The organism is Mesorhizobium sp. BAC0120 (assembly GCF_033542235.1).
Lineage (GTDB): Bacteria > Pseudomonadota > Alphaproteobacteria > Rhizobiales > Rhizobiaceae > JAWRCU01.
The window spans coordinates 225,568-452,804 of record NZ_JAWRCU010000002.1 but is presented as its reverse complement, the minus strand read 5'-3'; the positions used below and the strand labels follow the sequence as shown (position 1 = coordinate 452,804).

Here is a 227,237-nt window from a genome sequence, read left to right as displayed (position 1 = left end):
CGTTCAAGCACGAACCAAAACACGAGCCCTATTGCGACTGCGTAGATGACGACGAAGGGGACCCCCATGATGGTACCCTGCCCCAGGCGTTGGAAATCCTTGGGAAGGGGCACAATGTCCTGGCCGCCGGTAATTTGAATACAGAGGCCAGTAAACACGAAATAGGTTCCGAGCGTCGCGATGATTGGCGGAACGTGCAGGCGCGCGATGACCTGGCTGTTTGCATAGCCGGCGAGCGCTCCCGCGGCCAAGCCGCCCATAATCGCAATCGGCCATGGAATCCCTGCGATACCCATGAGCCACGCCGCGGTGATGCCACCCAATGTGAAAACTGCGCCGACAGAAAAGTCGAGACCGCCGCCGATCATCAGAAGGGACGCGCCGCACGCCATCACGAAGTAGATCACTGCTGCGCGCGCGATATCCGTCAGGTTGCCGACATTCAGGAAATTCGGGTTCTTTATCGCCGTCACAATGCCGATCACGATGATGACCAGGATCAGCGTCGTCTCCGGCCTGAGCAGGATTTCGACGAGCCACGGAGATCCCTCCCCCTTTTGCTCGCCGGTACGTGTCGTGGCGGTCATTTCTACTCCTGCGCGCTTTCGGCTGCGGCGCCGATTGTGCCGGTTATCATCCCGACCACCGCGTCGCGGTTCGTGCTGCCGCGCATCAGCGTCGCTACCGAATTGCCAAGGCGCATGACCGTAATTCGGTCGGCATGCCTGAACACAAACTCCAGGTCATGGCTGATGCAGATGATCGTCTTGCCCTGCGCCCGCAGCTCGTCGAGGATTTCCCCGACATGTGCCGTTTCACGGACGCCAAGCGCTGCGGTGGGCTCATCGAGCAGGATGATCGGAAGATTCGTCCGAACGGCTCGTGCAATGGCAACGATCTGCCGCTCGCCTCCCGACAACAGTCCGATCTGCGTACGAACGGAACCGACGCGGATCTTGAGGCCGGACAGGACCTTTGCCGCGTCCCTCTCCATTCGCGCTCGATCGAGCATTATGCGACCGCGCCGCGGAATATCGCCAAGCGCCATGTTGGTCGCGATGTCGAGACACTCGACCAGAGCCAAATCCTGATGGACGACGGCGATCCCGAACTGACGGGCTTCTGCGGCATCGCGCATGTGAACTTCGATGCCGCCGATCCTGACGCTCCCAACATCAGGCCTGAACATGCCGGACAGGATCTTGAGCGTGGTCGATTTTCCCGCTCCGTTGTCGCCGACCACAAAATGGATTTCTCCGGGGTAGGCTGTGAGATCAACCCTGGTCAGCGCCTTCACCTGTCCAAAAGCCTTGCCGATCCCCTCTAGGGCAAGACTGGGCTCCCCGGCTGAAGCCGGAGAGCCCGTGCGCGAATGCGCGAGGGTGCTCATTGCCAGCCTTTGTCGATGAAGGCCTGAACGTCTTCCTTGCCGAACATCTGCACGCCGACGTCGAGCTGCTCAGGCACCGATTCACCATCGTTGATCTTGACCAGGGCATCGACAATCTGCGTTCCGGCGCCGCAAAGGTTCTGCATCATGAGCTGGTAGACGGTACCTTCCTGAAGGCCCTCGGTGCCGCCGCCGGCAGCGCCGTTGGCGACCATGACCACTTTGCCCTGAAGATCCTTCGCCTTGATCGCGGCGACGGCGCCTTGCGTGGCGGTGCCCATGTGAGAGGCGATCACGTTGATTTCCGGATGAGCGATCAACAGCGCGTTCGCCTGATCGAGAGATTTGTTGGCGTCATCGCCGGTACTCACTGTGGCGATCACCTTGACATTCGGCGTTTCTGCGGCCGCCTTTTCGAACGCTTCCGAGAAGGCTTTTCCCGCGCCTGTCGGCCCCTGGATCATCAGCCCGACATTTTGCTGGCCTTCGCGTGCGGCGATCGCCTTGACCATGATTTCCCCGACAGTGGCGAAATTGGCTCCGACATTGACCTGCGAGCCCGACCCGGTGCCACTCGCGCCATACAGCGTGCCGACCATGATGCCGGCATCTCGCGCCTGCTGCAGCAATGGAACAAACCCATCGGTTGCCGGAAAGGTGATGATCGCGCCTGCGCTGTTTGCGATGCCCTGCTGCACCTGTTGCATCATTGCAGTGGTGTTCAGCGTGCCGTCGGTCGGACCGGACTCGGTCTCCGTGATGTTCTTGGCCTTGGCTTCCTTCGCAATACAATCCCCGATAAGGCGCCACGCCGGAAACTGAGGCAACGGGTTCACGAACAGGATGGACTTGATCGGCTCAGCCTGCGCCGAGGCGAACATAGTGCTCGCGATGGCGAGAGCGGCGGCCGTCCGTAGTGTCGTGCGCACCAGCATGCGGCGGTCGTGTAACATCTGCATTTTCATTCTCCTCCTGGCCTCCCCGGTGTCGGTCGCAGGGCGCCCCGAGCGAAGCTGCAGTGTCAGGTTGGCGCCCAGCGGAATCTTACGTCGCCGTCGAACTCCCCGAATTGGGCCGGCGCCTTGGACCGCCGATGAAACCCCCTGGGTCTTTCTGCGACGCGTTCCGCCCGTTCAGCCGTCTCCTGCAATCTCATCCTTATCGACAGCTGTCAATAACTAATTCATTCTGAGTTAGTTATCCAGCAAGGACAGATCTATGGATTCCGCCATTGCGCGGTAGCCGGCATCGTTGGGGTGGATATGATCGCCGCTGTCGAAAGCCGGCAGCAGTCGCGAAGGACGCACGGGATCGCGCATCACGGCATCGAAGTCGGTTATGGCATCGGCGCCGCTCTGGTCGCGGATGAAACGGTTGACGGCCTGACGAGCACGTTCCTTTTCCGGAGTGTAATAGCCTCCGCGAGGAAACTCCGGCAGCGTGCCTTCGAACGGCATAATAGTCCCCAGCATCACCTTGAGGCCGGCCAACCGTGCACGCGCGAGCAGTTGCCGCAGCGCTCCGATGATGTCATCGGCGCTGACAAATTCTTCGGGGCCGGCCAGGACCGTATTTGGCCAGACGATGTCGTTAATCCCCTCAAGCACAATCAAATGTGTAGCGGCGGGAAGTGCGAGGACATCACGGTCGAACCTCCTGAGGGCGAGATCCCCGCGCCGGCTGTGCAGGAGCCGATTGCCGCCAATACCCTGGTTCAAGACTGCGACCTGCCGTTTTGCGCCGATGAGCCGCTCTGCAAGCACATCGGGCCACCGTCGATCCGCATCGATCGACGAACCGTAGCCGTCCGTTATGGAGTCCCCAAAGCACACGAGCGCATGTCCCTTCGATGGAGCACGAACGTAGATCGAAGAAAGAAGATAATGGCTGGTCGTGGTCTGCTGGGCGATCATCTCGGTGGCGGCGGCGAAGTTGCCGGGCGCCGAAATATATGCGGTCTGCTGAGCCTCGAAGTGATGTGTTTCGACCGGGATGAAACCGGCGCTGAAATAGCTGATCGCAAGCCGCGACAGAGGGCCAATTTCCATCTCCACCGGATCGCTGATCAGGGGTGCGCCGGGATAGATTACCGCCGAACGGCTGCCCGCAAATGTCACCGGGCGAGTCGTCAATGGTTCAAGCCGGCCCCCTTCACCCGCCCTTGCAATTTCCACCGCATCGAGATGAATGGGCTGCCGTCCGTATTCATTTGTCAGCCTGATCGCGACGGCGCTGCCGCCCACGCTGGCTCGTGCGACTTCCCGCACCGTCTGGCCATAGAATCCTGAAAGCGGCGCATCCGGACCCCAAACATTCATGGGAGCAGCGGTCCAGGAAGGAAGCCAATATGTGTCCACTTGCGATACCCTCGAAAACGTTGTGTGTTCACTACGCTTGACCGTGAACAACAGGTCAATAGATAAGTCAGAGTGACTTACTAAAGCGAGTCGGTTCAAAGGTGGTAGGGCATATTCCAGGAACAACGGTCCTCCGGACGTCACCGCAGGACAGGGCTTCATCGGGGCCAGGCTCGAACCAGGTTGTCCTGCGGGCGGCCAATGAGCGGCTCGTGCTTTCGCTCATCCGCTCGCATGGCCAGCTCTCGAAGGCCCAGATCGCCGAGATCACGGGCCTTGCGGCACAGACGGCGTCCGTCATCTCCCGCAGCCTCGTTGAAGCCGGTTTGCTCGTCGAGGGCGCACCGGTGCGTGGAAAGATCGGGCAGCCTTACGTCCCGCTCAGCCTCAACCCTGACGGAGCACTGTTCCTTGGTGTGCATCTGGACCGTCATGAAGCGAAGGCGGCGCTGGTCAATTTCACCGGACGAATCGTCGCCGAGAAGGCGATCGAGCTTGCTGGACTGGATCTCAAGCGCGTTGCGAGATTTGTTCGCGATACGACGAACCGCTTCCGCTCCACCTACCCGATCGATGATCGTTCGCGTTTCCAGGGGATCGGAATTTCCATCGCCAGCGGCAGCCTTGGCAGCGACAGAACCGCTCTGCCCTGGAAGGAAATCGAAAGCACGTTTGACGAGCTAGGCCAAACGCTTGATCTTTCAGTCTTTGTGTCGAGTGACGCCGTAGCGGCCTGCAGCGCAGAACTCATCTATGGCCTCGGCAGCGGTATAGAGGACTTCCTCTACCTCTTCATAGACCAGTCGATCAGCGGCGGAATTGTCCAGCAGGGCCGCATAAGCTTTTCGCGGGACGACCAGGGCGCCAATTTGGGCAAGATCTTTGTCCCCGGAGCTGACGGCCGACCGGTACCACTCCGCGCGCTTGCACTTGGAACAGAGCAAGGGGCGGCGGGCACCAAGACGGTCGAATTGCTCGCGCGCGGTATCGCGTATGCCGTGACCGCAGCGGCCGCCGTGGTGCCGTGCCGCACGGTGATTATCGACGGATCCATTCCCGCCGAGAGGCTGCAGCAGGTCACCGTGAAGCTGCGCACCGCGCTCGCTCAACTGGACGTGCCCGAAGCTGCCGAAATGTCCGTCAGAGAAGGTTCCCGCGACCGCAAATCGGTCGCTTTGGGGGCCGCATGCCTGCCGCTGGCCGATCGCTTCTATCCGTCTGAGACTGATTTCACGCGTTCCTGATCGCGACCTCGGCAAAGAGCCTCTTTGCGCCAGAGAAGTTCAACTGGCTGGTCGTAAAAGTTCGCCTCGCTATGCGACCAATGGTGCGAGGCCGTCCGGATGGGCGATACCGCTCGCGGTCCACTTTGTGTAAGCTGCCACGGGCTTTGGGCGACCGGGATCACAGCGCGGAAATTGCGCACGAACCTCGGGCGGGACCGTTGATCTGATCCGCGAAGGACGGTCGCGATAACTCGGGAGCCTGCCATGAAAGGTGCCCTTCTCCTTTTGGTGATGTGTGCGTCGCTGGCCTGTGGTCAACCGGGGCTCGCTCAGCCCGCCGGAAACCTAGCGGACTCAAAGGGTGCAGCCGCGCCTCCGGCCGAAGACGTCCGCCTCCTCCTTGACCTCCTGGGGCGACCGGACGTTCAGGCATGGCTGAAAGCCCGGGCGGGACGCGCACCTGCGTCGGCACGGGATACGGCAGCATCCAATGGCGCCCCCAATATTCAGGAGTTGGTTGCCTCAATGCTGAACACGACGCGCTTCTCTTTGCGCAGGCTGGTTGGAGCCGCTCCCACACTGACGACCGAGTTGAACAAGGCGCGGATGGCCCTAATGAATGAAACCAGAGAGCGGGGCGCGAGTGCTGTTCTCCTGCCGCTTTTCTTCTTTGCCGGACTGGGCTTTGGACTCGAATGGTTATTCTGGCGGGTCACGCCCGGCTTCCGTCAGAAAACGATCGCAACGAGCTTGGACACCGTCGAGGAAAGGCTGCGTGCTGCCGGACGACGTGTTCTGTTCGGGCTTGGCGTTCTCTTGTCCTTTGCGGCCGGAAGCATAGGCGCCTTCCTTCTTCTTGATTGGCCACCGCTGCTCCAGCAGACCGTGCTGTCCTATCTGCTCGTGTTCCTCGCCGTGCGCCTGACTCTTGTTGCCGGGCGCTTCTTGCTTGCACCGGGGGCAGAACGGTTCCGGCTGATGCCGATGGCAACCATCAGCGCTCGTTTCTGGTTCGTCTGGTCGGCCGTGCTGGTCGGCTGGTTTTCCTTTGGACATTTCACATACCAGTTGCTGCCGAGCCTTGGTGTAGGTCGTGAGGCTGTTAACCTCATCGCCATAGGCTTCGGCCTGATCCTGCTTTGCTTGGCTCTCTTTGCTCTCTGGCGTTGCCCGACATTCGACGGCGCCGAACGGGTAAGCCATCGGCACCCCGTTGGTACCGTGCTGGTCTCGCTCTACCTCCTCGCCAATTGGCTGGTCGCATTTTCCGAGGTGGCGGCGGCCTTCTACATCGGCATCGTGCTTCTGATCCTGCCGATTGCGATCATCTGCGTTCGGCTCTCGGTCGATCATATCCTGCGACCGGCAGGGGCGGAGCTTGCTCAGGCGTCTGCCCCCTCGCTTGCTGGCGCAGCTCTCGAGCGCGGGCTACGCGCGCTGTTGCTGATCGGAGGCGCCTATCTGGTCGCATCGCTGCTTGGGGTCGACCTGGCCATGCTGACGACCGGCGACACAATGGTGACACGCCTGCTGCGAGGTATCCTCAACGCGTTCATCATCTTATTGTTGGCCGATTTTGCCTGGCGCGTAGCAAGCGCATGGATTGATCGCAAGCTCATCGAAACGACGAATGAGGGTCCCTCGCAGGGCGAGGAAGCAAAGCGGCGCGCGCGACTGAGAACTTTGCTGCCGATCCTGCGCAATGTCGTGTTCGTCGTGCTCTTCGTGATGGGCGGGCTAATGGCCCTATCGGGATTGGGCGTGGAGATTGGGCCTTTGATCGCCGGCGCGGGCATCGTCGGGCTTGCGGTCGGCTTCGGTGCACAAACCCTGGTCAAGGACGTTATCTCGGGCATGTTCTTCCTCGTCGATGACGCGTTCCGCGTGGGCGAGTACATCGAGAGCGGCAGCATCAAGGGCACCGTCGAGTCATTCTCCCTGCGCTCGATGAAAATCAGGCATCATCGCGGCGCGCTTCACACGATTCATTTCGGATCACTCGACAAGATCACCAACTACTCACGCGACTGGGCGATCGACAAGATCACGGTTAGCGTCACCTACGACACCGACCTCGACGCGGTGAAGAAGATTGTCAGGGAGATCGGCAAGCAGCTTGAAGCTGACGAAGAACTCGCGTCGAGCATCATGGAAACGCTGAAGATGCAGGGTGTCGAGCAGTTCGGCGATTTCGCTATCCAGATTCGCATGAAGATCATGACACAGCCCGGGGAGCAGGCGGTGATCCGCCGCAGGGCCTACGCCCTGATCAAGAAGGCCTTCGACGCCAATGGCATCAAGTTCGCCTTTCCCACTGTCACGGTTGCAGGCGGCGGTGATATGGGCGCCGCGGTCGCGCAGAAGGGCCTGGAATTGGTCAAGCCGCCTGTGCCACCTGCTCAGGCCGAGCCCGCGGCCTGATACCTCGGCTTCCGGACGTTCCTCGCTGTTGACCGGAACGTCGCCCTTCGGTCAGTTCGCGCCCCACTTACTCGAACCCCAGTGACCGAACATTCGCGAGCTGAATTCGACGGGCCTTGCCTGGAACCCGTTTCGGCTACAACTCCGGTACCCGCTTGGCGACCACGCCAAGATCGCTTTCCTCGCGCGCGATCCTCAGACGTTCCTCGGCCTCTGTGGCCTCGCGCTGGCGGTTCCACATCGCCGCATAAAGCCCGCCTTCCCTGAGAAGGACCTGATGCGTGCCGCGCTCGACGACCTCGCCGTCCTTGAGCACGATGATTTCGTCAGCAGAGATCACGGTCGAAAGCCGGTGCGCGATCACAAGCGTCGTGCGTCCGCGGCTCACGGTATCGAGTGCCGCCTGGATATCGCGTTCGGTATGCGTGTCCAGCGCCGACGTCGCTTCATCGAGCATCAGGATCGGGGGCGCCTTCAGGATCGTGCGGGCAATCGCCACGCGCTGCTTTTCGCCGCCGGAGAGCTTCAGCCCACGTTCGCCCACCATCGTACGGTAACCGTCCGGCAGCCTTGCGATGAAGGGGCCGATCTGCGCGAGGTCGGCCGCGCGGGTGACCTCCTCAGGGTCGGCGTCGGGGCGTCCGTAGCGGATATTATAGGCGATCGTGTCGTTGAAGAGCACCGTATCCTGCGGAACCATGCCGATCTCGGCACGCAGGCTCTCCTGCGTCACGTCGCGAATGTCCTGGCCGTCAATCAGGATCCCACCGCGCTGGATGTCATAGAAGCGGAAAAGCAGGCGCGAGATCGTCGACTTGCCGGCGCCGGACGGGCCGACGATCGCGACAGTCTTGCCGGGTGGAACCTCGAAGCTGACGCCCTTGAGGATCGGCCGCGAGGGGTCGTAGGCGAAGTGGACGTCACGGAACTCCACCCTGCCCTCATGCACGGCAAGCGGCTTGGCATCCGGCTTGTCGGTGACCTCCTGCTTCACGTCGAGCAGGTCGAACATCTGCTCAATGTCTGTGAGGCCCTGCCTGATCTCTCGGTAGATGAAGCCGATGAAGTTGAGGGGCACGGAGAGCTGCATCAGGAGCGCATTGACGAAGACGAAGTCGCCGATGGTTTGCGTGCCGGCCATGACCTCGCGCGCCGAGAGCACCATGACGGCCGTCATGCCGAGACCGAAGATCACACCCTGCCCGAAGTTCAACCAACCGAGCGACGTCCAGGTCTTGGTCGCGGCGACTTCGTATCGCCGCATCGAGCGGTCGAAGCGCTCGGCCTCCATCTGCTCGTTGTTGAAGTATTTTACCGTCTCGTAGTTCAGCAGCGAATCGATCGCCTTCGTGTTGGCGTCGGTGTCGGAATCGTTCATCTCGCGGCGGATGCCGATACGCCAGTCGCTCGCCCGCACCGTGAACCAGGTATAGAGCCAGACCGTGACCGCAACGACGACCACATAGATCCAGCCATAGCCGAAGGCGAAGATGCCAGCCGTCAGCGCGAATTCAAGAATGGTCGGCGCAGTGTTGAGGATCGTGAAGCGGACTATCGTCTCTATGCCCTTGACCCCACGCTCGATGATGCGTGAGAGCCCGCCGGTGCGGCGATCGAGGTGAAAGCGCAGCGACAGATCGTGCAGGTGAACGAAGGTCCGATAGGCGAGGATGCGCACCGCATATTGCCCGACACTCGCAAACAGCGCGTCGCGCACCTGGTTGAAGCCGAGCTGGACGATCCTGACCACATTATAGGCGATGACCAGCATCACCGGCGCAAGCAGGAATTCGGGGAGGGCCGGCAGCGTGGCACTTTTGCCGGAGAGCGCGTTCGTCGCCCATTTGAAGAAATAGGGAACGACGATCAGCACGAGCTTGGCGACGACCAGAAGTACCGTCGCCCACACCACGCGGGTCCTGAGATCGGGCCGCTCCGCCGGCCACATATAGGGCCACAGATTGCGCAGCGTCTTTAGCGTCGAGCCGGACTCGGCCGATACAGTCTTGTCAGCCACCTTGGTTCCTCTGTTTTCTTATGGTGCGGAGATCCAGGCGCCCCCGGCCCGACCTGCAACTCACGCGCTCTATCTTGGCTGCGCCGCCTCACCCGGCGCACAGCAGGATTGAAGCAAACCGGAAACCGCGCTCGACAGTTCCGCGACCGCAACCGGATCGATCTCGTAGCGCGAACGCTGGCGATCGGCCCGGTAGCGCACCAGACCAGCCTCGACGAGGATCTTCAGATGCTGCGAGACGGTCGACTGGGCGAGATCGATCGACTGGACGACATCCTTGCAGCAGCAACAGCCGCTGGTCGACAGGTGCTTCAGGATGGCGATGCGCGCCGGATGGGAGAGCGCCGAAAGCCGCGCGGCTATCGACTCTTCTGGAAGAGACAATCCTCTTGTTTGCACGTTGCACTGCATCGTCCATCGTCGATAGACGATGAATGCCGCAAGCGCAACGACGAACTGCGGGACTACTCGGGGGGTAGGCTGTTGACCAACTGGTTAACGAGGCCCGACATGTCGGCCGGCTCGCCCTCCCGGCTCTTGTCGGGCACGGCAAATATCTGACCCGGCCAGATGCGGTCCGGGTCTCTGATCTGGGTCTGATTGGCGAGATAGATGCTCGAGTAGCGCGTGCCGTGGCCGTAGACGCGCCGGGATATGCGCCAGAGTGTGTCGCCCTGGCGAATGATGACGGCGCCCTGCACCTTCTGCAGCTTGGGCGAAACGGTTTCAGAAGCAACTGCCATTTCAGTGCCCTTGGCGCCCTCCGCGGGCTTGGCTGCGGCGGCAGGCGGCGTCTCATTCGCCGCCATGGCCGGCTGGCTAGAACCCGCTTTGTTGGCCGGAGGGGACTTGTCCTGCGCGGCAGTCGGCTGGCTGCCTTCATTCGAGGGCCCTGAGGAAGCGGCCGCCGGCGCGGACGCTTGCCCGGATTTGCCGTTGGGCACGACCGCCGCCATCGCTTCGCCCGGCTCGCGCTCGAATGGCACCGCGGCACGCGCGATCACCGTTGCACCGTCCAGCATGTCGGCACGAATGGTGTACTGGCCGACCGGAAGGTCACGCTGGGCCTCCACAAGGAACCTGCCGCCCTCGCCGACCTTTGCTTCGCCGAGCAGCATCTCATTCGCGTAGACGCGCACGTAGCGGCCAGCCTGACCGACACCGGCGACGAAGATCTTTCTACCTTCTATCTCGACCGCCTGGACGGCGACCTTCGCCTCGGCCGGGTTGGCCTCACCAGATGGGGCGGTCTGAGCGGGCGCCGCTGCCTCGTTCGTCTTGGCTGCCTGAGCCGGCGATGGCGTCCCGGCAGGAGCCGATCCCGTGTCGCCCTGTTTTTCGGCGCCAGCGGAGGGCTGTGTCGAGGCTTGGTCGCTCTTCGGCTGAGCAGAAGCGTCGGGCTGCGGCACGCTCAGGAGCTCACTTGCCTTACCGGGCTGCTCCACCATGGCCAGCACCTGTCCGTCCGGCTTGTCGGGGATGGCCAGAACGGCCGTTTGCAGCGACGCGACCGCCGTGCCGCCTTCAGGCGTGGAGCGCAGGGTAATCTGGTAGGCGCCCGGCTTCAGCGGCTCGTCGAGCACGATCACGAAATCACCTTCGGACGTAGCCTTGGCGCTGCCGAGGACCGTCTCGCCGTTGAGGAGCTCGACCAGAGAGTTGGGCAATGCCTTGCCGGCAATCACAGCGGAGCCGTCCGCTTCAACCCGGACCACGTCGAAGGTCGGCGGTTGCGGGCCGGCCGAAGGAGTGGCTTCGGCCTCAGGCGGCTTAGCCGCCATAGTGCCGGGCGAGTTGGCTGTATCGCCGGGCGGGAGTGCGGCCATCGTGTTGGCCCGAGGCGTTGAGCCGGCAGCATCTGGCGAAGCTGAAGAGCCCAAAAGCCGCTTGTCCTTTGGCGCGGCAGGGTCGGTCTGCCTAGCCTGCTGCGAGGAACCGACCATCGATGCATCCGATGCATTCTGGTAAAGGTAAGGGTCGAGGGCTCCAGAAACGAACGCCGTTGCTCCCGCAGCCACGCAGCCACCCGCGAGGAACAGAAAAACCTTAAGGGGATTCACCGCCATAGTCGCCCAATCTCCAGCCCCGCTTCAGGTCTAACGCGTTTTTTAGCCAGCGACAACAAATAGCCCTGGCTGCACTTGACCCTCCACAGCCGACTGATCTTCAATGCTCCGCAGCCAATCACGCTTTTCTTCAAAGAACGGGTGCATGAACACGATACGGTCCATCTGCGTCTACTGCGGTTCCTCGCCCGGCCGGGACGACGTCTATCTGAAGGCGGGGCATACCCTTGGGCATTCGATCGCCGAGTCGGGCCTGCATCTCATCTATGGCGGTGGCACGAAAGGCATCATGGGCGCGGTGTCGGACGGGGCGCTCCGGGCCGGAGGCAAGGTCACCGGCATCATCCCGAGATTCCTCCTCAACAAGGAGGCAACCGAAGCCGCGCTCGGCCGGCTCGATGAACTCATCGTCACGGACAACATGCACGAGCGCAAACATATCATGTTCGAGAAATCCGACGCCTTTGTGGCGCTTCCCGGAGGTATTGGAACAGTAGAAGAGATCGTTGAAATCATGACATGGGCTCAGCTCGGCCGTCACCGCAAGCCGATGGTCTTTGCCAATGTCAGGGACTTCTGGAAGCCCATGCTAACGCTGATCGAACACATGCGCGCCGAGGGCTTCGTGCACTCCGGCCATCTGGTGAATCCGCTCGTGGTCGACAAGGTGGACGCGATCGTGCCTGCCATCATGACCGCGGCCGCCAACGTCGATTCACCTCAGGGAGTGAGCTCGGTGATCGAGCGCCTCTGATCGCCGGGCTACGCGACGGGCGATCAGGCGGATGCATGTTTATCGCTGGAGCTGGCTGATTGGGTCTTTCATCCAGCTCTAGCTGTTTGTTTCTGCAGTTGATCTTACCGAAAAACCTGCAGCTTTTGCTGAGCTTACCTTCGGTTCAGGATCATCATGCCGAGCGCCTGCCAGTTGCGAGCATCGACCACGAATATACGGCCAGCGCCGCCCAGATTAACGCGAAGGCCGTCGCCTTCACGGCACTCAACGGCTCGTGGAAAACCAAGATCGCGAGCAGGAAGACTATGGTTGGCGCGATGTACTGCATGATGCCGATGGTCGAAATACGCAGCAGCTTGGCGCCGAACGCGAAGAGCACGAGCGGAACGGTGGTGACCACACCTGTGAACATCAGCCAGCCCATGTCGGCAGGCTGTGACAAGAGGAAATGGCCCTCGCCTCTCGCTTGTAGCCAGATAATGTAGAGCAGGCACGGGCCGGAGAGGATCAGCACCTCGAGGAAGAACCCCTGGCTCGGACCGATCGGCAGCGTCTTCTTGAAATAGCCGTAGAACGCGAAGGAAAACGCCAAGGTCAGCGAGATCCAGGGCAGCCCTCCGGCATCCACCGTCAGGATCAGGACGGCGACTGCCGCAAGTGCAACCGAGGCAATCTGGGGCCGCGACAGGCGCTCCTTGAGCAAGAGCGCACCCATCAGAATACTGACCAGTGGGTTGATATAGTAGCCGAGCGCTGCGTCGACCGCCCGGTCGTTGGCGATCGCCCAGACATATGTGCCCCAATTGAGCGTGATCAGCAAAGCAGTCCCTGCCGCCATCACCAGCGTCCGCGGCGAATGGAACGCAGCCTTCAGGTCTGACGTGCGGCCGAGCGCGAGCAGAATCAGGCCGGCAACAGGCACGGACCAGACGATCCGGTGGGCAAGCACCTCGACTGCCGGAATATGCGCCAGCGGCTTCAGGAATATCGGCAGGATGCCCCAAAGCAGATAGGCGGACAGGGCAAAGGCAAAGCCGCGTGCTGCAGTGGAATCGGCGGGAGATTTTTCGGTCAGGGTTGCCATGGGAGTCGTCCTGCGCGCGAATGAGGCGTCAGGCCAGCCAATTCTTGTGATCCAGCGATCAGTTCCCGTAAACGAAGCTATTCCGCAGCGACGAGGCCAGCGAGTTCACGGTTCTTCATCAGCTTGTAGACGATCGAATCCATCAGCGCCTGGAAGGACGCGTCGATGATGTTTTCCGAGACGCCGACGGTCCACCAGCGCGCGCCACTGGAATCGTGCGATTCGATCAGCACCCGGGTGATCGCCTCGGTGCCGCCGTTCAGGATCCGCACCTTGAAATCGACCAGCTCCAGATCGGCGATCTCGTGCTGGTATTTCCCGAGATCCTTGCGCAGCGCGAGGTCGAGCGCATTCACGGGTCCATGGCCTTCTGCGACCGACATGCGTTCCTCGCCGTCGATGACGAGCTTCACGATGGCTTCCGAGACAGTTTTCAAATTGCCATTGGCGTCATAGCGGCGTTCGACCATGCATCGGAAGCTCGGCACGTGGAAGAACTCCGGCACAGTACCCAGCATGCTGCGCGCCAGGAGCTCGAAGCTCGCATCGGCACCCTCATAGGCATAGCCTTGCGCCTCGCGCTCCTTCACGACTGAAATCAGGGCGTCGAGCCGGTGGTCGGCTTTGGGCACGTCGATGCCGCGGCGCTTCAATTCCGCGATGAAGTTTGCCTTGCCGCCCTGGTCCGACACCATCACCTTGCGGCGGTTGCCGACCGTCTCGGGCGGCACGTGCTCATAGGTCGCCGGCTCCTTGAGAAGCGCAGAGGCATGGATGCCGGCCTTGGTTGCGAAAGCCGAGACGCCGACATAGGGCGATTGCGCATCGGGCGCGCGGTTGAGCAATTCGTCGAAATTGCGGGCGAGCCGCGTGATCCCGCCAAGCGCCTCACTCGAAATGCCGGTCTCGAAGCGCCCGGCATAGGAAGACTTCAGCATCAGCGTCGGGATGATGGTGATCAGGTTGGCGTTGCCGCAGCGCTCGCCGATGCCGTTCAGCGTGCCCTGGACCTGGCGCACGCCTGCCTCGACCGCCGCCAGCGAATTCGCGACCGCCTGGCCGGTATCGTCATGAGCATGGATGCCGAGTTGGTCGCCCGGAATGCCCGATGCAATCACCTTCTCCACGATCGCGCGCACTTCCGAGGGCTGCGTGCCGCCATTGGTATCGCACAGCACCACCCAGCGCGCGCCGGCTTCGTGGGCTGCGCGGGCGCAGGCAAGAGCGTAATCCGGGTTAGCCTTGAAGCCGTCGAAGAAGTGCTCGCAATCGACCATCGCCTCCTTGCCGGCCTGCACCGCGGCTTCCACCGAGGCACGGATCGAATCGAGGTTCTCCTCGTTGGTGCAGCCGAGCGCGACCCGTACATGATAGTCCCAGCTCTTCGCCACGAAGCAGATCGCGTCCGACTTCGCCTGCAGGAGCGCGGCGACGCCCGGATCGTTGGAGGTGGATACGCCGACGCGCTTGGTCATGCCGAACGCGACGAATTTCGAGCGCTCGGTGCGTTTCTCGGAGAAGAACGCGGTGTCCGTCGGATTGGCGCCGGGATATCCGCCTTCGACATAGTCGATGCCGAACTCGTCGAGCAGCCTTGCGATCGCGATCTTGTCCTCGACGGAAAAGTCGATGCCCGGCGTCTGCTGGCCGTCGCGCAGCGTCGTATCGAAGAGGTAGAGACGTTGTTTTTTCATGCGAGCACCGTCAGGGTGGGCACTCTACGTCGCCCCCCTCTGTCCTGCCGGACATCTCCCCCACAAGGGGGGAGATTGGCTGTCATTGATGATTTCGCCAATCTACAGCGTTGGCGATTAGCGAAACCAAATCGGCCGTCCAATCTCCCCCCTTGCGGGGGAGATGTCCGGCAGGACAGAGGGGGGCGACGTAGGGCGCCAATACTCATGATGACTTTCCCGCGAACCGATCCGTAGCCTTGATCAGCTGATCCAATATGCCCGGCTCCGAGAAGGCATGGCCCGCTCCCTCGACCAGATGGAAGTCGGCGTCCGGCCAGGCCTTGTGAAGCTCCCAGGCGTAGCGCAGCGGACAGGGCATGTCGTAGCGACCGTGCACGATGACACCGGGGATGCCCTTCAGCTTCCAGGCGTCGCGGATGAGCTGCCCTTCCTCCAGCCAGCCGGCATGGACGAAGTAATGATTTTCGATCCGGGCAAAGGCGACGGCATAATCCTCCTCTCCGAACGCATCGCTGGTCTCGGGTTCGGGCAAGAGGGTGATCGTCTCACCCTCCCACAGGGCCCAGGCCCGCGCCGCTTCGAGCTGCACCTTGCGGTCGCCGCTGGTCAGCCGCTTGCGATAGGCAGCCATCAGGTCGCCGCGCTCGGTCTCGGGAATGGGCGCCAGGAAGCGCTCCCACTTGTCCGGGAACATCTCGGACACGCCGAACTGATAGTACCAGGCGAGTTCGGCCTTGGTCAGTGTGTAGATGCCGCGCACCACGAGTTCGCTCACGCGGTCGGGATGTGTCTCGGCATAGGCGAGCGCGAGCGTCGAGCCCCACGAACCGCCGAACACCAGCCATTTGTCGAACCCGCACATCTTACGCAGCCGTTCGATGTCGGCGACAAGATGCCAGGTGGTGTTGGCTTCGAGGCTGGCGTTCGGCAGGGATTTGCCGCAGCCGCGCTGGTCGAAGAGGATCACGTCATAAAGCGCCGGATCGAACAGCCTCCGATGCTTCGGTGAAAACGCGCCGCCCGGCCCGCCATGCAGGAAGACGGCTGGCTTGGCTCCTTTGGTGCCGACGCGCTCCCAATAGATCGTATGGCCGTCTCCGACTTCGAGCATCCCGCTGTCGAACGGCTCGATCTCGGGATAAAGGCCGCGAAGTTCGCTTATTCTCGACTCGGCGTTCATAGCTTCAAACCCTTTGCAGGCCAGGCGGATGTTTCGTGATCGGGGTGCTGGAAGGAGATGATCTGCTCCTGCCTTGCATAATAGTCGGGGTCGTCAAGGACCGGCTGCTCGAAGATCGTCTCCACCCACGGCAGCCGCGCGGCATGATTGACCTGGATCTTGGGCGCGAGGTCCGATCGGTCGTCGAAGGCGCCGATCGCGATATCCAGCCCGCCGGGATAACGGTAGGTCAGCGGCGTGCCGCATCTTTTGCAGAAGCCGCGCGCGATGTTGATCGAGGACTGGAAATAGCTCGGCTCCTCGCGCGTCCATTCGACGCCGTCCTCGGGTACGGTCACCAAGGGGCCGAAGAAGCCGCCGAATGCCTTCTGGCACATGCGGCAGTGGCAGATGGAGGCGCGCCCGAGCGCGCCGTGAATGCGGAACCGCACGGCGCCGCACTGGCAGCCGCCGGTTCTAACGGTCTCAGTCATGGTCTTTCCTCCGGTGGCCAGGTTTCCGTGTCGTAGTCGGGATGCTGGTAAGAGACGAGATCGCGCAGGAAGCTGGCCGCTTCGTGATCATCGAGCGTCGCCTTGGCGGGCAACGCCGGTATCTCGTCGACATAGGGCAACTTCGCCTCGGCGCCCCATTGGATCGTCGGCGGTATCTCCTCCGGGTGGTCGAAGGTGGCGATCGCGAGCGCGATGCCGTCCGGCGCCTCGTAGGTCAAAGGCGTGCCGCATGCCCCACAAAAGCCGCGCATGACATGGTTCGACGACTGGAATTTCTTCGGCGCGCCGCGTGTCCATGCGAGCTTCGCGCCGCGTATTGACACCAGCGGCAGGTAGAAATTGCCGCTCGCCTTCTGGCACATGCGGCAGTGGCAGACGGAGGCGTCGCCGAGCGCGCCCTCGACTCTGAAGCGCACCGCGCCGCACTGGCACCCGCCGGAATAGACCGGCTTGTTGTCGAGGCTCATCGCGCACCTATTCCGGGCTGTGGCAAACGGCTTCGATGTTGTTGCCGTCGGGATCGAAGACGAAGGCGCCGTAATAGTCGGGGTGGTAGTGAGGCCTGAGCCCCGGCGCGCCATTGTCCTTGCCGCCGGCAGCCATCGCAGCCGCGTAGAAGGCATCGACCTCGGCCCTGTTGCGGGCCGTGAAAGCAATATGCTGCCGGTCCTGCGGCTTCCTGTGATCGCTCACCCAGAACACGGGCCGTTCGCGGCCATAGCCGCCGACATTGGCGCCGCCCGTATATTCTTTCGGCACTGTCATCAGAAGCGACGCGCCAAGCGGCGCCATGGCTTTGTCGTAGAAGGCTTTCGAGACTTCGAAATCGGAGACGGATATGCCGGTATGATCGATCATGGATGTGCCTCCTGTTGCTCGAGTTGCGATGCTTGGTCAGCGGCATCCTTGGCCGTCAGACCGGCGACGGTCACGATATGATCACAGACGCCTTCGATGTCGCGCAGGATATCGTCGTTCCAGAAACGGAGGATGGTCCAGCCGTCCCGTTTAAGGCGATCGGTTCTCGCTTCGTCGTATTCGGCCGAGGCAGCATCACCATGCTGTGAGCCATCGACTTCGACGACTATTCTTTTGTCGGGGCAAGCGAAATCGACGATGTAGCCGGCTATGGGAACCTGCCTGCGGAAGCCAAGCCCCATTAAACGATGTGCGCGAAGTTCGTTCCAAAGCTTCAGCTCCGCGTCGGTCATGAGACGGCGCATGGATTTGGCGTTCCTGCGATTTTTTTCAGGAACCGGAGTGTGCGGCATCAGGCGCCCTCCCCTTGTCCAGATCGCGAAAAGGTTAGCGCCCTACGTTGCCCCCCTCTGTCCTGCCGGACATCTCCCCCACAAGGGGGGAGATTGGCTGTCATCGATGGTTTCGCCAATCTCCAACGCTGACGGTTAGCGAAACCAAAACGGCCGTCCGATCTCCCCCCTTGTGGGGGAGATGTCCGGCAGGACAGAGGGGGGCGCTGTCCCGCCAGCCCTGCCGCAAAGAGCGTCAAGCAACCACCCCTCACCGCCTCACCTCCCAAGTTGTGATGCGCTCGCCGGTCGCCGGGTCCTTCCCGTCCTTCAGCTGGACGCCCTCAGCCAGCAGTTCCTCTCGGATGCGGTCGGCCTCGGCCCAGTTCTTCTCGCGAATGAAGGCGAGCCGTGCCTCGATGCGCGGCTGGATGGCTGCGCTGTCGATTGCCGCGGTGGCAGCTTTGGCGGCGAACCACTCCGTCTCGGTCATGGGCAGAAGGCCGAGCAGCGCAGCGCTTGCCTTCAGGCCGGCCTTGGCGCCGGCGCTGCCCTTGGCCGCCTCGGCACGCAGCTCATGCATCGCTGTAACGGCTGCCGGCGTGCCGAGATCATCGAGGGCGCCGTCGAGCACGTCGGCACAGGAGATATCGGTGAGCGGAACCTCGCCTATGGCTCGATACCAGCCGTCCAGAACCGCTTCGGCATCCTCCAGCTTGCGTACGCTGAAGTCGATCGGCTCGCGGTAGTGCGTCATCAGCATGGCGAGCCTCAGCACCTCGCCCGGCCATTTCCGTCCGCCGAACTTCTCGGTGTTCAAGAGTTCGTTGATGGTGACGAAATTGCCTTCGCTTTTCGCCATCTTCTTGCCCTCGACCTGCAGGAAGCCGTTGTGCATCCAGTAATTGGCCATGCGCTCGGTGCCAAACGCGCAGCAGGACTGCGCGATCTCGTTCTCATGATGGGGGAAGACGAGGTCGATGCCGCCGGCATGGATGTCGAAGATATTCTTGTGAGGGTCGTCGCAATTCAGCCCGCCGCCGAAAGGCTCCAGCAGCTTCGCCATGGACATGGCCGAGCACTCGATGTGCCAGCCCGGCCGGCCGAGCACGGCAATGCCTGCCGGCGATGGCCAACCCGGCTCGCCCGGCTTGGACGGCTTCCACAGCACGAAGTCCATCTCGTCGCGCTTGTAGGATGCGACGTCGACGCGGGCCCCCGCCAGCATCTCGTCGAGGGAACGGCGGGCAAGCGCGCCATAGCGCGGGCCCTTGCGCTTGTTCATCTCCGAGGGCGAGAACAGCACATGGCCGTCAGCGACATAGGCGACGCCGCTCATCACCAGCCGCTCGATCATGGCCCGCATCTCGTCGATATATTCGGTGGCCCGCGGCTGTGAGGTCGGCTCGAGGCAGCCGAGCGCCTTCACGTCCTTTTGGAATTGCGCGTTGGTCTCCTCGGTGACCTTGCGGATCGCCTCGTTGAGCGGCTGGCCCGGATAGTCGCGCGATGCCCGCGCGTTGATCTTGTCGTCCACGTCGGTGATGTTCCGGACATAGGCGACGTGCTCTGCCCCATAGAGATGGCGCAGCAGCCGGAACAGCACGTCGAAGACGATGACGGGCCGCGCATTGCCGATATGGGCGAAGTCGTAGACGGTCGGCCCGCAGACATACATGCGCACATTGTTCGGGTCGATCGGCACGAAGTCTTCCTTCGTCCGCGTCAGCGTGTTGTAGAGCCTCAGCCCCTTGAAACTTTCCGGCATGAACTCCCGTTTCTCCCGCATGCGCCAAAGCCAGCCTGCTGGCCGGGGCGTTTCTTCTGACTTGGAGAAAGGGCGAGAACGTCCGGACCAGCGCGTGCGCTAGCCAATAATGCAAATGCCGGTAATGGCGAAGGACGTTTTCATCGGCTGCCGTTATCGCGCTTCGGGCCCATCGGCGTCAAGCCAATGATTTTCACCCCCATATTTCAAGAATATCGACACGCCCGTCGGCCTGACGCAAGCGTAACAATTTATTAAACATGTCTTTAATGTTTGACGCGGCAAGACAGGATATATTCGGTCGCGGGCCACGATTTCGTCCGAATCGACCAGCATCTGCCGATGATCGGGATAACAGAACTTGTCGGGGAATAAAGATGCAGAAGATTAAGAAGCCGGTCGAGCGAGACCGAGCGCAACATGCCGAACTCCATGGTCAATTCCGCTCGATCGGGCCCGCGGTGCTTCGCGCGGCGCTGCTGCACACCAACAAGAAGCGCAAGACTCCTGCTGCCAGCAACGCAGCCTGACAGGCTAACCGCCGTCGCCGGCACGCCTCTCTTGCGGCAAGCGCGAGGTGCCGGCGCAATCCGCCTCCGCATCAAAACAGCGACAGCTGCGTACTGTCCTTGACCTCAGGCTTCGACCGGACATCGGCGGCCGCCACAGCATGCTGAAGATCAGGTCCCGTATTCGTTACCCTGTTGACCTTGTCGGAAATCGGGATCGCCTCGAAGAATTCGGGATCCGGTGGCTTCAGCAGATCGGCAACGTCGCGTGGCTCGCTGTTGAGGCAATCGAGCCAGCGGTCGAAATGGCTCGGCTCGATCACCACCGGCATGCGGTCGTGAATACCGGAGATCACCCCGTTCGCCGCGGTCGTCAGAATCGCGGCGGTGTCGATCTCGGAACCGCCTGGCTCGAGCCAGGTCTCCATCAGCCCGGCAAAGGCGATGATCCCGCCATGGCGCGGCCGCACCCAATAGGGCTGGCCCTTGCTCGCGCCGTCACGCTGCCATTCGTAGAAGCCGGAAGCCGGGATCAGCGAGCGGCGATGGCGCATAGCCGCCCTGAAGGCAGCATTTTCGTTCGCCGATTCGGCCCGCGCATTGATGAGCAGAGACATTTCCTTCGGGTTCTTCGCCCAGCCGGGAATCAGACCCCAGCGCACAAGCAGCGAACGGCGGTTGGCGAGATTCGAGCCGGGCTCACGCGCCAATCCGGCAGTCACCAGCAGAATCGGCTGGGTCGGCGCGATGTTGTAGCGCGCTGGAAAATCCTCGAAATCCGCCGTGGCGAAGTATTCCTCGACAACATTTCGCTTATGGATGAGCGCAAACCGGCGGCACATGACGGGAGTTCTCTCCATCCGGGGCCAGGACTGTCGCAACTTCCCGGAACCGTGCTGTAAGTTGGCGATCCAACAGCAGCACGTCAAACCCCTTGTGCCGCGCTCATCGATCTTCCAGACATCTGTGCTTACCCAGAAAAGACCATGGCCATACGCTCACCCAGTCCGACTGCTTATCTCCCCGGCGTCTCTGTCGCCATCCTGCATGAGGGCCGCTTTCTGCTGATCCAGCGGGGGCACGAACCCTCGATGGGCCTCTATGCCTTTCCCGGCGGACGCGTGCAGGACGGCGAGAGCGATGAGGAGGCCGTGCGTCGTGAACTTGCGGAGGAGACAGGCCTTGCGGTCGAGCGCCTGGCGCCGTTCAGGCAATATCTGCTGCCCGGCTCACCATCCGCAGACTTTCCGGCGTTTCGGCTGCTCGTCTTCCGCGGCTGGGGCCCGAGCGGCATCTTGCAGGCCGGCGATGATGCGGCGGCGGCAGGTTGGTTCCGTCTCCATGAAATGGAGGCGCTGCCGATCATTCCTTCGGTGCTCGACACCGCACGCGCGATCAGCGCGGAAGCTGGTTAGGACATGATCTCGAACCGGAGGACAGCGCAGCAAAAAGTTGCAGACTTTTCGGACAAGATCATGCCTGCAAAGACAAAGAACTGGAGCAGGATGAATGACTCCAGTTCATCCTGCTCCAGCATCCTGCCTTGCCGCCGACAAAATCATGCGCCACAAGGACTTATGGCGAGAGCTTGGGCATATCCGGCAGTTTTCATTGCGGTCCTTTCGCTAGCAGGCGGACCGGCAGGGGCGGCAAGCGCGGAAGCGCCCTTCGAGCAGCCGCTGCTCAGGCTAGCCGAGGTGCTCGGCTCGCTCCACTACTTGCGTAATCTCTGCGGCGAAGAGGGCGACCAGTGGCGCAACGAGATGGAGCAACTGCTGGCTACGGAAAACCCAAATCAGGAGCGGCGCGCCCGCTTTGTCGCCAGCTTCAATCGCGGCTACCGGTCCTTCGACGGGGTTTATGTCGCCTGCACCGCATCGGCGACCGAGGCGATTTCCCGCTACATGAAAGAGGGCGAGGCGCTGTCGCGTGACATCGCGGCGCGCTACGGCAATTAAATTGATGTTAACTTTTTCGCCACGCGCCCCATACAGGACAGATTCGCTGTGCTAGAACGCTTAACGGGACGTAAAAGGGACTGGTCAAGTTGATTCGAAACGAGTTCGGATCGCAACTTGAAGAGGGTGGTATCGGCCATGGAACACGGCCTCAGCGACATCGACGCGCTGGTTCGCGAAGAAAAGCGGCTGACAGCGACGGAAAGCCATAACGAAGCCTGGGCGGAGGGACTCTCGGCCGGCATCGAGCCTGAAATCATCGCCGAAGCGGCACTTGCGACAGCTTTTGCCGAGCTTGTCCGCTGCTCCGGCGAGAAGGCGGCGCTCGCCCTTCTCGATCGCATGCGCGAAAAGGTGGTGGCCGGCGAATTCGAGCGCTCGCTGTTGCGCCATTGACGCATATCGCAGGCGAGTAATCGACTATAGTGCCGCACGCGGCCACGAATTCCAGCCGCGGCCGGAGATTTCGCCCAATGCCTCGAGCCATTTCAATTGAATCGGCTGTATTGCCTGCGCTTTCGAGATCGGCGCTCGCAGCTGCCTTGGCCGCACTGCTGGCCGTCGGGGTGGTGCATATTTCGGTGCAGCCGGCATCGGCGTTGAGCGAAATCAAACGCGAGGAGATACCGCAGCCTTCCGATACGCCGGCCCAGCCCTCCGACGATCAGTCCATCGAGAAGAAATCGCTGCCTCCCCTCAATCAGGTGCCCTCTCCGGACTCGACGACCACCGCGCCGGGCTTGGGCGAGCCTGACAAGGCCGGGCCTGGCAAGTCTGAGCCTGACCAGTCTCAGCCGGATGAAGCGGATCCCGGCGGTGAAGGCCCCCCGGACAGCGCGCGTCTGGCGATCGATCCCAACGCACCGATCCCGGAAATCGTCTATGATCTTGGCAAGCTGCCGGAACCCGTCAGGCGGTTGCACGACCGCATCATGGAGGCTACCAAGAGCGGCGATATCGAGAAGCTCAGACCGCTGCTCGAACCAGGCGAGAGCGGTACCCAGCTCTCCTTCGGCGCGATCGAGGGCGACCCGATCGACTATCTGAAGGAGCTATCCGGCGACAAGGAAGGCGCCGAGATCCTTGCCATTCTCGAAGACGTGCTCAGCGCCGGCTTTGTCCACATGGATGCCGGCACGCCGAACGACATGTATGTATGGCCCTATTTCTTTGCCGTTCCGCTCGAGAAGCTGACGCCCGCCCAGAAGGTGGAGCTATTCAGGATCGTGACGTCGGGCGACTATGACGAGATGAAGACCTACGGCACCTACATTTTTTACCGGGTCGGCATTACGCCCGAGGGGCGGTGGTCGTTCTTTGTCGCTGGTGATTGAGGCAGAGGGGAATAGGGCAGTAAGGCAATAGGGCAATATGTAAGCATATCGAGCGGACCTGCCGCCACTCGGCGCCGAAGTTCCGCTATTGCCTTATTGTATTGCCTTATTGCCCTACTGCCTCATACCGGCAGCGCCTCGGCAAACATCACCGGCTCGCCCTGCCCCGTCTCCACGAGCTCGCCTTCCCACATGACGCGCCTGCCGCGCACGATGGTGCCGATCGGCCAGCCGGTCACCTCCATTCCGTCATAAGGCGTCCAGCCTGCCCGCGAGCCGGCCTGGGCGTTGCGGATCGTCTCGCGGCGCTTCAGGTCGACAACAGTGAAATCGGCATCGTAGCCGGCGGCGATACGGCCCTTGCAGGCAATCCCGAAAAGGCGCTGGGGCCCATGGCTGGCGAGATCGACGAAGCGTTCGATCGTGAGACGCCCGGCATTCACATGGTCGAGCATCACAGGCACCAGTGTCTGCACGCCCGGCATGCCTGATGGCGAGGCGGGATAAGGCTTGGCCTTCTCGGCCAGCGTATGCGGGGCATGGTCCGAGCCGAGCACGTCGACTATGCCTCGGGCGACGCCGCGCCAGACACCATCGCGATGGCGGGCGCTGCGGACCGGCGGGTTCATCTGCAGCAAGGTGCCCAACCTGGCATAGTCGTCGGCCGACAGGGTCAAGTGATGAGGGGTCGCCTCGCAGCTTGCGACGTCCTTGTGATTGCGCAGGAACTCGATTTCTTCGGCAGTCGAAATATGCAGCACATGGATGCGCGCGCGCGCCTTGCGGGCGATCGCGACCAGCCGCTCCGTGCAGCGCAGGGCCGCCAGCTCGTCGCGCCAGACAGGATGCGAGGACGCATCGCCCTCAACGCGCAGGTCGAGGCGCTCGCGCAGCCGGTACTCGTCCTCGGAATGGAAGGCGGCGCGCCGGCGCGTGTTCCTCAGGATCGCCGCTACGCCTTCGTCATCCTCGACCAGCAGGTCGCCCGTAGAGGACCCCATGAACACCTTGATGCCGGCTGCCCCGGGCAGGCGCTCCAGCTCGTTCACATCTCCGGCATTGTCGCGCGTGCCGCCAACCCAGAACGCGAAGTCGCAATGCATGCGGTGCGTGCCGCGCCTGACCTTGTCGGCAAGCGCCGCCTCGCTCGTCGTCAGCGGATTGGTATTCGGCATCTCGAAAACGGCGGTGACGCCGCCCAGAACGGCAGCGCGCGAGCCGCTTTCCAGGTCTTCCTTGTGCTCGGCTCCGGGCTCGCGGAAATGCACCTGGCTGTCGATGACGCCGGGCAGCACATGCAACCCGCGGCAGTCGATCGATGTTCCCGCGCGCGCTTTTCCGAGATCGCCGATCGCGACGATGCGGCCGCCAGTCACGCCGATGTCGCGGACACCGACGCCGTCCTGATTGACCACCGTCCCGCCTTTGAGGATCAGGTCGTAGGTCGTCGCCATCGCTCACAGCCCTTGCCGGTAAGATGCGGGCGGCTTACGTAATGGCCTCCCGAATTGCAAGGTCAGGATCCCATGCCGACCGTCCATCTCGACGACCGCGCGCTGATTGCCGTCGAAGGCGACGACGCCGAGACGTTGCTCCAGAACATCGTCACGGCGGATCTGTCTTCGCTCGGCAAAGGCGAAGCGAAACCCAGCGCCCTGCTCTCGCCGCAGGGCAAGATCCTGTTCGATTTCCTGATTTCCCGCGCAGGCGACAAGCGCTTCCTGCTTGATTGCCGCACCGCACTCGCGGACGACTTCGTGCGCCGGCTCACCCTCTACAAGCTGCGGGCCAAGGCGACGATTGCCAAGCAGGATCAGGCACTTGTCGCCGTTTCGTGGAGAGGTGATTCAAGCGCACCGCAGGCCGATTCAGCCGGTTCAGATTCGGCGGCGCTACGCGACACGCGATTCCCCGTCGACGCGAAGGTGTTGCGCCAATATGCGCCCCCGCTTCCGACCGAAACTGCCAATGAGGGCGATTGGCACGCGCTGCGGATCGAATATGGCGTTGCCGAAAGCGGTGCAGACTATGCTGCTGGTGATGCCTTCCCGCACGACGTCCTTCTCGACGAGAATGGTGGTGTCGGCTTTCAGAAGGGCTGCTATGTCGGCCAGGAGGTGGTCTCGCGCATGCAGCATCGCGGCACGGCACGCCGCCGCGTGATGGTCGCATCAGGCCCCCTGCCCAGTTCTGGCACGGAAATTCTCGCGGACGGCCGCTCGATCGGTGCGCTCGGCACCGTGGTCGGCGAGACGGGACTCGCCATCGTCCGTATCGACCGGGTCAAGGATGCAATCGATACCGGATGGCCGATCACGGCCGGGGGTATGCCGATCACGCTCAGCATCCCGTCCTCCGCCAAGTTCCGGTTCCCGGAGGCGGTCGCCCCGGAACAGGCCTGATGCCGGACCGCATCGGTGCTCCGCCGCGCGCCTGGCAGCGCATGCTGTCCGGCCGCAGGCTCGACCTCCTGGATCCTTCGCCGCTCGACATCGAGATCGGCGACATTGCGCACGGGCTCGCCCGCGTCGCACGCTGGAACGGCCAAACGAGCGGCGACCACGCTTTCTCGGTCGCGCAGCACTGCCTTCTGGTCGAGGAGATATTCTGCGCGATCACGCCCGATCCAACGCCGACAGAACGGCTGACCGCACTGCTGCATGATGCGGCCGAATATGTGATCGGTGACATGATCTCGCCGTTCAAGGCGGTGGTCGGCGGCGATTACAAGGAAGTCGAGAACCGGCTGAAGCGGGCCATTCATCTGCGTTTCGCACTTCCGGCAGAACCGACCTCGGCGCTCAACGATTCGATCAAGCGCGCAGATCACGTCGCCGCCTATTTCGAGGCGACGGAGCTTGCCGGATTCACGATTGCCGAGGCGACGCGCTTCTTCGGCCGGCCACGCGGCTTCGAGGTATCGCGCTTCGACCTCATTCCCCGTGCGCCGAACAAGGTGCAGAGGGAATTCTTGGCGCGCTTTGCGGCGATCGAAAAGCCGCGCCAGGCAAGTTCCCGCAGGACCGGTTGAGCCTTCAGGGGAACTCGCGAAGCGATTTATACGACCGCTGCCGGAGCGATCGCAGCTTCCTCCTTGTACCTGGCCTTGCGTGCCTCCTCGAGCGCCTCGGCCAGCGTCCGTCTGAAGCGGACGCGCGGCGGCCGCATGCCATGCGTCAAGAGAACGCGCCGAACTGACCGCGACGCGCCGCTGATGTGAATGGTTGCCCCTCGGCGGGTTGCCTTGCGTACGAAGCCTTCAAGTGTGGCGGCACCGCTGGAATCGAGAAACGGCACTGTCGTGAAGTCGATGATATAGGCACTTGGATGTTCGCCGATGCGGTCCAACGCTGCCCCAACGCTTGCAGCCGCCCCAAAGAAGAACGCTCCCGATATCCTGCAGACCACGATGTCAGGATCGGTAGCCAACCCTGAATCGTAAGGCTTGCGACCGTTGGCCGTATCCGGTTTGTCCAACTCCACGACCGGCCCGTGCTCGACAGCGACCGCGCTCGCCATTCGATGCAGGAAGAGCAGTGCGGCGATCGCAAAGCCAACGAGAATACCTTCGGTGAGGTCGCGAAACACGACGAGCACGAAGGTCGTCAGCAGCACCGCCGCGTCGCCGGCTGAGGCGCGGATGAGGGATGCGAATTCGTGCTTCTCGGCCATGTTCCAGGAGACGACGGCGAGCACACCGGCGAGGGCGGCGAGCGGGATGTAAGAAGCAAGCGGCGCGGCAACGAGCATGAAGATGAGCAGGAAGACCGAATGCAACATGCCCGACACTGGCCCGCGGGCGCCGGAACGCACGTTGGTCGCCGTCCGCGCGATATTACCGGTGACGCAGAAGCCACCGAAGAGCGGCGAAGCGACATTGGCTAGGCCCTGCGCGACCAGCTCGCAGTTGGAGCGGTGACGTCGGCCGCTCATGGAATCAGCCACCACTGCCGAAAGGAGGCTCTCGATGCAGCCCAGCAGCGCGAAGGAAAGCGCCGATGGGAGCACTTCGACTATCTTTTCAGGGGAGAGCGACGGCAGCTGCGGTGCCGGCAGCGAATGAGGAATGCCGCCGAAGCGTGTTCCGATGGTCTGCACTGGCAAACCGAAGAGTGCTGCGGCGACCGCTACGACGGCCGCCGCGATAATGTAGGCTGGCCAATGCGGGCGATAGCGGCGAACGAGGACGATGATCCCGATCGTCAATACCGCAACAAGAGCGGCGTAGACGTTCATCGTGGGCAGCGCATCGACGATCGCCCGCAGCTTCGGCAGGAAAGGTCCCGGTTCGTTTTCCAGGTCGAGGCCGAGGAGTTCCTTGATCTGGCTTGCAAAGATGATGACGGCGATGCCTGACGTGAAGCCGACCGTCACCGGGTATGGGATGTATTTGATGAAAGTCCCGAGCCGCAACAGGCCGATGGCGAGCAGGATCAGCCCGGATATCATGGTTGCAAGAAGGAGTCCGTCAAGCCCATGTGCTGTCACGGTCGACGAAACGAGCACGATGAATGCGCCGGCCGGGCCGGCGATTTGAAAGCGGCTGCCGCCGAGCGCCGAGACCACGAAGCCTCCGATGATCGAAGTGAAAAGACCGCGATCGGGAGTGACGCCCGATCCGATCGCAATGGCCATCGAGAGCGGCAGCGCGACGATTGCGACGGTCAGGCCGGAAATGGCGTCGGCCCGAAGGTCAGCCGGCCCGTAGCGTTCCCTGAGAACGGTGACCAGCTTGGGCGTGAACAGCTCGAGGAATCGGGGTTCAACGGATCGGGCAGCCATGGCAATCCTTTCGCTTGCCGCAATAGAGCTGGCATGGTCGACCGAACCCGGGCGGCCAGGCGCATATGCGCTGGATGTCAGGAGGTGCTCGTCGCTTATGGCTGCTTCAGGCGAACGCCGCGTCCGCCGCCATCGCTCACCGCGTTGTCGCCGATCAGCTGAACGCCTGCACGATCGAGCGCCTCGACGACTTTCGTCAGCGTCTCGATCACGCCGCGCACGGTGCCTTCACTTGCCTCCATCCGCTGGATGGTCGGCACCGAAACGCCGGCCAGATCGGCAAGCTGACGCTGGTCGATGCCAAGCAGCGCCCGGGCGGCACGCATCTGTGCAGATGTTATCAATCAACGATCCCGCCTGAAATCCTACTATTCAGATATCAGCTATCGACAATGACGTCTAGCACATCAGTTCAGATATCTGGCAGTACACAGGCGATCCTTCGTAGCTTACCGCCCCTGCCGCTCAAGCCTGTCCAAAAACCACTGGGTCAGCTTCACCCACACCTCGTCCTTTTCGCCGGAATCTTCGCAGCCATGGTCGAGGTTCGGATTGTCGTTGATCTCTATGAGGAAGACGCCGTCCTTGGTCTCCTTGAGATCGACTCCGTAGAGCCCGTCGCCGATACATCTCGCGGCACGCACGGCGGTCTCCACCACATGAGACGGCGCCTCCTTGAGGGTGAAGGTCTTGATGCCGCCTTGGTCGGGCTTGCCGTTGGCCTTGTGGTTGACGATCTGCCAGTGCTTCTTGGCCATCAGGTAGTGCACGGCAAAGAGCGGTTGGCCGCCGAGCACCCCCACACGCCAGTCATATTCGGTCGGGATGAATTTCTGGGCGATCAGCAGGTCGGAATCTTCCAGCCATCCCTCTGCGAGGGACTTCAGTTCCTCAGGACTGTTGGCCTTCTTGACGCCGCGCGAGAACGCACTGTCCGGGATTTTGAGCACTAGCGGAAAACCCAGCACCTGTGCGGCGACCTCCAGATCGGCAGCGCTGGCGATCATCACCGTCGGTGGCATAGGCACCTTGTTGAAGCTCATCAACTCGGTCAGATAGACCTTGTTGGTGCAGCGGATCATCGACAGCGGGTCGTCGATCACCGGCATGCCCTCCTGCTGGGCGCGGCGGGCGAAGCGATAGGTGTGATTGGAAATCGACGTCGTCTCGCGGATGAAAAGCGCATCGTAGTTGGCGAGCTTCGCCAGATCCTTCCTGGTGATCGGCTCGACCTCGACGCCCATTTTTTCGGCGATCTTGGCCCAGTAGCGCAGCGACTGGATGTCAGAGGGGGGCAGCTGCTCGTGCGGATCAACCAGCGTCGCAAAGCTGTAGCGGGCTGGCGTCCTGGTCTTGGAATCGCGCCATTCGCGGCCGGTATATGTTTCCATGCAAGCGAGGAAGCGCGTCTTCTCATCGGCCGTCATGCGCGCGAGCGGCAGGAAGCCGATCTTGCGGATCGACGCCCATTGCGCGCTGTCGCGGATCGTCACCTCAAGTGCCGGCGCCCGAAACCAGTCGAACAGAAGCTTGGCAAATCGGTCCCATGCCTTGGACGGGCCGATGCCGAAATAGATCGCGACGCGATGTGGGAAGGCGCCGCCCAGATCCTTGCGGCATTTGTTGAGCGCGACCTCCAGCTCGGGCAGTGCGTTCTCGTAGAGCTTCGGTTCCGAGAGGTCGATCATCGTCTCGACCGTCGGGATCACGCGATGGCCGCGCGAGGAGGCGAGCAGCGACGCGTAGTAGCCGCGGCTCTGGTACCCATAATTATTCGACAGGTTGATGACCTTCGGCCGCTGCCCGCGAAACAATGCCGGGTGCGCCAAATAATCGCGATTGGTGATGATCTTGTGCGGTGTCGCCACCTGGTCGAGATCGCTCTGCCGTCCCGTCAGTATGACCCAGGTCATGTCGTCAATTCTCGTTCAGGCAGAGTGGTGCCGGTTAGAGGGGACACGGGCGAACAAATGAACAGGGCAACGATGGTCATGCGACGGCGGTTCCGGCACGCCCGGCGATTTCGGCGTCCAGCTTGAGCGATTTCTCGAAGCGCAGCGCCGTAGCGCCGTCGGCATAATAATGCGGCTTCTGGCCGAATCGCCTGTAGGACGCGCGCTCATAGAGGCCGATGGCACGGGCGTTGTCCTGGCGCACTTCGAGCCGCAGCACGGAGCAGTCCCGCGATGCGGCTTCCCTCTCGGCCGCGCCGAGCAACTCGCGGCCAAGACCGCGCCGATCGGGCTCGACTGCAAGCGAGTAGAGCCTCGCGATGCGGCTGCCGGATCTGAACAGCACCACCGCATAGCCGGCCAGCGCCCGATCGGTGGTTGCAGCGATCACGGCGGCAGACGGTGACGAAACAAGACGGCGCAATGATTCGGGGGAAAGCCGGTCGGACGAGAACGACCGGTTCTCGAGGTCGATAAGCGCACCGAGGTCGGCCACAGAGGCCGCGCGGAATTTGGCTTGCATGAGGACCGGAGAAACCTCGTTTGCGCCCTTGCGGAGAATTCCAGTTCAGGTCTCTGCTTCCGCCACCCCAGCGCAAACATCAATGGCGCTTTCGCTCCTCGATTGGGGCCGAATTGTGACAGAATGGAACTAACCCACTGCACCCGCCTCGACCATCTGGCGCCACGCATTCCGGGCGACCTCGGCGAGTTGCCCCCGCGGGAGCGAACCGACGATAGCGCAGCCAAAGCCCTTATTCATCCAGTAGATGGCAGTCGGGCCGCCCTCCTCGGGCGTGTAGGTGCCCTTCGCCTTCTCCCCGCCTTCGCCTACCATGTAGATGGACAGCTGGTTGCCCGACTTGTCCTTGTAGACGAGCAGAGCGGCGATGTTCTCGCCGGAGGGAAGAATCCTCCCGCCAAGAAGTTCGAACCCAGAAGCCGCGAGATCGGGCGCGATTATCTTGAGGCCGGTCCGCTTCGACAGCCAGCCCTCGAGGTAAGCCCGGTCGTCCGCCCCGACATCGACCGCATGCGGCAGGCTGGCAGTAAAGGTCACGTAAGCGCCGATCGCATTCTCCGCGAGCCGGTCTGCGAGATCTTCTTCGTTGAACGATCCGCTGCTCGCGATGAAATAGCCGGCGATGCCGCCGGCGACGAAGACGACTGCAGCGGCGGCCGCATTGCGCAGCGAGATCGTCCAAGAGCGCCGTGGCTTGACTTCGCCTGAGGCCAGCTTCGTGAGGCGCGAGGGCACCGGCTCGTCGAGGATCGGGGCAAGCGCAGCCGCAAGTATCGCACCATCGCGCTCGAAGCGGGCACTCTGCGCCTTCATATCAGGATGCGATTCGAGCCAACGCTCGAACTCGGCACGATCGTCATCGGGGAGCTCACCGTCGAGCGCAAGATGGATGTCGGACATGCTAAACTCGCGTCTGGTCATTTTTCGACCACCTTGATCATCTTGCGCCGCGAGACATCGTCTAAGATCGATCGCAACTCCTCTCTCCCTCTGGCGATCCTGGACATCAGTGTGCCGGCCGGAATGCCGAGCACGTTTGCCGCGTCGGCGTATGAGAAGCCCTCGACGGCGACGAGCACGAGCGCCGCCCGCCTTTCGGGGGCAATTTGCTCCAGTGCGGACAGAACCTCGGCCGAAGCCAGCTTGTCCGGCTGAGGCGGCGGCGAACTGGCCGCATCGATCGTCTCGGGCATGAGCGCAACGGCCTGCACGTGACGCCGGGAACGCCGGAGCTGATCGACGAACAGATGGTGCATGATGGTGAACAACCAGCGCCGCGGTGAATCTCCGGTCGTCCAGCTCTCGATGCGTGACAGTGCCCGCTCAAGGCTGTCCTGCACGAGATCATCGGCAGCGTCGCGATCGCGAACGAGCGCGCGCGCATAGCGCCGCAGCCGCGGAATCTCCTCGATGATCGCCTGCCTGCGGTGGTCGTCCATGCCCTCGGCCGCCAATGAGCCTCTCTGCCATCAACGCTCGACGGCCAAGAATAATCCCAAAGCCGCCATCGAGAAATGGCCAGGCCCGATCAGGAGGCGGTGGGCGGAGCGGGCGTTGCGGCTTGCTCCCTCGAAGCAGCCCCAACGCCCAGCCGCAGCATGCGCTGATAGAACAGGCCGATCCCGATCAGCACCACGCCGAGCCCGATGAAGGATAGCGCACGCAGCACGCCTTCGAGCTCGGACATGTCGAACAGGAAGACCTTGGCGACGGCGATGACGATCAGTGCGCCCGACGCTAGCCGCAGCACCTGCGATCTCAACGCAAGTCCGCCGACCAGCAGCGCGACCCCGAGGGCCAGCCACAGCGCCGAGTAGGCGTATGTCTCGAGCTGGCCAAACTCGCGCCACGCGCCGATGAACTCGCCCTGGAACAAACGGCGCAGCGACAGCGTCGCATAGGCGAAGGCAAGCATGGCCGCGATCAGCCCAAGCGTCGCCACATACCAGCGCGGCCGCCTGCCGCGTGCGAAGAGCGCCAGCCCGCCCGCAGCGGCGGCCGGCATCAGATAAGCCAGCAACAGCAGGTTGAGCACAGGGATTTTCCCCGTGGATTCGTCGGTGAAGAGCGGGTCGAGCAGGAGCAAATGCTGGAGGACGATCATTGCCGCCGAGAGAATTCCCACGGCGATCGAACCAAAGCGCAATACGGGGCTCGGCGCCCGGCGGTCCAGTGCGATCAACATCGCGCTGCCGGCAAGCGCAATCAGCGTGTATACCGCCTGCTCGGCCAGCGTGATGGCGCTGTCGTCGATGACGCCGCCATGCATCGCATGCCGGACGAGCATTGCTGCTCCGATCAACGTGAAGAAGCTCGCGGCAGCCTCCATGACAAGCCGAGCTCGGCCGTTCGTCGTGCGGGCAAGCTGCCAGCCGGCAAAGCCGGCTCCGATGGCCGGCACGCCGTACCCGATAAGCAGCCAATTGAGGAAAGGCGTGGTCGACAGGTTCGCGGCACCAACGATGGTCGGGTCGAGAGCAAAGCGGAGAAGCAGGAAGGCGACCGCTCCTGCGCTCAGCCAGCCAAGCACGGGCCAGTTTCGATAGCGCGTCGCGAAGGCCGGAAGCGCCGTCGCGGCGCCGAGTAGCACCGTCGTCCAGCCGGATGAAAAGCCCATATGGAGCGCGAGCAGGACGGCGATCCCCGCGCCGATCAGCGCGACGGAGACGGCGGGGCCGCCCGTCTGCCACGGCAACTCGGCTCGTGAGATCACCTCACCGGCAAGGGCGAAGGCGACCGCCAGCGCAAACGCGATCAGGGCTCGCGCCACGTCACGATCGAGATTGCCAAACGCGATCCAGGTCGCGAACAGGACGACGAGTGGCACCGCAACGCCCCACGCCGACCATGCCGCAGCGCGCCTTGCTGCCGACGGCGCCAGGCTCCAGGCGCTCCACAGGCCGGCGACGAGAAAGGCCGCGCTCAGCGCCACGCCCGACCAGACGATTTCGGACTGGCCGACGCCGACGAGCGGAAAGCCTTCCAGCCTCACCTCCTCGCCGAGGAAATTGACGTTGAAACTTCCCGAGAACGCGCTCCGCAGGTAGACGACTGTCGTCGCCGTACCGGCAGCATGAAGCAATGCAATCGCTGGGGCCCGATAGACTGCGACAGCCACCATCGCGACCAGGAAAATCGCGCCATAGGTCACGCCGCCGGCAGCCGCGATATCGGGATCGAGGAAAAGGGCGGCAGAAGTCACTGCAACAAAGAAGGCCGGCACGATCGAGGGAATATCGAATCCCTCGCTCCCCTGACGCCTCCCCAGCCAGACGAACTCGAGGACGACGAGCGTCACCGCAGTGATGAACGAGAGGATCGCGAAATCGAGGGGCCATGCGCTGATGAGGTAGACTAGCGTCCAAAGACCCGCTCCGGCAAAGGCTGCAGCCATCAATAGCAGCCAGTCGCGCAGGCGGGCGATGAAGGCGGCGGCGGCAAGTACGATCGCCACGAAGCCAAACAGCGCCCAGTGGTTGGGGGCCTGCGTGGAGACCAGCACCGGCGTAAGGTAGGAGCCGACCACGCCGACGCCGGCCAGTGCCTGACCATGGATCAGCGACGCCACGATGGTCGCGATGCCGATCATTCCGAGCAGGAGGAAGGCGGCCGTCGGCCCGATGAAGCCATAGATGCCGTGCGCGGCATAGACGGCGCCGAACAAGGTGAATGCGCCGGCCGCCGTCAATATGCCAGGGACGTGAGCGTTGGCGACGCCCTCGACCGGCACACGGAAGCCGGTGCGGCGCACGATTTCGCCGGCTGCGACAAGCGCGATACCGAGGATGGAGGCCAGGATCAGCCGCACCTCTGGCCCGAAAATGCCGGCCTCGATTGTGTAGCGCACGAGAAAGATGCCGCCGAGCGCCAGCGCGAGCCCACCGACCCATACGGCCCAGCGCGTGCCGAGCGCGGTCTCGACCGTTGGACCTGCAGGACGTTGCGCATCGACTTCCGCAACAGGCCGATCGGCTGGCCGCTCAGGTGCAGCGGCAGCAATAGCAGGTTCGGCTGGCTTCTTAGCCTCGGGCGGCGACGCGTCGACCGCATCGCCCAGAGCCGCGCCGGAGTGTTCAGGTCTGGCCGGTTGTTCGCTGACCGCCTGTTGAGCAGCAGTCGACTCAGGTGTGGCGGATACTTCGACAGCCGCCTTCGAGGTCACCGCTTCACGATAGGCGAGGAAATCCGTCCTCAGCCCTTTGAGGTCGGTTTCCAGAACCCGCAGGCGCCGCTGCTGCCGCCGAACGCCCGCAATCAGCGCAACGATGGCAACCAGGCCAACGAGCTCCCCAAATTCCCCAAACATGGCCTTCCCCTGCTTATGCGACGGTTGTGCCTGTTCACGGGGCAGGATTCAAGGCGGTCGGGTTCTCGCTGAATGCCTTGCGTACCGAGGTCAGGAAGCTCGCGCGCGCCTCGGGCTCCGGAAGGGCGCGCGGCTCATAGACATGGCGCGTGAGGAAGAAGCCGGTGAGGCGGAACGCCGCCTCGATCGCAGCGAGGTCGGCGGCCTCGCTCTCGCCGCGCCTGAGGAAGGCCGGCAGCGGCAGCATCTTGTCGCGCCATGGCTGGCCGGCTTCGCGTGAGACCGCACGGCCGGTTTTCGGCGAGACATAGGCGAGGTCGTCGGTTTGCCCGGTCGCCGCGCAGCGCGCCAGATCGAGGCCGAAGCCAAGCTCGTCAAGCACGAGCAACTCGAAGCGGACGACAAGCTCGGCGGCCGAATGCGGGTCGCCGAGATTGTCGATGACGATGCCGAGTGTCTCATAGAGTGCCGCATGCGGGTCCCGCTCAGGGAGCAGGCGCAGATGTGCCGCGAGCGTCAGCAGGCCATAGAGGGCGGTTGCGCTCTCAAGCAGCCGCGCCGCGTTGAACGACACGGGCTCCGCCTGAAACACACCGAGATGCTCGTCGAGCCGGGCCCGCCAGATCAGCGACACGCGGTTGCCCGCCTGCAAAACAGCGTGCTGCTTGCGGGAGCGGCCGCCGCGCACAAGGCCAAGATGCCGGCCATGCTCGCGTGTCATCACCTCGAGAATGGCGCTGGTTTCGCCATGCTTGCGGGCACCGAGGATGATGCCTTCGTCCTGCCACTCCATGCCCGCATTTGCGCCAGCGAACCCCGCCCGGTCAAGCTGCCGGCAGGACCGGGATTCAGGCTGCTGTCACAAGGCGCATTTGCTACCTCAATGAGGAAACTCCAGCCCCATTTCGCGATAGCGCTCAGGGTCGCTGCCCCACTCCCGCACCTTGACGAACAGGAAGAGGTGCACCTTCTGCTCGAGGATATCGACGAGCTCCTTGCGCGCTGCCTCGCCGATGGCACGGATCGTCTCGCCCTTGTGGCCGAGCACGATCTTCTTCTGGCTGTCGCGCTCGACATAGATCACCTGCTCGATCCTCACAGAGCCGTCCCTGCGTTCCTCCCATTTCTCGGTCTCGACATGCGAGGAATAGGGAAGCTCCTGATGCAGCCTCAGATAGAGCTTTTCGCGGGTGATCTCGGCAGCGAGCTGGCGCATCGGCAGGTCCGAAACCTGATCGTCGGGGTAATACCAGGGGCCTTCCGGCAAAGCTTCCGCGAGATGGTCGAGGAGGTCGGGACAGCCGGAGCCCGTCAGTGCAGAGATCATGAATGTGCGCGTGAAATCGGCCTTGGCGTTTGCTTCGGCAGTCAGCTTCAGCAGAATGTCCGGTTTCACGCGATCGATCTTGTTCAGGACGAGGATCTTCGGCTGGCGAACGTCCTTGAGGTTGTCGAGGATCGCCTCGGCGTCCTCGCGAATGCCGCGCTCGGCATCTATCAGCACAAGCACCATGTCGGCGTCCTTGGCGCCGCCCCATGCTGTCGTCACCATCGCCCGGTCGAGCGCGCGGCGCGGCTTGAAGATGCCCGGTGTGTCGAGAAAGACGATTTGCGCGTTGTGGTGCGTAGCAATGCCACGGATGATCGAGCGCGTCGTCTGCACCTTGTGGGTGACGATCGAGACCTTGGTGCCGACGAGTTGGTTGACCAGCGTCGACTTGCCGGAATTCGGTGCGCCGAGCAGGGCCACGAAGCCCGAATGCGTCTTCGGAGCTTGCGCCTCGCCGCTCATATGCTGTCCTCTTCCTTCCACACGCCTTCGCGCATCAGGACCGCAGCAGCGGCGGCCTGCTCGGCCTGCCGCTTGGTCCGGCCAACGCCGGTCCCGGGCTGGAATCCGTTGACGCGTACGTTCACGGTGAAGACCGGGTCATGGTCCGGTCCCTCGCGACCTTCGACCGAATAGACAGGTACGCCGCCTCCGGCGACATGCGACCACTCCTGCAGCTCGGTCTTGGGATCGCGGCGGGCGACACCGGAAGCGATGGGCCGGGCGAACCAGTGTCGGGCGATAAAACTGCGCGCGGCCTCGATGCCGCCTTCGAGGTAAATGGCGGCAATCAGCGATTCCAGCGCGTCGGCGCGCAAATTGACGCGCTTGCGGCTGTCGAGCGTCTGCATCTCGCTGCCTGCCGTGATCAGGTCGGGCAGCCCGATTTCCTCCGAGATCGCGGCGAGCGTCTCCGCGTTCACCATGCCGTTCAGCCGCAGCGACAGCTCGCCTTCGCTCGCCTCTGGGAAGGTCTGGTAGAGGAATTCGGCGACCACCAGACCGAGCACGCGGTCGCCCAGAAATTCCATTCGCTCGTAGTCGGATCCCGCGTCTTTGCCGCGGGCACTGGCATGTGTCAGCGCCCGGCGCAGCCGTTCAGGGTCGCGAAAAGTCAGGCCGGCCGTCGTCTCGAGTGCCGCTGCGAGCGCTTTGGCGTTCAGACGTCTCGTTGGCATCGCGCCGGCGAACTCTCCTAGCGGACGAATTTGAAGAGCCTCGAAGCACGCATCTCGCTCGGCCATTTCCAAATCTCGAGCGGGCTCGCGCCGTCGGCGATCGAGAAGAAGATGATGTTGGCGCGCCCGACGAGGTTCTCCGCAGGAACGAAGCCCACCGAGAAGCGGCTGTCGGTCGAATTGTCGCGGTTGTCGCCCATCATGAAAAAGTGGCCGGGAGGCACGACGAATTCGCGCGTATTGTCACCGATGGAGTTCGGCGTGAGGTCGAGCGTGTCGTAGGAGACGCCATTGGGCAGCGTTTCGCGATAGACATCGACCGGACGGTCGACCTCGGTGATATCGGGATTGTTGATCTGGCCGACCTTCTCGCGCGGTACGCCTTGCCCGTTGATGAAGAGTTGGCCGTCTTTCATCTGGATGCGGTCGCCCGGAAGACCGACCACGCGCTTGATGTAGTCGAGCGAAGGGTTGGGCGGGAACTTGAAGACGACCACATCGCCGCGCTGAGGGTCGCTCCCCCAGATGCGGCCGGAAAAAAGCGGCGGCGAGAACGGCAGCGAGTGACGCGAGTAGCCATAGGCCCATTTGGTGACGAACAGATAGTCGCCTTCGAGCAAGGTCGGCCGCATCGAACCCGAAGGAATCGAGAAGGGCTGGAACAGGAGGGTGCGGATCACGAGCGCCAGCAGAAGCGCCTGCACGATCACACTTATGGTTTCGCCTAAACCGCTCGACTTCTTTTGGGTTTTGTCGGCCACGCTCATGTCGTCCTCGTTGGTTCGGCCTCGTCTTAGCGGCTCATATGGGTTGCGGCAACGCAATTGGCCGGCTTCAATCGGATGAAGATGGCCATTGTTCGGCCGGCAAGGCCTCAATTACCACAAACGCTTGCGCCAGCGGAAAGTCATCAGTGATCGTCAGGTGGATCGCAGCATTGTGACCGGCGGGGAGCATCGATTGAAGCCGGAGCGCCGCACCGTTGGTCAAATTCATGGTGGGCTTGCCGCCCGGCAGGTTGACAACGCCCATGTCCTTCCAGAACACGCCGCGCGACATGCCGGTGCCGAGCGCCTTGGCACAGGCCTCCTTTGCCGCAAAGCGCTTCGCGTAGGAGGCCGCGCGCGCCGCCCGCCGTTCCGACTTCGCCCGCTCGACATCGGTGAACAGCCTCGCAATGAAGCGCTCGCCGTAGCGCTCCAGCGAACGCTCGATGCGGCGTATGTCGATGAGATCGCTACCGATACCGATGATCATGACTGGAGGACGGTAGTGTCGCGCCTTTGGTCGGCCTTTGCCCCGTGTCGCGCCTTCTCGGCAAGCCGCGCTCGCCGGCGCGTCTGGAACGCCGATACCGCCCACCGCGTGACGCCATAGGATACCGCGGCGAAGAGCAACCCAAGCGGCAGGGCGCCAATCGTCATCGGCTCCAGCAACGGCTGCCAAAGCTGCGACAGGCTCAGGTGGTGAAGCAGGTGGCTGATGTGGGGCGGCTGGTACGCGCCGGGTTCGCGGCCGTGCAGGATGAGCTGCCCGATCGCGTAGGTCACCCCCCAGATCACGGGAAACGTCAGCGGATTGCCGATCGCAGCGGTACCGAGCGCCGAAGCGACGATGTTTCCCGCGATCAGCCATGCTGCCACCGCCGCTACGACGATGTGCAGGCCCGGGATAGGCAGAAAGGCTACAAAAACCCCGGCAGCGACACCCGCGGCGATCGAATGCGGTGTGGCGCGCAATCTCAGTATGCGTTTGGAGAAGTATTTCGCGGAACGCGCAAATGAGCGGCGCGGCCAGATGATGGTCCTTACTCGCTCACCGAAATCTGCAGGGGTCCTGCGTCGAAACAACATCGCTGTTCTTTATCGGGTCTCGGTATATGCCTGCAAGTGCGCGCCAGTACCGGCGGTTCACGATCACACGAGCGGATGCCGAACTGGAGCTTGCCTGTCCCGCACAATAACGACACCGGGGCGCCGTTGCGCAGTCATTCATGAGACAGCGCACGAATGCCTCCTCGGGTTCCGTAATCTTTGCACTTTCTCACTCAGCGAACTCTTCCGAGAACGCCGCGCGATTGTTCGTTGATGCAGTCCTGCGGTTCGGTCCGATGCGTTAGATATTGCGACTGCCGGGCTTCACGGGCGGAATCTTCGCCAGCTCGGGCGGCAGGCGGTCGGCCGGATATGCCGGCACCTCATATTCGGCGAGAGCGATCAGCGGCACGCCGACATCGGCTTTGCCGGCTGACCGGTCGATGATGCAGCCCGCCGCAAGAACCTCTGCGCCGAGCGCACGCATGCAGTCGACCGTCTCGCGGATCGATAGGCCGGTCGTCACGATGTCCTCGATCACGACCACCCGCGCGCCTTGCGGTATCTCGAAGCGGCGCAGCCGGAACTGGCCTCCTTCCCGCTCGACCCAGATCGCCGGCACGGCCAAGTGGCGTGAAGTCTCATAGGCCGGGATAAGTCCCCCCACAGCCGGACCGACCAGATAGTCGACCTGCCCCCGCACTTGCGCGCGTATCTTCTCGGCCAGCGCGCGGCAGAGCTTCTCCGTCTTGTCGGCATACATGAAGACGCGGGCCTTTTGGAGAAAGATCGGGCTCCTGAGCCCCGACGTCAGGATGAAGTGCCCTTCGAGCACCGCGCCTGCCTCACGGAAAATGCCGATCACTTCGTCTACGTTCATCTATCCTCGCCTAACTCAGCCATTCACCCTGCGCACGTCACTCACCGCCGTGCTCGCCTTCAACTGCGAAATCAGGCGGTTCAAGTGCTTCAGGTCCCATACTTCGAGATCAATCAGCATTTCGGTAAAATCCGGCGCAGTGCGGACCATCGACAACGTATGAATATTGGCGTCGTTCGACGCGACGATCTGGGCGATTTCGGCCAGCGAACCGGGTGCATTGATGGCGGTGACGGAAATACGGGCGGGGAAGCGCTCCTTGGTGTCCTCGTCGATGTCCCAGCGCACGTCGATCCAGCGCTCCGGCTGGTCGTCGAAGGCGGTCAGCGACGGCGACTGGATCGGGTAGACGGTGATTCCGGAACCCGGTTGCAGAATGCCTACGATACGGTCGCCCGGCACCGCGCCCTCAGGCGCGAAGCGGACCGGCAAGTCGCCGGTGATGCCGCGGATCGGCAGGGCATCGCTCCTGTCCTCCGCCCTTTCCTTGCGCGACCCGCGCCCCGGGAGCTGGAATAGCATGCCGGCTGCGTTGCGGATCTTGAGCCAGCCTTCCTCGCGCGTCTTCGGAGCCTGGGTGATACGCTCGTCCTTGTAGTCGGGGAACACTGCCTTCACAACATCGCTTGAAGACAGCTCGCCGCGGCCGACCGCCGCGAGCGCGTCGTCGACATCCTTGTGGGCGAGCCGCGGCAGCACCGACTTCAGGCTGTCCTTCGAAAACGGCTTGCCGGCGCGCTCGAAGGCGCGCTCCAGGATGCGCGTGCCAAGCCCCGAATATTGTTTGCGGATCGCATTCTTCGTCGCCCGCCTGATTGCCGAGCGCGCCTTTCCGGTCACCACGATCGATTCCCAGGCAGCCGGCGGCACCTGCGCCTTCGAGCGGATGATCTCCACCTCGTCGCCGTTCTTCAACTCGGTCATCAGCGGCATGATACGGCCGTTGATCTTGGCGCCGACGCAGGAATCTCCGACTTCCGTATGCACCGCATAGGCAAAGTCGATCGGCGTTGCGCCGCGCGGCAGCGCGATCAGCCGGCCTTTCGGCGTGAAGCAGAACACCTGGTCCTGGAAAAGCTCGAGCTTCGTGTTTTCCAGGAAGTCCTCGGGGTTGTCACCTTCGGCGAGCTGCTCGATGGTGCGGCGCAGCCAGGCATAGGCGTTGGTGTCCCTCGATATCTGATGGCCCGCGCCGTTCGGCTTGCCGACACTGTCCTTGTAGATCGAATGCGCGGCCACGCCATATTCGGCGACGTGATTCATCGCCTTGGTGCGGATCTGAAGCTCGACACGCTGGTTCGACGGACCAACAATGGTCGTGTGGATCGAGCGATAGTCGTTCTGCTTCGGGGTCGAGATGTAATCCTTGAAACGGCCCGGCACCATCGACCACGTCGTGTGGATCGCGCCGAGCGCGCGATAGCAGTCCTCCACCGTGTCCACGATCACGCGAAAACCGAAGATGTCCGAGAGCTGTTCGAAGGACAGCGCCTTGGTCTCCATCTTGCGGAACACCGACCACGGCTTCTTCTGGCGGCTTTTGACGGTCGCCTTTATTCCCTGCTTCTCGAAGAGCCCGGAGATCGCCTTCTCGATCTCGGCAATCAGCCCGCGCGAGCGCTCGAATACGTCGGCCAGCCGTTGGGTGACGGTGCGGTGTGCATCGGGGTTGATATAGCGGAACGCGAGCTCCTCCAGCTCCTCGCGCATGTCCTGCATGCCCATGCGGCCGGCGAGCGGCGCATAGATCTCCATCGTCTCCTCGGCGATCCTCAGCCGCTTGTCGGCGGGCACGTGGTCGAGCGTGCGCATGTTGTGGAGGCGATCGGCGAGCTTGACGAGCAGCACGCGCACGTCCTCGGAGATCGCGAGCAGAAGCTTGCGCAGGTTCTCCGCCTGTTCGGCCTTCTTGGAGACGAGGTCCAGCTTCTTGAGCTTGGTCAGCCCCTCGACCAGCTTGCCCATTTCAGGGCCGAACAGCTCGTCGATCTCGGCCCGGGTCGCGGTCGTGTCCTCGATCGTGTCATGCAGCAGCGCGACAGCTATGGTCGCCTCGTCGAGATGCATGTCCGTGAGAATTGCGGCCACTTCCAGCGGATGCGAGAAGTAGGGGTCGCCCGACGCGCGGCGCTGATGGCCATGCTTCTGCATGGCGTAGACATAGGCCTTATTGAGCAGCGCCTCGTTGACGTCAGGCTTGTAGCGCTGCACGCGCTCGACAAGCTCGTATTGACGCATCATGGGCCGACGACCTGAGGGCTAGAATCAATCATGCGCCGCCCAAAAGGGTCGGCGCATGAAATAGATAACCATGAAACTGCCATCGCGGAAGGGCGATGGCCAAGGCAATCAGTAGTCGTCGCTCTTTTCCGGCGGAACCAGCCCCTCGATGCCGGCAAGCAGTTCTTCCTCGCTCATGCGATCGAATGCGACATTGTCGTCTTCGCGGTCGACCTCGGCGGCCACCGCGGTGTCTGCCTGATCGATCAGTTCCTGGCCATCCGCCTCCGGCTCGTCCACTTCGACATGCTTCTGGAGCGAGTGGATGAGATCTTCCTTGAGGTCTTCCGGCGCGAGCGTGGAGTCGGCGATCTCGCGCAACGCCACGACGGGATTCTTGTCATTGTCGCGATCGACAGTGATCTGCGCGCCTTGCGAGATCTGCCGGGCACGGTGGCTGGCGAGCAGCACGAGCTCGAAACGGTTATCGACCTTGTCGATGCAGTCTTCAACTGTAACGCGGGCCATCAAGCGCCCCTTTCATTCCTGGATTTCTGGAGAGTTGTCGCGCTCATACTCCGAACGCCCTGGAAAGACAAGCTTTTCGGCATGCCTTGCCGGGCGACGAGCGTGCGGAAATGGCCTCTTGTGACCACATGTCAAGCCTCCATCAAATTTTTTTGTATTTTGGCCGGCCCGGCTTGGAACGATATTCGCGTGACGTTAGTTGAACGGCCGACGTATTGCTGTTGCCTCGCCAGGGGTTTCCGCCCGTTTTCGGGCTTGCGCAAGATTTGATTAGTGAAAACGTCTATTAGGATAATGCAAATGTTTGACCCTCGCGAAAAAATCGCTCTTTTCATAGACGGCGCCAATCTGTACGCCACCTCCCGGGCGCTGGGCTTCGACATCGACTACAGAAAGCTTCTCGCAAGCTTCCAGAAGCGCGGCTACCTTCTCAGGGCCTACTACTATACGGCGCTGGTGGAGGATCAGGAATATTCTTCGATCCGGCCGCTGATCGATTGGCTCGACTATAACGGCTACAAGGTGGTAACCAAGCCTGCGAAGGAGTTCACCGATTCCGCCGGACGCCGCAAGATCAAGGGCAACATGGATATCGAGCTGACGATCGACGCCCTGGAACTCACCGATGTCGTCGACCACTACGTCATCTTCTCGGGGGACGGAGATTTCCGCACCCTCGTCGAGGCTTTGCAACGCAAGGGCCGAAAGGTGAGCGTCGTGTCCACGATGTCCTCGCAGCCGCCGATGATCTCCGACGACCTTCGCCGAACAGCCGACCATTTCATCGATCTTGCCACTTTGCGTGCCGAGGTTGGTCGTGACCCGTCCGAGCGACCGGTGCGCCGGCCGGAGCCCGCCGAACATGACGACGATTACTGATGGGCGCCGCAACCGCGGCTGCCGATCCGCCGCATGACTGTCCGCTCTGTCCAAGGCTGTGTGAATTCAGGGATGCCTGGCGTGCAAAGGAACCGGACTGGTTCAACGGGCCGGTGCCGACCTTTCTTCCGCCCGAAGGCCCTGAGAGCGTTCGCCTCCTGATCGTGGGCCTGGCGCCAGGGCTGCGGGGCGCGAACCGCACGGGTCGACCTTTCACCGGCGACTATGCTGGCGACCTGCTCTACCGCACCCTCGTCGCGCATGGCTTTGCCAAAGGCCGTTACGAAGCACGGCCGGACGACGGACTGACCCTGTTCGAGACGGCGATCACCAACGCCGTTCGGTGCGTGCCGCCGCAGAACAAGCCGCTTCCAGGAGAGATCGCGACCTGCCGCCGCTTCCTTACCGCGGTGCTTGCCGGCATGCCGAAGCTCGAAGCCATCCTGTCGCTCGGCGCGATCGGGCATCAGTCGGTCGTGCGCGCGTTCGAAGGCCGAATAGCCGCATACCCGTTCAAGCACGGCGCGAAAACCGGGATCGGCCATGTCACGCTTTTCTCAAGCTACCATTGCTCACGCTACAACACCAATACCGGTGTCTTGACGGAGGAAATGTTCCTTCGCGTTTTCGGAGACATAGCGAGCCTTCTGGATCGTCAGCATCCGGTGGCTTCCGTTCAGCCTGACGCCTGGATTTTTGATTGACGGGCAGCAATCCCGGAATAGCTGTTGGTGGAAGCCACTCCGAGAGAAAGAATCTGGGAATGACCTGGACGATCGCCGGCCCCGCAGTCATTTCGGCATTTCTTGCCTCCTCCGTCGAAGTGGTGGAAGCCTTCACCATCATTCTGGCCGTGGCCACCATCCGCGGCTGGCGACCCGCCGTAGCCGGCACCGTTGCCGCCCTGGCGCTGCTCGCCTTGCTGGTGGTATCGCTGGGACCATTGCTCGGGCAGATACCGCTCAGCGTCCTGCAGCTTGTCATCGGTGTCCTGTTGCTGCTGTTCGGACTGCGCTGGCTACGCAAGGCCATCCTGCGGGCTGCCGGCCACATCGCGCTTCATGACGAGACCGAGGCATTCGCCAAGGAAGAAGCGGAGCTGAGGGAGGCCGAGCGGCAAAAGATCTCCCATCTCGATTGGATGGCCGGAATCACCGCCTTCAAGGCCGTGCTGCTGGAGGGGCTCGAGGTTGTGTTCATCGTGATCGCGGTCGGCGCCGGCAGAGGGCTGATCGTGCCAGCTGCTGTGGGTGCGCTCGCCGCTGTCGTGCTCGTGCTCGTTGCCGGCATTGCCATTCGTCGACCGCTGGCGCGCGTGCCGGAGAACACGCTGAAATTCGGTGTCGGCGTGATGCTGTCCGCCTTCGGCGTCTTCTGGACCGGAGAAGGTCTCGGCGTGGAATGGCCGGGCGCCGATCTCGACATTCTCGCCTTCGGCGCCATCTTTCTCGTGACTGGACTCGGCGCGGCGATGCATCTTCGCCGCGCCGATCTCAAGGCAGCATCATGAAAACGCTATCCCTGCTGTGGACCGAATTGATCGGCCTTTTTGTCGATGATGAGTTCCTTGCATTGGCGATCCTGGGCGTGGTCGCAGTCGCCTCGGTTGCTGCAACTTGGTTCCATGCTGCCGCTGTTGCCGGCGGCATCCTGCTTGCGGGCTGCGTCGTCGTGCTTCTGGCGAGCGCCTACCGCGGAGCCAGGAAGTCCTGACGTCAAGGCGTCACGACAGGCGGCTCTACTCACTACCCGCCATTTCCCCTCGCGCCGATACGACCGCATGCGCGACAGCAGCATGAACGGCGTTCTGGCCGGTGGCGTCGAGCGGGCATCCGGTCAGATAGGAGGTCAGCAGGATTGGCGCTCCGTTCGGCGGCCAAGCCACAGCGATGTCATTGGCCGTGCCCCGTTCACCGGTGCCGGTCTTGTCGCCAGCGCGCCAGCCCTTCGGCAGGCCAGCCCGGATTCGCTTATCACCCGTGCGACAGGCGATCAGCCAGCCGGTCAGGCGGTCGCGGGAGCCTGCCGTCAGCGACGAACCGAGCACCAGCCGGTCGAGATCGGCGAGCATGGCGTTCGGGCTGGTCGTATCGCGCTCATCGCCAGGCCTGACTTCATTGAGCTCCGGCTCGAAGCGATCGAGCCTGGTGACCTCGTCGCCGATCCCGCGGACGAATCGGGTCAGCCCCTGCGCTCCACCGATGGTCGCAAGCAGAAGGTTGGCCGCTCCGTTGTCGCTCTCCGTCACAATCGCCTCGCAGAGTTCAGCGACGCTGGCCTCACGGCCAACGAAGCGCTTGGAGACCGGCGAGTGGGATATGATGTCGTTGGCCACCACCGGTATGCCGCGTTCGAGATGTTCCCGTCCCTCATCCACCTTCGCAAGAATCGCAGCCGCCAATAGAAATTTAAAGGTGCTGCACATCGGGAAACGTTCGTCACCGCGATGGGCGAAACGCCCGCCGGATCCGGTGTCGAGCACGGCGACGCCGAGGCGGCCGCCGCTCTTCGCTTCGATTTCAGCAATCGCCTTCTCAAGCGCCTTGCTTTCTAATCCATCTGTTTCTGCTGCATAAATTCTACCGGTTGCGAACAAGGCACTGCTAGCGGCCGCAATCACAAGCTGTCGTCTCGAAATCATGTCTGCCTCCTTTGGCAGAGTGACGATGCGGGACTGGTGGTCGGCGGGCAAACGATGATATCTCGGAAGGGGTATGAGAAAATTTATTGCATCGCGATGGACCGACCGCAGCTTCCCCTGAACGCCTTGCGCGCCTTCGAGGCCGCCGCCCGCCATTTGAGCTTCACGCGTGCGGCCATCGAGCTCTGCGTCAGCCAGGCCGCGGTCAGTCATCAGGTGAGCGGGCTCGAGGAGCGGCTCGGCATCGTCCTGTTTCGCCGCCTGCCTCGGGGCCTCGCGCTAACCGATGAAGGTGCTGCGCTCGTGCCCGTGCTGAGCGAGGCCTTCGACCGCATCGGAGCGATGCTCGATCGCTTCGTGGACGGCCGCTACCATGAGGTGCTCACGGTCGGGGTCGTCGGCACCTTCGCGACCGGCTGGCTGCTCCCGCGAATCGCCGAATTCACCGCCGCCAATCCGACGGTCGACTTAAGAATTCTCACGAACAACAATCGCGTCGATCTGGCGGGCGAAGGTCTCGACCTCGCAATACGCTTCGGCGACGGTGCCTGGCATGGCGTCGAGGCGATACCGCTGATCGATGTACCTATGACGCCGCTTTGCGCCCCTGCGCTGGCGAGGCGCCTCGCGCGCCCCGGCGACCTCGCCGGCGAGACGCTGTTGCGGTCATACCGCCAGGACGAGTGGCCGCGCTGGTTCGAGGCGGCCGGCGCCGATTGCCCGAAGATCCGCGGGCCGGTCTTCGATTCCTCTGCGGTCATGGCGAGCGCTGCCGCCGCCGGAGCCGGTGTCGCGCTGCTGCCGGCGATGATGTTCGAGAACGAGCTTGCTGCGGAACGACTCATGCGCCCGTTCGCCGCCGAAATCGATGCGGGACGTTATTGGCTGGTCCGACTGCGCTCGCGCGCCGAAAGCCCCGCCATGCGGGGGTTCAGGCTTTGGCTCACGGCTGCAGTGGGGCCAGCGAAAGCAGCCAATTCCCCTTGAAGGACATTGAGATCGACGGGGCCTTCAATTCCGTCCACCCTGCCCTTGTTGTGATACTGCCAATAGATCCAGTCATCATGACCTGGATGCATCGCCAATGAACGGACCCAACGCTGGCGGCCGGCGACGGCAGTGCCATACGTCTCCAACGCGTCACCGATGATGTAGACAATTGCCCTCTTCCCGAACGCCGCTTCGACAGGATCGAGGAAAGCCTTCAGCTCCGCCTCGAACTTCTCGATCGAGGGCCGATCCGTGCAATTGCCCCCGAATTCGATGTCGACCACCGGCGGCAGAAGCGGACCGTCGCGCGGCACCGTTGCGATGAAGTTCTGTGCCTGATCGGCTCCGGGCCGACAGAAGGTGAAAAAGTGATAGGCGCCCACCGCTATTCCGGCAGAACGCGCGCCAGCCAGATTCCTGGCAAAGGATCTGTCGACGAAATCGCCGCCCTCCGTCGCCTTGATGACTGCGAAGGCAACGTCATCGGCGGCGACACGCGGCCAGTCGATCGCGCCCTGATGATTGGAGACGTCGATGCCGCGCACCGGATATTTGTCTCGATCCGGCGAGAAGCCCATGAAATAGAAGTAGCCGGCGACCGAAACGGCGCAAGCGGCCAGCACAAATCCGGCAGTGAGACGAAAGAGGCGATTCACCGCACCTGTGTCGGTGAACATCGTGACGAGATTTCGGCGAGTAGCGAGTAGCGAGTAGCGAGTAGCGAGTAGCGAGTAGCGAGTAGCGAGTAGCGAGTAGCGAGTAGCGAGTAGCGAGTAGCGAGTAGCGAGTAGCGAGTAGCGAAGAATCGTTTGACCGCCAATAGTCAAGTCATTCCCTATTCGCTATCTCCCTATTCGCTATTCGCTACTTCCCTATTCGCTACTTTATCCCCGCTCTTTGAGGAGCCGCGACTTCTCCCTTGCCCAGTCGCGCTTCTTCTCGGTCTCACGCTTGTCGTGCAGCTTCTTGCCTCGCGCGATAGCGAGCAGGAGCTTGGCGCGGCCACGCTCGTTGAAGTAGATCTTGAGGGGCACCATCGTCATCCCCTCCTTCTCGACGCCGTCAGCGAGCCGCGCCATCTCGCGCTTGTTGAGAAGCAGCTTCCTGCGCCGCCGCGGCTCGTGGTTGAAGCGATTGCCCTGCGTGTATTCCGGCAGGTAGGAATTGATCAGCCAGATCTCGCCTCCCTCGACGGCGGCATAGCTCTCCTGGATGTTGGCGTGGCCCTCGCGCAGCGATTTCACCTCGGTGCCGGTCAGTGCCAGCCCCGCCTCATAGGTATCCATCACCTCGTAGGAGAAGCGCGCCTTGCGATTCTCGGCGACGGTCTTGCCGTTCGAGTTCTTGTCCTTGCTCATATCAAATATTTAGGCGACCAAGCCTCAGTTCAGAAGCCCGGCGTGCTTCAGCGCCTCGTCGATCTTCTCGGCAGTGGCTTCCTCGACCGTCGTCAGCGGCAAGCGCACGACATTCTCGACCTTGCCGAGCCGCGAGAGCGCATATTTCGCACCCGCAACACCCGGCTCGATGAAAATCGCCTTGTGCAGCGGCATCAGCCGATCCTGCAGCTCGAGAGCACGTTGGTGATCGCCGGCAAGGCTTGCTTTCTGGAACTCCGCGCAGAGGCGCGGCGCGACATTGGCCGTGACAGAGATACAGCCCGAGCCGCCATGAGCGTTGAAGCCGAGGGCCGAAGCATCCTCGCCGGAGAGCTGGATGAAATCCTTGCCGCAGGTAATGCGCTGCTCGGACACGCGTTCGATCTTGCCGGTGGCATCCTTCACGCCGGCGATGTTCTTGAAATCATGAGCCAGCCTGCCCATCGTCTCCGGTGACATGTCGACCACCGAACGCGGGGGGATGTTGTAGATGATGATCGGCAGCTTCGTTGCCTTGGCCACCGCCGCGAAGTGGGCATAGAGCCCGCGCTGCGTGGGCTTGTTGTAATAGGGGGTCACCACCAGCACGGCGTTTGCGCCGACCTTCTCGGCAAACTGAACGAGCCCGACCGCCTCTTCCGTGTTGTTAGAGCCCGCGCCGGCAATGACGGGGACCCTGCCCTTCGCCACCTCCACGCAGGTCCTCACCACCTCGCGGTGCTCCTCGTGCGAAAGAGTCGGCGACTCGCCAGTGGTGCCGACTGGCACCAGCCCGCTCGAACCTTCGGAGATTTGCCATTCGACCAGGGCACGGAACGCTTTGTCGTCGAACCTACCAGCCTTGGTGAACGGCGTCACAAGTGCGGGCATCGACCCTCTGAGCATTTCCGGAACTCCTCGACCAACATGGCTCCTGCCTTATGGCAGCGCGGCTTTCTAACGGAAACGGCCGGCCCGCACCATAGTCTTGTCAATTAGTTGCTGCATAGGTCGAATTTGCTGGGTCCGTCTCGGCCAGCAGCGTGTTGCTTAACGGCCCATTCACCATGCTGCCATAGGCTCCGATTGGTCCCCGCTTTTATTTGTTCTGGCCTGGAGAGGGGCAGCCCGTTCATGCCGAAAGGCACGCTAGCCAGCGTTGTTGTCGCCGGCGCCATCCTGGCGCTCGATGTCGTGGCCACGTTCATTCCGGCCGCTATCGACAATTTCGCGCATGTGCCCGCTCCCGCCTTTAGATCAGAGGCTCAGGATGGCTATGTCGGCACGCCCACGACCAATCCGGTCGCAATTGCGCCGGCCACAGCAGGCCGGACTGCGGGCAAGCCCACGGTCGACCATCAGACGTTCACCGCAGCCATCCCGCAGTTGGAGATTCCCCAGCCCGAAATCGCGCCGACCGACGACCCGGACATCGGTATGCTGAAGACCGGGCTCGATGCGCTGGCCGCCGGCGACGTAGCCAGCGCGCGCGGCGCGCGCGACCAGCTCCCGACGGATGGGCTCGACCGGCATATCCTCACCTGGGCAATCGCCATGAGCAGCGAAGCCAGCAGCGCCGAGATCGCGTCGGCCGCACGCACGCTTTCGCAATGGCCGGGCGCCGACGTGCTGAAGAGGAATGCCGAGCGAGCGCTCTACCGCGAGAAACCGGATCCACAGACCGTTCTCAAGGCCTTCGCAACCAGTACTCCGCTCACCGTCCAAGGCGTGACGTTGCTTGCCCGCGCCTATATCGCGACAGGCCAGCTGGACTCGGCGCGGGCGGTGCTCGCGCCATTCTGGCGCATGGAGAAGCTGGAAGCGTCCGACGAGGTCGCAATCATCAAGGAATTCGGCGCGGTCATCCCGACTGCCGATCACCGCTTCCGTATGGAGAGGATGCTTTATGCGGAGCGGCCTGCATCTGCGCAGCGCGTCGCAAGCCTCGCCGGAGCCAAGGAGCTCGCCGACGCCTGGGCTGCGGTCCTGCGCAACGACAAAGAGGCGAAGAAGCTGCTCGACGCGGTGCCTGATGCGCAACGTTCGGCCGGCTACCTTTTCGCGAAGGCCAAGTATCTGCGCCGCAAGAAGAGCTTTACGCAGGCTGCGGCCGTGATGGTAAAGGCGCCGCGCGACCGGGCCTCGCTCGTCGACCCAGACGAATGGTGGGTCGAGCGGCGCGTCCTGTCGCGCGAGCTGGTCGATCAAGGCGACATCAAGACGGCCTATAAGCTGGTGGCCGCGCATTCGGCCGAGAAAACGGCGAACATCGTCGAAGCCGAGTTCCATGCCGGCTGGTATGCGCTGCGCGGGTTGAACGATCCCGAGATTGCGGCGAAGCACTTTCAGCGGATCGCCGAGGTTGCGGAAGGGCCGATGGGCCTGTCCCGTGCCTATTATTGGCTCGGCCGCACGGCGGAGGCCGGCGGGCCGGGCGATGCTGCCGCCTATTACAAGAAGGCTGCCGGTTACGGCACTGCATTCTATGGGCAGCTCGCCGCTACCCGTCTTGGCGCCGTGACGATCTCCATCGACGATCCTGCGGCGACAGACGCCGATCGCCGGACCTTCGCCGGGCGCGAGGCAGTACGCGCGATCCGCCGCCTGGAAGATGCCGGTTATCCGGCACGGGCCGAGATCCTGTACCGCGATCTTGCCCAGCAGCTCGACAGCCCGGGCGAACTGGCGCTGCTCGCGGCCATGGCCGAGAAGCGCGGCGATCATTTCCTGGCATTGCGTCTCGCCAAGATCGCCGGCGGGCGCGGCGTGAACATCGGCGCCCTCTCCCATCCGGTCGGCGTGATCCCGTCTTCGGCGGATATCTCCGGCGCCGGCATGGCGCTCGCCTATGCGATCGCAAGGCAGGAAAGCGAATTCAATATCGGCGCTGTCTCGGGGGCAGGCGCGCGCGGACTGCTGCAGCTTTTGCCGGGGACGGCCAAGGAAATGGCCAAGAGGAACGGGCTGCCCTTTTCGCAGGACCGGCTCACGACCGATGCGGGCTATAATGCGACATTGGGTGCTGCCTTCCTGCAGGACCAGCTTGGCAGATTCGACGGATCGTATGTGCTGACCTTCGTGGGCTACAACGCCGGCCCGCGTCGCGCCCAAGAATGGATCCTCAAATATGGCGACCCGCGGGGGAAGGATCTCAACGCCGTGGTCGACTGGATCGAGCGGATTCCCTTCACCGAAACCAGGAATTACGTCCAGCGCGTGATGGAAAATTACGAGGTCTACAAAATGCGCCTCTCCGGGCATTTCGACATCGCCGACGACCTCGTCAACGGGCGCTGAAGACCGCTCCATTGCCGCGTCATGATTTGCGTGGGTGTAGCGGCGCTCACTTCTTGCAGGCCGGTTATGAACAGGATGGGCGGTGAATAGCGGGGAAAGTGCGGACAGCTCGACGAAGCGGCTGTTCGCACGCTGACGTTAGGTTACATTGGGTCATCTCAAGCCCCGACGAACCGGCCGCGACAGCCGGGAAAGGCGGGAAGCCTGAGGCCCGCGCCGGAGACAAGCCAGTCGGGTGCCCATGCATCAGGCAGGACGGGCTCCCTGGGGTCGAGCGGGCGCTACTCGAAGCGGTTCGAAACGTGAACGGTAGTCCGATGCTGCCATGAAGGCCGGACAAAGTCCTTCGATGGTGCGCTTCCTGCAACCCTCAGAGGATGCGGCGGCGTGGTCCAGAAAGGGCGTGCTCCGGTCAGGATACGTACCTCTGTGACCGTCAGCATCAGGGCCGACATGGCTGTCTGCCTTCGGGCGTGCGCCATCGTGGATGGTCTTGATCTGGACAGAAAGCGCTGGGAGCAATCTCAGCGCTTTTCTGTTTTCATGGCGGTTCGCCTCATTCGGACCGGCTGAGCGCCCTCGGTTGCTCCCCTGCCCTGTTTCATGGCAGTCACCTTGCGCAAGCATGGAGTTGGTCGGAACGTGGCAACCGGCGGCACGACGTACATAGATGCCTTCTACCCGGCACCGGATGGCCTGAAGCTCCACGCGCGCATCTATGGCACGCCGCGTGAGGGTACGCTCCCCGTGGTCTGCCTGCCAGGGCTAACCCGCAATGCGCGCGATTTCCATGAGCTTGCACTGATTTTGTCCGCCGGCCGCCAGGTGATCGCCTTCGACTATCGCGGCCGCGGCCAGTCAGATTATGATCCCGACTGGCGGAACTATCAGGTCGGGATCGAAGCGGCCGATATTGTCGCCGGGCTTGCTTCGCTTGGCCTCGATCGTGCCGCCTTCATCGGCACGTCGCGCGGCGGGCTGATTATGCACGTGCTTGCCGTCATCAAACCTGCGCTGCTCGCGGCGGCCGTGCTGAATGACGTCGGACCCGTGCTCGAGATGGAAGGGCTCATCCACATCCGCGCCTATCTCGAGCAGGCGGCACAGCCGAGAGACTATGCGGAGGCTGTCGCGGTTCAGCGCAGCATCCACGGCGCGGCCTTCACGGCGTTGCGGGATGCCGATTGGGAGCACATGGTCGACAGCATCTATCGCCGGATGAATGGCGAGTTCGTGCCCGACTTCGACCCCAAACTCGTCAACGTTCTCGGGAATTTCGATCCGAGGAAGCCGCTGCCGGAGCTGTGGCCGCAGTTCGAGAAACTCGCGGGCGTGCCGCTTCTTGCGATTCGGGGGTCGAACTCGAAGCTTCTCTCGTCCGAAACGCTTGCAGCGATGGCACGCCGCCACCCGGATTGCCGGACGGTCACGGTCGAAGGGCAAGGTCATGCGCCGTTCCTGGAAACCGGCGATGTTCCGAGCGTGATCCAGGAATTCATCGCGGCAGCGGAGCAATAGGCTCCGAGGGGCCTAAAGGCGAACTTTTCCCTGCCCTGCTCCCGAAAAAGAAGAACCCGGCGGTTGCCCGCCGGGTCCTTTGGCCCGTCCCACTGATCAGGTGATCAGAACGTGAACTGGGTGCGGAGATAGCCGCCCCACTGGTCGTCGTTCGGGAACTGGCTGAGCGGATCGCCATCGCCATGCCGGAAGCCGACGCCCGGTGTCACGACGAAGCCCGGCACCAGGGTGTAGTTCAGGTCGACGTCGATCGAGTAGTCGCTGAGCTGGTTGTAGCCAAACTCGGCGTTGAGGGTCGCGCGGTCGTTGATGTGCAAAGCACCGCCGGCCCAAATCGCCCAGTCGCCGCCCCAGGTGGCGTAGAAGTTGCCACCGTTGCCGTCATAGGGAGCGCCGCTCGGGAAGTTTCCGCTGCCGCTATCATCCGTCCAGGCGCCCATGACGAACACCGAGAACAGGTCGCTCGGCGTGATATCCAAGCGGCCCTTGATGGCGACCTCTTCCTGCACCGAGTCGTAGGCCGCAACAGCCGAAAGCCCCCACAGGCCAGTCTTGTAAGCAGCGCTGACGAGGACGTGCGGCGTGTAGTCGAGGATCGCGCCCTGGCCGAAGGGCGAGCCTGCGAAGAACGTACCTGTAGCAGTATCGAAGAAGCCGGGATCCTTGGAATAGAAGGAGTCGCCGTTGTTGCCTTCTTCAACCGCGGCGCCCAGCGAGAAGCCGTTGCCGAAGTCGTAGGTGTACTGGATCGTGTGCGTGGTGAACGGACCGTAGGGGATCAGGCCGTCATTGACGACGCCCGAGGCGTAGCCCGTCGAGGTGTCGAAGTAGGAGTCCTCGACGCCGATCAGGAACCCGCCGAGCTTCACCCAGGCACGCTCGATGCTTTCTGCGTTACCGACGGGATGGGTCTCGTTGAAGTTGCCGCTCTGGTTAAAGCTGTTGGGCGCGTTGGCCGTCTGCCAGTCGAAGTTGACCTGCACCTTGCCCTGCAACGTGCCGAGCTCGGTCTCGGTGCGGGCTTCCATGCGCAGCGCGAAGCGGCCACGCTTGTGGTAGGTGTCGCCTCCGACGTCGCCATCGACGTCATCGCCGAACAGGTCACCGATGCCGATGTCGTAACGGAGATAGCCGCCGACCTTCAGGCAGACCTCGGTGCCAGGGACGTAATAGAAGCCGGTGCCGTAGGTGTCGCAGACGCGGACATATTCGACGGGCTCCGGCTCCGGAGCGACGACCACGTCAGCGGCGCGCGCACCAGAAACCGCGACCAGCGCCGCAGCCGAGCCGAGAAGAAGGCTCTTGATGTTCATTTTCTGACCTCCAGTCAGAATCAGACGTCTGGAGGCGGACAGAAGACGTCGCGCAGCCTTAAGTCTTTGAAATAATGTACATTTTTTTGACTTTATCGCCCGGCGCCCCAAAATGCCGACGTGTTTTATATGGATTTTCGATCGCCAGACTGCCTGCCATCGAAGGCGTGACCGGAACTAGACTTGAAATAGCGTTCAAACGACTCGGCCTTGGCCCGATCTGAAACGGCAACATCGGTTATGGGCCCAAGTCAGGTATTTTGAGGTATGGCGAAACAATCCAGAACCAGCTCTTGGAAGCGCTGCTTTAGATTCGCAGTAGTTCCCGCATTGCGTCGGCCGCTATCGGATAGGTCTTCTATCTACTGGACATAAAACAGCACGGTCCTCCTTCGCTAAGCTTCGGAAGGCACCTTGCTTTGACTGGAATGCAGGTGGTGGTCCTGCGCAGCTCGAAGAGCGAAGCAGGATGGCGGAGAGGATGGGATTCGAACCCACGAGGCCCTTTTGAGGCCTACTCCCTTAGCAGGGGAGCGCCTTCGACCACTCGGCCACCTCTCCGGCGCGCCCCGCTGGATAAAGAAAACGTCCGGCACAATCAACAAGAATGGAGGGCGAATCGCGCTCGCAGCGTTAGCCAAAGAGGAAAAGCTGGACCGCGCCGCCCGCGATTGGGGCGGCCTCATGCAAGACATTCCCAGCCTAGACGCCCTACAGACAGCGAATCGAGGCACTTCCTTGCCTCGCTGGCCCATGGTTTCCGGGCTCCGGCGCCCGGGCTGGTAAACAATCTCTTTCCAGGGGTAAGCAAATCGTGGCTTTTCTGCAACAACGGTTGGGGATCGCGTTCGGAAGCCTGCCCGCCGCACACCTTATCAGTTGAACGGGGCAGGCCCATGAGTAATGGTCGAATTCGAAAGAGGGGCGGCCAACCGCATCTTTTTCATCAAAGGGGATGGGGCAGGGAACGCTGTCCTTCAGCAAAAATACCCAGACCCGTATTTAAACTTTTGACTGGAGGTCAGAAAATGAACATCAAGAGCCTTCTTCTCGGCTCGGCTGCGGCGCTGGTCGCGGTTTCCGGTGCGCGCGCCGCTGACGCGGTCGTCGCTCCGGAGCCGGAGCCGGTCGAATATGTCCGCGTCTGCGACACCTACGGCACCGGCTTCTACTACGTCCCCGGCACCGAGGTCTGTCTGAAGGTCGGCGGCTATGTCCGTTACGACATCGGCGTGGGTGACCTGTTCGGCGACAACGTCGACGCCGACGACGACGCCGACACCTACCACAAGCGCGGCCGCTTCGCGCTCCGTATGGAAGCCCGCACCGAGACCGAGCTCGGCACGTTGCAGGGCAAGGTGCAGGTCAACTTTGACTGGTCGACCGCCAACGGCGCGGCCGACATCCATCCCGTCGGCAACTCGGAAAGCATCGAGCGTGCATGGGTGAAGCTCGGCGGCTTCCTGATCGGCGTCGAGGATTCCTTCTTCGACACGTTCACGGGCTATGCCTCGGGTGTCGTCAACGACGGCCTGATCCCCTACGGTCCGTTCACGACGCACACGATCCAGTACACCTATGACTTCGGCAACGGCTTCTCGCTCGGCGCCGCTGTTGAAGAAGGCAACAACGGTGATTCGGAGTTTTCCAAGTTCACCGTCGGCGGTGAAACAATCGGTCAGGGCGCCATCAACGACTACACGCCGCATATCCTCGTCGGCGCTGCCTACAAGGGCGGCCTCTTCGGCGTGTCGGCTGTCGGCGCTTACGATTCCGTGCAGGAAGAGTTCGCCATCAAGGGCCGCGTGGACATCACCCCGAACGACATGTTCTCGTTCTTCGTGATGGGCGCCTGGACGGATGACGACGGTGACGGCAACTTCCCGAACGGCGCTCCGTACAAGGACAATGGCGGCAACTTCTACGCCACCTGGGGCGGCGACTGGGCGATCTGGGCCGGCGGTGCGATCCACTTCAACGACCGCGCCACCCTCAACGCCGAGTTCGGTTACAACGAGTTCAGCGACTACTCGATCGACGTCGACCTGAACTACACGGTTGTTCCGGGCTTCGTCGTGACGCCGGGCGTCGGCTTCAAGCACATCGACGACGACCATATCGGTGTCGCCGAGAGCGAAGACAACTGGGGTGCTTACCTCCGCACCCAGTTCACCTTCTGATCGAAGGCGTGAGCTGATCTAGAAATGACTGGCCCGGGGCTCATCGAGCTCTGGGCCGGTTCCATTAAATAACTCGATGGTGCCGCAGAGCACTCGTTTTGGGGTTGAATAGGGCAGAGGTAGGAAGTCGGCTAACGAACCAAAGAAGAAATCCCTTGTTCAAGAACCGTTGTACTAGACCGATCTCACGCTGGGGAAGCATTTCCCGGCCGAGGTTTTTCTTGCAATTCGGAAAACTATCGGCAGATATGCCGCCCTTTAGTGGTCGGGGGCTGCCACAATGAGGGGCGTACAAGAAATCAGCGGCTATGCCGCCGAGGCGGTCGGTCGCCCGGATCAAGGCTATAAGGTCAGCTACGACCTGAAATTCATCCGGGCAGTCACAGAACATTCTGTCCGGGAGCTTTTTACGAAGTACAGCGATCTTCTCTGGGAACCCGGCCGGCATAAATATAATGTGACCTCATTCGTCGGCGAGATCGACGAAATATTGCTCGGTAGAAAATTCAGCGTCTTTTCGCAGGAGACGTTGGACTTCGTCCTCGGAACGTTGCGCGAACGCGGTAACAGCAACGCCACCATGAATCGCAAGATGGCGGCGCTCAGCAAGTTACTACGAAAAGCGCATAAGATGGGCGATATCCACAGCCTCCCAGAGTTCCGCAGGCAGAAGGAGCGTGCCGGACGCATCAGATTCCTCGAGCCATACGAGGAGCAGGTTCTGTTCGCCGCTCTCGAAAAGCGTTCGCCTGATTGCAAAAGGCTGGCCGTCTTTCTCGTCGATACGGGATGCCGGCTTGGCGAGGCGCTCGGCCTGATCTGGAACGACGTCTCCGCCGATCGGGTGAGTTTCTGGCTCACCAAATCCGGCAGAAGCCGCACGATACCGTTGACGAAGCGAGCCAAGGAAACCGTCTGCCGTTCCGTGGGCGGCAAGGGTCCGTTCAAGATGCTTTCCCAGGTGGAGTTCCGCGCCGTCTGGAATGAGGCCAAGGCCGAGGTTGGCCTGGGCAAGGACGACCAGGTGGTTCCGCACATACTGAGGCACACCTGCGCATCGCGTCTCGTCCAGGGCGGCGTCGACATCCGCCGCGTGCAGATGTGGCTCGGTCATCAGACGCTGCAGATGACGATGCGCTATGCGCATCTTGCGACCAACGATCTCGATCCTTGCGTGGGAGTTCTCGAGCGCACTGGCACTTAGCAGTCACTGAGGCTGCAGCAACGAGACTGGCTCCCCTCTGCTCTTGCTGGATCGGCCATCGCTGGCGAATCATAGCGGCTACTGCGATGATTGCCGGAACTTCACATCCGGGAGCGTCTCATGGCAGCTGCAGAAGGGTTTTCGCGTGGCGAGATCACGCTCGCAAATTGGCGACAGCATCCGTTCAGCCAATGGGCGTTCGAGAATGTGCCCGAACTCGTGCCTGTCGCCGAGATAACGGCTCCCATTGAAATCGAAGGGCCGGTCGCGGAGGCGGGATTGATCGCCAGCCTGACGGTCCACCAGGCGGACGGAACAGAGATGACGGCACTGGAGCATCTCAAGATCTCCCATGCCGACCGCTTCGTCATGATGCGTGACGGAGTGGTCCTCGACGAGTGGCTCGCTCCGCATGCAGCCGCGGAGCGGCCGCACCTGATCTTTTCCGTGTCAAAGTCGATCACCGGCATGCTCGCCGGCATCGCCGTCGGCGACGGCGCGCTCGACTCCGACGGCAAGGTCTCGGACTATGTCCCCTCGAAGCGCGGCAGCGCCTATCATGACGCAAAGGTCCGCGACCTGCTGGACATGACGGTCAGCCTCGATTTCGTGGAGAACTATCTCGACACCGAAGGCGACTTCGATCGTTACCGGCGGGCGATGCTATGGAACCCCGAGCGCGAAGGGACGCGGCCGGAAACGCTGCCGGAGGTACTGGCCTCGCTGAAGCCGCAGGCCCACCCTCATGGCGCCATTTACTACTACGCCTCGCCGGTCACGGACATGCTCGGACTGGTCATCGAGGCAGCGGTCGGCCAAAGGTATCATTCCTATCTCGCCGACAGGCTGTGGGCACCGATGGGCGCCAAGGGCCAGGCGCATGTCACGGTTGACCGCATCGGCACGGCCCGCGCAGCAGGGGGCATCTGCGTCACCGCGCGCGACCTCGCTCGATTCGGCCAGCTTGTGCTCGATGGCGGCCGGACTGCGGACGGCCGCCAGCTCATTCCCGACTCCTGGGTCGCGGATATGCGCAACAATGGCGACCGCGAAGCCTGGAGGAAGGGCAACGACGCTCACATGTTTCCAAATGGTCGCTATCGCTCATGCTGGTACAATGCCGGCGACGAACGAGGTTCCTTTTGCGCGATCGGCCTCCACGGCCAATGGATCTGGATCGACCCGGTGAGCCGCGTCGTGCTCGTCAAGATGTCGTCGCGCCCTGCCCCGAGCGACGACGCCATGACGGCCGCGGAAATCGAATTCCTCGGTCAGGTAGCGCGTGGGCTTTAGCAGGCTTTCTCCCGCTCGATTGGGGCGCGGATGCCCGCTCCACGGCCTTGGGCGGTCCCCCTCCAGAGGCAACCGCATATGGCACAGCAGACCCCGCTCCGCTCGGCACCTCTCCCCCTCAGAAGACAGGCAAATTGCATAGGGCGCGGCACCAGTGCCCCCTCCCCCTTGTGGGCCCTGTTTGTGGGGAGGGATTCAGGGTGGGGGTGCCTCGCGATTGCCTTGCAAGGTTAGCTGAAGCAGACGGCACCTTCGGCTTGGTTTGGAGCGCGTCGCACCCCCACCCTGAATCCCTCCCCACAAAGGGGAGGGGGCATCAGCGCCGTGCCTTCCATATGCGGTCCCCTTCCCCGTAAACGGTGAGGATCTACGGCACGGCCAGCCGCGACTCAGGGCCCTCCCCTGCGACGCTGAGGATAAGCCGATCGCAGTCCACTCTCGACTCGCTCTGGAATTGGAATCGCATTCGTTGCACCGTTGACCAAACGCCGCTATCGCAATTGGCGCTAAAGAAACGGAGCCATCCGCATGTCGCCGCATCCGCTCACAACGCGTCTTGTCCAATCGCTGCCGGCGACAGTGCCTTTCGTCGGACCGGAGGCTCAGGAGCGCACGCGAGGACGGGTTTTCCGTGCTCGCATCGGCGCCAACGAAAGCTCGTTCGGTCCCTCACCGCGCGTCATCGCAGCTATGAATGCGGCTGCTCCGGAACAATGGAAATATTGCGATCCGGACAATCACGACCTCAAGGCTGCGGTCGCCGAGCATCATCGCGTTCCCTTCGAGAATGTCATCGTCGGCGAAGGGATCGATGGCCTGCTCAATTTGGCGGTCAGGATGTATGTCGAGCCGGGTGATGCCGTCGTGACCTCGCTCGGCGCCTACCCGACCTTCAATTTCCATGTGGTCGGCTTCGGCGGAAGGCTGGTCACAGTGCCTTACGAAAACGATCGTGAGAGCCTGGACGGGCTGCTCGCTGCAGTCAGGCGCGAGAATGCGAAGCTGGTCTATCTCTCCAATCCCGACAACCCTATGGGCACATGGTGGGAGTCGGACGAAGTCGTCCGTTTTGCCGCGGCGCTGCCTGAAACGACCATGCTCATCCTCGACGAGGCCTATGGCGAGACAGGCCCTGCTTCCGCGCTGCCGCCCCTCGATCCGGAGCGTCCGAACATCTTGAGAATGCGAACATTCTCGAAGGCATATGGACTGGCCGGGATACGCTGCGGCTACGCAGTCGGCGAGCGGCAGGTGATCAGCGACTTCGAGAAGATCCGCAATCACTACGGCACGAGCCGGATGGCGCAGATCGCGGGCGTCGCCGCGCTCGCCGACCAGGCCTATCTCGGCGAGGTGCAGAAGAAAGTCGCGGCGGGCCGCGACAAGATCTCTGCGACCGCCCGCGCCAACGGGCTCGTGCCGATACCCTCCGCCACCAATTTCGTGACCATCGACTGCCGCGCCGACGGCGCCTTCGCGCTCAAGGTACTGCAGGCGCTGATTGCCCGCGATGTCTTCATCCGCAAACCGATGGCGCCCGTGCTCGACCGCTGCATCCGAGTGAGCGTCGGGCTCGATCACGAGCTCGATATTTTCGCGGAAGAGCTGCCGGGAGCACTTGCCGTCGCACGCGGCAACTGAACAGGAAAATCCCGGAAGACGGAACCTGCCAGGACGCTCGATCCTTTACTCAGGCGATGACAGACGATCTTTATGCGCTGAAGGTGACGATCACCGGCCGAGTGCAGGGCGTGAACTTCCGCGCCTGGACTCTGGCCGAGGCCGAAAAGCTTGGCCTCGACGGCTGGGTGCGCAACGAAGACGACGGCTCGGTTGCGGCGCTGATCGGCGGATCGAGAGGCAAGGTCGCGGCAATGATCGGCCTTCTCAACCGCGGTCCCCGGACCGCATTCGTCGCGGATGTGACCACGGTCGAGGCCGACCCGGGGGACCTGCCGCGAGGATTCAGCATTAGGCGCTGACCCCGTCCTACAGCGCCAGCTCCCAGAACTGCCCGTTCAGATCCTTGCCGAAACTGTGGTGCCGCTCTTCGCTGACGAGCTTGAAACCGGCGCGCTCATAAATTCGCCGCGCGTCGGCAAGCACGTCATTGGTCCACAGCACCATCTTGCGGTAGCCGACCCGGCGCGCCGTCTCCATACATTGTGCGACGAGCTTGGAGCCGATACCGAGGCCACGGGCTTCCCGCTCGACATGCAGCAGGCGAAGCTGCGCCTCCTCCTCGCTCTTGCGCACCAGGAAGACTGCGCCGGCCCGGACGCCGTCCAATTCCGCAATCCAGCAGAATTCCTTGCCGGGCACGAAATTGCGAATGAAGCTGGCGCCGATCTCGGCAACCAGCGCCTCGTAGGTGAGGTCCCAGCCATACTCCTCCGCATAAAGAACGGCCTGGCGATATACCACCCAGCCTACGTCACCGGCTCGATGCGGCCGCAGTATAAGCTGGGGCTTTTCCCTGGCCGGACCGCCCAGCAGCTCCGCCGTCTTCTGCAATGCATGGCTGAGCTCATGGAGCTTTTCGTCGGGAAGGCTTTGGATAAGCCGCGCAACGTCCTTGTTGGCCGCAGCCTGGAGCTCGCCGAGCTCCGCCTCGCCTGATGCGGTCAGAGCAATTATCCGACGCCGCCCATCTGCTGGATCGGCGCGAACGTCGATCAGGCCGGCCGCTTCGAATTTCCTCAGGATGCGCGTGAGATAGGCCGGATCGAGCCGCAACTCCTCCGCAATCTCCGAAGCCGCCGGGCCTGCGCTGAGGACAGTGGCGGAGGCCGCGAACTCCTGTTCGCCGGCAAATTGCGGGGCAGCCCTGCTCGTTCGGTGCCCAAGTTCGAAAAGCACGCGTGCCTCGGTCAGCGTGTAGGGGCTGGCCGTCAGCGTCTCTTCGAGAAGGCCGGTCGTGCGGGTGTAAAAGCGGTTGAAGCGGCGGATTTCGCCAATCAGTTCAGTTCGATCACTCATTGCGGATACCTCGGGTGAGGTCCGGCAATTTCCGAAATTTAGTGGACTGAGTCAACTATCCTTGCAAAACATCTCGCAGCACGATCGCATTGTTGTGGTCGGTATCCTTGGCGGCATAGAGCAACGTTACCTTGTCCTCGGCATTGACGCGCTGCCGCAAAGCGGTGACTGCCGGCTCGTTCCGCTGGAGCTCCTCGCTGTAGCGGCGCTGGAACTCGGACCATTTGTTCGGATCGTGGCCGAACCAGCGGCGCAGCTCGGCGCTCGGAGCCACGTCCTTGAGCCAGAGGTCAACGCCGGCCTCCTGCTTGTCGAGGCCGCGTGGCCAAAGCCTGTCGACCAGGATGCGGAAACCGTCGTCATCCTGCTTCGGCTCGTAAATGCGCTTCAAACGGATCCGCACGGGCGCCTCTCCTTAAAGTCGAAATCATCCCGGACTTGCGCCGGCGCGCGACTCGGCAAGAAGCCCTATGACATCCTCGTCCGATGTCTGGCTGAAGTCCACATAGTGGACGCCGACCGCATAAAAGGGATCGGGCGAGTGGAGACACACGATCTCGTTGCAGTAACCCGCAAGCTCACCGAGTGTCTCCCGAGGCGCCACCGGCACGGCCAGCACGAGATATTGCGGCTTGCTTCGCGCAATTCCGCTCAGTGCCGCCTTGACGGTAGCCCCCGTCGCGATGCCATCGTCGATGACGATGGCCGTATGCCCTTTCAGGTCGGGTGGAGGCTCATTGCCACGATAGAGCTGTCGCCGACGCTCGATCTCATCGAGCTGACGCTTGGTTTCCGCCTCGATGTAGCCGGGCGGAGGAACTGCGAGGCGGACGACCTCGTCATTGATCACGGTTTCCGGGTTGGCGCCGTCCACAACCGCGCCGAGCGCGAGCTCTTCATGGCCTGGCGCGCCTATCTTCCGCACCAGCACAACATCGAGCGGCGCGGCGAGCATCTTTGCCACCTCGAAGGCCACCGGCACGCCGCCGCGTGGCAGGGCAAGCACCACCGGCTCGGTTCCGGCAAAGCGTCGCAATGCCTCCGCCAATTGGCGACCGGCATCGCTGCGATCCTTAAAGAATATCCTCATGGAGCAGCCCCCTGACGCGTCGCAAAATGATCGAGGAACCAGCGGCTGGCATGGTCCACGACCTCATCCAGCGTGCCGGACTCCTCGAAGAGGTGGCTAGCACTTTCAATGATGACGAGTTCGCAAGTCCCGCTGATGCGCCTCTGCGCGGTGCGGTTGAGGTCGATAACGGCCCCGTCCAGGCCGCCGACAAGAAGCAGGGTCGGCGCGTGGACACGCTGCAGGGCCTCGCCGGCAAGGTCGGGCCGTCCGCCGCGAGAGACGATTGCTGAAATCCGGTCATCGCCAGCGGATGCGACCAGCGCCGCACCAGCGCCGGTACTGGCGCCGAAATAGCCGACCGGCAGCCGCGATAGATTTGGGTCTTGCGCGGTCCAATCCCTGGCCATGCGCAGCCGCGAGGCGAGCAAGGGGATGTCGAAGACATTTGCCCGGTCCAGTTCTTCAGCCGGCGTAAGCAGATCGAGCAGCAGTGTCGCAAGCCCGCAATTGCGCAGAGCGAGGGCAACGTAGCTATTGCGCGGGCTCAGGCGGCCACTACCGCTCCCATGAGCGAAAATGACCATGCCGCGCGCATGATCCGGTAAATCGAGAAAGGCCGGCAGTTGTAGCGGACCGATCGTAACGGGCCGATGCTCATGCTCGGCCACAATTCTCCCGTTTCGGGCAGATCGCGCCATCTTAACGCTCCCGGATCGGATACATCATTCGAATGCTCCGGGTTCGGCCCTTATGTTTTACACCAAGGACCGCGCCTGCGTAACGCTTCACCTCAGGCAAATTGCATCACCAGGGCGAGAACGACCAGCCCAACCAATCCGGCGACGAAGATGATCCGCCGCGTCCGCGTCCGCAGGATGATCTCGCCCTGGCGTACGTCCTCAGCCGAATAGACCGGCCGTTCGGATTTGTTCGTGGCCATAGCTGCCTCCCCATCTCGGTAGCAAAACCACAGCTCCTTTCAGAGGTTCCGGAACAGTTACGTGCCTGTCTGGTTTTTCGATCAGCAGATCAAGGAGACCGTCATGGCATTCACTCTCGAGAGCCCTGCGTTCCGCGATGGCGAAGAGATCCCGCGCAAGTTCTCTCGCAAAGGCGAAAATGTTTCCCCACCGCTCAGCTGGAAAGATGCTCCGGCGGAGACCAAAAGCTTCGCGCTCGTCGTCGAAGATCCCGACGCTCCGTCCGGCACCTTTCGCCATTGGAGCGTATACGACATCGCTCGGGAACGCTCAGACTTGCCGGAGGGAACGACCCCCGGCGCCAAGACCGAAACGCTTGGCCACGGCGTCAATGATTTCGGCAACGCGCATTACGACGGACCGCAACCTCCGAGAGGGCATGGCGTCCATCATTATCATTTCCGGCTTGCCGCGCTCGACACCGAGACCCTGCATCTTGGCCCGAAGGCAAGCATCGACGATATCTGGACGAAGGCGCGGCCGCACATCCTCGCCGAGACGGAGCTGGTGGGCACGTTCGAGAACCGTTAAAGCGGTGCCCGATCAAATTGGATGCTCACGCGGAACTCACCAGCGTCGTTTCCGCGGAACCCATTTTTCGGCCAAGTATCGCGGGCCTTCTCACCAGCGGATGACGAGCACCCGTTCACTGCCGTCGTTCAGGTCGATTGCCTCGGTGCCGTCGGCCTTGCTCCCGCCCACCTTCGCCTTGTCCACATACTCGATGCTGTCGATATTGACGCCGAAGGCCTCGTCGACCTCAGCGGCGCAAACAACGGTCTCGGGCGGGAGATCCTTCACCTGCTCCAGCAACTCGCGCAGCGTCATAAGGCATCTCCTTCTGTCATCATCGCCGTGGCGACGGGATGCCGAACTGAGCGCCCGAAAAAATGTTCCGACGAGGCCGGCTCGGCAGCCCCCCGCAAGTCAAGGCATATCGCGGATCACCGTCTCGGGCGCGACCACCTTATCGACCACCTTCTGGCGGTGGAAGATGAACAGGCCGGCGAGCACGATTACCGCCGAGCCGAGCAGGATCTGGCGGTCAGGCAGGTCTGCGAAAAAGATATAGCCGAAGATGACGGCCCACAGCAGCAGGCTATAGTGCAGCGGCGCAAGCGCCGAAGCCGGAGCGAGCTTCAGCGCTCGCGTGATCATGAGATGCGCGCAGCAAGACACCACGCCGAGCAAGAGCATCGCGAACCAGTCGAGCGGCGCTGGCGAGTGCCAGCTCGACAGGCTGAGGACGGCTCCCCCGAGCAGTGCGCCAATCGTCTGCCAGGTGACCAGAGTTCCGTCGCTGGTTGCACGCAGCCTGCGGTTGAGAATGATCCCAAGCGCGAAGCTCAGGCTGCCCACCAGCGCGAAGAGCGAGGCAAGCGACAGCGAAGCCGATGACGGACGTAGTGCGATGACGACGCCGACGAAGCCGACAAGGATGGCCACCCAGCGGCGCCAGCCGACCTTCTCGCCAAGCAGGAGATGCGAGAGCGCGGCCACGTAGATCGGGCCGGCCATGTAGAACGTCATCACATCGGCGAGCGGCAGATAGACCACGGCCGCATAGAACATCATCGTGTCAGCCGTAACGAACACGACCCTGAGCAGCTGCAGGAGAGGCCGTTCCGGTCTCAGCAGCTCGCGCAGGCTCTGGCGCGCGATCATTGGCCCGAGCACGATGAATGCGCCCAGGGAGCGCACCAGCACCACCTGCCCTACCGAGAAGCTCGCCACCAGCCATTTCCCCATCGCGTCGTTGAGCGCAAACAGGAAATCGCCGCCCAGCATCAACAGCGCGGCGGCAAGAAGCAGGTTCCTGCCACCAAAGAACCGGAACGGGGAGGAGGTCATGTATTTCTCGAATCTTTCGGGCCGGGCCGGCAGCGATCTACCTGAAACGCGGCTGGTCCGGAAGAATCCACGAGAGGGCGGTTGGCGGCCCAGGGAAGTGCCGGGGACCGTTTACTTTCCGCAGAGAGGCCGTGGCGCTTGAAAGCTAGGCAAGCGGAAAAGTAAACTGTCCCCTGCGCAACGCCTATCACCTTAGCGCCACATCCCTCGCATGCGGCTCTTGAGATCGATCCGGATATCCGGTTGCGGGCTCCGGCCCGCTGCGCCGGCGGTGGCAGGCCATACGGAGCGCTCGAAATAATCCAGTGTGCGGTCGGGGATAAAGCGGGTCCGCGACGCATAGACATGACGGTCGCCGCGCCCCGGCTGGTTGTGCACGTAGAAACGCTGGGGCGCCATCAGGTGAAGCGAATCCTTCGCCCGCGTCATTGCCACATAGAGGAGCCGCCGCTCTTCCTCGAGGTCTTCCTTCTCACCGGCGCCAAGGCAGGCCGGGATGCAGCCGTCGACCACATTGAGCACGAACACATTCTTCCATTCCTGCCCTTTGGCAGAATGGATGGTCGAGAGGATTAGGTAGTCCTCGTCGCGATGCGGCGGACCGGCACGGTCGCTGCTCGCCGCAGGCGGATCGAGGGTGAGCTCGGTAAGGAAGCGTTCGCGGGATGGGTAGCTCGCGGCGATCTGCTCGAGCTGCATGAGGTCGGCGCGGCGCGCCTCGGCATCCTCATGGATGCGCTCCAGATGCGGCTCGTACCAGAGCCTCACCTGTTCGAGATCCGCCGGCCATGCGGCCGATCTCTCCCTCACGTCCTTGAAGAGGGCCACGAAGCGAGGCCAATCGGCTTCGGCCCGCTGCGGCACGCGCACGGCAGCCAGACCCATCGTCGGGTCGAGCGAAGTCTCCATCGCGTCGATCACTTGTCCGGCCGTCGACGGGCCGACGCCCGGCATGAGCTGCAGGACTCGAAAACCCGAGACGCGGTCGCGCGGGTTTTCGGCAAAGCGGAGCATGGCCAGCATGTCTTTCACATGCGCAGAATCGAGGAATTTCAGCCCACCGAACTTCACGAAGGGAATGTTGCGACGCGTCAGTTCGACTTCGAGCGGACCGCTGTGGTGCGACGTACGGAACAGCACCGCCTGCTCCTTGAGCCGCGTACCGGCCTCGCGTTCGGCAAGCACCGCCTCGCAGACATAGTTCGCCTGACCTGCATCGTCGCGTACGGTGACGAGGCGCGGCTTCTCCGAAGATTTCCGTTCGGTCCAGAGGTCCTTGGTGAAGCGCTCTTCGGCTTCCGCGATGACGGCATTGGCCGCAGCCAGGATCGTGTCGGTCGAGCGATAGTTGCGGTCGAGTGTGACGATATCCGCTGCAACGGGGAACAGCTTCGGGAAATCGAGGATGTTGCGCACCTCGGCGGACCGGAACGAATAGATCGACTGCGCATCGTCACCGACGACCGTGATACCCGCGCCGTCCGGCTTGAGTGCCATCAGAATCGAGGCCTGCAGGCGATTGGTATCCTGGTATTCGTCGACCAGGATGTGATCGAACCGCGCGCCGAGATGTTCGACGAGCGCCGGCTCCGCGGCCATCTGCGCCCAATAGAGCAAGAGGTCGTCGTAATCGAGGACGTTCTGCGCCTGCTTAGCTTCAACGTAGGCTGCGAACAATCCCTTCAATTCCGCCGCCCATTCGAAGCACCACGGAAAAGCCTTACGCAGCACATCCTCGATCGGCATTTCGGCATTCACCACGCGCGAATAGATGGCGAGGCAAGTGTTCTTGGCCGGGAACCGGCTTTCGGTCTTCGACAGGCCGAGCTCATGCCGGCAAAGGTTCATCAGGTCGGCCGAGTCCTCACGGTCGTGGATGGTGAAGGCCGGGTCCAGCCCGATCTCCAGCGCATAATCGCGCAGGAGCCGCGCGCCGACGGAGTGGAACGTGCCGGCCCATGTGAGGCCTTCCGTCAATGCCGTCGCCTTGTCGCCAAGGACGTCGGCGGCGATACGCCCGACGCGCCGCGTCATTTCCGCGGCGGCACGGCGCGTGAAGGTCATCAGCAGGATGCGGCGCGGGTCGGCGCCGTTCACGATGAGATGCGCGACGCGGTGCGCCAGCGTATTGGTCTTACCGGACCCGGCGCCGGCGATGATGAGCAGCGGGCCGGCAACCCGCCCTCCCCCATGCTCAACCGCCATGCGCTGGCCGGCATTGAGCCGGTCGAGATAGGTGGCTTGAGTTCCCGAATCACGAAACGCAACGTTCATGTCGGCATGAAGCCTTGTTTCCTTTTCGTTCGCAAGCAAAGGGTCCCACGACGAGTGACCTGTTACCGACGGCCCGGAAAGGTGCGTTGAATTAATTGAACGTTTGTTTTATTACTGTTCGAGGGAGGCAGGCGTGGCAAGAACGACAGGCTCCGACGGCGAGAAGACCCAAGCTGCGATACGCTCGGCGGCGCTCGTTCTGATGGCGCGGCACGGCTATGAGGCTGTGTCGATGCGCGCGTTGGCCAATGAGGTTGGGGTCCAGGCCGCCGCGCTTTACCGCTACTTCCCGACCAAGGAGGACCTCCTCTTCGCGCTGATGCGCGAACACATGGAGGGGCTGATCTCGGCCTGGGAGGCTGCACGCCCGGTCTCGACCGATCCCGTAGCGCGGCTCGCCGCCTATGTCGCCAACCACATCCGCTTCCATATCGATCGCCGTCACTCGACGCATGTCTCCAACATGGAGCTGCGCAGCCTTTCTCGCGACCGGCTGTCGGCGATCCTGAAGCTCAGAACGGCCTATGAGAAGGCTTTGCGGACGATCTTGCGCGACGGTACCGAACAAGGTGTCCTCGCGGTGGATGACATTGGCCTGACCGCCATGGCGATCATTCAGATGATCACCGGCGTCATCGTCTGGTTCCGCCCCGACGAAAGGCTCTCTGTCGAGCAGGTGACCGAGACCTATCTCACCATGACGATGCGGCTGGTGGGTGCAGGCCATGACGGCAACAGGGCCGAGGACGACAAAAGGCAAGGCAATGTACACGAACACGCTGAACTTCGCGCTCGGTGAGGATATCGACGCGCTGCGCGACATGGTGCGCCGCTTCGCGAGCGAGAGGATCGCTCCGCTCGCCGGCGAAATCGACCGTTCGAACGACTTCCCGATGCCGCTCTGGCAAGAGCTCGGCAGCCTCGGCCTGCTTGGCATCACCGCCAATCCCGACTTTGGCGGTTCGGGCATGGGGTATCTCGCCCATGTGATCGCGATGGAGGAGATCAGCCGAGCCTCGGCAGCCGTCGGCCTCTCCTATGGCGCGCACTCGAATTTGTGCATCAACCAGATCAATCGCTGGGGCACGCCCGAGCAGAAGGCCAAATATCTGCCGGACCTCTGCTCCGGGGCGAAGATTGGCGCGCTCGCAATGTCCGAAACAGGCGCCGGCTCCGACGTCGTGTCGATGAAACTGCGCGCCGAAATGCGCAACGACCGCTATGTCCTGAACGGCTCCAAGATGTGGATCACCAACGGTCCGGACGCCGGCACGCTGCTGGTCTACGCCAAGACCGAGCCGACCATGGGCTCGCGCGGCATCACCGCCTTCATCATCGAGCGCGGCATGAAGGGGTTTTCGGTCGCGCAGAAGCTCGACAAGCTCGGCATGCGCGGCTCCAACACAGGCGAGCTGGTGTTCGAGGACGTCGACGTGCCGTTCGAAAACGTCGTGCACCAGCACGGCCGCGGCGTCGAGGTGCTGATGTCGGGCCTCGACTATGAGCGCGTGGTGCTGGCCGGCGGGCCGCTCGGCATCATGGCTGCCTGCCTCGACGTGGTCGCGCCCTATGTGCGCGACAGACGCCAGTTCGGCCAGGCGATCGGCGATTTCCAGCTCGTGCAGGGCAAGCTCGCGGACATGTACACCACGTTCAGTGCCTGCCGCGCCTATGTCTATGCGGTGGCGGCCGCTTGCGACCGTAGGGAGACGACCCGCAAGGACGCCGCCGGCTGCATCCTCTACGCCTCGGAACGCGCCACGCAGATGACGCTCGATGCGATCCAGCTGCTCGGCGGCAACGGCTACATCAACGGTTACCCCGCCGGCCGACTGCTGCGCGACGCCAAGCTCTACGAGATCGGCGCGGGAACGAGCGAGATCCGGCGCTGGCTGATCGGACGCGAGATCATGGCGGAAAGTTGAGGGCTTTCCGCTCGCAGTAGGGCTCGGGACCGAACAATGTTACCGCCGACGAACGTCTGGTGATTACTTCGTGAAAACCGTAACAACTTGCACGAACGATGATAGACTTTGACCGTTGGCGCTGCCCCTCACCCTTACCCTCTCCCCGTGAAGGACGGGGAGAGGGGGGCATCAGCGTCGCCGTCAATCGTCTCCCGAGGAGGCGAGGCGCCGACGTCGGCGCCCCCCTCTCCCCGCGTGCGGGGAGAGGGTAAGGGTGAGGGGCAGCGCTAACGGTGAAAGTTTGAAGCCGCTGGCATTAATTTAGCCCCTTTAGATGTGAAGCAATGCCACCCATCCACTCTCAAATCTCCCCCTCCTCCGAGACCTTCAGCGCCAACACCGAAAAGATGCGCGCGCTGGTCGCCGACATCCGCGACAAGGCCGTCCAGGTCGAGCGCGGCGGCTCCGAGGAGGCGCGGCAGCGCCATGTCTCGCGCGGCAAGCTGCTCCCTCGGGAGCGGCTGGCGCAGCTTCTCGACTTCGGCTCGCCCTTCCTCGAGATCGGCCAGTTCGCAGCCTGGGATATGTATGGCGGCGACATCGCGTCGGCCGGCATGATCGCCGGCATCGGCCGCGTCGAGGGCCGCGAGGTGATGGTCGTCGTCAATGACGCCACCGTGAAGGGCGGTACCTACTATCCGCTCACCGTGAAGAAGCACCTGCGAGCGCAGGAGATCGCGCTCGAGAACAATTTGCCCTGCATCTATCTGGTCGATTCAGGCGGCGCGAACCTCCCCAACCAGGACGAGGTGTTCCCCGACCGCGAGCATTTTGGCCGCATCTTCTACAACCAGGCCAACATGTCCGCCGCCGGCATCCCGCAGATCGCCTGCGTGATGGGCTCGTGCACCGCGGGCGGCGCCTATGTGCCGGCAATGTCCGACGAGACGATCATGGTGAAGAACCAGGCAACCATCTTCCTCGGCGGCCCTCCGCTGGTGAAGGCCGCAACCGGTGAGGAGGTGAGCGCCGAGGAGCTTGGCGGCGCGGAGGTACATACGCGTGAATCCGGCGTGGCCGACCACTATGCCGAGAACGACGAGCATGCGCTCGCCATCGTGCGCCGCATCGTGAAGAACCTGAACCGGGTGAAATCCGTAAGCGTCGCCTTACAGAAGCCGCGCGAGCCGCTCCATCCGGCGGACGAGCTCTATGGCATAATCCCGACGGATCTGCGTCAGCCCTATGACGTGCGCGAGGTGATCGCACGCATCGTAGACGGCTCCGAGCTCGACGAGTTCAAGGCCAATTACGGTGTCACGCTCGTCACCGGCTTCGCCCATATCCACGGGATCCCAGTCGGCATACTCGCCAACAATGGGGTGCTCTTCTCGCAGAGCGCGCTCAAGGGGGCGCATTTCATCGAGCTCTGCTGCCAGCGCAAGATCCCGCTCGTCTTCCTGCAGAACATCACCGGCTTCATGGTCGGCCGCAAATATGAGGCTGGCGGCATCGCCAAGGACGGCGCCAAGCTGGTGACCGCGGTCGCTACCGCGCGTGTTCCGAAGGTGACGATGATCATCGGCGGCTCGTTCGGCGCCGGCAATTACGGCATGTGCGGGCGCGCCTATTCGCCCCGGTTCCTCTGGATGTGGCCGAACGCCCGCATCTCGGTGATGGGCGGCGAGCAAGCCGCCACCGTGCTCGCCATGGTGAAGCGCGAAGGGATCGAGCGCAAGGGCGGCACATGGTCGGCGGCAGAGGAGGCAGAGTTCCGCGCGCCGATTCTCGAAAAATACGAACGCGAGGGTCACCCTCTCTATTCCTCCGCCCGCCTCTGGGACGACGGCATCATCGACCCGGCAAAAAGCCGTGAGGTGCTGGCGCTGTCGCTCTCCGCCGCGCTCAATGCGCCCGTCCCTGAAACAAAGTTCGGCATTTTCAGGATGTGAGCAGCATAGTCCGGAAACACAGCCTCGATAGTTCCTCCTCCGGCGACGTCGAGCATCCAACCCATTGTTCGAACGCCTATGGACGCGGCAGTCGCCGCGCTTACACGCGGCTTGCGATACGGCTGGCGCCTTGACGGTCAGCACGGCTGGTGGTGCGCCAGCCGAAGCTTCCGATGCCACAGCCCGGAGTATCCCTTGGAGACCGTCACACTTCTTCTCACCCGCTGGCCGAAGGACGAGTTCATCTACGAACGGGGCGTCGGCCCCGATGGTTACAACAACGACGAAGTCGACGGTCTCACTGACGCGGAGCGCGGCGCGCTCTACCGCTCCGCCGGCCGTCCCCTCACGATGCCAGCGAACCGAGTGCGCTTTAGCGGCCTGTGGGGCACGATGTTGATGCTCATCGGCGGGCCGATCCGCATCGCGCATTTCGATCGGCAGATTGGCGACGAGCTCCGTGACGACGAGGAGGAGATAGAACTCACCATAAACCACCGGACGATCTATGTGGCGGTGAAGGGAACCATTGCAGAGACGCGGCGATACACCACCATTGAACGCTACCGCACCGACGATGGGCGGGTAAACAAGTGGGACTTCGGCTATGTGCGGATGGTCAGTCGTGAGCAACCGTATGGTTTACACCCCGAGCGCAACAGCGTGGTGAAAACGCTCCGCCCGGGACATGACGGTCTCTGCCTTCGCGTGATAGGCGGAGCCTCCGCGCAGCAGCAGGCTATCCTGATTCACGAGGCGCCGAACATTACCTGGGTCACGGGCTGCATCGGGCCACGGCCACACGGTGACCGCCGACCCTTCCCGAACACTCCAGGCAATCCGGCGGACCGGACAGTGCGGGAAATTGTCGGCGAGGTGACGCGGCGCGGCGGCAAAGGCAGCTTGTTCGTGTTGAAATCGTAGGGATAGCAAACCGAAGCCAACGTCACAGCCGATTCCGCGAGAACGGATTCCACCTCACCGTGCCGAGCCTGATCCGTTCGCGCACCAGCGTGAGCATGCCCGCGCCGCCGATGACCGCGAGACCGACCAGGCTGATCCAGTCCGGATATTCGGCGAAGAACACGGCTCCGATCACCACCGCCCAGGCCATCTGCGAATAGTGCGTCGGCGCAATCTGGTTGGCGGGGGTGATCCGGGTCGCAAGCAGTTGCAGCCGGTGGCCGGCGGCCGTGCACGCGCCGGTGAGCACCAGTAATGCGAGGAGCTTCGGGCTGGGCATCGTGAAGGAAGAGGTCGCGGCCGCGGCAACGCCGTTGAAGACCAGGCTGTATCCAACCAATGTGGCGAGCATGGATGTCTGCCTCTCGCCGGCGAGCGAACGCATCAGGATGATCGTCGTCGCGCCGAGGAAGGCGACGACGATAGCCGCGAAATGGCCCGGCTCCAGCGCGCGGAAGCCCGGCCGGACCACGAGCAGCACGCCGGCGAAGCCCATCGCAACCGCCAGCCAGCGCCAGGGCCCGACCTTCTCCTTCAAGACGATGATCGAGAGCAGCGTGACGAACAGTGGTGCGAGGAACATCAGCGCATAGGTTTCCGCCAGCGGGATCGTGGTGAAGGCGAAGACGCCGAGCACGCCGGCGGCGAGCCCGGAAGCCGCGCGCGCTTGCACGGCCCAAGGCCGCTGCATGACCCAGAAATGCCGCCATTTCTCCCCATCCGGCTTCAGGAAAAAGAGGAAAACGGAGGCGAACAGCGTGTTGAAGAAGCCGATCTCGAAGACCGAGAGATGGCCGCCGAGCGCTTTGATAATGCCGTCACCCCACGCATAGATCGCGTAGGCAGCAAGGGCCAGGAAAATACCGCTGTGCAAGCTCGGGAGGCTTTCTCAGGCTGGGAATAGAGCGCTTGAGGCGCGGCCGGCAGGCGCCGACTCGGGCCGATGGCAACTCCAGCATGAGAAATTGCCGATTAGCAAGCCTGCCGGTGCTGGAAACAGGCCAGCGCTCTTCTCGCGTGCCGCACGACCTACCCTCAATCCTCCGGCAGCGTGAACACGGCACAGGGCTCGGCGATGCCGCGCAGCATATGCTCACCCAGCGGAACCAGAGGCGCCTTCGTTTCGGACGCCACCGCACCCGAGATCAACACGCTGCGGTCGAGCGGCTTGCAGAGGCCTTCGAGCCGGCTGACCAGGTTCACGGCAGGGCCGATCGCGGTGAAGTCCAGCCGGTCGGCGGTGCCGATATTGCCCCAGAACACATCGCCGAGATGGAGCGCGAGCCCGAAGGGGAGCGGCGGCGAACCTTCCCGGCTGCGCGCCTCGTCGAGGTGGTCCATGCCGGCCCTGGCGGCGGCGACGGCACTGAGCGCGGCCTCGCAGGCGACAGAGGGTGGCTGGTCCGTGATCGGAAAGATCGCGAGCACGCCGTCGCCGATGAATTTCAGCACCTCGCCGCCGAAGGCGTGAACGGCGCCGGCGACGCGATCGAACCAGCCATCGAGCGCGGCGATCACCGCTTCCGGAGCCAGGCTTTCGGAGAGAGCGGTGAAACCTCGCAGATCGCCGTAGACTAGCACCGCGCGGATCGTCTCGCCGGCCCCGCGACGCGACCTCCCGGCCAGAACCTGGGATGCGCTGCGCTGGCCGAGATAGGATTGAAGCAGGTCCGTGAGCGTCAGTCGCGTACCCAAGGCGGCGAGCGGGGCCACGGCGAAACGCGCTGTCTCACTGAGGAGCTCGGCTTCGGCGGCGGTAAGGGAGCGCGAAAGCCCCCACGACAGGAGGGGGGTCTCCGATAGCCGGCCGCTTTCCGCCGTACCGGCGACATGTTCATTGACTGCCTCCGCGCCAATCCCTCTCAGCCAGTCACTGCCTGGCTTGCCCGCATCGGCGGCCCCGGGGAGACCCACCCCAAAGCCAAGCGACTCGATCACCTGTCCGTTCTGGGCCCGCCACAGCCAGGTGCGGCGGGCGATGATCGGATGCGGGGGTGCCAGCGTCAGCGAGCCGCCGACGAGCGGCATTCCGTCGGCAATCAGACGGGCGCCGAGCATCGCCAGGAAGTCGTCGGGCGGGGCGATGGCACCGGCGGTGTCGACCAGCCAGGCAAGCGTTGAAGGTAGTCGCATATAGCCAATGATGCAGCAACGGACAGCGCTTTGTCATGTATGTGCCGCAGTCACGGAGGATTTTCTTGCATGAGGATACGATTTCGCTTGCAATGAAGCATGGCGGTTAAACGCCCGAGCCGGGTCAAACTGCACAGCCTTTGCCGAAGGAGCTTCCCATGGCCGAACCTCTGGTGGTCCGACGCGAGGTCCAGATCGCGGCGCCGCCCGCGACCGTGTTCGCTTTTCTCACAGACCCTGAGAAGATCCTGCGCTGGATGGGCACCGAGGCGGATGTGGAACCACATGCCGGCGGCCTCTACCTCGTCAACGTCAGCGGCAAGGACATCGCCCGAGGGCGATTCATCGAGGTCATTCCCGTCCACCGCCTCGCCTATACTTTCGGCTGGGATCAAATGGATGGCAAGGACGGGCGCAAAGAGATGCCGCCGGGATCGAGCCTGATCGAGATCGACCTGATCGAGGAGGCAGGCGGGACGCTGCTGCGCCTCACCCATAGCGGCCTGCCCGACGCCGAGACCTGCGCCAGCCATGAGGAAGGCTGGATCCATTACATGGGAAGGCTGGCCGTCGCCGCCGCTGGAGGCGATCCCGGGCCAGACAGGCATCGGACGACGTGACGGAGACGCCATGACTCCAGAGGCATACCGCATGAGCGTCATCGTCGCCGACATCACGACGCTCGACGTCGATGCCATCGTCAATGCCGCCAACGCCACGCTGCTCGGCGGCGGCGGGGTAGATGGCGCGATCCACCGCGCCGCCGGCCCGGAACTCGTCGAGGAATGCCGCATGCTCGGCGGCTGCGACACGGGTGATGCCAAGATCACCAAGGCCTATCGCCTGCCCACTCGCCATGTGATCCATACGGTCGGGCCGGTCTGGCGCGGCGGCAACCGCGACGAGGCGGAGCGGCTCGCGTCCTGCTACCGCCGCTCGCTGGAGCTCGCCGCCGAGCATGACTGCCGGACGATCGCCTTCCCGGCGATCTCGACTGGCGTCTACGGCTATCCGAAGGGCGAGGCGGCAGAAGTCGCCGTCCGCTCCGTCTTCGGCTTCCTGGCAGCCAGCGATCTCCCCCAGAGCGTGATCTTCTGCGCGTTCGACGAAATGTCAGCAGAGTTGCATCGACGTGCGCTGGAGAGCTTTGCGCCACCGTCCGGCGAAGCCTAGGATGCACGCGGGCGAGGGAGCTGACGTCAACCCGGGAGGCACGACATGGCTTCGAACTTCGTCTGGTACGAGCTGATGACAAGCGATGTGAAGGCCGCGGAGGCCTTCTACAAGGATGCAGTGGGCTGGACGCCGGAAACGTGGCCCGGCGCCGCCATGCCATATGTGATCATGAAAGTCGGCGACCGGGGCGTTGCCGGGCTGATGACGATCCCCGAGGAGGCGCGCGCCATGGGCCAACCGCCCGCCTGGCTCGGCTATATCTACGCCAGGGACGCCGACGCCACGACGGAGGCAATTCGCAAGGCCGGCGGCACGGTCCATCGCGAGCCGGCCGACATACCAGAAGTCGGCCGCTTTGCCGTTGTTGCCGATCCGCAGGGCGCCATATTCATGCTGCTGTCGCCGAAAGGACCGGACCAGGCTTCTCTGCCCGCCCGGACGCCCGGCACCATTGGGTGGCACGAGCTCTACACGACCGACTGGCAGGCGGCGATCGACTTCTACTCCGGCCAGTTCGGATGGACCAAGGATGAAGGCCACGACATGGGAGACATGGGGATCTACCAACTGTTCTCGGTCGACGGCCAGCAGATCGGCGGCATGATGAACAAGCCGCCGCAGGTGCCGGTGCCGGCCTGGCTCTACTACTTCACCGTACCCGACATCGACGCGGCCGCAGAGCGCGTCAAGAAGGGCGGCGGCAATGTGCTCATGGGCCCAATGGAGGTGCCCGGCGGGAGCCGGGTCATCCAGGCCCAGGATCCGCAGGGCGCAATATTCGCGTTGATGCAGCCGGCCGGCTGATCGGCTTGCCGCTCGGGTTTCCGCCGGGGCAGTTTACTTTCTTTCCGCAGAAAGGCAGGGATGTTTCCAGGTCTGGATGGGCGGAATAAAGTAAACCGCGCCCTGCTGCTGGAGGCTCGATGTTCCGCAAGATCCTCATCGCCAATCGCGGCGAGATCGCAGCCCGAGTCATTCGTACGACTCGGCGGCTCGGCATCGCCACAGTCGCCGTCTACTCGGAGGCAGATGCCAAGGCGCTGCATGTGACGCAAGCCGACGAAGCGGTGCATATCGGCCCGGCCCCGGCCGCCGAGAGCTATCTCAGCGGCGACAAAATCATCGAGGCGGCGAAAGCGACCGGCGCCGAGGCAATCCATCCCGGCTACGGCTTCCTCTCGGAAAATCCCGACTTCGTCGACGAAGTGACTGCGGCAGGTCTCGTCTTCATCGGTCCCTCGGCTGCCTCTATCCGCGCCATGGGGCTGAAGGACGCCGCCAAGCGGCTGATGGAGAAGGCGGGCGTGCCGGTCGTGCCCGGATATCACGGCGAAGACCAGGGGCTGGTGCTGCTCGCCACCAAGGCGCGCGAGATCGGCTATCCCGTGCTGATCAAAGCGCGCGCCGGCGGGGGTGGTAAGGGAATGCGCCGCGTGGACGATCCCGACGATTTCGCGGAGGCGCTGTCCGCGGCTCGGCGCGAGGCGAAAGCAGCCTTCGGCGACGACCGCGTGCTCGTCGAGAAATATGTCGAGAAGCCGCGCCACATCGAGGTGCAGGTCTTCGGCGACAATTTCGGCAACGTCGTCCATCTTTTCGAGCGCGACTGCTCGGCGCAGCGGCGCCATCAGAAGGTGATCGAGGAGGCCCCTGCCCCAGGCATGACGGACGCGATGCGCGCTGCAATGACGGGCGCCGCGGTGAAAGCCGCGCAGGCGATCAAGTATTCGGGGGCCGGCACGGTGGAGTTCATCGTCGACGGTTCGCAAGGACTTTCGCCCGACGGCTTCTGGTTCATGGAAATGAACACGCGCCTCCAGGTCGAGCATCCGGTAACGGAGATGGTGACCGGCATCGACCTCGTCGAATGGCAGCTGCGTGTCGCAGCCGGCGAGAAGCTGCCGAGAGCGCAGGAGGAGATCCGGTTCGACGGCCACGCTTTCGAGGCGCGCATCTATGCCGAGGACCCGGCGAAGGGCTTCCTGCCGGCGACCGGGACGCTGCATCACCTGCGCTTCCCGGCGGAAGGCAAAGCGCCGAGGGTCGAGACCGGCGTGCGCGCCGGCAATTCGATTTCGCCCTTCTACGACCCGCTGATCGCAAAGCTGGTGGTGCACGGGCCGGATCGCCCGGCCGCGCTGGCCGCGCTCGGCCAAGCGCTGATCGAAACCGAAATTGCCGGCTCGACGACCAATCTCGCCTTCCTGTCGGCGCTCGCGGCGGATCCCGACTTTGCCGCAGGCGATGTCGATACCGGCCTCATTGCTCGCAAGCAGAACGAACTCACCAGGACGCCCGCGCCGGACGAACAAACGATCGCGCTCGCCGCTCTTGCCGCCGCGGACAACCGTAGCGAAGCACCCATTTCGGACGATCCGTGGTCGGGATTCGCAGCCTATTCTCATTTCAATCCGGTGGCGCGGAAGGTGGAACTGAGCTATGGCGAGATGGAATTCGCGGCCTCTGCTATGCTCCTGCCCGGCGGCCGGGCTGAAATCAGGCTGGATGGCCATGACAGGGCATTCTCTTTCGATCTCGACCAGGCTCTGCGTGCGGCGCACTGGCCCGGGCACATCACGCTCTTCAGTCCCGCCGGCAGCTGCACTTTCGTCGTGCCGAACCCGTTCGAACGCGTCGCCGAGGCAGTCGCCGGTCATGAGGCGATCCGGGCGCCTATGCCGGGCCTGGTCAAGTTGGTGCGCGTCGGCAAGGGAGAGAGCGTTGCGAAGGGGCAGCCGCTGCTGGTGCTCGAAGCCATGAAGATGGAACACGCGATCGCCGCACCGCATGACGCGGTCGTTGCCGAGATCGTTATCGAGGGCGCGCAGGTGACGGACGGCACGGTGCTGGTTCGATTCGAGGCTGCGGCTGGAAAGGGCCCGACGTGAGCCAAGACGGGGCGCCTGAAAAGAAACCACCTTCCGCACCGGGCCTCCCGGTCGGTTACAGGCAAGGCGTCATCACCGCGATCACGGTTATGCTTGCCTTTTCGCTCTATTTCCTGCGCTTCTGGAATTTCGAAGCGCCCGGCGCATGGAATTCACTGTCGGTGGTCGCCGCCGGCCTGATCGTTATCGCGATCCTTATCCAGCTCGTTGCGCTCTGGCGCTCGCTGCAGATCGCCGACGAACGCGAGCCGGTCTACCGGCGCACCCTCCAATGGTTCCTCGCGGGGATAGTGGCGGTGCTCCTCGGCGTTATGGTCGCAAGCCTGGCTTACGCTTGAGGCCTGCATCTAAAAAAAATGGCCGGGACAATGCCCGGCCATTTCTTGATACGGACGAAGCAACTATTCCTGCAGCTTCGAATATTTGCCGTCGTGCCAGACATTGATGTCATAGGCGGCGTTCTTGATGTCGCCCTTTTCGTCGAAGGTGATCGGCCCGATGACGGTGTTGATCGGCTCGCCGTTCTTCAAGGCCGCAGCAACGGCCGCCGGGTCGTCCGAGCCGGCCCGCTCGATGCCCTGGGCAAAAGCCTGGATCACGGCATAGGTGAAGAGCGTGAAGCCTTCCGGCACGAAGCCGCCCTTCTTGATCGCCTCGACCGCCTCCTTGGCTTCCGGCTTCGACTGCGGGTCGGCCGGGAAGACGAACAGCGTGCCCTCGCCTGCGGGACCGGCAATCTGCCAGAATTCAGGCGTGGCGATGGAATCGGGCATGATCAGCTGGAACTTGAAGCCGGCCTCGGCCGCCTGGCGCAGGATCAGGCCGGCCTCGTTGTGATAGCCGCCAAAGTAAACGACGTCCGCCTTCAGATCCTTCAGCTTGGTCACGAGCGCGGAATAATCCTTCTCGCCCGCATTGATGCCTTCGTAGAGGATCTCTTTCAGGCCGTCCTTGTTCATCGTCGCCTTGACGGCGTCCGCCACGCCCTGTCCGTAAGCGCTCTTGTCGTGCAGGATGACGACGTTCTTGCCAGCATATTTCTTGGCGATCCACGGGCCGATGAAGGCGCCCTGCGCATCATCGCGCGTGTAAAGGCGCATGATCGTCGTCCAGCCGTTCTTGGCCGCATCGTCGGTGAGCAACGGGTTCGACGAGGCCGGGCTCATCATCAGAAAGTTGCTCTCGGCATAGACGGCGGAAGCCGGAATGCTCGAGCCCGAGCAGGCATGGCCGTCAATGAACTTGATGCCATTGGCGACGATGCGGTTCGCCACCGACACTGCCTGCTTGGGATCGCACTGATCGTCCTCGATCGCAAGCTTGATCTGGCGGCCCATGACGCCGCCTTTGGCATTGATCGCGGCGGCCGCGGCTTCGGCCCCGTGCTTGAACTGATCGCCGATTGTGGCGAGCTGTCCCGTCATCGGGCCCACGACCGCAAAAGTGATGTCGTCGGCAAGGGCCGCCGTCGCGCCGAGCGCCCAGCTCAGCAGCGCCGCGCCCAAAACTGTTTTCATTCTCATTGTAGTTTCCTCCATGGTCAGCACGTCATCCGATTCCATAATCGACGTGCTTCGGCAATGCCATCTCCGCGTAGCAGTCCGGCAGTGCCAGTCACTCTGGCGCAGATAGGCCATGAGATGAATGAGCAAATAGAAAGCCGCGCCGGCTTTGTTCCTGCCGGTCGCGGCTTTTTTGTCGGCACCGTCCCCCAGGCATCCCATGCCCGATCCGTGCCATGCCCTTGCGCCAGCGTGTTGGAGCACGTCCGGCGGAAGGAACTCACTTCTCAGTGCATCGTCATCCATTCGCGCGCTTCGCGGAGCGCCCGGGCGATCTCCGCCTTGGTCATCGACGCCGAAAGCTCCGCGCGCAGTTCGGCGGCGCGGGCCGAGCCCTTGATAGCCGCGATGTTGAACCATTTGTGCGCGGCGACAATGTCGGTCTCGCAGTCGCGACCCGTCGCATACATCATGCCGAGCTCCAAAAGGATGTCGGCCTGAGCATTCGAACCGATCGAGCCGATGCCTGCTTCAAGAATTTCAAAACGTGCCATTTTTCGTCCCCTGTCACTCTCCTGAGAGGCGTTTCTTTGTCCCCGAAACGCTCCCGTCCGATGGTTCAGGAGGATGAGGCGGAGCCTTGAATCCGCCGTTAAATGGCTTGCTTAATTTGCCGAAAACAAAGCTAAAACAATGGGTAAACGCGAGAAACCATTAACGATACGGATGCCGGATTTACCGACACTTCGCCGAAAATGATCGGAAAATTCTGGCCCCTGATATCAACTCCTTGCTTACCAAGAATCGCGTGAGGTTCGAGGAAACGGGCGTTCAGGGCGACGTCAGATAGTACAGCGCCGCCGAGGAGGCCGCGCCTCCAATCACGCAGGGCAGGCCCAGAGCGGCCTGGCCGGTCGCGGCCGCGGCGACGCATCCCAAAGAGATCACGCCCTGACCGATCTTGCCCCACAAAGCCATATCACGTTTGTTGCCTGGGCCCAGGCGCTTGAGGTCCTCCATCCGGGCGAGCGCGGTCCTGCGCAGCTCCGAGGTCTCTGCCGTCTCGGCGGCTTCGATCGTCTCGGACAGCTGCTTCAGGGTCTTCTCATCCGTCTGCTGCACCCGCAGCCCCTTGAGAAATCCGAGCACCCTGGTGTCACGCGACGCGTTCATCGCGAGCGTGTACTTGGCCATGCTGCCAATTGTCAGCTTCTCGACATTGTCGCGCTCGTCCGCCCAGGGCAGCATCCTGATCATGCGTTCGAGGGGCCAGGAACCTCGGGTGGCGAAATAATAGCCCCAGTAGACGTCGAGCATCTCCGGACGCTCGTCGAGAGCAACCTGCTTCTCCTTGTCCTTCCCGGAGAACCAGTTGGCGGGATTGAAGCGGTCGCTCCACGATGTCTTCTCTTCGGTGACGCGAGTGGCCGGCGTCGGCAGCTTGCCATCGAGATAACGCTGCGCCATCAGTTCGCGGGTCGGCATCTTCGGCGCGAACCGGGTCATGAGCCCCGGCCAGTCGGGATGGCCGGAATAGGCGATGGCGCGGACAATTGCCCAGTAATCGGCCGGGCGAATGACGAGCAGTTTTTGGACCGTGGCGTCGGCCTTCTCAGGTCTGGAGGCGATCATCCCAGCCATGAAGCCTACATACATACCCGCTGCCTCCGGATCGCTCAGCACGCCGATGTTACTCGCCTTCTTCATGACCGATGGTGCACGGGCAAAATCGCGCTTCGGATCGTATGCGTTCATCCAGGCGAGCACGTCCTGCTTGGTTTGGATCGGCTGTGCCGCGCGCGCCATGCCCGCGGCCATCAGCACCGCCATGAGTGCAACGCAAAAACTACGCATATTCCACTTCGCGCACTCAGCGCGCCCCTCACATCCTGATCGTCGAGAGCTCAGGACGACTAGGGATCAGGGGCATGGGACAATTTCGAGACGGGCCAGCGGCCTTTTTGGGGCTCAAAAACTCGGGGAACAGTGGGCCTGACTTCGCGTTCCCCCTCAAAAGGGCAAGTCATGGCAAGAGCAATAATTCTCGGAGTCCTGGTCGCGGCGTCAACCTTGGGTTCGGCCTTCTCTGCCGACATGGTCGTGGGACGTTGGAGGACGAAGCCTGGCGACACGGCTGCCATATCCAATTGCGGCAGGGCCCTCTGCATCAGTCTGAAGGACGGCCGCTATGCCGGGCAGCAGATCGGCAGGATGACGCCCAGAGGCGACGGCACATACGTCGGCTCGATCACCAACCCTGCCGACGGCAAGACCTATTCAGGCAAGGGAAGGCTCGAAGGAGACTCCTTCACGATGAGCGGCTGCCTCCTGGGCGGCCTGATTTGCAGGAGCCAGACGTGGGTGAGGTTGTAGGGCAATAAGGCAGTAGGGGAATAGGGGAGTAAGGGAGTGGACCAATCCTTGATCTCCGCCAGCGGAGGCCAAAGGGTGGTGCCCCCTATTCCCCTTACTGCCCTATTCCCCCTACTCTACTCCCTTACTATCAGGCTCTCGCCCTCTGCCCGAACAATACCTTCTGCGCATCCTTGTCAGTCGCGAGATCGGCGGCTCTTTCGGGCTCCGCCTGGCCGACCAGCAGGGCGCGCTCGACGGCGGGCCGTTTGGAGATGGTGTCGAACCAGCGCTTCAGATTGGGGAATTCGTCAAGATCCTGCCCCTGGTTCTTGTAAGGTCGAACCCATGGGAAGGAGGCCATGTCGGCAATGGAATAGTCGCCGGCAAGGAATTCGCGATCGCCAAGCCGTTTGTTCATCACGCCGTAGAGCCGATTGCACTCATTCGTATATCGGTCGATGGCGTACTGAAGCTTTTCGGGCGAATATTGCCGGAAATGATGGGCTTGGCCGGCCATTGGACCAAGTCCGCCCACCTGCCAGAACAGCCACTGCTCGACTTCGACGCGGGTACGTTCGTCGGTCGGGTAGAACTTGCCGTACTTGCGGCCAAGATATTGCAGGATGGCCCCCGACTCGAAGATCGAGATCGGCTCGCCGCCCGGTCCGTCCGGATCGACAATTGCAGGCATTCGGTTGTTCGGCGCGATCTTGAGGAAGGACGGCTCGAACTGATCTCCCTTACCTATGTTCACATATTCCACGCGGTAGGGAACACCGAGTTCCTCCAGCATAATGGTGATCTTGTAGCCGTTCGGGGTCGGCCAGTAGTGCAGTTCGATCGGCTCCGTGGCCATAGGCTGTTCCTCTTGGTTCGGATTGCTCCAACCAGATAGGCATGGGTGCCCAGAACGCAAGGCGAGCCCTGATCCCTAAAATCTTAATGTTCTTGAACGCGGCATGAACAAGCCCATCAGGACGGGTTCAGCGCGGCACACGTATCCTCCCAGCCGAAATCGAGGGGAACGCCATGCTTGTCCGCCGCTTCACGATCGTCTGCCTGCTCATCACAGTTTTCGGGATGGCGTTCGCATCGCTTGTCGCTGAAGCGAGCCGCCCGGCGCGTTCGTGGAACATTGGCGTCGTCGTGCCCTGCGTTTTCGACCACGGCCTGGTCTGCGCCGTTCCAGCCAGATGATAGCCAAACCTCGACTTGTTGAAACGAGACCGAAAATGATCCGCTCGATCGCAACACTCCGCTCGCTTGTCCCTGCCGGTGTCTTGTTTGCGTTATTGGTTGCACCGATCGCCTTGGTGACCCATGTCAATGCCGGTAACCGGGTCGTGATCGAAGCGCCGGCCCCGGCCAAAAACGGCATGGGACTTGTGCTGCTCGTCAGCCTGCAGCGCGTTTAGTGGGCGAAAGAAGGGGCTGGATCGCTTTGTAAAGCCGGTCTGCCTCTCCCAACTGCCGGATACCTTCACTATAATAGGTCATGGAACATCGAATCTTTCCCACACCCATTGCACGGGTCGTCAGCCCGGATCCCTACCCGCGCCGGCATTTCACCGATCCGGTCGAGGCGGTCGGGGCCCTCAAGGAACTCTACGGCCGCAATACAAATTTCCTGCGGCAGTCCTTCCTCGAACTGGCCGAAGGCAAGCAGGGAAACGTGCGCTACCGGGCCTTTTACCCCGAGGTTGGCATCACCACGACGACTTACGCCCAGATCGACACACGCGTCTCCTATGGTCATGTGCCCGCGCCTGGCCAATACACGACGACCGTCACCCGGCCGGACCTCTTCGAGAGCTATCTCATCGACCAGCTGGGGCTCCTGATCCGCAATCACGGCGTGCCCGTCACCGTTTCGGAGTCGTCGACACCGATCCCTCTGCACTTCGCTTTCGGCGAAGACGTCTATGTCGAAGGATCCATTGCCGATCGGATCAAGCGGCCGCTGCGCGACGTGTTCGACGTGCCGGACCTCAACAGCACGGACGACCATATCGCCAACGGCACCTTCGAGCCTGTGCCGGGCGATCCGCTGCCGCTTGCGCCCTTCACGGCGCAGCGTATCGACTATTCGCTGCACCGTCTTTCCCACTACACGGCGACGAGGCCGAAGCATTTCCAGAATTTCGTGCTCTTCACCAACTACCAGTTCTACATCGACGAGTTCTGCGTCTATGCGCGTGAGCTGATGGCGCAAGGCGGTCGCGGCTACTCCGCTTTCATAGAACCAGGAAATGTCGTCACTCCGGCCGGCGAGGTCGCTCCGCAGGAAGGCTCCACGCCTTCGCGAATGCCGCAGATGCCGGCCTATCATCTGGTGAAGCCCGGCCACGGCGGCATCACCATGGTCAATATCGGCGTCGGGCCGTCCAACGCCAAGACGATCACCGACCACATCGCTGTGCTGCGCCCGCATGCCTGGCTCATGCTCGGCCACTGCGCTGGCCTGCGCAACACCCAGGCGCTCGGTGACTATGTGCTGGCGCATGCCTATGTTCGCGAGGACCATGTGCTGGACGACGACCTGCCGGTATGGGTGCCGATCCCGGCTCTGGCCGAGGTACAGGTCGCGCTTGAAGGCGCAGTGGCGGAGGTGACCGGGCTCGCCGGCTATGACCTCAAGCGCGTCATGCGGACTGGGACGGTGGCGACCATCGACAACCGCAACTGGGAGCTGCGCGACCAGCGCGGCCCGGTTCAGCGCCTGTCGCAGTCACGCGCGATCGCGCTCGACATGGAGTCGGCGACGATCGCCGCCAACGGCTTCCGCTTCCGCGTGCCCTACGGAACGCTGCTTTGCGTGTCCGACAAGCCTCTGCATGGCGAACTGAAGCTGCCCGGCATGGCGACCGAATTCTATAAACGCCAGGTTGCCCAGCATCTGACGATCGGCATCCGTGCGGTCGAGAAGCTGGCCGAAATGCCGCTGGAACGATTGCATTCGCGCAAGCTCAGAAGCTTTTCGGAAACAGCCTTTCAGTGAGGACCCTGGGGCAGTCTGCCGGCTCCGGCGATGCAACTTAAGCCAAGGCTGCGAGTCGAAATAGGTAGGCTGTGCCCCAAAGTTCCCCCGCGCGCTACCTTGAATGGGCCGCAATTTGCCGCGTAATGACGCGCTATGGAACGAAGCGGCATAGTGCATACTGCGGCGACCCTGGTGTTTGCAGGCGCGACGGTGCTTTCCATCCCGCTCGTGCTTGGGCTGCTGGCCAATTTGCATCCGGCATTCGACTCATTTGCTCATTTCCGCGCTCATCTGGCAGCGCTGCTCGGAATTTGCGGGCTCATCCTGCTGGCGTCGATCTACTGGAAGCAGGGGCTGCTCGCAGTCGCACTTGGGGTGCTGGCGTTGTGGACCACAATGCCGGCCTTTCCACTCTTCGGCGCTACGAGCGCGGCAGCCGGCGACGCAGCGAACGGGCGCGCGGTGTACCGGCTCTTGCAGCTCAACCTGCGCTTCGACAACAAGGCGTCGGAGAAGGTGCTGTCGCTGATCGGCAGGACCAAACCGGACGTCATCACGCTCGAGGAAGTCTCGGTCGATTGGATGCCGCGAATTGCTGCGATCGCGGCGATGTATCCCTATTCGATCGTCTGCGATGCGCCGAACCGTATCGGTGGCAACGCCGTGCTGTCCAGGCGGCCATTCCTCGATGGTGCACCTGGCCGCTGCCTCAACGAGGGCGCGCTGGCCCTCGCTGACATCGATTTCGGCGGCCGCTCCTTGCAGGTGGCGGCGCTGCATCTCGCCTGGCCCTGGCCATCCCATCAGTCGGAGCAGCTCCAAGAACTCCGGCCCGATCTTGCCGCGCTCGGCAATACTGCGCTGCTTGCCGGTGACCTCAACGCAGCGACCTGGAGCGCCACTGTGCGGCGGGTCGAGGCCGATGCAGGGCTCAGCCATGTCGCCGGCATCGGGCCGACCTGGCTCGACCGCCGCCTGCCCGACGTGTTGCGGCCCTATATCGGGCTGCCGATCGACCAGGTCTTCTCCAAGGGAGACATCTCGATCCTGTCTGCTCGAGCACTGGATGCGGTCGGGTCGGACCATTTGCCCGTGCTTGTCGAATTCGCGTTCAGCGGCGGGAAGCTGCCCCAGGACAATGAGGAGAGCGCGACAGCCTCTGCCGAAACGCGCAAGTCGGTGTTCTGAAACTGGCCGTGCGCTAGTGCTTCTGCAACTCCCGGCGCCGACCCTCACCCTTACCCTCTCCCCGTAAGGACGGGAAGAGGGGGCGGCAACGTCTCGAACCCCCTCTCCCCGTTTTTCACGGGGAGAGGGTAAGGGTGAGGGGCAGCGCCAACCTAGGTCAGAAGGCCCTAGCCCTGGCTGAGCATCATAACCAGCCTTTCGACGTTGCCGCCCGGGGCGTGCTCGACCTGGTCGAATGCCAGCTGCCGCGCCTCGTATTTGGCGTAAACGGTGGCGATCACCTGCTTCACCTCGGCTTGTGTCCTTCGGCATCCCGGGTCGTTAGCGTCGAAAAGCCCGGACAGCGACCGCTGAGCCTCGTTCACCATCTGGCGAGCGATGCGGCCATGTGTCTGTTCGTGCTTTCGCACGCCCGCCATGAAGCGTGCCCAGTGCCTTTCCAGGTTGGGCGACATTTGCCCCGAAACCTGAGGAAAGGTGTAGGTGATCGAGAGCAAGGCGGCAGCATCCGCGATGCGGCAGCTGTCGCCCCTTTCCCGCCAGTCGATAGTCCAGGACACGGTATAGGCGGTCTGGGCAATGGCGTGCGTGAGGAAGCCGTGCTTGGGCCCGCGCCGATCCATTACTTCGAGAAGTGCCGCGCCGTTCTTGCCGCTGATACTGTAGGTGACCGTCCTGGCCTTCACCGATACGGCTGCAGATGCAACATTCGGCGGAATGAGCAGGGCCACCGTTGCCATGGAGGCTGCGAAGAAGATGGGGGGTCGCATGGGTTTTGTCCTCCTTCCCGGAGGACATCATAAGCCCGGCCGCGATTCAAGTTTTTCGCACTTTGGGAGTAGTGATGCGGCCCTTGCTAATCCGCGGCCCCCCACAGTTCACATGTTCATATAGACCGGTCCCTCACCCCCCTGTGGCGGCACCCAATTGATGTTCTGGTCGGGGTCCTTGATATCGCAGGTCTTGCAGTGGACGCAGTTCTGCGCGTTGATCACGAACTTCGGCTCTCCACCTTCCTCGACCCACTCGTAAACCCCGGCCGGGCAGTAGCGGCTCGATGGGCCGGCGAAGACATCGTGCTCGGAGCGCTTCTCCAGGTCCATATCCTTGACCTGCAGGTGGACCGGCTGGTTCTCTTCATGGTTGGTGTTCGAAAGGAACACCGAGGAGAGCCGGTCGAAAGTCAGCACCCCATCGGCCTTGGGATAGGCGATAGGCCGATGCTTCTCAGCCGGGTCGAGCGATGCGTAGTCAGGCTTGCCATGTTTCATGGTGCCGAACGGCGAAGCGCCGAACAGCGTGTTCATCCACATGTCGAAACCGCCGAGCACGACGCCCACGACGGTGCCGAAGCGCGACCATAGCGGCTTGACGTTTCTGACCTTCTTCAGGTCCTTGCCGATGTCGGAACTCCGCCACTCGTCCTCGTAGCCATTGAGCTCGTCATGGGCGCGGCCCGCCGAAATCGCCACGGCAACGTGCTCGGCTGCGAGCATCCCGGAGAGCACGGCATTGTGGGAGCCCTTGATGCGCGGCACATTGACGAAGCCCGCGGAGCAGCCGATCAGCGCGCCGCCGGGGAACGTAAGCTTCGGCACCGATTGCCAGCCGCCTTCGGTGATGGCGCGCGCGCCATATCCGATGCGTTTTGCCCCCTCGAAGGTGCCGCGGATGGCAGGATGCGTCTTGAAGCGCTGAAACTCCTCGAAAGGTGAGAGATAGGGATTCTTGTAGTTGAGGTGGACTACGAAGCCGACGGCCACCAGATTGTCCTCGAGATGATAGAGGAACGAGCCGCCCCCGGTTGACCCGTCGAGCGGCCAGCCGAAGGAATGCTGGACAAGGCCGGGCTTGTGCTTGTCCGGCGCCACTTGCCAGAGCTCCTTGAGCCCGATGCCGAATTTGGGGGGATCGCAGCCTTCGTCGAGCCTGAACCTGGCGATCAGCTTCTTGGCGAGCGAGCCCCGCGCGCCCTCCCCGATCAGCACATACTTGCCCATCAGCGCCATGCCCGGCGTGTAGCCCGGGCCGTGCGTCCCGTCGCGCTCCACCCCCATGTCGCCCGTGATCACGCCGGTGACCCTTCCCTCGGCATCAAAGACCAGGTCCGCGGCGGCAAAGCCGGGATAGATCTCGACACCGAGCGCCTCCGCCTGGCTGCCAAGCCAGCGGCAGACATTGCCGAGCGAGACAATATAGTTGCCGTGATTGTTCATCAGCGGCGGCATCATGAAGTTCGGCAGGCGCAACGAGCCGGCCTCGGTGAGCAGCAGGAAGCGGTCGTCGGTGACGGTCGTCTTGAAGGGGTGGTCAGCCGTATCTCGCCAGCCGGGCAGCAGGCGGTCGATGCCGATCGGGTCGACGACGGCGCCCGAGAGGATGTGCGCGCCGACCTCTGACCCCTTCTCCAGCACCACGACGGAGAGGTCGGGATTGAGCTGCTTCAGCCGGATCGCCGCGGCGAGCCCAGCCGGCCCTGCGCCGACGATCACCACGTCGAATTCCATGCTTTCGCGTTCAGTCTCGCTCATCCGATCTCTCCCACTGCCTGCCGGTCGAATTGGCGCGTATCCGGGTTGCCTGCAATAGCCTATCTGGTCAAGGCGTCAAAATTCCCCAGCAGATGCGACACAAAGTCGATGCCAACGGGCAAGTTCACCTTCGCCGGCTTCATTCTTCGCCCTGCCATCTTTTTCATGTTGCGCCGGCTTGAATCTCGCTCATACTCCGCTGATGCGATGCCTTGCACTCCGGCATGCTCTATCGGCGCTTCTGATTGCAGTCGCCGCCGGCATGACCGGAATTGTCCCTGAAAGGGCTCGTGCCGAAGACGGCAGGAAGTGGGTTGCCGGCAATTATTCCTTCTCGGACGAACTCGGCGGCTTCATGATCACCGGCATCAGCGGCAAGGGTACTCGCGACGATCCTGTCGTGATCCAGGAAGAGCTCCAATCGGCGAGCCCGGTCACACTGGTCATCCGCGCCCAAGGCATCGTTCCGTCATACGCTTTCGGCGACGATTCCGGCTTCGGCTTCACCTACTTCCGTATCGTCACGCTCAACAATAGCGGACTCGCATGGGTGGAGTTCGAGTTCGAGCTGCAGGAGATCAAGGGCCAGCCGAGCCTGTTCGGCGATGGGCTTTCCTTCGATCAGCGGCGAATGGATGCAGAAAGCATCCATTCGGATGCCTTCCAGCAGTACAGCCGCGATTTCGAGCCCTATGACCGACTGCGGTTCCTGGAAGGCAAGGTCGACCCGCTTAAGAGCGCCGCCTTCAGCTTCCTGGTAACGGACTTCACCCCGCGCGCCCAGTTCTATATCGTCCAGGATCCGCACATCCCCTCTTCCTGAGAATTGCGCCAGTTTCTTGAACGATGAGAATCGGTTGACCGTAGAACTTCGCGAACTGCTCAAATTCTATGCCGAGGCTGGCGTCGATGAGGCGATCGAGGAAGTCGCCATCGACCGCTTTGCCGAATTCGCAACCCAGGCAGCCAAGACCGGCGTTGCCGGCCCGCAGGCGAGTCAGGCCCCTGCGGCGGGAGATGTCGTCACCCAGGCTGTCCGCGCCGACGGCCCTGCTCGAGTTCCGCAGGCACAAGAACCTCGGCCCGCTCAACCGGCACGGCCTCAGCAACCGACAGCCGCGGTGCCGGACGAAGGCCAAGTGCTGCTCGCCCGCGAGCTTGCCGCGCGCGCAAGGACCCTGGACGAGCTCCGCGATGCGATGGGCGCGTTCGAAGGCTGCAACCTCCGATACACTGCGAAATCGCTCGTTTTTTCCGACGGCAACCCCGAAGGCCCGCTGATGCTTGTCGGCGAGGCGCCGGGACGGGACGAAGACATCGAAGGCAAGCCTTTCGTCGGTCGTTCCGGACAGCTGCTCGACCGCATGCTCGCCGCCATCGGCATGGATCGCACGTCCGCCTACATCGCCAATGTCATCCCCTGGCGGCCGCCCGGCAACCGCACGCCCACGCCGCAGGAAACGGAGATCTGCCGGGCATTCATCGAACGACAGATCGAGCTTGCGGACCCGAAGGTTCTCGTTTCGCTCGGCGGGCCCTCGGCCAAGGTGGTCATCGGCACGCCCGAAGGTATCATGAAGCTGCGCGGCAACTGGCGCGTTCACCGCACTGCTTCCGGCAAGGAGATCCCGGTCATGCCGACCCTGCATCCCGCCTATCTCCTGCGCAATCCGGCGCACAAACGGCTCGCCTGGCGCGATTTCCTGGAGGTGAAAGCGAAGCTCAGGGCGCTTGGCTGACGGGTTCGTGCCGGGGACAGTTTACTTTTTTCCGTAGACACGCTGTGCCGCTTCAAGGCTAGTGCGAGCGGAAAAAAGTAAACTGTCCCCTGCTCCCACGACATGAAAAGCCATTACCTCGCAGGTAATGGATAGGCAGCAGGCGCGGCTATATCGTTCCCTTCATGAACCAATCCCGATCCGAAATCGGCGTGCTGATCCGTGAATGGCGGACGCGCCGGCGCATGAGCCAGCTCGACCTCGCGAGCGAGGCGGAAGTCTCGCAGCGGCACCTCTCCTTCATCGAGAGCGGACGGGCGCAGCCTTCGCGCGACATGGTTCTAAAATTGTCCGAGCGGCTGGACATTCCGCTTCGACAACGCAACCGGCTGCTCGTCGCGGCCGGCTTTGCGCCCAACTTCGGCGAACGGCCCCTCGACCATCCGTCGCTGGCGCCCGCGCTGGCAGCCGTCGAAAGCGTGCTCAGGGGACATGAGCCAAACCCGGCGCTGGCGGTCGACCGGCACTGGAACATGGTCGCCGGTAACGGCATGGTGGCTCCCCTCCTCGAAGGAATTGCCGAGGCGTCGCTGCTCGCCCCGCCTGTCAACGTGATGCGGCTCAGCTTGCATCCCAAGGGCCTTGCGCCGCGCATCGTCAACCTCCCCGAATGGCGCGCCCATCTCCTGGCGCGGCTGCGCCGCCTCATCGAGACGACCGGCGATCCCGCGTTGGAGGAACTCGAGGCCGAGATGCTCACATATCCATCGGGAGTGACACGGTTACGGACCATCCACGATGAAGGAACGGCGATCGTGCACCCGCTACGCATCAAGGCGAAAGATCTGGTGCTGTCATTCATCAGCACGATCAGCGTGTTCGGCACGCCGCTCGACGTGACGCTGTCGGAACTCGCAATCGAATCCTTCTTCCCCGCCGACGAACAGACACGATTCGCGCTTCAAAAGATGGCGGCAGGACAGGCGTAGTCTTGAAATCGGTACCGGAAGACGGGCTAAGCCCCTCCTCGCGCTAGCCTTTGTTTCGACGCATGCCCTTGTCCCGAAACCCCGCTTTCAGGAGACATGCTGCAACGAGCGCCCGGCCGAGAACAAAATGCTCCAAAGCCATTGCCTTCGAAATTTCATTCCTTAAATCGCCCGTGAGGTTCTGCCAAATCTTTGGGCACCTCAACAGGTTCCGGCGCCTTGCCGGCCACATCACAGGGGCTGCAAAAATGAAATGGCTCAAGTCACTCGTCGTCGCCGGCGCCGTTCAGGTTCTGGCGCTCGCTGGCGCGCATGCCGGCGCAAATCTTGACAAGATCAAGCAGACCGGCGTCTTCCGAATCGGCACGGAAGGCACCTATGCGCCTTTCACCTATCACGATGCGTCAGGGGCGCTGACCGGCTTCGACGTCGAAATAGGCCGCGAGATCGCCAAGCGCCTCGGCGTCAAGGCCGAGTTCCTGGAAGGGCGCTGGGACGGGTTGATCGCGGGCCTCGACGCCGATCGCTACGATGCGGTCATCAACCAGGTCGGCATTACCGAAGCGCGCAAGGCCAAATATGATTTCTCCAATCCCTATATCGCCTCCAAGGCAGTGCTGATCGTGCGTGGCGACAATGACGAGATCAAGAGCTTCGCGGATCTGAAGGGCAAGAAGTCGGCGCAGACGCTGACGTCGAATTTTGGCAAGCTGGCGGAAAGCTCGGGCGCCGAGCTGGTCGGCACCGACGGCTTCGACCAGTCGATTCAGCTGGTGCTCAACGGCCGCGCCGACGCCACGATCAACGACAGCCTGTCCTTCTATGATTTCAAGAAGCACAAGCCCGACGCCAATGTGAAGATTGCGGCCCAGCAGGAGAACGCCGACTATTCCGGCGTCATCGTCAAGAAGGGCGATCCGGAGTTGGTGGCCGCCATCAACAAGGCGCTTGACGAGATCAAGGCGGACGGCGCCTATCAGAAGATCGCCGACATCTATTTCGGCCAGGACGTGTCGCAGTAACAGTCCTGCAAGGTGAGCCGGCCCCCAGGCTCGCCGACCAGAAGCATCAAGCGGCGTCCGGTTGCCCGGCACGCCGCTTTCGTTTGTTATGGCGGCAGTCCGGAATTCCGGCCTTCTGGCCGCTTATTTCTTTTTTTACGCATCGGATTTGTCCGAAAACCGCTACGTGCACTTTTCGGTCCGATGCTTTAGAAAGGTCCGCTCGTGCCGCATTGGCTGCAACTCATGCTGGAATCGCTTGGGCCCCTGCTCTGGGCAGCGATCGCGTTCACAGCACCGCTCACCGTGCTCTCCTTCGCCTTCGGCCTGCTGGTTGGCCTCGGCGTTGCGCTTCTCAGGCTTTTCGGGCCGGCGCCGCTCGCGGCCATCGTGCGTTTCTATGTCTGGATCATCCGGGGCACGCCGCTTCTGGTGCAGCTCTTCCTGATCTTCTATGGTTTGCCTTCGGTCGGCATCGTGCTCGATGCATTTCCCGCCGCGCTGATCGGCTTCACCCTCAACATCGGCGCCTACACGTCCGAAATCATCCGCGCCGTCATCGGCTCGGTGCCCAGGGGCCAGTGGGAAGCCGCCTATTCGATCGGCATGACATGGTCGCAGGCGATGCGCCGCACCATCCTGCCGCAAGCCGGGCGGGTAGCAGTGCCGCCCCTGTCCAACACCTTCATCTCGCTGGTGAAGGATACTTCGCTTGCTGCCGCCATTACCGTGCCGGAGCTGTTCCAGGCTGCCCAGCGCGTTGTCGCCGTCACTTACGAGCCGCTGATCCTCTATATCGAGGCGGCGCTCATCTATCTCGCGCTGAGTTCGGTCCTGTCGGCGCTCCAGGTGCGGCTGGAGAAGCGGCTCGGGCGCTATGGCGGCTTCCTGGAGGCGCGGTCGTGATCGAGCTCAAGAATATCGAGAAGCGTTTCGGCGACCATCTGGTACTGAAGGATGTGAGCGTCACCATTGCCGAGGGTACCGTGACGGCCCTGATCGGACCTTCGGGCGGCGGCAAGAGCACCCTGCTGCGCTGCATAAACCTGCTCGAGATCCCGACCTCGGGTACGGTACGCATCGGCGACGACGTCCTGCAGTTCCATCCCGGCGGCAAGGTGGCGACAAGCGACATCCAGCGCTTGCGGCGGCAGACGGGCATGGTGTTCCAGAATTTCCAGCTTTTCCCGCATCGCACCGCCATCGAGAACATCATGGAGGGGCTGATCACGGTGCAGAAATGGCCTGTCCCGAAGGCGCGCGAGCGGGCATTGGCGCTGCTCGAGAAGGTCGGGCTGGCGGCCAAGGCCGATGCCTGGCCCTCGACATTGTCGGGCGGACAGCAGCAGCGGGTCGCGATCGCGCGGGCGCTGGCGCCGTCGCCGAAAGTGCTGCTTTGCGACGAGCCGACTTCGGCGCTCGATCCGGAACTTGCTGAAGAGGTGGTCGAAGTGCTGGCTCAGCTCGCCAAGGAGGGCACGACCATGGTGATGGCCACGCACGATCTGCGGCTGGCTTCGAACATCGCCAACGAGGTCATGTTCCTGGAGGCCGGCGTCGTCGTGGAGGCCGGACCGGCGAGCGCGATCTTCGGCAATCCCCGGCGCGAGCGGACAAAACGCTTCATCGCAACGCTTCGGCAGGAGCAGGCCGCGACGAGCGCTGGTTAAATTCAGACCGGCGGCGTCAGCTTGCGCGCGGCTCCCCGCTTGATGCCGAGCTGGCGCTCCCGCCAGACGATGAAGAGGCCAGCGCCAACCACGATCGTCCCGCCGATCAGCGTATGGATGGTCGGGAGGTCGGCAAAGAGGAGGTAGCCCGAGATGATGCTGAGGATCATCGAGGTGTATTCGAACGGCGCGACAGTCGAAGCCTCCGCGTGGCGGTAAGCCTCCGTCATCAGGATCTGCGCGATGCCTCCGCAGAAACCTGCCGCGATCAGCAGCGTAGCCTGCTCGATCGTCGGCTGCTTCCAGCCGAACGGTATGGTCAGAAGCGCGATCGCGCTCGCAGTCAGTGAAAACCAGAGTACGATCGTCGTCGACTTTTCGGTACGCACCAGCCGGCGCACCAAAATCATGGCAACCGCAGAAACAGCGGCGGAGACGAGCGCGGCGACAACGCCCACCGCCTCCTGATCGGAGAAGCCGGCGCCAGTGGAAAACAGCGTGAGCTTCGGCCAGGAGATGATCAAGACGCCGATCAGGCCCACGATCACTGCGCTCCATCGGTAGATGTGGATCGTCTCGCCGAGGCAGATCACGCTGAAGACGACGACCAGCAAGGGCTGAGCGTAATTGAGCGTGATCGCTTCCGGGAGTGGCAGCCGGGTGAGCGCAAAGAAACTGAGCCCCATCGCAGCGACACCTACCATACCGCGGGCGATGTGGGAGAGCGGATGACTGGTTGCGAGGGCGCTCCGAAGTTGTCCGCGCCACGCAAAGACGGCGAGGACGGGAATGACGGCGAAGAAGGAGCGGAAGAAGACGATCTCGCCCGCCGGCAGGTCTCCGGCCAGCTTGATGCAGGACGACATACCCACAAAGATCGCCACCGAGGCGACCTTCAGCAGGATGCCGGTCAGCGTGTTGGCGAGTTGCTCCTTCTGGAGCCCTGCACCGGAAGCCGCTGTCATGCTCTGCAAGTCGCGCGCATCAATTTCCTCTCACGCGCGATCCGCACGCATCGGTTCCAATGTCTTCGTCAGGTCCCTGATTTTGCCTGCTGAATGGCACTCCAGATGCGCAGCGGCGTCGCCGGCATATCGATATGTCGGATACCATAGGCTCGGTAGAGCGCGTCCGTGACTGCATTGACGACGGCGGGCGCCGCGCCGATCGTTCCCGCCTCGCCCGCGCCTTTGATGCCGAGCGCATTCGTCGTCGAAGGCACGTTACGCGTCTCGAAATGGAAGAACGGCACGGCGTCGGCGCGAGGCATCGAATAGTCCATGAAGCTTGCAGTCAGCAGCTGGCCGTCCTCGCCGTAGACGGTGTTCTCGGTCAATGCCTGACCGATACCCTGCACCACGCCGCCATGGATCTGGCCGGCGAGCAGGATCGGGTTCACGGTCACCCCGAAATCGTCCACGACCGTGTAGCCGACGATCTCGGCAACGCCGGTCTCCGGGTCGATCTCGACCTCCGAGACATGCGTGCCGTTCGGATAGGTGCACTCGTCCTGCTCGAATTCGCCGAAACCCTGGAGATCGCGTGGCTGCTTGGCTGCCTTGGCGACGTCGGCGAAGGTGATGGATCGGTCGGTGCCGACAATGCGCGCCGTGCCATCGACGAGCTCGATGTCGCCGGCCGACGCTTCGAGCTCGTCGGCGGCGATCCGCTTGATCTTCTCGGCGAGGTCCTCACCTGCGCGGGCTGCGGAGACGCCGCCGAGCGGTATGGAGCGCGAACCGCCCGTGCCGCCGCCCGCCTTCAGCCGGTCGGTGTCGCCCTGATGGACGGTGATCTTCGAGATGTCGATATTGAGCTTCTCGGCGATGAACTGCGCATAGGCGGTCGCATGTCCCTGCCCATTGGTCTGTGTGCCGATCGAGAGCGTCACCGTGCCGTCGCCGTTGAGCTGGAGATAGGCCGGCTCCGAGCCCGGAAAGGCGCAGGCCTCGATGTAGGTCGCCATGCCGATGCCCCGGATCTTACCTCTCGCCTGCGAGTCTCTCAGCCGCTGGTCGAAATCGGCCCATCCGGCGCGCTCCAGCGCCAGCGTCATGTGGCCATCGAACTCGCCGACGTCATAGAGCCGGTCGGTCGCAGTCCGGTAAGGGAACTGCTCTGGGCGAATGAAGTTGCGGCGGCGGATTTCTTCGCGACCCAGCCCTAGCTCCCTGGCGCACTCGTCGACGAGTTTTTCGATCAGGAAAGCCGCTTCCGGGCGTCCGGCCCCGCGATAAGCGTCCACCGGAACGGTGTTGGTATAGACGCCATCGACCGCCACGAAGAGCGTCTGAATGTCGTAGACACCCGTCGACATGCTGACCCCGATGGTCGGGACAGCCGGGCCATACTGATGGACGTAGGCGCCGAGATTGGCCAGGACGTGGATGCGCAAAGCGAGAAAGCGGCCGTCTTCGTCGAGTGCCATCTCGGCCTCGGCGAAATTGTCCCGACCTTGTGCGTCGGAGAGAAAATGCTCGTTGCGATCGCTGGTCCATTTCACCGGCCGCCCGAGGCGTTTTGCAGCCTCCAGCACCAGCGGATACTCACGATACACCATGCTCTTCGGACCGAAGCCGCCGCCGACATCAGGCGTGATCACGCGCACCTTCTTCGGCGCGACTTTGAATACCTTCTTGGCAATGATATCGCGCAGGCCGTGCACGCCCTGCGAACCGCTGGTCAGGACGTAGCGGTCCTCGTCCTCGTTCCACTCGCCAATCGCCGAACGCGGCTCCATATAGTTGCATACGAGCCGGTTGTTGACGAATTTGATGCCGACCACTTTCGCGGCTTGCGCGAATGCGGCGTCGGTCTTTTTCCTGTCGCCGATCTCGTAGGCGAAGGCGCGGTTGGAGCCGAGCTCCGGCCAGACCAGCGGCGTATCCTCGCCAAGCGCGGTCACGGTGTCGACCGCAGCCGGCTCGCTCTCGTATTCGACCTCGATCAGCTCGGCCGCGTCCTGCGCAAGCGCGCGGGTATCGGCAACGATGAAGGCTACGGCGTCGCCGACATGGTGGACGCGATCGCGGCACAGGATCGGGATGTCGCGCGTCGGCGCCTTGCTGCCGTCCGGCTGCTCTTGCATGACACCGGAGCGGAGCGCACCGAGATGGGCGAGGTCGGCGCCGGTCAGTACCAGGCGGACGCCCGGCGCATTCCTGGCAGCCTCGGTCGAGACGATCTTGAAGCTCCCCTTGGCGATCGGCGAACGCAAAACGTAGCCATGCAGCACATCGGCAGGCGCGATGTCGTCCGTGTAACGGCCGTTCCCCGTTATGAAGGACTTGTCCTCCACGCGCAAAACGGATGCCCCCATCCCGAACTTCGGTGTGGCGATAGTCATGGCAGCCTCGTGATGATGAATTAACTGTGAGCGGGAGGTGCGCTTGAAATAAGCCTTAGGGCAGTTTTGTCGAGAGGTGGTTTCGTGTAAAGGGCACCGACCTCAAATTATTGGGCCAATCCGCCCCTCGGCGTGCCGCAGGAATCAGGACAAGCACGGAATGCGAACCGACACCGGCCAGGTCTTTCGCCTGGAAGACTATCGTCCGAGCTCTTTTCTCATTCCCGAGACCGACCTCACATTTCGGCTTTCACCCGACTCGACCGTAGTCATCGCAAAGCTCACGGTCGAAAGGCGCGAGGACGCGCCGCTCGATGCACCGCTGGTGCTCGACGGCGACGGGCTGGCGTTGAAAGGGCTGGCGATCGACGGGATGCCTGCAAGCGCTTCCGCTTTCGTCGCGACGCCAGACAGCCTGTCAATCCCCAAGCCGCCTCACGCCCGCCGTTTCCTGCTGACGATCGAGACCGAGCTCGCGCCCGCCAAGAACGAGGCGCTGATGGGACTTTACCGCTCCAACGGCAACTACTGCACGCAATGCGAGGCGGAGGGCTTCCGCCGCATCACCTATTTCCTCGACCGGCCTGATGTCCTTTCTGTCTATACCGTGCGCATCGAAGCCGACCGCAAGGAAGCGCCACTGCTGCTCTCGAACGGCAACCCGGCCGAGGCCGGCGATCTCGCCGACGGCCGCCACTATGCGGTCTGGCGCGACCCCTTCCCCAAGCCCAGCTATCTTTTTGCGCTCGTGGCGGGCGACCTCGGCGTGGTCGAGGATGAGTTTGTCACCGCCTCCGGGAGGACGGTCAAGCTCGGCATCTATGTCGAGCATGGCAAGGAGTCACGCGCAGCTTACGCGATGGACGCCCTCAAGCGCTCGATGCGCTGGGACGAGGAGACATACGGCCGTGAATACGACCTCGACGTGTTCAATGTCGTAGCAGTCTCCGACTTCAACATGGGGGCCATGGAAAACAAGGGCCTCAACATCTTCAATGACAAATACGTGCTGGCCGACGTCGACACGGCGACCGACACTGACTTCGCCGGCATCGAGGCGGTGATCGCGCACGAATACTTCCATAATTGGACAGGCAACAGAATCACTTGCCGCGATTGGTTCCAGCTCTGCCTCAAGGAAGGGCTGACCGTTTTTCGCGACCACGAGTTCTCAGCCGACCAGCGCTCGCGCGCGGTGAAGCGCATTGCCGAGGTGCGCACGCTGCGCGCCCACCAGTTCCCGGAGGACCAGGGGCCGCTCGCCCATCCCGTACGGCCGCGGCGCTATCGCGAGATCAACAACTTCTACACCTCGACCGTCTACGAGAAGGGCTCGGAAGTGGTGCGTATGATCCGCACTATTTTAGGCGCCGAGCTCTTCCGCAAGGGGATGGACCTCTATTTCGAGCGGCATGACGGCGACGCGGCCACCGTCGAAGATTTCCTGAAAGTGTTCGAGGACGTTACTGGGCGCGACCTCTCGCAATTCGCCCTCTGGTACCATCAGGCCGGAACACCCAACCTCACCGTCACCGCGTCCTACAACAAGGAGGCGTCCGAGCTTTTCCTCGAGATCGAGCAGTCCGTGCCGCCGACTCCGTCGGAAAGTCGCAAGCGGCTGATGCATATCCCGCTCGCCTTCGGTCTTGTCGGCAAGGACGGCCAGGATATCGATCATGGCCATGTCGACGGCGCGGCTGTCGAGAACGGCATCATACACGTGCGCAAACGCCGCCACACGGTCCGCTTCAGCGATATCAAAGAGCGGCCGGCGCTTTCGCTCAACCGGGGCTTTTCGGCGCCGATAACGCTCTCGATCGAGCAGACGCAGGACGAGCGCGCCTTCCTGGCCCGCCATGACAGCGACCCCTTCTCGCGCTGGCAGGCGTTCAACTCGCTGCTTGCCGACGCGCTGATGGTGGGCTCGCGGCAGATCCGTGGCGGCAAGGAGCCGGAATTCTCCAGCGACCTGACCGGCCTGGCCGGCGCCATTGCAGCGAACGAGGCGCTGGAGCCTGCCTTCCGCGCTCTGGCGCTCGCGCTGCCCGGCGAAGCCGATATCGCCCGCGAGCTCGGCAACAACATCGACCCGGACGCCATCTTTGCGGCGCGCGAGGCGCTCTCCAGAGCGATAGCGAAGGCCAATGCCAGCCTGTTCGAACGGCTGTTTGCCGAGTTCAGCGGCGGCAACACCTTCAGTCCGGACGCGGCGAGCGCCGGGCGACGAGCGCTGCGCAACGCGCTGCTCGATTTTCTCAGCACCAGTGACCCGACCCGGGCGGCCAAGCAGTTCGCGGCCGCGAACAACATGACCGACCGTGCAGCCGCTCTTACGATCCTTGCGCACCGGCATGCCGCCAAGGGGCAAGCCGAGGAAGCGCTCGCCTGCTTCGAGGCGCGCTACCGGTCCGATCCGCTGGTGCTCGACAAATGGTTCCAGATCCAGGCGGCCATTCCCGGCCCACAATCCGTGGAACGCGTTCGCGCGCTCATGCGCCATCCGGCCTTCTCGATCTCGAATCCGAACCGCGTGCGCTCGGTGATCGGTACCTTCTCGACGGCCAATCAGACCGGCTTTCACCGGCCTGACGGCGGGGGCTACATGCTCTTTGCGGACACCGTGCTGGAGATCGAAAAACGGAACCCGCAGGTCTCGGCGCGGCTTGCGACTGGGCTGCGCTCCTGGCGCTCGCTTGAACCGGTGCGGCAGAAGAAGGCGCGCGAGGCGTTGCTCAGGCTCGCTGCCGAGCCGAACCTCTCGGCGGACCTGCGCGACATCGTCGAGCGCACGCTGGCGTAAGAGCTTGATCCCGAACCGAAGGTCAGCGCGGCAAAAGTTGCAGACTTTTCGGACAGGATCATGCGGCAAAAGCAAAGCGCACGGCCCCTGCAGGGCACATTCTTCAAATTTTAACCATCGCCCCCTGGACAAGGCGAATCGCGAGTGATTCTTTACTAGCGATTCGGCTGTGCGGCGTTGCCGGATCGCCAAGGGGACATGAAGCTCAGGAGAGCCATAGGCATGGCGAATGCGGACGCGTGGAGCGCGCCCGGTGGGTCGATTTTTGCGCGCAGGCGGCAGAGGCAAGAGGCCGGCCCGCGCGGCAATGCGCGCATCGTCGCAGAGCCGGCCTATCGCCGGATGCTGGCTGCAGAGCCATGGTTACGACGCTCGATTCCAACCCTCATCGTCCTCTTCCTTGTCGTCGTTGCGGCGGTTCGTTTCCTCTCGCTGATCAACTGGCGCGACGACATCGAGCGCAACGCCAAGGCGATGTTGGCGCTGTCGGCTGGCGAGCTCATCAACGCCGTCATGCTCACCCCTACGGGAACGGTCACCGACGAGGCGACCGGGCGGCACATCCTCGATCGCACGGCCGAGGACGGCGCCTTCGGCAACGGCTTCGTGCTGGCAATTACCGACGGGGACTTCAAAGTCGTCGCCGTCTCGCAGGCTGGCGCGGCCTGGCAAGGCAAGCATCTCGATGAGCTGTTCACCTCTGGCCAGCCCCTATTCATGTTCGGCGAGCGGGCCGGCGTCATGCAGGTCACGCTCGATGGCCAGGACTGGTACGCAGCCATCGACCTCAGCGGCAAGCGCAATGCAGCCGCTGCCGCGCTGATCCCGCAAGCGGACGTGTTCTTCGACTGGCGGCGCGCGATGTCGCTCAATGTCACGTTGTTCGTGCTGACGGCCTCCATCCTGCTCGTCGTCCTCTACGCCTATTTCGCACAAGCCGCTCGGGCCCAGGCCGCCGACCGCATCTATCTCGACGCGCACCAGCGGATCGACCTGGCCCTTGCGCGCGGCCGCTGCGGCCTCTGGGACTGGGACATGGTGCGTGGCAAGATGTACTGGTCCCGCTCCATGTACGACATGCTCGGCTACGAGCCGGCCGACCGCATGCTGTCATTCGGCGAGGTCGCCGACATCATTCACGATCAAGACGGCGACCTGTTCGACCTCGCGAACAAGATCGTCTCGCGCGAGATCGACCTCATCGATCAGGTGTTCAGAATGCGTCACGCTTCGGGCCAATGGGTCTGGATGCGGGTTCGCGCCCATGTGATCGATCCCGAGGCGGCGGAAATCCAGCTGATCGGCATTGCCGTCGACGTCACCGAGCAACGGCATCTGGCGTTGCGCTCGGAAGCCGCCGACATGCGGCTCAGGACCGCGATCGAGAACACCTCGGAGTCCTTCGTGCTCTGGGATGCGGCCAACCGGCTCGTCATGTGCAACACCAAGTTCCAGCAGGACCACGGGCTTTCCGAACGCGACGTGGCGCCCGGAGCAGAGCGCGAGGTAATCGAGGCGCGCATGAAGCCGTTGATTTCGGAGCGCCGGCTCGCCAGCGCCAACGGCCCGCGGGGCGCCGCCACCTACGAGCGTCAGCTTGCCGATGGCCGCTGGCTGCAGGTCACCGAGCTCAAGATGCGCGATAGCGGCACGGTCTCGATCGGCACCGATATCACGCAGCTCAAGCTCAACCAGGAGAAGCTCGTCGAGAGCGAGCGGCGGTTGATGGCGACGATCCACGACCTCAGCGTGGCCCGCAAGGCCGAAGCCGAGAAGACGCGCGAACTTGTCGACCTCAACAAGAAATACATGCGTGAGACCGAGCGCGCGGAGGCGGCGAGCCGCGCCAAATCCGAGTTCCTCGCCAATATGTCGCACGAGCTCAGGACCCCCCTCAACGCCATCATCGGCTTCTCCGAGGTCATGGAATCCGGACTATTCGGGCCGCTCGGCTCGGAGCGCTATCTCGAATATGCGCGCGACATCCATTCGAGCGGCAGTTACCTGCTCGGCGTCATCAACGACATACTCGACATGTCGAAGATCGAGGCCGGCCAGTTCAGCATGGAGCGCGAGGAGATCAGCCTCGGCCGGCTGATCACCGAGACGGTGCGCGTCGTCTCGCTTCAGGCTGCGAAGAAATCGATCACGGTCGAGACCGACATTGCCGAGAACATGTCGCTGTTCGCAGACAAGCGCGCGATCAAGCAGATCGTCATCAACCTGCTCTCGAATGCGGTGAAGTTCACCGGCGAAGGCGGGCACATCTCGGTGAGAGCGCGTCATGTCGCAAACGCCATGACCATCAGCATCGAGGACAATGGCTGCGGGATTCCGAAGGACAAGATCGCCAAGCTCGGCCGGCCTTTCGAGCAGGTCCAGAACCAGTTCACCAAGAGCCACGCCGGTTCCGGCCTTGGGCTTGCCATCTCGCGCTCGCTGGCCGAGCTGCATGGCGGAGCGCTGAAGATCAAATCGACCGAAGGGGCCGGCACCATCGTTTCGGTGCGCATCCCGGTGCGCCGGAAGATGGCCAAGGCGGCCTAGTTGGCCGTGACCGGACTGCCAAGCCCGTTCCCAGCTAGGCTGTACCTGCCGGTCAAGACGGCTTCTGTGTCTCCTGGCTGGTGCTGATTATCTCTGCCTCGTTTCAGGCCCATCCTGCTCGATGGCATAGCGGCAAGCTTTGCGATAGGCTTCCACGGGGTACGCGGTGCGGCTGCTATCTAACGCATAGAGGTCGCGATGATCAGTTCCATTCTTCACCCCAATGACCTGACTGTGGGCAGCGAAGCCGCGTTTTTGCACGGCTTGCGACTTGCCGTGGGGGCCAAATCCGAGTTCTCTATCCTTCACTCCGACGCTTTGCCGGAGAATGAGGATGCCAGCTGGCACTCGTTCCCCGGCGTGCGCAGCGCCCTCATTCGCTGGGGTCTTATCGGTTCCGATGCTCCGCAGAGCGCAGTCGACAGCGAGCTTGGTGTGCGCATCAAGAAGGTTGAGATTCAGGATAGCACCCCGATCAACGGCGTGATGCGCTGGCTTCAGAACCACTCCTGCGATCTGATCGTGATGGGGACCCACGCTCGCGAAGGCGCCGCCCGCCTGCTGAAGGGTTCCATCGCGGCCGATCTGGCCAACCACGCCCGCTTGCCGACCTTGTTTCTGCCCATATCGTCATCGGGGTTCGTCGATCCGGCCACAGGGACAGCCCTGATCCGGAATATACTGATTCCGGTGGACAGAGTGCCTCGTCCAGCCGCCGCAATTTCCATGGCGTTTGAGGTCGCAGATTCTTACGGTTGTCCGGATGCAACCATTCACTTGTTGCATGTCGGAACATCCGATAGCGCGCCTACGATCTCCGTAGATGCCGCATCTGATCGGCGGGTGCGACGCCACACTCGTGAAGGCAGTGTCACTGAGGCGATCGTTGCTTTCGCACGCGAACTCGATCCCGAGCTGATTGTGATGCCGACGCTTGGCCGCCAAGGATTCCTCGACGCGTTGCGAGGCAGCACCACCGAACGAGTTTTGCGGCACGCGCAACGTCCGCTACTGGCGGTGCCGGAAGGCTAGGTATTTCGTCCTGGCTGGTCCCGTCGGCAGCTAGCGGCCCGCCGACGTACAAATTTACCGCGCGAAGCGGCGAGTTCTTTCGGTTGGTGGGAGCCCTGTCCTCGACGGCAACAGAACACCAAGAAGGGAGATCACGCATGGACCTGCAACTCAAAGGAAAAACCGTGCTCGTCACGGGCTCAACAGCGGGTATCGGCCTTGCGATCGCCGAGCGGCTTGCAAGCGAAGGCGCCTCGGTCGTGATTTGCGGGCGGAACCAGGCAAAGCTCGATGCGGCAGCGGCGAAGAGCGGCGCACGCGGAGTGCTGGCCGACCCAGCCACGGCCGAAGGCGCCTCGGCATTGATCGCCGCGGTTCCGGCAGTCGATGTCCTCGTGAACAATCTCGGCATCTACGAGTCCAAGCCGTTTGTCGAAATCACCGACGAGGACTGGCGCCGATTCTACGAGGTGAACGTGCTTTCCGGGGCCAGGCTCGCGCGCGCCTATTTTCCTGGCATGATCGCGCGCAACTGGGGCCGGATCATTTTCATCGCCAGTGACTCTGCGCTCATCGTACCACCAGACATGATCCACTACGGTATGACCAAGACGGCGCAACTCGCCATTTCGCGCGGCCTTGCCGCGGCGACCAAAGGGACGCGTGTGACGGTGAATTCGGTGCTGCCAGGGACCACGCGGTCGGAAGGCATCCTCGATTTTCTCAAGAGTGTGTCGGACGATCCGAACGCGCCAGCGGCCGACATCGAACGCGCTTTCTTTTCGAAGGAGAGACCGACCTCGCTGATCCAGCGCATGATCGAGCCAGAGGAGATCGCGGCGCTTGTCGCCTATGTCGCGAGCCCGCTCTCGGCCGCCACCAACGGCGCCGCACTGCGCGTCGACGGCGGCATCACGCCGACGATCGTGTGATGGGATGGCGCGATGCCTGAACATCGGAGATGGCTGCGTGGTCATCCCGCAGGCCATTGAAAATCAGGTGCTCACGGCAGCCTACGACAAGCTCAAAGGCGAGAACCACAACAAGGAGGCACTGATGGCGGGGCGCAAGCTGTCCGAGGTTTTCACCGAATTTGGCGTGCTCTGAGGAAGACAAGATGATCGTCGATTGCCACGTCAATCTCTGAAGGCCCGTGTTCTCCAGGCCGATACCGGCACGGACCTCGATTCCTCGACGGCTCAAGCGGCGATTACGTCCCCAGAGCCAGCCACTAACTAGGAGGCGCGGCGCCGCGGGTTATAGAAGTGGCACCAACCGTTCGGGCTTATCTCGCCAGCCACGATTTCGCAGGCGTTGGGCCGCAGGAAATGGACGCATCCGGCGCAGCGTTGGCCCTGACGGGGCGACGTCTGATATCCCGCCAGCAATTTTGGCGTTAGGCCGCCGCGCGCTCCAGACTGGGTTGTCATGCAGGAGGAAGCAAGGCCACCTGCAGCGGCGATCGCAGCGCCGGTCATAGATAGCCTTAGAAATGCTCGCCGGGACAGCGTTCCGTTGGGGGCGTGTTCTCTCGACGCACGTTCCAAGTCGTCGCATTCCTGGTTGGGCATGGCACATCCTCCCGGAGATGATTGCCATTGCCGGACAAAGATCCGCCTGGCTGTTCCCGTTGGCAGCTGGAATCCGGCTGAGCGGACAAACGCTCCAAATTTGCCGAAGTTCCGGCCTTGTATTTCGCCGCTAGCTGTTGGCCACACGCCCCATCGGCACGTGTTGTGCTTCGGCTGGTCTTTTCTGCGGTCCGCATGAGCTCAAGTATACCGCGCGAAGCGGCGAGTTCTTCTGGGCATCTGCCGGGATTGATGCCGCGGGCTCTCAACGCGTTCCAATGCGCATGCCAAGGACGCGAGGCAAGCTGGCGGTCACTCGTGCAATCGTCGAAGGGCTTTGCTCTCGTTCCTCGGCTTCCTCGCAAGCGATGATAGCGCGGCGAATCGCGCTGCCGCCAATGAAGCGGAACGGCTCCGGTGGAAGAGTCGGCACGTCGCGGGTACAGAGCGGCAGTGTCCCCCAGAAATCCCGCTCGCCGAGGACGAGCGATGCCAGGCACTGCCCGCCCATGTAGGTCGGGTTCACGCCATGGCCGGAATAGCCGCAGCCAAAGTGAATGCGCGTTCCCGGGATTGTGCGGAAGAAAGGCAGCCGGTCGGCGGACACGTCGATCGCGCCGCCCCAGCTCTTCGCAACTTTGACCGATGCAAGTCCGGGCAGAAGCCGCCGCAGCCCTCGTTCGGCGCGGCCGGCGCTGGCTAAATCCTCGCGCAAGCGCCGCGAGGACGTGTCGCCGCCATAGCTGATCGGGCCGGAGCCGCTGCCCATAAGGACGCGACCGTCGGGCGTCTTGCGGAAGTAGTGGACGAACATTCTAAGATCGGCGATCCCCTCGTCGCCCGTCCAGCTCATAGCGGCGACTTGTTCCGGCGCCGGCTCGGTCATCAAGGCGTAGCTCGAGAACACACTGACATGCGGACGAACCTCTGGTGTCGCTGCCAGATCCACATTGGTGGCAAGCACTACCTCGCGTGCGATGACCTCGCCGGCCGGCACGCGGATGCGGTTCGGGCTTCCTTTGTCGAGCGCCACCATCGGCGTATGCTCGAACACCTGCACGCCGGTATCGATCGCGGCGCGGCGTAGCGCGCGCGCCATGCGGGCCGGATGCAGATTGGCGCCTTCCGGAAGGAAGACGCCCGCCCGGAACACAGGAGACCTGCAGCGCGCCGCAACTTCGGCAGGGTTCAGCGGCTGTGCCGAGTCGGGCTCGTCGAGGCGGCGTGCCTCATTAACCATCAGGCTGACTTTGGGGTCCTGCGCGGGTGAGGCGGAAATCCGCAGATTGCCGCTGTCGCGCCACCAGACGTCGCGGCCTGGTGCCGTCGCAAAGGCGCGGATGGCGTCCTGCGCCCGCGTGCCGGCGCGCGCGACAGCAACAGCTGCGTCGTCCCCGATGGCCTTCGCCATGCCAGCCAGTCCAGCCCAGTAGCCATGGACCTTACCCCCGTTCTTGCCGCTGGCACCCGAGCCGCATAGCGATGCTTCGATGAGGGCAATGGAAAGCGAGGGGCGGCGCTCCTTTAGGGCAAGCGCCGTCCAGAGGCCGGTATAGCCACCGCCAACGATGGCGACATCGACTGCGAGCGTGCCATTCAACGCCGCCGCCGGCTCAGCCCCTTTCTCGGCAGCGATGGCTTCGGCGAACCACCAGGACGGATCGGCAGGGGCGACAGTCGGTCGATCGGACAAGGTGACATCTCGAGCCATGATGCATCTCGTGAGACTGCGCGCTCAGATGCCCGCGGAATAGCCGGGCCGACTTCCGGCCTCGGACGCGTTGAAACGTCGGATGGAGAAAGCATCGATCGGCAGTTCGGTCGTTCCGTCGATGATCAAGTCGGCGACGATAGATCCGACAATGGGGCCGAGCTGGAAACCATGCGCGGAGAACCCGAAGGCGTGAAACAGGCCGGTTTCAGCCTGACTCGGGCCGATCACCGGAATGCCGTCGCTCATGCGCCCTTCTATTCCGGCCCAAGCGCGTATGATGCGGGCACCGCGCATCACCGGGAATAGGTCGTAGACGGTCTTGGCGTTGCGTGAAAGCTTCCGGAAGTCGAGATCCGTGCGATTGACGTCCGGATGAGCACGCCCCTCGTAGCCGCCCCCAATGAGCACGGTGCCGTTGGCGAACTGCTTGAACGACAGCGGCGCGACGGCCGCACTGATCACCTGAGACAGGAACGGCGCCACGCGCTCGCTGATCATCAGCATGGGGGCGACGGCCTGCATCTCCACGCGCTCACCGACCTGGGCGGCGACCGCCGCCCCCCAGGCGCCTGCCGTATTGACCACCACAGGCGCTTCGAACCGGTCGCCTTGGGCAGTTTCCACAGCCCAAACAGAACTTGTGCGGCGAAGTGCGGTCACGCGAGTTTCCTCGGCAACGCCGACGCCAAGTCGTCTCATCTGCCGGCGGAAGGCTTGGACCGTGTGGAAGGGCAGCGCCGCCCCGTCGCGACGCGAGATCAGGGCGCCGACACAGTGGCCGGCAAGGGCCGGGACGAGCCCGCGCAATTCGCTCGCGCCGATCAGCTCCTCATGGTCGAAGCCAGCGGCGACGATCGTGTCACGGCGGGCCTTGAGCTGTTCCAATTCCGCGTCGTTTTCTGCAACGAACAGATGGCCCTGCGCAACAAAGCCGCAATCGTCGTCAAGCAGGTCCTCGATGCGCTCCCACAGGCGCATGGCCGCGATGCTGAGCGGGATCTCGGGAAGTGCCCGAAATATCTGACGCACGCCGCCGGCATTCACGCCAGACGCATGGCGACCGATCGTATCCTTCTCGATGAGCTGGACCGAGACGCCACGCCGCGCAAGATGGAAGGCGGCGGAACAGCCGTGAATGCCACCGCCAATGACGATGACGTCAGCCACATGTCACCCGCGCACGACGGCACGCACGTCGTCGTCGTCGTGCGGGAGCGTGGCAATTTCTGCCAGGGTAACCGGCTTTATGGGGAAGCGCAGGCGATAGTAGCCCACCTCTGATGGGGAGACGTTGCGCTCGGCAGCAATCATCTCCGTGACAGTCAGGCCGCAGAGCCGGCCCTGGCATGGTCCCATGCCACAACGGAGATAGGATTTGAGCTGGTTCGGCCCGACCTCGCCGAAGTCGGCGACGATTTCGGTGACCTGCCGGCCGGTTATCTCCTCGCAGCGGCACACTATTGCGTCGGGCGACGCGCGGCGGAAGGTGTCGGGCGGCTGGAACATCAAATCGAGGAGGCGGCGGCCGCGGGCGTAGCGAGACAGTTCGCGACGTGCGGGCAATGCCCTCTCGTCGCGCTCGGCTTCGCTGATCCGGCCGAGCCTCGCGGCAGCATCCAGGCCGCAAAGCCGTCCGAAGCCGGCGGCAGCTTCCGCTCCGCTGATGCCGGCGCCGTCGCCGGCGATGGAGATACCGGGCACGCTACTGCGCCCCCAGCTATCTGTAACAGGTTTCCAGCACAGCTGGACACGGTCCCAGGCCAGGTCGCACCCTGCCGCGCTCGCCATGTTGACGTTGGGCGCAATACCCTGATGCAAGAACAGACCTTCGACGTTGATCGTCTCGGTTTTGCCCCTTCCTACGCGATAGGCAACGCTGCGCAGATGGCCCTCGCCGAGCGCCCGCAACTCGGTGACGCCGCCAATGACGCGCACTTTCCTGCGAACAGACCGCATGAGACGCAGGCCCTTCAGCAGGTAAGGCGAGGCCAGGAATGCGGGCAGCGCGCCGACGACGCTGGAGCGCGTTGCCAGCAATGTCGTGTCCAGGATGGCGAGCGGCGGCGCCTCGGCCGCGATCAATTGAGAGGCGAGCAGCCACAGCAGCGGCCCAGTGCCGGCCAGCACGAAAGGCCCCTGCGGTACCATCCCCGAACTCTTCAGAAGCCCCTGCGCCGCGCCGGCGGTCAGGACGCCAGGCAGAGTCCAGCCGAGGATGGGAAACGGGCGCTCGAGCGCACCGGTGGCAAGCAGGATCCGTCGCGCGCCGATGATGCGGCTCATGCCATCTTTCGATACGCCGATCTCGAGGTCGCGGGACGCCATCCAGACCGTCGCGCCGGAAAGATAGGAAGCCGTGCTGCCCAGCATTCCCGACAGCAGCGAGTCGCCGCGTTCGTAATCTCTGCCCAGTATCTGCCGCCGAGAAGCCGGCGCCGCGCCCAGCCCGCGATATATCTGCCCCCCGGGCTCCGGGTTCTCGTCCAGAACCAGAACGTGCAGCCCGCATTCAGCGGCAGCCGCGGCTGCGGCAAGACCAGCAGGACCCGCGCCGATGATGGCGAGATCGCAGCTTGCCGGCAGGTCGTCCACGCTCGCCAGCCGCTTCACGGGGTCACCTTCCGGCGTCCCGCGCCCGTCTCAACCTTCATGCCTTCGGCGATCGGGACGAGGCAGGCCTGGCGATTGGCAATGCCGTCGATTTCGACCAGGCATTCGAAGCAGACGCCCATCATGCAATAGGGGCCGCGGGGCTCGCCCGAGACAGCACTGTTGCGGCATGCTGCATAACCGGCTTCGAGCAGGAGCGCCGCTACGCTGTCCCCCTCGCGGCCCACACACACGCCGCCGTCGATCGTCAGAGACACCCACCCTTGGTAGGTCTCAGGCAGCCTTCGGAACATGCAGTCTCCCTGCGTGAAATGCTTGAGCTTCCTCTGGCAGCGTGCCGCGCGCGATATGCGGAGCCAGCACCGCCGCATGGACGGCAGCCAGCGTCACGCCGCTATGGCATGTGGCGAGAAAGGCTCCCGGATGTGTCTTTGACTGGTCGTAGATTGGAAAGCCATCCGGGCTGAGCACCCTCAGGCATGCCCACATGCGCACGATGTTGAGATCCGCGATGGCCGGAAACATGCGGATGGCACGATCCGCCATGACGCCCATGATGCCGCTGTTGATGTCTTCGGACAAACCGGCCTCCTCTTGGGAGTCACCTATCATCACGCTGCCTTCGTCGGTCTGGCGGACGGTCTGGACGGGCATTTTCAGGAAAGGCGCCGCCTTTTCAGTGACGATGATGTTGCCGCGCTGCGGGCGGACCGGGGCCGAGAGACCCACCATCGGCGCCAGCCGCGCGTTGTCGAGCCCGGCGGTGAGGACAATGCGCTTCGCTCTGACTTCGCCGCCTCCATCGATCGACAGCGAGAAGCCGCCAGCATGGCTGATGCGTGCCACTCTGCTGCCGGGCCGATAATCTACTCCTGCGGCAATCAACGCTTTGTGCATTGCCCTGTAGAGGCGCAGCGCGTTCACGTGGCCATCAAGCGGTGAATAAGTGCCCCCGACGATAGCAGGGCCCGCACCTGGCAGTCGTCTGCGGACCTCATCTCCATCGAGAACAGAATAGGGATAGGGTTTGACCCCAGGCTGGCCATTAACGCCCTCAGCGACGGCAATGAGGCGCTCCATCTCGATATCCGAGAGTGCGAGGTGGAACCCGCCATCCTGCTGAAGCGAGACATCTATTCCAGTTTCGTTTAGCAGCCCCGCCGCATATGCCGGCCAAAGCTCGACCGATCGGCGCGTCCAGTTGGCATAGGCGGGCATATTGATGCCCTTGCTCTGCAGCCACACCAGCGCGAAGTTGCCGCGCGAGGCGCGATAAGCGACATCGCCTTCATCGAGCACGCAAACGCTTAGACCCTCGCGTGCCATTCCGCGGGCGAGAGCGGCGCCGACAAGCCCGCCGCCGATGACTGCAAAGTCGAAGAAGGCGCTCACGAGCCGCTCCGCTTCATAATCTGGTCGATCTTGACCGTTCGCACGAGGAGCAGCAGCACGATCAGCGTAACGATGACCAGGCCAGACGAGATGGCGGTCAACATCGGATCAAGAGGCGACCATTCGAGCGCTGTGTAGATCGCGACCGGCAGCGTTACCGCCTTCGGCGTGTTGAGGAACAGCGAGATTTCAAGACTGCCGAACGACATCATGAAGGAGAAACCCCAGCCGGCCGCCATGCTCCAGGCTATCAACGGTAGCGTGATCAGCCTGCGCGCTCGCCATGGGGAGGCCCCGAGGCTGCGGGCCGCCATCTCCAGCACCGGGTTGACGCCAGCGACGCCAACCAGCAGTAGCGATACGGCAAAGGGCGTCGCCACAACCACATGCGCGGCGAACAGACCGAAGGCCGTGCCGCCGAAGCCCATCCGCGTATAGGCGATGAGAAAAGCCAGCCCGACAAAGATCGAAGGAAGCATGACCGGAGTCAGCACGAATGCCTGCAGCAGGATATTGAGGCGTGTCGGAAAGCGGTGCAGAGCAAGCGCCACCAAAACGCCAAGCATGATCGCCACGGTCGCCGAAATACAGGCTATGACCAGGCTGAGCAGCAGCGCCTGAAGGTAGGCCGGCTGCGAGAAAATCGCAGCATACCATTTCAGGCTCAACCCCTGTGGCGGGAACGATACGTAATTGCCGGCCGTCAGCGAGCCCAGCGTGATTGCAACGATTGGCGCAACCAGAAAGCCCGAGAGCAGCAGGACGTAAGCGCCGAGCGCGCTTCGCTTGAGCCTCTCAATCGCGCGGTTGGCGCTGTTCGCACGCTCACTCATCAGGCTGCCCCCGCACGACGGAGCGTCGCGCTCCTGCGCGTATGTGTGTAGAGCCGCACGGCTGCCACTATCCCGAGCGTGCTGGCGAGCAGGATGACCGCCATGGCTGCGGCAAACGGCCAATTCAGCAATCCGGAGCTCTGCTGATAGATGAGGTAGGATAGCACCTTGCGACGCGGCCCGCCGATCAGCACCGGCGTAGCATAGGCACTCATGCTCAATGAGAATACAAGCAGACACCCTGTGCGCAGGCCGGGCAAGGTGAGCGGAAACGTTACTTTTCGAAATGTCGTCCAGGATGTGGCGCCAAGACTGCGCGCCGCCTTCCACAGATTGGCGTCGATGGCCTGCATGGAGGCCGCAATTGAAAGCGCCATGAACACCAGCAGGACATGCGTCAAGCCGATGACGATGCCTGTATCAGTGTACATCAGCTGCAGTGGCGTGGACGTCAGTCCGAGATTCATGGCGACGTCGTTCACCAATCCTCTTGGTCCGAGCAGGATCAGCCAGCCATAGGAAACCACGATGCTGCTGGTAACCAGCGGAAGCACCAGGACGATCAGCAGCCCGGTCTGCCGCCAACCCTTGCTGATCAAAAGATATATCGCGAGAGGATAGGCGAGAATGGCGGTGGCGATGGTCGTCGCGACGCTGATCGCAACGGTGCGGCCGAGAATGCCGAGATAATAACTATCGGTCAGGAAAGTGAAAAAATATCCAGGGTCGACCGCCGGAATAATGCCGACGGCCGGATCGAAGCGGCTAAGGCTCAACCAGAAAAGCTGGACAACAGGCACGACATAGAAAATCGCGAACAAGACCAACGGGACCAGCGCCAGCGCCAGCCAACTCCTCAGCAATGTCGCGTCGGCCCGCATAGCCTAGTTCTCGGTCGGGAAAGCGAAGGCGTCAGACACGCTCCACACGAGCTTTATCGCCGCGCCAGCTTGAATATCGGGAAGGCTGCTGTCCTGCGTCCAGACAATAAACATCGCGCCGTTGGAGAGCCGCACATGAAACTCGGTGCGGTGGCCCAAGAACAGCACGCGCTCCATGATCGCGGCCACGACATTCTGGCAGGGTTGCAGGGAATCGTCCTGGGCCAGGCGGACGCGCTGCGGTCGAACTAGAACTTCGGCCGTTGCGCCAATGCCTAGCCCATGGTTCTTGGCGCGAATGCGGCCCACCCCGGCTATGTCGATCTCGGCGGTGCCTCCGTCGATCGACATCACTTTCCCTGAAAACGTGTTGCTGTCGCCTATGAAACGCGCCGCAAACAGGCTCGCCGGCGTGTCATAGATCTCGCTCGGCGTGCCGATCTGCTGGATTTGCCCGGATCGCATCACGACGATGCGATCGGCTATTGCCATGGCCTCTTCCTGGTCATGGGTGACCATGACCGTGGCGATCGGCAGGTTCGCCAGCAATTCAAGGAGCTCGGCGCGCATCTCTTGACGCAGCCTCGCATCGAGATTGCTGAACGGTTCGTCAAGCAGCAGCAAATTGGGCTTGATCACCACGGCGCGCGCAAATGCGATGCGCTGCTGTTCGCCGCCAGACAGCATGGCCGGCAGCTTCTGCGCTGCATGGGCAAGCTGCACGCGCTCCAGCGCGGCCGTCACCTGCTGCTTGATTTCTGTGGCAGCAACGTTGCGCATTCTCAGCCCGAACGCCACGTTCTCGAAAACAGTCATATGCGGGAAGAGCGCATAGTTCTGGAACATGATCCCGATGTTGCGCTTCTCGGGGGCAAAGCCCAACAGGCTGCGCCCGGCGAGCCCCACTTCGCCGCTCTCCGGCGTGACGAAACCCGCTACGACCTGCAAGGTGGTGGTTTTCCCGCAGCCCGACGGGCCGAGCAAGCAGATGCGCTCGCGCTCCGCTACGCTGAAGGACACGCCCTTTAGCGCGTGGAAATCGCCATAGCGGACTTTTAGATCATGGATGTTGAGATAGCTCATCGTCACAATTTCGATGCGGCGGCTCCGTCGGCCGCTTATTGCGACCGACGGATAAGCTTAGAGCAATGCCTGCAGGGGGCCGCGCGACAAGCAGCCTAGCAGCTCAGCGCTCGATCTCGCGATTCCAGCGATCCGTCCATTCGGCGCGCTTTTCATTGATGATCGCCCAATCGAGTTGCACCAGGCTCTTCGCCGCATCTGCGCCATATGTGACATTGGCGGCCTTTTCCGGCGGCAGGACAACTTCGCTGTTCACCGGGCCGAAGCCGATCTTTTCGCCGACAACCTGTTGCGCCTCCTTGCCCACCAGATAGTTTAGGAAAGCATCGGCGAGATCGGCATTGGGTGCGTTCTTGACGACGTTGGCGGTGGCGAAAAGCGCAGGTGCGCCCTCGGCCGGATAGACGAATTCCATCGGGAAGCCGGTCTTGGTCCGATAGCCGTTGGCCTCGCCATTCGTCCAGACTCCAGCCCAGGCATCGGCCTGCTGGAAAAATGGGCTGAGGTCAGCCGTGGTATCGAAAGTCGGAACGTTTTCGGCGACTTCCTTCATCTTGGCAAAGCCCGGATCCATGTTGTCGAGATCCCCGCCATTGGCCTTGGCCAGCATGATCAGCAGGTCGAGGCCGTAGGTCGACGTAACCGTGTCAGCGATGACATGGCCTTTGAGCTCCGGCCGCGCCAGATCGTTCCAGGACTTCGGCGGCTCCAGGTTCGCCTTCTTGTAAGCCTCCGGATTATATACGATCCCGACGCCGAACATGGCCCAGCCAATGCCGATGTTGTCGGGCATTTTGGCAACGTCATAAACCTTGGCGAGATTCGGCATCTTCGACGGATCGGTTGCCTGCAGCAGCCCCATTGCCTTGGCTTGCTCACGCGGGCCATCGTCAAGACATGCGACGTCGATCTGCGGATTGTCCTTTTGCGCCTGGAGTTTGGATATGGTCGCCAGCGACACTCCAGGCAGGTAGGAGACCTTGACGTTGAATTCCTTCTCGAACGCCGGGAGGATATCGCCCTCGACATATTCCTGGATGCCGGCGGCATAGCACGCGATCGTCATCTGCCGGGGTTCCTGCGTAAATGCAGTCGCTGCTGTAAAGCCCAGGCCACAAAGGGCGATGGCTGTAGTAGTTGCCAGGTGGATGCGGATGCTCATGGTTGTTGACCCCTCTTTTCTTTCTAATCGATGCTAGGCAGGTACTTCTTGTCTATGGCCATTCGCACCGTCATCAATGGATCGACTACCTGGCTGATGCGCAGGTCGCCGACCAGACTGCTGAGCATGTAGGCCTCCTCCCAGCAGCTGCCCCGGACGCGGGAAATGGCTGCGATCATGTCTTCGTTGGCGAGGCCGCAGGCTTGTTCGACGGTCTCGGCGCTGGCCACGAACTGCCATTCGGTAGCCGTCTCGATCACGGGGCGCGGCAGGCGCTTACCTTTGATGATCTCGAATCGGGCGAAGACATTGATCGGCACACCGACCCCTGTTCCGCAGACCTCGCCGTCGCCCATAACGGCCTTGGCGTCGCCCATGGCGATCAGTCCGCCGGCCCTGTTGACCGGAAAATGGACGCGCGCACCGGCCCGGATCGCTGTCGTGTCCATGTTGCCGCCATGGTCGAAAGGGATCACGGTGTTGTACCGGCCCTCGGCGGGCGCCACGCCGATCGTGCCGATGCAGGGATCAAGCGGGATCCGGAGTTCGTCAAAATGGACGTGACCATCACGTATGGCGACGATCTTGGTCTTGGCTTCCTTGATCTTCTTCTGCAGCAGGCCGAAATTCGGAATCAGCAGCACGTATCCCCAGTCCTGCGGGATTTGGATGTCCTTGATGTCGATGACCAGCCGGTCTCCAGGTTCGGCACCCTCGACATGGATCGGACCGACCGCATCATTCACGTGGTCGTAGTCGACCGCCTGGTAGCGATCCGTTTCCGTCCTGATCTGTCCGTGCACGCCGTCAGGGCAGCGGATTTCGACCAGTTCGCCCGGCTTTACCCGCCATTTGCCCTGCATAGAGGCGTCGAAATGATAGATGACGTGCTCAGAGGTGATGATGGTGTCCGGGTGATGCATGATTATTTGCGCTGGCAGCAGGCGGGCTGATTTCGGACCAAATCAGATACTGCTGGCTCATTACCGTCAAATTCATTATGCGAGCGAGTTCATAACCAGACCTTATGTGAGCCGGCCATGAAACCGCGACAGATCGAGGCGTTCCGGGCGGTAATCGAAGCCGGCAGCGTCACGGCGGCCGCCGAACGGTTGCGCATTTCGCAACCCGCGGTCAGCAAGCTGATCATGGAGCTGGAGCACTCCACGAAGCTGACTTTGTTCGCGCGCGACAAGCGGCGTGTCATACCCACACCGGAGGCGCGATTGCTGTTCGAGGAGATCGATCGCGTGTTCCACAGCATGGACCGCATCGAGCGCTTCGCTGACGATCTGCGCGAGAAGCGGGCGGGGCATGTGCGGCTCGGCTGCCTCCCCAGCCTTGGACTGCGCGTGGTCCCGGACCTCGTGGCACGCCTCTCGCTGGAACGCCCAGACGTTCATCTGACCGTGCATGTACGCACTTCCGCAAAGATCGCCGATTGGGTGCTCAGCCAGCAGATCGACCTCGGTATTTCGCTGCTGCGGATGGATCACCCGTCGGTCAAGGTCGAGCCGCTGACGCGTGCCAACGCGGTCTGCATCCTGCCGCCGGGACATCCAGTGGCCGCCAAGTCCACCATCACGCCCGAGGATCTGACTGACGTGCCATTCATTGGGCTTGGCCGCGAAGATCGCGCCGAACAGATGGTCAGCCGCGTCTTCGACCATCGCGGCGTGCCGCGCCGTGTGCAACTGGAGACCAATCTGTCGGCCGTCGCGTGCCGTCTTGTGTCATCTGGCGCCGGCGTTTCGATCGTCGACCCTTTCACCGCGGCCGAATTCCCGTCATCTGATATCGTGATCCGTCCGTTCCGCCCAGCAATCGGCTTCGAAATGTGGCTCCTATATCCGTCGCACCGCCCTCGCTCGCGACTGATTGAAGAGTTTGTGGGAGAACTGCGCGAGACGATTGCCGAGAAGAGTTCGCGCTTCGTTTAGCAAGATCGCGGTTGGCGGTTCTCCGCTCCGATTCGTCCGATCGCGGCGACCACTTCCCTCACCCTCGCTCCGCACGAAAGAGAAGGTCGAAGTTCTTCCGCACCTTTTTCTCCGTCTCCTTGAGATGCGCCTCCAGGACGGAGAATTCCGGCAGGTCGGCCGCCCTGATGAGCAGGTCCGAGAGCCCCGGCGGTACACTCTCGCGTTCAAACGGCCCGGTCAGGCAGAGCCGTATCATCTGCGTCAAAGACGAATAGAGCGCGTAGCCTTCGCAAAGCTCCTGCCGCGCCTGCGGGGAAGCAAGGTCAGGCGACAGATGCGCAAGAACATCGGCGGTCGAGGTCGACCGCGACCCGAGCATGACACCGCCTGTCAGCATCGCCACCTGGGCGATGAATTCGAGGTCGATCAGGCCGCCGGGCGTGAGCTTCAGGTCCCAGAAGTCACGCGGCGGCTTCTCCTCCTCCAGCACCACGCGCATTTCCACCGCATCGGCAATGACCTTCGATCTTTCGTGCGGCAGAGCCAGTATGTCATCGATCTCGGCGGCGATGGTCTTCGCGAACCCTGCATCACCGGCGACCACGCGGGCACGCGTCAGCGCCATATGCTCCCATGTCCAGGCGTCACTGCGCTGGTATTTGCTGAAGGCCCCGAAATGCGTAGCGACCGGGCCCTTGTTGCCAGAGGGCCGCAGCCTGAGATCGAGCTCGTAGAGGACGCCTTCGGCGGTCGGCGCCGAGACGGCCGCGATCAGCCGCTGGGTCAGCCGCGCGAAATAATGCGAGGGCGCAAGCCGCTTCGCTCCATCGGACTCATCGACCGTCTCGTCATGATCGTAGAGAAGGATCAGGTCGACGTCGGAGCCGGCGGTCAGCTCGCGGCTGCCGAGCTTGCCCATGCCAAGGATCGCCACCTTCGCGCCTGGCACCCGACCATGCCGCAGCGCGAACTCGTCCGTCACGGTATCGAGCGCGGCGCCGATCGTGATATCGGCGAGGTCCGAAAATGCCCTCCCCGCCCGAGTGGCGTCGATGCCACCGGTGAGCAGGCGCACGCCGATCAGGAATTTGTGCTCTGCATTGAAGATGCGCAGCTGGTCGAGCGTTTCCTCATAGTTCCCCGCTGAGGCGAGGAAGGTCTCCAGCCGGGCGGACAGATAGGCCTTGTCCGGAAGCTCCGACAACAAGGCCGGATCGAGCAGGCCGTCGAAGACATGCGGGCGACGCGTGATAATGTCGGCGAGTCGCGGCGCCGCGCCCATGATGGTCGCGAGCAGTTTCAGCAGTCCAGGGTTGGACTGTAGCAACGAGAACAGCTGCACGCCGGCCGGCAGGCCTTGCAGAAAGGCATCGAAGCGGATCAGCGCCTTATCGGCCCGGCGCGTCTCGCCGAAGGCCCTGAGCAGCGCCGGGGTTAGCTCCGTCAGGCGCTCCCGCGCCTCGGCCGAGCGCGTCGCGCGATAGCGGCCGAAATGCCAGCCGCGGATAACGCGACAGATATCGCTCGGCCGCTTGAAGCCGAGCGTCCTCAGCGTCTCCAGTGTGTCCGGATCGTCGACATCGCCGGTGAAAACAAGATTACCGACCCCGGCGGAGAGCTGCGGCGCCGTCTCGAACAGCGCTGCGTAATGCTTCTCGACCGTGTTGAGCGACTTGCGGAAAGCCGTGGCGAACTCCTCCGCATCGGCAAAGCCCAGCATATGCGCAATCCGGGCGAGGCCCTCGTCGTCCTCGGGCAGCAGATGGGTCTGCTCGTCGGCGACCATCTGCACGGCATGCTCGACCCGACGCAGAAACCAGTATTGCTCGATCAGCGCATCGCAGACCTCGGTGGTGATCCACTGATGGGCGGCGAGAGCCCTCAGCATCGCCACCGTCTCGCGGCCACGCAGATCCGGGAAGCGGCCGCCGGCAATGAGTTGCTGGGTCTGGACGAAGAATTCGATCTCGCGGATGCCGCCGCGACCGAGCTTGACGTTGTGGCCCCTGACCGCGATCTCACCATGCCCCTTATGCGCATGGATCTGCCGCTTGATCGAATGCACGTCGGCGATTGCCGCGTAGTCCATGTATTTGCGCCAGACATAGGGCCTGAGCTCGGCAAGGAAGACTTCGCCTGCTTCAGTGTCGCCAGCGACAGGTCGCGCCTTGATCATGGCGGCACGCTCCCAGTTCTGGCCCCTCCCCTCATAGTAGAGGAGAGCGGCGCCGACCGGGATTGCCAGAGGCGTAGAGCCGGGATCGGGCCTCAGCCTGAGGTCTGTCCGAAAAACATAGCCGTCGCCGGTACGGTCCTGGAGAATGCGTACCAGCCGACGCGCCAGGCGAGAGAACAACTCCGTGCCGTCCTGCGGATCCAGGATCGCCGGTGCTTCGGGATCGTAGAACAGGATCAGGTCGATATCCGAGGAGAAGTTCAGCTCATGGGCGCCGAGCTTGCCCATGCCGAGCACGATCCAGCCGGAGCCATTCGAGGGATTCGTCGGGTCGGCAAGCTCGAGCTTGCCTTGCGCATGGGAGTCCCTGAGCAGAAAGTTCACCGCGGCGCCGACGCAAGCGTCAGCCAGCGCGGAGAGCCGGCGTACCGTCGCCTCGGTATCGGATTCGCCCCCAAGCTCTCCGAGGGCGATCAGGAAATGGGCTTCCGACTTCAGCGCGCGCAATTCTGCCATCAACGCTGTCTCGCCAACACCTTCCCTGAATGCCGCAGCGGCGATTGCCTCGTTGATCTGAGAAAGCCGCTCGGGGATGGTGCTGTCCAGAAGCCGCTCGAGCACTTCAGGGCGACGCCGTGCGTAGTCGCGCATAAAATCGGACAGGTCGAAAACGGCTCCCAGGAAGTCGCGCACCGGCCCAGCTTCCGAGAGCAAGGCGGCTAGCCGCGGCAAGCCACTTTCGCCAGCAATGCCGACGATCTCGGCGACCTCGGCCTCAGCTTGCCCGCTGTCGAGCGCAACGAGCCGACGCGGCGTCCATGACCAGCCAGGTTTCCCTCCGGTCCGTGCCGCGCTCGCCGGCTTCATGATTCACCCCTTGCCTCGTGGAACACCATGGAGACAGTAAGGCCCGGATCGCCGGAGACAAGGTCCAGCCGCCCGCCATGGAATTTCATGACGGCCTTGGCGAGGCTCAAGCCCAGGCCCGAACCCGGCTGCGAACGGCTTTTCTCCAACCGAACGAAACGCTCGGTTGCGCGCTCGCGGTCCTGTGGATCGGGGATGCCAGGGCCATTGTCGCTGACGGACAGCACGGCATCGTTGCCCCTTCTCGCCAGCGCGACCTTGACCAACGGGTTTTCGCTGGCCCCCGCCGAATATTTGATGGCGTTGTCGACAATATTGGAGAGTGCCTGGCCAATCAGCTCGCGGTTTCCTGTCACGATATGCGCAGCATCGATAGTCGTTTCCAGCGTGACACCCACCTCGTCGGCCGCCGGCTCGTAAAGCTCCGCCACGTCCCGGACGGCTTCTGCCAGATCGACTTTGACGACCTGTTCGGCCGAATAGCCTGCTTCGAGGCGCGAGATCATCAGAATCGCGTTGAAGGTGCGGATCAGCTGATCGGATTCGGCGATCATGCTCTCGAGCGCCGCGCGATATTCGGTGGGGCTCGGTGCGGAATTCAGAGTTGCTTCGGCGCGGTTTCGCAACCTGGTCAATGGCGTCTTCAGGTCGTGTGCGATGTTGTCGGAGACCTGCTTCAGCCCCTCGTTGAGGTCCCCTATCCTTGCCAGCATGACGTTGAGGTTCTCCGACAGCCGGTCGAACTCGTCGCCTGCACCGCTAACCGGCAGTCGGCCCGAAAGGTCGCCGCCCATGATTCTCAAGCTCGCAGCCGAAACGTCGTCGATGCGCTTCAGCGCACGCCGCCCCACGAAGAACCAGATGGCCAGCGCGCCAAGTCCCATCATGCCGAAGGCCGCCATCAGCGCATTACGCACGACGACACGAAAGCGCTCCGGTTCGCCGAGGTCACGACCGACCAGCACTATCATCTGGTTGGGCAGCCGGAACACCAAGGCAATGGCCGCATGCGATTGCAAGGGCGCAACCTGCGTTCGCTGCAGCAGCCCACCGCGCCCAGCGGTCTCGCCATAGCGGGTATAGGTGAAGGGTCGGGTCGTCCAACCATCGGTCGCCAGCACGCCGGGCTCGAGGCTCTGGACGTTGCCGGCCAGGATACGGCCGTCGGAATCGGCGATCAAATAGAGGTTTGCGCCGGGTTGACGTGAACGCAGCTCGATGTAGCGGGCAAGCAGGGGCAGGCCGCCCCGCTCATATGCGCGGGCAAGGTCCTGCACCTCCTCGTTGATGGTATCCATCGTCTGCGCGGTCAGCATGCGCACGGACAAGGACGTCATGTAGATGACGAGCACCACGGCGCAGACCGCAAAGAGAAGGAGGTAGAGCGCGGAGAGCCGCGCGGCCGTCGTCTTCAGGATGGCCGAAAGCCTACGCTGCAAGTCTCACCCGGCCTTGAGCATGTAGCCCGCACCGCGCACCGTATGCAGGACCGGGCCGTCGAAACCCTTCTCGATCTTGGCGCGCAGGCGCGAGACATGCACGTCGATGACATTGGTCTGCGGATCGAAGTGATAGTCCCACACATTTTCGAGGAGCATCGTGCGCGTGACCACCTGCCCGGCGTGGCGCATCAGATATTCCAGCAGGCGGAACTCGCGCGGCTGCAGCACGATTTCTCGGCCTCCACGCCTTACCACATGCGACAGGCGGTCGAGTTCGAGATCGCCGACACGGTAGACGGTCTCGACCTCCTTGGCGCTGGCCCGGCGGTTGAGCACCTCGACGCGAGCAAGCAGCTCGGAGAAAGCATAAGGCTTGGTAAGATAGTCATCGCCGCCCGCCCTCAAACCGGTCACGCGGTCGTCTACCGCACCGAGGGCCGAGAGGATCAGTGCAGGCGTAGTGTTGCCGCGTGAGCGCAAGCCGGCAATCAGCGAGAGGCCGTCGCGCCTCGGCAGCATGCGGTCGACCACGAGCACATCATAGTCGCCGCTGTCGGCGAGCAGGAACCCGCTTTCGCCATCGGCAGCGACATGGGCAGTATGGCCTGCCTCGGCGAATGCCTTCTGGAGATACTCCGCGGCCTCCCGATCATCTTCTACGAGAAGAATCTTCATAGGAGCCTTATACGCGGAATCGGCTGTCTGTGCTGGCTCTGTTAGCATGGATTCCCGCCGTCTGCCGAAGACAGTGCGGCAGCAGGACATAGAACCTGCTGCCGCGGGAGCCGGGCACGGGTACCGACAACGTGTCCGGTTCCATCACGACCCGTGCTTCCAGCCTTGAGAGCGGTCGGCCGGAAGCCGGGAATAGGACCTTTTCAGCCTTTCGCGACCGGCAGCGCGACAAAGCGATTGCTATTGTCGCGCGTAATCTGGACGAGTACGGCCTTCTTGCCGGCCTTAGCCGCTTCGGAGACCGCCTTGTTGAAGTCGCTGGCGCCGGTGACCTCAGTCGAGTTCACCGCCGTGATCACGTCGCCGGCCTGGATGCCGCGGTCGTCGGCCGAGCTGCCGGGGTCGACATCTGTTACGACAATACCCTTGCCGTCCTCGGACTGGGTAACGGTCAAGCCGAAGTCGTTGAGCGTATCGCTTTCATGCTGATTCTTAGGCTGCTCAACCGAAGCCTGCTTCTGGTCGGGCTTCAGCTCGCCGAGCGTCAGCTTAACGTCCTGGGACTTGCCGTCACGCCAGAGCGTGATGTTGACCTCCTTGCCCGGAGCTGTTTCGCCGATGATGCGAGCAAGCTCGCGCGGGCCGTCGACTTTCTTGCCGTCGACCCTGGTGATCACGTCACCCGCCTTGATGCCGGCCTTCTTGCCCGGGCTGTCGTCCTGGGCGTTGGCGACCAGCGCGCCCTTGCTGCCGGCGGCAAGGCCGAGCGAATCGGCGATCTCGTCGTTGACGGGCTGGATCTCGACGCCGAGCCAGCCGCGGTTGACCGTGCCGCTCGTCATCAGATCGTGCACGACTTCCTTGGCCGTCGAGGCGGGAATCGCGAAGGCGATGCCGACGCTGCCGCCCGAGGGCGAGAAGATCGCGGTGTTGATGCCGACGACCTCGCCGCTCAGGTTGAAGTCCGGACCACCGGAGTTGCCGTGGTTCACGGCCGCATCGATCTGAAGGAAGTCGTCATACGGACCTGCGCCGATGTCGCGGCCGCGAGCCGAAACGATGCCTGCCGTCACGGTGCCGCCGAGGCCGAAGGGGTTGCCGACCGCGACCACCCAGTCGCCGACGCGCACCTTCGAATCATCGGCGAAGTTCACATAGGTGAACTTCTGGCCCTTGCCGTCGACCTTCAACACAGCGACGTCGGTCTTCGGATCGGTTCCGACCAGCTTGGCATCGAGCTCCTTGCCGTCATCGGTCACAACGGTGAAATCCGTGCCGCCGTCGACGACGTGATTGTTGGTGACGAGATAGCCGTCCTCTGAGATGAAGAAGCCCGAACCCTGGGCAACCGGCCGCGGCTTGGCATCGCGCTGACCACGACGCTGCGGGCCGTTCTCATTGCGGAACTCGCGGAAAAAGCGCTTCAGCGGATGATCATCCGGAAGCTGGTCGAATCCTTGCGGGCCCTGGAAGTCGAAGAACTGGCCGTTATCGGAAGCCGGCTCGGCCTTGGATTTCACGCGCACGCTGACGACTGCAGGGGAGACCTTCTCGACGACATCGGCGAAGCCGGGGACCTGCTGCCCCTCTACCTTGACCGCATCGGCAAGCACTGGGGCCGTACCAGACGCAACCGCGCCAAAGCCGATCGCGCCCGCAATCGCGATCGAAGCCGCAGCCGCTAAAAGGCGGGTCCGCGTCTTCGAACCGGAGTTTGCTGGAACATTCATGTGTCAAATCCTCTTCTGAAGGGATGCCTCAGGAGCCTGCATCCTCGAAAGGAGAGATAGTTCTCACCACATTACGCAGCCATTTCCACCGGATGAAACTTTCGTAATGTTTTCAGCCTGAAGCCGCACCATCGGCCGACTTTCGCAGGGTAATCTCGACGACGGAACTTTTTCTTCCATCGCATGCTGCCTACATTGCGGATGGAGCGCAACGTGACCAATCTCGTGGAAACAAAACCTCTGATGGATATAGGAGGTCCCTCAGCCGTTCAGGCCGGGATCACTGGTTGGCTGATCGGACCAGCTCGGCGGAACCTTCCGCCCGAGGAGATCGTCAAGGGGCTGATCGACCGCCTCGTCGAGGCAGGGATTCCACTGTTGCGAGTGCGGATCGGCCAACGGGTTTCCAACCCCATGATCGGTGCCTGGGGGGTGGTCTGGACCCGCGGCGGGGGAGCTGAGCTTTACACGGTGCCACGCGGCGTGCTGGCGACAGACTCCTTTCGCGGCAGCCCGTTCGAGCATGTCATCAATACGAGGAGCACCTTTCATCACTCGCTGAAGCACCTGGTTCCCGGTCGCGATCACAGCGTTCTTTTCGAGCAGGCCGAAGCCGGCGGCACGGATTATCTCGCACTCCCTATCGAATACGGCGATGCATCGGTGCAAAGCGCCGCCTTCACTACCGATCGCCCCGGCGGCTTCACCGACGAAGAGATCGTCCTCATCGAAGCGATCGCGCCTGCGATTGCCGCCGCATTGGAACCGGCTGCGATGCGCCATTCCATGGAAAGCCTGCTGGAAGTCTATCTCGGCAGCGGCCCCGCCAGCCGTGTCGTCAACGGAGCCTTCCAGCGCGGACAGACCACGGAGACCGAGGCGGCCGTCCTCGTCACCGACCTGCGTGATTTCACCGGCCTCTCGGAACGACTGGCACCCGATGTGCTTCTTGACAGGCTTGGCAGCTATTTCGAGACCGTGGTCGACGCCGTGCGCGCGGAAGGCGGCGACGTGCTGAAATTCATCGGCGACGGCGTGCTTGCGGCATTCCCTGCCGAAGCGGTCGGCAGGCGGGAGGCATGCCTGCGGGCTGTGCGCAGTATTGCCCGCGCTTTCGAGCGGCCCACAGTGGCTGGAACCCCTTTCGTGGCCGCGCTGCATGTCGGCCCCGTGGTCTATGGGAACATCGGAAGCCTTGACCGGCTGGACTTCACCGTGGTCGGGCCGACGGTCAACTATGTCAGCCGCCTCGAAATCATCGCCAAGCAGCTCGACAGATCCGCCGTCTGCTCGCAAGACGTCGCCTTGGTTCTGCCGAAGGGTATGATCCACGACCTCGGCATGCACGCGCTCAAGGGAATTGCCGAGCCGCAGCGTGTTTTCGAGCTCGCGACTGGCGAAGTCGGCCCGCAAGCAGGCAATCGTTAGACGCCGCCGCCCAGCTCCTCTTCTGTCCCTGCGAGAATGCGATCGAGTGCCGCCTGCTCGTCGGCCGATAGTCTCGGCTCGCTGCGCCGCCTGGATCGCGCCGTGAACACCACGAAGATCGCACCCGCGGCAAGCAGGATCCCAGGCGTGCCCCAGAGCAGCGCGTTCTTGAGGCTGAAGGTCGGCTTCAAGAGCACGAACTCGCCGTAGCGCGCGACGATATAGTCGATCACCTGGCTGTCGCTGTCTCCGGCCTTGATGCGCTCGCGCACGAGGACGCGCAGGTCGTGCGCGAGATCGGCATCGGAATCATCGATCGACTGATTCTGGCAGACCATGCAGCGCAGCTCTTCCGAGATCGTCCGCGCCCGCGCCTCCTGCGCGGGATCAGGAAGCATCTCGCTCGGCAGCACGGCAAAGGCGGGCCGCGCAAACATCAAGCTGCCGAGCAGCGCCAGGAGGGCCGCGATGCGCCAACCCGTCATTCTGCGGGGACCCTGGCCCTTGCGGCAATCGCTCGCCGGCGTGCCGGCGCGCCGACCCGCAGCCTGCGATCCATCAGCGAGACCGCCGCGCCTGCCATCATCACGAGCCCGCCGAGCCAGATCAGCGTCACCAGCGGTTTCCACCAGACGCGTACGACAAGGGAGCCGTCAGCCCCTTTGTCGCCGAGCGAAACATAGAGCTGGCTGAACCCGAAGGTCCGGATGCCGGACTCGGTCGTGGGCATCTGCCTGACCGGATAGAAGCGCTTGGATGACATCACCTCTCCCAATGGATGCCCACTGCGAGACACGGCGAAATGGGCCTGATCCTCGTCGTAGTTCGGACCGTCGAACCTGGTGATGCCGCTGAAATGAAGCGTGTAGCCGGAAAGTTCAATCGTATCGCCGGGCTTAACCGATGTAATCCGTTCGGTCTGCAGCGACAGCGTCGAAGCGATGCCAAGCAGCGTCAAGCCCAGGCCAAGATGCGCAAGCGCTGTACCGAAGACCGAACGCGGCAGGCCGGCAAAACGCCTGAGCGAGACAGAGAAGGGCACGCTACCCAACGCCGACCTGATCGCCAGGTCGGTCAGCGCGCCGAGCACAAGCCAGGCAGCCAGCCCAGCACCGAGGGCCGCGAGCACGGAGGCGCCGTCGACCAGGAGGAGCATTGCCAGCACGGCAAGGATTGCACCACCGAAGGCGAAAAACAGACGCTGAGCCGCTCCATAAAGATCGCCTCGCTTCCAGGCGAGCAGCGGTCCGAATGGCACGACCGCAAGCAGCGGCACCATCAACGGAGCGAATGTCATATTGAAGAAAGGCGCGCCGACCGAGATCTTGTCGCGGGAGACTGCTTCAAGAATGAGCGGGTAAAGTGTTCCGATCAGCACCGTGGCGGCGGCCGTCGTCAGGAACAGATTGTTCAACACCAGCGCGCCCTCGCGGGAGATCGGATGGAACAGGCCGCCGGCCGAAAGCGACGTCGCGCGCAACGCGAAGAGCGCCAGCGATCCACCGATAAAGACAGCGAGGATGACCAGGATGAAGACGCCGCGCGTCGGGTCCGAGGCGAAGGCATGCACTGAGGTCAGCACGCCCGAGCGAACGAGGAAGGTGCCTAGCAATGAGAAGGAGAAGGTCAGGATTGCCAGCAGGATCGTCCAGATCTTCAGCGCCGACCGTTTTTCCATGACGATCGCCGAGTGGAGCAGCGCGGTGCCGGCGAGCCAGGGCATGAATGACGCGTTCTCCACCGGGTCCCAAAACCAGAACCCACCCCAGCCGAGCTCGTAATAGGCCCAATAAGAGCCCATCGCGATGCCGCCGGTGAGAAACATCCAGGCAGCCAGGGTCCACGGCCGGACCCAGCGGGCCCAGGCGGCGTCGATGCGACCCTCGATAAGGGCCGCTACCGCGAAGGAGAAGGAGATCGAAAACCCGACATAGCCAAGATAAAGCATCGGCGGATGCACCGCGAGGCCGATGTCCTGCAGGATCGGGTTGAGGTCACGGCCCTCGAACGGCGCCGGATCGAGTCGCGCAAACGGGTTCGACGTCGTCAGGATGAAGAGCAGGAACGCCGCACCGATCCAGCCTTGCACGGCAAGCACATTGGCGCGCAGCGACTGCGGCAGGTTGCGGCTGAAAACAGCGACGAGCGCCCCGAAAAAGGTGAGAATCAGCACCCACAGAAGCATCGAGCCCTCGTGGTTGCCCCAGGTACCGGTCACCTTGAACAGCATCGGCTTCAGCGAATGCGAATTCTCCCAGACCGTAGTGACGGAGAAGTCCGACCGGACATGGGCTGAGACCAGCACCGCGAAGGCTATCGCGGTCAGCGCAAAGCCGGTAACCGCCACTGGCCCGCCGACCGCCATCATGCGCTCGTCGCCGCGCCGGGTCCCCATCATAGGTACCGTCGACTGAACGAGCGACAGCGCAAATGCCAGAACGAGGGCGAAATGGCCGATTTCAACCATGTGGGCTGTCTCGTCTAGTCATTGGGGCTGCCATACGCCCTTCTCCTTGAGGCTCTCTGCAACCTCCTTGGGCATATAGGTCTCGTCATGCTTGGCAAGAACACTGTCGGCGACGAACACGCCGTCCGGCCCGAACGTGCCCTCGGTGATGACGCCCTGCCCCTCACGGAAGAGATCTGGCAGCAGCCCGGCGAAAACGACCTTCACCGACTTCTGCTTGTCCGTAACGGCGAAGGCGACCTTGGCGCCCTCGCCGCGCACGATCGAGTGCTGCTCGACCAGCCCGCCGAGGCGGATGCGTTGTCCAGGCGCGACGGTCGCCGTTTCCAGGTCGGCCGGCATGTAGAAATAGGACGTCTTCTGACCGAGCGCGGCAAAGGTGAGTGCCGCTGCGAGCGCAAGGAAGCCCATTGCGCCACCGATTACCGCGAGCCTCTTCTGTTTACGGGTCATCGAGACACCATCACTCCGCCTTCGCCAGCCCCAGCGACGAAGCAAACTCCTGCAGCGTCCCCGCCTCCGGCGAAGTCACACCGAGCGCAGCAATGCCGCGAGACAGAGCATCGCGTGCCTCGTCGGATTTGCCCAGCACGACATAAGAACGAATGAGCCGCTGCCAGCCTTCCACGTCGTGCGGGTTCTGTTTCAGCCGCTCGTCGAGCCGGGCGACCATGTTCGCGATCATCGCATTGCGGTCCTCGGCCGACATTTGCGACGCCGCATCGACATCGGCCTGGCCTGGTCCGCTCTGCTGAGGGGCGGCATCGGCGGCAGCGGGCTGCTGCCGATCGGCCTCGGCCAGCGCCCGGTCGACGGCACCGAGCCAGGGCGAATCCGGGGGGAGACCCTGGCGCATGGCCGCCCACGCGCTCTTTGCTTCCTCGATGCGCCCCTGCTGTGCCAGCGCGCTCGCCAGGAAGAATGCGGCTTTCGGATGTTTCGGCTCCAGCTTGAGCGCGCGCTCGAAGGCGGCACTCGCCTCGCGCGTGATCATGCCGCCGCCATCGCCGGTGATCGCCTCGCCAAGGCCTGCCTCACGGTCGGCCGTCGCACCGACAAGCATGATCGCCCGGCGATAGGCGTTAGCCGCATCGGCATATCGTCCCATGCGGAAATAGACAGGCGCCAGCACGTCCCAGCCGCGCCCATCCTCCGGAGAGGCGGCAAGATGCGCTTCCGCCCGCGCCACGAGTTCCTCCAGCGGCGCCTTCGCGGGGTCATTCGACAGACGTGCCGCGAGCGGCTGTGAAGGAAGATCCGGCGAGCCGATGAGGCTGTACATGCCCCAGCTCACCAGCGGCACCGAAAGAATGGCAGCAAAGGCGACCACCTTCGATGCGCGCCAGCCGGACTTGTCCCGCCCCCGCCACGCCCCGTCTTCGGCGGCCTTCAGGATGCGCCGGCCGATCTCGGCCCGCGCCTCCTCGCTCTCGGCCGTCCCGATCAGACCACGCCGCACGTCACGATCGAGTTCGGCCAGCTGATCGCGATAGACTTCGAGGTCGTTCGCAGTCGGGCTCGCCGGCGCCCGACCCTTGCGCAGGAACGGCACCAGCACCGAAAGCACCGCGACGGCGGTGAGCAATATGGCGGTCAGCCAGAACGACATGGCGACCTCAATAGCCCTGCCCTGCCCTCCTGCCAACCGCACCGGGATGCGGCCAATTGCCGGCCCGATTGGTGGGCCGCCGTCAGGTCAGCGGCGTCCAACTCCCGTCGGGGTTGCGGCAAGCCGTGCCCCTCGCGACCTTCGACTGGCCGTTTCGGAAGACAGTCTGCGTGTACTGCCGGCAATCCTGCGAGCCGACACGATACGGCTGCGCCGCAGTCGCCTCGCCGTAAGTTGCCGCGTTGTTGCCTTTCCAGGTGACTGGTTGCCCGGCCTGCGAATATTCCAGCGCCCGGTACTCGGCTTCGAGCCCGCGGGATTTTTCGTCTGCGTCGAGGCCTGCCCCGACCGAGCCGCCGATCAGCCCGCCATGCATCGATTTAATAATTGCTGCCTGGCTACCGCCGGTCCCCAGCGTCTTGCTCAACAGGCCACCCGACTTGGCAGTACCTTGCGCCTCGGTTGCATTCTTTGTCGTACCGCACGCTGTGAGCGTAGCGAGCACCGCGATCAGCGCCGACCTCATCGCAATTCTGATCACCGGATTTCTCTCTGAAGCCAAGGGGTTGAGCTGCGGTTAGGGAGCCATATCTGGCTGAATTTCGACTTAACGCACAGACATGTAATTTAGATGCTTGGCAAGAGCATTGGTTGATCTAGGCCGTGGCGAACAGGGCAATAGGTCCGCAGGGTTGCAAGAGGCACACACTTGCAGCTTGGTGAAATCGCCGGCCTCAACCCGGAGCTGGTCTAGCCGGCAAGCGGAGGTGCAAGATCGGCAGGCAGGATGCGCACGACGGGATCGCGCGCCGGAATGCGCGGCCATGGGCCTTCGTCGAACGCCTTGCGCGCGACGCCCACGGCAAGGTCTATGTCGGCGTTGACGGCCAGCTGGGCGGTGCCGACAAGGCTCCCGTCACACGGCGAGCGAACCTCGATCAACTCCGCGCCGAGCGGATCGACGCGCCGGCCCCCGACGAAGTTCTGCGTGAAGGTCCTCGTGATTGTATTGGTTCCTTTTCCGCTTGCCTTGCATCAGGGATGGATGAGGTCGGCAGCGCGTTCGCCGATCATGATCGCGGTCGCATTGGTATTCCCCGCGATGTGACGCGGAAAAATCGAGGCGTCGGCAACCCACAGCCCTTCCACGCCGCGCACCCGCAGGTCCGGCGCAACCACGGCGCGATCGTCGACACCCATACGGCAGGTGCCGACCGGATGCAGGAACGGAACCGTCGCCTTGCGGACATATTCCTCGTCTGCCGAGCGGCCGGCCGCCTGCGGCGGAACGTCGAGGAGCTCCCGCACATGGCTGCCGAACGGTGGCGTCGAGGCGAGGCGGCGTATCCAATCCAGTCCGCGCAGCACGCATTCGAGATCATCGGCGTGATCGAGAAGGCGCGGATAGATTGCGACCGGCGTGCGCGGATCACTGGAGCGAAGCTCGAGATGGCCGGTGCTCTTGGGATAGTTCACATTCGCGAGGATCGTTACCAAGTTGCGGGTCGGCACCTGCAAGCGGCCGTCGTTGCTGAAGTAGCCGAATGGGAAGAGATGGAACTGAAGGTCCGGCACCTCCTGATCCTGCGTCGACCTTAGAAACGCGAGAACCTGCGCAGTCGGCACGCTCAGCACGCCTTTTCGCGATAGCGCCCATTCGGCGAATGCGCGAACCCTGCCCAGAGGCGACGCATAGGCATTGCCAGTCTTTATGTCCATTTCCGCGCGGACATACAGGCCCGGGTGCTCCATCAGGTTGCGGCCGACATCGGGGCTGGCCACACGCACCTCTATGCCGTGTCGCTTCAGTTCGGCGGGATCGCCGATGCCCGAAATCATGAGGATCTGGGGCGAATTGATGGAGCCGGCGGACAGCACCACGCCTCGGCGTGCCGTTGCGCGGATCCGCTGGCCGCCGCGAACGACGTCCACGCCTCTCGCACGTTTGCCATCCAGGACAATGCGCTCGACCAGCGCATCGTCCATGAAGGTCAGCTTGCTGTCCTTGAGGCGCGGCAACACAAAGGCGTCGAACGCCGAATGGCGTACGCCACCGCGCGTCGAACCCTGGTTCCAGGCGACGCCCTCGTGTGAACGTCCGTTGAGGTCGGGGTTGAGGGGCACCCCGGCGTTGACGAAGCTGTCGATGAACTTCGCGGATATCGGGTGCTTCCAGCGCAGCGCCGAGACGCGCAGCGGTCCCATGCCGCCGCGAAAGGCATTGTCCTTGTCTTCGTCTGCCGTTTCCATCTTGCGGAAATAGGGAAGCACGGAGTTCCAACCCCAGCCCTTGTTGCCCATCGCCTCCCAGGCGTCGTAGTCGGCTGCGGCGCCGCGGATGAAGATCATTCCGTTGATGGCCGACGAGCCACCCGGGACGCGCCCACGCGGCCATGACTCCTGCAGGCCGTTGCGGGTGGGGTCCGGTTCAGTGACGTAGTTCCAGTCGTACCGCTTGTTGCCGATGGTGTGCATGAGCGCGGCGGGCACGCGCGTGAGATGAAGCTTCTCCCTCTTGCCCGCTTCGAGAAGGAGCACGCTCGCGCCCCTCTCAACCAGCCGTGCCGCGAGCGGTGAACCAGCACTGCCCGAACCTACGACAATATAGTCGAACTCCATCGTCTCGCCTCTTCGGAAAAATCGCCTATGCGTTCACAGCTCGGGGCACGGCGCCCCGAACGCTCAGGATCGCGGACCGATTAGGGTTCCTTTACGCTGACCGGGGGCATAGCCCTGGCGCCGTGCTGCCCCGCAGCGACCAGGTGACACGCCGCAAAATCCTCGTCGCTTCGCTTCATCAGAGCCGGATCGTCCGTAACGCAGCGTTCGAAGGCGAAGGGGCAGCGAGTCCGGAAGCTGCATCCCGGCGGAATGTCGATCGGGTCCGGTGGCTCGCCCTCCAGAAGATACGTCGCGGTGTCGTACGGCTTGTGCTCGATTGCCGGAACGGCGCTGAGCAGCGCGCGGGTGTAGGGGTGGGCGGGGTCGAAGAATGTGGTTTCGTTACCGGCCAGCTCCGCCACACGTCCCAGGTACATGACAGCCACGCGGTTGCACACGCGCCGCACCATGCTGAGGTCATGCGAGATGTAGACATAGGTCATGCCATGACGCGCCTGCAGCCGGTCGAAGAGTTCGAGAAGCTTGCCCTGCTCGACCTGATCCAAAGCAGACAGCGTCTCGTCGAGGATGAGCAGTTCGGGATCCAGTACCATCGCGCGAGCGATGTTGACGCGTTGGCGTTGGCCGGCGCTGAGACCGACCGGCAACTTGTCCACCAGCTCCGCACGCAGGCCCACCTCATTCATCGTGGCATCGACCTTTTCGCTGATCTCCTTGGAGCTCAGGCCACCATGGATGCGAAGCGGCTCCGCAATGGTCCGCCCGATGGTTAGATGCGGGGGAATGGCGTTGTAGGGGTCCTGCAACAACAGCTGGAACCGGCGGCGCAGATCGAGCAGCTTCTTGCGTCCTAGATGCGCGATGTCTTGGCCCTTGAAGAGGATCTGGCCGCGGTCGGGCGCCTCGAGACGGGAAAGGAGACGCGACAGCGTCGATTTCCCGCAGCCGGACTCGCCGACTATTCCGAGGTTGTCACCCTTATAGACATCGAAGGATACGCCCCTGACGGCCTGCACCAGCCGGTGCGCGAACAGCCGTTCGCGGTCCTTGGTTTCATAGGACCGGTAAACGTCCCGAACCGAGAGGATCACCTCGCGAGTGTCGTCCACTGCCTCCGCGGGCGCGGCAGAGGTGGGCTCGGCGTCCCAGATGCGCGGAAGGCTCGCAATGAGATTTCGCGTGTAATTGTGTTCGGGGCGGTCGATCAGAGCGCGCGTCTGCTGACGCTCGACGACGCGGCCATCGGCCAACACGAGTATGTTGTCCGCGATGTCGTTCACCACGCCGAGCGCCGACGAAACGAAGATGATCGCCGTGCTGAAGTCGCGTTGCAGATCGCGAAGCAGACGCAAGATCTGAGCCGCTACCGTGACATCGAGCGGCTGGGTTATGTTATCGGCGACCAGTAGGTCGGGATTGGTCACCAGCGCATCGACGATCAGCACGCGCTGCATCATGCCGCCGCTGAACTGGAACGGAAACTCATGGAACCGTTGCGCAGGGGAAGGAATGCGCACCGCATCGAGGACACGCAGCACGCGCGCCTTTGCTTGCGCCGTCGAGATGCCTGGCTCCACGGCCCGCAGTTTCTCGATGATCTGTTGACCCACGGGAACCGTCGGATCGAGCGCGCTGCCAGGATCGGAGCCGATATAGGCGATCTTGCGTCCGCGCAGCTTCTGCATTTCATCGGGCGGAAGGTCGAACAGATTGCGCCCACGATAGAAGATCTTCCCACCCGTTGGAAAAAGCGGCGGGCTTATCCAGTTCACGAGAGCGCGCGAAAGCACCGTTTTGCCGGAGCCGCTCTCGCCGATGATGCCCAGCACCTCGTTCTGGGAGACCGACAGATCGACATTGCGCAGAATCGGACGACGCCCGCCGCCAGGGATGGCGAGATCGACAGACAGGTCGGAAACGTCCAGAATACTAGTGCTGCCCGCGCTCATAGAACCCCCTGGAGGAACTTGTTGCGGGAGCGTTCGAGCGCGCCGCCCATGAGGTTGATGCTGCACAGGGACACCGCCAGCAGGAGGCCGGGTATGGTGGTGATCCACCACGCGTTCATCAGATATTTCGTGCCGTCCGCGATGATCGTTCCGAAGGTTGGAGTGGGCGGCTGGATACCGATGCCGATGAAGCCGAGAATGGCTTCGAAGATCATCATGCGCGCCACATCGAGCACGGCTACGAAGGCCACGGGCGGCAGGATGTTTGGCGCTATATGCACCAGAAGTATCCTAAGGTCCGACGCCCCCAATATCTTGGCCGCCCGGACATACTCCTTGCGCCGCTCCGACATGGTGGCACTGCGCGCAATCCGAGCGTAGCCCGGCCACCCTGCGAGGATGAAGACGAGGATGACCGTCAAAGGTGTCGGCCTCGTCACCCCGAGGATCGTGATGGCGAGAATGATCACCGGGATGGACATCTGTGCATCCGTGATGCGCATCAAGACCAGGTTGGTCCAGCCGCCGGCATAACCCGCGAGCATCCCGACCGCAGAACCGATGACGAACATCCCGATGACGCTCGCAATGCCGATCATCAGTGCATTGCGCAGGCCGATCAACGATCTCACCAGCAGGTCCCGGCCCAATTGGTCCGTGCCGAAGAAATGCGGCCAGACCCAGCCCTCCACGGGAAAGGGAGGAGAGAACTTCAGCCCGACATTGAACTTGGTCGCGGAAAGGCCAAGCAGCGTAGGCGCGGCAATCGAAAGCAGGATGACACTGACGAAGACGACTGCTCCGATCCGGAACTCCGCCGTCCGGGCCGCCTGAAGGAAGATATTCGCGCCCAGACCACGGGATTTTTTCGGGTGACCTAGGCCGGGCTCTACGATGGCATGCTCCGACATCAGTACTGAAGCCTTCTGTCGATCGTGGTCGAGGCGAAATCGACCAGAATGTTCACAATCACGAGCGCAGCGCAGGAAAAGATGGCAATTGCCTGGATGATCGGGAAATCGCGCTGGAAGACCGCATTGATCATGAGCAGCCCGATTCCGGGATAGTTGAAGAGATATTCCACGACAAACAGCCCGCCGAGGATCAGTCCGACAGCCTGAATGCCAAGCAGGTTGAGCAGGGGAATGGTGGAGTTCCTCAGCACATGGGCCGCAATCATGCGCGTGCGCGTCAACCCGCGAATCTGGCCGACGGATACGTAAGGCTCGAGCACGTTTGAAGAGACCGAGACAGAAAGCGAGCGCACGATGACGGGGATCAGCTCGACCGCCAGCACCATTGCCGGCAGGATCGCATAGGTCCAGTTCTGGTAGCCGATCGCCGGCAGCCAGCCCGCCTTGGCCGAGATAAGAAATATGAAGACCAGCCCGAGCCAGACATTCGGCAGCGACACCAGGATGGAGCTGAAATAAAGCGCGAGACGGTCGGGCCATTTACCGGCATTGAGCCCCGCCCAAATGCCCAGCGGAATGGCGATGACGAGCGACATCAAGAAAGCAAGCCCGGCAAGCAGAAGGCTGTAGGGCAAGGTCGTGGCAATGAGGCCAATGACCGGCGCGCGATTGTTTGCATCGAACGTCGATTCGCCGCGTGAGCCGCCAGTGCTGCCACCTTGCGCGCTGCGCACGAAAGACCTGCCGAAATCCCCCTGCACGACCTGTGCCATGTAGCGGCCGAACTGCACGATAATCGGATCGCGCAGGCCGAGTTCCTTGGCCGTCTGCTCCGCGACCGAGGGAGATACCATCGGCCCCAGCATCAGTCGCACGGGATCGCCCGGGACGACACGCAGGAGCGTGAAGATCAGAAGGGCGATCGCCATGACGATGATCGCGCCCTGCGCGAGGCGGCGAATGAAGAAGTCGATTGCGAAAAGCATGAGGATCGGCTCGCGCTTGGGCAGCGCCGCCAATAAGCGGCGCTGCATGAACCGTGCGTCAGACCAGATCGGCCTTGGAGAGATCGATCGGACCGTAAGGCAGGTAGACCGCGCCTTCGAGGTTCTTGGCCGCACCGTGGAAGGTCAATGCCGAGAACAAGGAGAAGCTTGGAACCTTCTTTGCCATGGTTGGGAAGGTTTCCTCGGTCAGGATCTTCAATCTCGCTTCCGGATTGGGAGCGTTGCGCTCCTTCTCCAGCGCGGCATCGATTTCGGGGTCATTGATGCCCGAAATCAGCGCAGCGCTCGAATGCCAGTTCGGGCGCAGCACAAGGTCCGGTTCCGGCGACGGGGTCATCCAGCCCACATCGCACATGTGGCCCTGTCCCTCGCCGTCGGCACGACGGTAGATGGCGACCTCCCAAGCAGCCGGCTCGAGCACCGTCAACTGGACATTGAATCCCTGCTCCTGAAGCATGGCGGTAATCAGTTCGCCATACTCCTTGGTCTTCGGATAGAACCCGACAGAGGTGATGTACTCGAGTTGCGGCAGGCCCTCTCCGTTGGGGAAGCCTGCCTCAGCAAGCAGGCGCTGCGCCTCCTCCGGATTGTACTCAGGATAACCCGGAATGTCGTTGAAGCCGAACTTCATGGGCGAGATGTAGCAGCTCGATGCCAGCGCAGCCTCGCCCATCAATTCGAGAATCTGCGCGCGATCGATCGAGTGGCAGGCCGCAAGGCGAATGCGCGGGTCGTTGAAGGGCGGCTTGTTGCAGCGGAAATGCAGGTACTTGTTCTCCGTCGTCAGGCCTTTGCGTGTGACCACGTTCGCGTTGCCCTGCAGCGAGGCATACTGCTCGGGTTCGAGTCGCTCGGCGATATGATACTGGCCGTTCAGCAGCCCCAGCACGCGGGTATTGGCATCCGGAACATAGGCGTAGATGACCTCGTCGATCTTCGGACGGCCGCCGAAGAAATCATCATAGGCGTGGAGCACGTTCTGGTCGCCGTTCGTCTCGACATATTTGAACGCATTGGTGCCGTTCGGACGCTTCTCGAGGATTTTCGGATCGGCCACGTCCTTGGCAGAGAGAATAGGGATCACGCTCGAAATGAACCACCACGCCGAGGCTGGGTATCCATGCTTCTCCGTGCGCAACCGGACCGTCAGGCGGTCAACGATCTCGACATCGACCTTTCCCGGGCAGAAGGATGCCGCCGGACGCGCCGGATCGGAGGAGTATTCGTAGGTCGCCTTGACGTCCTCAGAGCTGAATTCCTTGCCATCATGGAATTTCACGCCGTCACGCAGCTTGAACTCAAGCGTGTTTGCATCGACCAGCGTCCAGGACTCTGCCAGCGCCGGCTCCAGCAAGTCTGCTTCGCCATCGCGCATGGGGGCGCGCGTCAGGGCATTGAAGACGAACTTCTCGAAATTACCCTGCCCCAGTGTCGTATGAGAGGTCGGGTCCCAGTTACCAGTCACCGGCCCCATCGATGCAAGGACGACGGTCTTTTTGCCCTGCGCCCGAGCAACAAGACCCCCATCGCCCACAATGGCGGCGGCCCCAAGCGCGCCAGCGCCCACGATCATGTCTCTACGCGTAATCATCTATCCTATTCCCCTTCTGTTGGCCGCCAGCCATTCTCAACGCGCGGCTTCGTTTGGATGATTGATCAATTCGGTTGTGCTTCGGCGCACCTCACCTTCACCGGACAGCGCAATGGCTCATGCGCGCGCCTCGCCCTCCGCCCGCTACTGAGGGCCTCCTCGCGCACTGACATCAGTAGCGCTTCAAAATAAACAAACCGGTCAAAATCATCACTAGCGTTAGGCCTTCCCTGCGTCAAGCGCCCGACCTACCTTGCGGCAACAGAGATTTGTGGAAAGGTCCATAACCTCCACATTAGTTCAGATAAATCAAGGACTTGATAGACAAATCCGGACCGCGGACCACGACGCCCAGGGAAGCGAATTGGCCTTTTGGTTTTTGTCCGATGCGCATGATTTGCCCGATTTGACTGTTATTTCGTAGTCCCATAGCATTGCTGCAGGGACCGACGTCGTGACGAAAATCGACAAGCCAATGTCGCTAGGCCGAATGGCGGGCCCATCTGATTGCGGCGCAAATATCCAGATGGCTACGGGTGGGTTGAGCTCATGAGATTCTCAGACTTCCGGCAGGAGAAAATCCTCGAAATTCTGAGAGCCAACGAACGAGCGAGCGTAAACTCGCTCGCCGAGCGCCTGGAGGTCAGCCCGGAATCGATAAGACGCGACCTGCGCATGCTGGAATTGAACGGTTTCGCGCGGCGGGTCTATGGCGGCGCCGTTCTGACCCCGAGCGAAAGTGACAAGCCTTTCGGCGAACGAAGCAGGGTCAACGCGCCAGAAAAGACCATGATTGCGGAGCAGGCAGCAAACCTCGTCCAGAACGGCATGAAGATATTCGTAAGCTCGGGCACCACGACGCTTGCCTGCGTGAAGCAGCTTCATAAGCATCACGACCTGACGATCTTCACCAACTCGATCGCCGTCGCGGCGCATTTCTTTTCCCACGGCTGGGGTACCAGTGTACGCGTGCTCGGCGGCCCGATGGTGCCCGAATACCAGGCGACATTCGGACACGCGACCATTACCGCCCTGAACGGGCATCGTTTCGACATGGCCATCATGGGCGCAAGCGCTGTTCATATCGACCACGGGTTCATGGGTTTTGGCGAGGACGAGGTCGCGCTTCACGACGCCGCAAGACTTCAAGCCAACAAAACCGTCATGGTGGCCGACGCCTCCAAGTTCGGACGATTCGGCTCCGTCCGCGCTTTCGGTCTGGGCGATGCCCATCATGTCATAACGACCGCCGGCATCGGTGAGGAATTCGTCCAGCGGTTCGGCGACTTGGGCGTCAATCTCATAAGGGTCTGACGTCCCTGCCGGGCGACAGCAAGTCGGGACTTTACAGCCAGCGACATAGCTATAGCATTGATCGGGCGTGCCGGATGTCCCAGCGGGTCCGGACAAGGGTAGTCATTGCCCGCAGGGAATGCTCGTCCGCACGACTGGCTTGAGGAAATGTCTGTATCGGAAAGGGGCACGGCGCCCCTCATTGACCCGATGGGTGCAAGCCGTGTCGCCGCGGCCGAAGCGGGGCTGCGCCTGGCTTTTCCCGACGACCGCGATACGCTTCTCCTGGACAGACCCTGTGCTCCGCTTGACGCGCGAGTCTCGCGGGGCCTGGGAAGGGAGCAGCGTCTGGCGGCGCAAGCCGCCGGGCCCGGCGTACTCGTGCCCTCGCATCGTGGTATCGATAGCTCGCGCCTGTTGCTCTCAGTCGACGGGCAACCTCCGTCGATGATGCTGAAGGTGATTCACCTCGATCAGCGCATTTTCTTCGATGCGGAGGCTTCTTTCGACGCCCAGCGCAAGGCGGCCGCTTTGGGATGCGCCCCGGACATTCTCGCTTTCGACGTCACGCGTGCAGCATGGGTCAGCCAGTTCCTCGGAGATTGGGCTACCGCGCGGGTCAGCGATCTGAAAAGGCCTGAACTCCTGGACGCGGTCATCCGGGCCAAGCGGAAGATCCACGCCGGCCCCCGCTTCAAATCTTCATGGTCCGTGTTCGACAGGATTAGGATGCTCAATACGGCATGCACGCCTGTCGTGGCGGATGCGCCCGGGGATCTTCCTGTCCTTCTGGATACGGTCGGCCGCATCGAGCGAATGATTGCCGCTGCCGGGGTAGACGAGGTGCCGGCTCATGCCGACGGACTTGCCTCGAACATACTGATCGGGCCGAGCGACCGGATCCAGCTTGTCGACTTCGACGAGGCCCGGAACGTCGACCCCTATTACGAATTTGCGCTCCTCGCGAACGAGGTTTTCGAAAACGAGGAGGATTACTTGCTGGCGCTTGAGATGTTCGAGGGCCAGGCAAGGCAGGCAAGCTTTCGTCGAGCGCGTCTCTATGCAATGGCCGACGACCTTGCGTGGGCGCTATGGGGCATTTTCATGGATGCCACCTCGCCGCGCAAGGAAGTCGAGTTTTACCGCTATGCCTGCTGGCGGCTTATTCGTTGCCGGACTGCCCTCCAGGGAGTCGATCTCGATCTGTATGCGAGATCTATCTGAAGTGACTGTCATGGAGCGCAAGCTTGGAGAGGCGGGTTCACTCACCGAAATGGAATTGGAAAAAACGCTGTCTGGCGTGTCAGCCTGGCATGGCAAGGACATATATTACCGACCGATTTTCGGCGGATTCAGCAATACAAATTGGCGAGTTAGACTAGCCGGCGAAGAAAGCACTTTTTTCGTCAAGATGCCCGGTCCGGGAACGGAGAAGTTCATCGATCGAACCGCGTCGCTTGAAGCAAGCCGGCGCGCCTACACACTTGGTATCGGCCCGCGACCATACGACTATTTGAGCGATCGAGGGGTTGAGATCTGCGACTTCGTCGAAGGCTCCCGCCCTTGCACTTTGCGCGACTTCCACGTGCCCGAAATCAGAAACCGAACGATCGAGCTCTATCGCACATTCAACAATTCCGCCCCACTGGCCCTTTCCAAAACTGTATTTGATATGATCGAAGAACATATCAAGCAGTTGCGCGAACTCGGCGGAGTTCTTTCACACGATTTTCAATCTCTCTATAATCAATGTCTTCGGGCACGCTCCGCCCTGGAAGCCTCCGGGCTCGACATAGTGCCCTGCTACAACGATCCAGCGCCGGCGAATTTTCTGATCAACGATGCCGGGAAGATCACAATCGTCGATTTCGAATATGCTTCGAACAACGATCGATGCTGCGACCTGGCAACATGGTGCGGGGAGATGTTCCTGAGCGATGCACAACAGGACGAAGCCATCGAACAATATTTCGGGAAGGTCGATGCAGCGCTTCGATCGCGGATGTTCATCTACCGCATGCTTGGTGACTTCAAGTGGTCGTTGTGGGCCATGATCCAAATGAAAATTTCGACTATTGATTTCGATTTTTACAAATTCGGCATGTGGAAGCTGATGCGGTTGCGCTCTGCGATCGGCGACCCACGATGGAACAAAGCCCTCGCTTCGCTTTAAGATCTGTTGGGCCCTGTTGGCTTCATTCCGCCCTCCTCAGCTTCACGACCGCCGACAGCCCGCCGAGCTTCGAACGCCCCAGCGCAAGGTCACCGCCATATTCCCTGACGAGGTCATAGACTATGGCGAGCCCGAGCCCGCTGCCCGGCTTGGTCTCGTCGAGCCTGATGCCGCGTTTCAGCACTTCCTGCGCCTTGTCCTGCGGGATTCCCGGCCCATCGTCCTCGATCGACAGGGTGAAAACATTAGCGTCAGGCAATGAACCGAAGTCGTCCGCGATCGACACGATCACATTTTGCTTCGCCCATTTGGCAGCATTGTCGAGCAGGTTTCCGGCGATCTCCTCCAGATCCTCCCGCTCGCCGGCGAAGAGTACTTCCTGAGCCGGCAGGGCGAGCGAGAGCTGGAGATCAGGCTGGATCTTCTCGATTACGCGCACCAGGCGCTGCAGAGTCGGACCGACCGGCGTTCGGTAAACCACGCTGTCGCGCTGCGCCGCCATCCGGGCGCGCTGGAGATAGTACTCGACCTGGGTCTGCATTGCAGAGGCTTGATCTACGATCAGCCTGCCTTTGTCGCCGCCAAGGGCGCGGCCCTCATTGAGCAATACCGCGAGCGGCGTCTTCAGCGAATGTGCCAGGTTGCCGACCTGGGTGCGCGAGCGTTCCACGATGCGCGTGTTGTTTTCGATCAGCGCGTTGGTCTCGTTGGCGAGCGGCTCGATCTCCGTCGGGAAGCGGCCATCGAGCCGTCGGGCATTGCCTTCTCTCACGAGCGCCAGCGCCCGGCGCACCCTGCCGAGCGGCTGCAAGCCGAGCAGGATCGCGATCACGTTGATCGCGATCATACCAATGCCGAAGATCGACAGGTATGTGGCAAGCCGCCGCTCGAAGCCCGCAATCTCGTTCTCCAGCTCCGTGCGGTTGCCCATGACCCTGAAGCGCGCCACCCTGCCCTTGGTGTCGAGCTCGTACTCGTTCTCGAAGACCTCCAGCTCCTCGCCCTTAATCCCTTCGGTCCTGTAGTTGCGCTGATAACTGAAGTTAAAGGGGATCTCGGCAGGCGATGGGGACGCGATTGGCTCCGTCATCGAAGTCGAGTGCAGTTCGCCCTTCGCACCGCCCGAGACCGGTTCGACAGACCAGTACCAGCCTGAGTCCAATTGCGAAAAGCGAAGATCGCCGAGATCCGGATTGCCGGTCAGGTCGCCTGCATCCGTTGCGCCGACGGAACCGATCAGGTTGAAGAGGTGCGCCGAAAGCAGGCTCTCGAAGCCACGTTCGCTCGCATCCCTGTAGAGCGTAGAAATGACCGTCGCGATCGCGATCAGCGCCAGCACCGCCCAAAGGGTCGAAAAGGCGATCACTCGGAAAGTCAGCGATCGGAGCAACGCGGCGCCGCGCGAGCGCGACGTCTTGAACTGGCGGAGCGGCGTGTCAGTCACGCGTCCATCAAGCCTCCGGCGCCCGCATCCGATAGCCCATGCCGCGCACGGTCTCGATCATGTCAATGCCCATCTTCTTGCGCAGACGTCCGACAAACACCTCGATCGTGTTGGAATCGCGGTCGAAATCCTGGTCATACAGGTGCTCGACCAGCTCCGTGCGCGAGACCACCTCGCCCATGTGGTGCATGAGATAGGCGAGCAGCCTGAATTCGTGCGAGGTGAGCTTGAGCGGCGTCCCGTTCACGTTGGCCTTCGAGGCCTTGGTATCGAGCCGCAAAGGCCCGCAGGTCAGCTCGGATGAGGCGTGGCCCGCAGCACGGCGGATCAGCGCTCTCACCCGCGCCATCACCTCCTCGATGTGGAACGGCTTGGCTACATAATCGTCAGCGCCAGCATCTATGCCGGCGACCTTGTCGCTCCAGCGGTCGCGGGCGGTCAGCATCAGCACCGGCATCTTGCGGCCGTCGCGCCGCCAGCGCTCGACGACGCTGATGCCGTCCATTTGCGGCAGCCCGATATCGAGCACCACGGCATCGTACGGCTCGGTGTCACCAAGGAAATGGCCCTCCTCGCCGTCATAGGCGCGGTCGACGGCATAGCCGGCATCTGTGAGAGCCTCGTACAGCTGACGGTTCAGCTCCTTGTCATCCTCCACGACGAGTATGCGCATGGAATCGTTTGGTCCCCTGTGGCTTCGGTGAAGGCAGCTATGCCAGATTTGCTGCAGAGGGAAAACGCAAGCTCATCGCTACTCTGCCGGTACCACCACCTGCACCCGACGCGGACGCCCGCCGTCCTTGCCGGGGACGAGCACCACTACGACGCAAACGGTACGCCCGCCCTGGTTCGAGGCCGACGCCTTGGCAAGCGTCCCGCCATATTGGGAGGCGACCTGCTCGCCGACCGAGTAGCAGTCGGCTGCGGCGACCTGAAACATGTCGCCATCCGCATCCGGCACAGCCGGCGTGGCGGCAGCTTGCGAGGCCGCCACTGCACCGGCCGCAAGCACGCCGGCCAATCTCCGGACGTATGTGCGAAACTTGATCATGGCGTGTCTTTAACCCGCCACGGCTGAACACGGCATGAATAACGTACAAGGCATTTCCGGTCGTCCCCCCAGCAACCGGCACCAAGCTATAGGGCAATAGGGGAGTAAGGGAATAGGGGAGTAAGGGAATAGGGGAGTAGGAAAGGATGGCGGCATCGAATGTGCTGCAAATTGGCCTCTATCCCCTACTCCCCTACTCCCCTACTCCCCTACTCCCCTCTTCCGCTATTGCCCGAAACCGCAGCAATCCATGATGGACGGCGAGATCGTCATCGAATCGAGCTTCGGCGAATTCCAGCCGCAGGTTCACAAGCCCGTCGCCTTCGACAGGCAGCGACTTGTCGTCCAGCAGCCACCGCGCCGTCTCCATTATCTGCAGCGTCTCCTTGTTGCCCTTGGCCTTCGACCAGACGTGCAGCGTCAAGAGCTGCTCCGTCTCCTTCTCGGTTCCGGTCGACCAGTCGTAGACGCTTGTGCGACCGAAGGTGATGTAAGGAAAGGCGGCATTGCCCGGGGCCTGGTCATATATCCGGCTGCCCCCAAGCGCCGCCGTCAGCGCCGGATCGTTGCCAAGCGCAGTGAAGATCGCCTTCTGCAGTTCAGCGGCAGGGGCGGTCATAGGCAAGCTCCGTCGGTGCTGTCGGTCGCCTGGTGAGGGAATGTCGAAGCTCGCTCAACCTCGATATTGAGCCCGAAGCGAACGTCGAACTCAAAACGACCCTAAGAATTAACACGTTGCGAGCACCCATTGATTCTCAACTTCGCCTGCAGCTGCGCACATCCAACTCTAGCGTTTCCAGAACAGGGGCACTCGTCACGGCCGTTGCTGCAGCCTTCACGGCTGCCGGTCGTGGGGTGGAAACTAACCTTGTTCTGCATCCTCCGCTAGACCGTGCTCCTTCTGGTTCAATGCTCGCGCAAGGCGAGCGACCCTCGACCTGTTCCTGCAAGCAGCTACGGTCGATGTCGTGCTCTGCCCGCCCGCTTTCTCCCCCATGATCATGGCTTTCACGCTCTTTCGCTGTGCGTATAATCCCACAACCAGGGGGAGAGCGGACTGTATCCATGAAGCCATCGACCGAGGCTGACCGCATCACGGTGCTGCTCGTGGAAGACGACACACCGACTTGCGGGCGCCTGCGTGATGCCCTCGCAGGCGCCGGCGATTTCGAGGTGACGACCGCCGCCACCCTTTCGGAGGCCCGAGCCGCGTTCGCTGCCGGCTATCCCCGCGTGCTCCTGACAGACCTGCAGCTGCCGGACGGTCACGGCGTCGAGCTGATCCGCGAGACGCGGCAGGCCTCGCCGGCCACCGAGATCATGGTGGTCTCGATCCTCGGCGACGAGCAGAGCGTCATTTCGGCGATCATGGTCGGCGCCACAGGCTACCTCCTCAAGGACGCCTTCCCGACCGACATTGCCGCCACCGTCCGCGATCTTGTGGCCGGCCATTCGCCGATCTCGGCCTCGATCGCCCGCTTCATCGTGCGCCGCACGCAAGGCGCGTCCGAAGCCCGCGCGCCTGGTCGGGCCGTATCCGCTGTCCTCAACACCGCGAAGCTCACGCCGCGCGAGATCGACATCCTCTGGGGTATAGCCAAGGGCTTCAGCTATGCGGAAATCGCGGAGCATCTCGGCCTCTCGCGGCAGACAGTGCCCGGACATATCAAGAGCATCTACCGCAAGCTCGAGGTGAATAAGCGCGGAGAAGCGGTGTTCGAGGCACTGCAGCAGGGCCTGATCCGGCTGTGAGCACCAACCAGGCCGCTGCTCGGTTTCCATCACGAATGCACTGGCGTCTTTGGCTCGCCGGCTATTTCCTGATGCAGTCCGTCATCGTCGTGGGCTGCTTCCTGCTCTTGCGACTGCCCCTTCCCGAACCGCCGCAGCGCTATCGCCTGACCGAAGCCACATTGAGCGCCGGCGGCAGCAACCAGGCCGTCCGCCTGCCCCATCTCCTTTCTCCTTCCTCCGACCCTGACGAGCCGCAGCTCTTTACACTTTCATTCCGGCGACCGCAGACCGAGCAAGGCATCGCCTGGGCGGTGATGGTCCCTCGTTTCATCAGCGGCATCGAGATCGCGGTCAATGGCGCAGTCATCCTCGATAGCCGCCGAGACCCTACGGCCAACAGGCCCGATCGTAACACCCCGGTGATCGCGCCTATCCCGGAAGTGCTGCTGCATGATGGCACCAACCAGCTCACCGTGCTGCTGCACGCCTGGGGGCCGCTAACCGGCTTCCTCGATCAGGTCTATGCCGGCCCGGCAGACGAGCTGCGCCCGGCCTACGACAAGCGTGCGATCCTCTTCCTGGCGTTGCCGATCGTCTTCTCGGCCTGGCAGGCAATCCTCGCCGTGCTGCTCGGCGTCATGTGGGTGAAGCGCCGCCACGAACCGGCCTATGGTGTGCTCGCGGTTGCCATGGCGCTCGGCGTTGCCCAGGCTTTTGTGGTCACCTCGCCAACCGGTCAGTCGATTTATGCCGGGCTGAACGCGGTCCTGCTCGCTTCATCGCCTCTCGAGGCAGCCTGCGTGCTCGCCTTTGTCATAACCTTCTTCGGATTGAAATGGCCCAGATATGGCTGGGCGGTCTTCCTGCCGGGCCTGGCCGTTGCCGCCATGGGCATTATTGGCGGTCCCCCTCTGGTCCGCAGCATCTTCCTGGCGTTCGGTCCGCCGACCGTGCTTTTGGTGCTGGTGATCGTCTCGATCGTCCTCGGCCACATGGCGGTGGCGCGCCGGGATGGCATAGCAGCCCTTCTCGGCGTAGCGGTGACAATTGTCATCACCTTTGTCGTCCATGACCTGCTTGCCGCCCTCGACGTACTGGCCGACCGCCGCATTCAGGTCTCGCGACTCTCCTATTCAGTGATGCTGGTTGCGATCGGCATCGGGCTCACCTGGCGTTTCGCCAAGGCGCTTAATGAGGTCGACAGCTTCGCGAGCCGCATGCTGACGCTGGTCCGCGAGGCCGAAGACAAGCTCAGGGCGAGCCTTGCGCTCGAGGAAGAACGCGCACGGGCGGCCGCCCTTGCCGCAGAGCGCAACAGGCTGATGCGTGATCTCCATGACGGCCTCGGCGGCCAGCTTGTCAGCATCGTCGCGCTATCCGAGCGCGGCGACTGGGAGGGCCAGCGGATCGGCGAGGCCGCCCGCGGCGCCCTCAAGGACCTACGGCTCGTGATCGACGCCATGGACGACATCGACGGCGACTTGATGCTAGCGCTCGGTGCCTGGCGCGAGCGCACGGCAGCGCAGCTGCGCTCACACGGTCTGCCGCTGGACTGGCGCGTGCTCACGCCGCAAGGCATGCCCGTGCATCCCGAGCTCCGGCCCTGGCACGTGATCCAGATCCTGCGTCTGCTCGACGAAGCCGTCACCAACGCCGTCAAGCACGCCAAGGCCAGACGCATCACCATCAGCATCGAGACCGTCGGCTACGCGCCAGACGGCGAGCGCGGCCGCATCACCATCGAGGACGACGGCTGCGGCTTTGCCGTGGACGACCACCCCGCGCCAGGCACGCCGAAACTGGCGCGCGGCCTCACCAACATGCGCCGGCGCGCCGCGCGCTGCGGCGCCGGCCTGGAAGTGATTTCGGGTCCGGGCGGCACAAAGGTTCGGCTGGACCTGCCTCGCGAGTTCCCAAGCGCCGAATTGGCGGACGAATTCGGTCTTTCTTCTCACCGGCGCCCAACGCGATTGACCGGACCGCCCCGGTTGCCCGGGTAACCGGGAGCGCCCACAGCGCGCGGCGCAACCACGACGGGCGCAACCACAACCGGAGCGGGCTTCACGACAACAGTCGTCGGACGGACCAAACATCCCACGGGCACGCCAGGCGATGTGCAGTAGACCACCTTTGCGGTCGGACGCGCCACACAGCCTTTCGGCACGCCTACCGACTTGCAATAGACCACAGCGGCCTTTGCTGGGGCCGTGCCCACCACGACCGGTGCCGGCGCCAGCAAAACCGCCGCCAGGGTCGCGCCCAAGAGACACTTCATTCGAGCCATCACGATCTCCCTGCGGGGCCGCAGCACTGCGAACCATCAACGGCGCCCAAGCCTTCGTATGCCGTCGATCTATGCCGCTCCGCCAAAATCGCGTATCCCATGAAGATGGGAGGATGGCGCTGAAACCGCTCCATATCCGGGACACAAAGGCGCATTTCGGGCATGCTCATCTGCGCCGCCGCGGGACTGGCCGGAAACAAGGCCGGAGCGTGCCATGAACATGGCATATCTCGGCTACAGTCTCGTGATAGACGGCTCGTCGCCCGCTCATCCAAGGACAGGGGGGCTCTCATTCGCCAGGAGGACGAACCAATGATCAAATCGGTGCTTTTTTCTCTCACGCTCATCGTCGCAGGCGGCGCGGCAGTTTCGTCCGAGGCCGCTACCAAAGCGGAGCAGGCCGCCTGCCGCTCCGACGCGATGAAGTATTGCTCCGCGCATATAGGCAAGCCTTCCGAGATGAACGCTTGCCTTCTTGCCAACAAGTCCAGCCTTTCGGAAGCGTGCCGCAAGGTCATCGAAGCCCATGGTGGCTGAGCAGCGTGAATACGCTGCAGCGGCCTGAGCAGGTTGCGCAGAACGTAGCAGGGTTTTGCGACCTGCGAGAAGCAAGAGAGTGGAGCATTTGCGAGCGCCTGCTCAGCCGCGGCGGACGCCACTTGCCGTCGCCCTCTGACTTGCCTGGAGCAGGATGAATTCATTCATCCTGCTTCGGCATTTTTTTCCACCTTGTCAGAGAAGTCTGCAACTTTCTGCTGCGCTGACCTTCGGTTCGGGATCACGCTCTAAGCCGCCCTTTCCTTACGGCTACGAACCAGTTCTGTGAGGAGGGCATTCTCATCATTCGTCCGCCGTGTCAGCTGCACAAGCGCTATAGCAAGCGCTTCGTGCTCTGGTGAGCCCTTTTCGACGGCCAGAGTGGCGCGAGCCTTCTCAAGCACTCGGGCAAGGACCTGCAGCTCCTCCGGGTCGACAATCCCCGATGAAAAATGCGTGACCATGGCATGATGCTCGTTGGCGAACGCCTGATCTTCTATCTGTGCCAGCAATACTCAATCACAGAGCTGTTAGTCACGATATTTTGCGCCTGAAAGCTTGGCCTGTCCATGCCTTTCGAATCCAGTCAGGCTGTCACCGTCACGCAGCTGTGGAACTTCTCGGCCATGCGGCAATTCCGTTCATGTCGTCGTATGGAGACAGCGATCATGGCTCATAAAGAATCGAAGGCGGACGTCCCCGGCCGCTATGTGGTCGATGACACGGACGTGAAATATCTAGTTGAGAATACGGATCTCTCCCCCAACCAGGCGCGTGAACTCATCGAGGAGCATGGGAACGATCGGGACAAGCTGATGAGGCTGGCTAAAACGATGAAGGCCGAAAGCTAGACACCGGATGCCAGGAAGAAGGGCCTGTTTGCCCGCAAAGGCGGCTGCATTCGGGCCCCCTCGTCATCGTCTTGCGGGAAAAATACGAGCCCGTCGCCGAAGGGGACAAGCGACGGGCTCTTACGCCAAGCCTGGCACTGCTGCGGCGGGGGTGGGGCGATGACCGCGGCTTGGCCTACTAACAGCCACCGAAGTCGCAAACCGTCCATTTGTTCCGGGCAAAGTTGTCGAAGGCCGACAGGCAGCGAACGTGGTGGTTCAGTCTGGCCAGCCGAGCCCGCACACAGCCCGATACCGCCAACCTGAGATTTCACTCCTGTACACCTTTACCTTGCAGATCAAGAAACTGAGACTGTGTCTTTCGCGTGCTTGTCGCTGTCCCGAAAAAAGACGAATAGTCGGCTTGGGGCGCAGGCGCGCGCTGCCAAGAAAATGCCGGCTTGCGTTTTCACCTTCACGGCTATTTCAGTTCAGTCTCCAGGCAAGGCTACATGGACAAACCCGACGAAAGGAAGAAGCCGAGAGCTCCCAGGGCCACGCGCCTTCTGGATGTCGATGCATGGATCGATTCCACGCTCTATGAGGCTGGCTTCATCGCGCGGGAGACGTGGGAAAACCTGACAATCTTCTTCCGCCGCTTCCGCGTGACAGGCTGGCGGCGGGCTGTCATCGAACTGCTCAGCGAGTGCGCCACCCTCGGCGCCGGCGGCTCTGTCGTCATGCTGGTGCTGGCGCTGCCTGCATTCGACGAGACATCGAAGGATTGGAGGAACCAAGGCGATTTCGCCGTTACCTTCCTCGACCGATACGGCAACGAGATCGGGCAGCGCGGCATCTTCCAGCGCGATTCCGTGCCTCTCGACGAAATGCCCGACCATGTCGTCAATGCGGTCCTGGCCACTGAGGACCGCCGCTTCTTCGAGCATTTCGGCATCGATTTCATCGGCCTGTTGCGCGCCATGACGGTAAACGTCCAGGCGAATTCAGTGGTTCAGGGCGGCTCGACGATCACACAGCAGCTCGCCAAAAACCTATTCCTCTCCAACGAGCGCACCGTCGAACGCAAGGTCAAGGAGGCCTTCCTGTCGCTTTGGCTCGAGATGAACCTCACGAAGAAGGAAATCCTCCAGCTCTATCTCGATCGTGCTTATCTCGGCGGCGGCACCTTCGGGCTCGCGGCTGCCGCCGATTTCTATTTCGGCAAGAACATCAAGGACCTGACGCTGGCAGAGGGGGCTATGCTCGCCGGCCTCTTCAAGGCGCCCACCAAATACGCTCCGCACATCAACCTGCCGGCGGCGCGCGCACGTGCCAACGAGGTGCTCTCGAATATGGTCCAGGGAGGCTTCTTGACGGAGGGACAAGTGCTGTCGGCGCGGCTGCATCCGGCCGATGTCGTCGACCGCGGCGACCGCAAGAGCCCCGACTACTTCCTCGACTATGCCTTCGACGAGGCAAAGAGGATAGCTTCGAAATACGGCATCCACTCGATGGTTGCTCGCACAACTGTCGACCTCGACCTGCAATCGGCGGCAGAAGAAACGCTCGAATATCACCTGCGGCAATACGGCAAGGATTATGGCGTCACGGAGGGTGCGATCGTGATGCTGGAGAACAACGGCGCCGTGCGCGCGATCGTGGGCGGTCGCGACTACGGCGAGAGTCAGTTCAACCGCGCCACCAAGGCCCTGCGCCAGGCCGGGTCGTCGTTCAAAATCTACACCTATACGGCCGCCATGGAGGCCGGGCTGACTCCGGACTCGATCGTGGTCGACGGCCCGATCAGCTGGGGCAACTGGTCGCCCAAGAACTACGGACGCGGTTATGCGGGACGCGTGACGATCACCACGGCCCTCACCAGATCGCTCAACTCGGTGCCGGTGCGTCTTGCCAAGGAGAAGCTGTCGATCCCCGTGATCAAGGCCGAGGCGGAGAAGATGGGCGTGGAATCGCCGCTCGAGAGTCACAAGACAATGGTGCTCGGCACCTCGGGCATGACGGTCATGGACCAGGCCACCGGCTATAACACGCTTGCCAATGGCGGCTTCGTCGGGACGCGTCACGCCATTACCCAGCTCGTTACCCGCACGGGCGACGTCTTCTACGATTTCGACCGCGACGGGCCGAAGCCGAAGCGGGCGGTCTCCGAGAAGGCCGTGTCCGAGATGAACTCCATGCTCGTGCAGGTTCCGGAGATCGGAACGGGCAAGCGTGCTGCCCTCCCCGGGATTCGCGTGGCCGGCAAGACAGGCACGACGCAGAGCTATCGCGATGCCTGGTTCTGCGGCTTCACCGGCAACTACACGGCAGCGGTCTGGATGGGCAATGATGACTTTCGCCCGACCCGCAACATGACGGGCGGCTCTCTGCCGGCCATGAGCTGGGAGCGTCTCATGGAATATGCCCACAAGAACCTCGATCTGAAGCCTATCCCGGGTATCCAGCATCCATTTGTCGACCACAAGACGGCCGCCAAGGTCGCTGAGTCAGCTAAAACCGAGGAGCAGAAGAACGCCGAGCAGAAGCTCGAGCGGCCGGCAGTACTGTCGCATGCGTCGACCGAGTTCCTGAAGGAGCTCTCCGGCCGATTCCGCTCCGCTCCCGTAATCGAAGCGCCGCCGGAGCCGAAAACGCTGTCGGCGTTGTAGAGCGAATGGCGAGTAGCAATAGGGAGCGGTGGATGGCAAGCGTTTGATCGGATACGTCGTTACGCGCTATTCACTGTTCCCTATTCACTATTCGCTATTCGCTCCTCATGCTTCGAACCGTCTTTCTTACTCTGGTGACGCTCGCCATCGCGGTCGGCGGCGGCACGGCAAGCGTGTGGCAGGCTCTGCAGGCGCGCGAGGGCGTCGGCACGGTCACGATCGGCAGTTGGACCGCCTACCCGTCCATGGGAGCTCCCGATGCCGACCCCTATTCGAAGGCGCGCGCGGCCCGTCAGGGATTGCTTGCGCTCGGGCGGGCTGAAGGGATCGCCTTCTTTGCGACGCGGGATGCAGGCGGCGCACAGCTTTCGCGCAAATGCAGCTACAGAATCGAGGGATCGGCGCCACCGGCAAGGTTCTGGACACTTTACGCGGCCGACCCGTCGCTGCGCATCCTGGCAGGCGACCGGCACCGTAAGCCGGCGCTTCAGTCGCTGGACGTCCTTCGCAACGCCGACAACTCCTTCGCCGTGGCGGTCGGTCCCCACGCCAAGCCAGGCAACTGGCTCAGCGTCGCGGGCTCAGGAGCGATGATTTTCGTGCTCACCCTCTACGACACGCCTGTCTCCGGCAGCATCGGCGTCGAGGACGTCGAGCTGCCTCAAGTGCTCAGGACCGGCTGCGATGGTTAGCCCGCATTTCTCGCACTCCATGCGGCCTGCGCCGGTTCAAGAAGCCGACAGGGTAGGAGCTGCGCGCAGCCCGATGCGGTGCCATCGGGCAAGCGCGGCGACGCACACTGTCGGCTTCTTGAACCGGCCCTTCGGGTCGCCTTGTCGCGGGCGCCTGCCGCGTCGGGCGGCTCGACCGTATATCCCGATACGCCCTTCGCCACCCGACGCGGCATTCGCCGCGCACCAAGTGCGACGCAGGCCACATGGAGTGTGAGAAATGTGGGCTAAACTTGCGTATGCCATCGTGGTTGGTCTGGTCGGCGCCGGGATCGTCCACATTGCTGTTCTCTTCCTGCTGCCGACGGTCACCGAGCGCGATGCCTGGACGAGGCTCGCCAACACTGCCGGTCTCTATGTCATCACACCCGCCGACGGTTCGGACAAGTCGCAGCCGGTCGTCAACGCCCCGGACCCGCTGTTCAGGGCAGTGGCCTGCCGCTTCAATCTGGAAGATGGCCCGGTGCGACTGAAGGCCGAAGGAAAGGTGCCGTTCTGGTCGGCCTCGATCTACGACCGCTCCGGCCAGAACATCTATAGTTTCAACGACCGCACGGCGACCGAAGGAAAGCTCGATTTCGTCGTGGCGACCCCCACCGAGATGATCGAGATGCGCAAGGATTTGCCGGCCGAGCTGGCATCGGCGATCTTCGTGGATGCGGATGTCGGCGAGGGCATCGTCGTCATCCGCAGTTTCGCACCGGACGACAGCTGGAACTCGATCATCTCGACCTATCTGAAATCGATCACCTGCCAGACGCAGTAGGCCAGCCGCCTGAGCTCGAGCATCGGACCGAAAAGTGCGTAGCGGTTTTCGGACAAATCCGATGCCCAAACAAGGATCTAGGTGGCGAGGAGGCCCGCCCGGCGAGCCGCCTTTACGAAAGCTCGACGTGCATGCTTTGGGGCCCGCCAGCCGTCGAGCGCGTCCCTGCAGGCGCGGTAGGCCGCGCGATAGGTTCGCCCCTGCGCCCGTTCCGGCCACTGCTGATGCAGACACTCTATGGCCTCCCAGGCGCTCGCCACCTTACGTTCGTCACTGGGGCCGAGCTTCAACCTTATGGGATCGGAGAAGGGCACATCATTCATGCTTTGCTCCAGAACTCGTAATCTGTTCATGACGGCGAATGCGGGCGGGCCACACGCACGACGCACGTTGCTGAAACCTGTTGTTCGATCAGGCGCTCAATTCCTGGCCCTGAGGCTCATTCGCTTGGGTTGGGATCACGCCGTCCACCGTCGGAGCCAGAAGACCGGCCCTGCGCGCAAAGGCGACGAAAGTTGCCCGCACAGTCCCGGCGTCGACCTCGCCGACAAGCGCGGCCCTGCAGGCGTTCAGCGCGATGGCATGAGCGGCGTTCCTTTTAGAGGGAGGCCACTCGTTGAGGAGCGTGTAGGCTTCCATGATATCGTCGACGCGCGTCGGCAGACCAAGGCCGACAATAACCTCCACAGGCTCTTCAAAGGCTATGTGATCCAAGGTTTCCTCCATCGTAACAATCCGGTTCGACGGACCACACCATCTCCCGAGGCCGGCAGCTGAGCCATCCGGCGACCGGCGCTCAGGGCAGGCATTGTCGCAGCCGCCTCGGAAGCATTCTCGACGTCTCCAACAAAGGGATGGCGTGCCGGGCGGCAGCCATTCCCTTGGACGGGCAGTGAACCAATGCACGAGATGCGTCGGCGCCCCTGCGTCAGGAGCGCCTGCCAGGGTCAGTAATCCATGCCTCCCGGCATCGCCGGCGCGGCCGTTTCCTTCTTCGGCTTCTCGGCGACCATCGCCTCGGTTGTCACCAGCAGGCCGGCCACCGACGCCGCATCCTGCAGCGCGGTGCGCACGACCTTGGCCGGATCGATCACGCCCTGTTTATACAGGTCGCCATATTCACCGGTCTGCGCATTCCAGCCATAGGCGAAATCCGAGGTTTCGCGCAGCTTGCCCACGACGATGGACCCCTCAGACCCCGCATTTTCGACGATCTGGCGCGCCGGCATCTCGACTGCACGGCGAACGACGTTGATGCCGTATTTCTGATCGGGATTATCGGCAGCGATGCCGTCGAGCGCCTTGGCGGCCCTGAGCAGCGCTACGCCACCGCCGGGCAATATGCCCTCCTCCACCGCGGCACGCGTGGCATGCAGCGCGTCATCCACGCGATCCTTCCTCTCCTTGACTTCGACCTCTGTGGACCCGCCGACCCGGATCACCGCGACTCCGCCGGCAAGCTTGGCAAGACGTTCCTGTAGCTTCTCGCGATCATAGTCCGAGGTGGTCTCCTCGATCTGCACCTTGATCTGGTTGATGCGGCCCTGGATTTCCTCCTTACGGCCCGCGCCATCGACAACCGTGGTGTTCTCCTTCTCGACGATCACCCTTTTGGCGCGGCCGAGCATGTTCAAAGTGACGTTCTCGAGCTTGAGGCCGAGATCCTCGCTGATCGCCGTGCCGCCGGTCAGGATGGCGATGTCTTCGAGCATCGCCTTGCGCCGGTCACCGAAGCCAGGCGCCTTGACGGCCGCCACCTTCAGACCCCCGCGCAGCTTGTTGACAACGAGCGTTGCGAGCGCCTCGCCCTCGACATCCTCCGCGATGATGAGCAGCGGCTTGCTCGATTGCACGACGGCTTCCAGGATCGGTAGCAGCGCCTGCAGGTTCGAGAGCTTCTTCTCGTGGATCAACACGTAAGGCTCTTCGAGCTCGGCCCGCATCTTGTCCTGGTTCGTCACGAAATAAGGCGAGAGATAGCCGCGGTCGAACTGCATGCCTTCGACGATCTCGAGTTCGGTTTCGGCGGTCTTGGCCTCTTCCACCGTGATCACGCCTTCGTTGCCGACCTTTTGCATGGCCTGGGCGAGAAAGCGGCCGATCTCGGTATCTCCGTTCGCGGAGATGGTAGCGACCTGGGCAATCTCGTCATTGTTGGTGACTTTGCGAGCGTTGCCCTTCAGCTCCGCGATCACAGCTTCCACGGCCCGGTCGATCCCGCGCTTGACGTCCATCGGGTTCATGCCGGCCGCCACTGCCTTGGCGCCTTCCTGTACGATCGACTGGGCGAGCACGGTCGCGGTCGTGGTGCCGTCGCCGGCCACGTCGCTCGTCTTCGAGGCAACCTCGCGCAGCATCTGCGCGCCCATGTTCTCGAACTTGTCCTCGAGCTCGATTTCCTTGGCGACCGTAACGCCATCCTTGGTGATGCGCGGCGCGCCGAACGACTTGTCGATGACGACATTGCGCCCCTTGGGCCCGAGCGTGACCTTCACTGCGTCGGCGAGGATGTCGACACCGCGCAACATCTTCTCCCGGGCCTCGGAAGAGAATTTGACGTCCTTGGCAGCCATTGTTCTACTCCTTCAAAGGCAGCATTTTCCTGACGCAGCACTGATTGCCTGTTCCGGCTCGCTCAAGCGGCCTTCTTCGCAGCAGCCTCGACCTCGATCACGCCCATCACATCGCTTTCCTTCATGATGAGCAGATCCTCGCCGTCGAGCCTGATCTCGGTACCGGACCATTTGCCGAAGAGAATTCGGTCGCCGGGCTTGACGTCGAGTGGCTGCAGCTGGCCGGCTTCGTCGCGCCCGCCGGGCCCGACAGCGACCACCTCACCTTCCTGCGGCTTTTCCTTGGCGGTGTCTGGAATGATGATGCCGCCCGCCGTCTTCTCTTCGGCTTCGACGCGGCGAACAAGGATACGATCATGCAATGGGCGGAAGGTCATGTCGCACTCCTCCTACGGACATACAGTTTGCAGTCAGACGTCGCCGCACCCAGACAGGTCCGGCGCACCACCACGCGACCTTCTTCAAACGTCGCGCGTACGATCTGGTTGGTGGATTTTACCCTTTCAAGAGGGGCTTCGCAAATTTTTAGCACTCAGCCACACAGAGTGCTAATATTTTGTAATTATAGCGCTATTCGTGCTGAGCAGCGGAACGGCGGCCCCGATCGATTGGTCTGGGTCGGCCAGCACATCGGCTCGCCAGCCCGGCTCTGAAGGCCAGGGCAACCATTTCCCTTGAAGCCAAGCTTTCCGCCGATGGGATTGCTATCGCCCAAGCCCTCCGGGGGATAAACTTACCGTTGACGGCAAGCGGGATGCGTTGTCGTACAGGAGAGTAGTCTACCGTATTGCACAGGAAGGAGTGCCCCTCGCCTTTGGTGTCAATCGCAAGCAATCTTGTACCCCTAACCCGGCACTGCCGGGGCTGGCTGCTGCAGATTGAGTATTTGCTGGGCTGCCGCGGCGGCCTCACCGCCTCCTTGCACACGGACTGTCGGGAAGGCGATCTTGATACCGTTTTCCTCGAAGGCCTTCTTGATCATCATATAGGCGCGACGCTTTATGGCGAACTGCGTGCCGGGCCTGGTCATGAGCTTCATCCGCAGCACGATCGAATACTCGCCGAAATCGTCGATGCCCTGCATCTTCAAGGGTTCGATCGTGTCGGCGGCAAACTCGGGGGCATTGGCCAGCTCCTGGCCGATCTTCTTGATGAGCTTGCGTGCCAGTTCGACGTCGGAGTCGTAGGTGACCCTGATCGTCATCTTCTCGATCGCCCAGTCGCGGCTCATGTTCTGGACAGCCCCGAGTTGGCCGAACGGTACCGTGAAGACGGGCCCGCGCTGGTGCCTCAACCTTATGGAGCGCAGACTGAAGGATTCGACGGTGCCCTTGTAGGATCCGCTTTGGATATACTCGCCAACACGGAAGGCATCGTCGAGCATGTAGAAAATACCGCTCAGCACGTCCTTGACCAGCGTCTGTGATCCGAAGCCGATGGCGACGCCCAGGATACCGGCGCCTGCGATCAGCGGCAGGATTTGAATACCCAAGCCCGACAGGATCGTCAGGCCAGCCACGACGGCAATGAATACAACGAGCACATTGCGGAATATCGGCAGCAGAGTGCGCAGCCTGCCAGTTTGTACTCCAGTCGCATCGACTTCCGCAGCAAGCCTCAGACGATAGTCGATGAGTGCCTTCGACAGCTGCCAGGCGAGATCGGCTAGCACCAAGATGATGACGGCGTGAAACAGGCCGTCAACCACTCTCTCGCCAAGCTTGCTGCCGGACAGCGCCAAGGTACTGAACCGCCACTGGTATGCCAGCCAGGCTACCGCGAAGGCGATAACCAGCGCCCTGGCGCCCCTGACCACGAGAACATCGAAGACCACGCCCACGGCGCCCGCTGGCCTGCCGCTGCCCGCAATGGCCTGCACCAATTGGCCGACGGCCCTCAGTACGGCCGGCAGGACCAAGGCATAGATGCCGATCCACAAGAGGCCGGTCATTCCGCCTAGCCAAAGCAGCCAAAGCGCGATCAGGAAAAGCGTGAGCAGGATCCCCTTCAGGGCGGACGGAACTCCGTCGGGCCGATGCCAGACTACCTCGACCGCTGCCGCCAGCAGGCCGAGCCCCATCAGATGCGTGGCAAGTTGCGTGACCTCCGCTGAATTGCCGAGAGATTGCATGATGCTGACCATCACCCAGCCGAGCAGAAATATCCCGGCCATCAGGCTGATGCGACGGAACCAGAAACCCTGCACACCATCATCGACGACGGGCTGCTCTTTGTCGGACGCGACTTCACCGCCCTCGCCCGATGCATCCGGAAAGGTTCGAGGTGCGGCAAGCACTATTGCCGGCCACAGGACAGCTCGCAGCATGCGAAAGGCGATGATGGCCAACAGCAGAACCAGCACGATTTTCCGCAGCAACGGCGGCCATTCGAAAGCCAGGAACGACCCGATGCCAGCCAAGGAGAATGTCAGCAGGGCTGCCAGCTCCGTCAGAAGCATGCGGGGCGCGAGCTCTTGCCCTCCACCTTTCATGGGCGATTTCGGAAGCGCTCGTCGCACCAGCCATTCCGCGCCGGCGCCCACCGCGACGAGCGCCGCCAGAATGAAAACCACGAACCCTGGCCTGCCCGCATTGACGTCGCGCTCCATGACGTCGGCCGCCCTCGCCAGCTCTTGCGGCACCAGGGGCACCGCATGAACGAGCGTCTCGATGCGGTCGCGGATGCCATCCTCCCAGCCTGTCAGCATATCGGAAACCGGGTCTCGTGCTTCGGACTTGGGCACGGTTGCAGCAGCCTGACCTTCCAGCCACGCCTTGACGCCTGGATCTTTCAGCAACTCAAGAAACTGCTTGGCCTTGTCAGGGGGCAATTGGGCAGAAGCCGGCTGTGCCCAACTGACGCTCTGCAAGGCCAGAAGAGTGACTGCCAGCCCCACGGGCACGGCCAAGCAACGCAGGACACCCATGACTCTTTCGATCAACTCCGACTATCCTCTCGTATCGACGGCATGATGATGATCGTAGTCGTTCAAGGCCATAGCGACCTCACAGGCGAGTGTGACGAGCGCGGCCGCAAGCAGAAGGAGGGCGAGCGTGAAAAGCATGCCCGCCCCAAAGACGTGCTGTCGTCCGAGATAGGCACTGGCGAATGAAAAGATCACGAGCATCGTGGCAGCGACACCGCTCATGACGGCATAAAGCATCGCCCGGTTGACCAGCCGCGCCCTGCGCTCCAGTCGCGGAAGGTCAACTCTGAGGCGACTCTTCGGATGATCCCTTTCGGGCAGCGAATTGAGGTCGCGGATACGCCCGAGAATGTTGGTCAGCCGTGTAAACAACACAGAGACGAAACCTGCGACCGCGCCAAGCGAAAAAGACGGCGCGATCGAGTGCGAGATCACCTGAGAGATCTGCTCGGGGGATGGAGCATTAAACAGGTCGTTCAACACGGCTTACGGCTACTCCGCTGCCACAACGCAGAGTTTTCCGCACCAACCCGAAGCCGCCGAGCATCTGTCAATAACATGGAGGATACGGATAGTAGCCGCATGCCGGCCGCATATAGGGGTGATAGGGATATGCGTAAGGGTGATAGTAGTAGGGAGCGGCGGCTGCAACGGCTCCGGCAGCCGCGCCGGCATACCAGGCTCCGCGATAGGCAGTCCGCCGTGCCACGCCTGCGAAGGAGAGCGGCGTGAAGGGCAGGCCAATAATGTCAATGAAAGTCGAGGCGGGACCGTCTGCGCCGTCGAGGCTCCCTTCAAGAACGTCGACGTCGAAAGTGAGCTTCTCGCCCTCCAGTTTCGGGGCCTTCAGGGTAACGACGGCATCAACGACGGAACTGTCGTCCTTGCTGAGGACTGACACGGTCGCGTTTGGAGGGTCCTTGGCAAAGCTGTCGCTACCCACAGCCCACTCCTCGAGCAGGTGCGAGGTAAGCACATGGCCGGCGGCGCGCACCGGACGGTCGGCGAACATGATGGAGTTCGGCGACACGCCGGAAAGAACGAGCCGCCCGTCGGCAAGGCTTGCGCCTTTTGAATTGAGCACGATCAGCGCAGGCTCCATCTTGGGTTTCGCGGCCCCGATCGACTTCGTCGCGGGCGCCGCGATTGCGTCCTGTGCGAGCGCCGTCCCGACCGACAGTGAAAGGCCGGCAGCCGCCGTTGCGGCAAGCGCGATCATCCTAAGCTGCATGGGATATTCCCTTCTTCAATTGCTGATGTAACGTTCGTTTTCAGGCTTTGCGGCTGCCGTCACGTGTCCGCCCGACAGGCGACAAAGCTCAAGCTGCCGTCGCGCGCACTGACGCCGCAGTTAACCGGAGCCGGGTTCAGGAGACTTCCTCGACGGCTGGGATCGTCCAGGTTCCGTCGATGATCGACGGATCGTTCTCGTTCGGCCAGTACAACCTCAGCATGAGATAAAACTTGCCGGCAGGCGCGGGCAGCCAGTTCGATTCCTTGTCCGCGCCCGGAGACGAGTTCTGCAGATAAAGCTCGAGCGACCCATCAGCTTTGTACTTCAAATCCTGGCGTGGGCTGATCGAGTAACGGTTGAGAGGGTTCGCGACGAAGAAGAAGTTCTCGTCATACATCGTGAGGGACCAGAAGCCCGAGGTAGGTGGCGTCTGGCCCTTTGCGAAATGGATGACGTAGTTCTTCCGGCCGTCATAGGAGCGGTGATGCGCATCCTTCTCCGAAGTCGGATAGACGGCGTCCTGAGGACGATTGGCACCGAGCCCGATGGCGGTCACCAGAGCCCGCATCAGATAGTCGGTGCCGTAGAGCCCCGTCTTGGTCGTGAATGCCCAGCCGTTGATATCCTTGACCTCGCTATTGACCTTGAACTGAAGCATGATCCGGTCGAAAGCGATCGTCGGGATGCGGTCGAGGAAATCTGCCTTCAATTTGCTGGCATCGAAATCCTGACCCGCGACAAGTCCGATCCGCCCGAAGCGCTCCAGCGCAGGCGCATCCGCGATGGACGGCGGATTGGTCTTCATCAACTCTGCAAGGAGCGTGAAGTACTCGGCCGCGGTCAGCCGATTGACCTGATCGCGTACCGCCGTCTTCATGTCGATGGACGGATCTACCTTACCGGGCGGAGGCGTGTAGTCCTTGCCATAGGCGCTGAGCGGCACCAGCTTGAACTCATCCTGGAGCGCGTGCACTTCTGCATAATCTTCTGGCGTTCCAGTGCAATAGATGCGCCCCAGCAGCCAGACGATGTTGGTCGGCGATTCGTATTGCGTCACGCCTTCGGGGAGTGTGCCGCTCCAGCCTGGACCTGTGATGGCGTAGGTCTGAGGCCCGGTTCCCGTCGTCCGCTTGCCCGGCACCTGGAAGACGTTCGTCCATCCGTCGAGCATCGGCAGCAGGAAATATCGGCCCTTCATGTCGGGGACGCTAAGTACGTATGGCTCCTTTCCGACATCGAAGAAGGAGGTCGTATACAAAGTGTCGGCATTCGGCGCAGTGACATCCCTGAACGAGGCGTCCGGATACTGGCGCAGCTTGATGATGTGCCCCATCGGACCACGCGTCCCCTTCACCTCGGCGACATTGGTCATGACGCGCCGAGTCATCTCCATCGTCACCAAGGGGTAACCGTAGATGTACGCGTCAGTGGCTATCCAGAAATTTTCCAGGTCCTCACCGGCCCGGAGTGCACCCTCGCCGAAATCGGCCCGGGCCAGTGAGGCCACCGATGTTCCCGCAAGCAGGCTGAAACCGCCTAAAGTCAAAGTTCGACGCGTGATATTCATGACGACCTCCTGGGAAAGAGGGCCGGACTTTGCCCCAGGGGCGATCGTCTGAGGACGTATGTTACAGTGATTTACCTAGGAGAATGGGACCGCAAATGACGGGGGAAGGCCGGCCTTAAGGTTAATCTCCGGTGACGAGGGACATCGTATCAGCGTCCGAACGGAGAACCGGTTATGGTTCTTGTCTTGGTTCCACGACATGCAGCGCTGGCGCCCTGCTCGACTATCTTGAAAGCGGCCCGTTCGCGAACTCGTTCTTGCGAGTGACGGTTTTGGCTAGTTCGAGCGCTGAATAGGCTCCCTCTAGTCTCAAATGAAACTACTTTACTTTTCTCTGTCTCTGCACGGTTACATGCTTGGACATGTTAATTACCTTCCTTTCTCGAGCGCTTATCATAGCCTGCAGGTCGTCCGGCGAGATCAACGGATCGCCGCATCACTCAATAGCGAGGAATGAATACCATGAAGCATTTTTCATTTGCCTTGTCGGCATTGCTTTTGTCCGCCGGCGCGACCGCTGCGGCAGACGTTCCGGAGGCGGCGGTAAACGCCTGCCTCAAACACGCCAACGCCTACAATGACGCCGCTCCTGGAACCGCGAAGTTCAACGGCAGTGCCGAAGCGAATGTCGCCCTCATGGGCCCGGGCGCAGGCGACTACTGGCGGCTGCTCGTCGATGTAGAGGGGGGCACTGATATATCTTGCACCGTCAGTGCAGACGGCAAGACAATCATGGTCAACCCTGCTGGCTGAGCCGCTTCCGGCCGCCGATGTTGCGAGCGTTGAAAGAAGCGCTCGCCGCCGACGGGCGTTGGCACCCGCCGCCCGGGTGTTCACGTCCGTCGGATTGAATTTGGAAGTGCATTCAGGTACCGGTGAGACCCACAGGACGGCCGCGAGCCCGCGTCGTCCTGTCCGCCCCAGAAATCACGTCGCCATTCAGTCCACGTAAATAACCACGTAGCGCCCGCCATAGGGCTGATAATAAACCCCTCCGCATCGCCAAACAGCCAAGCCATTGACCGTGGCCCTGACGCATCCGGCCGGCAAGGTGCTCGCATAAATCGCGGAACGGCGGATGACCCGCCTGGTCGTGCGGCGTGCCACGCCCGCCACGCTCCCCGGCGTCGCGGGCCGTCCGATCACCGCCTGGGCGTCTGTCATGATGCCAAGCTCGGGGAAGGCCGTATCGGCGATATCGGTCAGCACGAGGGCCATAACCACGCCTATGGCCCACTTTCGAATGGCTCGATTCATTGCTGAGGCTCCTCTAACAGCTCGCCGACCGCGTCGGCCGATATCGACTGGATCCGGGTCGCTCCCGCCGGCGCCTTGAGTTCGAACTGCTTGGCGTCGAACTGGGGAGCGGTATCCCAATCGCGCAGGCGCAGCACGTGCTGAGGCGCGCCGGTCATCCATTTCGTGGTGACGATGTATTTAAGAGGCAGAGGCTTATCGCCCTTCTTAATCCAGATCTGCCAATCCACCCGCGGATTGCGGAAGGCGAGATGCTCGCATTCCACGCCGCCTACGATGCCAGTGCCGACGTGGGTGGCCTCCGTCGTGTCCTCTGTCAGCATCGAATAGGAATTGGCTGCGAACAGGTCGGCTCCCGAAGCGTCGAGCCCGGTTGCCGTCCGCAGCTCCTCGACGGCCTCGTCGATGGTGGGGCCGGGGCTCTCAAGCTGGGCGAACATGTTGGCCTTCTTCCCCAATACCGAGATCGTGGCTCCGTCGAAGGTCAATTCCACATCGGCGAAAGAGCCCTTGCGTTCGAAATGAAACTTGCCCGGACGCTCGAGCGCGATCTTCCCGCTGGCGCTGAACTGCAGCTTTTGCCCGGCGGCATCGATGATCTCGTCCTCCACGTCGAACTCGGCGGTAAAGGATTTCAGCCCGGCGAGGTAGTCGGTCATAGTCCTCAGGATGCGGGCTGCTTCCGGGTCGACACCCTCGGCCGACGCTGAAGCGACGGTCAGCCCCAGGCCTACAGCAGCGGCCGGAAGAGCCAACATTGCTCTCAAGTATTTTTCGAATGTCGCCAAAGATTTTCTCCGATTACTCTCAGTTGGAAATTGAAGGCTGCCCCGACTTCCGCATAGCGGTTGGATATCGTCCGCAGACCACGATCACAGGTCTGGCGGCGCGCGATTCCATGGATTCCTGCGCATGGCCTCGGCATAACCTGCGTCGAACAGCGCACCCATGTATGCCTTGTCGAACGCCGATTTACTTTCGCGCGTGAAATCGGTTGGTATAGACGTATAGTGGTATGCGACTTGATCCCGCTGGGCGATCGCATAGATGCGAAAGAGATCCCCGATGCCATCTGACTTGATGAGGGTGTCGATCGAGCGACCGGCGATGTCCCAGACCTTAGGTTTGACTACGGCATATTCGGGAGAAATCTTGTTGTTGCGAATGACATAGAGGGTCCGTTTCGCCTTCCATCCTATGGCCGCATCGACCTTCCTGGGGTCGTAGCTCGGCGGATACAGGAAGACCTGCCGGGTCACGCCGCCATCGACATGCATTTCGTTGTACGACTTGCCATCAGCGGTGACGCTTATGTTTACCGGCGGAAAGGCGCCAGGAATCGACGCCGAGGCAAGAATGATCTGGTGAACGAGCTCCAGCGATTTCGGATGTCCGCTTTCGGCAATGGCGCTGATATTCCAGATCATCGGGCGCTGCGCCTCGAGATTGCTGGTGCCTATGAGCAGCAGGCGGCCCTTCCGCGACTCGACAGCAATCTCGTCGAGCATCGCTTGCGTGAAGTAGCGAGCGATCAGTCGCTTCAGTGGGGTCGTGTCCGCAAGCCCGGCGGACCGTCCAAGCAGAGCGGGCAGTACCTGTGCGGTGGCCACATCATCGGTCGTGATAGACGTGTAGGCCTCCTTGAGCGCTGCATCGTATTTCGGTCCGAGAAACGCCATGGGCGCGATCATCGAGCCGGTGCTTATGCCTGTCACAACGTCGAACTTCGGCCTCGTGCCCTTTGCCGTCCAGCCCACGAGGAAGCCAGCGCCGTAGGCACCGTTGCTGCCTCCGCCCGAGATGCAGAGGTAGTTGATCGGCACCTCCTTGCCCCGGAGCGAATTGCCGTAGATTTCGTGCACCTTCTCGATCGTCTCGCGCTCCCGCTGCACGAAAGCGCTAGGCGGCTCGTCCGCCCAGTAACGGATCTCATGGAACGTGCCGACCTTGGCATCGGTGACCTGGTTTTGAGGGACAGAATCCAGAACGTCGGTCGCCACGCACCCGCCTATGGGCATGGCAAGCGCCGCGAGAAGGAGCGCGCCAATTACTGGTGCATTTTTCTTGACCGCAACCGCGTCCTGCTGTCCAGGCGTTGCGTCGTCCCGTCGCCATCTGACCCTGAATAGGCCGCCAGTAGCAGCCGGTGCATGGATTTGCATGATGAACCTATGATTGTTTCGGAGATGCAGGAGACTGGGAGGACCGACAGTCGTTTGCCGACAGGCAGGACTCACGGGCGTGGCGGGTTATCGATTCGTGATTGGGCAAAGGCCTGGTTCTCCCGCAATGCAACTTCGATCTCGCGGGTCAGTCGCGCGACGAGATCTTGCCACTCGGCCTTCCTCGCAGCGCGTTTTGGCTCCGGAAGCTGCTCGACCCTCGACAGCGCCGTCTCCGCTTCCACAAGTTCCTCGCACATCTCGCGGAAACCTTGATCCGCCTCGAACATTCGGCGGATTGTCAGTTCGAGCTCTGGAAATCGGCGGACTGCCACCGATAGCGCTGCTCGCATGGCTGTAGCTTTCGCTGCCCATTCGTGACTTGAGGATGTCCGAAAGGCTAGTCATCGAACCATTGCGGAAGCAAGTGGTCAGATGTTATTTACATGGGGACCGTATAGCTGCAGAAGAAATAGCAGCGAAAGCCGCGGGAATCAGCAACGAGGGGGTATCGTGATCGGTGAAGAAGCCCCTGCGAACGGTGACTCCGCCCCCTCCGTCGACGACTGTCGTGCTCAGCTTGCGCGTATCCTGAGCAGCGCGGACTTTGGCGCCACCGATCGCAAACACAGGTTTCTCAGCTATGTCGTAGACGAGACTTTGGCTGGGCGCAGCGGCCGCATCAAAGCGTATTCGATCGCGGTCGAAGTGTTCGGCCGCGATGCTTCCTTCGACCCCCAATCGGATCCCATCGTCCGTGTCGAAGCCGGCCACCTTCGCCGGGCACTTGAACGGTACTATCTGACCGCCGGACAGGACGACCCTGTACTCATCAGCATCCCGAAGGGAGGCTACGTTCCCGCCTTTTCGCTGCGCTATGCTCCTGGTCCGCCCCCTGAAGAGCCCAGGGTCGCAGCTGCTCAGGCACCGCGGCCACGCCTGGGGAGCAAGCCTCGGCTCATAGCAGCAGCCGCAATATCGGCTGCCGCTGCCGTGGCGCTGGCGTGGTGGGGTTACTCATTCCGACTTCAGCCGAGCCAGCCGGAAATCCCACGCTTGCTGGTCCAGTCGTTCGACGGTCTGGCAGGAGCGGCCGAGTCCGCCGCCTTGGCCCGCGGGCTCACGCAGGAGGTTATCAGTCAGCTCTCCAAATTCAAGGACATCGTAGTCGTCGAGTCGCCTGACCCGAAAACGGTGCCACAGGCACGATACGCCCTTGCAGGAAGCGTGGATCTGTCGACGGACACGTTCCGATTTCGGGTCCGCATGCTCAATCGGGCGGACGGGTCGGTGCTCTGGGCGCACAGTTATGATGGTGCTCGGACAGTTTCCAATCTTCTGAGGGCACAGGCCGACGTCGCCAGCAACGTCGCCACCAATCTGGCGCAGGCCTATGGGATCATCTTCGAGGCGGACGCCGGGCGCGACGTTCGCAATCCTCCCGACGACTGGTCGGCGTATTCCTGCACACTCTCCTATTACTCCTATCGAGCCAGCTTCGATCCGGAAGTTAGCCCATCGGTACTCTCGTGTCTCGAGAAGGCAGTGGAGCGCTTTCCCTTTTATGCGACCGCCTGGGCCCTTCTATCGCTGACCTACATTGACGAGGCCCGGTTCCGCTTTCCGTTCGATCCCATGCGGTCAACGTCATTGATCAATCAGGCCCTTACCGCCGCCGACCGGGCCGTGCAATTGGAGCCACTCAATGTCCGGGGCCTGCAAGCACAGATGTTCGCTCTCTACTTCAACAGAGAGATCGACGCGGCCATGAGAGTGGGCAGCCGCGCAATGACCATCAACCCCAACGATACCATTTTTATGGGCGAGTATGGGTTTCGGCTGGCATTGTCGGGAAATTGGGACGACGGGTGCGCTCTGGTTGCAGAGGCGCGTGAACGCAATCCCGGGCCTCTCGCCTACTATGAGGTGGGGCTGGCAATGTGCTCCTATTTCAGCGGCAGTTACGAGCAGGCCGTCACGTGGATCAGGAAAGCAAATATTCCAGCCAATGCACTTTATCATTTGATTGCCGCCACGATCTTCGCCGAGGGAGGCTACAAGGCTGACGTCGAACGTGAGCGTGGTTGGCTTCTAGAGCACGAGCCCCTTCTGGTGACAAACGTCAGGGAAGAGGCGTTGCTGAGGTTTGGCCGTCCGGAAGATGCCGAACGATTTCTCGCCTCGCTCCGGAAAGCAGGCTTCGAGTTCCACTGATCGATCCCGAGCAAAGGGAACCTCGATCCCCACTCCGCGCCTGTTGGATACAGTTATTTACCTTCCCACGCGGTGAAACAACGGACCAACCTTGAGCGACGTCCGAAGCCAGGGGGGATCATGCTTAGGGAATTTCGATTTCGCGTTGTGCTGGCTGCTGCCGGTCTGATCGCCTCAGCTAGCTCAACCATCGCTCAAGATGCGGACGAGTTGTCGAAGCAGCTCGCCAATCCCGTTGCCAGCCTGATCAGCGTACCGTTCCAGAGCAATTTCGAGTGGGGAGGAGGCGCGGACGATAGCGGCTTCGCCTACACACTCAACATCCAGCCCGTCATCCCGATCTCGATCAGCGAGGACTGGAACCTGATCTCGCGCACTATCCTGCCCGTGGCTTATCGCGACTACCTGCCGCCGCCAGACGGCAACACCTTCGGCTTGGGCGACATCACCCAGAGCCTGTTCTTCTCTCCCAAGGCTCCCGGGCTTGGCGGCCTCATCTGGGGCGTCGGGCCTGCCTTTTTAGTCCCCACCGCCACCGACGATGTTCTCGGCTCAGGCAAGTTCGGAGTGGGTCCGACAGGCGTTGCCCTGATCCAGCGCGGGCCATGGACCGTCGGAGCGCTTGCCAACCACATCTGGTCTGTGGCCGGCGAAGACGACCGCGAGGAGGTCAACCAGACTTTCCTGCAGCCTTTCGTCGCCTATCAATTCGGGCACGGCACCTCACTCACGCTCAACACGGAGTCGAGTTACGACTGGGTGGGCGACCAGTGGACCGTGCCGATCAATCTCAGCGTTCAGCAGGTCTTCAAGCTCGGCGACCAGGCCATGAGCTTCCAGGTCGGCGGGAAGTATTATGCTGAAGCGCCGGAAGGCGGACCCCAGTGGGGCATCCGCACGACGCTGACCCTGCTATTCCCGAATAAATAGGACCTGCCGCATGGCCAAGCCGCGCCGAGCTCTGTTATCTAACGGACTCATACGTTCCGCCACCATCTAAAAAGCGCATCGTCACGTGGGGCCAATACCTTCGGCAGACAGAGCTATTTTGTCTTGCACGTGCCTTTTGCGGACTGATTCTCTGGAAAAGGCCGGACTGTTTCTCGACTCGCTCAGCAAAGCAGTTCTGGAAGGGTTCGATTAACCTGGAGCGCAGGGATATCGTCCCCTTTGCTCATGTTGCATACAGTTATTTACCTTCCAATACTCCGAAACATCGCGCCAACCTTGACCAAGAGGGCGGACACAAACGTCTCGCCTGCTTTCAAGGAGATGCTCGATGACGACCAGACGGAGCCTGTTGTTGACAGCCGCAGCTGTCGCGGCAACGGCGGTGCCGGCGAGACCGCGCGTGGCGCAGGCAGCCGACGAGGTGGCCGATTTTCTGTTCGTCCAGACCGCGGGCGCAATGACTTTCGACAAGGCGGCGAGCAAGCTGACGCTCGCGGGTGTAGGCCCCACGACCTTGTTCTTCTCTGACCGACCCGAGCGCATTGCGGGCAACATGAAAACGAGCGCCTTCGTTCCGTTCTGGAGCAAAGGCAAGGACAGTTTCCTTTCCGATCCGCCGAACGCCGACCTGTCGATCCTCGAAGGGAGCAAGCTCCAGCAGGCTGTCGTCGTCCTGGAGAATCCCGAACTGAACGGCAGCGACCTGACCTACAACGTGAAATTGGTTGGCGGCGAGATGCCGGAGAAAGGCTCCGAAGTGTCGGTGTTCATCGACATCATCGGCATGCCTTTGACCCCCCTCTCCTATGCGGGCGTGGCAAGGCGCGGCTACCGGCGGGCATTTCTGTACTAGCGGTTACCGGGAGGCTGCGCGAGGCTTCAAGAGATCGCTAACGATAGTGGCTTTCTGCTCCTGCTGAGACAACCCGTCGGGAACATCAGAGGTGCCGGATCTCGGTCGCTGGCCCAACTCTTTAGCGCTCGCAGCATAACTTTATCAAAGAGAGCCTTAATGAATCTTCGAACTCTTTTCCTTTCCGGCGGACTTCTCGCCGGATCCGTTGCTTCGGCACTCGCCGCGGACCAGGTATTTCCCGGCGCCAAATCAGTCGAATACCAATCCCCGTCCGGCTGGACGTTTACAATCGCGCCCTATGGTTGGCTGGCCGGGCTCGAAGGCGATGTGGGTGCGCGCGGCAGAACCGCTCATGTCGACGCCAGCATCGGTGATATCCTGTCCCATTTCGACATAGCCGCGATGGGGGTGGCCGAAGCGCGATACGAGCGGTTCGGCATCTTCACCGACCTTGTCTATGTTCGCCTGTCGGATTCTTCCGATACACCGTTTGGCGTGTTGGCAAGCGGCGTCGATGTCACAACGCAGAACCTGATGTGGACCGCTGCCGCCGAGTACCGCCTTCTTGACCAGACCAATGGCAGCATCGACGCGTTCGCCGGTTTCCGGCTGTTCTCTCTCAAGAACGAACTCGACTTCAACCCGCCAGGCCTCATCGGCGGCACCGAACTGTCACAGACCGAGACATGGGCCGATCCCATTGTGGGGTTGAAGGGGCAGGTCTCAATCACACCTGAGTTCTACCTCACCGGCTGGGGATTGGTGGGCGGCGGCGCCTCCTCGAAAATCGTGTGGGACGCAATGGGCGGTGCTGGCTACCAGTTCACGCAGTCCTTCTCCGCGGTGCTCGGCTATCGTGCAGCGGGCGTCAACTATGAGAATGACGGCTTCGTCTACGACACGATTCAGCAGGGGCCGATCCTGGGCGCCGTATTCCGCTTTTAGGCTCCGCCCCACGTGCTGCCTCGCAGGGTCGAGGCGATGACGATGTTCAAACCAGGAGGTTGAAATTGTTGAAGAGCTACCGGTTTCTCTGCGGTGCGTTCCTGTTCACCCTGTTTATCCCCATCGAGGTCGGCCACGCGCAAACGATAAGCTACGCCGATGCGATAACGACGCTTTCCCAAGCATGCGGTGCCGATATCAAGAAGCACTGTAAAGGCGTGAACCTCGGCAACAACGCGATTCAGAGCTGTCTTCAAGAGAACCAGGCAAAGGTTTCTCCGACCTGCACGGCGACCCTCGCGCAAGTTGGCGCCTCAATCCAGAAACGCCAGGCGGCGCAAGCTAACGTCGCCAGCATATGCCGGGGCGACGCCGCCCGGCACTGCAAAGGTGTCCAGCCCGGCGAAGCCCATCTTCTGGGCTGCCTTCTCAAGGCGGAGAGAGTGGTCACCGACGAATGCAACCAAGCCATCACTGATGCGGGATGGCGGTGAGATTGATCAAACGGGGAATGCTCAAAATGATTTCTGCTTCCGGCATCCGTAATGCTCTTGCTCTGGCTGCTCTGCTCGTCACAGGCAGCGCGCTGTCCGAGCCCCTCACCAACCAGCAACTTATCCAGAGCCTGGGCCAGGTCACCGAGGCTGCGCCGGCGGTCGATCCGGCGGTGCTCATGGAAGAAATCACCGCCAATGTCGGCAAGGGCGTTGCGGCCCTTCCGAACTTCGCTCAGCTCGCGGCCATGCCGCAGCTGACCGTCGAGATAAACTTCGAGTACGGCTCGGTTGCCATTGTGCCTGAGTCCTATCGGACAGTTGGCGTCATCGCGGATGCGCTACACTACCCGACTCTGCTCGGCCGCAAGTTTCTCATCGTCGGTCACACCGATTCGACCGGAGATGCCAACTCCAATCTGACGCTCAGCTTGAGGCGGGCCGAGGCCATCAGGGATGCGTTGAGCACGACGTTCGCAGTCCCACCGGACCGGCTATTTGCCATCGGGGTGGGAGAGGAGATGCCTCTCGACGCGGCTCATCCGACGGCGGCAGCCAATCGCCGCGTTCAGCTGATCAATATTGGATGGGCTCAATAGCCATCGGCGGCTGACCACCGCATCCAGTGCATCGGCCACCTTCGGCCGATCCGTCAATTCTCGGCACCTAATCTGTTCAACAAAGGAAAGCCCAATGAAACGCTACCTGAAATTGACCGGTACCACACTCATGGCCGCCCTCACCCTGCCTTCGTTCGCAGCCGTCGCACAGGTGAAACAAGAGACGGTCCAGTCTCTTGGCGCGTCCGAGGTCGCGAAGACGCGCTTCGTCGGCACGCTGGAGTTCAAAGACGGTGTGCCTACCGCTGAAACCGCCAATAAGGTATACGATACGCTCGATTTCACCCGCGCCCTCGACGTTTACAACAATAGCTTCCGCGGCGCGTCGGCCCTGGCGATCGTCAAGGGCTTTGCAGGCATTGGCGCCAAGCCTGGCGACGTCGCAATCTTCTCCGACCTGATGGACGCGAGCTCGCTGTTCCTGACCGCGAATGCCGACACGGTCTACTACTTGACGGCGCTCGATCTGAGCAAAGGGCCAATCGTTGTCGAACAGCCATCAGACGCCGTCGGCACGATCAACGACATGTGGTTCTCCTGGATCATCGATATCGGCGCTCCGGGCCCGGATCGCGGCCTCGGCGGCAAATACCTGATCGTGGGACCCGATTATAATGGCCCACTGCCTGAGGGCGGCTACTTTGTTGCGCATTCGAAGACAAACCTCGCCCTCTATGCCGCGCGGGCCTATCTCGTCGACAACGACCCCAAACCGGCCGTGGAGAACGTCAAGCGCAACCTTAAGATCTATCCCTATCGTCCGGGCTCCTTCGGAACGAGCATCGCAGAGGCACTCGATGGCACGGTGCGCATCGAAGGCGAGCCGAAGATTCCCGAGACGAAGTTCATCGAGGTCAGCGGGCTGTCGTTCAACACCATTCCGCCGAGTGACTACGGCTTCTTCGAACTGATCAACGAGAACGTTCAAAACGAGCCTGCCACGAGCTATGACATTGAGCTCGCCGGACAGCTGGCAGCCATCGGCATCGTGCATGGCAAGAAGTTCGCTCCTGACGAGCGGATGAAGATGATCCTGTCGGAGGCTGCCACCGTCGGCCAGGCATCCGGTCGCTCGCTCAACTGGCGCTTCGCGATGAAACACCCGGATTGGGCCTATTACGAAGGCTCGCATTGGGGCAGCATGCTGTGGGAAGGCGGTGCGTTTTTTGAAACCCCGCCGCCGCTCTTTGAGGAGGGCATATTCAAGCCGCTGGCGCCGACCGGCGCGCGTACGCTCGATTCTCGTACTGCCTTCTACTACGGCTACACGCTCGATTCGCCCGGCATGATCATGCGCATTCCGGAAGTCGGCTCGCAATACCTGATGGGCTTCCTCGATTCCGAGGGAACGCCCTTTGACGGTGCGAAAACCTACAAGGTGACCCTGCCCAAGGACATTCCCGCCAGGGCATTCTGGTCCTTCACGCTCTACGACAACCAGACGCGCTCGATGCTGCAGACGCCGCAGAAATACCCGCGCGCCGGCAGCCAGAGCTATCCCTCGCCCGCAGCCGAGTCCGCCGCGGACGGCACCACGACGGTCTATTTCGGCCCCACTCAGCCAAAGGGTGTGGCGCGCGGCAACTGGATCCAAACCGATCCCAAGAAGGGTTGGTTCACGATCTTGCGCCTCTACAGCCCGTTGCCGTCATTCTTCGACAAGACTTGGCGGCTGAGTGAAGTCGAACTGGTGAAATGACCAAACCGAGCCGGCGGCACATCGCCGCCGGCTCACCGGTTCTGCCTGCCCGAGCGTTCGGGGAGGCAGGCCGCAACAGCGGTGGCGATCGTTGGTTCACTTCAGGAGTGCAAGGGCGATAGCCACGATCCTTCGATCATATCCGAGCGAGATCGGTCCTCTAATTGGCTTGAGGTGGGCAAACAACTGCAGCACTTCGAGGGACCGGCATCCGTCTCGAAAATCCAGCTGGCGACCCGGATCGCCAGCATCAACCAGACGCTTGCGGGAAGCCTTCATGCGAACGCATATATTCAAGTCCTGCCTCATGCTCTTTTCGCTGAATCTCGTGGCTTGCACTACCAACGACGCGGTGGACGGCAATGCTGCAAATCTGGTCGGCACTGGGCCGGCCATTGCTCAGGCCGTCATGCCCGAATATTGCCAGGGGGCAGCGGCCAAAAAATTTTACGTCAGCCTGAATTCGATTTCCACCTTGCCCGCAGCAGCGGCGGATGGCGGTTTTGAAGTCAAGGGCAACACCACGGAAGGCGATACCAGGGTCTTCAATTGCCGGTTTGACTCAAGCGGCCGGTTCGTGGGTGTTATGACAGGCATCAGCGCGAGTTAGGCTGATCGAGATGGCAGACGGCTGCCGCAAGGCCGCGCCCGACACAAAATTAAGTCGGGCAGCGGACCTTGTGTGCAGAAGCTCAAACCGGCCGCAATCATGGGGCTATTCCGTTTCCCGTTTGCCGGAACCCAAGGGCGTCAATCGCTTCCTGGATCTGATCTCGTAGCCATTGGTGCGGTGGCTCGTCGTCGTGGCGAGCGTGCCAATACATCCTTATTTCAGGGACGGGGATCGGGAGGGGCGGCTCATAGATCGCGATGGGAAGCTTCCTCGCGACCGTGTCGGCAAACTGTCGAGGAACGGCAGCAAGGTAGTTTCCGCTGACGGTGGCCAGGGCGACAGCCTGGAAGTGCGGCAGAGCGAGGCTCACTCGGCGCGATCGGCCAATTTTGGTAAGGGCCTCATCGGTAAAGCCCGACATCGAACCATCGATGGAGCGGATGGCGTGAGGCAGATCGCAGAACAGCTCCATCGGTAGGACTTCGCCTTCCCTGACGCCCGCACGCCGGATTACGGCGTTGTCCTTGGCTGCAATGATTGCAAAAGGCGAGTGGAACAGCAGCGTGCTGGACACCCAGTCAGGGATCATCAACGGGCGTTCCAGCGCTGCATCGATCTGATCGTCCTGAAGCAGCCTCGCGACGTCGCCTCGAGCGCTATCCAGGAACCGCAAGGAAACTTGAGGCGCCAAGGCGGCGATGCGCGTAGCCAGTAAAGGCATCAGCAGCATCGAAAAGAAGTCGGCGCCCATGAGAGTGAAAGTTCGATCGAGTCCTGCCGGGTCGAATTTTCTCGTCGATTGGAAAGCGCGCTCTATCTCGCGCAGCGCCCCGCGGACGGGCTCAGCCAGGCTCTCCGCACGTGGGGTCGGGACCATCTCGTTGCCGCGCCGCACGAAAAGCTGATCGTTCAGGATGTGACGCAAGCGATTGAGCGCCGCGCTGACCGCAGGCTGGCTAAGCCCGATCTGCTCGCCCGCGCGCGTTACGCTTCTCTCGCGCAGAAGAGCATCGAGAACTCTGACAAGGTTGAGGTCGAGGGCGTTCGCATTCATCGTATCAATCCGCTCCATACGATCATTCGATTTCCGCTGACTACCTGGCTTGGCTAGACCGCCCCTCGACGGCGCCGCATCGGCAGCCTCAAGAAAGGAGCCAAAGCAAAATGACAGTGAACTCCAGCGCTATCGAGGGAAGAGAAATCCTGTGGTTCAACAATACACTTGTCATCGTCCATCTTTCGTCCGCCACGGGAGACGACGGCATCTGTGTTGTCGAGCATCACATGCCCTATGGCGATTCCCCACCGCTGCATGTGCATCGCCAGGAAGACGAAGTCTTCCACATCCTGCGCGGCAGAATGCGTTTCAGCATTGGCGGCATCGAGCGGATCGCGGGTGCGGGCGAAACGGTAATCGCACCCAAAGGCCTGCCTCACACTTTTCGAGTGGACTCGCATGAGGGAGCGCACTGCCTTACCATCACGCGCGGCTCTGATTTCGAAAGCCTTCTGCGCCAGATGAGCCGTCCGGCGGAGGAACTGAAGCTGCCGCCGCAGGCCGCGCCGACACCGGAAGCCATCTCAGCATTGACCGACTGCTGCGCGAAGAACGGCATCGACATCGTCGGAGCGCCGCTCCTCTGACGTCGGACTACGGGGCGGCGCTTCAGCCGCTTGCCCCGTCTTTTCCGGCTTACCCAGAAACCAGGCTGGCCCTGCCCGCTCAGGGGCATCTTGCACCGTTTGCGAAAGCCAATCGATGCCGGTCGCGCGGGCGGCCACGCGCCCCGCCTCCGCGCACCAATGGCCTCGGCCCTCAGTATTGCACAGGCCCCGGCTTCGGCAGTTCCGACTTGGCGATGATCTGACCGATCCGGTCGAGCGCGTTCTGCCGCTCATACCGTATCCCTGGAAAGATGATGATCGATGCAGTCGTGCCCGAGCTCGGCTTCGGCCGGGATTTCGCCGGCTTCATCGGCGAGAAAGAAAGCAGCATGCCCATTCGCGGTCCCCTTCTGGGTGACACACCGGAACCCACTACGCGACGCCTCCTCGAGCAGTAAGCCCATGGTAGGGTTAACAGCCTGCTAACGGTTTTTGGCTAGCATCGGAGGTGTGCGAAAGCTGCAACAGCCAGGCTCGTGCTGGCTGTGGCATTTCGCACAAGGTGTTGGTTGCGTCAGGCGTCGTTTTTCGTGTCATCTTCCGATTTCAGGCAGATCGCTGAGCGAAGCGATCGCGGCAGGAGAGAGCGGTTGTTTCGGGCCGCGGTGACGGCGTTCGCATCGCTTACCCGGCCGTCGCGCAATGAGATCGCGCAGCTTGAAGACCTCGTCCTTCCCCTCTACGACCACGTCTCGGTTGAGGCGCGCCGCTTCGTCGCGGCGGTGCTTTCAGAGATGGAGAACCCGCCTGCGGCCCTCGTCAGGCGCCTTGCCGACGAGAAGGTCGACATCGCCGCTCCCGTCCTGCTGCGTTCGAATGCGCTTGCCGACGTGGACCTGATCGCCCTTATTGGCCGCCATGGGCTCGGTCACGCCCGCGTGATCGGCAAGCGGCCCGACCTCAACCCGACCATCGCCCAGCTGATCAAGGCTCTCAGTCGAAGCGAGAAACGCGTCGCCCTTGTCGAGACAGCCACGGAACCTGACGGTCAGATGAAGCCAGCCGCCTCCGCAAGATCCGCTGCTCCCGAAACCCAGTCCCTCACCCGGAAGCCCGGCGCTGCCGCGGAGGAGGTTCGCGTAAAGCTGCGCGCGATGATGCGGCCGGCTGCGCCCGCTGCCGACGAGTGGCCGCGTATTTCGCTCACCCCTCCCCCCGGACTCTACGCCAAGCTCCGGGATACGGCGCTGACCGGCGTGCGAGAACTCTTCCAAACCGCGCTCGCAGACGCGCTTGGGATCGATTTCCCGCAGGCGCGGTCCATCACGGCCCGCTCGAACTTCGCCGAGCTGCTCGGCGCGCTCAAATTCCTCGAACTGGCTGAAGAACAGGCCTTGCTGGTCGCCGCTGCGGTCCACCCCCAGCAGTTCGGCCACGCCGAAGCGATCCGGCTCTTCCTCGAGCGCTACCGCCTGATCCACCGCGAGGCAGCCGCCGACAAGGTACGGGGCTGGAAGGCGGCAGCGGTCGCTACTGCGCTCAAGCCCGCAGCGGTCGCGACCGCTCTCATGCCGTCGGCCCAAACGGCGGCTCACGCGCCCGCCAATAGCCCCGGCAGGCGGGCGTTCGGCAGGGCAATAGGGCAATAAGGCAGTAGGGCAGTAGGGCGGTACAAGAATTCAGATATCGCGAATGCACATACACTGAAACCAGCGTCGCGAACCCTTATTGCCCTATTGCCCTATTGCCTTACTGCCCTAGTCAGGCTTCGCCACCGTTACGAGCTCTTCCAGAGGCGTCTCGCCGGGCTCGATCTCGACTATCCATATGTCGCTGTCGAAGCGTGCCTCCTTGGCGAGCCGCGTCTCGATCTCCGTGGCATCGCCCTCCTGGATCAGAATGCCGAACTGCCGCTCGTCGGGGCGGTCGCTGTCATAGGCGCTCTGTGGCGCCGGACCCAACAGCGTCGAAGTTCCGAAACGGCTACGCGTCACGATGAAGATCGCCCCCGCTTCGGTCGCGCCGCGCCGCACTACGGCGGCAAAACCGCCCTCACCGAACACTCGCCGGGTCAAGGCCGAAACCCAAAGATCGCTGGTGACACGCATGATTAGGGGAATAGGGGAATAGGGCAGTAGGGAATAGGGGAGTAGCGATCATAAAGCCAAGCACCGTCGGGAAAAACAGGCCGGGAAGCCCTGGTTCCCTTTACTGCCCTACTCCCTTACTCCCATAATCCCCTCTCACCTAGTTCGTCAGCCCGATCTCCCGCATCTTGGCGTAGACTTCCCGGCTGGGCTCGCCTGTCACTTGAAGGCCGAACAGCGACTGGAACTCGCGGATGGCCGCCTTGGTCTTCGCACCCATCCTCCCGTCGATTTCCATCTTGTCGTTGCCGAACGCCTTCAGCCCAGCTTGAATCTTCATGATCATCGGATCCGGGCCGGTGGCAGCCGGCGTCTCTAGCTTGGCCGAAATCATCTCCGGCTTAGGCATCGGATCGGACGGTACCGGCACCTGCGAATCCGGCAATATCTGCATTTGCATCTGCGGCGACGCAGGCGGCTTAGGCTTGATGCCTGCGGTCGTATCGTCGACCGCGAGCAGTTCGAGCAAGCTCGGATCGATCTCGCCCGACACCTCCGTGCCCAAGGTCTTGCGATACGCCGCGATCGCATTGCGCGTGGCAGGGCCATTGAGACCGTCGACCGCACCATCATAAAGGTTCATCGACTTCAGGATCGCCTGCACCTTTTCGATGGTCGGATCGGGTTTTGGCTTCGGCGGCTCGGCCGAGCCCTGCCGCTCGATCCTGATCGTCGTTTCCCCGGAAGGGTCCGGTGGTCCGACGTAGTTCGTCTCGCGGGTGGCGAAGAACGCGCCGTTATGGAAGTGCGGTTGATACCAGATCGCGTTGGCGGAGACATAGGAGAGCGCGACGACAAAAGCGGTGGTGCCGCCGACCAGCGCCGGGTTGCGCACGAGGATACCGCCGAGCGCTGCGACAGCCTCGCTGAGCGGGCTCTGCGGCTCGCTCTCCAGGTCAGGCAATCTTGCGGATCTGCCCATCAGGAACCTCGTCGTTCTGGAGCTGGATCACCTTCGGTGCATCACCGGCGGCAGCGCGTGCTGCCGGACCAGCGATCGGAAGGCTGATCGTCACAACTGTCCCCTCCCCGGGCGCGCTCTCGATCATCATCGAGCCGTGGTGAAGCTCGACAAGGCCCTTCACCAGCGACAGGCCAAGGCCAGCGCCTTCATATTCTCGCGTATAGTCGTTGCGAACCTGCGTGAAAGGCCGGCCGAGGCGCGCAAGATCTTCCTGCTTGATGCCGATGCCTGTGTCGCTCACCCAGAAATGCAGTCTGGAGCCGAGCCGATTGGCCCCGACCTTCACCGTTCCGCCAGTCGGCGTGAACTTCACGGCGTTGGAAATCAGGTTGATCAGCATCTGCTGCACCGCGCGCCGGTCGCCGACGATATTGCCGACAGAGGGCGCTATGTCCGCTTCAAGCGAAAGCGATTTGCGGGCCGCCTGCAGAGACATCATCGAGCGGCAGGTCTCCACCGCGTCCCGGAAGGCGAAGGACTCCGGCTCGATCGGATAGGAACCACACTCGATCTTAGAGACGTCGAGGATCGAGGTCACGACCGCCAGCAGATGATTGCCGGACTCCCGAATGAGCCCCGCATATTCCTTCTGCCGCGGATTGGCAAAAGGCCCGAACATCTCATTCTCCAGCATGTCGGAGAAACCGATGATGGCGTTGAGCGGCGTCCGCAGCTCATGGCTGACCACGCCCAGGAAGCGGCTCTTGGCAAGGTCGACCTCGCCGGCATTGGCTCGCAATGCCGCCAGCTCCGCGCGCAAGGCGACGACCTCGTCGTTCGGCCTCAGCACTGCAATCAGCGGCCGTTCGAGGTCGCCCGTCTCGGCGACCTCCACGACGAAACTCGGGTAGTTCTCCTCGGCCTCGTTCATTCCCCGTGGGGCACGTACCCTCAGCTCCAGCTTGCGGGACGGCGCGCCGTCGCGAAGGTCCGAGAGGGCGCAGAGCCAGGCGACGCGGTCGCCGACATGGATCCGGTCAAACAGTCCGGCGCCGAGAAGCAGCGACGGTTGCAGCCCGGTAAGTCTTTCGACCTTGCCGCCGGCGTCCAGCACCTCGCCTGTCTTCGAGAGGCGCAGCACGGCCGCATCGATGATGTCTTCCGCCGTGATCGGCCGGCGCTCCGCAGCATTTCTTTCCCGCTCGGCGAGAAAGGTCCTGGCCCGCACCAGAATGCTTGCGAGATAGGCCGCAGGAATGAGCCAGTGCCAGGATGTCGGTGCGGGCGGCGACAGATCGAGCGCAAGCCCGATCCAGCCCTGCAGCAGGAGCGTAACCACGGAGGCTGCGCCGCCTGCGATCATGGCGGTGCGGTCGCGCCTCACCCAGAGAGCCTCGGCGAGAGGCATTGCGGTGAGCAGCGCGAACGGCGAGGACAGGCCGCCTGCCCCGGCGACGATCGCTGCAGTCGACACAGAGATGATGACGAGCAGCCCGAACTCTGCCAGCCGTGCCCGGGTAATGCTAAGCATCAGACCCGTCAGCCAACCGAAGGCGATGACCAGGCAGACCAGCGCAACGATTTTCGAGGCACCGACCCTATCGGCCAGTGTCTGCACGAGGCCGGCAGCGAGCAGCACAGGCGCGAGCAGCGCCAGAATGAATAGCCTGCGGGGTCCAGCGGAGGCGCTCTCATTGGCCTCTGCCGGGTATGCAAAACGTTCGGCGGCGGATGAAACACCACCGAGGCATTCATGCCATCTGGAGACAAACGCACTCAACGCAACGCACTCGCACCTGCACGGTTCTGAAGCCGATTTGGTTAACGTCGAAACTCGCATCGAGCATTTAAGGAAAGGATAAGGCCGGGAGATCTGGCGCCCGCGGCGGCGCGAATATTGAGCCCGCCGGCCGCAAAGTACCGGGCTTTTGCCTGCATGGTAAATGGAGGGTTAGGCGCATGAGGCCCCGCCACTTTTGCGAAATCGATCCCTTCAGATCGGTTGCCTTTGGGAGAAGGTGCTTCCAGATCAACGGGTTAAATGATTAACAAAACCTTGCTTGCCTGGCAGCAATTCGCCTGAAAAGCGCAGCGAATCCGATCATTTAAAATTCGAATCGAATTCGCGGAAAATTCGATTCGCTCGTGAAAGCCGCCCTTTGCTCGTGTCTGTCATTGTGCGCTCGAAGAGAGACCGGCCCGACAAGGCCGGCAAGATGAACATGGTGTGAAGAGGGACAAGCCATGTGGTTTTTGATCCGTGCAGCGTTCTGGTTTTCGCTTGTGCTGCTGATGCTGCCGTTCGGCAGTGACGAGAACGGCAATCAGGTCAGCCCGCTGCAGGCGCTGCTGGCGGCGCGTGCGGCCGTCGACGACTTTTCCGGCATCTGCGAGCGCAAGCCCGAAGTCTGCGATACCGGCAAGGCCGCGCTCCACACGATCGGTGTCAGAGCCAAGGCCAGCGCGAAGCTCGCCTACGATATGCTTGGCGACGAAACGAACGAAACCGTCGTTCCGGCAAAGCGGCCCGGGGCACCTCAGGCAGACGTGACGATCAAGACCGGAACGGTCGCGCCTGCGGCTTCGAACGGTGCGAGCTGACCGGGCCGGATCGACACGGTGCTCAATCTCTTTGTCTGCGCATCGGATTTGTCGGAAAAACCGCTGCAGTTTCCGTCCGATGCTCTAGACGGACAACCCAGACGACAATTCTCCGCCGGACAACCGGCGCGCCGCCGGCTCGTTGCCCTCTCCGTACCGACGGCGCTTTTTTCTTTTATTCATTGCCGCCAAGCCCCAACTCATCCTTTTGGCCGATAGAGCAGCTTCCCCGAAAAGGCGCAGACTTTTTGGATGAGGTGATGCTGTAAAATAAAGCAGTTGGGTAGGATGAATGATCCGCCGAATTCGTCTTGTACTAATGCCGACTAGGGGGTTCCAACCGGCCCGGCAGCCGCGGAATCTGTGCAATACCCGCCGAGGATCCGGGCGGCGAGGTGCGCCGCCATCGTTGCTCCGGGACGGCGCGTCGGCCGGGGCGGATCAGGGTCTTGGGCAACACCCGGCCGACTACCGGCCGCGCGAATGCGATCAGGGAGGGCCTTCACACCACCAGGAATGGCCAAGGTCAGTGTCGGCCGGTTGCCAGCGGCGCGATCCGCACCGGCCCGCCCGCGACGCTGCGGTTCATGGGAACTATCGTACTTGGTTACAGATCAGGCCATGGGTTCCGGCGGACGTTGTCGGCCGGAGCCCCGTTTCTTTTTCCGTGACGCCCGCGCTCGCCGCTACTATATCGGAGGCATGACCGTACCGACGATCAACACGATCCGCGACGATTTCTCCTTCCTTGACGACTGGGAGGACCGCTATCGCTATATCATCGATCTGGGCGACCAGTTGGAGCCTTACCCGGATTCGGCCCGCGACGCAGAGCACAAGGTGCAGGGCTGTGTCAGTCAGGTCTGGCTGTTGACCAGCAGGAAAGGCGCGGGCGACCCGGTTCTCGAGTTCCAGGGTGATTCCGACGCCCACATCGTGCGTGGGCTGGTAGCGATCATGCTCTCGCTTTTCTCAGGAAGGCGAGCGAGCGAGATTCTCAAGACTGATGCCGAAGCTACCATGCGCGAATTCGGCCTCGACGAGCATCTCACTCCGCAACGCGCCAATGGACTGCGCTCTATGATCAAGCGCATCATGCGCGAGGCGGAAACGGCTTTGGCGCCGGCTGCAGTAGGGCAATAAGGCAGTAGCATAGGGGTTTATTCCCCTACCCCCCGCTATTCCCTGTTGCCCGTTCCCCGAGAAAGACGGCGCCGCCCTTCAACGCCGCCTTCCATGGGACTCCTGCGGAAACTCAGCGAGACTTGCGCTTGCGGCCAAGTCCCATCTTCTTGGCGAGCTGCGAGCGCGCCTGCGCATAGTTCGGGGCGACCATCGGATAGCTTGAATCGAGGCCCCACTTCTCGCGGTACTGGTCAGGCGTAAGCCCGTAATGGGTCATCAGGTGCCGCTTCAGGGACTTGAACTTCTTCCCGTCCTCAAGGCAGATGATGTAGTCGTCATGGACCGATTTCTTCGGATTGACAGCCGGCTTCTGTTTGTCGGCCGGCGGCTGCTCGGGTGCGCCGCCAACGCGTCCGAGGGCGGCATGCACGTCGGCGATCAGGTTGGGTAGTTCACCGGCAGGAACAGGATTGTTGCTGACATAGGCCGCGACGACATCGGCCGTTAGCTCGATCAGCATCTCGCTGTTTTTCGAGGTAGTCTCTGCGATTTCCATTTGTTTCGAGCCCCAACGGCTAGAGTTATGTAAGGTCCCCGTTACTTGCTGTTCGGGGTTCGGTTAGGCGCGCGCGACTAGGAGCCGTCCAGAATCGCTTCGCAACGCCTTAAATGGGCCGTTATATACATTAAGTCAATTCACTATTTGACGATTCCGCCGAACAGCTTTGACTAACGAGCGAACTATTGCGGCCAGCTTTGATTATTAACAATCTGTAATGTTCAGCTGCAACAGCTCAACCGTGGATTGGTCAGAATTTCTTTGGGCCCACGCACGCTTGCTCACTGAACATCCGTGCCGGCCATTTTGTCGCGGCCTTGCCCCGTGGCGTAATCGTCCGCCACCGAACCGCTCCACAATTTGAGACCGGACGCGTGCGCGGCTTTTGCGAGCAGGTGCGCCGAGACGGGTGCCGTTAAAAGGAAGAAAGCGACCCCGCCGAGCGCACGCGTGGTCATCGCAAGGTCATCCGTGTAGACCGCAAGTGCAATCAGCATCACGCACGAGCCCAACGTTCCAGCTTTTGAGGCCGCGTGCATGCGCGTGTAGAAGTCGGGAAGCCTGATCAAGCCGATCGAGGCAGTCAGCGCGAAGACCGATCCAAGAAGGATGAGGATCGCGGCGAGCGTGCTTTGCAGCGCGTCGATCATTCGACCTCTTCCCTCTCGATCGTCCTGCGCCGGAGAATGAACCGCGCAAAGGCGACCGTTGCCAGGAAACCGACCAGCCCCAGCGCGATCGCGATGTCGGTGTAAAGCGTATGGCCTGTCCTGATGCCGAGCACGGCGATGAAGCCGATCGCAACAGCGACCAGCATATCGAGTGCCAGCACCCGATCGGGCAGCGTCGGCCCAATGACCACTCTTGCGACAGTAAGCAGAAAGGACAGACTGAGCACACCGAGCGCGACATTGAGCGACCACTGAAGAAAGAGCGCGGCAGTCATCGGAACGCCTCCAGGATCTTGCGCTCGAAGCCGTCTGCGATGTCGCGTCGCGCCTGGTCGGGATCCGAGCAGTCGATCGCATGCACGAACAAGGTTTTGCGGTCGGCCGACACGTCCACCGAGAGCGTGCCCGGCGTCAAAGTGATAAGGTTGGCAAGCAGCGTAATCTCGAAGTTCCGCTCGACCTTCATCGGATAGGCGAATATCCCGGGCCTCAGTTCCATGCGCGGCATCAGGACCAGCCTCGCCACGCGGTAGCCCGAGAGCATGAGTTCGTAGAGAAAGAGCAGGGCGAGCTCGGCTATCCGCAAAGGCCGCAGAGCGACTTCCCGCCGCCGGCGCTGCTCGCGGGCAAAGGAGGAGGCAAGGACACTCAGCACCACACCCAGCAAAGCATTCGGGATTGTCCAGGAGCCGGTGAGCGCGATCCAGGCGAGTGTCAGCAGCAAAATGCCGAGCCAGTTCTTCACGGCGCCGCCCTCCCCGGGAAGACGGCGTCGACATAGGGTGTCGGTTCCAGCAGGCCGGCTGCGGCGTTCTTTGCCGCCGCGACAAACGGCTCAGGGTAGAGGCCCATCGCCAAGGACGGCGCGAGCAATGCGATGAGAGCAGCGAAGGCGAGGTGCGGCACCTTTCGCCGCCGTTCGGCCAATGCTGGATTATCGGCATTCTCGCGCCAGAAGGCGAGCAGGAAGACCCGGCCGAAAGCGACCGTCGTGAGTAGTCCGGTCACGAGAATCACCGCCGCCAACCAGCCTGCACCGGCATCGAGCGAAGCCCTGACCAAGACGATCTTCGGCCACAGGCCCGAGCCCGGCGGCAGTCCAGCGATCGCGAAAGCAAGGAGCAAGGCCCCTGCCGCCAGCACCGGCGCCCTGTCATAAAGTCCCGCGAGCGCTTCGAGCGAGAAGCTGCCGCCCGCATCGCGGATCATCCCTGCAAGCAGATAGAGCGCTGTGACCACGAGCATCGAATGAACGGCGTAAAGGATTGCGCCGGAGAGACCGGCCGCATCGCCGACCGCGAGGCCGGACAGCATGACGCCGACGCCGGAGATCAGCACAAAGCCGACCATGCGGCGGATGTCAGACTGCGCCAGCGCGCCGAGCACGCCCAGAAGCATGGTTGCCGCCGCGATCCAGCCGATGAGGGGAGAAAGCGCGAGGCGCTCCGCCGGCATGATCATGACCAGCACGCGCAGCAGCGCATAGAGGCCGATCTTGGTCAGCAACCCACCGAACAGCGCCGAAGTAACGATCTTCGGCGTGTGATAGGAGGCAGGTAGCCAGAAGTTCACCGGAAAGGCAGCCGCCTTCATACCGAAGGCGACAAGGTAGAGAGTAGCCAGCGTCATCATGGGCGCTTCCGAGCCGACTGCCGCCATCTTGCGGTGAAGGTCGGCCATGTTGAGCGTGCCGAACACTCCGTAGAGGTACCCCGTGGCAATGAGGAAAAGCGTCGTCGCGATCAGATTGAGGATCGCATATTTGACGGCGCCGTCGATGCGAGCCTCGTCGTCGCCGACCACCAGTAGCCCGAACGACGAGATGACGAACACCTCGAACCAGACATAGAGATTGAACACGTCACCGGTAAGGAAAGCGCCGCCGACGCCTGCCATCATCAGCGTCAAAAACGGATAGAAGCCGTAGCGACGTCCGGCGATGTCGATGTCGCGCAGCGAATAGAGCGCCGCGATGAAGCCGACGATCGAGGCGGTGAGTGAAAGCAGGGCGCCGAGGGCGTCGGCAGCAAAGGAGATGCCGAACGGCGGCAGCCAGCGGCCCATGGTCATCACGATCGGCCCTTGCGCCGAGACGCGCGCGAAGAGCAACGCCGCGCAGACGATCGTCAGCGCGAGACCGGCAAGTGCGATCGCGCCTTGCACGCCCGTCCTGTGGCGCAGCGCGACTAGCAGCGCTCCCGTTAGGAGAGGGATCACGACCGGCGCGATCACCAGCCAATCGGCAGGCGCGGTCGGCGCCGTAATGATGGCTGCCGCAAGGTCGATTGCGGTTCCTCCGGTCGCGGCCATGCTCAATACCCCATCGGCGGCGGGTTTTCGGATTCGGGTTCGGCAAGCCTCATGCGGCCGGTATCGTCGGTACCAAGATCGTTATAGGCCCGGTAAGCGAGCACCAGCAGGAAGGCGAAGAAGGAGAAGGAGATGACGATCGCCGTGAGGATCAAGGCTTGCGGCAGCGGGTTCGCGGTAGCGCCCGCCGGAAGATAGGCGCTCTCCGAAATAATCGGCGGCGTCTTGCTGGCGACCCGGCCCGCCGTGAAGATCAGCAGGTTCACGGCATTGCCGAAGAGGACGATGCCGAGTAGCACGCGGATGATGTGCTTCGACAGCATCAGGTATATCCCAGCAATGAAGAACAGGCCAACCGTCAGCGAAAGCGCCGTCTCCATCAGCCGTCTTCCCGGTCTTCAAGCGCCAGCGCCACGGAGGAGAGCGAGCCCAGCACGACAAGATAGACGCCAATATCGAAGCTCATGACTGTCGAGACGTCTATTTCGGCTCCGAGGAAATAAAAACTCGCCCAAATGCCGGTAAGGAACGGCACGCCCTGAACGAACGAGAGGAGGCCGGACGCGGCCGCGAGCAGCAGCCCCGCCCCGGAAATAGCAAGCGGATGGAAATAAAGGGCTCGGCGAACCGATGGCACCCCAAAGGCGATGCCGTAGATGGCGATAGCTGCAACGGCAATCAGCCCGCCGATGAAGCCGCCGCCGGGATCATTGTGGCCGCGCAGGAGCACGAATACGGAAAACAACAGCATCAGGCTTGTGAGCGCCGGCGCGATGGTCCTGAAGATCAGCGTGCGCATTTCAAACCTTTTTCGGTCATTTTCGCCGAGCTACGGCTCTTCATACGGATCAGAGTAAGGATAGCGAGGCCCGCGACCATCACCACGGTGATCTCTCCCAGCGTATCAAGCCCACGGAAGTCGACGATGATCCCGTTGACGATGTTGCGGCCATGCGCGATCGCTCGTGAATGGGCAGCGAAGAAAGCGCTGAGCGTGTCGTCGAACGGCAGTTGCGTCGCCTTCAGGAGGAGCAGCCCGAAACCCAGCCCGCCAGCGATCGCGACAAGGCTGTCGATCATCCCTGTGGGAAGCGGCCGGCGGTCGGCAAGCTCCAGCCTGAGGCGTGTCATCACCAGGGCGAGGATCACAACCGACAATGTCTCGATCATGAACTGGGTGAACGAAAGATCAGGCGCGCCGAGCAGCATGAAAAGCAGCGCCACGGCAAAGCCCTGAATGCCGAGCGATACGATCGCGGTGAGACGGCTCCTGGCGCGCAGCACGGCGATGAGGCCGATGACCGCAATCAGCAGCACCGCCCATTCGTGGAGTTGCAGCGCCGGCCAGGCCGGCATTGCCGGCCATTGGCCATAGCTCGCCATCGGAACCAGGAGGGCGAGCGCAAGGACGATGAAGGTCACCTTCATGTAGATGTCAAGCCGGCCACCCTGGATCACGCGGCTGATCGCGAAGGAGCCCTTGAGCAAGCCGCGAATGACCTGATCGAAGCCGCGGTCCGGGCCCCAACCGATCGCGCCGAGCAACGCCGCTACCGTGCGGCGAGCCTGGAACTGCCACGTAAAGACCACGAGGCCCAGCGCAACGGTCAGCACCGACAGCAGAAGCGGCATGCCGAGATGTGGGATAGTTGTAATCTCGATGTCGGCGCGAGCCCCCACGACGGCGCTCGCCATCGCCGAAGACAGGTAACGATGCGTGGTCGAGGAAAGCACAGCCGTGACAACGCTCAACAGGGCCAAGACAGCTGGGCCCAACCAGAGCAAGATCGGTCCTTCATGCGCAGGTTTCGGCGACCGCGGCTCCCCCCCGAGAAAGGGAGTAAGCGCGACGCTGAACGCGGTCGCCGCCATAATCGCGTTGCCGAACAGAGCGACTATGCTGGCGAAGGCTGCCGCAGCCCATCCGCCGCTTTCGATTACCGCCGCATAGATCTCTTCCTTGGCCAGGAACCCGAAAAGGAGCGGTAGCCCGGCCATCGAGGCACCGGCCACCAGCGCAGCGCCGAAGGTGATCGGCATCACCTTGCGCAGGCCGGCAAGCTGGGTGAGGTCACGCGAGCCTGCCTCATGATCGACTGCTCCCACGACCATGAAGAGCCCGCCTTTGAACATGGAGTGCGCGATCAGATAGAGCACCGCGGCCTCGACGGCTTTGTCCGAGCCAAGCCCGGTCAGCAGGACGAGCAGTCCGAGCGAGCCGACCGTCGTGTAGGCCAGCACGAGCTTGAGGTCCGTCTGCCGGATCGCAAGCACAGCCCCGGCGATCAACGTCAGCCCGCCGGCGACGGGCAGCACCGTCTCCCAAACAGCGGTGTTGCCCATCACCGGATTGAGCCGCATCAGCAGGTAGACACCTGCCTTCACCATCGTCGCGGAATGCAGATAGGCGGAAACCGGCGTCGGCGCCTCCATGGCATTTGGCAGCCAGAAATGGACCGGGAACTGTGCGGACTTGGTGAAAGCGCCGCCCAGGACCAGCATCAACGCGGCGAAGTAGAGCGGGCTCTCGCGCAGCGCGTCGCCCTTGCCAAGCAGCGCCGACATCCCGCCTGCGCCCGTAGCACTCCAGATCACCAGAAGGCCGGCGAGCAGCGACAGGCCGCCCATGCCGGTGACGACCAGCGCCTGGAAGGCGGCGCGCCTCGCCGCCTCGCGGTGATTGTCGAAGCCGATCAAGAGGAACGAGGTGATCGACGTCAGCTCCCAGAAGAAGAACAGCGTGATGAAGCCGTCAGCGAGAACCAGCCCCTGCATAGAGCCCATGAACAGCAGGATGAAGGAGAAAAACCGGCCCTGCCGCGGATGGCCCTGCAGATACCCGCCTGAATAGAGGACGATCAGCGCGCCGATCCCGGAGATCAGCAGCGCAAAGGTGAGCGACAGCCCGTCGATGAACCAGGAAAAATCGACGCCTATGCTCGGCGCCCAGGCGACAGTGCCCACGGCGGTACCTCCCTCGGCAACAAGCGGCTCGAAGGACAAAAAATGCGCGAACAGGAGGGCGGGGACCAACGCCAGCACCCAGGCGGCATTGTGACCGAGAAAACGCGTCAAGATCGGCGCAAAAAAAGCGCTGATGAAGGGAAGCAAAAGGGCGAGGAAGGTGAGCGTTCCCGCTTCGGTCGGCATGATTCTCCCGGTTTCACGCGAGCTTGGGTCGGCGGCGTTGACTTATAGGCTCACTCCGCACGCCACAAGACTTCTCGGCGGGCAACCTCATGCCAATCCCCGGCATACTTCTCGCGGCCGGGGATCGAGCTTTTCGAAGGGCGGCTCGACGGAGCCTTCGATCAGTCCGTCAGGCCGGCTTGAAGTTTAGCGCCACACCGTTGATGCAATAACGCTGGTATGTCGGCGGCGGGCCGTCGTCGAACACGTGGCCCAGATGGCTGCCGCAGGCAGCGCAATTCACCTCGGTTCGGACCATGCCGTAGCTGCGATCGACGCTTGTTTCCACGGCGCCTTCGACCGGCTCGTTGAAGCTTGGCCAGCCGGTGCCGCTCTCGAACTTGACCTTGCCTTCGAACAGCGGCGCGTCGCAGCCGGCGCAGTGGAACGTGCCTGGCCGCTTCTCGAACAGGAGCGCGCAGCTCCCCGGCGGTTCGGTGCCGTGCTCGCGCATCACTCGATACTGCTCGGGTGTCAGCAGCTCGCGCCACTCGGCGTCACTACGGGTAACTGGATAGGTATGCATCGCATCCTCAGACGGTGGAGATAGCCCGAAGTTAAGGTCGCGCGCGCACCGCCACAATAGCGGCCCGCTCGGCATCTCGACGGGACGCGAGCTTTTTTCGCGCCAAGCAGGAACATTCCCGGCAACGCGCGGTTCGGGAGCGCCGGCGCTGTTGCACGTCCCCTGCGATCCGGCGTTGCGGCTTCTTCGGAGGGAAACATGCCCCGGTTTGTGAGTTTGGCATTGCCATGCGTGGTGGTGATGGGTGCTGCGGCGTTCAGCATGGCTGTCGCCTCTGATCCACTGCCGCCCGATTTGAGCTACCGTCCGCTGCCCACCATGCCCTTCTCGGCCATAAGGGCCAATGACGAGGCCCAGAAGCCGGCAGTCATGGAGCGCCAGCGAAACCTCCTCAACGACCGCTATGATCTCGCCAATCGCCCGATTCCCGGCGTCATGATGTCGGGCGGCAGAAAGCCGGTCCAGCAAGGCGTGCGGGTTAAGCTGCCAGCCGGCGAGACCTGGGACAGCCTGGCCGCCAAAAGCCCGGAGGAGATCCGCCAGAACGGCCTCCTGCCCAAGGGCTTCATGCCGCTCCCACATGTCAAGCAGGCGGCCGGAGGACAGGTCTTTCCGGAGAACCAGATCGGCAAGATCGGCAGGGACGAAGGGCGCGACCTGAGGCGCTTCGATGTCGATTTCGACCTGCCTGACCAGATGACGCCGGAGTTCCCGCCCCCAATCTTCCTGACGACGCATCCCGAACTGGGCGACGTCTCCCACGGAGATGTGCTGACGATCAAGAACTTCTACGAATACATGGTGGGGATCCTCACTCCGGTACAGCTGGAAGGGCTGCGCCTGCTGCTCACGCCCTTCCCGCAAGAGGAGTTCAACCAGACAGAGGATCGAAAGGTGGCCATGCAGAGCACCGGCGTGGCCTGCCTCGACTGCCACGCCAATTTCCACACCAACGCCGCCTTTCACCAGACGCCGGACGTTCGGCCGCAGGCATCGCGGTTCAGGCTCGACACGACCAGCCTGCGTGGGTTGTTCAACCAGCAGATCCACGGGTCGAAGCGCTCGCTCCGCTCGGTCGAGGATTTCAGTGAATTCGAGCAACGCACAGCCTATTTCAACGGCGACCATATGAGCGCGACCCGCAAGGGCGTGAACCTGCCCGATCGTCCCAACCAGGTGGCGATGATGGCGCAGATGCAGAACATCATTGACTTTCCGCCGGCGCCCAAGCTCGACCCGCTCAACCGGCTCGATCCGACCAAAGCCAGCGAGCAGGAGCTGAAGGGCGAGCAGGTGTTCATGGGCAAGGGACGCTGCGCCGAATGCCATATCCCGGCGCTGTCCTTCATGGACAACAACATGCACGACCTGAAGCTCGAGCGCTTTTACAAGATCGGCCAGACCTTCAACGACATGGTCGCCATACCTGACGGCCCGATAAAGACCTTCACCCTGCGCGGCATCAAGGATTCCCCGCCCTACCTGCACGACGGCCGCCTGATGACCCTCGCCGACACCGTGGAGTTCTTCAACCTCGTGCTCGGGACAAAGCTCAACCAGGAGGAAAAGGATGCGCTTGTCGCCTACATGCTCACCCTTTGATCCGCCGAAACAGTCGCGGCCCTGAACCCTGGTACTCGTGCTCGGAACGGAGGACATCATGCGCGCTGCCGCAATCACGCTGGGATTGGCACTTCTGCCGGCCCATGCCTTTGCCCAGTTCGGCAATCCGGCTTTCATGGCTCCCGACACAAAGATGGAGAAGCCGGGAGTTCCGGCGCCGAACCAGACAAACAATACGGACCGGCTCTTTGCACAGTTGCTGGCGGCAGGCGGCATGGCTGAGGTGGACCTCGGCAAGCTGGCTGCCGACAAGACCGATCACGACGGCGTGAAGAACTTCGCAAACCGCATGGTGCAAGACCACAGCAAGGCCAATGACCTGCTGAAATCCATAGCCGAGAAAAGCAAGATTCCGCTGCCTGGGGAACTCGACGCCGATCACCAGAAAATGCGAGCCGATCTCGAAAAACTCAACGGCACGGAGTTCGACCTCGCCTATCTCTCGGGGCAGATCGTCGATCATCAAAAAACCGTTCAGCTTCTGTCCTGGCAGATCGGCTCCGGACAGGACGCAGAGCTTCAGCACTTTGCCGCCGATCAACTGCCCATCGTGCTCGATCACCTGCAGATGGCGCTCACGCTCCGAGCGGAGTTGGCCGGACAGGCAACCGCAGAGCCTGCCAAGGCCCAGTGACGCAAAAGGACTGCTCGCAGAAGGGGCAAACCTCGGTCATGCTCTGACCGGTCCCCCACATTGCGGCCATCGATTGCAGGGTTTCGTCGAGTCAGCGGCGTCGATCGGCAGGGTGGCCATCGGCTCGACACAATGACGTTTCTGCCCTTCCGATCGACAGCAGCGCCGCAAAAAGGCGCACTCGGCTATTCCCTCTTCCGACCGCCGTCGCCAAATTCACAAGACGCCGGCAATTGACATTCCTCGCTTGAACAGGCTCTGACGGCCATGTTCATACAGCATCAAAGAGCTCGACAGCCCCTTTCGCCATGAAGAATAGCTTTCAAACCGCCACCGCCCAGCCGCCCGTACCCGAGAAGCGTCCGCATTCGGATAGCCACCATGGTGTGACGCGCGTCGACGAATACCATTGGCTGCGTGCCGAGAACTGGCAGGAGGTTTTCCGCGAGCCCTCGCTTCTCGACCCGGCCATCCGTGCGCACCTCGAAGCTGAGAACGCCTATCAACAGGCGCTGATGGCCGACACCGCCGAACTTCGGAAGACGCTCTTTCAGGAGATGAAAGGGCGCATCAAGGAGGACGATTCCACCGTTCCGATGAAAGACGGGCCATTCGCTTACGGCTCGGCTTACCGCATCGGCGGCGAGCAGCCGCGCTATTTCCGTACCGCTCGGGATGGCGGACCGGAGGAGGTCTTGCTGGACGGCGATCTCGAAGGCGAAGGAAAGACCTATTTTCGCATCGGAGACGTCGATCACTCCTCAGACCATCGGCGTCTGCTCTGGTCTTACGACGATCGCGGTTCGGAGTTCTACACGATTGTCGTCCGCGACCTGGACGGCCAGGCGGACCTTGCCGACCACGTGCCGGACACTGGCGGGTCAGGCGTGTGGAGCGCCGACAATTCCGGGTTCTTCTATACGCAGCTCGACGCCAATCACCGACCGTCTAAGACCTTCTACCATCGTCTAGGAACGGGCGTTGACCAGGACAGGCTCATCTACGAGGAGCCGGATCCTGGCTTCTTCATGAGTGTCGGCGGCGACAGGCTGAACGACTGGATCCTGATCTCGATCAGCGACCATGAAACCTCGGAGTACCGGTTGATCCCGGCCAGCGATCCCGCGGCGACGCCGAAGATCGTCTCGCCCCGCGAGACCGGCCTTCAATACGACATCGAGGAGGGCGGCGACATCTTCTTCATTCTCACCAATGCCGATGGTGCCAAGGACTTCAAGATCGTCACAGCGCCCGTCTCGGACCCGAGCCGCGCAAACTGGAAGGAACTGGTGCCGCACGAGCCCGGGCGGCTGATCCTGGCCATGATTTCCTTCAAGGATTTCCTCGTACGGCTGGAGCGCAAGGACGGGCTGCCGCGCATCGTGGTCCGCGATCGGTCCAATGGCGAAGAGCACATGATCGCCTTCGAAGAGGAGGCCTTCTCGCTAGGCCTTGCCGGCGCTTATGAATACGACACGGACGTGATGCGCTTCTCCTACTCGTCGATGACCACGCCTGCCCAGGTCTTCGACTACAATATGCGCACGCGCGAGCGCGTTCTGCTCAAGACCCAGGAGGTGCCATCGGGGCACGATTCTGACCACTATGTCACGCGCCGGCTCATGGCGCCCTCCTATGACGGCGAACTGGTGCCGATATCGCTCATTCACCACCGCGACACGCCGATCGACGGCACGGCACCCTGCCTGCTCTATGGCTACGGCTCCTACGGCATCACAATTCCCGCCGGCTTCAACACGAACGCTTTGTCACTGGTCGACCGCGGCTTCGTCTACGCGCTTGCGCATACACGTGGCGGCAAGGACAAGGGCTTCTCCTGGTACGAAGATGGCAAGCGGGCGAAGAAGATGAACACGTTTCGCGATTTCGTCGCGGCTGCCGAACATCTCGTTGCCCAACGCTATACTTCGCACGACCGCATCGTCGCGCAGGGCGGCTCGGCGGGCGGGATGCTGATGGGTGCGGTCGCGAATATGGCGCCCGACCATTTCGGCGGAATCATCGCCGAAGTCCCCTTCGTCGACGTGCTCTCCACCATGCTCGACGAGACGCTGCCGCTGACCCCGCCGGAATGGCCGGAATGGGGCAATCCGATCGTTTCGGAGGAGGATTACAAGACGATCGCCGCCTATTCGCCCTACGACAATGTCGGCGCGCTTGCCTATCCGCCGATCCTGGCGGTCGCAGGTTTGACCGACCCCCGGGTGACCTATTGGGAACCGGCCAAATGGACGGCCCGCCTGCGTGAGCGCAAGACGGGCGACAACCCCGTCCTGTTCAAGATCAACATGGAGGCAGGTCATGCCGGAGCGTCCGGCCGCTTCTCGCGGCTCGACGAAATCGCCTATGCATATGCATTTGCCCTAAAGGTCGTCGGTCTCCCAGAAATCAGAAAAGCCTCTTGAAAACCACCCGGACGAGTGGCGAATAGGGCTCCCGGCAGCTATCGGTTGTTGCGATGGCCGTTCACGCCACTCATTCCAATCGACGAGCTACCTCCAGCGAAAGTCCGCATGCTTCTCATCGACGTCTATCTCGACAAGTCGCCAATCCAGGGAATCGGCGTGTTCGCCAAGCAGGCCATCGCCAAAGGCACGCTGATTTGGAAGCTCGACCAGCGCTTCGATCGCCTCATCGAGACCGAGCTTTACGAGAGCCTGGACGGGCCGATTAAATCCTATCTGGACCGTTACTGCTACCCGCGCCGGAGCGACCCGCGCTACATCGTCTTCGAAGCCGATGACGCGCGCTATATGAACCACTCGGATGCGCCCAATTGCGACTTCAGCCACGGCGACCTCGCGTATGCGTTAGAGGACATCGCGCCGGGCGAAGAGCTTACCTGCAATTACAACGTCTTCTTCGAGAACGGCTTCGAGTTCCTCGGCGAGCGCTGACCGCGGCCGTTCTGAAACCGGAAGAACCGCTGCGCAGTTGGGTCCGATGCGCTAAGCGGCTTCCCTCTGATCGAAGCTGACGGCCATGGTCGTACCAGCGGCCTGTTTCACGATGAGGGCAACGATCTGCTCGTCGGAGAACGGACAGTCGGGCGCCAGCCGTCGGACCTCCTGAAGGACAGTCCGGATCGAGATGGTATCGTTCGGGTGATATTCCAGAAGCGCTGTGAAAACCGCGTCATACGCGTCCGGGTCGAGGGATGCAGCAAATTCCGAAGCAGGCATCAGCGTCTCCTCCACGCCAAAGTCGAGCTTCCCGTCCCAAGATGAATCATACGGTAATATGCCGTGAAGGCCAGGGAAAATTTGGTCCGACCAGATGCCGTGATGCACGGTGCCTGGGCGCCAGATTGCCTCCCCGAACCTACTTCGACCGCACCTGCGCCGGATAGCCGTTTGGATGCGGCGGCACCGACTTGAGATAGGCGGCGATTGCCTGCCGGTCCTCGGCGGGGAGAAGCGCCATGTTCTTCTGGACCTCTACCATCGAACCACCGACGGAATCGAAGGCAGGCGTGAAGCCGGTCTCGAGGAAATAGGCAATGTCGCTCTCCGACCAGGAGCCGATGCCCCCCTCCCCGCTCGTGATGTTCGGAATGGTGCCTTTGCCTTCCGCTGCGACCGCGCCGGCGAGCCACTGCTCCTTTTTCGCGCCGCCAATGAAATCGCGGGGCGTGTGGCATTCACCACAATGGCCCGGTCCTTCGACCAGGTATTGGCCCAGCTTCGCGTGATCAGAAGCGTCGGGTGCGAGTGCGACAATCGGCTGGTCGCTCAGATACAGGAGTTTCCAGAGCCCAAGTCCGCGCCTGATGTTGAAAGGGAAGCCGAGCCGATGGCCGGGCGCCTTGCCGGCCACCGGCGGCAGCGTCTTCATGTAAGCGTACAGGTCGGCCACGTCGCCCGGCTTCATCCGGGTATATGAAGCGTAAGGAAAGGCCGGATAGAGGTGAGAACCGCCGGGGGACACGCCCTTGAGCATGGCATTGGCGAAATCCTCCAGCGTCCAGTTTCCGATCCCGTCGTTCGGGTCAGGCGAGATATTGGGGGCGACGAATGTGCCGAACGCAGTGTTGAGCTCGATACCGCCGGCTAGCTGCAGCCGCGCCTGCCCTTCCGATTTCGGGCGTGCATGGCAAGATGTACATCCGCCGATATTGAAGATGCGTTCGCCGCGCTTGGCATCGCCTGCGCCAAGCGCAGCCACTTGCTCCGCGCTCAGCCGGTTCGGGATGGTTACGATCCAGAACGCCGCTGCGCCGACCGCCACGAGGGCGACCGCCGCGCGGGCAAGCTTTCTGGCAAGAACCATCGAAACCGGGATTATTTCAGGCGGAAGGACTGGTGGCAGCCGCCGCAGCCGCCGCCGAGCGTGTTGATCTGTGCACCGAGTGCTGCCACATCCTGCGCAGGCGCAGCGACGACTTGCTGCAGCACGACCTGATATTTGTCATTGGCGGCCTTGAAGCCTGCCATATCTTCCCAGATTCTCGGCGCAGCCTTGGTGTCGCCCTTGTCGCTGCCCGGTGGGAAGAGCACATCGATATCGACCTTCTGCTCGTTTGCCTCCAGCTTCTTGAGCGTGGCCGATACCACCGCTGCGTCGAACGCCGTCTCGCCTTTCGCCATCTTGGCAAGCCCGCCCACCAGGTTGCCGCGCTCCTTCATGATGGCCCTGCGGTCGGCGATCGGGTCCGCCGCATAGGCCGCGGTCACCGCCAGGGCGACAGTCGAGATGGCAAGTATAAGTTTTCTCATAAATTCACCTCCGTTTGTCGGGCGAAAAGTGCCCTGTGAGCCAACGACGAAGTTCGCCGAAAAAATCCTGACCCGCACTTCACAGGCACGTGATAGTTGCAAAGATGAGGCTTCGCCGTGCAATCACACGCCCAAGCCGGCGCCTTAAATAAAACAACCCCAGCCAGGCCGGGGTTGTTGTCTTCGTCGGAAACCGCCGGGCGATCAGCCTTTCGCCGCCTCGTACATTTCGAGCACGTGATCCCAGTTGATGAGATTGTCCACGAAGGCTTCGAGATATTTCGGCCGCGCGTTGCGATAGTCGATATAGTAGGAGTGTTCCCACACGTCGACGCCGAGGATCGGTGAGGCGCCATGTACGAGCGGGTTCTCTCCGTTCGGCGTCTTGGAGATCTCGAGCTTGCCATTCTTCACGGACAGCCACGCCCATCCCGAGCCGAACTGTGTGGTGCCGGCGTTGATGAAGTCGGCCTTGAACTTGTCATAGCCGCCGAGATCGCTGTCGATCGCCTTCTGAAGCGCGCCCGGCAGCTTGTTGCCGCCGCCGCCCTTCTTCATCCACTGCCAGAAATGGATGTGGTTATAGTGCTGGCCGGCATTGTTGAAGAGGCCCGCATTCTTGCCGAAGGACTGCTTGACGACCTCTTCCACCGAAAGCTTGTCCATCCCGGCTTCGGCTGCCAGCTTGTTGCCGTTGTCGACATAGGCCTTGTGGTGCTTGTCGTGATGGTACTCAAGCGTCTCCTTTGACATGTAAGGCTGCAATGCCTCGTAGTCGTAGGGCAAAGGGGGCAGTTCAAAAGCCATGATGTACTCCTTCCTTGAACAAGGTGCGTTCCATTACCAAACAAAGATAGGTGCGGGCAGGTCCCTAGCAACGCGCGGTAAAGATTTTCCTCGGCTCAGGCGGACGGTGTCGAATGAGCGAAGCCCCAGTAGAGTTCGCGCGCCTTTTTCATCACCGGGCCGGGCTGCAAATTACGATCCTCGATACGGATGACGGGCACCACTTTCGAGTGGTTGCCGGTCGAAAATACCTCGTCCGCCTCTTTGAACTCGCGCACAGAAACGGCCCTCTCGACGACTTCGATTCCCTCGTCCCTGAGGAGCTGGATCGTGCGGGCGCGGGTTATGCCGGCCAGAAAAGTGCCGTTAGCGGCCGGGGTCACCACCTGCCCGTCCCGGACGAGGAAAACGTTGGAGCTTGCCGTCTCGGCGACGTTGCCCAGCATGTCGAGGACGAGCGCATTGTCGAAGCCGCGCATGCGCGCCTCCATGATCGCCCGGCCGTTGTTGGGATAGAGACAGCCGGCCTTGGCGTTGGTCGGCATCGTCTCGAGCGTGGGCCTGCGGAACGGCGACACCGTAAGCGAAAAGCCGGTCGAGCCGATCATGGGCGATTCATAGAGGCAGAGGCAGAACCGGGTTGAAGAGGGTTCAGCCGGAACACCCATATAGCCGCCATGTTCGGCCCAGTACATCGGCCGGATATAGACGGCGGTATTGCCGTCGAAGCGCTTCAGCCCGTCCCAAGTCAGGCCGAAAATGTCTTCGCTGGACATGGTGGGTTTGAGCCCCATGGCAATCGCCGAAGTATTCACCCGCCTCGAATGAAGATCCAGGTCCGGCGCCACACCCTCGAACCAGCGCGCGCCGTCAAAGACGCTGCTGCCGAGCCACATCGAATGGGAGCGTGGGCCAAGGATCGCGACATTGCCTTCATACCAGTCGCCATCGACATAGGTCCAAGTCTTCGACTGCGCGCTCGCTGCCAGGGTCATGGATCGTTATTCCGTGTGCCGTTTGGCCCATCGATAAGCTTTTGAGCCGCAGCGTCAATCGCGTGGTGGAGGAAAATAGTACGCCAGTGAAACTTGGATGAGGCCGCAACTTGTCTGTCCGTATGGCCTGTCCAGCCGTTCGCAAGCGCAATGGAATTGCCGAGAGCTGCGTTCGCGAGGTGCAACCCTGGCAAGATCGTCCCAAAGTTCGCCTTGACGGAAGGCCCCCGGTGCGGACACTCGTCAGAACCATAGCGGGGCTGGTGATGCCGCACTCGGTCTATGCTTTCGACGCCTACGGGACGCTGTTCGACGTTCATTCGGCGGTCGCCTCCCATTCTTCCCGGGTCGGGCCCGACGCAGAGCATTTCTCGGAACTGTGGCGGACGAAGCAGCTCGAATACAGCTGGATCAGGACGCTGATGCCGGGTGCCTATCGCGATTTCTGGAAGCTGACCGAAGACGCACTCGATTTCGCCTTCGCGAAGTTTCCGTCCGTTGATCGGAGCTTACGGCCCGACCTGCTTCAGGCCTATCGCACGCTCAAGGCTTATCCCGAGGTCCAGGCCGTGCTGGCCGCGCTGAAATCCCAGGACTCCCGAGTCGCGATCCTGTCCAACGGTTCGCCGGAAATGCTCAAGGCGGCGGTCGCGTCGGCCGGGCTCGATCTGCTCGTGGACCGGATTTTCTCGGTCGATGCCGTCCGAGCCTATAAGACGCATCCGGACGCTTACCGACTCCTCATCGACATATGGGGTATCCAGCCGGGCGAGATTTCCTTCCAATCGTCGAACCGCTGGGATATCGCCGGCGCGGCAAGATTCGGCTTCTATACCGTCTGGGTGAATCGGAGCAGTCAGCCGGATGAGTATCCGGATTCGCCACCCGATCGTGTCGTCGTCTCGCTTGCCAAGTTGATCGACCCGAACTGACGCGTGGCTTTCCCGCAACAGTGTTGCCAACGCCACACGTTTGCCTTTCTTTCATCAAGTTAGCGTCAACATCGGAACTACCTATCCCTTGTTAACTTATTGCGATCGAGCGCTTTTGTGCGCGTTCAGGAGAGACAATTCCATGCGGGAAGATATCCCCGGCTGCCGGCCGATGACGCGGCGACGGTTCTTGTCCGCTGCAGGCGCGTTGGCCGCCTCGTCCGCCCTTGGCGCATGCACGACAGAGCGGCGCGAGATTCCTTACGCCGCCGAGCCGGCTCCGGCTCCGGCAATCGAGCCGCTCGGCAGTTATGCGACCATCTACGGGCCCATGGTCGATGACGGCTTCAATCTGCCGGCGATCCCTTATCAGAAAATCGACCCGCAGTTCCTGCGCCAGATCGTGCCTGATCCAACCGGTCAACGACCGGGCACCCTCGTCGTCGACACCAATGGCCACCACCTCTACCTCGTTCGTGAAGGTGGCATGGCGATCCGCTACGGCGTCGGTCTGGGACGGGCCGGTTTCGAATGGTCCGGCGACGCTGTCATCCAATGGAAGCAGCACTGGCCGAAATGGACGCCACCGGACGAGATGGTCGCGCGCGACCCGAGCGTGGCGAAATACAGCGCCGCCAACGGCGGCATGCCCGGAGGGCTCACGAACCCGCTCGGCGCCCGCGCGCTCTATCTCTTCCACGACGGCAAGGACACGCTCTACCGGCTGCACGGTTCGCCTGAATGGTGGTCGATCGGCAAGTCGGTTTCGTCTGGCTGCGTGCGCCTGATGAACCAGGATATCATCGACCTCTACGACCGCGTGCCGAACCAGACGCCGGTGATCGTCACCGCAGGCCTCGGCACCCCCGTGGCCGGCGGACCGACCCAGTCCTATCCAGGCTCGGACCCGCTGTCCGGCCCTGTCGAGGTCGTCAACTGACGGCGCGTGGCGTCGACGAAGGCGGGCCGCTGTACTTATCCCAGAGGAGCAACTCTAGCTTCGAGGCCTTTGATACAGCGCCGCTTTCGCCTCACCATTGGCCGATGCGGCTTATCGCCGCGAGAGGCTGCCGAGGATGCCTCGCACGAGGGCCCGCCCCACTTGCGAGCCTACGGAACGTACCACCGACTTGATCGCGGCCTCCGCGACCGTTTGCCGACCGGAGCTGCGGCCGCTGCCCGTGCCAAAACCCGGTATGGTCCAGCCCGAGCCGCTCTCCTGAGATGCCGACTTCTGGGCCTGCCGCTTCGCTTCGGCCGCATCCGCAGCCGCCTGCCCTTTCTTCTGCAGTATCTCGAAGGCCGATTCGCGGTCGATTGCGTTGTCGTACTGACCAGCTACGGGGCTCATCGTCATGACCTGCCGGCGCTCCTGTGGCGTTATCGCGCCCACTCGCGATGCCGGCGGCCTGATCAGCGTGCGCTGCACCATTCCAGGTATGCCCTTTTCCTCGAGCGTGGACACCAGTGCCTCGCCGGTACCGAGCTGGGTGATCGCCTTTGCGCAGTCGAAATCGGGGTTGGGCCGAAACGTGTCGGCGGCCGTCTTTACCGCCTTCTGGTCGCGTGGCGTATAGGCGCGCAAGGCATGCTGGACCCTGTTTCCGAGCTGAGCAAGCACGGTGTCCGGCACGTCGAGCGGGTTCTGGGTGACGAAATAGACACCGACGCCCTTGGAGCGGATCAGCCGCACCACCTGCTCGACCCTGTCGACAAGAGCCTTGGGTGCATCATCGAAGAGCAGATGCGCTTCGTCGAAGAAGAAAACGAGCCGCGGCCTCTCAGGATCTCCGACCTCGGGAAGCTGTTCGAACAGCTCCGACATCAACCACAAAAGGAACGTCGCGTAGAGACGCGGGTTCATCATCAGCTTGTCGGCTGCAAGCACGTTGATTGCACCACGGCCATCACGGGTCGTGCGCATCAGGTCGGGAATCTGCAATGCCGGTTCACCGAAGAAATGGGAGCCGCCCTGCTGCTCGAGAATGAGCAGCGAGCGCTGGATCGCACCCACGGATTGCCTGGTCACATTGCCGTAGCGCGCGCCGATCTCTTCGGCTCGCTGCGCGATGTTGGCGAGCAACGCCTGCAAGTCCTTCATGTCAAGGAGCAGCAGCCCTTCCTCGTCAGCGATCTTGAAGGCGATATTCATCACGCCTTCCTGGGCCTCGGTCAGATTCATCAGGCGCGAGAGCAGCAGCGGTCCCATTTCCGAGATCGTGGCGCGGATCGGATGGCCCTGTTCGCCGAACAAGTCCCAGAAGATCACGGGAAATTGTTGATGTTGATATGGGTCAAGTTTCACGGCCTGGGCACGGGAGACGAGGAAGTCCTTGTCCTCGCCCATCATCGCGATGCCGGAGAGGTCGCCCTTGATGTCGGCGGCAAAAACCGGCACGCCGGCATTGGAGAAACCCTCGGCGAGGACCTGCAGCGTAACCGTTTTCCCGGTGCCGGTCGCGCCCGTCACAAGACCATGGCGGTTGCCGTATTTCAGAAGAAGCTGCTCAGGCCGCTGGTAGCTGTCATCGGGCTTGCGGCTTGCCCCAATGAAGATGCTTTCCTCGTCAGCCATGATCTTTCTCCGCCGAAAAGCCAAACTCAAGTACCACGCTTGGCTTTGGTATAATGGTGCTGCCGCTGCACGACAATCGGCACCCGGTAAACAGGTTTACTTCTTCATGGCACTTTGCCTTGAAACCGCGCGATGGCTCTGGCATCGGAAGCGGGGTGGAGCTTCGGTACGACGGAAGAAGGAAGAGGAGGAGCGATGAAGGTCGGTGACCTTCTCAAAGAAGCGAGTTTCCCCGCGTTCTCCATGGAACGCTGGCGAGAGCTTGCCGAGAAAGCTCTGGGCGGCGCCTCACTGGAGGAGGCGATTGTCTCGCGCACGGATGACGGCATCCGAATCGATCCGCTCAGCCTTCGCGTGCCAGATGCCCGGCCCGTGGCCATGCGCGTCAACCCGGCTGCATCATGGGCCGTGACGCAGCGAATCGACGATCCCGATCCGGCGCGCGCGAACAGGCAAGCGCTCGAGGATGTCGAGCAAGGCGCGACCGGTCTTGCGCTTGTCTTTGAAGGGGCGCCGAACGCCTTCGGCTATGGCCTTCCGGCCAGACCCGAGGCGCTCGCAGTGGCGCTGCACAACGTTCCGCTCAATCGCATCAGCCTGAGGATCGACGCGCATCCGGTAAGCCGGGCGAGCGTCGACTGGCTCTTTGTCCTGCTTGGCAAGCGGCGCGTCGATCCGACAAGGCTTGGCATTTCCTTCGGCATCGATCCAGCCGCGATCTTCGGTGGAACCGGAAACCTCAAAATGTCGATCGAGGCCCTGAAAGCCTCGATGCCGCCTTCGCTCGCTCATTTCTTTGCGCTCGGCCTGCCCGGCATCCTGCTCGAGGGCGATGGGCGTGTCTTCCACAATGCCGGAGCGACCGAGGCACAGGAACTCGGCATCGCTGTTGCTTCGGCCGTCTCGCATCTGCGCATGTTCGAGGAGGCGCGCCAGCCGCTCGTCTATGCCGCGCCGCATATCGGCTTCTCGCTCGCGGTCGACCAGGACCATTTCGTGTCCATGGCCAAGCTCAGGGCACTGCGCCTGATATGGGCACGCGTCCAGGAGGCATGCTCGATACCGCCCGCGACGGTTTCGGTTCATGTCGAGGGCTCCTACCGGATGATGACCGAGAAGGATCCGGAGACGAACATCCTGCGCAACACGATCGCGGCCTTCGCTGCGGCCGCCGGTGGCGCCGATTCGATCGCGATCCTGCCGCACACCATTGCGCACGGATTGCCCGATGCCTCGGCGCGGCGGATCGCTCGCAACACGCAACTCATCCTTGCGCAAGAAAGCCACATCGGTTTCGCCGCCGATCCGGCAGCAGGCTCCGGCAGCGTCGAGGCACTTACCGGCTCGCTTTGCGAGGCGGCCTGGGAAGAATTCCTGCGGATCGAAGCCGAAGGCGGTGTTCTCGACAGCCTTGCAGCCGGAAAAATCCAATCGCGTGTCGCTACGGCGCGGGCGGCGCGTGCCGCCGCCTATGAAAGCGGGAGCCGGCAGATCGTCGGGACGACACTCTATCCGCTTGTATCGGAGCGTCACGTCAGCGTGCTTCCAGCGAGCCGGCGCGCCCTCTCCCAGGACGGCGGCGTAGCATTCTGCGAGCGCCTGGCGCCGATGCGGATCGACGAGACCATTGCGGTGCAACGATGATCCCGGATTTCGCCAAGCTCGCCTGGTCGATGCCGAAATTCGCTCCGCGCGTTTTCGGTGGAGAGCCATGGCGCACTCCGGAAAACATCGAGGTCAAGCGTGTTTACGCGGAAGAGGACCTCACCGGCCTGCCTTTCCTGGATACATTCCCCGGCGCACCGCCGTTTCTGCGCGGCCCCTACCCTACCATGCATGTCCAGCAGCCATGGACGATCCGCCAATATGCGGGCTTCTCGACCGCGGAGGAATCAAATGCCTTCTACCGGCGCAATCTGGCGGCGGGGCAAAAGGGCCTGTCGGTAGCCTTCGACCTCGCTACACATCGCGGCTATGACAGCGACCATCCCCGCGTCGCCGGCGATGTCGGCATGGCGGGTGTGGCAATCGATTCCATCCTCGATATGCGCCAGCTCTTCGACGGCATCCCGCTCGGCGAGATGACGGTCTCCATGACCATGAATGGCGCGGTTCTGCCGATCATGGCGCTCTACATCGTGGCAGGCGAGGAGCAAGGCGTCGCCCAGAAGAGCCTAGCCGGGACCATTCAGAACGACATTCTGAAAGAGTTCATGGTCCGCAACACCTATATATACCCGCCGAAGCCGTCCATGCGGATCGTCTCCGACATCATTGGCTATACCGCCCGGCACATGCCGAAGTTCAACTCGATCTCGATCTCCGGCTATCATATCCAGGAAGCAGGAGCGACGGTCGACCTGGAGCTTGCCTACACGATTGCCGATGGGATCGAATATGCTCGCGCCGGCATCGCGGCAGGCCTGGATATCGACAAGTTCGCGCCTCGTCTTTCCTTCTTCTGGAACGCCGGCATGAACTTCTTCATGGAAGTCGCTAAGCTGCGCGCGGGGCGACTGCTCTGGGCTGCACTCATCCAGAAGAATTTCTCGCCGAGGGACCAGCGCTCGCTGTCGCTGCGCGCCCACTGCCAGACGTCCGGCTGGTCGCTGACGGCGCAGGACCCTTACAACAACATCATGCGCACCATGATCGAGGCGATGGCTGCGACGCAGGGCGGCACGCAGTCGCTGCACACCAACTCCTTCGACGAGGCGCTCGCGTTGCCGACCGATCACTCGGCACGCATCGCACGCAACACCCAGCTCCTGTTGCAGAAGGAATCCGGCCAGACGCGCTTCGTCGACCCTTGGGGCGGCTCGGCATTTGTCGAGCGGCTGACACACGATCTCGCAGCGCGGGCGCTTTCCCATATCGAGGAGGTCGAGGCGCTGGGTGGCATGGCGGCGGCGATCGAGAAGGGCGTGCCTAAGATGCGCATCGAAGAGGCAGCGGCACGCACGCAGGCGCGAATCGATTCCGGTGGGCAGGCACTGATTGGCGTCAACGCGTACAAGCCGGAAGCGGATCCCGAAGTCGACGTGCTCAAGATCGACAATGCCGAAGTGCGCGCGCGGCAGCTTGCCAAGCTGCAGCAACTCAAGGGCACGCGCGACGTTGCAGCCGTCGAAACGGCGCTCGACGAGTTGACTCAGGCCGCGTCTGGCGATGCCAACCTGCTCGAATTCGCCATCCGAGCGGCCCGCACCGGCGCCACGGTCGGCGAGATGTCCTACGCGCTCGAAAAGGTCTTCGGTCGCCACGTTGCCGAGATTCGGACGATCTCCGGGGTCTACCGCACGGAGATCGGCGGCAACCCGGCGGTCGAGCGCGTGCAGGAAAAGATCGCCGCCTTCGAGAAGAAGTCGGGACGCAAGCCTCGCATCCTGGTCGCCAAAATGGGACAGGACGGCCATGATCGCGGCCAGAAGGTGATTGCCACGGCCTTCGCCGACCTCGGCTTCGAGGTGACCGTCGGCGGCATGTTCCAGACGCCGGAGGAGATCGCCAAGCTCGCAGCTGAGCACGACGTCGACATAGTTGGCGCATCCTCGCTCGCTGCCGGCCATCTGACGCTCGTGCCGGAGCTGAAGGATGCTCTGAAGAAGCTCGGCCGCGACGACGTCGCGATCGTGGCCGGTGGCGTGATCCCGCCGGATGATTTCGATGCTTTGCGGCAGGCAGGAGCGACCGAAATCTTCCCGCCGGGCACGGTGATTCCGGAGGCGGCGGAACGGTTGGTCGATAGTCTGCTGGCTGGCTAAATGTAAGGAATAGAGCGCGGGCTCAACCGCCTGCACTCATCTCCACGATCTCCCACTCCTTGCCATTGACTGTAGCAAGTTCGCCGACCTTCTTACCGAACAAGGCGGCTGCCATTGGCGAAGAATGAGAGATCTTGCCATGGGCGGCGTCGGCCTCATCCTCGCCGACGATCTTCCAGCTTTTCTTGTGACCGTCCTCGTCCTCGATGGTCACGGTCATGCCGAAGCGCACCACGTCGCTGTCCGGATCGGGAATGGAAAGTTCTGCGCTCTCTCGCCGAGCGTTCCAGTAGCGCAGGTCGCGCGAAAGCAGCGCGATGCGTTCCCGATCCGTTGCAGCTTCGGCCCTGGCAAGCTCGGCGCGCAACGACGCGACCTCGGCGTCGATCGCCTTGAGGCCGTTTTCCGTCACGAGATTGCGGTGCTTGCTGACCGGCCGTTCGCCGATGTCGGCAATCACGCCATCTGTGTCGTCCTGGCGCGTAAATGCTCTGCTCATATTAGAACAAGCTATGCCTTTCTGGCTTGGTTCTCAAGGTGAATGATCAACCAGCTCTCGCGCTGGCACACATTATGCAACTGAGTGAGAAAACCAGGGGACCAGTGCCAATGCTGAACAGACGCAGCTTCCTCGCCGCTGTCGCTGCAAGCGCCGCCCCGGCACTCGTCCGGCCGGCCAGGGCCGCGGGCATGCCCGGCGTGATGACCGCTTCGATGCGCGGCTCTATCGACGCGACGGAGCTCGGCGTCAGGCCCGGCGCGCTCGACGACCAGAGCAAGGCGTTCGCGCGAATGCTGCAGCAAGCCGCGGATCGCAATATTCCGCTCTTCCTGCCGCCGGGCATCTACATGGTCTCCAATATCACTTTGCCGCGACGCGTGAGGCTTTCCGGCGTGCCCGGTGCATCGCGGATCGTCTATGGCGGCGACGGCCACCTGTTCGTCGCAGAGGACGCCGACCACATCGAGCTCGACGGCCTTGTCCTTGATGGCGCAAACCGCTGGCTGCGTGACGACGCCCAGGGGCTGATCGACCTCCGCCGCACGCTTCACGCCGCCATCGACAATTGCCAGATCGTCGGCAGCGGAAAGAACGCCATCGCCTTCGAGCGCGTCGGCGGCCGCATCGAGCGCACCGAAATCTCCGGGGCGGCCGACGCCGGAATCTATTCGGTAGAGGCGACAGGCCTGCAGATCAGCGGCAATGCGGTGTCGGACTGTGCCAATGGCGGCATTCTCGTCCACCGCTGGCAGGCTGCCGAGGACGGCACGATCGTCTCCGGCAACCGCGTCAGCCTCATTGAGGCGCGCGCCGGCGGCACGGGGCAGAACGGCAACGGCATCAATGTCTTTCGTGCCGGCAATGTGATCGTCTCCAACAACATGATCAGCGACTGCGCCTTCACGGCCGTCCGCGCCAACAGCGCGAGCAACATCCAGATCGCGAACAACAGCTGCCTGCGCAGCGGCGAGACCGGCATCTATTCGGAATTCTCCTTCGAGGGAGCGATCATCAACGGCAATGTGGTCGACGGCGCCGCCAACGGCATCTCGGTCGTCAATTTCAACGAAGGCGGCCGGCTTGCGGTCTGCTCAGGCAACATCGTGCGCAACCTGCATTCCGAAGGACCATATGTGCAGGATCCACCTGGTTTCGGTGTCGGCATCTCGATCGAGGCAGACTGCTCGGCGACAGGAAACGTCGTGGAATCGGTGCCGCTCTACGGCATGCAGATCGGCTGGGGCGAGTTCATGCGCAATGTCGTTGTTACCGGCAACGTCATCCGCAAGGCCGGCACCGGCATCGTCGTCACGGTCGTGGAGGGCACCGGCTCGGCGGTCATCTCCGACAACGTGATCGACAGTGTGAAGGACGGAGCAATCGTCGGCTATCGCTGGGCTGACCGGGCAACCGGCGACCTGGCGGTCGGCGGCGCCGGTGGTTATGCCAACCTGACGATCGAACGCAACCGAGTCAGCTGACGCAGGTCGCATTGCCCATCGGGGTTATCCCAAAACCGCTACGTACTTTCGCTGACGCGGTCCTTCGGCTCAGTCCGATGCGCTAGCGCAGCGCTTCCGCGGGCTTCAGCTCACCTACATGCATGCCATTCCAGTTCCTGAGCGCCGGCTCGGCGAGGTCGCCGAGTGCGGCCTGGACTGCACCGTCGTCCCTGAACAGTGTCGAAAGCACTGCCGCGACAGCCACCTCGGACGCCCTGCCCTGCCCATCGTCGCATTTGATCGCAATGCCCAAGCCCAGCTCCGGCACAGCGCCGCAATAGACAGCCTCAGCACCGGTCTTTACGAAGATGCGGCCGGGTGCGGCCTGCATCAGCCGCAGGTCTGCTTTACCGCTACCCGAGACATAGAAGGGCTCGGCCATGCAGGCCGCAAGCAACCGCCTGGCGGCGGCCGCACGGTCCGCCGGTAGCCCCTTGCCCGTGGTCATGCGGGCGAAGCCGATCGCGAGGCTCTTCAGCGGGACGGCGTAAGTCGGGATCGAGCAGCCGTCGATGCCGCGGTTGCCCTCGCCATGCTCGGCGCCTGTCACCTCTTCCATCGTGCGGCGTATCACCTGCTGATAGGGGTGGTCCGGCTCGATATAGCCGGCATGAGCGATCCGCATATGCCGGCAGCCGCACAGGAACCCGGAGTGCTTGCCCGAGCAATTATTGTGGAGCGCCGAGGGCTTGTCGCCACGTCTGGCAAGGGCGAGCATCGCTTCATGGTTCGACGGCCAATGCGCGCCGCATTCGAGCGCGTGCTCGTCGAGCGAAGCCTTGGCGAGCATCCGAGCCGCCAGCCCGACGTGCTGGGGCTCGCCCGAATGCGAGGCGCAGGCAAGCGCCAGTTCCTTGTTGCCGAAACCGAACGCATCGGCCGCACCGCTCTCGACCAGGGGCAAAGCCTGGATCGCTTTCACCGCTGAGCGGGGAAATACCGGCCGGTCGACATCGCCAAGCGCCAGGACGGCCTTGCCGTCAGGATCGAAGACAGCAACGGCGCCTGTATGACGGCTCTCCACAAGGCTACCGCGCAGCACCTCGACGAGAACGGGATTGTTCATAGCGGCGGCGAGGCTTAGCTCAGTTCTGGAACGCTGCGGCCAGCGCCTTGCGCAGACCATTGTCGGAATCGGCGGTGCCAAACAGGATGTCGTCGATTCGCGGCCGCCCTTCCTCGGTGATCAGCACCAGCCGGTCGGTCCAGCTTGCGGCCGGCTTGTCGGGAAACTCGTAGACGATCTCGATCACCTGCGTACGGCCTGTGTCGGTGAACTTGCCGGGCTTACACACCGGCGCGACGTCCGGGTAGGACTGGAAAGGGATGCCGTCGCCGAGCGGCGGCTTCTCGTCGGGGTGAGCGCTGGCGATCTCGCCATTCTTCTTGATCGCCTCGGCGATTGCCACGCCCAGCGACTTGGTCACCAGATAGAGACGGCCGAACTCGCCGTCCTGCTTACCGAGCTGGCAGAATATGTCGGCGAGCTTCGCTGCGTCTTGCGCGGGATCGGCCCTGGCCACAGAAACAGTTGCGGCAATGACGCCCGCGGCCAAGCAACTCAAAAGCTTACGCATTCTCCGATCCAACCCGTTCTTTTTCAGCGTTCGGGAAACAGGCCCGCAACAGCGAAACCGCCGTCGACCACCAGCGTGTGACCGTTGACGTAGCTTGCCTCCGGTGAAAGCAGAAATGCTACGGCCGCAGCCACTTCCTCAGGCTCTCCGTAGCGGGCCTGCGGCACGCGGGCAAGCCAGTCTTGCCGATCTTCCGCCGAATGCATGCGTGCCGCGGCGGGCGTCTCGACCGCCCCGGGTGCGATGCAGTTGACGCGCACGCTGCGGGAGGCACATTCCAAGGCCAATACCTCCGACATCAGCTTCACGCCTGCCGCAGCCGCACCATAGGCAAGATGGCCCCGATTGGCGCGCAGCCCCGAGACGGAGGCGATGTTGACGATCGCCAGCGAAGCCCCCATGCGCTCCAAAGCAGCGCGGGAAGCGACAAAGGCACCGACGAGATTGATGTCGAGCATCTCCCTGAGGAGTTCGGCCGTCGTCTGCTCTGCCGGCAGGCTCCTGAGCAGGCCTGAAGAGTTCACCAGCCCACCGATCAGGCCGAATCGATCGACGATCTGGTCGAAGGCTTCGGCTGCCTCGTCCTCATCGGTGACGTCGGCGACGATGAAAGCGGCATTCTCATCGGTAAACGCGGTTTCGGCCGCATCGAGCGCGCCGCGGTCGACGTCCACCATGGCGACCGGCCAGCCATCATCCAGCAACCGCTCTGCGATCGCGAGGCCGAGGCCGGACGCTCCCCCGGTGACGACCGCCGAATGCCTCATTTGATGCGTTCCAGGATCGAAACGTAGTTTGCGACCGCCGCGCCGCCCATGTTGAAAATACCGCCAAGCGTCGCGTTCGGCACCTGGATGCCTCCCGCCTCGCCGGTGAGTTGCATGGCGCTGAGCGCATGCATCGAAACCCCGGTTGCTCCAATCGGATGCCCCTTGGCCTTCAAGCCGCCCGACGGGTTGACCGGCAAGCGGCCGTCCTTGGCCGTGCTGCCGTCGAGCGCGATGCGTCCGCCCTCCCCGCGCGGCGCAAGCCCCATCGCCTCGTATTCGATCAGCTCGGCGATCGTGAAGCAGTCATGCGTCTCAACCAAAGAGAGGTCGGCGAGGGTCACCCCCGCCTCGGCCAAGGCGCGCGCCCACGCCTCCTCGCAGCCTTCGAAAAGAAGGATGTCGCGTTTCGACATCGGCAGGAAATCCTGCACATGCTGGTTGGCGCGGAAGGCGACTGCCCGGCGCATCTTGAGCGCGGTGGCCGTGTCGGCAAGAACGATTGCCGCCGCCCCGTCGGATACCAGGGAGCAGTCGGTACGCTTGAGTGGTCCGGCAACGAATGGGTTCTTCTCGCTTTCCTGCCTGCAGAAATCGAAACCGAGATCCTTGCGCATCTGCGCGAAGGGATTGTCGACACCGTTCCTGTGGTTCTTGGCGGCGATCGCGGCCAGCGCATCCGATTGATCGCCATACCGCTGGAAATAGGCGCTTGCGATGTTGCCGAAGAGGCCCGCGAAACCCGCCGGCGTATCGCCTTCCTCCGGCAGGTAGGAGGCCTTCACCAGGTTCTTCTGGACTTCCGGGCCGGGCGTCGACGTCATCTGTTCGGCGCCGACCACCAGCACGATACGGGCGGCGCGCGCCTCGAGCGCCCGAATGCCTTGCCGCACCGCTGCCGATCCTGTGGCGCAGGCATTCTCCACCCTGGTCGCCGGCTTGAAACGGAAACGATTATCGGCCTGCAAGACGAGGCTCGCGGTGAAATCCTGCGCGGAGAAACCTGCGTTGAAATGGCCGAGCACGATTTCGTCGACCTCGTCCGGCCCGATGCCGGCATGATCGAGCGCCTCAAGGGTGACCTTTACGATCAGCGATTCGAGCGTCTCGCCCTCGAGCTTGCCGAAGCGCGAATGCGCCCATCCGACGATGCAAGCAGTCATTGATGCAATCTCCCGGCGTGAGGGATCATGATTGTTCTTCCACTTTAAGATGGCCGCGCATTCAACCGCCGTAAAGCTCTTTCGCATTCGGCTGGCGCAGTCGATTTTTGTTGATTGACCAGTCAATGAAAAATACGGTGATGGTGGAGGAACGGCCATGCCCAAAGTTGGAATGGAACCGCTGCGCCGCCGAGCGCTGATCGACGCGACGATCTCGGCGATAGGCGAACGCGGCTCGCTCGACGTCACGATGTCCGAAATCGCCGGCCGCGCCGGCGTCTCGTCAGCGCTGGCGCATCACTACTTCGGCGCCAAGGACGAGCTGCTGCAGGCCACCATGCGCCGGCTGCTGGCCGACCTCGGCCGCGACTCGATCGGAGCCCTTTGCAGGGCAAGCACCCCGCGCGAACGAATCTCGGCAGTGATCGCCGTGAACTTCTCGGCCGGCCAGTTCCGCGAGGAGACGATTCACGCCTGGCTTGCCTTCTATGTCGAGGCCCAGAAGTCGACGGCGTTGCGCCGGCTGCTGCGGGTTTATGCGCGACGGCTCAACTCGAACCTGCTCTCGGGCCTCCTGGCGCTGATGCCGCGCGGCGAGGCTCTGCGGATGGCCGAAGCCATCGCTGCAATGATCGACGGGCTCTATATCCGCCGCGCCCTGAAGGACGGCCTTCCCAATCCGGCAAGCGCTGCCGCGCTCGTCGAGGATTTTGTCGAGACGAAACTGCGCCAGGTGACGACTGCCCGATGAACGCACGCCCCAATATCCTGATCGTGATGGTCGACCAGCTTGCCGGGACCCTGTTTCCCGACGGACCGGCGCCGTTCCTGCATGTGCCGCATCTCAAGGCGATTGCAGAGCGCGCCGCGCGCTTTGCGAAGAATTATACGGCGTCGCCGCTCTGTGCCCCCGGCCGCGCCTCCTTCATGAGCGGGCAACTGCCGTCACGCACGCGCGTCTACGACAACGCCGCGGAGTTCGCTTCCGACATCCCGACCTACGCCCATCATTTGCGGGCGGCCGGTTATTACACCTGCCTGTCGGGCAAAATGCATTTCGTCGGGCCGGACCAGTTGCACGGCTTCGAGGAGCGGCTGACCACCGACATCTACCCGGCCGATTTCGGCTGGACCCCGGACTACCGCAAGCCGGGAGAACGCATCGACTGGTGGTATCACAATCTCGGCTCGGTCGCCGGAGCGGGCGTCGCCGAGACGACCAACCAGCTCGAATATGACGACGAGGTTGCCTTCCATGCCGTGCAGAAGCTCTATGAGCTTGCCCGGCATTCGACCGGCCCGGGCAGGCGGCCGTGGTGCCTCACCGTATCCTTCACCCATCCGCACGACCCCTATGTCGCGCGGCGCAAATACTGGGATCTTTACGAGAGCTGCCCGGCGCTAGAGCCGGAGGTCGGCTACATTCCGGTCGAGAAGCAGGATCCGCACGCGCAACGCCTCTACCTCGCCAGCGATTACAAGAGTTTCGACATCACGCCCGAGATGGTCCGGCGGGCGCGGCGCGGGTATTTCGCCAATATCTCCTATATCGACGACAAGGTCGGCGAGCTTCTTTCGGTGCTGGAGAGCACACGCATGCTCGACGACACGGTCATCCTGTTCTGCTCGGACCACGGCGACATGCTCGGCGAGCGCGGCCTGTGGTTCAAGATGTGCTTCTACGAGGGCTCGGTGCGTGTGCCGCTGCTGATCGCCGGCAAGGGTGTCGCGCCCGGCCGCGTCGACACGCCCGTCTCCAACCTCGACATCCTGCCGACGCTTTGCGACCTGGCCGGCGTCGACGTCGGCGGCATCGCGCCGTGGACCGACGGCCAGTCGCTTCTGCCGCTGACGCGCGGCGAAGCCAGGACCGCGCCGGTGCTGATGGAATATGCGGCCGAGGGGAGCTACGCGCCCATGGTGGCGTTGCGCGAGGGTCGCCACAAGTTCGTCCATTGCGAGATCGATCCGCCGCAACTCTTTGATCTGGAATCGGATCCGCGCGAAATGAACAATCTTGCGGCGCGCCCGGAATATGCTGATCTCGTCGCTGCTTTCATGGAGAAGGTTCGCACGCGCTGGGACATGGCCGCCTTCGACGCTGCCGTGCGCCAGAGCCAGGCGCGCCGCTGGATCGTCTATCCGGCGCTGCGCAACGGGGCCTACTACCCCTGGGATTTCCAGCCGTTGCGGCAGGCATCCGAGCGCTACATGCGCAACCACATGGATCTCAACGTGCTCGAAGAAGAGAAGCGTTTTCCGAGAGGTGAATGATGGAAAGCCCGCTCGTTCCCGACCTCGCCCATCTGCGAGGGGCCTATGCCGTCACCTCGAAGGCAACGCAGGAGACGCCTCTGCTGGAATCGGCTGCGCTCGCGAAAGCGACCGGAGCGGCACGCGTCTTCGTCAAGCCGGAGTCGTTGCAATGGGCGGGCTCCTTCAAGGTCCGCGGCGCGTACTGGCGGCTGACGCGGCTTTCCCCTGACGAGGCCAAGCGCGGTGTGGTCGCCTACTCCTCCGGCAATTTCGCACAAGGGCTGGCTGCAGCAGGAGAGGCCCTTGGCATACCCGTCACGATCGTCATGCCGATCGACGCGCCGGCCGCGAAACGGGACGCAACGGCCGGCTATGGCGCTCGCGTCGTGCTGACGGACCACGGCCAGCGCCCACGTGAGGAAGTCGCAGCAGAGAAGGCGCGGCAGATCGCCGAGGAGGAAGGCGTGGTGCTGCTCCACCCGTTCGACGATCCTGAGATCGTGGCCGGCCAGGCCGGCGCCGGGCTTGAAGCGTTGCGACAACTCGAAGCGAAGGGTGCTCAGGCGGACATACTGTTCTGCTCGGTGGGTGGCGGCGGGCTGATCGGCGGCGTTGCGCTGGCTTTTCATTATCTCTCGCCATCGACCGATATCATAGCGGTCGAGCCGGCAGGCTTCGATGGCATGGGCAATTCGCTCGCTCATGGCGAGATCGAGACCATGCCGATGGCCCCAAACTCGATCTGCGACGGGTTGATGGCGCGCCGGCCTGGCGTCGCACCCTTTGCCGCGGTGCGGAAGGCCGGCGTGCACGGACTTCCCGTCACCGACCAGTCCGTGCGCAAGGCCATGAAGATCGCCTTCGAGCGCATGAAGCTGGTGCTGGAGCCGTCCGGAGCAGCGTCGCTGGCGGCGCTGCTGGACGGAAGTGTCGATGTCGCCGGCAAGACCATCCTGGTGATCGCCACAGGCGGAAATGTCTCGCTCGCCGATTTCATGAAGCATATCTCCAATGCTTGAAGCGGATTTCGTCGTCGTCGGCTCCGGGTCGGCCGGCTCTGCCCTCGCCCATCGCCTTTCCGAAGACGGCAAGCACAGCGTCATCGTCATCGAATATGGCGGCAGCGATTTCGGCCCGTTCATCCAGATGCCGGCTGCCTTGTCCTTTCCCATGAATATGAGCCGCTATGACTGGGGCTTCACGACCGAGCCCGAGCCGCATCTCGGCGGCCGCGTGCTCGCCACGCCACGCGGCAAGGTGATCGGCGGTTCCTCCTCGATCAACGGCATGGTCTATGTGCGCGGCCATGCGCGCGACTTCGACCATTGGGCCGAACAGGGCGCCACCGGCTGGGGCTTCGCGGACGTGCTCCCCTATTTCAAGCGCATGGAGACCTCGCATGGTGGCGAGGAGGGCTGGCGCGGAACCGACGGGCCGATGCATGTCTGGTGGGGAAAACGACTCAACCCACTCTACTCGGCCTTCATCGAAGCAGGCCGCCAGGCCGGCTTCGAGACCACGGAAGACTATAATGGCTCCAAGCAGGAAGGCTTCGGGCCGATGGAGCAGACTATCCATAACGGCCGCCGCTGGTCCACCGCCAACGCCTATCTGAAGCCGGCGCTCAAACACAAAAATGTGCGTATTGTCAAAGGTTTCGCGCGGCGCGTTCTGATCGAGAATCAGCGAGCGATCGGCGTCGAGATCGAAGCTCGCAAACAGATTCAAGTCGTTAAGGCGAGGCGTGAGGTCATCATTGCCGCCTCGTCAATCAATTCGCCGAAGCTGCTGATGCTGTCGGGCATCGGGCCGGCCAAGCACCTTGCCGAGAACGGCATCAAGATGGTCGCCGACCGGCCGGGCGTCGGCCAGAACCTTCAGGACCATCTGGAGCTCTATATCCAGCAGGAATCGGTAAAGCCGATCACGCTCTATTCGAAGCTCAACGTCGTCTCGAAAGCGATGATCGGAGCCGAATGGCTGTTCTTCAAATCGGGGCTCGGCGCCACCAATCATTTCGAGGCAGCCGCCTTCGTGCGGTCCAAGCCCGGCGTCGACTACCCGGATATCCAGTATCACTTCATTCCAGTCGCGATCCGCTACGACGGCAAGGCGGCTGCCGGCTCGCACGGCTTCCAGGCGCATGTCGGGCCGATGCGCTCGAAGTCGCGCGGATCGGTCACGCTGCGCGGGCCGGACCCGAAAGCGAAGCCGGTCATCCGCTTCAATTATATGTCTCACCCGGACGACTGGGTTGATTTCCGGCACTGCATCCGGCTGACGCGCGAGATTTTCGGACAGCAGGCCTTCGCACCCTACCGCGGTCGCGAAATCTCGCCCGGCTCGCATGTCCAGAGCGACGACGAACTCGACGCGTTCATCCGCGAGCATGCGGAGAGCGCCTATCACCCCTGCGGAACATGCCGCATGGGCCGCGCCGACGACAGGACAAGCGTGGTCGATCCCGAATGCCGGGTCATCGGTGTCGATGGCCTGCGTGTCGCCGATTCTTCAATCTTTCCGCGCGTTACCAACGGCAATCTCAACGCACCATCGATCATGGTGGGCGAGAAGGCAGCCGACCACATACTCGGCCGCACACCCCTGCCGCCCTCAAACCTCCAACCCTGGATCAACCCGCGCTGGCAGGAGAGCGATCGGTGACGGTGAAAGAATTTGGCCTCTCCGCCGACGTCTTCACGCGCGACCTGCCGCGCGCCCACTGCGTCGTCGCGTAGCTACAGGCGGGTAGCTGCTGGATCAACGCCTACAATCTGACGCCGGTCGGGGGAGCACGGTATTGGGCTCGCCGCAAATCAAATCTCAACGTGGAGTTTGGCGGCCCCCCTCCCTTGAGGAGCAGCGTTTGTATCTATCCAAAGCAGACGCCTTTAGCGGCCCGCTTCCTCCGTCCGGTCGAGATAGAGCATCAGCGCACAGACGAGATGATAGAAGATGCTGGCCGGCACCTCCGTCGCGACAGCCCTGCCCCGTTCGTCGATCTGATCGATCCAAAGGCCGCGCGGCGCCGCATCGATATGCCAGCGGAACAGCCGTTCGACGCGCGCCTCGATCTCCGGCTTGAGGTCCGGCCCATCCGGCCGGTCAAGCACGATCGCCGCCTTGATCGCTTCGGCCTGCGGCCAGCTCCGCGACAGCCGGTCGAGCGGCAATCCTTGTCGTGACACGGCTGCGTAGGCAAGCCCTGTCGAGCGGTTGAGGCCGTTGGCCACGGCGGATGCGTAGAGCTTGCGGGCGAAGCCGATCAGATCGCGTTGTCCGCTCTTCTCCGCGAAATCGACCAGCAGCGAGGCCCATTCGAAATGATGGCCGGGCTCGGTCCACTCGCCCTTTCCAGGCGCAGGCTTCCACTCGTCGTCGAAATATTCGCCGAGCGTCCAGCTCTCGGGGTCGAAAAAATGACTACGGAAGAGGTCGATAATGCGAGAGGCACGGCGGAGATATTGGCGCTCGCCGGTCACCGAATACCAGGCCAAGAAGGCTTCAAGCAGATGCATGTGCGGATTGGAGCGGCGCAGCTCCTGGCCGTCCGGCGTCTCCAGGAAGCCGGTGAGACGGATATCCTCGAGGTGAGCATCGAGGAAGTCGAAGGTCTCGCCCGCAAGCCGCAAGGCGCCCTGGTGCCCCACTCGCTGCGCCTCGGCGAGCGCGAGCAGCACGCAGGAATGGTCATAAGCGTCCTCGGCAGGGTCGGCGACACTGCCGTCGACATTCAACGTGCGCACCCAGCCGCCCCGGGCAGTGCGCCCCTTGTCGGCCATGAAGGCAAGTCCGTGCGAGATGATCTCATCCGCCGGTCCGCTCCAGCCGCGCGCCTTGGCAACGGCGAAGGCATAGACCTGGCGAGCCATGGTACGCATGCGCTTCGGTTTCTGGATCGGCGTCCCGTCGAAGGACAGCGCCTCGTGGAAGCCGCCATATGCGCGGTCGACGCCGATCGTCGACCACAGCGGCAGCGTTTCCTCGAACAACCAGTGACTCACGCGCCGCCGCCAGGCGCCGCTCGTGATCACCCGGTCGGGCGCGGGGGTGAACTTGGTCTCGAGCCTGCCCGATTTCTCCAGCTGCTCGACGATCTTCTTGACATTCTGGCTATGGCTGACCGGCGCGACGAATGTTGCGTCGACCGTCGAGACGATCGCGACATTCTTCAGGCCGATCGCCGAAAGCAGGCGGCCGTCGCTTCTGAGATAGGAGTCCTCGCAGTCGATCGCGACGACGTCGCCAACGATGACGTTCCCAGCCTTGTCGGTCGGGCTGACGTCGAGCAGCGATTGCCAGGAGCCGAGATCGTTCCAGCGGAAGCCCGCCTTCACCATCGCAATCCCGTCGGCCCGCTCCATGATCGCGTAGTCGATCGAGTTCGAGGGGATCTCGGCATAGAGATCGGCCGGCAGATAAAGTCCGGAGACCTGGCTTGTCGCCGCTCTCAAAGCCGCCTCGGTCGCCGACCAGATGTCGGGGCTGAGCTTCTCGAAGGCGGCCCGCATCGTGCTTGCGCGAAAAAGGAAGATGCCGGTGTTCCAATAGAAATTGCCGGCCGCGAGATATCCCTTTGCCTTGTCGAGATCAGGCTTCTCGACGAAGCGGGAAACCTGGTGCACCGGCCCGTCGCCGGAGACCTCTATATAGCCAAAGCCCGTCTCCGGCTGGTTGGGCTTGATGCCGAAGACGATCAGCTTCCCGTCATTTGCAGCAGCCGCGCCGTTCTCGACCGTCTCCCAGAACTGGCGGTCGGTCGAAATCTCGTGGTCGGAGGGCACGACGAGAACGAGCGAGTCCTGGAACCGGTCGAGGGTGTGCAGCGTCGCGAGCGCCACGGCTGCCGCCGTATTGCGACCTGACGGCTCGAAGAGCGCGCCGCCTCCGCTCAGGTCGAGCGACGCGACGTCGCCATAGATCCGATCCGCATGCTTTTCCGAGGCGATGAGGAAGACCGGCGTTTCGCCCTCGGCCCGTGCCTTCAGCCGTTTCAGCGTCTTGAGCAGCATCGAGCCGTGGCCGGAAAGATCGTGGAACTGCTTGGGGTTGTCCTCGCGCGACAGCGGCCAGAGCCGCGAGCCGACCCCGCCGCTCATAACGAAACTGACAATACGCTCTGCCATCCCCTCCGAACCTCGTCAGAACGTCTGGTTGTATGCGCCGACTTCTGGATTGCGGCGCAGCACTGCGTCGACAGCATCGAACATCTCGCGCCGCCTTTCCGCAGAAACCGGGCTCTCGACGACCACCACAAGCTCGGGCTTGTTGGAGGAGGCGCGCACCAGCCCCCAAGTGCCGTCCTCGGCGGTCACCCGCACACCGTTCACCGTCACCAACGAAACGATCTTCTGTCCGGCAAACCGTTCGCCGTTCTCATAAAGGGCCCGCAGGTCGCCGAGCACTTTCTCGACGACGCCATACTTCACCTCGTCGCCGCAATGCGGCGACATGGTCGGCGTGCCGTAGGTGAGCGGCAGCTCGCGGTAGAGATCTGCCATCGACTTTCCAGGGTTGCGGTCAAGCATCTCGCAGATCGTGATTGCCGTGATGAGCCCATCATCATAGCCGCGCCCGATCGGCGGATTGAAGAAGAAGTGACCGGACTTCTCGAAACCGGCGATGGCGTTCAGCTCAGCGACGCGCCGCTTGATGTAGGAATGGCCGGTCTTCCAATAGTCTGTCGAGGCGCCGTTTGCCTTGAGCCTCGAATCGGTGGCAAACAGGCCGGTCGACTTCACGTCGACCACGAAGGTCGAGCCGGGGTAGAGCGCCGAGATATCGCGTGCCAGCATCACACCGATCTTGTCGGCGAAGATCTCGTTGCCCTCGTTGTCGACGACGCCGCAGCGGTCGCCATCACCATCGAAGCCGAGCCCCACATCCGCGCCGGTTTCCAGCACACGATCGCGGATGGCATGCAGCATCGCCATATCTTCAGGATTGGGATTATAGCGCGGAAACGAATGATCAAGCTCCACATCGAGCGGGATCACCTCGCAGCCGATTCGCTCGAGCGTTTCCGGCGCAAAGGCGCCGGCAGTGCCGTTGCCGCAAGCGGCGACTACCTTGAGCCTTCGTCCGAGTGATTTGCCCTTCATGAGGTCAGCGATATAGGCCGCTCGCATGTCCGCAACGAATTCGTAGGCGCCGCCGCCCACCAGCTCGAAGTCGCCCGACAGCACAATCTCCTTCAAGGCGCTCATTTCGTCGGGCCCGAAGGTCAGCGGGCGCTCGCATCCCATCTTGACCCCGGTCCAGCCATTTTCGTTGTGAGAGGCCGTCACCATGGCGACAGATGGCGCATCAAGCGCAAATTGCGCGAAATAGGCCATCGGCGAAAGCGCAAGCCCGATGTCCTTGACGCGGGCGCCTGCCGCCATCAGGCCTGATACCAATGCCAGCTTGATCGACAGGGAATAGGCGCGGAAATCGTGCCCCGTCACGATGTCGGGCCGAATGCCCTTGCGCCTGACCAGCGTGCCGAGCCCCATGCCGAGCGCCTGCACACCGATGAGGTTGAGCTCCGGCTCCTGCGGCGAGCCCGGACGCCCAAACCACCAGCGGGCATCGTACTCACGAAAACCTGACGGCTTGATCACCGCCTGCGTCTCGAAGCCGAAGGTGTTGGGTCTGGCAAGACTGACTGGCGCGGCTGACAAGGATCACGTGCCCCAAATGCCGGGATAATACTCCAAACTTGGCCGGTAGCACTTACATTCGGATCAGGGCCGGGGCAAGCTGAGCAACTCGGCACGCATATACCTAAATCAGATGCGGCAGACATGCCTTTGGTGCTTGCAGGAAGCGGAAGCGGCCGCTATACAGCCGCCCGTCTGGTCACGGAGTGTAGCGCAGTCTGGTAGCGCACATCGTTCGGGACGATGGGGTCGCAGGTTCAAATCCTGCCACTCCGACCAGATTTTTCAGGGCTTTCAGATTCCCGAGTGCGCCGCTCCCACCTGATATCCCACCTGAAATGATCCAGCGCCCGGACGGATATTATTGAGTCAAGATCGCCGAGAGCTAGGAATGGGAAATTGCGGAATTCGCCAACGGCAAGTGGTGGATCACGGCTTCAGCCGATCCAGTTGACCCTGGGCTGATCGCCGCAACCGGCGCACGCGCCGAGCCGCCCGATAGGGACCGCGTGTGAGGACCCGTCGCGACGTTGGCAGGATCCTTTGGTGCGCTGCCATCGGCCTGCCGACGCTATTGCTCTGGCACAGTTGGCCGGCTGGTTGGTTCCTTGGGAAATTCTAGGGCGAAAAACCGCCGCTGGGAGAGAGGTCACCAGCGGCGGAGATAATGGCGGGGAACACCGACCAAGGTTGTTACCCCACGGTAAGATCTAGCTGACGCTGAACTGAGCCGCGCTAACATTAGATAATTCGGTGCGCTTGATAGACGTGCCATGCCTGCCAGCGAGACGGGAGAGCAACACGCCTGCGAAGCCCGCTGGCCTGAAATTTATCGAGCCCTTGAACCCGGTCCTCGCCGAGGAGCCGCCGAAGAGCGACCAATATTGCATGAGATCAAGCTGGACGGATACCGCACCGAGCTGCTGGCTGAAGACAGAAAGGCACGGGCACTCACGCGGCGCGGCGTGGATTGGTCAAAACGTTATGGGTCGATCGTCGAGGCCGCCGCGAGTCTCCCGGTGCGGTCTGCAATCCTCGATGGCGAGATGGTCGCCTTCGGCCCAGACAGCCGCGCTACAATCGAGCCGTTCCGGTCTGCCAGTCCTCAGCAGCTCGTCTATGTCGCGTTCGATCTTTTGCACCTCATGGCCAAGAGCCCTGCATCGAGCGCCGATCGAGGCTTGCCGAGTTTCTCGTTCGGGCCGAGAGCAACGCATTCAGTTCAGCCCGCACGGAGAATTTGCGGGAGGAGGAGGCGATGGCCGACTGGCTAAAGCAAAATCTGCCCACCGTGGCGCTCGAATTCGCGCGCCTGAGTGAAGCCGGCGAAACTGCCAAGAGTTGAAGAAGAGCGACGGCGTGAGCGCGGCCGGTTACGCGTCCGATTTAGCGTCTTCGGATCAGGTCGCTCGGGAGGGCGTCGAAGGCGACACCCGCACAGGTAGTTCAACCTAACAAATGTGACTGCGCCTTGGGCCGCTTTCCAATACCATCGACTTGTACAAGCCTCGTGCGCAGGGGACGGGGGATGCCGTTCAGAGATATTGCCGATGCTGAAGAGCGGGTGATTCTCACCACGGCTCTCTTTGAATATTGCCGCGAGCACAGGATCGATCCGTCTAGTCCAGAGTATGAAGATGCGCGCCGGCTAATGGTGTTGCTCTTCGAGAACCATGGGCTCTACACTGTCGCCGATTTGAAAGCAGCGCTGGTCGCTGCAATCCGGCGCGAGCAGTAGGTGCATTCGCAAGTTCGGCATGCCGGGAGTGGCTTGGTTGCCGGGATCCGCTCGCACGGTCGGGTTCGGTTGCTCGCCTCTGGGGTGACCAGCTCTGCGCCTGACATGAGGGAGGATCGAACGATCGGATGGAGCCCGCCCGAGAGAAAGGCGGGCTCCTTCTGCACAGCCGGGGCGACGCTGAGGAGTAGTTCCACGGCTGTACTTGTCTAACCATCCATCTATCGAGTTGTTCCGCAGTTGAGACTCATCGAGACGCTTTCTGCCTGCGGACTTCGTCGAGATAGAGTGGCTCCAGAGGCATCCGTTAACCTTCGCCGAGCGTCCACTCCTCCAGGAACAAAGAGATTCGACCCCTGTTAGGGCACAGCGCGGTTCGGTCGGCGTGCAACGCTAACGGAGACGCGCCATGAGAATTCTAGCTGCCACTGTCTTGACCTGCTCGCTCGCCCTCGGTGGCGCCGCTCTCGCTCAGAGCAGCACCGGTTCGAGTAATAGCACCGGTGCTGATTCCTCCGGCACGATGGGCTCCAAAAGCGAGATCAAGACCAGGTCGGGGAAACTGAGCGCCAAGCAGCATGCTCGGGCTCGAGCGGACTGCCTGCGGACTGGATCCGTAACAAAGGGCGAGACTGCATTGAGGCCTAAGGTTGGGATAACTGGCCGCACCGCCGGCAGGCCTGCGGCCTGCGATTGAATGGACCCACAGCAACGGCGCCAGGCCGGTTCCGAGCGCTAGCCGCTGGAATCGAACGGCCGGGCGCCGCGCTGGCCGTCGGTCATTGCTACGGCCTGCCGTGCGAGTAGGCGATCACTTCCCGCATCCGAACCCAAACAATCCGCAGGCGCGGGCGGCGAGCGCAATCTTCCGTTGGCAGCGTCTGCGCTCGAAAGTTGGTCACTTAGACGGCCCATCGAGTAATCGCTTGGGCTTGCTAATGATGCGGAATTGAGGGGCGCCGTTCACGTACATATAGTCCTCGACCTCCGCCTCAACATCTGTTGAGGTCCATGCCGCTTGCGCTTCCCGGAGCAAGTGCTCCTTGATTTGACGTTTCTCGCCCGGATCAAGCTTCCTTCTCACGGCAGCACCTGCCTCCAGACTCCTACCTCGTACGACAACATATCACCGGCTCGACCCTGCTCAAAACTCCTGCATAATTGCTAATGCGGTCGTCGGCCTGATTCTGCACCCTCGGGCCCATCAGGGCCCCTACTCGAGCCGAGCGCTGGAATTGTGCCACCAGCTGCCGCTGCCGTTGAGAGCCTCACTCCGACCTTCCCGTTCATCTGCGGTTCAGGCTCGATTACTAAATTCGATAAGCGCGATGGGACCTTCTAGGAGGTAACGATGAAAGCGATTCTATCCGGGTTAATGGCCAGTGCCCTGGCTGTGTCGTTTGCCATCGCTGCGATGGAGCCGGCCAATGCCGCACCTGTCTATATGCCGAGGGCCGAGCAGGGGCAGTTGGACGTGCAGCAGGTCGATCACACTTATCGCCATTGGAAATGGCAACAGGAGCGCTGGGCGGAACGCCGCGCTGAACGACGTGCCTGGCGCCGATACGCTTGGCGTGAGCGTTGCCACCGCTGGGGTGATTGCCCCCCATACGCCTACGGCCGCCGCTATGGTTTTGGTCCAAAGCACTACTACGAACGGCGCCAATATCACCGGCGCCCGGGCGTGACCTTGGAATTCGGCTTGTAGCGAAAACTGGCAACGCGATGATGACTTGCGTCTCGGCCGGCAGTCGGGGTCGAATGCCGGCCGGGCGTATACCGAGCAAGCCTCCCGAATTGAATTAGATCAGGCCGACGATGCTCGCCGCGCGCACCTGCGGACGAAGACATTTGGGCGACGCGGGTTCGTCAATATGGAACGGGTGATTCAAAGGTTCGGAGCCCGCCAAGGGGCCCGTGAGGAGTCACGCGCTAGCTGCAATCGAACGTCTAAACAGAATTGTAATCCGTGTCCCCTGCCCGGGGTTTGAATCCACCTTCAATTCGGCTTTCGCATTTTCCTTGAGCGATCGGGCAATCAGCGCCCCAAGCTTTCCTGCTTTCGGCCAGGATTCTCCGGGCGGCAATCCTATGCCGTCATCGGCGACGACAACGCGGCACCCATCACCGTTTACGACACTGTGTAGTGTGACCGTGCCCCCGTCTCTTCCAGCAAAGGCATGCTTCAGCGCGTTCGTGAGAAGCTCATTGACAACAAGACCTGCCGGCATCGCAACGTTGATCGAAACAGGATAGGTGTCCACCTTCAGGTCGAGCCGTATTCCCTCTGTGGCATGGGCTTGCATCGTCGCAGCCGCAATCTGGCTTAAATAGATGCCCAGATCGAGCTCGTCTTTGTGTTCTGCCGCGGCGAGCGTACGGTACAGAATAGCGAGCGACTCCACCCGGCCTGCTAAGCGTTCCAGCGACGTGCGATCCGGCGCGACATGATTGCGCGTCTCAAGCCTGATGAGGGTCGTGATCATCTGCAGGTTATTCTTGACACGGTGCTGCAACTCCCGAAGCAGCATGTCCTTTTCCCGAATGCGGTCTTCGAGCGTCTCTCGGTCGACGTGTTGATGCGCCGTCACATCGACCAGCGCAACCAGCCGGAAGCAGGGTATTCCCTCATCGTTTTCAATAACATTGGAATAGGCGTCCACGATTGCGGGCTCGCCTTCAATCCGCTTCAGCTTGAAGCTTCCGACGCAGTCGCTGTCCTCACGAATGGCATCGGCGATCGACCGCTCCCGTTGCTGCCCCAGCCCTTCTCCCTCGAGAACGCTCCAGGGCTGACCCAAGAGCTTGGCGGCCGACAAAGCGGATAGCTTCTCGAACTCGGGATTGGCATAGACGATCAACTCTTTGCTTCGAAGTTCCGCCACGCCGATTGCGATTGGCACCTGGTCGAGAAACTTCTTGAACTGCTCACTTTCCAGTGCATTGGCGAGATCGGGGCTGTCCAGCAACGCTTCGATCTGCCCGGCCTTTCCGGCCTGTTCTTTCGTCATGCGAGCTGCTCCCTGTGTGTTGGACATTTTTAGCACAGGTCCTGGGTGCGATCAGTTTCGCAGTGATCGGATCCGAGTGAATAGCAATGGTCCTGCAAATAGCCGGGGGGCGTCGAGCTGCGGGCCTACCTCCGCGCGGCTTCAGAGGAGCCGCTGATCGGAGATTTGCCGCCGATGTTGGCACGGCCGTGACTAGCCGAGATGATCCGCGTGCGTTTTATCAAATTATAATGAGATCGGCCGGATGCAGAGATAGCTTTTCCGGCGGGGAATTCATTGCCAATTGACTCTCCGGCGATGGAAGTAGCCCCATGGCCGCTGCCGCGCTTTGTGACCCTTCGCGGCGGCGGCTCATCCCTAACATGACGCAGAAGTTCCAGCTCGGAAATGGAGCGTTCTCCTGAAGTGCCTTCCCCGCTCGATCAGGCCAACGCGGCTGGCGACGCGTCCTTGCACTTACGTCGCCGCGATCGAATCTGACACGAGGGACGCAACCTTCCCGGCGCCTTCGCCGTCCAAAAGCTGTGGCTGAGACGGTCGGGAGCCGGCAAGTAAGCCGGCTCTCGATTTCAGTCGGGCTTGCGGAAGCGCCGTACGGCCGCGTAGAGGGCCGCGCCCGCGACACCGATGGCGATCAGCCCGGCCCCTGCGATCGGAGCCGGCGTCGAGGTCGACCGGCCCCAGGCATGGCCGTTGCCGTTGCCTGGCGTAGCCGACGCCGAGAGCGTAAGCGACGCCACGATCAGTGGTACTGCGAAGAGAAGTTTCGGGATCTGCATTGGCCCCATCCTTCTTGTTGTTGTGACGGGGTGCTCCGAGTGCCCTGGCTCGGGCTCCAGCGTTAACTCTATGGGGGTTATAATATCCCGACAATTCAGGATTATGAGGTAGGGAACGCTACCAATAAGAGCCGCGCTACAAATAAACAAATGTGAGTGCGCGTCATTCGCGACCAGATATTTTTTCTTGCCTCGATTTTTTTGCGGCCGGCGTGAGTCCGGTGCTGTTCAGGCACAGTGCCGTATTCCGCTAGGGACATGACGACATCTGGCGAAGGCCCTGATGCTCGCACCAATGGGCTTGGACGCCGGTCGGCGCGCCCGGTGCGTGAACAAAGGCCTCTTAGGAATGCCAACCGCTTGAACTCCGGCGTTTTGCTCGAAGCAGAGCTTGTTCGGGACAATGGGGTCGCAGGTTCAAATCCGGCCACTCCGACCAGAAAAATCAAACACTTAGCAATTCCGATAAATCCGCCCCTGCAGCTGCGCGGCACAGCTTGGGTCGCAGACGGTTACGACGGCAAGCGACGACGATCTGAGCAGCATTCTGTCCCCTGCTCGCGAGCGCTGATACCGGATTTGTTCACAGCGGGCATTTGGAAAACTCCAGGGAAAACTCCGGAAAGTCCGGATCGAAGCGCTCGAAATGCGTGTCGTCGATCATCCGGAACGCCATCGTGGCATCGCCGATCATGATCGCGCTGGAGCAGTTCATAAGCACTGAAAAATGGTCCTTGAGCTCCCGGACCTTGGTGATCGTGCAGCTTGCCGTCGACGCGGCGACTTTGGAGCCCGAGATTATGACGCCGGTATTGAGGCTCGAATCCGGATTCTTGAACCGGATTTGATTGCCGTCACGCTTGAA

At 62.4% G+C, this 227,237-nt stretch carries 216 protein-coding genes and 2 tRNA genes (2 of these 218 only partly in view); 90 read left to right on the top strand and 128 right to left on the bottom strand.

All coding sequences use genetic code 11. From position 1 onward, the window contains the following. The 4 genes from SAZ10_RS05630 to SAZ10_RS05615 all read right to left on the bottom strand — a co-directional run. Positions 1-587 carry the 5' portion of an ABC transporter permease gene (locus SAZ10_RS05630; protein WP_318608203.1) on the bottom strand. The gene continues 418 nt to the left of window position 1, outside the view, so only the first 587 of its 1,005 coding nucleotides appear in the window; it begins with the start codon at positions 585-587; the stop codon falls past the left edge of the window. Between the two features lie 2 nt (positions 588-589). Next, the gene (locus tag SAZ10_RS05625) at positions 590-1,390 is read right to left on the bottom strand and encodes an ATP-binding cassette domain-containing protein (protein WP_318608201.1); all 801 of its coding nucleotides are present in this window, start codon (positions 1,388-1,390) and stop codon (positions 590-592) included. Continuing rightward, positions 1,387-2,349 carry a sugar ABC transporter substrate-binding protein gene (locus tag SAZ10_RS05620; RefSeq protein WP_318608200.1) on the bottom strand — a complete coding sequence of 321 codons (963 nt, stop codon included), beginning with the start codon at positions 2,347-2,349 and terminating at the stop codon, positions 1,387-1,389. Before SAZ10_RS05620 ends, SAZ10_RS05625 begins: the two co-directional genes overlap by 4 nt. 234 nt (positions 2,350-2,583) lie before the next feature. Next, positions 2,584-3,633: an SGNH/GDSL hydrolase family protein gene (locus tag SAZ10_RS05615; RefSeq protein ID WP_318608199.1), complete on the bottom strand. Its 1,050-nt coding sequence runs from the start codon at positions 3,631-3,633 to the stop codon at positions 2,584-2,586. Positions 3,634-3,959: 326 nt separating this feature from the next. Between SAZ10_RS05615 and SAZ10_RS05610 the strand changes: the two genes are divergently transcribed. Then, entirely contained in the window at positions 3,960-4,991 is a 1,032-nt protein-coding gene (locus tag SAZ10_RS05610) for an ROK family protein (protein ID WP_318608198.1), read from the top strand. A gap of 597 nt (positions 4,992-5,588) precedes the next feature. After that, the gene (locus SAZ10_RS05605) at positions 5,589-7,394 is read left to right on the top strand and encodes a mechanosensitive ion channel family protein (RefSeq protein ID WP_318608197.1); all 1,806 of its coding nucleotides are present in this window, start codon (positions 5,589-5,591) and stop codon (positions 7,392-7,394) included. Positions 7,395-7,530: 136 nt separating this feature from the next. Here SAZ10_RS05605 and SAZ10_RS05600 read toward each other — a convergent pair whose 3' ends face one another. From SAZ10_RS05600 to SAZ10_RS05590, 3 genes are all read right to left on the bottom strand, one after another. After that, positions 7,531-9,411 carry an ABC transporter ATP-binding protein/permease gene (locus tag SAZ10_RS05600; RefSeq protein WP_318608196.1) on the bottom strand — a complete coding sequence of 627 codons (1,881 nt, stop codon included), beginning with the start codon at positions 9,409-9,411 and terminating at the stop codon, positions 7,531-7,533. A gap of 69 nt (positions 9,412-9,480) precedes the next feature. Beyond that, positions 9,481-9,822 carry an ArsR/SmtB family transcription factor gene (locus SAZ10_RS05595; protein ID WP_412535164.1) on the bottom strand — a complete coding sequence of 114 codons (342 nt, stop codon included), beginning with the start codon at positions 9,820-9,822 and terminating at the stop codon, positions 9,481-9,483. Positions 9,823-9,875: 53 nt separating this feature from the next. After that, positions 9,876-11,237 (bottom strand): LysM peptidoglycan-binding domain-containing protein, encoded by a 1,362-nt coding sequence (locus SAZ10_RS05590; protein WP_318608193.1) that lies wholly within the window; start codon positions 11,235-11,237, stop codon positions 9,876-9,878. Positions 11,238-11,622: 385 nt separating this feature from the next. Here SAZ10_RS05590 and SAZ10_RS05585 point away from each other — a divergent pair, with 385 nt between their 5' ends. After that, entirely contained in the window at positions 11,623-12,231 is a 609-nt protein-coding gene (locus SAZ10_RS05585; protein WP_318608192.1) for a TIGR00730 family Rossman fold protein, read from the top strand. A gap of 154 nt (positions 12,232-12,385) precedes the next feature. On the opposite strand, the gene rarD is transcribed toward SAZ10_RS05585, so the two are convergent. The 8 genes from rarD to cysS all read right to left on the bottom strand — a co-directional run bounded on the left by rarD (position 12,386) and on the right by cysS (position 19,686). Continuing rightward, positions 12,386-13,297, bottom strand: a complete 912-nt coding sequence (gene rarD, locus SAZ10_RS05580) for an EamA family transporter RarD (protein WP_318608191.1) — start codon at positions 13,295-13,297, stop codon at positions 12,386-12,388. Positions 13,298-13,374: 77 nt separating this feature from the next. Continuing rightward, on the bottom strand, positions 13,375-14,991 hold the full coding sequence (gene cimA / locus SAZ10_RS05575; protein WP_318608190.1) for a citramalate synthase: 1,617 nt from the start codon (positions 14,989-14,991) through the stop codon (positions 13,375-13,377). 205 nt (positions 14,992-15,196) lie between these two features. Next, positions 15,197-16,174 carry a prolyl aminopeptidase gene (pip, locus tag SAZ10_RS05570; RefSeq protein ID WP_318608189.1) on the bottom strand — a complete coding sequence of 326 codons (978 nt, stop codon included), beginning with the start codon at positions 16,172-16,174 and terminating at the stop codon, positions 15,197-15,199. After that, on the bottom strand, positions 16,171-16,647 hold the full coding sequence (locus SAZ10_RS05565; protein WP_318608188.1) for a GFA family protein: 477 nt from the start codon (positions 16,645-16,647) through the stop codon (positions 16,171-16,173). The genes pip and SAZ10_RS05565 overlap by 4 nt, the downstream gene beginning before the upstream one ends. Continuing rightward, positions 16,644-17,135 carry a GFA family protein gene (locus SAZ10_RS05560; protein ID WP_318608187.1) on the bottom strand — a complete coding sequence of 164 codons (492 nt, stop codon included), beginning with the start codon at positions 17,133-17,135 and terminating at the stop codon, positions 16,644-16,646. The genes SAZ10_RS05565 and SAZ10_RS05560 overlap by 4 nt, the downstream gene beginning before the upstream one ends. A gap of 7 nt (positions 17,136-17,142) precedes the next feature. Then, complete coding sequence (locus SAZ10_RS05555) at positions 17,143-17,526, bottom strand: VOC family protein (protein WP_318608186.1); 384 nt, start codon at positions 17,524-17,526, stop codon at positions 17,143-17,145. Then, complete coding sequence (locus tag SAZ10_RS05550) at positions 17,523-17,939, bottom strand: endonuclease domain-containing protein (RefSeq protein ID WP_318608185.1); 417 nt, start codon at positions 17,937-17,939, stop codon at positions 17,523-17,525. The genes SAZ10_RS05555 and SAZ10_RS05550 overlap by 4 nt, the downstream gene beginning before the upstream one ends. Before the next feature lie 250 nt (positions 17,940-18,189). Next, positions 18,190-19,686, bottom strand: coding sequence for a cysteine--tRNA ligase (gene cysS, locus SAZ10_RS05545; RefSeq protein ID WP_318608184.1), 1,497 nt, complete (start codon positions 19,684-19,686; stop codon positions 18,190-18,192). 377 nt (positions 19,687-20,063) lie between these two features. On the opposite strand from cysS, the gene SAZ10_RS05540 reads away from it, so the two are divergent. Further along, positions 20,064-20,216: a hypothetical protein gene (locus tag SAZ10_RS05540; protein WP_318608183.1), complete on the top strand. Its 153-nt coding sequence runs from the start codon at positions 20,064-20,066 to the stop codon at positions 20,214-20,216. 71 nt (positions 20,217-20,287) lie between these two features. Here SAZ10_RS05540 and SAZ10_RS05535 read toward each other — a convergent pair whose 3' ends face one another. Beyond that, the gene (locus SAZ10_RS05535; RefSeq protein WP_318608182.1) at positions 20,288-21,037 is read right to left on the bottom strand and encodes an SOS response-associated peptidase; all 750 of its coding nucleotides are present in this window, start codon (positions 21,035-21,037) and stop codon (positions 20,288-20,290) included. A 144-nt stretch (positions 21,038-21,181) separates the two neighbouring features. Here SAZ10_RS05535 and SAZ10_RS05530 point away from each other — a divergent pair, with 144 nt between their 5' ends. The 4 genes from SAZ10_RS05530 to SAZ10_RS05515 all read left to right on the top strand — a co-directional run bounded on the left by SAZ10_RS05530 (position 21,182) and on the right by SAZ10_RS05515 (position 23,487). Further along, a complete protein-coding gene (locus SAZ10_RS05530; protein WP_318608181.1) occupies positions 21,182-21,610 on the top strand; it encodes an NUDIX domain-containing protein in 429 nt (142 codons plus the stop codon). 162 nt (positions 21,611-21,772) lie between these two features. Next, positions 21,773-22,153: a TIGR02301 family protein gene (locus SAZ10_RS05525; protein WP_318608180.1), complete on the top strand. Its 381-nt coding sequence runs from the start codon at positions 21,773-21,775 to the stop codon at positions 22,151-22,153. Between the two features lie 138 nt (positions 22,154-22,291). Continuing rightward, complete coding sequence (locus SAZ10_RS05520) at positions 22,292-22,549, top strand: hypothetical protein (RefSeq protein WP_318608468.1); 258 nt, start codon at positions 22,292-22,294, stop codon at positions 22,547-22,549. 77 nt (positions 22,550-22,626) lie between these two features. Then, positions 22,627-23,487 (top strand): hypothetical protein, encoded by an 861-nt coding sequence (locus tag SAZ10_RS05515; RefSeq protein ID WP_412535163.1) that lies wholly within the window; start codon positions 22,627-22,629, stop codon positions 23,485-23,487. Positions 23,488-23,609: 122 nt separating this feature from the next. On the opposite strand, the gene SAZ10_RS05510 is transcribed toward SAZ10_RS05515, so the two are convergent. Beyond that, positions 23,610-24,941, bottom strand: coding sequence for a dihydroorotase (locus tag SAZ10_RS05510; RefSeq protein WP_318608178.1), 1,332 nt, complete (start codon positions 24,939-24,941; stop codon positions 23,610-23,612). A 72-nt stretch (positions 24,942-25,013) separates the two neighbouring features. On the opposite strand from SAZ10_RS05510, the gene SAZ10_RS05505 reads away from it, so the two are divergent. Further along, positions 25,014-25,889, top strand: a complete 876-nt coding sequence (locus tag SAZ10_RS05505) for a folate-binding protein YgfZ (RefSeq protein ID WP_318608177.1) — start codon at positions 25,014-25,016, stop codon at positions 25,887-25,889. Next, entirely contained in the window at positions 25,886-26,518 is a 633-nt protein-coding gene (locus SAZ10_RS05500) for an HD family hydrolase (RefSeq protein ID WP_318608467.1), read from the top strand. The genes SAZ10_RS05505 and SAZ10_RS05500 overlap by 4 nt, the downstream gene beginning before the upstream one ends. A 26-nt stretch (positions 26,519-26,544) precedes the next feature. Here the strand turns inward: SAZ10_RS05500 and SAZ10_RS05495 are convergent, their stop codons facing one another. From SAZ10_RS05495 to rpoZ, 16 genes are all read right to left on the bottom strand, one after another. Further along, positions 26,545-28,269 carry a SulP family inorganic anion transporter gene (locus SAZ10_RS05495; RefSeq protein WP_318608176.1) on the bottom strand — a complete coding sequence of 575 codons (1,725 nt, stop codon included), beginning with the start codon at positions 28,267-28,269 and terminating at the stop codon, positions 26,545-26,547. A 95-nt stretch (positions 28,270-28,364) separates the two neighbouring features. Then, complete coding sequence (locus SAZ10_RS05490; RefSeq protein ID WP_318608175.1) at positions 28,365-28,613, bottom strand: helix-turn-helix transcriptional regulator; 249 nt, start codon at positions 28,611-28,613, stop codon at positions 28,365-28,367. 105 nt (positions 28,614-28,718) lie between these two features. After that, a complete protein-coding gene (locus SAZ10_RS05485) occupies positions 28,719-30,182 on the bottom strand; it encodes a RimK family protein (protein WP_318608174.1) in 1,464 nt (487 codons plus the stop codon). A gap of 76 nt (positions 30,183-30,258) precedes the next feature. Beyond that, the gene (locus SAZ10_RS05480; protein ID WP_318608173.1) at positions 30,259-30,744 is read right to left on the bottom strand and encodes a GNAT family N-acetyltransferase; all 486 of its coding nucleotides are present in this window, start codon (positions 30,742-30,744) and stop codon (positions 30,259-30,261) included. 129 nt (positions 30,745-30,873) lie between these two features. Continuing rightward, a complete protein-coding gene (locus tag SAZ10_RS05475) occupies positions 30,874-31,644 on the bottom strand; it encodes an anti-sigma factor (RefSeq protein WP_318608172.1) in 771 nt (256 codons plus the stop codon). Between the two features lie 17 nt (positions 31,645-31,661). After that, a complete protein-coding gene (locus SAZ10_RS05470) occupies positions 31,662-32,183 on the bottom strand; it encodes a sigma-70 family RNA polymerase sigma factor (protein ID WP_318608171.1) in 522 nt (173 codons plus the stop codon). Positions 32,184-32,272: 89 nt separating this feature from the next. Further along, entirely contained in the window at positions 32,273-35,050 is a 2,778-nt protein-coding gene (locus SAZ10_RS05465; RefSeq protein WP_318608170.1) for a DUF2339 domain-containing protein, read from the bottom strand. Positions 35,051-35,084: 34 nt separating this feature from the next. After that, positions 35,085-35,843, bottom strand: a complete 759-nt coding sequence (recO, locus tag SAZ10_RS05460; RefSeq protein WP_318608169.1) for a DNA repair protein RecO — start codon at positions 35,841-35,843, stop codon at positions 35,085-35,087. Positions 35,844-35,930: 87 nt separating this feature from the next. Continuing rightward, the gene (gene era / locus SAZ10_RS05455) at positions 35,931-36,842 is read right to left on the bottom strand and encodes a GTPase Era (RefSeq protein WP_318608168.1); all 912 of its coding nucleotides are present in this window, start codon (positions 36,840-36,842) and stop codon (positions 35,931-35,933) included. After that, positions 36,839-37,558, bottom strand: a complete 720-nt coding sequence (gene rnc / locus SAZ10_RS05450; protein WP_318608167.1) for a ribonuclease III — start codon at positions 37,556-37,558, stop codon at positions 36,839-36,841. Before rnc ends, era begins: the two co-directional genes overlap by 4 nt. A gap of 17 nt (positions 37,559-37,575) precedes the next feature. Then, positions 37,576-38,325 (bottom strand): signal peptidase I, encoded by a 750-nt coding sequence (gene lepB / locus SAZ10_RS05445; RefSeq protein ID WP_318608166.1) that lies wholly within the window; start codon positions 38,323-38,325, stop codon positions 37,576-37,578. 67 nt (positions 38,326-38,392) lie between these two features. Next, positions 38,393-38,815 (bottom strand): holo-ACP synthase, encoded by a 423-nt coding sequence (gene acpS, locus SAZ10_RS05440; protein WP_318608165.1) that lies wholly within the window; start codon positions 38,813-38,815, stop codon positions 38,393-38,395. Continuing rightward, complete coding sequence (locus tag SAZ10_RS05435; protein ID WP_412535162.1) at positions 38,812-39,411, bottom strand: DUF2062 domain-containing protein; 600 nt, start codon at positions 39,409-39,411, stop codon at positions 38,812-38,814. The genes acpS and SAZ10_RS05435 overlap by 4 nt, the downstream gene beginning before the upstream one ends. Positions 39,412-39,673: 262 nt before the next feature. Next, entirely contained in the window at positions 39,674-40,252 is a 579-nt protein-coding gene (gene pyrE / locus SAZ10_RS05430) for an orotate phosphoribosyltransferase (protein WP_318608163.1), read from the bottom strand. Between the two features lie 15 nt (positions 40,253-40,267). Next, complete coding sequence (locus SAZ10_RS05425; protein ID WP_318608162.1) at positions 40,268-42,493, bottom strand: bifunctional (p)ppGpp synthetase/guanosine-3',5'-bis(diphosphate) 3'-pyrophosphohydrolase; 2,226 nt, start codon at positions 42,491-42,493, stop codon at positions 40,268-40,270. Between the two features lie 108 nt (positions 42,494-42,601). Continuing rightward, positions 42,602-43,000 (bottom strand): DNA-directed RNA polymerase subunit omega, encoded by a 399-nt coding sequence (gene rpoZ / locus SAZ10_RS05420; RefSeq protein ID WP_318608161.1) that lies wholly within the window; start codon positions 42,998-43,000, stop codon positions 42,602-42,604. A 300-nt stretch (positions 43,001-43,300) separates the two neighbouring features. Here rpoZ and SAZ10_RS05415 point away from each other — a divergent pair, with 300 nt between their 5' ends. The 4 genes from SAZ10_RS05415 to SAZ10_RS05400 are packed head-to-tail and all read left to right on the top strand — an operon-like array spanning position 43,301 to position 45,592. After that, the gene (locus SAZ10_RS05415) at positions 43,301-43,879 is read left to right on the top strand and encodes an NYN domain-containing protein (protein ID WP_318608160.1); all 579 of its coding nucleotides are present in this window, start codon (positions 43,301-43,303) and stop codon (positions 43,877-43,879) included. Next, positions 43,879-44,583: a uracil-DNA glycosylase gene (locus SAZ10_RS05410; protein ID WP_318608159.1), complete on the top strand. Its 705-nt coding sequence runs from the start codon at positions 43,879-43,881 to the stop codon at positions 44,581-44,583. The genes SAZ10_RS05415 and SAZ10_RS05410 overlap by 1 nt, the downstream gene beginning before the upstream one ends. 59 nt (positions 44,584-44,642) lie before the next feature. Continuing rightward, the gene (locus SAZ10_RS05405) at positions 44,643-45,389 is read left to right on the top strand and encodes a hypothetical protein (protein WP_318608158.1); all 747 of its coding nucleotides are present in this window, start codon (positions 44,643-44,645) and stop codon (positions 45,387-45,389) included. Next, positions 45,386-45,592 carry a hypothetical protein gene (locus SAZ10_RS05400; RefSeq protein WP_318608157.1) on the top strand — a complete coding sequence of 69 codons (207 nt, stop codon included), beginning with the start codon at positions 45,386-45,388 and terminating at the stop codon, positions 45,590-45,592. Before SAZ10_RS05405 ends, SAZ10_RS05400 begins: the two co-directional genes overlap by 4 nt. A gap of 25 nt (positions 45,593-45,617) precedes the next feature. On the opposite strand, the gene bla is transcribed toward SAZ10_RS05400, so the two are convergent. Next, a complete protein-coding gene (gene bla / locus SAZ10_RS05395; protein ID WP_318608156.1) occupies positions 45,618-46,520 on the bottom strand; it encodes a class A beta-lactamase in 903 nt (300 codons plus the stop codon). 96 nt (positions 46,521-46,616) lie between these two features. On the opposite strand from bla, the gene SAZ10_RS05390 reads away from it, so the two are divergent. Further along, on the top strand, positions 46,617-47,507 hold the full coding sequence (locus SAZ10_RS05390) for a LysR family transcriptional regulator (protein ID WP_318608155.1): 891 nt from the start codon (positions 46,617-46,619) through the stop codon (positions 47,505-47,507). On the opposite strand, the gene SAZ10_RS05385 is transcribed toward SAZ10_RS05390, so the two are convergent. From SAZ10_RS05385 to dapA, 3 genes are all read right to left on the bottom strand, one after another. Continuing rightward, on the bottom strand, positions 47,399-48,187 hold the full coding sequence (locus tag SAZ10_RS05385) for a GH25 family lysozyme (protein WP_318608154.1): 789 nt from the start codon (positions 48,185-48,187) through the stop codon (positions 47,399-47,401). The genes SAZ10_RS05390 and SAZ10_RS05385 overlap by 109 nt on opposite strands. A 207-nt stretch (positions 48,188-48,394) precedes the next feature. Then, a complete protein-coding gene (gene smpB / locus SAZ10_RS05380) occupies positions 48,395-48,868 on the bottom strand; it encodes an SsrA-binding protein SmpB (RefSeq protein WP_318608153.1) in 474 nt (157 codons plus the stop codon). 24 nt (positions 48,869-48,892) lie between these two features. Then, positions 48,893-49,774 carry a 4-hydroxy-tetrahydrodipicolinate synthase gene (dapA, locus tag SAZ10_RS05375; RefSeq protein ID WP_318608152.1) on the bottom strand — a complete coding sequence of 294 codons (882 nt, stop codon included), beginning with the start codon at positions 49,772-49,774 and terminating at the stop codon, positions 48,893-48,895. A gap of 228 nt (positions 49,775-50,002) precedes the next feature. Between dapA and SAZ10_RS05370 the strand changes: the two genes are divergently transcribed. Together SAZ10_RS05370 and SAZ10_RS05365 are read left to right on the top strand one after the other, a co-directional pair. Further along, complete coding sequence (locus tag SAZ10_RS05370) at positions 50,003-52,165, top strand: lytic transglycosylase domain-containing protein (protein ID WP_318608151.1); 2,163 nt, start codon at positions 50,003-50,005, stop codon at positions 52,163-52,165. Positions 52,166-52,807: 642 nt separating this feature from the next. Next, positions 52,808-53,683 (top strand): alpha/beta hydrolase, encoded by an 876-nt coding sequence (locus tag SAZ10_RS05365; protein ID WP_318608150.1) that lies wholly within the window; start codon positions 52,808-52,810, stop codon positions 53,681-53,683. Positions 53,684-53,787: 104 nt separating this feature from the next. Here SAZ10_RS05365 and SAZ10_RS05360 read toward each other — a convergent pair whose 3' ends face one another. Then, complete coding sequence (locus SAZ10_RS05360) at positions 53,788-54,996, bottom strand: porin (protein ID WP_318608149.1); 1,209 nt, start codon at positions 54,994-54,996, stop codon at positions 53,788-53,790. A 470-nt stretch (positions 54,997-55,466) separates the two neighbouring features. Further along, positions 55,467-55,557: transfer RNA gene (locus SAZ10_RS05355), tRNA-Ser, on the bottom strand. Between the two features lie 467 nt (positions 55,558-56,024). On the opposite strand from SAZ10_RS05355, the gene SAZ10_RS05350 reads away from it, so the two are divergent. The 5 genes from SAZ10_RS05350 to SAZ10_RS05330 all read left to right on the top strand — a co-directional run bounded on the left by SAZ10_RS05350 (position 56,025) and on the right by SAZ10_RS05330 (position 61,655). Further along, on the top strand, positions 56,025-57,176 hold the full coding sequence (locus tag SAZ10_RS05350) for a porin (protein WP_318608148.1): 1,152 nt from the start codon (positions 56,025-56,027) through the stop codon (positions 57,174-57,176). Positions 57,177-57,456: 280 nt separating this feature from the next. Beyond that, the gene (locus tag SAZ10_RS05345; protein ID WP_318608147.1) at positions 57,457-58,380 is read left to right on the top strand and encodes a site-specific integrase; all 924 of its coding nucleotides are present in this window, start codon (positions 57,457-57,459) and stop codon (positions 58,378-58,380) included. 120 nt (positions 58,381-58,500) lie between these two features. Further along, complete coding sequence (locus SAZ10_RS05340) at positions 58,501-59,673, top strand: serine hydrolase (RefSeq protein WP_318608146.1); 1,173 nt, start codon at positions 58,501-58,503, stop codon at positions 59,671-59,673. 528 nt (positions 59,674-60,201) lie between these two features. Then, on the top strand, positions 60,202-61,314 hold the full coding sequence (locus SAZ10_RS05335; protein WP_318608145.1) for a pyridoxal phosphate-dependent aminotransferase: 1,113 nt from the start codon (positions 60,202-60,204) through the stop codon (positions 61,312-61,314). Positions 61,315-61,370: 56 nt separating this feature from the next. Further along, a complete protein-coding gene (locus tag SAZ10_RS05330) occupies positions 61,371-61,655 on the top strand; it encodes an acylphosphatase (RefSeq protein ID WP_318608144.1) in 285 nt (94 codons plus the stop codon). A 7-nt stretch (positions 61,656-61,662) separates the two neighbouring features. Here the strand turns inward: SAZ10_RS05330 and SAZ10_RS05325 are convergent, their stop codons facing one another. The 5 genes from SAZ10_RS05325 to SAZ10_RS05305 form a co-directional block, all read right to left on the bottom strand. After that, entirely contained in the window at positions 61,663-62,652 is a 990-nt protein-coding gene (locus SAZ10_RS05325; RefSeq protein WP_318608142.1) for a helix-turn-helix domain-containing GNAT family N-acetyltransferase, read from the bottom strand. A 55-nt stretch (positions 62,653-62,707) separates the two neighbouring features. Beyond that, positions 62,708-63,055, bottom strand: a complete 348-nt coding sequence (locus SAZ10_RS05320) for a DUF488 domain-containing protein (protein WP_318608141.1) — start codon at positions 63,053-63,055, stop codon at positions 62,708-62,710. Positions 63,056-63,079: 24 nt separating this feature from the next. Next, positions 63,080-63,742 (bottom strand): phosphoribosyltransferase, encoded by a 663-nt coding sequence (locus SAZ10_RS05315; RefSeq protein ID WP_318608140.1) that lies wholly within the window; start codon positions 63,740-63,742, stop codon positions 63,080-63,082. Next, positions 63,739-64,422: an alpha/beta hydrolase gene (locus SAZ10_RS05310; protein ID WP_318608139.1), complete on the bottom strand. Its 684-nt coding sequence runs from the start codon at positions 64,420-64,422 to the stop codon at positions 63,739-63,741. The genes SAZ10_RS05315 and SAZ10_RS05310 overlap by 4 nt, the downstream gene beginning before the upstream one ends. A gap of 92 nt (positions 64,423-64,514) precedes the next feature. After that, positions 64,515-64,664, bottom strand: a complete 150-nt coding sequence (locus SAZ10_RS05305; protein ID WP_318608138.1) for a peptide ABC transporter permease — start codon at positions 64,662-64,664, stop codon at positions 64,515-64,517. A gap of 103 nt (positions 64,665-64,767) precedes the next feature. Between SAZ10_RS05305 and SAZ10_RS05300 the strand changes: the two genes are divergently transcribed. Further along, a complete protein-coding gene (locus SAZ10_RS05300; RefSeq protein WP_318608137.1) occupies positions 64,768-65,235 on the top strand; it encodes a YbhB/YbcL family Raf kinase inhibitor-like protein in 468 nt (155 codons plus the stop codon). Positions 65,236-65,325: 90 nt separating this feature from the next. Here the strand turns inward: SAZ10_RS05300 and SAZ10_RS05295 are convergent, their stop codons facing one another. The 3 genes from SAZ10_RS05295 to SAZ10_RS05285 form a co-directional block, all read right to left on the bottom strand. Further along, a complete protein-coding gene (locus tag SAZ10_RS05295) occupies positions 65,326-65,532 on the bottom strand; it encodes a sugar phosphorylase (RefSeq protein WP_318608136.1) in 207 nt (68 codons plus the stop codon). 99 nt (positions 65,533-65,631) lie between these two features. Beyond that, positions 65,632-66,555 (bottom strand): DMT family transporter, encoded by a 924-nt coding sequence (locus SAZ10_RS05290; RefSeq protein WP_318608135.1) that lies wholly within the window; start codon positions 66,553-66,555, stop codon positions 65,632-65,634. Positions 66,556-66,747: 192 nt separating this feature from the next. Beyond that, the gene (locus tag SAZ10_RS05285; protein WP_318608134.1) at positions 66,748-68,829 is read right to left on the bottom strand and encodes an ATP-dependent helicase; all 2,082 of its coding nucleotides are present in this window, start codon (positions 68,827-68,829) and stop codon (positions 66,748-66,750) included. A 133-nt stretch (positions 68,830-68,962) separates the two neighbouring features. Here SAZ10_RS05285 and SAZ10_RS05280 point away from each other — a divergent pair, with 133 nt between their 5' ends. The 4 genes from SAZ10_RS05280 to SAZ10_RS05265 all read left to right on the top strand — a co-directional run bounded on the left by SAZ10_RS05280 (position 68,963) and on the right by SAZ10_RS05265 (position 73,612). Beyond that, positions 68,963-69,628, top strand: coding sequence for a TetR/AcrR family transcriptional regulator (locus SAZ10_RS05280; RefSeq protein WP_318608133.1), 666 nt, complete (start codon positions 68,963-68,965; stop codon positions 69,626-69,628). Continuing rightward, a complete protein-coding gene (locus tag SAZ10_RS05275; protein ID WP_318608132.1) occupies positions 69,594-70,754 on the top strand; it encodes an isovaleryl-CoA dehydrogenase in 1,161 nt (386 codons plus the stop codon). The genes SAZ10_RS05280 and SAZ10_RS05275 overlap by 35 nt, the downstream gene beginning before the upstream one ends. Before the next feature lie 326 nt (positions 70,755-71,080). After that, entirely contained in the window at positions 71,081-72,688 is a 1,608-nt protein-coding gene (locus tag SAZ10_RS05270; protein ID WP_318608131.1) for a carboxyl transferase domain-containing protein, read from the top strand. Between the two features lie 195 nt (positions 72,689-72,883). After that, positions 72,884-73,612 carry a hypothetical protein gene (locus SAZ10_RS05265; RefSeq protein ID WP_318608130.1) on the top strand — a complete coding sequence of 243 codons (729 nt, stop codon included), beginning with the start codon at positions 72,884-72,886 and terminating at the stop codon, positions 73,610-73,612. 22 nt (positions 73,613-73,634) lie between these two features. Here SAZ10_RS05265 and SAZ10_RS05260 read toward each other — a convergent pair whose 3' ends face one another. Continuing rightward, complete coding sequence (locus SAZ10_RS05260; RefSeq protein WP_318608129.1) at positions 73,635-74,525, bottom strand: DMT family transporter; 891 nt, start codon at positions 74,523-74,525, stop codon at positions 73,635-73,637. A 161-nt stretch (positions 74,526-74,686) separates the two neighbouring features. After that, a complete protein-coding gene (locus SAZ10_RS05255) occupies positions 74,687-75,784 on the bottom strand; it encodes an adenylate/guanylate cyclase domain-containing protein (RefSeq protein WP_318608128.1) in 1,098 nt (365 codons plus the stop codon). Between the two features lie 158 nt (positions 75,785-75,942). On the opposite strand from SAZ10_RS05255, the gene SAZ10_RS05250 reads away from it, so the two are divergent. The 5 genes from SAZ10_RS05250 to SAZ10_RS05230 all read left to right on the top strand — a co-directional run bounded on the left by SAZ10_RS05250 (position 75,943) and on the right by SAZ10_RS05230 (position 80,186). Continuing rightward, positions 75,943-76,404: an SRPBCC family protein gene (locus SAZ10_RS05250; RefSeq protein ID WP_318608127.1), complete on the top strand. Its 462-nt coding sequence runs from the start codon at positions 75,943-75,945 to the stop codon at positions 76,402-76,404. A 10-nt stretch (positions 76,405-76,414) separates the two neighbouring features. Then, positions 76,415-76,957 carry an O-acetyl-ADP-ribose deacetylase gene (locus tag SAZ10_RS05245; RefSeq protein WP_318608126.1) on the top strand — a complete coding sequence of 181 codons (543 nt, stop codon included), beginning with the start codon at positions 76,415-76,417 and terminating at the stop codon, positions 76,955-76,957. A 45-nt stretch (positions 76,958-77,002) separates the two neighbouring features. Next, on the top strand, positions 77,003-77,764 hold the full coding sequence (locus SAZ10_RS05240; RefSeq protein ID WP_318608125.1) for a VOC family protein: 762 nt from the start codon (positions 77,003-77,005) through the stop codon (positions 77,762-77,764). Positions 77,765-77,883: 119 nt separating this feature from the next. Continuing rightward, complete coding sequence (locus SAZ10_RS05235; RefSeq protein WP_318608124.1) at positions 77,884-79,848, top strand: acetyl/propionyl/methylcrotonyl-CoA carboxylase subunit alpha; 1,965 nt, start codon at positions 77,884-77,886, stop codon at positions 79,846-79,848. Then, positions 79,845-80,186 carry a hypothetical protein gene (locus SAZ10_RS05230; RefSeq protein ID WP_318608123.1) on the top strand — a complete coding sequence of 114 codons (342 nt, stop codon included), beginning with the start codon at positions 79,845-79,847 and terminating at the stop codon, positions 80,184-80,186. The genes SAZ10_RS05235 and SAZ10_RS05230 overlap by 4 nt, the downstream gene beginning before the upstream one ends. Positions 80,187-80,249: 63 nt before the next feature. Here the strand turns inward: SAZ10_RS05230 and SAZ10_RS05225 are convergent, their stop codons facing one another. The 3 genes from SAZ10_RS05225 to SAZ10_RS05215 all read right to left on the bottom strand — a co-directional run bounded on the left by SAZ10_RS05225 (position 80,250) and on the right by SAZ10_RS05215 (position 83,180). Further along, positions 80,250-81,371, bottom strand: a complete 1,122-nt coding sequence (locus SAZ10_RS05225; protein WP_318608122.1) for an ABC transporter substrate-binding protein — start codon at positions 81,369-81,371, stop codon at positions 80,250-80,252. Positions 81,372-81,637: 266 nt separating this feature from the next. Beyond that, a complete protein-coding gene (locus tag SAZ10_RS05220; protein WP_318608121.1) occupies positions 81,638-81,904 on the bottom strand; it encodes a sel1 repeat family protein in 267 nt (88 codons plus the stop codon). A 277-nt stretch (positions 81,905-82,181) separates the two neighbouring features. Beyond that, on the bottom strand, positions 82,182-83,180 hold the full coding sequence (locus SAZ10_RS05215) for a hypothetical protein (protein WP_318608119.1): 999 nt from the start codon (positions 83,178-83,180) through the stop codon (positions 82,182-82,184). Between the two features lie 195 nt (positions 83,181-83,375). Here SAZ10_RS05215 and SAZ10_RS05210 point away from each other — a divergent pair, with 195 nt between their 5' ends. Further along, entirely contained in the window at positions 83,376-83,723 is a 348-nt protein-coding gene (locus SAZ10_RS05210) for a DUF2147 domain-containing protein (protein ID WP_318608118.1), read from the top strand. 130 nt (positions 83,724-83,853) lie between these two features. Here the strand turns inward: SAZ10_RS05210 and SAZ10_RS05205 are convergent, their stop codons facing one another. Further along, the gene (locus SAZ10_RS05205; RefSeq protein WP_318608117.1) at positions 83,854-84,561 is read right to left on the bottom strand and encodes a glutathione S-transferase N-terminal domain-containing protein; all 708 of its coding nucleotides are present in this window, start codon (positions 84,559-84,561) and stop codon (positions 83,854-83,856) included. A gap of 173 nt (positions 84,562-84,734) precedes the next feature. On the opposite strand from SAZ10_RS05205, the gene SAZ10_RS05200 reads away from it, so the two are divergent. The 4 genes from SAZ10_RS05200 (at position 84,735) to SAZ10_RS05185 (ending at position 87,873) form a co-directional block, all read left to right on the top strand. Then, on the top strand, positions 84,735-84,902 hold the full coding sequence (locus tag SAZ10_RS05200) for a hypothetical protein (RefSeq protein WP_318608116.1): 168 nt from the start codon (positions 84,735-84,737) through the stop codon (positions 84,900-84,902). Between the two features lie 35 nt (positions 84,903-84,937). Further along, positions 84,938-85,120, top strand: a complete 183-nt coding sequence (locus tag SAZ10_RS05195) for a hypothetical protein (protein WP_318608115.1) — start codon at positions 84,938-84,940, stop codon at positions 85,118-85,120. A gap of 80 nt (positions 85,121-85,200) precedes the next feature. Further along, on the top strand, positions 85,201-86,703 hold the full coding sequence (locus SAZ10_RS05190; protein WP_318608114.1) for an AMP nucleosidase: 1,503 nt from the start codon (positions 85,201-85,203) through the stop codon (positions 86,701-86,703). A 153-nt stretch (positions 86,704-86,856) separates the two neighbouring features. Next, entirely contained in the window at positions 86,857-87,873 is a 1,017-nt protein-coding gene (locus SAZ10_RS05185) for an endonuclease/exonuclease/phosphatase family protein (protein ID WP_318608113.1), read from the top strand. Positions 87,874-88,040: 167 nt separating this feature from the next. On the opposite strand, the gene SAZ10_RS05180 is transcribed toward SAZ10_RS05185, so the two are convergent. Together SAZ10_RS05180 and SAZ10_RS05175 are read right to left on the bottom strand one after the other, a co-directional pair. After that, the gene (locus SAZ10_RS05180; protein ID WP_318608112.1) at positions 88,041-88,643 is read right to left on the bottom strand and encodes a DUF922 domain-containing protein; all 603 of its coding nucleotides are present in this window, start codon (positions 88,641-88,643) and stop codon (positions 88,041-88,043) included. A gap of 108 nt (positions 88,644-88,751) precedes the next feature. After that, entirely contained in the window at positions 88,752-90,404 is a 1,653-nt protein-coding gene (locus tag SAZ10_RS05175) for an electron transfer flavoprotein-ubiquinone oxidoreductase (protein ID WP_318608111.1), read from the bottom strand. Between the two features lie 262 nt (positions 90,405-90,666). Between SAZ10_RS05175 and SAZ10_RS05170 the strand changes: the two genes are divergently transcribed. The 6 genes from SAZ10_RS05170 (at position 90,667) to SAZ10_RS05145 (ending at position 95,782) form a co-directional block, all read left to right on the top strand. Then, a complete protein-coding gene (locus SAZ10_RS05170; protein WP_318608110.1) occupies positions 90,667-91,227 on the top strand; it encodes a hypothetical protein in 561 nt (186 codons plus the stop codon). Positions 91,228-91,261: 34 nt separating this feature from the next. Beyond that, complete coding sequence (locus tag SAZ10_RS05165) at positions 91,262-92,143, top strand: uracil-DNA glycosylase (RefSeq protein ID WP_318608109.1); 882 nt, start codon at positions 91,262-91,264, stop codon at positions 92,141-92,143. 164 nt (positions 92,144-92,307) lie between these two features. Continuing rightward, positions 92,308-93,111: a helix-turn-helix transcriptional regulator gene (locus SAZ10_RS05160; RefSeq protein WP_318608108.1), complete on the top strand. Its 804-nt coding sequence runs from the start codon at positions 92,308-92,310 to the stop codon at positions 93,109-93,111. A 248-nt stretch (positions 93,112-93,359) separates the two neighbouring features. Beyond that, the gene (locus tag SAZ10_RS05155; RefSeq protein ID WP_318608107.1) at positions 93,360-94,133 is read left to right on the top strand and encodes an amino acid ABC transporter substrate-binding protein; all 774 of its coding nucleotides are present in this window, start codon (positions 93,360-93,362) and stop codon (positions 94,131-94,133) included. 204 nt (positions 94,134-94,337) lie between these two features. After that, positions 94,338-95,018 carry an amino acid ABC transporter permease gene (locus SAZ10_RS05150; protein ID WP_318608106.1) on the top strand — a complete coding sequence of 227 codons (681 nt, stop codon included), beginning with the start codon at positions 94,338-94,340 and terminating at the stop codon, positions 95,016-95,018. Further along, complete coding sequence (locus SAZ10_RS05145; protein ID WP_318608105.1) at positions 95,015-95,782, top strand: amino acid ABC transporter ATP-binding protein; 768 nt, start codon at positions 95,015-95,017, stop codon at positions 95,780-95,782. The genes SAZ10_RS05150 and SAZ10_RS05145 overlap by 4 nt, the downstream gene beginning before the upstream one ends. 2 nt (positions 95,783-95,784) lie before the next feature. On the opposite strand, the gene SAZ10_RS05140 is transcribed toward SAZ10_RS05145, so the two are convergent. Both SAZ10_RS05140 and SAZ10_RS05135 read right to left on the bottom strand, forming a co-directional pair. Then, positions 95,785-96,747: a DMT family transporter gene (locus SAZ10_RS05140; RefSeq protein ID WP_318608104.1), complete on the bottom strand. Its 963-nt coding sequence runs from the start codon at positions 96,745-96,747 to the stop codon at positions 95,785-95,787. 68 nt (positions 96,748-96,815) lie between these two features. After that, a complete protein-coding gene (locus SAZ10_RS05135; protein ID WP_318608103.1) occupies positions 96,816-99,128 on the bottom strand; it encodes a xanthine dehydrogenase family protein molybdopterin-binding subunit in 2,313 nt (770 codons plus the stop codon). A 160-nt stretch (positions 99,129-99,288) separates the two neighbouring features. On the opposite strand from SAZ10_RS05135, the gene pepN reads away from it, so the two are divergent. From pepN to SAZ10_RS05110, 5 genes are all read left to right on the top strand, one after another. Beyond that, positions 99,289-101,928, top strand: a complete 2,640-nt coding sequence (gene pepN, locus SAZ10_RS05130; protein WP_318608102.1) for an aminopeptidase N — start codon at positions 99,289-99,291, stop codon at positions 101,926-101,928. A gap of 222 nt (positions 101,929-102,150) precedes the next feature. Next, positions 102,151-104,475, top strand: a complete 2,325-nt coding sequence (locus SAZ10_RS05125) for a PAS domain-containing sensor histidine kinase (protein WP_318608101.1) — start codon at positions 102,151-102,153, stop codon at positions 104,473-104,475. Positions 104,476-104,673: 198 nt separating this feature from the next. Continuing rightward, positions 104,674-105,507: a universal stress protein gene (locus SAZ10_RS05120; RefSeq protein WP_318608100.1), complete on the top strand. Its 834-nt coding sequence runs from the start codon at positions 104,674-104,676 to the stop codon at positions 105,505-105,507. Positions 105,508-105,644: 137 nt separating this feature from the next. Further along, positions 105,645-106,418 carry an SDR family oxidoreductase gene (locus SAZ10_RS05115; protein ID WP_318608099.1) on the top strand — a complete coding sequence of 258 codons (774 nt, stop codon included), beginning with the start codon at positions 105,645-105,647 and terminating at the stop codon, positions 106,416-106,418. Positions 106,419-106,455: 37 nt separating this feature from the next. After that, positions 106,456-106,593 (top strand): hypothetical protein, encoded by a 138-nt coding sequence (locus SAZ10_RS05110; protein ID WP_318608098.1) that lies wholly within the window; start codon positions 106,456-106,458, stop codon positions 106,591-106,593. A gap of 729 nt (positions 106,594-107,322) precedes the next feature. Here the strand turns inward: SAZ10_RS05110 and SAZ10_RS05105 are convergent. The 10 genes from SAZ10_RS05105 to SAZ10_RS05060 all read right to left on the bottom strand — a co-directional run bounded on the left by SAZ10_RS05105 (position 107,323) and on the right by SAZ10_RS05060 (position 117,655). Continuing rightward, positions 107,323-108,768, bottom strand: coding sequence for an FAD-dependent oxidoreductase (locus SAZ10_RS05105; RefSeq protein ID WP_318608097.1), 1,446 nt, complete (start codon positions 108,766-108,768; stop codon positions 107,323-107,325). Between the two features lie 24 nt (positions 108,769-108,792). Then, positions 108,793-109,938 (bottom strand): FAD-binding oxidoreductase, encoded by a 1,146-nt coding sequence (locus tag SAZ10_RS05100; RefSeq protein WP_318608096.1) that lies wholly within the window; start codon positions 109,936-109,938, stop codon positions 108,793-108,795. Positions 109,939-109,941: 3 nt separating this feature from the next. Next, positions 109,942-111,381, bottom strand: a complete 1,440-nt coding sequence (locus SAZ10_RS05095; protein WP_318608095.1) for an FAD-dependent oxidoreductase — start codon at positions 111,379-111,381, stop codon at positions 109,942-109,944. After that, positions 111,378-111,674, bottom strand: coding sequence for a (2Fe-2S)-binding protein (locus SAZ10_RS05090; protein ID WP_318608094.1), 297 nt, complete (start codon positions 111,672-111,674; stop codon positions 111,378-111,380). The genes SAZ10_RS05095 and SAZ10_RS05090 overlap by 4 nt, the downstream gene beginning before the upstream one ends. After that, a complete protein-coding gene (locus tag SAZ10_RS05085) occupies positions 111,655-112,773 on the bottom strand; it encodes an FAD-dependent oxidoreductase (RefSeq protein WP_318608093.1) in 1,119 nt (372 codons plus the stop codon). Before SAZ10_RS05085 ends, SAZ10_RS05090 begins: the two co-directional genes overlap by 20 nt. Continuing rightward, complete coding sequence (locus tag SAZ10_RS05080) at positions 112,770-113,606, bottom strand: ABC transporter permease (protein ID WP_318608092.1); 837 nt, start codon at positions 113,604-113,606, stop codon at positions 112,770-112,772. The genes SAZ10_RS05085 and SAZ10_RS05080 overlap by 4 nt, the downstream gene beginning before the upstream one ends. Next, positions 113,606-114,487 (bottom strand): ABC transporter permease, encoded by an 882-nt coding sequence (locus SAZ10_RS05075; RefSeq protein WP_318608091.1) that lies wholly within the window; start codon positions 114,485-114,487, stop codon positions 113,606-113,608. The genes SAZ10_RS05080 and SAZ10_RS05075 overlap by 1 nt, the downstream gene beginning before the upstream one ends. Positions 114,488-114,490: 3 nt before the next feature. Further along, entirely contained in the window at positions 114,491-115,570 is a 1,080-nt protein-coding gene (locus tag SAZ10_RS05070) for an ABC transporter ATP-binding protein (protein WP_318608090.1), read from the bottom strand. Positions 115,571-115,673: 103 nt separating this feature from the next. Next, a complete protein-coding gene (locus SAZ10_RS05065) occupies positions 115,674-116,636 on the bottom strand; it encodes an ABC transporter substrate-binding protein (RefSeq protein ID WP_318608089.1) in 963 nt (320 codons plus the stop codon). Between the two features lie 119 nt (positions 116,637-116,755). Then, the gene (locus tag SAZ10_RS05060) at positions 116,756-117,655 is read right to left on the bottom strand and encodes an acetamidase/formamidase family protein (RefSeq protein ID WP_318608088.1); all 900 of its coding nucleotides are present in this window, start codon (positions 117,653-117,655) and stop codon (positions 116,756-116,758) included. Positions 117,656-117,772: 117 nt separating this feature from the next. Here SAZ10_RS05060 and SAZ10_RS05055 point away from each other — a divergent pair, with 117 nt between their 5' ends. Further along, entirely contained in the window at positions 117,773-118,672 is a 900-nt protein-coding gene (locus tag SAZ10_RS05055; RefSeq protein WP_318608087.1) for a LysR substrate-binding domain-containing protein, read from the top strand. Between the two features lie 58 nt (positions 118,673-118,730). Here SAZ10_RS05055 and SAZ10_RS05050 read toward each other — a convergent pair whose 3' ends face one another. The 4 genes from SAZ10_RS05050 to SAZ10_RS05035 form a co-directional block, all read right to left on the bottom strand. Continuing rightward, the gene (locus SAZ10_RS05050; protein WP_318608086.1) at positions 118,731-121,697 is read right to left on the bottom strand and encodes a bifunctional [glutamine synthetase] adenylyltransferase/[glutamine synthetase]-adenylyl-L-tyrosine phosphorylase; all 2,967 of its coding nucleotides are present in this window, start codon (positions 121,695-121,697) and stop codon (positions 118,731-118,733) included. Continuing rightward, positions 121,694-123,136 carry a HAMP domain-containing sensor histidine kinase gene (locus SAZ10_RS05045; protein WP_318608085.1) on the bottom strand — a complete coding sequence of 481 codons (1,443 nt, stop codon included), beginning with the start codon at positions 123,134-123,136 and terminating at the stop codon, positions 121,694-121,696. Before SAZ10_RS05045 ends, SAZ10_RS05050 begins: the two co-directional genes overlap by 4 nt. Positions 123,137-123,139: 3 nt before the next feature. Continuing rightward, positions 123,140-123,814 (bottom strand): response regulator transcription factor, encoded by a 675-nt coding sequence (locus SAZ10_RS05040; protein WP_318608084.1) that lies wholly within the window; start codon positions 123,812-123,814, stop codon positions 123,140-123,142. Between the two features lie 203 nt (positions 123,815-124,017). Continuing rightward, complete coding sequence (locus SAZ10_RS05035) at positions 124,018-125,544, bottom strand: Do family serine endopeptidase (protein WP_318608083.1); 1,527 nt, start codon at positions 125,542-125,544, stop codon at positions 124,018-124,020. A gap of 213 nt (positions 125,545-125,757) precedes the next feature. Between SAZ10_RS05035 and SAZ10_RS05030 the strand changes: the two genes are divergently transcribed. Further along, complete coding sequence (locus tag SAZ10_RS05030; RefSeq protein WP_318608082.1) at positions 125,758-126,972, top strand: adenylate/guanylate cyclase domain-containing protein; 1,215 nt, start codon at positions 125,758-125,760, stop codon at positions 126,970-126,972. Here the strand turns inward: SAZ10_RS05030 and SAZ10_RS05025 are convergent. The 11 genes from SAZ10_RS05025 to SAZ10_RS04975 all read right to left on the bottom strand — a co-directional run bounded on the left by SAZ10_RS05025 (position 126,969) and on the right by SAZ10_RS04975 (position 139,131). Beyond that, on the bottom strand, positions 126,969-127,457 hold the full coding sequence (locus SAZ10_RS05025; protein ID WP_318608081.1) for a cytochrome c-type biogenesis protein: 489 nt from the start codon (positions 127,455-127,457) through the stop codon (positions 126,969-126,971). The two genes, SAZ10_RS05030 and SAZ10_RS05025, sit on opposite strands and share 4 nt — an antisense overlap. Continuing rightward, positions 127,454-129,439 (bottom strand): heme lyase CcmF/NrfE family subunit, encoded by a 1,986-nt coding sequence (locus SAZ10_RS05020; RefSeq protein ID WP_318608080.1) that lies wholly within the window; start codon positions 129,437-129,439, stop codon positions 127,454-127,456. Before SAZ10_RS05020 ends, SAZ10_RS05025 begins: the two co-directional genes overlap by 4 nt. Before the next feature lie 18 nt (positions 129,440-129,457). Then, positions 129,458-129,892 (bottom strand): cytochrome c maturation protein CcmE, encoded by a 435-nt coding sequence (gene ccmE, locus SAZ10_RS05015; RefSeq protein ID WP_318608079.1) that lies wholly within the window; start codon positions 129,890-129,892, stop codon positions 129,458-129,460. A gap of 10 nt (positions 129,893-129,902) precedes the next feature. Further along, positions 129,903-131,048, bottom strand: coding sequence for a c-type cytochrome biogenesis protein CcmI (gene ccmI, locus SAZ10_RS05010; RefSeq protein WP_318608078.1), 1,146 nt, complete (start codon positions 131,046-131,048; stop codon positions 129,903-129,905). A gap of 82 nt (positions 131,049-131,130) precedes the next feature. After that, positions 131,131-131,589: a hypothetical protein gene (locus SAZ10_RS05005; RefSeq protein ID WP_318608077.1), complete on the bottom strand. Its 459-nt coding sequence runs from the start codon at positions 131,587-131,589 to the stop codon at positions 131,131-131,133. A 209-nt stretch (positions 131,590-131,798) separates the two neighbouring features. After that, positions 131,799-131,990, bottom strand: coding sequence for a hypothetical protein (locus SAZ10_RS05000; protein ID WP_318608076.1), 192 nt, complete (start codon positions 131,988-131,990; stop codon positions 131,799-131,801). Positions 131,991-132,083: 93 nt separating this feature from the next. Beyond that, positions 132,084-133,667 carry a GMC family oxidoreductase gene (locus tag SAZ10_RS04995; protein WP_318608075.1) on the bottom strand — a complete coding sequence of 528 codons (1,584 nt, stop codon included), beginning with the start codon at positions 133,665-133,667 and terminating at the stop codon, positions 132,084-132,086. 80 nt (positions 133,668-133,747) lie between these two features. Beyond that, on the bottom strand, positions 133,748-135,619 hold the full coding sequence (locus SAZ10_RS04990) for an ABC transporter ATP-binding protein (RefSeq protein WP_318608074.1): 1,872 nt from the start codon (positions 135,617-135,619) through the stop codon (positions 133,748-133,750). Beyond that, positions 135,616-136,530 carry an ABC transporter permease gene (locus tag SAZ10_RS04985; RefSeq protein ID WP_318608073.1) on the bottom strand — a complete coding sequence of 305 codons (915 nt, stop codon included), beginning with the start codon at positions 136,528-136,530 and terminating at the stop codon, positions 135,616-135,618. Before SAZ10_RS04985 ends, SAZ10_RS04990 begins: the two co-directional genes overlap by 4 nt. Beyond that, the gene (locus tag SAZ10_RS04980) at positions 136,530-137,567 is read right to left on the bottom strand and encodes an ABC transporter permease (protein ID WP_318608072.1); all 1,038 of its coding nucleotides are present in this window, start codon (positions 137,565-137,567) and stop codon (positions 136,530-136,532) included. The genes SAZ10_RS04985 and SAZ10_RS04980 overlap by 1 nt, the downstream gene beginning before the upstream one ends. Positions 137,568-137,577: 10 nt before the next feature. Further along, the gene (locus SAZ10_RS04975) at positions 137,578-139,131 is read right to left on the bottom strand and encodes an ABC transporter substrate-binding protein (protein WP_318608071.1); all 1,554 of its coding nucleotides are present in this window, start codon (positions 139,129-139,131) and stop codon (positions 137,578-137,580) included. Between the two features lie 549 nt (positions 139,132-139,680). Here SAZ10_RS04975 and SAZ10_RS04970 point away from each other — a divergent pair. The 3 genes from SAZ10_RS04970 (at position 139,681) to SAZ10_RS04960 (ending at position 142,597) form a co-directional block, all read left to right on the top strand. Beyond that, complete coding sequence (locus SAZ10_RS04970) at positions 139,681-140,445, top strand: DeoR/GlpR family DNA-binding transcription regulator (protein ID WP_318608070.1); 765 nt, start codon at positions 139,681-139,683, stop codon at positions 140,443-140,445. A gap of 147 nt (positions 140,446-140,592) precedes the next feature. Beyond that, complete coding sequence (locus SAZ10_RS04965; protein ID WP_318608069.1) at positions 140,593-141,648, top strand: phosphotransferase; 1,056 nt, start codon at positions 140,593-140,595, stop codon at positions 141,646-141,648. 10 nt (positions 141,649-141,658) lie between these two features. Next, a complete protein-coding gene (locus SAZ10_RS04960) occupies positions 141,659-142,597 on the top strand; it encodes a choline/ethanolamine kinase family protein (RefSeq protein WP_318608068.1) in 939 nt (312 codons plus the stop codon). Positions 142,598-142,619: 22 nt separating this feature from the next. Here the strand turns inward: SAZ10_RS04960 and SAZ10_RS04955 are convergent, their stop codons facing one another. The 4 genes from SAZ10_RS04955 to SAZ10_RS04940 form a co-directional block, all read right to left on the bottom strand. Next, entirely contained in the window at positions 142,620-144,041 is a 1,422-nt protein-coding gene (locus SAZ10_RS04955) for an ATP-binding protein (RefSeq protein ID WP_318608067.1), read from the bottom strand. 7 nt (positions 144,042-144,048) lie between these two features. Further along, the gene (locus tag SAZ10_RS04950; RefSeq protein ID WP_318608066.1) at positions 144,049-144,714 is read right to left on the bottom strand and encodes a response regulator transcription factor; all 666 of its coding nucleotides are present in this window, start codon (positions 144,712-144,714) and stop codon (positions 144,049-144,051) included. A 78-nt stretch (positions 144,715-144,792) separates the two neighbouring features. Further along, positions 144,793-145,092, bottom strand: coding sequence for a hypothetical protein (locus SAZ10_RS04945; protein WP_318608065.1), 300 nt, complete (start codon positions 145,090-145,092; stop codon positions 144,793-144,795). A gap of 193 nt (positions 145,093-145,285) precedes the next feature. Beyond that, complete coding sequence (locus SAZ10_RS04940) at positions 145,286-145,711, bottom strand: DUF3168 domain-containing protein (protein WP_318608064.1); 426 nt, start codon at positions 145,709-145,711, stop codon at positions 145,286-145,288. Between the two features lie 446 nt (positions 145,712-146,157). On the opposite strand from SAZ10_RS04940, the gene SAZ10_RS04935 reads away from it, so the two are divergent. The 7 genes from SAZ10_RS04935 (at position 146,158) to SAZ10_RS04905 (ending at position 154,643) form a co-directional block, all read left to right on the top strand. Continuing rightward, a complete protein-coding gene (locus SAZ10_RS04935; RefSeq protein ID WP_318608063.1) occupies positions 146,158-146,844 on the top strand; it encodes a response regulator transcription factor in 687 nt (228 codons plus the stop codon). A 35-nt stretch (positions 146,845-146,879) separates the two neighbouring features. Next, positions 146,880-148,826, top strand: a complete 1,947-nt coding sequence (locus tag SAZ10_RS04930) for an ATP-binding protein (RefSeq protein WP_318608062.1) — start codon at positions 146,880-146,882, stop codon at positions 148,824-148,826. Between the two features lie 596 nt (positions 148,827-149,422). Then, complete coding sequence (locus tag SAZ10_RS04925; protein ID WP_318608061.1) at positions 149,423-149,647, top strand: hypothetical protein; 225 nt, start codon at positions 149,423-149,425, stop codon at positions 149,645-149,647. A gap of 668 nt (positions 149,648-150,315) precedes the next feature. Continuing rightward, complete coding sequence (locus SAZ10_RS04920) at positions 150,316-150,498, top strand: hypothetical protein (RefSeq protein ID WP_318608060.1); 183 nt, start codon at positions 150,316-150,318, stop codon at positions 150,496-150,498. Between the two features lie 491 nt (positions 150,499-150,989). Further along, entirely contained in the window at positions 150,990-153,146 is a 2,157-nt protein-coding gene (locus SAZ10_RS04915) for a penicillin-binding protein 1A (protein WP_318608059.1), read from the top strand. 107 nt (positions 153,147-153,253) lie between these two features. Continuing rightward, the gene (locus SAZ10_RS04910; RefSeq protein ID WP_318608058.1) at positions 153,254-153,838 is read left to right on the top strand and encodes a DUF1214 domain-containing protein; all 585 of its coding nucleotides are present in this window, start codon (positions 153,254-153,256) and stop codon (positions 153,836-153,838) included. A gap of 259 nt (positions 153,839-154,097) precedes the next feature. After that, the gene (locus SAZ10_RS04905; protein WP_318608057.1) at positions 154,098-154,643 is read left to right on the top strand and encodes a DUF1254 domain-containing protein; all 546 of its coding nucleotides are present in this window, start codon (positions 154,098-154,100) and stop codon (positions 154,641-154,643) included. Between the two features lie 77 nt (positions 154,644-154,720). Here the strand turns inward: SAZ10_RS04905 and SAZ10_RS04900 are convergent, their stop codons facing one another. From SAZ10_RS04900 to SAZ10_RS04865, 8 genes are all read right to left on the bottom strand, one after another. Next, entirely contained in the window at positions 154,721-154,966 is a 246-nt protein-coding gene (locus SAZ10_RS04900) for a DUF982 domain-containing protein (RefSeq protein WP_318608056.1), read from the bottom strand. An 88-nt stretch (positions 154,967-155,054) separates the two neighbouring features. Then, a complete protein-coding gene (locus tag SAZ10_RS04895) occupies positions 155,055-155,369 on the bottom strand; it encodes a DUF982 domain-containing protein (RefSeq protein WP_318608055.1) in 315 nt (104 codons plus the stop codon). Between the two features lie 221 nt (positions 155,370-155,590). Further along, positions 155,591-157,216 carry a chaperonin GroEL gene (groL, locus tag SAZ10_RS04890; protein ID WP_318608054.1) on the bottom strand — a complete coding sequence of 542 codons (1,626 nt, stop codon included), beginning with the start codon at positions 157,214-157,216 and terminating at the stop codon, positions 155,591-155,593. Between the two features lie 62 nt (positions 157,217-157,278). Beyond that, positions 157,279-157,593: a co-chaperone GroES gene (locus SAZ10_RS04885; protein ID WP_318608053.1), complete on the bottom strand. Its 315-nt coding sequence runs from the start codon at positions 157,591-157,593 to the stop codon at positions 157,279-157,281. Positions 157,594-158,060: 467 nt separating this feature from the next. Then, positions 158,061-160,142 carry a mechanosensitive ion channel family protein gene (locus SAZ10_RS04880; RefSeq protein ID WP_412535174.1) on the bottom strand — a complete coding sequence of 694 codons (2,082 nt, stop codon included), beginning with the start codon at positions 160,140-160,142 and terminating at the stop codon, positions 158,061-158,063. A gap of 21 nt (positions 160,143-160,163) precedes the next feature. Further along, entirely contained in the window at positions 160,164-160,622 is a 459-nt protein-coding gene (locus SAZ10_RS04875; protein WP_412535161.1) for a DUF2721 domain-containing protein, read from the bottom strand. Positions 160,623-160,692: 70 nt separating this feature from the next. Beyond that, entirely contained in the window at positions 160,693-161,373 is a 681-nt protein-coding gene (locus SAZ10_RS04870; RefSeq protein WP_412535160.1) for a hypothetical protein, read from the bottom strand. A gap of 136 nt (positions 161,374-161,509) precedes the next feature. After that, a complete protein-coding gene (locus SAZ10_RS04865) occupies positions 161,510-162,943 on the bottom strand; it encodes a DUF1254 domain-containing protein (RefSeq protein ID WP_318608051.1) in 1,434 nt (477 codons plus the stop codon). 462 nt (positions 162,944-163,405) lie between these two features. Here SAZ10_RS04865 and SAZ10_RS04860 point away from each other — a divergent pair, with 462 nt between their 5' ends. After that, positions 163,406-163,696: a hypothetical protein gene (locus SAZ10_RS04860; protein WP_318608050.1), complete on the top strand. Its 291-nt coding sequence runs from the start codon at positions 163,406-163,408 to the stop codon at positions 163,694-163,696. 186 nt (positions 163,697-163,882) lie between these two features. On the opposite strand, the gene SAZ10_RS04855 is transcribed toward SAZ10_RS04860, so the two are convergent. From SAZ10_RS04855 to SAZ10_RS04840, 4 genes are all read right to left on the bottom strand, one after another. Continuing rightward, positions 163,883-164,161 (bottom strand): hypothetical protein, encoded by a 279-nt coding sequence (locus SAZ10_RS04855; RefSeq protein ID WP_318608464.1) that lies wholly within the window; start codon positions 164,159-164,161, stop codon positions 163,883-163,885. A 35-nt stretch (positions 164,162-164,196) separates the two neighbouring features. Beyond that, positions 164,197-164,958, bottom strand: coding sequence for a DUF2092 domain-containing protein (locus SAZ10_RS04850; RefSeq protein ID WP_318608049.1), 762 nt, complete (start codon positions 164,956-164,958; stop codon positions 164,197-164,199). 114 nt (positions 164,959-165,072) lie between these two features. Continuing rightward, positions 165,073-166,200 (bottom strand): patatin-like phospholipase family protein, encoded by a 1,128-nt coding sequence (locus SAZ10_RS04845; RefSeq protein ID WP_318608048.1) that lies wholly within the window; start codon positions 166,198-166,200, stop codon positions 165,073-165,075. Positions 166,201-166,433: 233 nt separating this feature from the next. Beyond that, positions 166,434-166,697 (bottom strand): hypothetical protein, encoded by a 264-nt coding sequence (locus SAZ10_RS04840; protein ID WP_318608047.1) that lies wholly within the window; start codon positions 166,695-166,697, stop codon positions 166,434-166,436. Positions 166,698-166,875: 178 nt separating this feature from the next. Here SAZ10_RS04840 and SAZ10_RS04835 point away from each other — a divergent pair, with 178 nt between their 5' ends. The 8 genes from SAZ10_RS04835 (at position 166,876) to SAZ10_RS04800 (ending at position 174,751) form a co-directional block, all read left to right on the top strand. Then, on the top strand, positions 166,876-168,576 hold the full coding sequence (locus SAZ10_RS04835) for a hypothetical protein (RefSeq protein WP_318608046.1): 1,701 nt from the start codon (positions 166,876-166,878) through the stop codon (positions 168,574-168,576). Positions 168,577-168,696: 120 nt separating this feature from the next. Next, a complete protein-coding gene (locus SAZ10_RS04830; protein ID WP_318608045.1) occupies positions 168,697-169,506 on the top strand; it encodes a transporter in 810 nt (269 codons plus the stop codon). Between the two features lie 349 nt (positions 169,507-169,855). Beyond that, positions 169,856-170,380 carry a hypothetical protein gene (locus SAZ10_RS04825; RefSeq protein WP_318608044.1) on the top strand — a complete coding sequence of 175 codons (525 nt, stop codon included), beginning with the start codon at positions 169,856-169,858 and terminating at the stop codon, positions 170,378-170,380. 159 nt (positions 170,381-170,539) lie between these two features. Continuing rightward, positions 170,540-171,328, top strand: coding sequence for a hypothetical protein (locus SAZ10_RS04820; protein ID WP_318608043.1), 789 nt, complete (start codon positions 170,540-170,542; stop codon positions 171,326-171,328). A gap of 68 nt (positions 171,329-171,396) precedes the next feature. Then, positions 171,397-171,822: a cysteine rich repeat-containing protein gene (locus SAZ10_RS04815; RefSeq protein WP_412535173.1), complete on the top strand. Its 426-nt coding sequence runs from the start codon at positions 171,397-171,399 to the stop codon at positions 171,820-171,822. Between the two features lie 26 nt (positions 171,823-171,848). After that, positions 171,849-172,421 (top strand): OmpA family protein, encoded by a 573-nt coding sequence (locus SAZ10_RS04810; RefSeq protein WP_318608041.1) that lies wholly within the window; start codon positions 171,849-171,851, stop codon positions 172,419-172,421. A gap of 94 nt (positions 172,422-172,515) precedes the next feature. After that, entirely contained in the window at positions 172,516-174,141 is a 1,626-nt protein-coding gene (locus tag SAZ10_RS04805; protein ID WP_318608040.1) for a DUF1254 domain-containing protein, read from the top strand. 277 nt (positions 174,142-174,418) lie between these two features. After that, positions 174,419-174,751 carry a hypothetical protein gene (locus tag SAZ10_RS04800; RefSeq protein ID WP_318608039.1) on the top strand — a complete coding sequence of 111 codons (333 nt, stop codon included), beginning with the start codon at positions 174,419-174,421 and terminating at the stop codon, positions 174,749-174,751. A gap of 97 nt (positions 174,752-174,848) precedes the next feature. Here the strand turns inward: SAZ10_RS04800 and SAZ10_RS04795 are convergent, their stop codons facing one another. After that, positions 174,849-175,808 (bottom strand): LysR family transcriptional regulator, encoded by a 960-nt coding sequence (locus SAZ10_RS04795; protein ID WP_318608038.1) that lies wholly within the window; start codon positions 175,806-175,808, stop codon positions 174,849-174,851. A 110-nt stretch (positions 175,809-175,918) separates the two neighbouring features. Between SAZ10_RS04795 and SAZ10_RS04790 the strand changes: the two genes are divergently transcribed. Further along, a complete protein-coding gene (locus tag SAZ10_RS04790) occupies positions 175,919-176,398 on the top strand; it encodes a cupin domain-containing protein (protein ID WP_318608037.1) in 480 nt (159 codons plus the stop codon). Positions 176,399-176,570: 172 nt separating this feature from the next. Here the strand turns inward: SAZ10_RS04790 and SAZ10_RS04785 are convergent, their stop codons facing one another. After that, positions 176,571-176,756: a hypothetical protein gene (locus SAZ10_RS04785; protein ID WP_318608036.1), complete on the bottom strand. Its 186-nt coding sequence runs from the start codon at positions 176,754-176,756 to the stop codon at positions 176,571-176,573. A 253-nt stretch (positions 176,757-177,009) separates the two neighbouring features. On the opposite strand from SAZ10_RS04785, the gene SAZ10_RS04780 reads away from it, so the two are divergent. Next, positions 177,010-178,008: a hypothetical protein gene (locus tag SAZ10_RS04780; RefSeq protein ID WP_318608035.1), complete on the top strand. Its 999-nt coding sequence runs from the start codon at positions 177,010-177,012 to the stop codon at positions 178,006-178,008. Positions 178,009-178,116: 108 nt separating this feature from the next. Here SAZ10_RS04780 and SAZ10_RS04775 read toward each other — a convergent pair whose 3' ends face one another. The 3 genes from SAZ10_RS04775 to SAZ10_RS04765 all read right to left on the bottom strand — a co-directional run bounded on the left by SAZ10_RS04775 (position 178,117) and on the right by SAZ10_RS04765 (position 181,190). After that, complete coding sequence (locus SAZ10_RS04775) at positions 178,117-178,467, bottom strand: DUF1491 family protein (protein WP_318608034.1); 351 nt, start codon at positions 178,465-178,467, stop codon at positions 178,117-178,119. A gap of 139 nt (positions 178,468-178,606) precedes the next feature. Next, positions 178,607-179,428, bottom strand: a complete 822-nt coding sequence (locus SAZ10_RS04770) for a peptidoglycan-binding domain-containing protein (protein WP_318608033.1) — start codon at positions 179,426-179,428, stop codon at positions 178,607-178,609. Continuing rightward, positions 179,403-181,190 (bottom strand): PAS domain-containing sensor histidine kinase, encoded by a 1,788-nt coding sequence (locus tag SAZ10_RS04765; RefSeq protein WP_318608032.1) that lies wholly within the window; start codon positions 181,188-181,190, stop codon positions 179,403-179,405. Before SAZ10_RS04765 ends, SAZ10_RS04770 begins: the two co-directional genes overlap by 26 nt. A gap of 464 nt (positions 181,191-181,654) precedes the next feature. Here SAZ10_RS04765 and SAZ10_RS04760 point away from each other — a divergent pair, with 464 nt between their 5' ends. Beyond that, entirely contained in the window at positions 181,655-182,011 is a 357-nt protein-coding gene (locus SAZ10_RS04760) for a DUF5330 domain-containing protein (protein WP_318608031.1), read from the top strand. Between the two features lie 702 nt (positions 182,012-182,713). Beyond that, positions 182,714-183,154 carry a SufE family protein gene (locus tag SAZ10_RS04755; protein ID WP_318608030.1) on the top strand — a complete coding sequence of 147 codons (441 nt, stop codon included), beginning with the start codon at positions 182,714-182,716 and terminating at the stop codon, positions 183,152-183,154. A 112-nt stretch (positions 183,155-183,266) separates the two neighbouring features. Here SAZ10_RS04755 and SAZ10_RS04750 read toward each other — a convergent pair whose 3' ends face one another. The 9 genes from SAZ10_RS04750 to msrB all read right to left on the bottom strand — a co-directional run bounded on the left by SAZ10_RS04750 (position 183,267) and on the right by msrB (position 190,391). Then, on the bottom strand, positions 183,267-183,692 hold the full coding sequence (locus SAZ10_RS04750; protein ID WP_318608029.1) for a MucR family transcriptional regulator: 426 nt from the start codon (positions 183,690-183,692) through the stop codon (positions 183,267-183,269). A 284-nt stretch (positions 183,693-183,976) separates the two neighbouring features. Continuing rightward, entirely contained in the window at positions 183,977-184,345 is a 369-nt protein-coding gene (gene mnhG / locus SAZ10_RS04745) for a monovalent cation/H(+) antiporter subunit G (RefSeq protein ID WP_318608028.1), read from the bottom strand. Further along, positions 184,342-184,641 carry a cation:proton antiporter gene (locus tag SAZ10_RS04740; protein WP_318608027.1) on the bottom strand — a complete coding sequence of 100 codons (300 nt, stop codon included), beginning with the start codon at positions 184,639-184,641 and terminating at the stop codon, positions 184,342-184,344. Before SAZ10_RS04740 ends, mnhG begins: the two co-directional genes overlap by 4 nt. Further along, positions 184,638-185,111: a Na+/H+ antiporter subunit E gene (locus tag SAZ10_RS04735; RefSeq protein WP_318608026.1), complete on the bottom strand. Its 474-nt coding sequence runs from the start codon at positions 185,109-185,111 to the stop codon at positions 184,638-184,640. Before SAZ10_RS04735 ends, SAZ10_RS04740 begins: the two co-directional genes overlap by 4 nt. After that, the gene (locus SAZ10_RS04730; protein ID WP_318608025.1) at positions 185,108-186,676 is read right to left on the bottom strand and encodes a Na+/H+ antiporter subunit D; all 1,569 of its coding nucleotides are present in this window, start codon (positions 186,674-186,676) and stop codon (positions 185,108-185,110) included. Before SAZ10_RS04730 ends, SAZ10_RS04735 begins: the two co-directional genes overlap by 4 nt. A gap of 2 nt (positions 186,677-186,678) precedes the next feature. Continuing rightward, positions 186,679-187,056 carry a Na+/H+ antiporter subunit C gene (locus SAZ10_RS04725; protein WP_318608024.1) on the bottom strand — a complete coding sequence of 126 codons (378 nt, stop codon included), beginning with the start codon at positions 187,054-187,056 and terminating at the stop codon, positions 186,679-186,681. Beyond that, positions 187,056-187,475: a Na(+)/H(+) antiporter subunit B gene (locus tag SAZ10_RS04720; protein ID WP_318608023.1), complete on the bottom strand. Its 420-nt coding sequence runs from the start codon at positions 187,473-187,475 to the stop codon at positions 187,056-187,058. The genes SAZ10_RS04725 and SAZ10_RS04720 overlap by 1 nt, the downstream gene beginning before the upstream one ends. Next, positions 187,463-189,826 (bottom strand): putative monovalent cation/H+ antiporter subunit A, encoded by a 2,364-nt coding sequence (locus tag SAZ10_RS04715; protein WP_318608022.1) that lies wholly within the window; start codon positions 189,824-189,826, stop codon positions 187,463-187,465. Before SAZ10_RS04715 ends, SAZ10_RS04720 begins: the two co-directional genes overlap by 13 nt. Positions 189,827-189,995: 169 nt before the next feature. Then, the gene (gene msrB, locus SAZ10_RS04710; protein ID WP_318608021.1) at positions 189,996-190,391 is read right to left on the bottom strand and encodes a peptide-methionine (R)-S-oxide reductase MsrB; all 396 of its coding nucleotides are present in this window, start codon (positions 190,389-190,391) and stop codon (positions 189,996-189,998) included. Positions 190,392-190,589: 198 nt separating this feature from the next. Here msrB and SAZ10_RS04705 point away from each other — a divergent pair, with 198 nt between their 5' ends. The 4 genes from SAZ10_RS04705 (at position 190,590) to SAZ10_RS04690 (ending at position 195,566) form a co-directional block, all read left to right on the top strand. Beyond that, complete coding sequence (locus tag SAZ10_RS04705; RefSeq protein ID WP_318608020.1) at positions 190,590-191,993, top strand: cytochrome B6; 1,404 nt, start codon at positions 190,590-190,592, stop codon at positions 191,991-191,993. A 58-nt stretch (positions 191,994-192,051) separates the two neighbouring features. Further along, positions 192,052-192,648 carry a DUF4142 domain-containing protein gene (locus tag SAZ10_RS04700; RefSeq protein ID WP_318608019.1) on the top strand — a complete coding sequence of 199 codons (597 nt, stop codon included), beginning with the start codon at positions 192,052-192,054 and terminating at the stop codon, positions 192,646-192,648. Positions 192,649-192,956: 308 nt separating this feature from the next. Further along, positions 192,957-195,074: a S9 family peptidase gene (locus SAZ10_RS04695; protein ID WP_318608018.1), complete on the top strand. Its 2,118-nt coding sequence runs from the start codon at positions 192,957-192,959 to the stop codon at positions 195,072-195,074. Positions 195,075-195,182: 108 nt separating this feature from the next. Continuing rightward, entirely contained in the window at positions 195,183-195,566 is a 384-nt protein-coding gene (locus tag SAZ10_RS04690; protein ID WP_318608017.1) for an SET domain-containing protein, read from the top strand. A gap of 51 nt (positions 195,567-195,617) precedes the next feature. On the opposite strand, the gene SAZ10_RS04685 is transcribed toward SAZ10_RS04690, so the two are convergent. The 5 genes from SAZ10_RS04685 to SAZ10_RS04665 all read right to left on the bottom strand — a co-directional run bounded on the left by SAZ10_RS04685 (position 195,618) and on the right by SAZ10_RS04665 (position 199,165). Further along, complete coding sequence (locus SAZ10_RS04685) at positions 195,618-195,851, bottom strand: hypothetical protein (RefSeq protein ID WP_318608016.1); 234 nt, start codon at positions 195,849-195,851, stop codon at positions 195,618-195,620. A 139-nt stretch (positions 195,852-195,990) separates the two neighbouring features. Continuing rightward, entirely contained in the window at positions 195,991-196,938 is a 948-nt protein-coding gene (locus SAZ10_RS04680; RefSeq protein ID WP_318608015.1) for a cytochrome c, read from the bottom strand. An 11-nt stretch (positions 196,939-196,949) separates the two neighbouring features. Continuing rightward, a complete protein-coding gene (locus SAZ10_RS04675; protein ID WP_318608014.1) occupies positions 196,950-197,384 on the bottom strand; it encodes a c-type cytochrome in 435 nt (144 codons plus the stop codon). Between the two features lie 204 nt (positions 197,385-197,588). Continuing rightward, a complete protein-coding gene (locus SAZ10_RS04670) occupies positions 197,589-198,191 on the bottom strand; it encodes a superoxide dismutase (RefSeq protein ID WP_318608013.1) in 603 nt (200 codons plus the stop codon). Between the two features lie 95 nt (positions 198,192-198,286). Beyond that, positions 198,287-199,165: a branched-chain amino acid aminotransferase gene (locus tag SAZ10_RS04665; protein ID WP_318608012.1), complete on the bottom strand. Its 879-nt coding sequence runs from the start codon at positions 199,163-199,165 to the stop codon at positions 198,287-198,289. A gap of 266 nt (positions 199,166-199,431) precedes the next feature. Here SAZ10_RS04665 and SAZ10_RS04660 point away from each other — a divergent pair, with 266 nt between their 5' ends. Both SAZ10_RS04660 and SAZ10_RS04655 read left to right on the top strand, forming a co-directional pair. Next, complete coding sequence (locus SAZ10_RS04660) at positions 199,432-200,097, top strand: haloacid dehalogenase type II (RefSeq protein WP_318608463.1); 666 nt, start codon at positions 199,432-199,434, stop codon at positions 200,095-200,097. Positions 200,098-200,239: 142 nt separating this feature from the next. Next, complete coding sequence (locus SAZ10_RS04655; RefSeq protein ID WP_318608011.1) at positions 200,240-201,037, top strand: L,D-transpeptidase; 798 nt, start codon at positions 200,240-200,242, stop codon at positions 201,035-201,037. 111 nt (positions 201,038-201,148) lie between these two features. Here the strand turns inward: SAZ10_RS04655 and SAZ10_RS04650 are convergent, their stop codons facing one another. Further along, complete coding sequence (locus SAZ10_RS04650) at positions 201,149-202,672, bottom strand: DUF853 domain-containing protein (RefSeq protein WP_318608010.1); 1,524 nt, start codon at positions 202,670-202,672, stop codon at positions 201,149-201,151. A gap of 195 nt (positions 202,673-202,867) precedes the next feature. Between SAZ10_RS04650 and SAZ10_RS04645 the strand changes: the two genes are divergently transcribed. Next, positions 202,868-204,316 carry a methylmalonyl-CoA mutase family protein gene (locus SAZ10_RS04645; protein ID WP_318608009.1) on the top strand — a complete coding sequence of 483 codons (1,449 nt, stop codon included), beginning with the start codon at positions 202,868-202,870 and terminating at the stop codon, positions 204,314-204,316. Further along, entirely contained in the window at positions 204,313-206,436 is a 2,124-nt protein-coding gene (scpA, locus tag SAZ10_RS04640; protein ID WP_318608008.1) for a methylmalonyl-CoA mutase, read from the top strand. Before SAZ10_RS04645 ends, scpA begins: the two co-directional genes overlap by 4 nt. A 22-nt stretch (positions 206,437-206,458) precedes the next feature. Here the strand turns inward: scpA and SAZ10_RS04635 are convergent, their stop codons facing one another. Then, positions 206,459-206,935, bottom strand: a complete 477-nt coding sequence (locus tag SAZ10_RS04635; RefSeq protein ID WP_318608007.1) for a GreA/GreB family elongation factor — start codon at positions 206,933-206,935, stop codon at positions 206,459-206,461. Between the two features lie 110 nt (positions 206,936-207,045). Between SAZ10_RS04635 and SAZ10_RS04630 the strand changes: the two genes are divergently transcribed. Beyond that, the gene (locus SAZ10_RS04630) at positions 207,046-208,419 is read left to right on the top strand and encodes a TIGR03808 family TAT-translocated repetitive protein (RefSeq protein WP_318608006.1); all 1,374 of its coding nucleotides are present in this window, start codon (positions 207,046-207,048) and stop codon (positions 208,417-208,419) included. Positions 208,420-208,501: 82 nt separating this feature from the next. Here SAZ10_RS04630 and SAZ10_RS04625 read toward each other — a convergent pair whose 3' ends face one another. Genes SAZ10_RS04625 through SAZ10_RS04610 form a run of 4 tightly spaced genes read right to left on the bottom strand, consistent with a single transcriptional unit; the run spans position 208,502 to position 211,947 of the window. Continuing rightward, entirely contained in the window at positions 208,502-209,506 is a 1,005-nt protein-coding gene (locus SAZ10_RS04625; RefSeq protein ID WP_318608005.1) for an asparaginase, read from the bottom strand. A 19-nt stretch (positions 209,507-209,525) separates the two neighbouring features. Beyond that, on the bottom strand, positions 209,526-210,017 hold the full coding sequence (locus SAZ10_RS04620) for a hypothetical protein (protein ID WP_318608004.1): 492 nt from the start codon (positions 210,015-210,017) through the stop codon (positions 209,526-209,528). 23 nt (positions 210,018-210,040) lie between these two features. Continuing rightward, positions 210,041-210,784 (bottom strand): SDR family NAD(P)-dependent oxidoreductase, encoded by a 744-nt coding sequence (locus SAZ10_RS04615; RefSeq protein WP_318608003.1) that lies wholly within the window; start codon positions 210,782-210,784, stop codon positions 210,041-210,043. Then, positions 210,781-211,947 (bottom strand): acetyl-CoA acetyltransferase, encoded by a 1,167-nt coding sequence (locus tag SAZ10_RS04610; protein ID WP_318608002.1) that lies wholly within the window; start codon positions 211,945-211,947, stop codon positions 210,781-210,783. The genes SAZ10_RS04615 and SAZ10_RS04610 overlap by 4 nt, the downstream gene beginning before the upstream one ends. A gap of 157 nt (positions 211,948-212,104) precedes the next feature. On the opposite strand from SAZ10_RS04610, the gene betI reads away from it, so the two are divergent. Genes betI through betA form a run of 4 tightly spaced genes read left to right on the top strand, consistent with a single transcriptional unit; the run spans position 212,105 to position 216,867 of the window. Beyond that, positions 212,105-212,698 carry a transcriptional regulator BetI gene (gene betI, locus SAZ10_RS04605; protein WP_318608001.1) on the top strand — a complete coding sequence of 198 codons (594 nt, stop codon included), beginning with the start codon at positions 212,105-212,107 and terminating at the stop codon, positions 212,696-212,698. Continuing rightward, positions 212,695-214,221: a choline-sulfatase gene (gene betC / locus SAZ10_RS04600; RefSeq protein ID WP_318608000.1), complete on the top strand. Its 1,527-nt coding sequence runs from the start codon at positions 212,695-212,697 to the stop codon at positions 214,219-214,221. The genes betI and betC overlap by 4 nt, the downstream gene beginning before the upstream one ends. Continuing rightward, a complete protein-coding gene (locus SAZ10_RS04595) occupies positions 214,221-215,222 on the top strand; it encodes a threonine/serine dehydratase (protein ID WP_318608462.1) in 1,002 nt (333 codons plus the stop codon). The genes betC and SAZ10_RS04595 overlap by 1 nt, the downstream gene beginning before the upstream one ends. Beyond that, positions 215,215-216,867 carry a choline dehydrogenase gene (betA, locus tag SAZ10_RS04590; RefSeq protein ID WP_318607999.1) on the top strand — a complete coding sequence of 551 codons (1,653 nt, stop codon included), beginning with the start codon at positions 215,215-215,217 and terminating at the stop codon, positions 216,865-216,867. The genes SAZ10_RS04595 and betA overlap by 8 nt, the downstream gene beginning before the upstream one ends. Before the next feature lie 227 nt (positions 216,868-217,094). Here betA and SAZ10_RS04585 read toward each other — a convergent pair whose 3' ends face one another. Further along, complete coding sequence (locus SAZ10_RS04585; protein WP_318607998.1) at positions 217,095-219,329, bottom strand: AGE family epimerase/isomerase; 2,235 nt, start codon at positions 219,327-219,329, stop codon at positions 217,095-217,097. Between the two features lie 15 nt (positions 219,330-219,344). Continuing rightward, positions 219,345-220,865: a phosphomannomutase/phosphoglucomutase gene (locus SAZ10_RS04580; RefSeq protein WP_318607997.1), complete on the bottom strand. Its 1,521-nt coding sequence runs from the start codon at positions 220,863-220,865 to the stop codon at positions 219,345-219,347. A 181-nt stretch (positions 220,866-221,046) separates the two neighbouring features. On the opposite strand from SAZ10_RS04580, the gene SAZ10_RS04575 reads away from it, so the two are divergent. The 4 genes from SAZ10_RS04575 (at position 221,047) to SAZ10_RS04560 (ending at position 224,290) form a co-directional block, all read left to right on the top strand. Further along, a tRNA-Pro gene (locus SAZ10_RS04575) sits at positions 221,047-221,123 on the top strand. Positions 221,124-221,617: 494 nt separating this feature from the next. Then, positions 221,618-222,118, top strand: a complete 501-nt coding sequence (locus SAZ10_RS04570; RefSeq protein ID WP_318607996.1) for a hypothetical protein — start codon at positions 221,618-221,620, stop codon at positions 222,116-222,118. Positions 222,119-222,372: 254 nt separating this feature from the next. Continuing rightward, the gene (locus tag SAZ10_RS04565) at positions 222,373-222,582 is read left to right on the top strand and encodes a hypothetical protein (protein ID WP_318607995.1); all 210 of its coding nucleotides are present in this window, start codon (positions 222,373-222,375) and stop codon (positions 222,580-222,582) included. Positions 222,583-223,933: 1,351 nt separating this feature from the next. Beyond that, entirely contained in the window at positions 223,934-224,290 is a 357-nt protein-coding gene (locus SAZ10_RS04560) for a hypothetical protein (protein WP_318607994.1), read from the top strand. Between the two features lie 217 nt (positions 224,291-224,507). On the opposite strand, the gene SAZ10_RS04555 is transcribed toward SAZ10_RS04560, so the two are convergent. The 3 genes from SAZ10_RS04555 to SAZ10_RS04545 form a co-directional block, all read right to left on the bottom strand. Continuing rightward, positions 224,508-225,593: a sensor histidine kinase gene (locus SAZ10_RS04555; protein WP_318607993.1), complete on the bottom strand. Its 1,086-nt coding sequence runs from the start codon at positions 225,591-225,593 to the stop codon at positions 224,508-224,510. A gap of 569 nt (positions 225,594-226,162) precedes the next feature. Then, a complete protein-coding gene (locus SAZ10_RS04550) occupies positions 226,163-226,372 on the bottom strand; it encodes a hypothetical protein (protein ID WP_318607991.1) in 210 nt (69 codons plus the stop codon). A 583-nt stretch (positions 226,373-226,955) separates the two neighbouring features. Next, a protein-coding gene (locus SAZ10_RS04545; RefSeq protein WP_318607990.1) for a hypothetical protein crosses the window boundary here: on the bottom strand, positions 226,956-227,237 show its 3' portion. Its footprint extends 132 nt past the window's final position; 282 of the gene's 414 nt are visible here — the last part of the coding sequence; its start codon lies off the right edge, out of view — the gene reads right to left on this strand; it ends in the stop codon at positions 226,956-226,958.

Bases quoted from the DNA above. Each gene is read 5' to 3' on its own strand.
- SAZ10_RS05625 (WP_318608201.1), bottom strand. From the start codon at position 1,390: ATGAGCACCCTCGCGCATTCGCGCACGGGCTCTCCGGCTTCAGCCGGG.
- SAZ10_RS05620 (WP_318608200.1), bottom strand. From the start codon at position 2,349: ATGCAGATGTTACACGACCGCCGCATGCTGGTGCGCACGACACTACGG.
- SAZ10_RS05605 (WP_318608197.1), top strand. From the start codon at position 5,589: ATGAATGAAACCAGAGAGCGGGGCGCGAGTGCTGTTCTCCTGCCGCTT.
- SAZ10_RS05595 (WP_412535164.1), bottom strand. From the start codon at position 9,822: ATGCAGTGCAACGTGCAAACAAGAGGATTGTCTCTTCCAGAAGAGTCG.
- SAZ10_RS05590 (WP_318608193.1), bottom strand. From the start codon at position 11,237: ATGGCCGCACTCCCGCCCGGCGATACAGCCAACTCGCCCGGCACTATG.
- SAZ10_RS05585 (WP_318608192.1), top strand. From the start codon at position 11,623: ATGAACACGATACGGTCCATCTGCGTCTACTGCGGTTCCTCGCCCGGC.
- rarD (WP_318608191.1), bottom strand. From the start codon at position 13,297: ATGGCAACCCTGACCGAAAAATCTCCCGCCGATTCCACTGCAGCACGC.
- cimA (WP_318608190.1), bottom strand. From the start codon at position 14,991: ATGAAAAAACAACGTCTCTACCTCTTCGATACGACGCTGCGCGACGGC.
- pip (WP_318608189.1), bottom strand. From the start codon at position 16,174: ATGAACGCCGAGTCGAGAATAAGCGAACTTCGCGGCCTTTATCCCGAG.
- SAZ10_RS05565 (WP_318608188.1), bottom strand. From the start codon at position 16,647: ATGACTGAGACCGTTAGAACCGGCGGCTGCCAGTGCGGCGCCGTGCGG.
- SAZ10_RS05560 (WP_318608187.1), bottom strand. From the start codon at position 17,135: ATGAGCCTCGACAACAAGCCGGTCTATTCCGGCGGGTGCCAGTGCGGC.
- SAZ10_RS05555 (WP_318608186.1), bottom strand. From the start codon at position 17,526: ATGATCGATCATACCGGCATATCCGTCTCCGATTTCGAAGTCTCGAAA.
- SAZ10_RS05550 (WP_318608185.1), bottom strand. From the start codon at position 17,939: ATGCCGCACACTCCGGTTCCTGAAAAAAATCGCAGGAACGCCAAATCC.
- cysS (WP_318608184.1), bottom strand. From the start codon at position 19,686: ATGCCGGAAAGTTTCAAGGGGCTGAGGCTCTACAACACGCTGACGCGG.
- SAZ10_RS05540 (WP_318608183.1), top strand. From the start codon at position 20,064: ATGCAGAAGATTAAGAAGCCGGTCGAGCGAGACCGAGCGCAACATGCC.
- SAZ10_RS05535 (WP_318608182.1), bottom strand. From the start codon at position 21,037: ATGTGCCGCCGGTTTGCGCTCATCCATAAGCGAAATGTTGTCGAGGAA.
- SAZ10_RS05530 (WP_318608181.1), top strand. From the start codon at position 21,182: ATGGCCATACGCTCACCCAGTCCGACTGCTTATCTCCCCGGCGTCTCT.
- SAZ10_RS05525 (WP_318608180.1), top strand. From the start codon at position 21,773: ATGGCGAGAGCTTGGGCATATCCGGCAGTTTTCATTGCGGTCCTTTCG.
- SAZ10_RS05520 (WP_318608468.1), top strand. From the start codon at position 22,292: ATGGAACACGGCCTCAGCGACATCGACGCGCTGGTTCGCGAAGAAAAG.
- SAZ10_RS05515 (WP_412535163.1), top strand. From the start codon at position 22,627: ATGCCTCGAGCCATTTCAATTGAATCGGCTGTATTGCCTGCGCTTTCG.
- SAZ10_RS05510 (WP_318608178.1), bottom strand. From the start codon at position 24,941: ATGGCGACGACCTACGACCTGATCCTCAAAGGCGGGACGGTGGTCAAT.
- SAZ10_RS05505 (WP_318608177.1), top strand. From the start codon at position 25,014: ATGCCGACCGTCCATCTCGACGACCGCGCGCTGATTGCCGTCGAAGGC.
- SAZ10_RS05495 (WP_318608176.1), bottom strand. From the start codon at position 28,269: ATGGCTGCCCGATCCGTTGAACCCCGATTCCTCGAGCTGTTCACGCCC.
- SAZ10_RS05485 (WP_318608174.1), bottom strand. From the start codon at position 30,182: ATGACCTGGGTCATACTGACGGGACGGCAGAGCGATCTCGACCAGGTG.
- SAZ10_RS05480 (WP_318608173.1), bottom strand. From the start codon at position 30,744: ATGCAAGCCAAATTCCGCGCGGCCTCTGTGGCCGACCTCGGTGCGCTT.
- SAZ10_RS05475 (WP_318608172.1), bottom strand. From the start codon at position 31,644: ATGTCCGACATCCATCTTGCGCTCGACGGTGAGCTCCCCGATGACGAT.
- SAZ10_RS05470 (WP_318608171.1), bottom strand. From the start codon at position 32,183: ATGGACGACCACCGCAGGCAGGCGATCATCGAGGAGATTCCGCGGCTG.
- SAZ10_RS05465 (WP_318608170.1), bottom strand. From the start codon at position 35,050: ATGTTTGGGGAATTTGGGGAGCTCGTTGGCCTGGTTGCCATCGTTGCG.
- recO (WP_318608169.1), bottom strand. From the start codon at position 35,843: ATGGAGTGGCAGGACGAAGGCATCATCCTCGGTGCCCGCAAGCATGGC.
- era (WP_318608168.1), bottom strand. From the start codon at position 36,842: ATGAGCGGCGAGGCGCAAGCTCCGAAGACGCATTCGGGCTTCGTGGCC.
- rnc (WP_318608167.1), bottom strand. From the start codon at position 37,558: ATGCCAACGAGACGTCTGAACGCCAAAGCGCTCGCAGCGGCACTCGAG.
- lepB (WP_318608166.1), bottom strand. From the start codon at position 38,325: ATGAGCGTGGCCGACAAAACCCAAAAGAAGTCGAGCGGTTTAGGCGAA.
- acpS (WP_318608165.1), bottom strand. From the start codon at position 38,815: ATGATCATCGGTATCGGTAGCGATCTCATCGACATACGCCGCATCGAG.
- SAZ10_RS05435 (WP_412535162.1), bottom strand. From the start codon at position 39,411: ATGTTGTTTCGACGCAGGACCCCTGCAGATTTCGGTGAGCGAGTAAGG.
- pyrE (WP_318608163.1), bottom strand. From the start codon at position 40,252: ATGAACGTAGACGAAGTGATCGGCATTTTCCGTGAGGCAGGCGCGGTG.
- SAZ10_RS05425 (WP_318608162.1), bottom strand. From the start codon at position 42,493: ATGATGCGTCAATACGAGCTTGTCGAGCGCGTGCAGCGCTACAAGCCT.
- rpoZ (WP_318608161.1), bottom strand. From the start codon at position 43,000: ATGGCCCGCGTTACAGTTGAAGACTGCATCGACAAGGTCGATAACCGT.
- SAZ10_RS05415 (WP_318608160.1), top strand. From the start codon at position 43,301: ATGTTTGACCCTCGCGAAAAAATCGCTCTTTTCATAGACGGCGCCAAT.
- SAZ10_RS05410 (WP_318608159.1), top strand. From the start codon at position 43,879: ATGGGCGCCGCAACCGCGGCTGCCGATCCGCCGCATGACTGTCCGCTC.
- SAZ10_RS05405 (WP_318608158.1), top strand. From the start codon at position 44,643: ATGACCTGGACGATCGCCGGCCCCGCAGTCATTTCGGCATTTCTTGCC.
- SAZ10_RS05400 (WP_318608157.1), top strand. From the start codon at position 45,386: ATGAAAACGCTATCCCTGCTGTGGACCGAATTGATCGGCCTTTTTGTC.
- bla (WP_318608156.1), bottom strand. From the start codon at position 46,520: ATGATTTCGAGACGACAGCTTGTGATTGCGGCCGCTAGCAGTGCCTTG.
- SAZ10_RS05390 (WP_318608155.1), top strand. From the start codon at position 46,617: ATGGACCGACCGCAGCTTCCCCTGAACGCCTTGCGCGCCTTCGAGGCC.
- SAZ10_RS05385 (WP_318608154.1), bottom strand. From the start codon at position 48,187: ATGTTCACCGACACAGGTGCGGTGAATCGCCTCTTTCGTCTCACTGCC.
- smpB (WP_318608153.1), bottom strand. From the start codon at position 48,868: ATGAGCAAGGACAAGAACTCGAACGGCAAGACCGTCGCCGAGAATCGC.
- dapA (WP_318608152.1), bottom strand. From the start codon at position 49,774: ATGCTCAGAGGGTCGATGCCCGCACTTGTGACGCCGTTCACCAAGGCT.
- SAZ10_RS05370 (WP_318608151.1), top strand. From the start codon at position 50,003: ATGCCGAAAGGCACGCTAGCCAGCGTTGTTGTCGCCGGCGCCATCCTG.
- SAZ10_RS05360 (WP_318608149.1), bottom strand. From the start codon at position 54,996: ATGAACATCAAGAGCCTTCTTCTCGGCTCGGCTGCGGCGCTGGTCGCG.
- SAZ10_RS05350 (WP_318608148.1), top strand. From the start codon at position 56,025: ATGAACATCAAGAGCCTTCTTCTCGGCTCGGCTGCGGCGCTGGTCGCG.
- SAZ10_RS05345 (WP_318608147.1), top strand. From the start codon at position 57,457: ATGAGGGGCGTACAAGAAATCAGCGGCTATGCCGCCGAGGCGGTCGGT.
- SAZ10_RS05340 (WP_318608146.1), top strand. From the start codon at position 58,501: ATGGCAGCTGCAGAAGGGTTTTCGCGTGGCGAGATCACGCTCGCAAAT.
- SAZ10_RS05335 (WP_318608145.1), top strand. From the start codon at position 60,202: ATGTCGCCGCATCCGCTCACAACGCGTCTTGTCCAATCGCTGCCGGCG.
- SAZ10_RS05330 (WP_318608144.1), top strand. From the start codon at position 61,371: ATGACAGACGATCTTTATGCGCTGAAGGTGACGATCACCGGCCGAGTG.
- SAZ10_RS05325 (WP_318608142.1), bottom strand. From the start codon at position 62,652: ATGAGTGATCGAACTGAACTGATTGGCGAAATCCGCCGCTTCAACCGC.
- SAZ10_RS05315 (WP_318608140.1), bottom strand. From the start codon at position 63,742: ATGAGGATATTCTTTAAGGATCGCAGCGATGCCGGTCGCCAATTGGCG.
- SAZ10_RS05310 (WP_318608139.1), bottom strand. From the start codon at position 64,422: ATGGCGCGATCTGCCCGAAACGGGAGAATTGTGGCCGAGCATGAGCAT.
- SAZ10_RS05305 (WP_318608138.1), bottom strand. From the start codon at position 64,664: ATGGCCACGAACAAATCCGAACGGCCGGTCTATTCGGCTGAGGACGTA.
- SAZ10_RS05300 (WP_318608137.1), top strand. From the start codon at position 64,768: ATGGCATTCACTCTCGAGAGCCCTGCGTTCCGCGATGGCGAAGAGATC.
- SAZ10_RS05295 (WP_318608136.1), bottom strand. From the start codon at position 65,532: ATGACGCTGCGCGAGTTGCTGGAGCAGGTGAAGGATCTCCCGCCCGAG.
- SAZ10_RS05290 (WP_318608135.1), bottom strand. From the start codon at position 66,555: ATGACCTCCTCCCCGTTCCGGTTCTTTGGTGGCAGGAACCTGCTTCTT.
- SAZ10_RS05285 (WP_318608134.1), bottom strand. From the start codon at position 68,829: ATGAACGTTGCGTTTCGTGATTCGGGAACTCAAGCCACCTATCTCGAC.
- SAZ10_RS05275 (WP_318608132.1), top strand. From the start codon at position 69,594: ATGTACACGAACACGCTGAACTTCGCGCTCGGTGAGGATATCGACGCG.
- SAZ10_RS05270 (WP_318608131.1), top strand. From the start codon at position 71,081: ATGCCACCCATCCACTCTCAAATCTCCCCCTCCTCCGAGACCTTCAGC.
- SAZ10_RS05255 (WP_318608128.1), bottom strand. From the start codon at position 75,784: ATGCGACTACCTTCAACGCTTGCCTGGCTGGTCGACACCGCCGGTGCC.
- SAZ10_RS05250 (WP_318608127.1), top strand. From the start codon at position 75,943: ATGGCCGAACCTCTGGTGGTCCGACGCGAGGTCCAGATCGCGGCGCCG.
- SAZ10_RS05245 (WP_318608126.1), top strand. From the start codon at position 76,415: ATGACTCCAGAGGCATACCGCATGAGCGTCATCGTCGCCGACATCACG.
- SAZ10_RS05240 (WP_318608125.1), top strand. From the start codon at position 77,003: ATGGCTTCGAACTTCGTCTGGTACGAGCTGATGACAAGCGATGTGAAG.
- SAZ10_RS05235 (WP_318608124.1), top strand. From the start codon at position 77,884: ATGTTCCGCAAGATCCTCATCGCCAATCGCGGCGAGATCGCAGCCCGA.
- SAZ10_RS05225 (WP_318608122.1), bottom strand. From the start codon at position 81,371: ATGAGAATGAAAACAGTTTTGGGCGCGGCGCTGCTGAGCTGGGCGCTC.
- SAZ10_RS05220 (WP_318608121.1), bottom strand. From the start codon at position 81,904: ATGGCACGTTTTGAAATTCTTGAAGCAGGCATCGGCTCGATCGGTTCG.
- SAZ10_RS05215 (WP_318608119.1), bottom strand. From the start codon at position 83,180: ATGGCGGTGCTGATGGCCGCGGGCATGGCGCGCGCGGCACAGCCGATC.
- SAZ10_RS05210 (WP_318608118.1), top strand. From the start codon at position 83,376: ATGGCAAGAGCAATAATTCTCGGAGTCCTGGTCGCGGCGTCAACCTTG.
- SAZ10_RS05205 (WP_318608117.1), bottom strand. From the start codon at position 84,561: ATGGCCACGGAGCCGATCGAACTGCACTACTGGCCGACCCCGAACGGC.
- SAZ10_RS05200 (WP_318608116.1), top strand. From the start codon at position 84,735: ATGCTTGTCCGCCGCTTCACGATCGTCTGCCTGCTCATCACAGTTTTC.
- SAZ10_RS05195 (WP_318608115.1), top strand. From the start codon at position 84,938: ATGATCCGCTCGATCGCAACACTCCGCTCGCTTGTCCCTGCCGGTGTC.
- SAZ10_RS05190 (WP_318608114.1), top strand. From the start codon at position 85,201: ATGGAACATCGAATCTTTCCCACACCCATTGCACGGGTCGTCAGCCCG.
- SAZ10_RS05180 (WP_318608112.1), bottom strand. From the start codon at position 88,643: ATGCGACCCCCCATCTTCTTCGCAGCCTCCATGGCAACGGTGGCCCTG.
- SAZ10_RS05175 (WP_318608111.1), bottom strand. From the start codon at position 90,404: ATGAGCGAGACTGAACGCGAAAGCATGGAATTCGACGTGGTGATCGTC.
- SAZ10_RS05170 (WP_318608110.1), top strand. From the start codon at position 90,667: ATGACCGGAATTGTCCCTGAAAGGGCTCGTGCCGAAGACGGCAGGAAG.
- SAZ10_RS05160 (WP_318608108.1), top strand. From the start codon at position 92,308: ATGAACCAATCCCGATCCGAAATCGGCGTGCTGATCCGTGAATGGCGG.
- SAZ10_RS05155 (WP_318608107.1), top strand. From the start codon at position 93,360: ATGAAATGGCTCAAGTCACTCGTCGTCGCCGGCGCCGTTCAGGTTCTG.
- SAZ10_RS05140 (WP_318608104.1), bottom strand. From the start codon at position 96,747: ATGACAGCGGCTTCCGGTGCAGGGCTCCAGAAGGAGCAACTCGCCAAC.
- SAZ10_RS05135 (WP_318608103.1), bottom strand. From the start codon at position 99,128: ATGACTATCGCCACACCGAAGTTCGGGATGGGGGCATCCGTTTTGCGC.
- pepN (WP_318608102.1), top strand. From the start codon at position 99,289: ATGCGAACCGACACCGGCCAGGTCTTTCGCCTGGAAGACTATCGTCCG.
- SAZ10_RS05125 (WP_318608101.1), top strand. From the start codon at position 102,151: ATGGCGAATGCGGACGCGTGGAGCGCGCCCGGTGGGTCGATTTTTGCG.
- SAZ10_RS05120 (WP_318608100.1), top strand. From the start codon at position 104,674: ATGATCAGTTCCATTCTTCACCCCAATGACCTGACTGTGGGCAGCGAA.
- SAZ10_RS05115 (WP_318608099.1), top strand. From the start codon at position 105,645: ATGGACCTGCAACTCAAAGGAAAAACCGTGCTCGTCACGGGCTCAACA.
- SAZ10_RS05105 (WP_318608097.1), bottom strand. From the start codon at position 108,768: ATGGCTCGAGATGTCACCTTGTCCGATCGACCGACTGTCGCCCCTGCC.
- SAZ10_RS05090 (WP_318608094.1), bottom strand. From the start codon at position 111,674: ATGTTCCGAAGGCTGCCTGAGACCTACCAAGGGTGGGTGTCTCTGACG.
- SAZ10_RS05080 (WP_318608092.1), bottom strand. From the start codon at position 113,606: ATGAGTGAGCGTGCGAACAGCGCCAACCGCGCGATTGAGAGGCTCAAG.
- SAZ10_RS05075 (WP_318608091.1), bottom strand. From the start codon at position 114,487: ATGCGGGCCGACGCGACATTGCTGAGGAGTTGGCTGGCGCTGGCGCTG.
- SAZ10_RS05070 (WP_318608090.1), bottom strand. From the start codon at position 115,570: ATGAGCTATCTCAACATCCATGATCTAAAAGTCCGCTATGGCGATTTC.
- SAZ10_RS05065 (WP_318608089.1), bottom strand. From the start codon at position 116,636: ATGACGATCGCGTGCTATGCCGCCGGCATCCAGGAATATGTCGAGGGC.
- SAZ10_RS05060 (WP_318608088.1), bottom strand. From the start codon at position 117,655: ATGCATCACCCGGACACCATCATCACCTCTGAGCACGTCATCTATCAT.
- SAZ10_RS05055 (WP_318608087.1), top strand. From the start codon at position 117,773: ATGAAACCGCGACAGATCGAGGCGTTCCGGGCGGTAATCGAAGCCGGC.
- SAZ10_RS05050 (WP_318608086.1), bottom strand. From the start codon at position 121,697: ATGAAGCCGGCGAGCGCGGCACGGACCGGAGGGAAACCTGGCTGGTCA.
- SAZ10_RS05040 (WP_318608084.1), bottom strand. From the start codon at position 123,814: ATGAAGATTCTTCTCGTAGAAGATGATCGGGAGGCCGCGGAGTATCTC.
- SAZ10_RS05035 (WP_318608083.1), bottom strand. From the start codon at position 125,544: ATGAATGTTCCAGCAAACTCCGGTTCGAAGACGCGGACCCGCCTTTTA.
- SAZ10_RS05025 (WP_318608081.1), bottom strand. From the start codon at position 127,457: ATGACGGGTTGGCGCATCGCGGCCCTCCTGGCGCTGCTCGGCAGCTTG.
- SAZ10_RS05020 (WP_318608080.1), bottom strand. From the start codon at position 129,439: ATGGTTGAAATCGGCCATTTCGCCCTCGTTCTGGCATTTGCGCTGTCG.
- ccmE (WP_318608079.1), bottom strand. From the start codon at position 129,892: ATGACCCGTAAACAGAAGAGGCTCGCGGTAATCGGTGGCGCAATGGGC.
- ccmI (WP_318608078.1), bottom strand. From the start codon at position 131,048: ATGTCGTTCTGGCTGACCGCCATATTGCTCACCGCCGTCGCGGTGCTT.
- SAZ10_RS04995 (WP_318608075.1), bottom strand. From the start codon at position 133,667: ATGGAGTTCGACTATATTGTCGTAGGTTCGGGCAGTGCTGGTTCACCG.
- SAZ10_RS04990 (WP_318608074.1), bottom strand. From the start codon at position 135,619: ATGAGCGCGGGCAGCACTAGTATTCTGGACGTTTCCGACCTGTCTGTC.
- SAZ10_RS04985 (WP_318608073.1), bottom strand. From the start codon at position 136,530: ATGTCGGAGCATGCCATCGTAGAGCCCGGCCTAGGTCACCCGAAAAAA.
- SAZ10_RS04980 (WP_318608072.1), bottom strand. From the start codon at position 137,567: ATGCAGCGCCGCTTATTGGCGGCGCTGCCCAAGCGCGAGCCGATCCTC.
- SAZ10_RS04975 (WP_318608071.1), bottom strand. From the start codon at position 139,131: ATGATTACGCGTAGAGACATGATCGTGGGCGCTGGCGCGCTTGGGGCC.
- SAZ10_RS04970 (WP_318608070.1), top strand. From the start codon at position 139,681: ATGAGATTCTCAGACTTCCGGCAGGAGAAAATCCTCGAAATTCTGAGA.
- SAZ10_RS04965 (WP_318608069.1), top strand. From the start codon at position 140,593: ATGTCTGTATCGGAAAGGGGCACGGCGCCCCTCATTGACCCGATGGGT.
- SAZ10_RS04960 (WP_318608068.1), top strand. From the start codon at position 141,659: ATGGAGCGCAAGCTTGGAGAGGCGGGTTCACTCACCGAAATGGAATTG.
- SAZ10_RS04950 (WP_318608066.1), bottom strand. From the start codon at position 144,714: ATGCGCATACTCGTCGTGGAGGATGACAAGGAGCTGAACCGTCAGCTG.
- SAZ10_RS04945 (WP_318608065.1), bottom strand. From the start codon at position 145,092: ATGATCAAGTTTCGCACATACGTCCGGAGATTGGCCGGCGTGCTTGCG.
- SAZ10_RS04940 (WP_318608064.1), bottom strand. From the start codon at position 145,711: ATGACCGCCCCTGCCGCTGAACTGCAGAAGGCGATCTTCACTGCGCTT.
- SAZ10_RS04935 (WP_318608063.1), top strand. From the start codon at position 146,158: ATGAAGCCATCGACCGAGGCTGACCGCATCACGGTGCTGCTCGTGGAA.
- SAZ10_RS04930 (WP_318608062.1), top strand. From the start codon at position 146,880: ATGCACTGGCGTCTTTGGCTCGCCGGCTATTTCCTGATGCAGTCCGTC.
- SAZ10_RS04925 (WP_318608061.1), top strand. From the start codon at position 149,423: ATGATCAAATCGGTGCTTTTTTCTCTCACGCTCATCGTCGCAGGCGGC.
- SAZ10_RS04920 (WP_318608060.1), top strand. From the start codon at position 150,316: ATGGCTCATAAAGAATCGAAGGCGGACGTCCCCGGCCGCTATGTGGTC.
- SAZ10_RS04915 (WP_318608059.1), top strand. From the start codon at position 150,990: ATGGACAAACCCGACGAAAGGAAGAAGCCGAGAGCTCCCAGGGCCACG.
- SAZ10_RS04910 (WP_318608058.1), top strand. From the start codon at position 153,254: ATGCTTCGAACCGTCTTTCTTACTCTGGTGACGCTCGCCATCGCGGTC.
- SAZ10_RS04905 (WP_318608057.1), top strand. From the start codon at position 154,098: ATGTGGGCTAAACTTGCGTATGCCATCGTGGTTGGTCTGGTCGGCGCC.
- SAZ10_RS04900 (WP_318608056.1), bottom strand. From the start codon at position 154,966: ATGAATGATGTGCCCTTCTCCGATCCCATAAGGTTGAAGCTCGGCCCC.
- SAZ10_RS04895 (WP_318608055.1), bottom strand. From the start codon at position 155,369: ATGGAGGAAACCTTGGATCACATAGCCTTTGAAGAGCCTGTGGAGGTT.
- groL (WP_318608054.1), bottom strand. From the start codon at position 157,216: ATGGCTGCCAAGGACGTCAAATTCTCTTCCGAGGCCCGGGAGAAGATG.
- SAZ10_RS04885 (WP_318608053.1), bottom strand. From the start codon at position 157,593: ATGACCTTCCGCCCATTGCATGATCGTATCCTTGTTCGCCGCGTCGAA.
- SAZ10_RS04880 (WP_412535174.1), bottom strand. From the start codon at position 160,142: ATGGGTGTCCTGCGTTGCTTGGCCGTGCCCGTGGGGCTGGCAGTCACT.
- SAZ10_RS04870 (WP_412535160.1), bottom strand. From the start codon at position 161,373: ATGCAGCTTAGGATGATCGCGCTTGCCGCAACGGCGGCTGCCGGCCTT.
- SAZ10_RS04865 (WP_318608051.1), bottom strand. From the start codon at position 162,943: ATGAATATCACGCGTCGAACTTTGACTTTAGGCGGTTTCAGCCTGCTT.
- SAZ10_RS04860 (WP_318608050.1), top strand. From the start codon at position 163,406: ATGAAGCATTTTTCATTTGCCTTGTCGGCATTGCTTTTGTCCGCCGGC.
- SAZ10_RS04855 (WP_318608464.1), bottom strand. From the start codon at position 164,161: ATGGCCCTCGTGCTGACCGATATCGCCGATACGGCCTTCCCCGAGCTT.
- SAZ10_RS04850 (WP_318608049.1), bottom strand. From the start codon at position 164,958: ATGTTGGCTCTTCCGGCCGCTGCTGTAGGCCTGGGGCTGACCGTCGCT.
- SAZ10_RS04830 (WP_318608045.1), top strand. From the start codon at position 168,697: ATGCTTAGGGAATTTCGATTTCGCGTTGTGCTGGCTGCTGCCGGTCTG.
- SAZ10_RS04825 (WP_318608044.1), top strand. From the start codon at position 169,856: ATGACGACCAGACGGAGCCTGTTGTTGACAGCCGCAGCTGTCGCGGCA.
- SAZ10_RS04820 (WP_318608043.1), top strand. From the start codon at position 170,540: ATGAATCTTCGAACTCTTTTCCTTTCCGGCGGACTTCTCGCCGGATCC.
- SAZ10_RS04810 (WP_318608041.1), top strand. From the start codon at position 171,849: ATGATTTCTGCTTCCGGCATCCGTAATGCTCTTGCTCTGGCTGCTCTG.
- SAZ10_RS04805 (WP_318608040.1), top strand. From the start codon at position 172,516: ATGAAACGCTACCTGAAATTGACCGGTACCACACTCATGGCCGCCCTC.
- SAZ10_RS04800 (WP_318608039.1), top strand. From the start codon at position 174,419: ATGCGAACGCATATATTCAAGTCCTGCCTCATGCTCTTTTCGCTGAAT.
- SAZ10_RS04795 (WP_318608038.1), bottom strand. From the start codon at position 175,808: ATGAATGCGAACGCCCTCGACCTCAACCTTGTCAGAGTTCTCGATGCT.
- SAZ10_RS04790 (WP_318608037.1), top strand. From the start codon at position 175,919: ATGACAGTGAACTCCAGCGCTATCGAGGGAAGAGAAATCCTGTGGTTC.
- SAZ10_RS04785 (WP_318608036.1), bottom strand. From the start codon at position 176,756: ATGGGCATGCTGCTTTCTTTCTCGCCGATGAAGCCGGCGAAATCCCGG.
- SAZ10_RS04775 (WP_318608034.1), bottom strand. From the start codon at position 178,467: ATGCGTGTCACCAGCGATCTTTGGGTTTCGGCCTTGACCCGGCGAGTG.
- SAZ10_RS04770 (WP_318608033.1), bottom strand. From the start codon at position 179,428: ATGGGCAGATCCGCAAGATTGCCTGACCTGGAGAGCGAGCCGCAGAGC.
- SAZ10_RS04760 (WP_318608031.1), top strand. From the start codon at position 181,655: ATGTGGTTTTTGATCCGTGCAGCGTTCTGGTTTTCGCTTGTGCTGCTG.
- SAZ10_RS04755 (WP_318608030.1), top strand. From the start codon at position 182,714: ATGACCGTACCGACGATCAACACGATCCGCGACGATTTCTCCTTCCTT.
- SAZ10_RS04750 (WP_318608029.1), bottom strand. From the start codon at position 183,692: ATGGAAATCGCAGAGACTACCTCGAAAAACAGCGAGATGCTGATCGAG.
- mnhG (WP_318608028.1), bottom strand. From the start codon at position 184,345: ATGATCGACGCGCTGCAAAGCACGCTCGCCGCGATCCTCATCCTTCTT.
- SAZ10_RS04740 (WP_318608027.1), bottom strand. From the start codon at position 184,641: ATGACTGCCGCGCTCTTTCTTCAGTGGTCGCTCAATGTCGCGCTCGGT.
- SAZ10_RS04730 (WP_318608025.1), bottom strand. From the start codon at position 186,676: ATGGCCGCGACCGGAGGAACCGCAATCGACCTTGCGGCAGCCATCATT.
- SAZ10_RS04725 (WP_318608024.1), bottom strand. From the start codon at position 187,056: ATGGAGACGGCGCTTTCGCTGACGGTTGGCCTGTTCTTCATTGCTGGG.
- SAZ10_RS04720 (WP_318608023.1), bottom strand. From the start codon at position 187,475: ATGCGCACGCTGATCTTCAGGACCATCGCGCCGGCGCTCACAAGCCTG.
- SAZ10_RS04715 (WP_318608022.1), bottom strand. From the start codon at position 189,826: ATGCCGACCGAAGCGGGAACGCTCACCTTCCTCGCCCTTTTGCTTCCC.
- msrB (WP_318608021.1), bottom strand. From the start codon at position 190,391: ATGCATACCTATCCAGTTACCCGTAGTGACGCCGAGTGGCGCGAGCTG.
- SAZ10_RS04705 (WP_318608020.1), top strand. From the start codon at position 190,590: ATGCCCCGGTTTGTGAGTTTGGCATTGCCATGCGTGGTGGTGATGGGT.
- SAZ10_RS04700 (WP_318608019.1), top strand. From the start codon at position 192,052: ATGCGCGCTGCCGCAATCACGCTGGGATTGGCACTTCTGCCGGCCCAT.
- SAZ10_RS04695 (WP_318608018.1), top strand. From the start codon at position 192,957: ATGAAGAATAGCTTTCAAACCGCCACCGCCCAGCCGCCCGTACCCGAG.
- SAZ10_RS04690 (WP_318608017.1), top strand. From the start codon at position 195,183: ATGCTTCTCATCGACGTCTATCTCGACAAGTCGCCAATCCAGGGAATC.
- SAZ10_RS04685 (WP_318608016.1), bottom strand. From the start codon at position 195,851: ATGCCTGCTTCGGAATTTGCTGCATCCCTCGACCCGGACGCGTATGAC.
- SAZ10_RS04680 (WP_318608015.1), bottom strand. From the start codon at position 196,938: ATGGTTCTTGCCAGAAAGCTTGCCCGCGCGGCGGTCGCCCTCGTGGCG.
- SAZ10_RS04675 (WP_318608014.1), bottom strand. From the start codon at position 197,384: ATGAGAAAACTTATACTTGCCATCTCGACTGTCGCCCTGGCGGTGACC.
- SAZ10_RS04670 (WP_318608013.1), bottom strand. From the start codon at position 198,191: ATGGCTTTTGAACTGCCCCCTTTGCCCTACGACTACGAGGCATTGCAG.
- SAZ10_RS04665 (WP_318608012.1), bottom strand. From the start codon at position 199,165: ATGACCCTGGCAGCGAGCGCGCAGTCGAAGACTTGGACCTATGTCGAT.
- SAZ10_RS04660 (WP_318608463.1), top strand. From the start codon at position 199,432: ATGCCGCACTCGGTCTATGCTTTCGACGCCTACGGGACGCTGTTCGAC.
- SAZ10_RS04655 (WP_318608011.1), top strand. From the start codon at position 200,240: ATGCGGGAAGATATCCCCGGCTGCCGGCCGATGACGCGGCGACGGTTC.
- SAZ10_RS04650 (WP_318608010.1), bottom strand. From the start codon at position 202,672: ATGGCTGACGAGGAAAGCATCTTCATTGGGGCAAGCCGCAAGCCCGAT.
- SAZ10_RS04645 (WP_318608009.1), top strand. From the start codon at position 202,868: ATGAAGGTCGGTGACCTTCTCAAAGAAGCGAGTTTCCCCGCGTTCTCC.
- scpA (WP_318608008.1), top strand. From the start codon at position 204,313: ATGATCCCGGATTTCGCCAAGCTCGCCTGGTCGATGCCGAAATTCGCT.
- SAZ10_RS04635 (WP_318608007.1), bottom strand. From the start codon at position 206,935: ATGAGCAGAGCATTTACGCGCCAGGACGACACAGATGGCGTGATTGCC.
- SAZ10_RS04630 (WP_318608006.1), top strand. From the start codon at position 207,046: ATGCTGAACAGACGCAGCTTCCTCGCCGCTGTCGCTGCAAGCGCCGCC.
- SAZ10_RS04625 (WP_318608005.1), bottom strand. From the start codon at position 209,506: ATGAACAATCCCGTTCTCGTCGAGGTGCTGCGCGGTAGCCTTGTGGAG.
- SAZ10_RS04620 (WP_318608004.1), bottom strand. From the start codon at position 210,017: ATGCGTAAGCTTTTGAGTTGCTTGGCCGCGGGCGTCATTGCCGCAACT.
- SAZ10_RS04615 (WP_318608003.1), bottom strand. From the start codon at position 210,784: ATGAGGCATTCGGCGGTCGTCACCGGGGGAGCGTCCGGCCTCGGCCTC.
- SAZ10_RS04610 (WP_318608002.1), bottom strand. From the start codon at position 211,947: ATGACTGCTTGCATCGTCGGATGGGCGCATTCGCGCTTCGGCAAGCTC.
- betI (WP_318608001.1), top strand. From the start codon at position 212,105: ATGCCCAAAGTTGGAATGGAACCGCTGCGCCGCCGAGCGCTGATCGAC.
- betC (WP_318608000.1), top strand. From the start codon at position 212,695: ATGAACGCACGCCCCAATATCCTGATCGTGATGGTCGACCAGCTTGCC.
- SAZ10_RS04595 (WP_318608462.1), top strand. From the start codon at position 214,221: ATGGAAAGCCCGCTCGTTCCCGACCTCGCCCATCTGCGAGGGGCCTAT.
- betA (WP_318607999.1), top strand. From the start codon at position 215,215: ATGCTTGAAGCGGATTTCGTCGTCGTCGGCTCCGGGTCGGCCGGCTCT.
- SAZ10_RS04585 (WP_318607998.1), bottom strand. From the start codon at position 219,329: ATGGCAGAGCGTATTGTCAGTTTCGTTATGAGCGGCGGGGTCGGCTCG.
- SAZ10_RS04570 (WP_318607996.1), top strand. From the start codon at position 221,618: ATGCCTGCCAGCGAGACGGGAGAGCAACACGCCTGCGAAGCCCGCTGG.
- SAZ10_RS04565 (WP_318607995.1), top strand. From the start codon at position 222,373: ATGCCGTTCAGAGATATTGCCGATGCTGAAGAGCGGGTGATTCTCACC.
- SAZ10_RS04560 (WP_318607994.1), top strand. From the start codon at position 223,934: ATGAAAGCGATTCTATCCGGGTTAATGGCCAGTGCCCTGGCTGTGTCG.
- SAZ10_RS04555 (WP_318607993.1), bottom strand. From the start codon at position 225,593: ATGACGAAAGAACAGGCCGGAAAGGCCGGGCAGATCGAAGCGTTGCTG.
- SAZ10_RS04550 (WP_318607991.1), bottom strand. From the start codon at position 226,372: ATGCAGATCCCGAAACTTCTCTTCGCAGTACCACTGATCGTGGCGTCG.